The sequence below is a fragment of the Actinomadura physcomitrii genome (assembly GCF_008923205.2).
Classification (GTDB): domain Bacteria; phylum Actinomycetota; class Actinomycetes; order Streptosporangiales; family Streptosporangiaceae; genus Spirillospora; species Spirillospora physcomitrii.
The window spans coordinates 5430-197814 of sequence record NZ_WBMS02000018.1 but is presented as its reverse complement, the minus strand read 5'-3'; the positions used below and the strand labels follow the sequence as shown (position 1 = coordinate 197814).

170 protein-coding genes and 3 pseudogenes are annotated in these 192385 nt (G+C 71.2%); 112 read left to right on the top strand and 61 right to left on the bottom strand.

The window, feature by feature from the left end; genetic code table 11:
• A partial coding sequence (locus F8568_RS23630; protein ID WP_151595855.1) for an acyl-CoA dehydrogenase family protein occupies window positions 1-892 on the bottom strand: 892 nt, incomplete at its 3' end.
• 439 nt (window positions 893-1331) lie between these two features.
• Here F8568_RS23630 and F8568_RS23625 point away from each other — a divergent pair.
• From F8568_RS23625 to F8568_RS23560, 16 genes and pseudogenes are all read left to right on the top strand, one after another.
• On the top strand, window positions 1332-2327 hold the full coding sequence (locus tag F8568_RS23625) for a cytochrome P450 (protein WP_160573730.1): 996 nt from the start codon (window positions 1332-1334) through the stop codon (window positions 2325-2327).
• A 61-nt stretch (window positions 2328-2388) separates the two neighbouring features.
• Window positions 2389-2901 carry an alcohol dehydrogenase catalytic domain-containing protein gene (locus tag F8568_RS51120; protein WP_407924485.1) on the top strand — a complete coding sequence of 171 codons (513 nt, stop codon included), beginning with the start codon at window positions 2389-2391 and terminating at the stop codon, window positions 2899-2901.
• 4 nt (window positions 2902-2905) lie between these two features.
• Window positions 2906-3187: an MDR/zinc-dependent alcohol dehydrogenase-like family protein gene (locus F8568_RS51115; protein WP_407924484.1), complete on the top strand. Its 282-nt coding sequence runs from the start codon at window positions 2906-2908 to the stop codon at window positions 3185-3187.
• Window positions 3188-3197: 10 nt separating this feature from the next.
• Window positions 3198-3851: a cupin domain-containing protein gene (locus tag F8568_RS23615; RefSeq protein WP_151595852.1), complete on the top strand. Its 654-nt coding sequence runs from the start codon at window positions 3198-3200 to the stop codon at window positions 3849-3851.
• A 5-nt stretch (window positions 3852-3856) separates the two neighbouring features.
• Window positions 3857-5065 (top strand): flavin-dependent oxidoreductase, encoded by a 1209-nt coding sequence (locus F8568_RS23610; RefSeq protein ID WP_202125265.1) that lies wholly within the window; start codon window positions 3857-3859, stop codon window positions 5063-5065.
• Window positions 5066-5418: 353 nt separating this feature from the next.
• Complete coding sequence (kdpF, locus tag F8568_RS46965) at window positions 5419-5613, top strand: K(+)-transporting ATPase subunit F (protein WP_202125260.1); 195 nt, start codon at window positions 5419-5421, stop codon at window positions 5611-5613.
• Entirely contained in the window at window positions 5614-7284 is a 1671-nt protein-coding gene (kdpA, locus tag F8568_RS23600; protein ID WP_151595850.1) for a potassium-transporting ATPase subunit KdpA, read from the top strand. It begins immediately after the preceding gene.
• Entirely contained in the window at window positions 7281-9458 is a 2178-nt protein-coding gene (kdpB, locus tag F8568_RS23595; protein ID WP_151595849.1) for a potassium-transporting ATPase subunit KdpB, read from the top strand. The genes kdpA and kdpB overlap by 4 nt, the downstream gene beginning before the upstream one ends.
• 1 nt (window position 9459) lies before the next feature.
• The gene (locus F8568_RS23590) at window positions 9460-10377 is read left to right on the top strand and encodes a potassium-transporting ATPase subunit C (RefSeq protein WP_151595848.1); all 918 of its coding nucleotides are present in this window, start codon (window positions 9460-9462) and stop codon (window positions 10375-10377) included.
• An 85-nt stretch (window positions 10378-10462) separates the two neighbouring features.
• Entirely contained in the window at window positions 10463-13192 is a 2730-nt protein-coding gene (locus F8568_RS23585) for an ATP-binding protein (RefSeq protein ID WP_151595847.1), read from the top strand.
• An 86-nt stretch (window positions 13193-13278) separates the two neighbouring features.
• Window positions 13279-13446, top strand: a pseudogene (locus tag F8568_RS48490) (response regulator); the annotation flags it as partial.
• Window positions 13447-13790: 344 nt separating this feature from the next.
• Window positions 13791-14840 carry an SAV_2336 N-terminal domain-related protein gene (locus F8568_RS23580; RefSeq protein ID WP_160573729.1) on the top strand — a complete coding sequence of 350 codons (1050 nt, stop codon included), beginning with the start codon at window positions 13791-13793 and terminating at the stop codon, window positions 14838-14840.
• Window positions 14841-14933: 93 nt separating this feature from the next.
• The gene (locus tag F8568_RS50555; protein WP_151595844.1) at window positions 14934-18209 is read left to right on the top strand and encodes a CHAT domain-containing protein; all 3276 of its coding nucleotides are present in this window, start codon (window positions 14934-14936) and stop codon (window positions 18207-18209) included.
• Window positions 18206-20131 carry a CHAT domain-containing protein gene (locus tag F8568_RS50550; RefSeq protein WP_151595843.1) on the top strand — a complete coding sequence of 642 codons (1926 nt, stop codon included), beginning with the start codon at window positions 18206-18208 and terminating at the stop codon, window positions 20129-20131. Before F8568_RS50555 ends, F8568_RS50550 begins: the two co-directional genes overlap by 4 nt.
• Window positions 20128-21258: an MBL fold metallo-hydrolase gene (locus F8568_RS23565; RefSeq protein ID WP_151595842.1), complete on the top strand. Its 1131-nt coding sequence runs from the start codon at window positions 20128-20130 to the stop codon at window positions 21256-21258. Before F8568_RS50550 ends, F8568_RS23565 begins: the two co-directional genes overlap by 4 nt.
• A complete protein-coding gene (locus tag F8568_RS23560; RefSeq protein ID WP_151595841.1) occupies window positions 21255-23303 on the top strand; it encodes a hypothetical protein in 2049 nt (682 codons plus the stop codon). Before F8568_RS23565 ends, F8568_RS23560 begins: the two co-directional genes overlap by 4 nt.
• On the opposite strand, the gene F8568_RS23555 is transcribed toward F8568_RS23560, so the two are convergent.
• The 3 genes from F8568_RS23555 to F8568_RS23545 all read right to left on the bottom strand — a co-directional run bounded on the left by F8568_RS23555 (window position 23291) and on the right by F8568_RS23545 (window position 30085).
• The gene (locus tag F8568_RS23555; RefSeq protein ID WP_151595840.1) at window positions 23291-26224 is read right to left on the bottom strand and encodes a hypothetical protein; all 2934 of its coding nucleotides are present in this window, start codon (window positions 26222-26224) and stop codon (window positions 23291-23293) included. The genes F8568_RS23560 and F8568_RS23555 overlap by 13 nt on opposite strands.
• Before the next feature lie 114 nt (window positions 26225-26338).
• On the bottom strand, window positions 26339-29479 hold the full coding sequence (locus F8568_RS50545; RefSeq protein ID WP_151595839.1) for a CHAT domain-containing protein: 3141 nt from the start codon (window positions 29477-29479) through the stop codon (window positions 26339-26341).
• A gap of 99 nt (window positions 29480-29578) precedes the next feature.
• Window positions 29579-30085, bottom strand: a complete 507-nt coding sequence (locus tag F8568_RS23545; RefSeq protein ID WP_151595838.1) for a hypothetical protein — start codon at window positions 30083-30085, stop codon at window positions 29579-29581.
• Window positions 30086-30137: 52 nt separating this feature from the next.
• Between F8568_RS23545 and F8568_RS51110 the strand changes: the two genes are divergently transcribed.
• The 4 genes from F8568_RS51110 to F8568_RS23525 all read left to right on the top strand — a co-directional run bounded on the left by F8568_RS51110 (window position 30138) and on the right by F8568_RS23525 (window position 34923).
• Complete coding sequence (locus F8568_RS51110) at window positions 30138-30452, top strand: hypothetical protein (RefSeq protein WP_151595837.1); 315 nt, start codon at window positions 30138-30140, stop codon at window positions 30450-30452.
• Between the two features lie 392 nt (window positions 30453-30844).
• A complete protein-coding gene (locus F8568_RS23535; RefSeq protein ID WP_151595836.1) occupies window positions 30845-31063 on the top strand; it encodes a hypothetical protein in 219 nt (72 codons plus the stop codon).
• 117 nt (window positions 31064-31180) lie between these two features.
• Complete coding sequence (locus tag F8568_RS23530) at window positions 31181-33631, top strand: AAA family ATPase (RefSeq protein ID WP_328600989.1); 2451 nt, start codon at window positions 31181-31183, stop codon at window positions 33629-33631.
• On the top strand, window positions 33628-34923 hold the full coding sequence (locus F8568_RS23525; protein ID WP_151595834.1) for an McrC family protein: 1296 nt from the start codon (window positions 33628-33630) through the stop codon (window positions 34921-34923). Before F8568_RS23530 ends, F8568_RS23525 begins: the two co-directional genes overlap by 4 nt.
• A gap of 29 nt (window positions 34924-34952) precedes the next feature.
• On the opposite strand, the gene F8568_RS23520 is transcribed toward F8568_RS23525, so the two are convergent.
• Window positions 34953-37937 carry a DEAD/DEAH box helicase gene (locus F8568_RS23520; protein WP_151595833.1) on the bottom strand — a complete coding sequence of 995 codons (2985 nt, stop codon included), beginning with the start codon at window positions 37935-37937 and terminating at the stop codon, window positions 34953-34955.
• Window positions 37938-38057: 120 nt separating this feature from the next.
• Here F8568_RS23520 and F8568_RS23515 point away from each other — a divergent pair, with 120 nt between their 5' ends.
• The gene (locus F8568_RS23515; protein ID WP_151595832.1) at window positions 38058-40721 is read left to right on the top strand and encodes a DEAD/DEAH box helicase; all 2664 of its coding nucleotides are present in this window, start codon (window positions 38058-38060) and stop codon (window positions 40719-40721) included.
• Between the two features lie 352 nt (window positions 40722-41073).
• Here the strand turns inward: F8568_RS23515 and F8568_RS23510 are convergent, their stop codons facing one another.
• A complete protein-coding gene (locus F8568_RS23510; RefSeq protein ID WP_151595831.1) occupies window positions 41074-42027 on the bottom strand; it encodes a LysR family transcriptional regulator in 954 nt (317 codons plus the stop codon).
• A gap of 244 nt (window positions 42028-42271) precedes the next feature.
• Here F8568_RS23510 and F8568_RS23505 point away from each other — a divergent pair, with 244 nt between their 5' ends.
• The 8 genes from F8568_RS23505 to F8568_RS23470 all read left to right on the top strand — a co-directional run bounded on the left by F8568_RS23505 (window position 42272) and on the right by F8568_RS23470 (window position 51320).
• Window positions 42272-43069 carry an SDR family NAD(P)-dependent oxidoreductase gene (locus F8568_RS23505; protein ID WP_202125259.1) on the top strand — a complete coding sequence of 266 codons (798 nt, stop codon included), beginning with the start codon at window positions 42272-42274 and terminating at the stop codon, window positions 43067-43069.
• A gap of 3 nt (window positions 43070-43072) precedes the next feature.
• Window positions 43073-44200 (top strand): sulfotransferase family protein, encoded by a 1128-nt coding sequence (locus tag F8568_RS23500; RefSeq protein WP_151595829.1) that lies wholly within the window; start codon window positions 43073-43075, stop codon window positions 44198-44200.
• A 27-nt stretch (window positions 44201-44227) separates the two neighbouring features.
• Window positions 44228-45295, top strand: coding sequence for a hypothetical protein (locus tag F8568_RS23495; RefSeq protein WP_151595828.1), 1068 nt, complete (start codon window positions 44228-44230; stop codon window positions 45293-45295).
• A gap of 18 nt (window positions 45296-45313) precedes the next feature.
• Complete coding sequence (locus tag F8568_RS23490) at window positions 45314-46084, top strand: SDR family NAD(P)-dependent oxidoreductase (protein ID WP_151595827.1); 771 nt, start codon at window positions 45314-45316, stop codon at window positions 46082-46084.
• 11 nt (window positions 46085-46095) lie between these two features.
• Entirely contained in the window at window positions 46096-47022 is a 927-nt protein-coding gene (gene cysD / locus F8568_RS23485) for a sulfate adenylyltransferase subunit CysD (protein ID WP_328600988.1), read from the top strand.
• Entirely contained in the window at window positions 47022-48944 is a 1923-nt protein-coding gene (gene cysN / locus F8568_RS23480; protein ID WP_151595825.1) for a sulfate adenylyltransferase subunit CysN, read from the top strand. The genes cysD and cysN overlap by 1 nt, the downstream gene beginning before the upstream one ends.
• A 25-nt stretch (window positions 48945-48969) precedes the next feature.
• Entirely contained in the window at window positions 48970-49878 is a 909-nt protein-coding gene (locus F8568_RS23475; protein ID WP_151595824.1) for an LLM class F420-dependent oxidoreductase, read from the top strand.
• 71 nt (window positions 49879-49949) lie between these two features.
• A complete protein-coding gene (locus F8568_RS23470) occupies window positions 49950-51320 on the top strand; it encodes an ABC transporter substrate-binding protein (protein WP_151595869.1) in 1371 nt (456 codons plus the stop codon).
• 212 nt (window positions 51321-51532) lie between these two features.
• On the opposite strand, the gene drmC is transcribed toward F8568_RS23470, so the two are convergent.
• The 6 genes and pseudogenes from drmC to F8568_RS23440 all read right to left on the bottom strand — a co-directional run bounded on the left by drmC (window position 51533) and on the right by F8568_RS23440 (window position 54257).
• Window positions 51533-51949, bottom strand: a complete 417-nt coding sequence (drmC, locus tag F8568_RS23465) for a DISARM system phospholipase D-like protein DrmC (protein WP_207750426.1) — start codon at window positions 51947-51949, stop codon at window positions 51533-51535.
• Window positions 51909-52331, bottom strand: coding sequence for a hypothetical protein (locus tag F8568_RS23460; RefSeq protein ID WP_151595822.1), 423 nt, complete (start codon window positions 52329-52331; stop codon window positions 51909-51911). Before F8568_RS23460 ends, drmC begins: the two co-directional genes overlap by 41 nt.
• Entirely contained in the window at window positions 52328-52663 is a 336-nt protein-coding gene (locus F8568_RS23455) for a DUF1998 domain-containing protein (RefSeq protein WP_328600990.1), read from the bottom strand. Before F8568_RS23455 ends, F8568_RS23460 begins: the two co-directional genes overlap by 4 nt.
• The gene (locus F8568_RS23450; RefSeq protein WP_151595820.1) at window positions 52644-53165 is read right to left on the bottom strand and encodes a hypothetical protein; all 522 of its coding nucleotides are present in this window, start codon (window positions 53163-53165) and stop codon (window positions 52644-52646) included. Before F8568_RS23450 ends, F8568_RS23455 begins: the two co-directional genes overlap by 20 nt.
• Before the next feature lie 67 nt (window positions 53166-53232).
• Window positions 53233-53520 (bottom strand): annotated as a pseudogene (locus tag F8568_RS51105) (transposase); the annotation flags it as partial.
• A gap of 194 nt (window positions 53521-53714) precedes the next feature.
• Window positions 53715-54257, bottom strand: a complete 543-nt coding sequence (locus tag F8568_RS23440; protein ID WP_151595819.1) for a MarR family winged helix-turn-helix transcriptional regulator — start codon at window positions 54255-54257, stop codon at window positions 53715-53717.
• A 137-nt stretch (window positions 54258-54394) separates the two neighbouring features.
• Between F8568_RS23440 and F8568_RS23435 the strand changes: the two genes are divergently transcribed.
• Entirely contained in the window at window positions 54395-55324 is a 930-nt protein-coding gene (locus F8568_RS23435) for an NADP-dependent oxidoreductase (protein WP_151595818.1), read from the top strand.
• Here the strand turns inward: F8568_RS23435 and F8568_RS23430 are convergent.
• Entirely contained in the window at window positions 55311-56492 is a 1182-nt protein-coding gene (locus F8568_RS23430; protein ID WP_151595817.1) for a thiolase family protein, read from the bottom strand. The two genes, F8568_RS23435 and F8568_RS23430, sit on opposite strands and share 14 nt — an antisense overlap.
• A gap of 302 nt (window positions 56493-56794) precedes the next feature.
• On the opposite strand from F8568_RS23430, the gene F8568_RS23425 reads away from it, so the two are divergent.
• Window positions 56795-57967, top strand: a complete 1173-nt coding sequence (locus F8568_RS23425) for a CaiB/BaiF CoA transferase family protein (RefSeq protein WP_151595816.1) — start codon at window positions 56795-56797, stop codon at window positions 57965-57967.
• Window positions 57968-58040: 73 nt separating this feature from the next.
• Here F8568_RS23425 and F8568_RS23420 read toward each other — a convergent pair whose 3' ends face one another.
• On the bottom strand, window positions 58041-58652 hold the full coding sequence (locus F8568_RS23420; RefSeq protein WP_151595815.1) for a hypothetical protein: 612 nt from the start codon (window positions 58650-58652) through the stop codon (window positions 58041-58043).
• Window positions 58653-58857: 205 nt separating this feature from the next.
• Here F8568_RS23420 and F8568_RS23415 point away from each other — a divergent pair, with 205 nt between their 5' ends.
• A complete protein-coding gene (locus F8568_RS23415; protein WP_151595814.1) occupies window positions 58858-59679 on the top strand; it encodes an SDR family NAD(P)-dependent oxidoreductase in 822 nt (273 codons plus the stop codon).
• A gap of 22 nt (window positions 59680-59701) precedes the next feature.
• On the opposite strand, the gene F8568_RS23410 is transcribed toward F8568_RS23415, so the two are convergent.
• From F8568_RS23410 to F8568_RS23385, 6 genes are all read right to left on the bottom strand, one after another.
• Window positions 59702-60448 carry an IclR family transcriptional regulator gene (locus tag F8568_RS23410; RefSeq protein ID WP_151595813.1) on the bottom strand — a complete coding sequence of 249 codons (747 nt, stop codon included), beginning with the start codon at window positions 60446-60448 and terminating at the stop codon, window positions 59702-59704.
• A gap of 239 nt (window positions 60449-60687) precedes the next feature.
• Entirely contained in the window at window positions 60688-61923 is a 1236-nt protein-coding gene (locus tag F8568_RS50540; protein WP_202125257.1) for a thiolase family protein, read from the bottom strand.
• A gap of 58 nt (window positions 61924-61981) precedes the next feature.
• A complete protein-coding gene (locus F8568_RS23400; protein ID WP_202125256.1) occupies window positions 61982-63301 on the bottom strand; it encodes a phenylacetate--CoA ligase family protein in 1320 nt (439 codons plus the stop codon).
• 68 nt (window positions 63302-63369) lie between these two features.
• Entirely contained in the window at window positions 63370-64542 is a 1173-nt protein-coding gene (locus F8568_RS23395) for a thiolase family protein (RefSeq protein ID WP_151595811.1), read from the bottom strand.
• A complete protein-coding gene (locus F8568_RS23390; protein ID WP_151595810.1) occupies window positions 64539-64952 on the bottom strand; it encodes a Zn-ribbon domain-containing OB-fold protein in 414 nt (137 codons plus the stop codon). The genes F8568_RS23395 and F8568_RS23390 overlap by 4 nt, the downstream gene beginning before the upstream one ends.
• Before the next feature lie 67 nt (window positions 64953-65019).
• The gene (locus tag F8568_RS23385) at window positions 65020-65916 is read right to left on the bottom strand and encodes an enoyl-CoA hydratase/isomerase family protein (protein WP_151595809.1); all 897 of its coding nucleotides are present in this window, start codon (window positions 65914-65916) and stop codon (window positions 65020-65022) included.
• Window positions 65917-66422: 506 nt separating this feature from the next.
• Here F8568_RS23385 and F8568_RS23380 point away from each other — a divergent pair.
• Window positions 66423-67199, top strand: coding sequence for an SDR family NAD(P)-dependent oxidoreductase (locus tag F8568_RS23380; RefSeq protein WP_151595808.1), 777 nt, complete (start codon window positions 66423-66425; stop codon window positions 67197-67199).
• 46 nt (window positions 67200-67245) lie between these two features.
• Here F8568_RS23380 and F8568_RS23375 read toward each other — a convergent pair whose 3' ends face one another.
• From F8568_RS23375 to F8568_RS23365, 3 genes are all read right to left on the bottom strand, one after another.
• Window positions 67246-67962, bottom strand: coding sequence for an IclR family transcriptional regulator (locus F8568_RS23375; protein WP_151595807.1), 717 nt, complete (start codon window positions 67960-67962; stop codon window positions 67246-67248).
• Between the two features lie 101 nt (window positions 67963-68063).
• Window positions 68064-68834 carry a thiolase family protein gene (locus F8568_RS23370; protein ID WP_151595806.1) on the bottom strand — a complete coding sequence of 257 codons (771 nt, stop codon included), beginning with the start codon at window positions 68832-68834 and terminating at the stop codon, window positions 68064-68066.
• A gap of 27 nt (window positions 68835-68861) precedes the next feature.
• The gene (locus F8568_RS23365) at window positions 68862-69419 is read right to left on the bottom strand and encodes a helix-turn-helix domain-containing protein (protein WP_151595805.1); all 558 of its coding nucleotides are present in this window, start codon (window positions 69417-69419) and stop codon (window positions 68862-68864) included.
• Between the two features lie 217 nt (window positions 69420-69636).
• Here F8568_RS23365 and boxC point away from each other — a divergent pair, with 217 nt between their 5' ends.
• The 14 genes from boxC to paaZ all read left to right on the top strand — a co-directional run bounded on the left by boxC (window position 69637) and on the right by paaZ (window position 84805).
• Entirely contained in the window at window positions 69637-71364 is a 1728-nt protein-coding gene (gene boxC / locus F8568_RS23360) for a 2,3-epoxybenzoyl-CoA dihydrolase (RefSeq protein WP_151595804.1), read from the top strand.
• Window positions 71365-71366: 2 nt separating this feature from the next.
• Window positions 71367-72785 carry a benzoyl-CoA 2,3-epoxidase subunit BoxB gene (gene boxB, locus F8568_RS23355; protein ID WP_151595803.1) on the top strand — a complete coding sequence of 473 codons (1419 nt, stop codon included), beginning with the start codon at window positions 71367-71369 and terminating at the stop codon, window positions 72783-72785.
• A gap of 16 nt (window positions 72786-72801) precedes the next feature.
• Complete coding sequence (locus F8568_RS23350; RefSeq protein ID WP_151595802.1) at window positions 72802-74376, top strand: benzoate-CoA ligase family protein; 1575 nt, start codon at window positions 72802-72804, stop codon at window positions 74374-74376.
• Window positions 74373-75362 (top strand): NAD(P)/FAD-dependent oxidoreductase, encoded by a 990-nt coding sequence (locus tag F8568_RS23345; RefSeq protein WP_151595801.1) that lies wholly within the window; start codon window positions 74373-74375, stop codon window positions 75360-75362. Before F8568_RS23350 ends, F8568_RS23345 begins: the two co-directional genes overlap by 4 nt.
• A gap of 57 nt (window positions 75363-75419) precedes the next feature.
• Entirely contained in the window at window positions 75420-75758 is a 339-nt protein-coding gene (gene fdxA / locus F8568_RS23340; RefSeq protein WP_151595800.1) for a ferredoxin, read from the top strand.
• Window positions 75758-76618 (top strand): amidohydrolase family protein, encoded by an 861-nt coding sequence (locus tag F8568_RS23335; protein ID WP_151595799.1) that lies wholly within the window; start codon window positions 75758-75760, stop codon window positions 76616-76618. Before fdxA ends, F8568_RS23335 begins: the two co-directional genes overlap by 1 nt.
• Complete coding sequence (locus F8568_RS23330; RefSeq protein WP_151595798.1) at window positions 76618-77136, top strand: gamma carbonic anhydrase family protein; 519 nt, start codon at window positions 76618-76620, stop codon at window positions 77134-77136. Before F8568_RS23335 ends, F8568_RS23330 begins: the two co-directional genes overlap by 1 nt.
• A 9-nt stretch (window positions 77137-77145) precedes the next feature.
• Window positions 77146-78627 (top strand): 3-hydroxyacyl-CoA dehydrogenase, encoded by a 1482-nt coding sequence (locus tag F8568_RS23325; protein WP_151595797.1) that lies wholly within the window; start codon window positions 77146-77148, stop codon window positions 78625-78627.
• Window positions 78624-79364 carry an enoyl-CoA hydratase/isomerase family protein gene (locus F8568_RS23320; protein ID WP_151595796.1) on the top strand — a complete coding sequence of 247 codons (741 nt, stop codon included), beginning with the start codon at window positions 78624-78626 and terminating at the stop codon, window positions 79362-79364. The genes F8568_RS23325 and F8568_RS23320 overlap by 4 nt, the downstream gene beginning before the upstream one ends.
• Before the next feature lie 196 nt (window positions 79365-79560).
• Entirely contained in the window at window positions 79561-79704 is a 144-nt protein-coding gene (locus F8568_RS23315; protein ID WP_160573727.1) for a hypothetical protein, read from the top strand.
• Between the two features lie 100 nt (window positions 79705-79804).
• Entirely contained in the window at window positions 79805-80977 is a 1173-nt protein-coding gene (locus tag F8568_RS23310; protein ID WP_151595795.1) for a thiolase family protein, read from the top strand.
• A 19-nt stretch (window positions 80978-80996) separates the two neighbouring features.
• Complete coding sequence (locus tag F8568_RS23305; protein ID WP_151595794.1) at window positions 80997-82766, top strand: feruloyl-CoA synthase; 1770 nt, start codon at window positions 80997-80999, stop codon at window positions 82764-82766.
• A 270-nt stretch (window positions 82767-83036) separates the two neighbouring features.
• Complete coding sequence (locus F8568_RS23300) at window positions 83037-83261, top strand: hypothetical protein (RefSeq protein WP_151595793.1); 225 nt, start codon at window positions 83037-83039, stop codon at window positions 83259-83261.
• Entirely contained in the window at window positions 83258-84805 is a 1548-nt protein-coding gene (gene paaZ / locus F8568_RS23295) for a phenylacetic acid degradation bifunctional protein PaaZ (RefSeq protein WP_151595792.1), read from the top strand. Before F8568_RS23300 ends, paaZ begins: the two co-directional genes overlap by 4 nt.
• Before the next feature lie 50 nt (window positions 84806-84855).
• Here the strand turns inward: paaZ and F8568_RS23290 are convergent, their stop codons facing one another.
• The 4 genes from F8568_RS23290 to F8568_RS46960 form a co-directional block, all read right to left on the bottom strand.
• Complete coding sequence (locus tag F8568_RS23290; RefSeq protein WP_151595791.1) at window positions 84856-85713, bottom strand: PaaX family transcriptional regulator; 858 nt, start codon at window positions 85711-85713, stop codon at window positions 84856-84858.
• A gap of 78 nt (window positions 85714-85791) precedes the next feature.
• Window positions 85792-86508 carry an SDR family NAD(P)-dependent oxidoreductase gene (locus tag F8568_RS23285; protein WP_160573726.1) on the bottom strand — a complete coding sequence of 239 codons (717 nt, stop codon included), beginning with the start codon at window positions 86506-86508 and terminating at the stop codon, window positions 85792-85794.
• A gap of 45 nt (window positions 86509-86553) precedes the next feature.
• Entirely contained in the window at window positions 86554-87048 is a 495-nt protein-coding gene (locus tag F8568_RS23280) for an acyl-CoA dehydrogenase family protein (protein ID WP_151595789.1), read from the bottom strand.
• The gene (locus F8568_RS46960) at window positions 87024-87290 is read right to left on the bottom strand and encodes a hypothetical protein (protein WP_151595788.1); all 267 of its coding nucleotides are present in this window, start codon (window positions 87288-87290) and stop codon (window positions 87024-87026) included. The genes F8568_RS23280 and F8568_RS46960 overlap by 25 nt, the downstream gene beginning before the upstream one ends.
• Before the next feature lie 101 nt (window positions 87291-87391).
• Between F8568_RS46960 and F8568_RS23275 the strand changes: the two genes are divergently transcribed.
• Window positions 87392-87664, top strand: a complete 273-nt coding sequence (locus F8568_RS23275) for a hypothetical protein (RefSeq protein WP_151595787.1) — start codon at window positions 87392-87394, stop codon at window positions 87662-87664.
• A gap of 105 nt (window positions 87665-87769) precedes the next feature.
• On the opposite strand, the gene F8568_RS23270 is transcribed toward F8568_RS23275, so the two are convergent.
• The 11 genes from F8568_RS23270 to F8568_RS49760 all read right to left on the bottom strand — a co-directional run bounded on the left by F8568_RS23270 (window position 87770) and on the right by F8568_RS49760 (window position 98537).
• Complete coding sequence (locus tag F8568_RS23270) at window positions 87770-89515, bottom strand: PEP-utilizing enzyme (RefSeq protein WP_151595786.1); 1746 nt, start codon at window positions 89513-89515, stop codon at window positions 87770-87772.
• A gap of 76 nt (window positions 89516-89591) precedes the next feature.
• A complete protein-coding gene (locus tag F8568_RS23265; RefSeq protein ID WP_202125255.1) occupies window positions 89592-90509 on the bottom strand; it encodes a TIGR03619 family F420-dependent LLM class oxidoreductase in 918 nt (305 codons plus the stop codon).
• Window positions 90506-90961, bottom strand: a complete 456-nt coding sequence (locus F8568_RS23260; RefSeq protein ID WP_151595785.1) for a nuclear transport factor 2 family protein — start codon at window positions 90959-90961, stop codon at window positions 90506-90508. The genes F8568_RS23265 and F8568_RS23260 overlap by 4 nt, the downstream gene beginning before the upstream one ends.
• Window positions 90962-91379: 418 nt before the next feature.
• Complete coding sequence (locus F8568_RS23255) at window positions 91380-91832, bottom strand: hypothetical protein (RefSeq protein WP_151595784.1); 453 nt, start codon at window positions 91830-91832, stop codon at window positions 91380-91382.
• A gap of 1 nt (window position 91833) precedes the next feature.
• Window positions 91834-92865: a phosphotransferase family protein gene (locus F8568_RS23250; protein ID WP_151595783.1), complete on the bottom strand. Its 1032-nt coding sequence runs from the start codon at window positions 92863-92865 to the stop codon at window positions 91834-91836.
• Window positions 92862-93992: a hypothetical protein gene (locus F8568_RS23245; RefSeq protein WP_151595782.1), complete on the bottom strand. Its 1131-nt coding sequence runs from the start codon at window positions 93990-93992 to the stop codon at window positions 92862-92864. Before F8568_RS23245 ends, F8568_RS23250 begins: the two co-directional genes overlap by 4 nt.
• Before the next feature lie 5 nt (window positions 93993-93997).
• The gene (locus tag F8568_RS23240) at window positions 93998-95650 is read right to left on the bottom strand and encodes a class I adenylate-forming enzyme family protein (RefSeq protein WP_202125254.1); all 1653 of its coding nucleotides are present in this window, start codon (window positions 95648-95650) and stop codon (window positions 93998-94000) included.
• Window positions 95647-96438 (bottom strand): enoyl-CoA hydratase/isomerase family protein, encoded by a 792-nt coding sequence (locus tag F8568_RS23235; protein WP_151595781.1) that lies wholly within the window; start codon window positions 96436-96438, stop codon window positions 95647-95649. The genes F8568_RS23240 and F8568_RS23235 overlap by 4 nt, the downstream gene beginning before the upstream one ends.
• Before the next feature lie 227 nt (window positions 96439-96665).
• A complete protein-coding gene (locus tag F8568_RS23230) occupies window positions 96666-97244 on the bottom strand; it encodes a MarR family winged helix-turn-helix transcriptional regulator (protein WP_151595780.1) in 579 nt (192 codons plus the stop codon).
• A gap of 315 nt (window positions 97245-97559) precedes the next feature.
• Window positions 97560-98399 (bottom strand): mycofactocin-coupled SDR family oxidoreductase, encoded by an 840-nt coding sequence (locus F8568_RS23225; protein WP_151595779.1) that lies wholly within the window; start codon window positions 98397-98399, stop codon window positions 97560-97562.
• A 12-nt stretch (window positions 98400-98411) separates the two neighbouring features.
• A complete protein-coding gene (locus F8568_RS49760; protein ID WP_268896348.1) occupies window positions 98412-98537 on the bottom strand; it encodes a hypothetical protein in 126 nt (41 codons plus the stop codon).
• Window positions 98538-98646: 109 nt separating this feature from the next.
• Between F8568_RS49760 and F8568_RS23220 the strand changes: the two genes are divergently transcribed.
• On the top strand, window positions 98647-100200 hold the full coding sequence (locus F8568_RS23220; protein WP_151595778.1) for an AMP-binding protein: 1554 nt from the start codon (window positions 98647-98649) through the stop codon (window positions 100198-100200).
• A 57-nt stretch (window positions 100201-100257) separates the two neighbouring features.
• Complete coding sequence (locus F8568_RS23215) at window positions 100258-101520, top strand: acyl-CoA dehydrogenase family protein (protein WP_202125252.1); 1263 nt, start codon at window positions 100258-100260, stop codon at window positions 101518-101520.
• 82 nt (window positions 101521-101602) lie between these two features.
• On the opposite strand, the gene F8568_RS23210 is transcribed toward F8568_RS23215, so the two are convergent.
• Genes F8568_RS23210 through F8568_RS23195 form a run of 4 tightly spaced genes read right to left on the bottom strand, consistent with a single transcriptional unit; the run spans window position 101603 to window position 105363 of the window.
• Window positions 101603-102574 (bottom strand): acyl-CoA dehydrogenase family protein, encoded by a 972-nt coding sequence (locus tag F8568_RS23210; RefSeq protein ID WP_202125251.1) that lies wholly within the window; start codon window positions 102572-102574, stop codon window positions 101603-101605.
• A gap of 4 nt (window positions 102575-102578) precedes the next feature.
• Window positions 102579-103733 (bottom strand): acyl-CoA dehydrogenase family protein, encoded by a 1155-nt coding sequence (locus F8568_RS23205; RefSeq protein WP_151595777.1) that lies wholly within the window; start codon window positions 103731-103733, stop codon window positions 102579-102581.
• On the bottom strand, window positions 103730-104938 hold the full coding sequence (locus tag F8568_RS23200; protein WP_151595776.1) for a thiolase family protein: 1209 nt from the start codon (window positions 104936-104938) through the stop codon (window positions 103730-103732). The genes F8568_RS23205 and F8568_RS23200 overlap by 4 nt, the downstream gene beginning before the upstream one ends.
• Window positions 104935-105363, bottom strand: coding sequence for a Zn-ribbon domain-containing OB-fold protein (locus F8568_RS23195; protein ID WP_151595775.1), 429 nt, complete (start codon window positions 105361-105363; stop codon window positions 104935-104937). Before F8568_RS23195 ends, F8568_RS23200 begins: the two co-directional genes overlap by 4 nt.
• 133 nt (window positions 105364-105496) lie before the next feature.
• Here F8568_RS23195 and F8568_RS23190 point away from each other — a divergent pair, with 133 nt between their 5' ends.
• The 8 genes from F8568_RS23190 to F8568_RS23155 all read left to right on the top strand — a co-directional run bounded on the left by F8568_RS23190 (window position 105497) and on the right by F8568_RS23155 (window position 114171).
• The gene (locus tag F8568_RS23190; protein ID WP_151595774.1) at window positions 105497-106726 is read left to right on the top strand and encodes an acetyl-CoA C-acetyltransferase; all 1230 of its coding nucleotides are present in this window, start codon (window positions 105497-105499) and stop codon (window positions 106724-106726) included.
• A 44-nt stretch (window positions 106727-106770) separates the two neighbouring features.
• Entirely contained in the window at window positions 106771-107628 is an 858-nt protein-coding gene (locus F8568_RS23185) for a TIGR03620 family F420-dependent LLM class oxidoreductase (RefSeq protein WP_202125250.1), read from the top strand.
• A gap of 110 nt (window positions 107629-107738) precedes the next feature.
• Window positions 107739-108713 carry a hypothetical protein gene (locus tag F8568_RS23180; RefSeq protein ID WP_202125249.1) on the top strand — a complete coding sequence of 325 codons (975 nt, stop codon included), beginning with the start codon at window positions 107739-107741 and terminating at the stop codon, window positions 108711-108713.
• Window positions 108714-108835: 122 nt separating this feature from the next.
• Entirely contained in the window at window positions 108836-109585 is a 750-nt protein-coding gene (locus F8568_RS23175; protein WP_151595772.1) for an SDR family NAD(P)-dependent oxidoreductase, read from the top strand.
• Window positions 109586-109618: 33 nt separating this feature from the next.
• On the top strand, window positions 109619-110788 hold the full coding sequence (locus tag F8568_RS23170) for a hypothetical protein (RefSeq protein ID WP_151595771.1): 1170 nt from the start codon (window positions 109619-109621) through the stop codon (window positions 110786-110788).
• Entirely contained in the window at window positions 110785-111861 is a 1077-nt protein-coding gene (locus tag F8568_RS23165) for a phosphotransferase family protein (RefSeq protein WP_202125248.1), read from the top strand. Before F8568_RS23170 ends, F8568_RS23165 begins: the two co-directional genes overlap by 4 nt.
• Entirely contained in the window at window positions 111858-112325 is a 468-nt protein-coding gene (locus F8568_RS23160; RefSeq protein ID WP_151595769.1) for a hypothetical protein, read from the top strand. The genes F8568_RS23165 and F8568_RS23160 overlap by 4 nt, the downstream gene beginning before the upstream one ends.
• Window positions 112326-112434: 109 nt before the next feature.
• Window positions 112435-114171: a PEP-utilizing enzyme gene (locus tag F8568_RS23155; RefSeq protein WP_151595768.1), complete on the top strand. Its 1737-nt coding sequence runs from the start codon at window positions 112435-112437 to the stop codon at window positions 114169-114171.
• A 56-nt stretch (window positions 114172-114227) separates the two neighbouring features.
• On the opposite strand, the gene F8568_RS23150 is transcribed toward F8568_RS23155, so the two are convergent.
• The gene (locus F8568_RS23150) at window positions 114228-115106 is read right to left on the bottom strand and encodes an SDR family NAD(P)-dependent oxidoreductase (protein WP_151595767.1); all 879 of its coding nucleotides are present in this window, start codon (window positions 115104-115106) and stop codon (window positions 114228-114230) included.
• Between the two features lie 15 nt (window positions 115107-115121).
• Entirely contained in the window at window positions 115122-116438 is a 1317-nt protein-coding gene (locus tag F8568_RS23145; protein WP_151595766.1) for a cytochrome P450, read from the bottom strand.
• 199 nt (window positions 116439-116637) lie between these two features.
• Here F8568_RS23145 and F8568_RS23140 point away from each other — a divergent pair, with 199 nt between their 5' ends.
• From F8568_RS23140 to F8568_RS23110, 7 genes are all read left to right on the top strand, one after another.
• Window positions 116638-117240, top strand: a complete 603-nt coding sequence (locus tag F8568_RS23140) for a histidine phosphatase family protein (RefSeq protein ID WP_151595765.1) — start codon at window positions 116638-116640, stop codon at window positions 117238-117240.
• Between the two features lie 52 nt (window positions 117241-117292).
• Complete coding sequence (locus F8568_RS23135) at window positions 117293-118315, top strand: LLM class flavin-dependent oxidoreductase (protein WP_202125247.1); 1023 nt, start codon at window positions 117293-117295, stop codon at window positions 118313-118315.
• Between the two features lie 113 nt (window positions 118316-118428).
• The gene (locus F8568_RS23130; protein WP_151595764.1) at window positions 118429-119043 is read left to right on the top strand and encodes a histidine phosphatase family protein; all 615 of its coding nucleotides are present in this window, start codon (window positions 118429-118431) and stop codon (window positions 119041-119043) included.
• Window positions 119044-119047: 4 nt separating this feature from the next.
• Window positions 119048-120478 carry an FAD-dependent oxidoreductase gene (locus F8568_RS23125; protein ID WP_151595763.1) on the top strand — a complete coding sequence of 477 codons (1431 nt, stop codon included), beginning with the start codon at window positions 119048-119050 and terminating at the stop codon, window positions 120476-120478.
• Complete coding sequence (locus tag F8568_RS23120; RefSeq protein ID WP_151595762.1) at window positions 120475-121065, top strand: nuclear transport factor 2 family protein; 591 nt, start codon at window positions 120475-120477, stop codon at window positions 121063-121065. Before F8568_RS23125 ends, F8568_RS23120 begins: the two co-directional genes overlap by 4 nt.
• A gap of 72 nt (window positions 121066-121137) precedes the next feature.
• Entirely contained in the window at window positions 121138-122172 is a 1035-nt protein-coding gene (locus tag F8568_RS23115; RefSeq protein ID WP_151595761.1) for a thiamine pyrophosphate-dependent dehydrogenase E1 component subunit alpha, read from the top strand.
• Window positions 122165-123196 carry an alpha-ketoacid dehydrogenase subunit beta gene (locus tag F8568_RS23110; protein ID WP_202125246.1) on the top strand — a complete coding sequence of 344 codons (1032 nt, stop codon included), beginning with the start codon at window positions 122165-122167 and terminating at the stop codon, window positions 123194-123196. Before F8568_RS23115 ends, F8568_RS23110 begins: the two co-directional genes overlap by 8 nt.
• A gap of 55 nt (window positions 123197-123251) precedes the next feature.
• On the opposite strand, the gene F8568_RS23105 is transcribed toward F8568_RS23110, so the two are convergent.
• Window positions 123252-123659, bottom strand: a complete 408-nt coding sequence (locus F8568_RS23105; protein WP_151595760.1) for a VOC family protein — start codon at window positions 123657-123659, stop codon at window positions 123252-123254.
• 127 nt (window positions 123660-123786) lie between these two features.
• On the opposite strand from F8568_RS23105, the gene F8568_RS23100 reads away from it, so the two are divergent.
• Genes F8568_RS23100 through F8568_RS23085 form a run of 4 tightly spaced genes read left to right on the top strand, consistent with a single transcriptional unit; the run spans window position 123787 to window position 126950 of the window.
• Window positions 123787-124551 carry an SDR family NAD(P)-dependent oxidoreductase gene (locus F8568_RS23100; protein WP_151595759.1) on the top strand — a complete coding sequence of 255 codons (765 nt, stop codon included), beginning with the start codon at window positions 123787-123789 and terminating at the stop codon, window positions 124549-124551.
• A gap of 17 nt (window positions 124552-124568) precedes the next feature.
• Window positions 124569-125915 (top strand): aromatic ring-hydroxylating oxygenase subunit alpha, encoded by a 1347-nt coding sequence (locus F8568_RS23095; RefSeq protein WP_151595758.1) that lies wholly within the window; start codon window positions 124569-124571, stop codon window positions 125913-125915.
• A 2-nt stretch (window positions 125916-125917) separates the two neighbouring features.
• On the top strand, window positions 125918-126127 hold the full coding sequence (locus tag F8568_RS23090) for an SH3 domain-containing protein (RefSeq protein ID WP_151595757.1): 210 nt from the start codon (window positions 125918-125920) through the stop codon (window positions 126125-126127).
• A 16-nt stretch (window positions 126128-126143) separates the two neighbouring features.
• On the top strand, window positions 126144-126950 hold the full coding sequence (locus F8568_RS23085; RefSeq protein WP_151595756.1) for a ThuA domain-containing protein: 807 nt from the start codon (window positions 126144-126146) through the stop codon (window positions 126948-126950).
• 123 nt (window positions 126951-127073) lie between these two features.
• On the opposite strand, the gene F8568_RS23080 is transcribed toward F8568_RS23085, so the two are convergent.
• Window positions 127074-128819 carry a PEP-utilizing enzyme gene (locus F8568_RS23080; RefSeq protein WP_151595755.1) on the bottom strand — a complete coding sequence of 582 codons (1746 nt, stop codon included), beginning with the start codon at window positions 128817-128819 and terminating at the stop codon, window positions 127074-127076.
• A 72-nt stretch (window positions 128820-128891) separates the two neighbouring features.
• Window positions 128892-129080, bottom strand: coding sequence for a ferredoxin (locus F8568_RS23075; protein ID WP_151595754.1), 189 nt, complete (start codon window positions 129078-129080; stop codon window positions 128892-128894).
• 263 nt (window positions 129081-129343) lie between these two features.
• On the opposite strand from F8568_RS23075, the gene F8568_RS48470 reads away from it, so the two are divergent.
• The gene (locus tag F8568_RS48470; protein ID WP_151595753.1) at window positions 129344-130741 is read left to right on the top strand and encodes a phosphotransferase family protein; all 1398 of its coding nucleotides are present in this window, start codon (window positions 129344-129346) and stop codon (window positions 130739-130741) included.
• A gap of 29 nt (window positions 130742-130770) precedes the next feature.
• Window positions 130771-131874: a hypothetical protein gene (locus tag F8568_RS23065; protein ID WP_151595752.1), complete on the top strand. Its 1104-nt coding sequence runs from the start codon at window positions 130771-130773 to the stop codon at window positions 131872-131874.
• 38 nt (window positions 131875-131912) lie between these two features.
• Here F8568_RS23065 and F8568_RS23060 read toward each other — a convergent pair whose 3' ends face one another.
• The gene (locus F8568_RS23060) at window positions 131913-132494 is read right to left on the bottom strand and encodes a MarR family winged helix-turn-helix transcriptional regulator (RefSeq protein ID WP_151595751.1); all 582 of its coding nucleotides are present in this window, start codon (window positions 132492-132494) and stop codon (window positions 131913-131915) included.
• A 195-nt stretch (window positions 132495-132689) separates the two neighbouring features.
• On the opposite strand from F8568_RS23060, the gene F8568_RS23055 reads away from it, so the two are divergent.
• The 11 genes and pseudogenes from F8568_RS23055 (at window position 132690) to F8568_RS23010 (ending at window position 142350) form a co-directional block, all read left to right on the top strand.
• Window positions 132690-133607: an SDR family oxidoreductase gene (locus F8568_RS23055; protein ID WP_151595750.1), complete on the top strand. Its 918-nt coding sequence runs from the start codon at window positions 132690-132692 to the stop codon at window positions 133605-133607.
• Window positions 133604-134812 (top strand): FAS1-like dehydratase domain-containing protein, encoded by a 1209-nt coding sequence (locus F8568_RS23050; RefSeq protein WP_202125245.1) that lies wholly within the window; start codon window positions 133604-133606, stop codon window positions 134810-134812. The genes F8568_RS23055 and F8568_RS23050 overlap by 4 nt, the downstream gene beginning before the upstream one ends.
• Window positions 134809-135966, top strand: coding sequence for an acyl-CoA dehydrogenase family protein (locus tag F8568_RS23045; RefSeq protein ID WP_151595749.1), 1158 nt, complete (start codon window positions 134809-134811; stop codon window positions 135964-135966). The genes F8568_RS23050 and F8568_RS23045 overlap by 4 nt, the downstream gene beginning before the upstream one ends.
• Window positions 135963-136727 (top strand): enoyl-CoA hydratase/isomerase family protein, encoded by a 765-nt coding sequence (locus tag F8568_RS23040; protein WP_151595748.1) that lies wholly within the window; start codon window positions 135963-135965, stop codon window positions 136725-136727. Before F8568_RS23045 ends, F8568_RS23040 begins: the two co-directional genes overlap by 4 nt.
• 118 nt (window positions 136728-136845) lie before the next feature.
• The gene (locus F8568_RS23035; protein ID WP_151595747.1) at window positions 136846-137457 is read left to right on the top strand and encodes a hypothetical protein; all 612 of its coding nucleotides are present in this window, start codon (window positions 136846-136848) and stop codon (window positions 137455-137457) included.
• Between the two features lie 40 nt (window positions 137458-137497).
• Window positions 137498-139003 carry a pyruvate, phosphate dikinase gene (locus F8568_RS23030; RefSeq protein ID WP_151595746.1) on the top strand — a complete coding sequence of 502 codons (1506 nt, stop codon included), beginning with the start codon at window positions 137498-137500 and terminating at the stop codon, window positions 139001-139003.
• 68 nt (window positions 139004-139071) lie between these two features.
• Window positions 139072-139215: pseudogene (locus F8568_RS50535) on the top strand (CoA transferase); the annotation flags it as partial.
• A gap of 136 nt (window positions 139216-139351) precedes the next feature.
• Window positions 139352-139651 (top strand): CoA transferase, encoded by a 300-nt coding sequence (locus tag F8568_RS50530; protein ID WP_328600987.1) that lies wholly within the window; start codon window positions 139352-139354, stop codon window positions 139649-139651.
• Between the two features lie 49 nt (window positions 139652-139700).
• Window positions 139701-140576, top strand: coding sequence for a MaoC/PaaZ C-terminal domain-containing protein (locus F8568_RS23020; RefSeq protein ID WP_151595745.1), 876 nt, complete (start codon window positions 139701-139703; stop codon window positions 140574-140576).
• Window positions 140573-141139, top strand: a complete 567-nt coding sequence (locus tag F8568_RS23015) for a nuclear transport factor 2 family protein (protein ID WP_151595744.1) — start codon at window positions 140573-140575, stop codon at window positions 141137-141139. The genes F8568_RS23020 and F8568_RS23015 overlap by 4 nt, the downstream gene beginning before the upstream one ends.
• A 143-nt stretch (window positions 141140-141282) precedes the next feature.
• A complete protein-coding gene (locus tag F8568_RS23010) occupies window positions 141283-142350 on the top strand; it encodes a 5'/3'-nucleotidase SurE (RefSeq protein WP_151595743.1) in 1068 nt (355 codons plus the stop codon).
• Window positions 142351-142374: 24 nt separating this feature from the next.
• Here F8568_RS23010 and F8568_RS23005 read toward each other — a convergent pair whose 3' ends face one another.
• On the bottom strand, window positions 142375-143172 hold the full coding sequence (locus tag F8568_RS23005) for an SDR family NAD(P)-dependent oxidoreductase (RefSeq protein WP_151595742.1): 798 nt from the start codon (window positions 143170-143172) through the stop codon (window positions 142375-142377).
• Between the two features lie 144 nt (window positions 143173-143316).
• On the opposite strand from F8568_RS23005, the gene F8568_RS23000 reads away from it, so the two are divergent.
• The 3 genes from F8568_RS23000 (at window position 143317) to F8568_RS22990 (ending at window position 147461) form a co-directional block, all read left to right on the top strand.
• Window positions 143317-144150 (top strand): TIGR03619 family F420-dependent LLM class oxidoreductase, encoded by an 834-nt coding sequence (locus F8568_RS23000; protein WP_151595741.1) that lies wholly within the window; start codon window positions 143317-143319, stop codon window positions 144148-144150.
• Window positions 144151-144173: 23 nt separating this feature from the next.
• Window positions 144174-145706, top strand: a complete 1533-nt coding sequence (locus F8568_RS22995; protein ID WP_151595740.1) for an AMP-binding protein — start codon at window positions 144174-144176, stop codon at window positions 145704-145706.
• A gap of 93 nt (window positions 145707-145799) precedes the next feature.
• Entirely contained in the window at window positions 145800-147461 is a 1662-nt protein-coding gene (locus F8568_RS22990) for an AMP-dependent synthetase/ligase (RefSeq protein WP_160573725.1), read from the top strand.
• Between the two features lie 9 nt (window positions 147462-147470).
• On the opposite strand, the gene F8568_RS22985 is transcribed toward F8568_RS22990, so the two are convergent.
• The 3 genes from F8568_RS22985 to F8568_RS22975 form a co-directional block, all read right to left on the bottom strand.
• Window positions 147471-148448: an alpha/beta hydrolase gene (locus F8568_RS22985; RefSeq protein WP_151595738.1), complete on the bottom strand. Its 978-nt coding sequence runs from the start codon at window positions 148446-148448 to the stop codon at window positions 147471-147473.
• Window positions 148449-148548: 100 nt separating this feature from the next.
• Window positions 148549-150162, bottom strand: a complete 1614-nt coding sequence (locus F8568_RS22980) for a class I adenylate-forming enzyme family protein (protein WP_160573724.1) — start codon at window positions 150160-150162, stop codon at window positions 148549-148551.
• A 244-nt stretch (window positions 150163-150406) separates the two neighbouring features.
• Window positions 150407-151084 (bottom strand): TetR/AcrR family transcriptional regulator, encoded by a 678-nt coding sequence (locus F8568_RS22975; RefSeq protein ID WP_151595736.1) that lies wholly within the window; start codon window positions 151082-151084, stop codon window positions 150407-150409.
• Between the two features lie 92 nt (window positions 151085-151176).
• On the opposite strand from F8568_RS22975, the gene F8568_RS22970 reads away from it, so the two are divergent.
• From F8568_RS22970 to F8568_RS22905, 14 genes are all read left to right on the top strand, one after another.
• Window positions 151177-151947: an SDR family NAD(P)-dependent oxidoreductase gene (locus F8568_RS22970; protein WP_160573723.1), complete on the top strand. Its 771-nt coding sequence runs from the start codon at window positions 151177-151179 to the stop codon at window positions 151945-151947.
• Window positions 151948-152004: 57 nt separating this feature from the next.
• Complete coding sequence (locus F8568_RS22965) at window positions 152005-153117, top strand: LLM class flavin-dependent oxidoreductase (protein ID WP_151595734.1); 1113 nt, start codon at window positions 152005-152007, stop codon at window positions 153115-153117.
• 71 nt (window positions 153118-153188) lie between these two features.
• Entirely contained in the window at window positions 153189-153665 is a 477-nt protein-coding gene (locus tag F8568_RS22960; RefSeq protein WP_151595733.1) for a flavin reductase family protein, read from the top strand.
• A gap of 312 nt (window positions 153666-153977) precedes the next feature.
• A complete protein-coding gene (locus tag F8568_RS22955) occupies window positions 153978-155186 on the top strand; it encodes an ABC transporter substrate-binding protein (RefSeq protein ID WP_160573722.1) in 1209 nt (402 codons plus the stop codon).
• A gap of 91 nt (window positions 155187-155277) precedes the next feature.
• Window positions 155278-156138 carry a branched-chain amino acid ABC transporter permease gene (locus F8568_RS22950; protein ID WP_151595731.1) on the top strand — a complete coding sequence of 287 codons (861 nt, stop codon included), beginning with the start codon at window positions 155278-155280 and terminating at the stop codon, window positions 156136-156138.
• A 70-nt stretch (window positions 156139-156208) separates the two neighbouring features.
• Window positions 156209-157987, top strand: a complete 1779-nt coding sequence (locus F8568_RS22945; protein WP_160573721.1) for a branched-chain amino acid ABC transporter ATP-binding protein/permease — start codon at window positions 156209-156211, stop codon at window positions 157985-157987.
• Window positions 157984-158715, top strand: coding sequence for an ABC transporter ATP-binding protein (locus F8568_RS22940; RefSeq protein WP_151595729.1), 732 nt, complete (start codon window positions 157984-157986; stop codon window positions 158713-158715). The genes F8568_RS22945 and F8568_RS22940 overlap by 4 nt, the downstream gene beginning before the upstream one ends.
• A 216-nt stretch (window positions 158716-158931) precedes the next feature.
• Window positions 158932-160371, top strand: a complete 1440-nt coding sequence (locus tag F8568_RS22935) for a PEP-utilizing enzyme (protein ID WP_160573720.1) — start codon at window positions 158932-158934, stop codon at window positions 160369-160371.
• Window positions 160260-161120 carry a cytochrome P450 gene (locus F8568_RS22930; RefSeq protein WP_160573719.1) on the top strand — a complete coding sequence of 287 codons (861 nt, stop codon included), beginning with the start codon at window positions 160260-160262 and terminating at the stop codon, window positions 161118-161120. Before F8568_RS22935 ends, F8568_RS22930 begins: the two co-directional genes overlap by 112 nt.
• Window positions 161121-161175: 55 nt before the next feature.
• The gene (locus F8568_RS22925) at window positions 161176-161679 is read left to right on the top strand and encodes a VOC family protein (RefSeq protein ID WP_160573718.1); all 504 of its coding nucleotides are present in this window, start codon (window positions 161176-161178) and stop codon (window positions 161677-161679) included.
• A gap of 7 nt (window positions 161680-161686) precedes the next feature.
• Complete coding sequence (locus F8568_RS22920) at window positions 161687-162910, top strand: epoxide hydrolase family protein (protein WP_151595726.1); 1224 nt, start codon at window positions 161687-161689, stop codon at window positions 162908-162910.
• On the top strand, window positions 162907-163791 hold the full coding sequence (locus F8568_RS22915; RefSeq protein WP_151595725.1) for a sugar phosphate isomerase/epimerase family protein: 885 nt from the start codon (window positions 162907-162909) through the stop codon (window positions 163789-163791). Before F8568_RS22920 ends, F8568_RS22915 begins: the two co-directional genes overlap by 4 nt.
• A gap of 715 nt (window positions 163792-164506) precedes the next feature.
• Entirely contained in the window at window positions 164507-165595 is a 1089-nt protein-coding gene (locus tag F8568_RS22910) for an LLM class flavin-dependent oxidoreductase (protein ID WP_151595724.1), read from the top strand.
• Window positions 165596-165608: 13 nt separating this feature from the next.
• On the top strand, window positions 165609-166985 hold the full coding sequence (locus F8568_RS22905) for an NtaA/DmoA family FMN-dependent monooxygenase (RefSeq protein WP_151595723.1): 1377 nt from the start codon (window positions 165609-165611) through the stop codon (window positions 166983-166985).
• A gap of 20 nt (window positions 166986-167005) precedes the next feature.
• Here the strand turns inward: F8568_RS22905 and F8568_RS22900 are convergent, their stop codons facing one another.
• Window positions 167006-167875, bottom strand: coding sequence for an MBL fold metallo-hydrolase (locus tag F8568_RS22900; RefSeq protein WP_151595722.1), 870 nt, complete (start codon window positions 167873-167875; stop codon window positions 167006-167008).
• Between the two features lie 47 nt (window positions 167876-167922).
• Here F8568_RS22900 and F8568_RS48465 point away from each other — a divergent pair, with 47 nt between their 5' ends.
• Both F8568_RS48465 and rfbH read left to right on the top strand, forming a co-directional pair.
• On the top strand, window positions 167923-168846 hold the full coding sequence (locus F8568_RS48465) for a GNAT family N-acetyltransferase (protein WP_236009052.1): 924 nt from the start codon (window positions 167923-167925) through the stop codon (window positions 168844-168846).
• A 125-nt stretch (window positions 168847-168971) separates the two neighbouring features.
• Window positions 168972-170318, top strand: coding sequence for a lipopolysaccharide biosynthesis protein RfbH (gene rfbH / locus F8568_RS22885; protein WP_236009051.1), 1347 nt, complete (start codon window positions 168972-168974; stop codon window positions 170316-170318).
• 6 nt (window positions 170319-170324) lie between these two features.
• Here the strand turns inward: rfbH and F8568_RS22880 are convergent, their stop codons facing one another.
• Window positions 170325-170762: a winged helix-turn-helix transcriptional regulator gene (locus tag F8568_RS22880; RefSeq protein ID WP_151595721.1), complete on the bottom strand. Its 438-nt coding sequence runs from the start codon at window positions 170760-170762 to the stop codon at window positions 170325-170327.
• 83 nt (window positions 170763-170845) lie between these two features.
• Entirely contained in the window at window positions 170846-171865 is a 1020-nt protein-coding gene (locus tag F8568_RS22875; protein WP_202125244.1) for an LLM class flavin-dependent oxidoreductase, read from the bottom strand.
• 201 nt (window positions 171866-172066) lie between these two features.
• On the opposite strand from F8568_RS22875, the gene F8568_RS22870 reads away from it, so the two are divergent.
• From F8568_RS22870 to F8568_RS22835, 8 genes are all read left to right on the top strand, one after another.
• Entirely contained in the window at window positions 172067-174820 is a 2754-nt protein-coding gene (locus tag F8568_RS22870) for a family 78 glycoside hydrolase catalytic domain (protein WP_151595719.1), read from the top strand.
• A 95-nt stretch (window positions 174821-174915) separates the two neighbouring features.
• The gene (locus F8568_RS22865; RefSeq protein WP_151595718.1) at window positions 174916-175890 is read left to right on the top strand and encodes an ABC transporter permease; all 975 of its coding nucleotides are present in this window, start codon (window positions 174916-174918) and stop codon (window positions 175888-175890) included.
• Window positions 175891-175895: 5 nt separating this feature from the next.
• Window positions 175896-176801, top strand: coding sequence for an ABC transporter permease (locus F8568_RS22860; protein ID WP_151595717.1), 906 nt, complete (start codon window positions 175896-175898; stop codon window positions 176799-176801).
• Entirely contained in the window at window positions 176798-178468 is a 1671-nt protein-coding gene (locus F8568_RS22855; RefSeq protein ID WP_151595716.1) for a dipeptide ABC transporter ATP-binding protein, read from the top strand. Before F8568_RS22860 ends, F8568_RS22855 begins: the two co-directional genes overlap by 4 nt.
• Before the next feature lie 35 nt (window positions 178469-178503).
• On the top strand, window positions 178504-180141 hold the full coding sequence (locus tag F8568_RS22850) for an ABC transporter substrate-binding protein (protein WP_202125243.1): 1638 nt from the start codon (window positions 178504-178506) through the stop codon (window positions 180139-180141).
• A 123-nt stretch (window positions 180142-180264) separates the two neighbouring features.
• On the top strand, window positions 180265-181473 hold the full coding sequence (locus tag F8568_RS22845; RefSeq protein WP_151595714.1) for a macrolide family glycosyltransferase: 1209 nt from the start codon (window positions 180265-180267) through the stop codon (window positions 181471-181473).
• Between the two features lie 104 nt (window positions 181474-181577).
• Window positions 181578-181982 carry a TIGR03618 family F420-dependent PPOX class oxidoreductase gene (locus F8568_RS22840; RefSeq protein WP_151595713.1) on the top strand — a complete coding sequence of 135 codons (405 nt, stop codon included), beginning with the start codon at window positions 181578-181580 and terminating at the stop codon, window positions 181980-181982.
• Complete coding sequence (locus F8568_RS22835) at window positions 181979-182446, top strand: pyridoxamine 5'-phosphate oxidase family protein (RefSeq protein WP_328600986.1); 468 nt, start codon at window positions 181979-181981, stop codon at window positions 182444-182446. The genes F8568_RS22840 and F8568_RS22835 overlap by 4 nt, the downstream gene beginning before the upstream one ends.
• 78 nt (window positions 182447-182524) lie before the next feature.
• Here F8568_RS22835 and F8568_RS22830 read toward each other — a convergent pair whose 3' ends face one another.
• Window positions 182525-183082 (bottom strand): NADPH-dependent FMN reductase, encoded by a 558-nt coding sequence (locus F8568_RS22830; RefSeq protein WP_151595712.1) that lies wholly within the window; start codon window positions 183080-183082, stop codon window positions 182525-182527.
• 156 nt (window positions 183083-183238) lie between these two features.
• On the opposite strand from F8568_RS22830, the gene F8568_RS22825 reads away from it, so the two are divergent.
• Window positions 183239-184666, top strand: a complete 1428-nt coding sequence (locus F8568_RS22825) for an MFS transporter (protein ID WP_151595711.1) — start codon at window positions 183239-183241, stop codon at window positions 184664-184666.
• Here F8568_RS22825 and F8568_RS22820 read toward each other — a convergent pair.
• The 5 genes from F8568_RS22820 to F8568_RS22800 form a co-directional block, all read right to left on the bottom strand.
• Entirely contained in the window at window positions 184657-187446 is a 2790-nt protein-coding gene (locus F8568_RS22820) for a BTAD domain-containing putative transcriptional regulator (protein ID WP_151595710.1), read from the bottom strand. The genes F8568_RS22825 and F8568_RS22820 overlap by 10 nt on opposite strands.
• 75 nt (window positions 187447-187521) lie before the next feature.
• Window positions 187522-188319, bottom strand: a complete 798-nt coding sequence (locus F8568_RS22815; RefSeq protein ID WP_151595709.1) for a shikimate dehydrogenase family protein — start codon at window positions 188317-188319, stop codon at window positions 187522-187524.
• A gap of 1 nt (window position 188320) precedes the next feature.
• Window positions 188321-189316, bottom strand: a complete 996-nt coding sequence (locus F8568_RS22810) for a 3-dehydroquinate synthase (RefSeq protein WP_202125242.1) — start codon at window positions 189314-189316, stop codon at window positions 188321-188323.
• A 50-nt stretch (window positions 189317-189366) separates the two neighbouring features.
• Window positions 189367-190254, bottom strand: a complete 888-nt coding sequence (locus F8568_RS22805; RefSeq protein WP_151595707.1) for an ROK family protein — start codon at window positions 190252-190254, stop codon at window positions 189367-189369.
• Window positions 190251-190682 carry a type II 3-dehydroquinate dehydratase gene (locus tag F8568_RS22800; RefSeq protein WP_328600985.1) on the bottom strand — a complete coding sequence of 144 codons (432 nt, stop codon included), beginning with the start codon at window positions 190680-190682 and terminating at the stop codon, window positions 190251-190253. Before F8568_RS22800 ends, F8568_RS22805 begins: the two co-directional genes overlap by 4 nt.
• A 193-nt stretch (window positions 190683-190875) precedes the next feature.
• Between F8568_RS22800 and F8568_RS22795 the strand changes: the two genes are divergently transcribed.
• Window positions 190876-192027, top strand: a complete 1152-nt coding sequence (locus F8568_RS22795) for a DegT/DnrJ/EryC1/StrS family aminotransferase (RefSeq protein ID WP_328600984.1) — start codon at window positions 190876-190878, stop codon at window positions 192025-192027.
• On the top strand, window positions 192024-192385 hold a 362-nt coding region (locus tag F8568_RS22790), incomplete at its 3' end, for a Gfo/Idh/MocA family oxidoreductase (RefSeq protein ID WP_160573731.1). The genes F8568_RS22795 and F8568_RS22790, both read left to right, overlap by 4 nt.

Here is a 192385-nt window from a genome sequence, read left to right as displayed (position 1 = left end):
CCCCCTCCAGCCGCATCGCCATGTCCGCCAGCATGAACTGCACACCCTGGAAATCGGAGATCGGCTTACCGAACTGCCTGCGTTCCTTCACATAGCCGAGTGCGAAGTCCAGCGCGCCTTGGGCGATGCCCAGGGCCTGGGCGGCGATGGTGATGCGGGTGTGGTCCAGCGTGGCCAGCGCCGTCTTGAACCCGGTGCCCTCCGCGCCGATCATCCGGTCGGCGGGGATCCGCACGTCCTGAAGGATCACCTGCCGGGTCGGGGACCCCTTGATGCCCAGCTTGCGCTCCTTGGCCCCGAACGACACCCCCGGATCGGACTTCTCCACCACAAAAGCCGAGATCCCGCGGGCACCGGCCGACGGGTCGGTGACGGCCATCACGGTGTAGTACTCCGACACGCCCGCGTTGGTGATCCACATCTTGGCGCCGTTGAGCACAAAGGCGTCCCCGTCGCGCACCGCACGGGTCTTCATCCCGCCCGCGTCCGACCCCGCGTCGGCCTCGGACAGGGCGTAGGAGAACATCGCCTCACCGCGCGCCACCGGCGCCAGGTACTTGGCCTTGAGCTCCTGCGAGCCCGACAGCAGCACCGGCACCGTGCCCAGCTTGTTCACCGCCGGGATCAGCGACGACGACGCGCACGCCCGCGCGACCTCCTCGATCACGATCACCGTCGCCAGCGCATCCGCACCCGCACCCCCGTACGACTCGGGCACGTGCACCGCGTGCAGGTCGTTGGCGACCAGCGCATCGAGGGCCTCCTGGGGGAAGCGCGACTCCTCGTCCACCTCCGCCGCGAACGGCGCGATCTTGGCATCCGCCAGCTCACGCACCGTCGCCCGCAGCAACTCGTGCTCCTCCGACGGCGCGTACGCGGGAAAGTCGCTCATCGTTTCCTCCGGATCGGGCGGCGCTGTTACTTGGAACTTCAATATTTGGGCGCCAAAGTACTGGTCGAGGCGACGCCGCACCCACGGAAGCCGACAATCGCCCCTTGGGCGGGCGGCCTTGTCGCCGCGGAAGCCAGGGCTTCCGGATGTTACATCCTGGATTCGATACGTTCAAAGTGAGATCTTGGAGACCGCCGAGAAGGGAGTGCGACCATGCCCGTCACATCGCCGCCGCCGTGGACCGATGAGGGGCGGCAGGACCCACTGTCCTGGTACGACGAGATGCGCACGGATGCTCCGGCGGCCCTCCTGCCGGAGATCGGGGCCGTCATGGTGTTCGGTCACGACGAGGTGCGGGCGGCGCTGCTCGACGACGAGACGTTCTCGGTCGCGCGGCGGGTCGAGATCATGTCCCGAGCGGCAGCGCCGGGTGTCCGTCGTGTCCGACACCCTGATCGGCCTGGACCCGCCGCAGCACAACAGACTGCGCCGTCTGGTCACCCCGGCGTTCCGCCCGAATGTCGTGCGGGCACTGCGACCGCGGGTGGAGGCGATCAGCCGCGAGCTTCTCGACGCCGCAGTCCCGCTCCGCGACTTCGACTTCGACGCCTATGCGCGCCCGCTCACGGAAAGGGTGATCGCCGAACTGCTCGGGATCCAGCCCGGGGATCGTGAGCGGTACACCCGCCTGTCGATGGTCCTCGAGCGTTCGGTCGGCCACTTCCTTGGCCAGGACCTGCCCGAGGAACAGCTCGCCGCCGAAGCGGCTTTCGCCGCCTACGCCGGGTACATCGGGGGAGTCCTCGAATCCCGGCGGGAGAATCCGGGTGACGACTTCATCTCTGATCTTCTGCGCGCGACCGCGGAGCCGGACGGGCTGACCGAGCACGAACTGCTCAAGATGACGATCCTGCTCAACGTCGCCGGTGCGACGACCACGCAGACGCTGCTCGCCACCACGGTCCTCGAACTGTCCCGGCGGCCGGAGGTCGTCGAGCTGCTGCGCGGGCGGCGCGAGCTCGTGCCCAACGCGGTGGACGAGGCGCTTCGGTTCCATGGCACGACGCATTCGGTGAGCCGTATCGGGACCCGCGATACGGAGATCGGCGGGTGCCCGGTCCACGAGGGGGACACCGTCCTGCTCAATCTCCAGGCCGCCGACCGCGATCCGGCCGTGTTCCCCGATGCCGGCGCTTTCGACATCACCCGGCCTACAGGGCGGCACCTGGCATTCGCGATCGGTGCGCACTACTGCGCTGGCGCGGCGCTGGCCCGGACCGAGGCCGCGGTGTTCCTCGAGCAGTGGCTCGATCGCGTGCAGGCCTTCAGCTGCCCGCCAGGCCCCCTGGACTGGGCTCCGGGTCGCCTGTCGAACATCATCCTCGACAGCCCGCCCGTCCACGTCGAGCCGGTCGGAACGGGCGGCGAGGTCTGACAGGCCGGCCGAAGCCGGTCGAAGAGAGGTCTGCGGTGAGTTCGCCGATGCGCGCTGTCGGGTGCCACGAGTACGGTCCGCCGGACCGGCTGCGGCTGCTGCCGCTACCGAAGCCGGGCCCGGAGCCGCGGTGGAGAAAGCTCCGGTCAACCCGGCTGACTTGGCTCTGCGGGCCGGCGAACCGGACCACTACCTCGCTGGGGACCGGTCCTATGTCGGTGGGCTCGAGCTGGCGGGGACGATCGTGGCCACAGGCCCGCGCTCGACTTGGCGTACAGGCGAGCGGGTCGCCGCAATGGCGTCGTTCATCGCTACTGAAAGGGGGGCACAGCGACTTCGCCATCGTCGACGAGGCGAGCGCGGCGCGGATCCCCGCCGGACTGTCCGCGGCGGAGGCGGCGGCCGTGCCGATGTTGGGGCTGACCGCCCAGCTCACCGTCGACCGCTCCGGCGCGGTTCCCGGGCGAACGATCGCCATCAGCGGTGCGGGCGGCGAGGTTGGTGGCTTCGCGTTGTCGCTCGCCGTCGCCGCGGGTGCTCGGGTCGTCGCGATCGTGCGGGAGAACCATCGTAAACGAGTGTTGGCCCTGGGCGCCCACGAGGTCGTCGACAGTGGGGACACCGCCCCGCTTAGAGCTCGGGCCGCCGACGGGGTGATCGACGCGGCGCGGCTGCGAGAGCGGGTCCTGCCGGTCGTGCGAGACGGCGGTAAGTACATCGGCCTGCGCGCCGGCGACCAGGCCGCCGAGCGCGGCATCACCGGAGAGAATGGGTCAACATCGACGACTACGCTGAGGAGTCGGATCCTGGATTTTTGTACTCAAGTTCGTTACCGTCGGCGGGAGTCGAACGAGCGATGAGTGGTGTGATGTGATCAAGGGAGCTGTGCTGCCGTCGTCCGCACGAGGCGTGCACCTCATCGATCCAGTGCTTATCGAGTGGGCCTATCCCGCGCCGCGGGCGGGACGCGACCCGATGGAGACCCGGAACTCGGGCGTGCAGGAGAAGTGGTTCGTCAAGCCGTCTCGCGACGACGACCGGTTCCCCGTCTCCGCCATCCGGTTCCGGCCCGGCTACGTCTTCACGCGCCACTGGCACACCGAGGGCGAGTTCATACTCATCCAACGCGGTTCGGCGACCGTCGGTGACCAGGAGGTCGGCCGCGGGGGTATGGCCTACAACGACGCCCGCACGATCTATGGTGCCGAGGCCGCGGGGCCGGACGGATGCGACTTCCTGATGATCCGCCGCGCCTGGGCGCGCAACACCGTGGTCGCCACCGACGAAGACGTCGTCATGGCCGAGGCCGGGGGCGTCGTCAACTCGCTGGACAAGGTGGCGGGCGGCCTCTCCGAGCGAGGGCTGCACATCCTCGACCCCGGTGCCGTCGCGCCGGAGACCGATCCGAGCAGCGGACTCGCCATGCGCTGGCTGATGCCGCCCGATCCGGCCGCGGACCGCCCGGCCGGTGGATCGCCGAGCGGTGCCCGTGGCACTCTCGATAAGGACGAGGAGAAGCCGTGAAGGTGATGATCGTCGGAGCCGGGATCGGCGGGTTGTTCACCGCGCTGCGGCTGCACGCCGAGGGCATCGACTGCGTGGTCCATGAGCGCGGTGAGCGGATCCGCGAGCTCGGCGTGGGGATCAACGCGCTGCCGTTCGCGGTCCGGGAACTGGCCGCGGTGGGGCTGCTGGACGGGCTGGACGGCATCGGGGTGCGCACCGGTGAGCTGATCTACACCCACCGGCTGGGGCAGGAGATCATGCGCAGGCCGTGCGGCCGGGCCGCCGGATTCGCGCACCCGCAGATCAGCGTGCACCGCGGCCGCCTGCAGGGCCTGCTGCACCGCGCGGTGCTCGAACGGCTGGGCGCCGACGCGGTGCGCACCGGTCACCGCCTGGTCGGCTTCGAGCAGGACGCCGAGGCCGTGACCGCCCGGTTCGCCGACGGCTCGCACGCGTGCGCGGACGTCCTGGTGGGCGCCGACGGCATCCACTCGACCACCCGGTCGACGCTGTTCCCGGGCGAGGGCCCGCCGCGCTGGAGCGGCATGATGACCTGGCGCGGCGCCACCGACTGGCCCGAGTTCGGCACCGGCAGGACCATGGTGATCATCGGCGGCAACGCCGCCAAGCTGGTCGTGTACCCGATCGCGGCGGGCACGGCACCGGGCACCAGGCTGACCAACTGGGCGATGGTCGTCCCGACCGGCCGTCCCGGCGACCCGCCGCCCGACGAGCAGGACTGGACGCGTCCCGCCGACCCGGCGGCCCTCGCCGCGCACGTCGGGCGCTTCACCTGCGACCTGTTCGACCACGCCGCCATGATCGCGTCCACCCGGGACAGGATCGAGTTCCCCATGTGCGACCGCGACCCCCTGCCCCGCTGGACGCACGGCCGGGTCACCCTGCTGGGCGACGCCGCCCACCCCATGTACCCGATGGGCTCCAACGGCGCCGGCCAGGCCATCCTGGACGCGGTCAACCTGAGCGCCCACCTGGCGGCCCATGCCGACCCCGCCGAAGCCCTGCTCGCCTACGAGCACGACCGCCTCCCCGTCACCGCCCAGATCGTCCTGCGCAACCGGCTCGGCGGCCCGGAGCAGGTCATCGACGAGGTCGAACGCCGAGCCCCGCACGGCTTCGACCGCATCGAGGACGTGATCAGTCCCGCCGAGCTCGAGGCCATCGTGGCCGGCTACACCCAGGTCTCCGGCGGCCACCGCGACCGCACCTGACCGATCACGATGACGACGAGCCGACGGTCCGGTCGATGAGCGGTTCGCGCGGCTCCGTCCTTCGGACGGCGTGAGCCGCGGCGGCGCTCGTCAGCCGAGGCCCTCGACGATGCGGAAGTCGCGCTCGACGCCGTCGCCGAGCGCGGCCGGCGCCTCCTGGCAGGCCGCCGGTGACCTGCGCCACTGCGAGCGGGGCCCGGCGTTAGGAACGCGTTAATTTCGCCGCCATCGCCGCTAAGAGCCCGTCAAGTTCGGTCGAATCCCCCCGAAACGGCGCTTCACTCGAATGGGCCCCGGAGGGAACCGGGGCGTGATGTGCGCTGGGAGGCCGTGATGGAGCCGTCCTGTCCGCGATGACGTTCGACAAGGAAGGCGACTATGAGCGACGTGGTGTTCGTTCTGCTGACCGTGGGCGTGTTCGTTCTGCTCGGGCTCGTGGTGAGGGGCGTGGAGAAGCTGTGACCGCCGAGAACGCGGTCGGTCTCGTGCTCGCCGCGATCCTGACCATCTTTCTTATCGCCGCACTCTTGTACCCGGAGCGCTTCTAGATGAGTACGACCCTCGCGGGGATCATCTTCATCGGATCCCTCGTGCTCGCCCTGGCGGTGGCGTACCGGCCGCTCGGCGACTACATGTACCGCGTCTACAGCGGTACCAAGCACGCGTGCGCCGAGCGGGCGATCTACCGCCTGATCGGAGCCAGGCCGGACGCCGAGCAGACCTGGCCCGTCTACGCGCGCAGCGTGCTGGCCTTCTCGGTCATCGGCATCCTGTTCCTGTACGGGCTGCAGCGGCTGCAGAACCACCTGCTGCTGAGCCTCGGCTTCCCGCCGGTCAAGGCCGACCAGGCCTGGAACACCGCGGTCAGCTTCGTCACCAACACCAACTGGCAGTCGTACTCGGGCGAGTCGACGATGGGCCACATGGTGCAGATGGCGGGGCTGGCGGTGCAGAACTTCGTGTCCGCCGCCGTCGGCATGGCCGTCGCCATCGCGCTGGTGCGGGGCTTCGCCCGCAAGCGCACCGACCGGCTCGGCAACTTCTGGGTCGACCTGGTGCGCGGCAGCGTCCGGATCCTGCTGCCGATCGCGTTCGCCGGGGCGCTCGTCCTGATCGCGGGCGGGCTGGTGCAGAACTTCGGCGACGCCCACGACCACGTGGTGAACACGCTGGCCGGAGGGCACCAGGCGATCACCGGCGGCCCGGTGGCGAGCCAGGAGGCCATCAAGGAGCTGGGCACCAACGGCGGCGGCTTCTACAACGCCAACTCCGCCCACCCGTTCGAGAACGCCGCCCCCTGGACGAACTGGCTGGAGATCTTCCTGATCCTGCTCATCCCGTTCGCGCTGTGCCGGACGTTCGGCCGGATGGTCGGCGGCGACCGGCAGGGGTACGCGATCGTCTCGGTGGTGGCGACGCTCGCGGTCATCAGCGTGGTGCTCGTCCAGGTGTTCCAGCTCATGCACCACGGGACGGTGCCGACCGCGGTCGGCGGGGCCACGGAGGGCGTCGAGACCCGGTTCGGGGTGTCCGACTCAGGGACGTTCGCCGCCGCGACGACGCTGACCTCGACCGGCGCGGTGGACTCCTTCCACGACTCCTACACCAGCCTCGGCGGCATGATGACGATGTTCGACATGATGCTCGGCGAGGTCGCGCCCGGCGGGACCGGATCGGGCCTGTACGGGATGCTGATCCTCGCCGTCATCACCGTGTTCGTCGCGGGCCTCATGGTCGGCCGCACACCGGAGTACCTGGGCAAGAAGATCGGCTCGCGCGAGATCAAGCTCGCCTCGATGTACTTCCTGATCACGCCGATCCTGGTGCTGGCCGGCACGGGCGTGGCGATGGCGACCCGCAGCGGCCGCGCCGGGATGCTGAACCACGGCGCCCACGGGCTGTCGGAGGTGCTGTACGCGTTCACCTCGGCCTCCAACAACAACGGCTCGGCGTTCGCCGGGCTCACGGCCGGCACCGTGTTCTACGACACCGCGCTCGGCCTGTGCATGGCGCTCGGCCGGTTCCTGCCGATGATCTTCGTGCTGGCGCTGGCGGGATCGCTGGCCCGGCAGGGGCGGGCCCCTGAGTCCGACGGCACGCTGCCCACGCACCGGCCGCAGTTCGTCGGCCTCGTCGCCGGCGTCACCGTCGTCCTCGTCGCGCTCACCTTCCTCCCCGCGCTGGCGCTGGGGCCGCTCGCCGAAGGAATCCACTCATGACCACTCGGACCGTTCAGGCGCCGGGCTCGGCGCCGCGACCGCCGGGACCTCGCGGCGGGGGCAGGATCCAGGGCGGCCTGCTCGACCCGGAGCAGATGGTGAAGTCCCTCCCGGACGCGCTGCGCAAGCTCGACCCGCGCACCCTGTGGCGCAACCCGGTGATGTTCATCGTGGAGATCGGCGCGGTGTGGACCACGGTCCTCGCCGGCACGGATCCGAGCGTGTTCGCCTGGCTGATCGCGGCGTGGCTCTGGCTCACCGTCGTCTTCGCCAACCTGGCGGAGGCGGTGGCCGAGGGCCGGGGCAAGGCGCAGGCGGACGCGCTGCGCCGCGCCAAGACCGACGCGGTGGCGCGCCGCCTGACCGGCTGGGCGCCGAACCAGAGGGATCTGCGCGAGGAGCGGGTCGGCGCCCCCGACCTGCGGCAGGGCGACCACGTCGTCGTCGAGGCCGGCGAGATCATTCCCGGTGACGGCGACGTCGTCGAGGGCATCGCCAGCGTGGACGAGTCGGCGATCACCGGCGAGTCGGCGCCGGTCATCCGCGAGTCCGGCGGCGACCGGTCCGCGGTGACCGGCGGGACCAGGGTGCTGTCGGACCGCATCATCGTCAAGATCACCCAGAGGCCCGGCGAGTCGTTCATCGACCGCATGATCGCGCTGGTGGAGGGGTCGAGCCGGCAGAAGACGCCGAACGAGATCGCCCTCAACATCCTCCTCGCCGCGCTGACGATCATCTTCCTGCTGGCCGTCGCCACGCTGCAGCCGCTGGCGATCTTCTCCAAGTCCGTCGACCCGGGCGTCGGCGACGGCCTCGCGCTCGACGCCCACGGCGTCACCGGGATCGTGCTGGTGTCGCTGCTGGTGTGCCTGATCCCCACCACGATCGGCGCGCTGCTGTCGGCGATCGGCATCGCGGGCATGGACCGGCTCGTCCAGCGCAACGTCCTCGCCATGTCCGGACGCGCCGTCGAGGCGGCCGGCGACGTCGACACGCTGCTGCTGGACAAGACCGGAACGATCACCCTGGGGAACCGGCAGGCCGCCGAGTTCCTGCCGCTGCGGGCCGTCGACGCCGACGAGCTGGCCGACGCCGCCCAGCTGTCGAGCCTGGCCGACGAGACCCCGGAGGGGCGCTCGGTCGTGGTGCTGGCCAAGCAGCGCCACGGCCTGCGGGAACGAACGCCCGGCGAGCTGTCGCACGCCACCTGGGCGCCGTTCTCCGCGCAGACGCGGATGAGCGGCGTCGACCTCCACGAGTCCGGCGACGGCACGCCCGGCCGGATGCTGCGCAAGGGCGCCGCCGCCGCGGTCGGTGAGTGGGTCCGCGAGCAGGGCGGCGACGTCCCGGCGGACCTGCACCAGATCGTGGACGGCATCTCCGCCTCCGGCGGCACCCCGCTGGTCGTCGGGGAGGTCGTGGACCGCACCGCGAGGGTCCTGGGCGTCATCCACCTCAAGGACGTGGTGAAGGCCGGGATGCGCGAGCGGTTCGGCGAGATGCGCCGGATGGGCATCCGCACCGTGATGATCACCGGCGACAACCCGCTGACGGCCAAGGCCATCGCCGACGAGGCGGGCGTGGACGACGTCCTCGCCGAGGCCAGGCCGGAGGACAAGCTCGACCTCATCAGGCGGGAGCAGGTGGGCGGCCGGCTCGTCGCGATGACCGGCGACGGCACCAACGACGCGCCCGCGCTCGCGCAGGCCGACGTCGGCGTCGCGATGAACACCGGCACCTCCGCCGCCAAGGAGGCCGGGAACATGGTCGACCTGGACTCCGACCCGACCAAGCTCATCGAGATCGTGGAGATCGGCAAGCAGCTGCTCATCACCCGCGGCGCCCTCACCACCTTCTCGATCGCCAACGACATCGCCAAGTACTTCGCGATCATCCCGGCGCTGTTCGCCGGCCTCTATCCGGGGCTGGACGCCCTGAACGTCATGCGGCTGCACAGCCCGCAGTCGGCGATCCTGTCCGCCGTCGTGTTCAACGCGCTGGTGATCATCGCGCTGATCCCGCTGGCGCTGCGCGGCGTCCGGTACCGGCCCAGCAGCGCGTCCCAGCTGCTGTCGCGCAACCTGTACGTCTACGGGCTCGGCGGCATCGTCGCGCCGTTCATCGGTATCAAGATCATCGACCTCATCGTCCGTTTCCTTCCGGGGATGTCCTGACATGCGTTATCCCACCTGGATCCGGCAGCACCTGGCCGCCCTGCGCGCGCTGCTGGTGCTGACCGTCCTGCTCGGCGCCGCCTACCCGCTGGCCGTGTTCGCGGTCGCCCAGATCCCCGGCCTGAAGCACCATGCGGACGGCTCCTACGTCTCCCTGCACGGCCGGACGGTCGGCAGCTCGCTCATCGGCCAGTCGTTCACCGGCAAGGACGGCGACCCGCTCCGGCAGTACTTCCAGAGCCGCCCGTCCAACGCCGGCGACGGCTACGACCCGACCGCCACGTCCGCGAGCAACCTCGGGCCCGAGGACATCGTCGATACCCTGCCCGACCCCAAGCCGGTCGCGGCGGGCAAGGAGGACGAGAACGCCGGGCAGAGCCTGCTCACCCAGGTGTGCGCCCGCAGCAAGGCCGTCGGCGAGCTCGAAGGCGTCAGCGGGGCGCGGCCCTTCTGCACACCGGGCGGCGTCGGAGCCGTCCTGGCGGTGTTCGGGCACCGCACCGCCGACGGCACCGTCCCGCACCCCACCCGGGTGGTCAGCCTCAACGAGGAGCAGGGCGTGGTGAAGGCGCCGTTCATCGCCGCCTACAAGGGCGTGCCGGTAGAATTGGCCGAGTACGGTGAGGACTATGCCAAGGGCCTGGTCGTGCCGATCAAGGGCGACGCGCCCGCCGAGCCCGCAGTCCCGGCCGACGCGGTCACCGCGAGCGGCAGCGGCCTCGACCCGCACATCTCGCCCGCCTACGCCGCGCTGCAGGTGAACCGGGTCGCCAAGGCGCGCGGCACGACTCCCGCCCGGGTCGAGCGGCTGGTCGAAGCGAGCACCGACGGCCGCGACCTCGGCTTCATGGGCGAGCGGCGCGTCAACGTCCTCGAACTCAACATCGCGCTGGACCGCGCCTTCCCGGTCCGCGGCTGATCCGCCTCAGCCCGATCCTGTGGTGAGCCCTCTTAGCTCCGGTCCCGGGGGCTCACCACGACGGGCGTTGACGATGGAGGTGCGAATGGGGCGCGGCAGGTTGCGCGTCTACCTCGGCGCGGCGCCCGGCGTCGGCAAGACCTACGCCATGCTCGCCGAAGGCGCCCGCCGCCGGGAAAGGGGCACCGATGTGGTGGTCGGCCTCGTGGAGACCCACGGCCGGCCCCGCACCGCCGCGCTCCTGGAAGGCATGGAGGTCGTCCCGCGCGGGACGCTCGACTACCGCGGCACGAGCTTCACCGAGCTGGACGCCGGCGCGGTCATCGCACGCAAGCCGCAGGTCGCGCTGATCGACGAGCTGGCCCACACCAACGTGCCCGGCTCGCGCAACACCAAGCGGTGGCAGGACATCGAAGAGGTCCTGGACGCCGGCATCGACGTGGTCACCACCGTCAACGTCCAGCACCTGGAATCGGTCAACGACGTCGTCGAGCAGATCACCGGGGTCCCGCAGCGCGAGACCGTCCCGGACGAGGTGGTCCGCCGCGCCGACCAGGTCGAGCTGGTCGACATGGCGCCCGAGGCGCTGCGCCGCCGGATGGCGCACGGCAACATCTACGCCCCAGAGAAGATCGACGCCGCGCTCGGCAACTACTTCCGCGTCGGCAACCTCACCGCGCTGCGCGAGCTGGCGCTGCTGTGGCTGGCCGACAAGGTCGACGACCAGCTCGACCGGTACCGCGCCGACCACGGCATCGCCGGCACCTGGGAGGCCCGCGAACGCGTCGTCGTCGCCCTCACCGGCGGGCCCGAGGGCGACACCCTCATCCGCCGCGCCGCCCGCATCGCCGACCGCACCAAGGGCGCCGACCTGCTCGCCGTCCACGTCGCCCGCAACGACGGGCTCACCGATGCCGGCCCCGCGCACCTGACCCGGCAGCGCGCCCTGGTGGAGAGCCTGGGCGGCAGCTACCACCAGGTCGTCGGCTCGAACGTGCCGGACGCGCTGCTGGACTTCGCCCGCGGCGTCAACGCCACCCAGCTCGTCCTCGGCGCGTCCCGGCGCGGGCGGGTGGCCCAGCTGTTCTCGCGCGGCGTCGGCGTCACGACCACGGCGCAGTCCGGGACGATCGACGTGCACCTGGTCACCCACGAGGAGACCAACCAGGGGCGCCGGTGGAGGGCGCGGCGAACGGCGGGCCTTCCGGCCGCGCGCCGCGACGCGGGCTTCGCGGTGGCCGCGGCCGGGCTGCCGCTGCTGACCTTCCTGCTGGTGCGGCTGCGCGGGGAGCTGTCCCTGGCCAGCGACATCCTGCTGTTCCAGGCCGCGGTCGTCGGGGTGGCGCTGCTGGGCGGGCTGTATCCGGCGCTGTTCGCGGCGATCGGCGGCTCCCTGCTGCTCAACTACTACTTCACCCCGCCCACCGGCACGTTCACCGTCGCGCAACCGGAGGCGGTGCTCCAGCTCGTCGTCTACGTGGTGGTGGGCGTGACGGTCAGCACGATCGTCGACATCACGGTGCGCCGCAGCCGGGAGGCCGCGCGGGCCCGCGCCGACGCCGAGGTGCTGTCCACCCTCGCCGGGGACATCCTGCGGGGCGAGCACGCGCCGATCGCGGGGCCCGGCGGCTACCGCGCGCTCGGCAACATCCTCGAGCGGCTCCGCGAGACCTACGCGCTCACCGCCGTCACGCTGCTGGAACGCGACCCGGAGGCGCCGGTGACCCCCGACACCCTGCGCGACCCGGACCGCTGGGGGATCGTCGCCACCGCCGGCGGCGAACCCTGCACCAGCCCGGACGCCGGCGAGTCCGACATCCTGGTCGAGGACGGCACGCTCTCCCTCGTCCTGCGGGGCCGGACCCTGCCCGCCTCGGACCGCCGCATCCTGGAGGCGTTCGCCGCCCAGGCCGCCGTCGCGCTGCGCCACCGGCGCCTCGCCGAGACCGCCCGCCAGATCCGCCCGCTGGAAGCCGCCGACAAGATGCGCACCGCGCTGCTCAACGCCGTCGGCCACGACCTGCGCACCCCGCTCGCCTCCGCCAAGGCCGCCGTCGAGAGCCTGCACAGCCCCGATGTCGCGTGGAGCGCCGAGGATCGGGACGAGCTGGTCGCCACCGCCGCCGAGTCCCTGGCCAGGCTCGACCACCTGGTGACGAACCTGCTGGACATGAGCCGCCTGCAGGCCGGGTCGCTCGGTCTCGCGCCGCGCCGGGTCGCGGCGGAGGACGTCGTCGCCCGCGCGATCGGCGACACCGGCCGCGACGCGGTCGAGATCCACGTCCCCGACGGCCTGCCGGAGATGGTCGCCGACCCGGCGCTGCTGGAACGCGTGCTGGCGAACCTCGTCGCCAACGCCGTCCGCTTCAACCCGCCGGGCGAGCCCGTCGTGATCACCGCCAGCGCGCACGGCGACCGGCTCGAGCTGCGCGTCATCGACCGCGGGCCCGGCATCCCGCCCGCCGACCGCGACCGCGTCTTCCAGCCGTTCCAGCGCCTCGGCGACCGCGACAACGAGACCGGCGTCGGCCTCGGCCTGGCCCTCGCCCGCGGCCTCGCCGAAGCGATGGACGGCGACATCACCCCCGAGGAGACCCCCGGCGGCGGCCTCACCATGATCCTCACCATGCCGGTCCGCCGACCGCGCACCCCGGCCGAGGCGCCCTCCGGAGGCGAGGCCCCCGCCGCGCCGGCCCCCGGCCCGGACGAGGGGGACACGGAGGCCGACCTCGCCGACCCCAGGATCATCGACAGGGTCGCCGCCTGGCGCGACCGCATCGGCAACGGCAACGACCGCGCAGGCCCCTCGCAATGACCGTGACGGCTCCCGCCGCCGTCAGCGCAGCCGACCGGCCTCCCCCAAGACGCTCATCAGAGGTGACCAGTGCTCTTCCCCAACCCTTGATCCGCGGGCTGCGCGGCTGGTCGGCGGTGCCGATCATCGTGCTGTCCGGACGGGCCGGAAGCGGCGACAAGGTCGACGCCCTGGACGCCGGCGCCGACGACTACGTCACCAAGCCCTTCGGCGTCGACGAACTGCTGGCCCGGATCCGCGCGATCACCCGCCGGGCGCCCGCGGACGGGAACCGAGGACTTCCGCCGCCTCCTCACCGACCGGTTCGCCGGTCGATCCCTGGCCGACCTTCCCGACCTGATCAGGACGCTCCGGGCCGAGGCCCGGACACAGGACCAGGACACCGATCACTGCGGTCGGGACCTCACGATGCTTCTGGACGATCCCACCCGGGCCCGACCCCGACGGCGCGGCGCTGTCCGCCCCGTAAGGAGGGACACGATGAACGACTGGCGGATCTACCAGGGAACGGGCGCCCCGCACGACGGCATCGGCCGGCTGCCACCTCCGCTCGCCTGGCGCCACTTCGGGGGGCCTGCGGCTGACACCGGCGCGTCGGATGCGGTCGGCGCGCCCGAAGCCCCGCTGCCGGCCTGGCGGCCGGGCGACCGACAGCGAGGTCATCGAGACGCTGTGGCTGGCCGAGCAGATGGGCGCGGCCGCTTCCGTTCCCGCGCCGGCCGCCGCCGGGGAACGGCTCACGCCGCCGGAGCACCCAGGTCCCGCGCCGGGGGCGTCCCCGTCTTCTTTGCCGCTCGGCCCGCCTCGCGATCCGCACCACCAGGAACACCGTGTCTCTCTCCATCCTCCCGAACCCGCGGCGGCACCGGCCCAAGACGCTCCCCGCAGCGCGATCGCCGCGCCCGCGCCCGCCGTCTCGCCGCTGCCGCACGGCCTGGACATCATGCGGGCGCTGCGCCCGCTGAGACGCCGCTTCCCTTCCGAGCGCGTCCTCGTCATGGACGAGGACGCGACCGCCGACCGCGTCGCCGACGAGAACATCGTGATACCGGTTCTCGTCCCGGAAAGGCAGCGCTGGCTCAGCCTCGCCCTGGTCATCGATGCCGGGCCGTCCATGGCGGTGTGGCGGTCGACGGCCGGGGAACTGCGCAGGCTCCTGGAGCGGCTCGGCGCCTTCCGCGACATCCGGGTGTGGCACCTGGGGAGGTCAGCCGGCGGCGAGTTGGGACTGTACGCGGAGTCCGGTACGCGTGGGGCGCCACGCAGTCCCAAGCAGATCATTGACCCGTCCGGACGGCAGTTGACGCTGGTGGTGAGCGACTGCGTCGATGGCATCTGGCGCGACGGCGAGGCGCTCAAGGCGCTCGACCTGTGGGGACGCCGCGGCCCGCTGGCGCTGCTGCAGCCGTTCGTCTCCTACCTGCGTTCCTCGCCCCACGCGCGGTTCCACGGCGCCGCCCTCCGGGTGCTCGCCCGAGGCCAGCGAACCGTCTCGCCGAGCCCATCTCCTGCAGGAGCCGGCGGACGAACTGGAGGAGGTCGGTCACACCCTCGAGCTGGAAGGGTCTGGTGGACCACGGCCGGACGTCTCCCGGCGCCGCCCGTATGGCCGAGTCCACTTTCTGCGCGGGGAGTGACCCTGGCATAGCAACCGCCGCAACGTAGGGCCGCTTCCGGCGGCCGCAGTGCACACTCGGAGAGAGCGTCTTGGGGGTGCGGGGTGACGGGTGGCGGAGACCGGGTGTCGCCGGATCCGGAGGGGCTGTTCCCGCGCGTGATCGTCCGGCACCGCTCGCGGTGCCGGCGGTGCGGGCATGAGGCGGACTACGAGGTGCCGCGACTCGTCGACTGGCGGGATCGGGAAGCGCTCGATCTTCTGAAGGCGCGGGTGCCGGTGTTCGGTTGCGCCGGGTGCGACGCGCCTGTCTCGTTGGACGTGCCGGTGGTGGTGCTGCGCCCGGGGGATCCGATCGCCGTGGTCGTGGGCTTTCCTGACGAGACCACGGTCGAGGCCGATGCGGAGAGTCTCCGGGAACTCCTGAGCCACCCGTCGGTGCCGGTCCCCACCGACAGCGACAAGCCCAGATTCGTCCCTGTCAGGTCGGCACATGTGGGGACGGTGGCGGGCAGGTACTCCGGCTTCGTCCTGGCCGGGCTTGACGTCGAGCCTCCCGAGGACTGGACGGAGACCGAGCGGGCGTGGTTCGCCGCGATCCGCGAGATGGTGGACGTGCCCGACGTGCCGGCCGAGGTCGGCGAGTTCCTCATGGCACCGGACGACGTGAGCGCGATCCGTGTGGCGCGGCGGGCCGACGCCCTGCTGAACCCTGTCTGGGATCTGGTCGCCGACGAATTGATCGTCCGGACGCTCGCGGTGCAGGGTGACCAGGAGGCCGCGGCGGTCGTGCGGGGCCGTCGGACGTTGCTCCGGCGCCTCCGGAACGCCGGGCCGGACGAGCCGGGGCTGGACGGGAAGGCCGCCGACCTTATGGACGAGGCCACCAGGGGTGACGATCCCTTCGCTCCCGCCCGTGTGGCGGCGTTGTCCCGTCTGGTCGAGGAGCTGCGCGGCCGTCCGGATGCGGATGTCCTGCTGACGGCCGCGCTGATCAGCCATGCCGCCACGGTGAGCGGTGCTCCCGGGCGTACACCCGACGACCTGCGGGCGGCGCTGGAATCCGGTGCGGAGGCCGTGGCTCTCGCCCCGCGGGTCTTCGGTCCCGATCACGAGTACACCCGGCGGGCGAATCAGGACTATGCGGCCCTCCTGCTGGACCGCCAGCAAGGCGACCCGGCGGAGAACGCGAGCCGGGCCATGGAACTGCTCGCCGAGGTGGCACGGTCGTCGGTCCGGGCCGGCAGCAACGGGCTCGCGGACGTATTGCAGAACTGGGCGGCGGCGCTCTCCCATCACAACCCCGGCGGCCGCGTCGACAACCAGGTGAGAGCGCTGGCGCTCCATCGCGACGCGCTCCACGTTCATCGTGTTCTGCGTCCGCGTGACCGGAGGGGCGAACTGCTCATCCGGATCAACTTCGCGGCCGCATTGCGCGAGTCCAGGGTCCGTAACATCGTGGAGTCCACCCGTGAGGCGATCCGCATGTACACGGAGATCCTCGCCGACCCTGCGGCGGAAGAGTTGCTGCGCCCGTTCGAGTCGGCCCAGGCGGCAGGCAACCTGGTCACGGCCAAGTTCCAGCTGAGGCAGCTGAAGCCCGAGGAGATGGCCGTCTCCGAGGTGGTCGCCGCGGCGCTCGACGCGGTCGCGCTCTGTGAGGGGCAGGCCGAGGGGGACCCCTACAGGATCCGTTCGATGTCCAACATCGGTGGCGTCCTGAGCCATCTTCCGGACGACGAGCTCGCTCAAGAGTCTCCTGCGCAGCTCGCGGTACGGTTCACCGGGCAGGCGTATCGCGAAGCGCGCGCGTGGCTGCCGGCCGGCCATGACGAGCGCATCCGGCTCGGGGTGAACCACGCCGCGGCGCTCGTGAACCGCGACTCCGAGGAGGAGGCCGACCGCACCAAGGGCCTGGAGCTGTTCCACGAGCTGCTCGAAGAGGCCGACAAGGACCGCCAGCCGGGGCATCGGGTCGCGCTGGCCGCCAATCTGGGCAGGCTGCATTGCCGGGAGCGGCGCTGGCCGGAGGCGGCGGAGGCGTTCGAACTCGCGCTCGACGCGGTCACACGGCTCTACCGGGAGGCTCGCACACCCGCGTCCCGCCTCGCCGAACTGGGGGAGGCCGCCGACCTCGGCGGGTGGCTGGCGGCGATGTACCTCGTCCAGGACGACACGCTCAGAACCAGGGACGGCATCGAGCGCACCCGGTCCCGCCTGCTCTGGGACGACGCCGCAGACCCGCGTGCGCCTGTCGGACCGATCCCGGAGGACGGTCGGCCGGTGCTGTACATCGGCACCGGGCCGCTGCTTAGCTGGATACTCCTTGACCGGCCTGGCAGCAGCGCCCCCTTCGGCGTCCGGATCCAGCTCACCTCGGACGAGCTCCGGCCGCTGGTGCGGGAGTTCCGCGGCGCCCGGACGCCGGAGGAGGTCGTTGCTGCGGTGGACGCACTGACCGAGCTGCTCGATGAGAGGATCTTGACCCCGGTGCGTCTGCTCCTTGAGGCGGCCGAGGTCACCGACGTGGACGTGGTCGTGTCCGGCCTGCTGAGCGGGCTGCCGCTGCATGCGATGGCGACCGAGGGGCGGCCCTGCTGGCTCGACCAGGCCGTGGTCCGGTACATCCCGAGCCGTAGGGTGGCGGAGCGGTGGTCCTCGGCCGAACCCCTTGCCGGTGCCCCTGGGGCGGTGGTGTCCGTCGCAGGCCCGCAAAGGGAACTGGACTGTGCCCGGTACGAGCCGGAGTTGATCCCCGAACAACTGGGCCCGCGCCTTCCCATGCCGCCCGAAGGCGACCGGAGCGGATGGCTGCTGGAGTCATTGCAGACGGCGAGCGTCGCGCACCTCGCCTGCCACGCGCGCTGGGATCCCGACGATCCGCTCCGTTCGTACATCGACTTGGGAGAGCCGCACCGGGTCCTTCTGGAGGGCCTGCTCGGCCTTCGCTGCCCGTCGCTGCGTCTCGTCGTCCTGTCCTGCTGTTCGACAGGCGTTCCGGTCGAACGCTGGTCGGACGAGCTGATCGGCTTCGGGACGGGACTGCTGGTGACCGGGGCGAGAGCGGTCGTGGTCGGCAACTGGGACCTCGGCGACCTTGCGGGCAGCCTGCTGATGGCGCGCTTCTACGACCGTGTCGGCGCCGGTGCCGAGCCGGCCGCGGCACTCCGCGACGCGCAGCTGTGGCTGTCGCGGGCAACGGTCGCGGAGATCGGGGCACTCGTCGACGAGGCGCTCGACGCCGATGACGGCGGCGCGTTCCTGCCCGGCGGCCTGGCGACCGAGGCATTGCAGGTCCTCGGCGACGGCGGGGTGCCGCACCACCGGCCGTTCGGTCATGCCGTCCACTGGGCCGGCTACTCCTACCATGGCGGAGTCTTCGGGGGAGGCGACGCCGCGTGAGCGCACGGCACGCCGTCGCCGAACTCGCCGCGATCTGGCGCAGCCTGCCCGTCCTCGTCGGCTCGGAGTGGCCGGATCTCCGAGCTCGTCTCGTACCGGAGATCGAGGCGCTGGTCACCGCGGGGACCGACGACGAGCGGCATCGGCGCGCGGGCCGTGTTCTCCGGCCTCTCATGAGCCGGCCCCGCGTGTGGGACCTTCTCAAGGACGCCTTCAAGTCCGATGTCACCCGCGCCTCCGATCCGGGGGTGGCCGATGAGGCGGACTGGCCGGCGCTGGTCGGCCTCCTGAACGCCGCGGCGCGGGACCAATGGATCAACGCCGTGTTCGACGGCCACCCGCCCGGCTCCCCGTTCGCGGTCGGACGACCCTGCCTACTGGCCTTCACGATCGACGACTTCGCGCACGCCGAGGCGTTCAAGGCCGCCCAGCTCGACGTCCTCGTCGAGGACGATCGGAAGTCCGCGGAGCTCCGGGTGGACGTCCTCAGCGAAGACCCTGCCGGCGCCGAGGTCAGGGCGGTCCGGACATCCCTGGTCGTCCATCGCGGACGGCCGAGCGGGCCCGGCACCGCGGATCGCGCCCTGTTCGAGGTGACCTTCCGCCGAACCGGAACGGTCGCTCTGATGGCGCTGTTCTCCCTCGGTTCGCGCGTGGTGCGTGGAATGCACCTCGCCGTCGAGGTGTCCCCGACGGGCGGCGGGGAAGTGCGCACGGACTCTTTCGTCCGCCCGCTGACCACCGCCGCGAGGCTCCGGGAACCAGACCTCACACTGAACATCTTCAGGGCCGGTGGGACGAGCATGATCCGTCTGACGGACACCAGTTCGTACCAGGCCGAGATCCCCTACGGGCTTCGAGAACTCGACCATCTGGTCCGGACGGGCAGGACGGGCCTTCGTTCCCTACTCCGTCATGACCAAGGGATCGGTGAGTACGCGGCCGTCCACGCCTCCGGCATCGACATTCCGGAGGACGTGTACACCGAAGCCCTCAGCGAGCTGGCGAAGTCCGGGTTTCTCCTGTTCCAGGGGCTGTTCCGGGGGGCCAAGAGCAGAGACGATCTGCGCAACATCGGAAGCCTGATCCAGCGCGCGATGACGTCGCGGGGGCGGCGTCTCCAAGTAGTCTCCGACGGCCTTCATCTGCCGTGGGACCTGATGTACGTCGCCGACTCATGCGATGACGGCACCGTCTCCCCGGAGAAGATCTTGGGGTTCAGGTACCAGATCGACCACATCCCCATGCGTCCCAGTGCCGACCCCCGGTACATCGATGACATCGCCCGTCCCGACGACGAGCCGGGCGTCCTCCTCGCGGTGAACGAGGACATCGACAGGCCCGGGGACGACGTCCGCCGGACCCTGGTGGCCGATCAGATCGACTACTGGAAGAGGCACGGCCCGAGTGCCGTCCACGTGCTGCGGCGGAAAGCGGAGGTGATCGACGCGCTCAGCCGGCCGCGGCCGAGCCGGCTCTCCTACTTCTACTGCCACTGCCAGCCCCGGAGCGCCGATCCGGACGACTGCGAACTGGTCTTCACCGGCTACGGGTGCCTCTCCCTCCTGGACCTGCGGGCCATCGCGCCCGATCATCTGCCGCTCCCGGCCGCTCCCCTGGTGGTGCTCAACACCTGCGACTCGGCGACCCTCACCCCCTCGCTGTACCAGGGGCTGGTCCCGTACTTCCTCAACAAAGGCGCCCGGGGCGTCATCGGCACCGAGACGACCGTCCCGGCGGTGTTCGCCGCGGATTGGGCACGGCGCTTCTTCGATCGGACTCTGAAAGGGGAGAGCGTGGGCAACGCCCTCACCGCGGTGCGCCACGAGTTCTTGGAGCGGCACCGCAATCTCATGGGTCTGTTCTATACGGCCTACTGCGAAGGTGAGACCGTCGTCCGCGGATCGGGGAGCGGCCGATGATCGTGGTCGAAGTGCTGGCGGTCCGCGGCGGCGACTGTCTTTGGATCGAGTGGGAGGACCTTCCTGGAGGGCGGCGCCGGCGCATGCTCGTCGACGGCGGCCCCGGCGGGGCGAAATCATTTCCCCCGGCGCTGAAGGAGCGGTTCGATCGCCAGCCCGAATCCGAGCGCGACTTCGAGCTCGTCGTCTGCACCCACATCGACGACGATCACATCGGAGGGCTCCTCGCGCTGCTGACCTCGCCACCGCCCGGCTTCAGCGCCCGCGAGGTCTGGTTTAACTCCATGCGCCACCTCGACCTGGCCCGCGACGTGCTCGGGCCGCGCAGCGGCGCGCACTTCGAGCGGCTGCTGACCGACTCGTCCATTCCCTGGAACGTCTCCGCCGACGGGGGAGCGATCGTCGTGCCGGACGACGGTGCGCCGCCGGTGTTCGAACTGCCCGGCCTGTCCGTCACCCTCCTGTCGCCCACGCGGGACGGTTTGCGGAGGCTGGCGGATGTGGTGCGGGGAAAGTGGCCGAAGGAGACCGGCGGGCCCGGTGAGAAGGCCGCCGACACCCTCGGCGGCCGTCACCCGGCGGCCGTCCCGTGGAGGCGGCTTGCCGCCGCCCAGTACACGCCCGACAGCAGCAAGGCCAACGATTCGAGTGTCGCCTTCTGCCTAGAGCACGCGGACGGATCGCGGGTGCTCTGCGGTGCCGACGCGCACGCCGAGACCTTGGTCCGCTCCCTCCACAGGCTTCAGTCCAGCGGGCGCTACCGGGTCGACCTGTGCAAGCTTCCGCACCATGGGAGCGCCGGGAACGTGAGCCCCGCCTTCGTGGACGCCCTCGACTGCGGCCACTGGCTCGTGTCGACGGAGGGCGGTCATGTCATCCGCGCGAGCAGCAGTGAATCGGCCTACCGGCAGAACGAGGGCAGGAACCCGAGCATGCGGGCCATGGCCCGCATCTTCGTCGATGCCCCCCGTCCCCCGACGTTCTGGTTCAACCACCGGGGCGACAGTACCGAGCGGTACGAACAGATCGCCGAGGACTACGGCTTCCGCGTCAGGTACCCGGACTCGCCGGGCGGGATCGCGGTCGAGGTGCGGGCCGGCCGGGTGTCCAGGGCGAAGCGGCCATGACTCCGACGCTCACCGAAATCCGCCGGCTCGTCGCCGCCGCGAAGGGGGAAACGCCCGCCTCGGACTGGAACGAGACCGCGGTCGATCTCGTGGGGCTCCTTCACGCGGGCGTGCTCGACGTCACGGAGGAGGAGCACACGGAGCTGTGCCGGGAGGCGCTCGCCGTCGCCGGCATTCTGCTCCGCCGGGACCTTCAGCCCGACGATCGCGCCGTGGTGTCCGATTTCGCCTCCACTGTCCTTCTCGATAGGTTCAGGGAAGAGGAGGATGAGGACGCCCTCGACGCGGCCGTGGAGATCAGGCGAGCGGAGGCGGCACGGGCCGAGGCGGACCTGGGCTGCGCCGCGAACGTCAATCTCGCCTCGGCTCTCATGACCGCGTTCGACCACGATGGAGCGGAGTCCCGTCTGACGGAGGCGGTGGAAGCCCTCGGCACCGCGTACCGGCTCGCGACCACCGACGGCCAGCGAGCGATCGTCTCCGGTGCCCTCGGGAACATGCGTTCGTGCCGGTACGCCCTCCACCACGATCGCGCTGATCTGGAGGCGGCCGTCCGGGAGTACGAGAACGCCGCGGAGGCGCCCGACGCCTCCGTCCGGGCACGAGCACGGTCGTCGCTCGCGTCCCTGCTGTGGGAGCACTATCGCGAAGACGGCGGCGAATCCCAGCTGATCGGCGCGGAACGGCACGCAAGGGCGGCGCTGTCCGAAGCTCCCGAGGAGGCGTCCGTCCGGCGGTACGGGCTACTCGCCCGCATCCTGAGGGACCGCCACCGGCACGACCGTGCCGACGACCGGCTCGACGAGGCCGAGGAGATCATGGCCGCGCTGCTCGGCTCCGTGCCTCCAGGCTCCCCGGAACGGGCCGATCTCGTGGGCACCGCCTCCTCGATCGCGTACTCCCGCTACCTGGTCCGGCACGAGCGGGCGGTGCTCGACGATGCCGTCCGGCTGACCGATGAGGCTGTGGACGAGTACTACCGGCGCAAAGCCGAGGGCGGGACGGGCGATCGCCAGGACCGGGCTGTCCTGGCCAACCAGATCTGCCTCCTGCTCACCGAGCGGTTCACTCTCGACGGTGTGCGCGCTGACATCGACCGTGCCGTCCTGGCAGCGGAATCGTGCCTGGCCGATCCGCTGCCGCACCAGATGGATCACGGCCTGCGGACCAACCTGGCCAACGCACTGCACAGGCGCTTCGAGTCCTACGGCGAACGGCGCGACCTCCAGGCCGGCATCCGCGAGGCCAGACGGGTCGCCGAGCGGGCGCGCGGGGTGGAAGAGCGCGCGACGGCGCTCCATGTCCTGGCGCTCCTGCTGGGCGACAAGGCTCGCATGTCGGGGATGGACGCGGACTTCGACGAGGCGATCGCCCACGTGGACGAGGAGATCCGGCTGACCCCGCGGTCGTCCACCGAACTTCCCGCGGCGCTGGTGACCAAGGCCGACCTGATCAGCGGCCGGTTCCGGGCCGACGAGGCGGCGGGTGACGCCCCCGTCGTCGCGCGGCTGATCGAGATCCTGGAGGACGCCTGGTCGCTGGCGCCCGAGCCCTCGTCGCTGCGGGCCACGGCGGCGTATCAGCTCGGCTACCGGTACGCCCAGCGCTCCGGCTTCTTCGGGCTCGCCACCGGCGCGGACGAGCCGAACCCGACCCTGACCCTGACCCTGACGGAAGGGGCAGCGGCCGATCTCCGCCGGGCGATGACGCTGTGGAACGAGGCCGTCTCACTGGACGAGCCGTTCGTCGCGATCGAGGCCGGTCAGCGACTCGGCGACGTCGCGTTCACCGCCGAACGGTGGGAAGGCGCGGCCCTCGGCTACCGGGCCGCGCTCGACGCCGCCGACCGGCTGGCGGATCGCCGCACCCTGGACGTCGATCGGCACCTGGCGCGGTTCCGGGTGCAGGGCGTCGCCGCGGCGGCCGGGTTGGCCGCGCTGAAGACGGGCTCGCCGCGGGACGCGGTGCTGTGCCTGGAGCAGGGCACGGCCACCCTGCTGGCCCGGGCGACGGTGGTGTGGCCGGGTCTGGTTCACATGGGCTGATGCCCGGAGGTTCGCAGATGCCAGTCGGTGTCCCCGAAGCCCACGAGTGCGAGTACGGATATGTCGCCGTCCGCCAGTCGGCGGCGGCGGGCGTGCAGCAGAGCCTCTCCGAGGGGTGCCCCTCCGGGGCGTGCGGCCGCCTTCCGCAGTTCCTTCAGCAGGTGCACGCCGGCGGGAACGCCGTCGCGGCCCCGGATCGGCACCAGGGTGGCGACCACGCCGGGAGCGCCGTCGGCGAGGAGCATGGCAGAGGTGTCGGAGAAGAGGGTGGCTCCGCCCGCGGTCGCGCATCCGAGCACGAACACGACCGGCTCCGGTTCCCCGTCGTCGGCGAAGAGGAACTCCATGCCGTCCGTGAGTTCTCTGCGGTCGTCCTCGTCCAGGCTGAGCACCCCGACGCCGTCGCGGGTGACATCGGTGTGCGGGACGAGGAAGATCACGCCGAACCGGTCGTGCCCGGCTCTGGTCTCCTGAATCAGGTCGTACAGGTCCGCCCAGCCGGTTGCGAGACGCGCTGCGCCGGCCTCGCCGAGCGAGGACGTCTCGACGGCCGTGATCCACGCTCGCGCGTCGTTGTGGTCCGCGCGGTCGCTGGCCGCCGCGCAGATCGGATCCAGGGCGCAGGCGCTCCGGTCGAGGTCGGGACTGGCGCCGACGATGTATCCGGGGTCGCCGAATCCGCGGGGGGCGTGCCGTTCGATGACCTTGGACGCCCCCCAGAAGCCGAACGGGCAGACCACCGCGGGCTCCTCGTGCTCGGGGCATGCCGCGCAGTCGGGCAGGTCCGCGAAGGAGGGCGCATGGGGGCACAGGCGCAGTCGCCGGCCGGGTTCCGTCGCCAGCGGACGCCCGTAGACCAGTTCGAGTGGGAGGAACGCTCCCGGACGCGCGGAGAGCACCGATACGCTGCGGGCGTCCCAAAGTTCCTGGACGGCCTGCGATGTCCGCTGGGCCCGCCTCGGGAACAGGATCTTGCCCAGGGCCCGGCCGCGGCGGGCGAGTTCGATGATCAGCTCCGCGAACCTCAGATCCGCGTAGCCGCCGGGACGGTAGGACTCCTGGGTGAGCACGCACAAGCCGTCGAGCAGCACGTCGAGGGCCCCCGCCAGGTTGTCGGGTTCGTGCACCTTGACGTGCCGTCCGGCGTGTGCGGCCAGCAGCAGTGAGGTGGCCCTGTCGCCGTCCCCGTCGAGCAGTACGGCCACGTCGTGCGGCGGCGTCAGGTCGAGATCCTCGGTGCGGGCACGGAGCACGGCGTCGGTCTGGAAGACGGGCGGATCCGCCGTGCCCGCCCTGACGGTCAGCGTGCCGCTCTGCAGGAACCGGAACCGGTGGAGCACCGTGACCGCGATCCGCATCGGCTCCGAGGTGGGACGGGTTCGGAGCCGCAGGATCGCGCTGCCGCTGTCGCCGGCGCCGGGCAGGTCGATCTCGCCGGAGGCCGTACGGGGCTCCCGCCCCGCGGGCGGTTCGAGTTCCGCCGCGTGCACGGTCAGCCGATGGGTTCGTCCCGGTGGCAGGCGGTCGGCGGGGAAGGGTTCCTCGCCCGGCGGCGCGTCAGGGTCGGCCGCGATCCGGACCCGCAGGTGAAGATCGGCATCCGGTTCGATGCGCCCGGCGGGGGTCGTCCCGTCGCGCTCCACGACGTCGGCGCGCAGGAACCGGGACGGGCGGCGGCGCTCTCGGTGCGCCGCCGCCCGCAACTCCGCCGCCATCGCGGCGAGTGCGGAGCCGGGGGCCGCCTCTCCGGTTCCCCTGAGCGCGCGGCCGATCCGGGCCTCCTCCGTCTGCGAGAGCACCTCCAAGGGCAGGACGGGCCGGATCCGGGTGCCGTCGGCGTGATCCGGGTCGGCGGCGATGACCGGAGGCGGCGCGCCGCAGCTCGCGGCGGAATCCCCCAGCGCGACGTCGAGCGGTAGGTCTCGGGAGAGCCCGTCGAGGAGGGCCTCCAGCCATCGCTGGACCGAGGGTCCGGGGTGGACGACCGCGGCCAGTGCCGCGTGGTGCCGGATGCGCAGATCGCGTGCCTTGCGCGACGGCACGATGTCCGGCGGCCCCAGCAGCTTGATCACCGCGGTGGCCTCGATGGACGCATGGGCCGGGTCGTCATCGGTGACGATCAGGAGGGACACGCGCTTCCAAGGGCCTGACGTGTCGACCAGCGTGACGTGGTCGGCTCGGGAGCGCGCCGCGGCGAGCAACGCGTCCGGCCCGCCGGGGAAGGCGAGCCGGAGCGGCCAGCTCCAGCGCGGGATCCCGGCGGGCTCGGCTGAGGGCGAGTCGTGCATCACGGACGCGATCCCTGTGCCGAGGGACAGCAGCGCGGCGAGCTCGGCGTCCGTCTCGCCGCCCACCACGAGCCGCAACCGAGGCCAGGAGGGGGCGCCTATCTGCCACACATCGGCGACCCATGTCGCGTCGTCGAGGTGGTCGGCCAGCCATGGCAGCGGATCGGACCAGGAGACCAGCGGCGGGACGAGGCCGTTGAGGACGCTTCGCCGCTCGCTGAACGGCGCCTCCCCGCTGAAAATCTCCGCTCCCGTCTGCAGCGCGGCGGCGACGCCGGCGGCCAGGGCCGTGTCGATGATCTTCTGCCCGTTCGCGCCGTGGCCCAGAAGCCCGGTCACCGTGTCCAGTAGGCGGCTCGCTTCAGCGGTGTCGTCCACCAGCGCGAGGAGGCGTCCGGGTACGTCGCCGTGGAAGTCGGACGGCGCCGAGCCCAGCGCCTCCGCCACGGCGGGGTGCTCGAGCAACACCGCCAGGAGCCGTTCGTAATGATCGGCTCTCGCGGCTTCGTCGCCGGTGGTCGCGATCGCCGTGATGCCGTCGCGCAGCCGCGCGCGCAGGCTCGGCCATCCCGGGCCGACCAGGACGGGCAACCACGGCCATGTGCGGGCCAGCCGCGTAAGGGCAGGGTGCATTGACCAATCCGACCGCTTCGGTAAACCATGCGAGAAACCGACCGTCGAGAATAATACCGGTTTCGGTAAGCGCAGGGTGATGGCTCAGGTTGATTTTTCGGGCTGAGAACAGGATTACGTGCCGACGTGGACGAAAGCCGGCCAGAGGGCTGTCGGCGACGTCAGGGAGACAGCGCGCTGGGTCAACGCGAGGGCGGTGGCCGGGGCGTGTCCGGAGGCCAGGCGCCGATGGTATTCGGTCATGAAATCAGGGGCGGTCGCATCGTCCAAAGGCCACAGTGCGGCCAGGACAGAACGTGCGCCGGATGCGAGCAGCAGGGACGCCGGTCCTATCGCCTCGTCCGGCAGGCGGGTTCCGCTGAGTCCCGAGTCGCAGGCGCTGAGCACCAGGTGGACCGGATCCGGCAGGTGCCGGCCGAAGATTTCTGCCAGCCGGACGCCGGACTTGAAATGCAGGACCGAATCGAACGGATCGTCAAATTTAATGCTGAAATGGCAGGCTATGTGGCCCACATCGATGCCGTTCAGGTAGCCGATGAGTTCGTCGGCGACGTCCGCTGAGGCGGAAACGGGGTGGGCGGCCGGCTCTTTTGCAGAGACCTCGCTCCGGCGCAGCACTCGCCGAGGCGGAGCCGCGCCGGCCTCCGATGCGGCGACGAACTGGTCGGCCTGCGCATAGCAGGCGGCCACGCGCACTCCCTCGGACGTGATCGCAGGAAGATGATCGTCGCCCTTACCCGCGTCGCAGACGACGGCGGCCCGCGGCGTCGCCGGCCAGGCCGGCGCGCGCCGGACCGATCGCGCGTTCGGCAGAACACAGGGCACGGTCAGCTCGTACAGCCCGGTTTGGACGCGGGCCGTGCTGAGCGGCAACGCGGCGAGCCGTCCGATGGGAATCAGCCCCACGGTGTCGACCGCCCCCAGGACGCCGACGACGTGCGAGACAAAGTTCTCCCACGTCCACCGCAGAACGTCCTCAACGGCCGCATTCCATTCGTCGAGCTGGGCCTCCGTGTCGGTCGGGTTCGCTGCGAACGCCGCCCGGAGCTCTTCGATCACCTTGGCCGCTTCCCGGATCGTCACCTGAAGCGGAACCGGCGTGACCGAACCGTCTGGGGTGACGATCAGGCTCAACCCGGCGTAATCCGTGGCCGCCCAGTACACGAGAGGGCCGCCGAGGTGCCGGGCGGCCTCAACGATCTCGTCGAAGTGGACCGTGTCGGCGGGGAGCCCTGCGGCTTCCGCGAGGAGCGTCGCCGACGCCTGCTCCAGATGGACGACGGCCCGCTGCGGTGATCCGGCCCGCGTCGCGGCCACCGCGGCGAGGGACGCGGCTCCCTGCACGGCGAATCGCGCCCGTTCCCGATCCGCCAGACGCGGCCTGCGCGCCGTGAGAGCTCGCGCGGCGTCGAGAGAGAAGGTCAGTGCTTGCTCGCACTTGTCCCACTCGCCCATCCGGAAGGCGACCTCGCCCAGACGTTGTCCCGCGAACTGGCTGATGAAGGGCTGCCCTGCGGCCAGGGCGTCGTCCCAGAGGTCGCAGGCACGTTGGAGGTCGTTGCGGGACCGCTGCCCAGCGCGACCCCCTGCCCGGACGTCACGGTCGACTCTGGACGCATAGCAGCAGGCGAGGTTGAACGAGGTCAGCCCGGCGGTGACCGAGTCCTCCGGTGCCTGGTCGAGCGCCGTCTCATAGTGCGAGATCGCATCGTCCAGATCGGTCTCGGAGCCGGTCAGTTCGGCGCGTGAGGACAGCCACGATGCCAGGTGCGTCCGATAGGTCACGGCGTCGGGAGACTGGTCGGATGTGAACGACAACGCCTCGCGGATGTAGCCGATGGCCTGGTCCAGGTCTGCCTGCGCGATATGCGCGTCACCGTCGGCCTGCGCCATCTGCGCCTTGCTCTCGTAGAGCAGTCCGGCCGTGCTGAGCGCGATGGCGCGTTCCGGCGACGGGGTGCGGACCCGGAGCGCCGAGACGGCGTTGACGATGGCTTCCGTCAGGTCCCGCCGGGCGCCGGTCAGTTCGAAGCGCTGATGGAGCGCGTGGGCGAGGTTGACGCGCAGCGCCCCCTCGACATCAAGGCGGATGCTGGAATTGAGCGCCTCCCGGCCCAGCGATATCGCCTGGTCGAGATCATCGCGGTTTCCGTCCAGATGGAAGCGCTCGGTCATGGCCAGGCAAGTCTGATTGGCCAGGATCGCCAGGTCCTGCGGGCTGATGCCGTCAAGGGACCGAGCCTCTTGCGTCGCGGAAATGGCGGTTTCCAGGTGACGACGGTTGCCCCCATGGCTGTAGCGGGCGAAGGCCAGCACGGCCGCCGTGCTCACATAGGAGCTTCGATCGGGGGAGTCGTCGTCGAGCAGGGCCAGGGCTTCCGACAGTGCCGTGTCGGCCTGATCGAGGTGTTCGCCGTCCCCGCCGTGGTCGAACTGGGCGAGGCGGACGCGGGCTACGGCGTACCGCCAGTCGGAGGAGCGGGGTCCGCCGCCGGACGTGGCGCTCACCTTCTCGATCAGAGCAACGGCTTCGTCCAGCGGATCTCCGACGTCCACCCCGGTCTCGTGGGCGGTCAGCAGTGCGTTGACGAGGTTGATGATCGCGCCGATGAAAGTGGACGGAACGTGTTCTGTGAGGACGCTCCGGAGCGTTCTGATGGCACTTCGCAGGTCTTCTGCCCGCCTGGCCAGGTCAAACCGGTTGATGTACGCCGCGGCGAGCGTCACGGCGATGAAGGACCTGCCCTCGGCGTCGATGCCGTCGTCGGCGAGCGCGGTTTCGAGCAGCGGCACGGCCTCATCCAGGTGGTCGACCCGATCCCGGTCGTTCCATGACGTCAGAAGCGCGCCGGCGAGGTTCACCCGGTCGGTCACCCAGGTGGCGTCGTCTTCCGCCTCGACCCGCCGGCGGCCCAGGGATATCGCATGGTCCAGGTCATCGACCGCACCCGGGCCCAGGCGGCGGTAGCGTCGGATCAGATCAACGCTGAGAGAGACCTCGACCAGCCGCCGGGTCGCAGTGTCGAGGTCGTCGGCGAGAAGTGACCGCCCGACGGTTATGGACTCGTCCTCAAGCTCCGAGAGACCGGGGTCGTCATCGACGGTTTCAAGATATTGCTGCAGCAGTTCGTAGAGCCGCACCCTTGCCCGAAGAAAGTCCGCCGAGCCTGGCTCGGCGGACTTCAGCGCTGTTCTCGCTGCAGCCAACTCGGCCACGAGCGAATCATCGCCCGCAGCGGCCGAAGACCTCTTCACCGCTCCAGTCTAAAGGTCGCGGCCGCCGTCCGCCGACGTGGTGAGGGTAAGGCGCCGCACCGCAGGTCGAAGAAACTCCGGCGCATGACAGGCTTGGGACTAGCCGATCGTGTTGCCGACTTCGGACACGGCGGCAGTCTCGTAGAGTTGCCTGGCGTATTCCCAGGCTGCGGTCTCGACCCAGCCTGGGCGTACCACTGCGAACCAGAACGTCAGCATCCCGATGTCCGCGATGGTCATAACGGACCACATGACTATCGCCGAAACGCTCACCGGCTCATCGGACATCGTGGCCCACACCGCCACCGCGGCGAGCCCGGCCAGGCTGATCAGGCAGACCGCCAGTGCCAAGCGTCGTAGTCCCAGCGCGTTACGGCGAAAGCCGTACTCGCCATTGTGCTCGGCCACGAGCTGCGTTCCTCGCAAGGAGCGGGCACGGGCGCGCAGGACGGCTCCGACCGTCTCATAGACCTCGTCGGCTCGAACGGGGTCGGCGCGTTCCTCCGCCTCGGAGGGCATACGCAGGGACGTCCCGACGATCTCTTGCACACGGGTGCGCAGATAGCTCTGATGAGCGTCGCTCAGCGGTCCACTGTAACGCAGCATCTGAACGGTCGGCTTTCCGCCCCACTCGGCGAAGAGGGAGTTCTCCAGTTTCTTGCCCCTCGCCCGGCCCAGCGGTTCAATCAGCAGCAGGGCGCCTACCAGTAGAACTAGGATCCACGCTCTCCTACCATTCGCCCATACCGGTGCTGTGGCCGCCGTCGCCGCCGCGACCGGTAGCAGTGCGAGGACCACCGGACGAACGCGAGCCTTCCAGCTATACCGATCAATCGTGCCGAGCATCGATCCGACAGACATGCGGGCTCCTCTTGATCACTTCGCCCAGCAGGTGTGGCAAGCGTTTGCTCGTGGGATACCCTCATTGCCGGGAACGCATGCACAGGTGCATATTGCCTGGCCTGGACGTTAGTACTCCAGTCGCACTTGGAGATCTCGGTCTGATCGAAATTGGGACGTGAGACGGCCACCGCTGTGATCGTGTGGGTGTGTTGGAACCAGCCGATCGGCGGTGGCCGTGCCCCCCACTGTAGAAGATGTCGCCCCGGCCGGTGGGCTGATGAGTTCGATGAGCTGTTTGTGCAGGTGGTGATGCCGTTCTTCGGGCGTCGGGAGCCTCGGTTGCGGGCCTGGTCGTATTCGCCGGGCCTGCCGGGCGGGTCGGAACGCAAGAGCGGCCGGACGACGCCGGCGTGCCCGAGCACGCGCGGTTCGCGACCAAGCCGGAGCCGGCCTGGCGGGTGATCGAACGAGCTTGCGATGATCCGCTGCTGGTGTTCGCCTGGGTGACCGGCGATGAGGCCGATGCCGCGTCCGCCGGCCTGGACCGGGCGGCGTGGCAAGGAGTGCTTCCATGCGTCCAAGAACGAGGTCGGCCTGGACTACCACCCGGTCCGCAAGCACACCGCCTGGTACCGGCACGTCACCTTGGCCATGGTCGCCCACGCCCACCTGGCTTTCCTGGCCGCAGACCCACCTGCAAGGTTCGCTGGTCAGCCGCCCGGGCTCGTCAAGATCGCTTAGTTGCCCTTGCTTGGGTCGGCATCACAGACACGCTCTGTTGGCCTGATCCGGTAGCGCACAGCGCGGACACGAGGAGAGACTGTCCGCGAGCGTTGGGGGGATCGCGTGACCATGACAGTGACCGTGGAGGAAGTAGCCGACGGACGCCAAATCGTCCATTACGACGGCCAGGCGTTCGAGCTGACGACTTCACCGGGTATGGTGATCTGTCCCGGTGGCACTGGCACGGCGATACACCACCGCAAGGACTGTGGGCACCTGACCGAAGACGATGAGGCACAAAGGACTTATTCCGATCCGGAGGGTGACCTGTGGCGCCGCATCATCGAGTCCGCGCCCCGAGACGACTCTGAAGGGCGTCGTGCCTTCGCTGCCAAGGTAGAGCTGCGCAACGGCAAGGGTGACCTGGTCTCGCAGGTCTGTCGAACCTGTACGCTCATCCCTCTTTCCACGGCGCACGGAGTCCGCGTGCCACCCAAACCGCTGTCTGCAGCACTCGCCGAGTTCGATCGCGGGGCCTGTGCTGAACGGATCGCGGCGGTAAAAGAGCAGATCGCCCAGGTCGTCCATGACTTCCCGTTGGATTCGTGGCCGTCGATGCCGCTTGAGCGATACGCCCTCGGAACTTCCAGCTCGAAGGACTCCTTCTGCTACCGGATGGAGTTCGGCACCCCGAACTTGTGCAGCATGAAGGGCGGGAACGCCGGCAAACACCTCATCTATTGGCGCAGAGGTGATGAGACCTGGTATTTCGGCTCGGGGTACGACAACAAGCAGGACGCCTGGGATGCGGTCCGGGCAGGTTTCGCGGAGGCGTTCGGCCACGCCGCGGAGGGCCGGCTCACCGACATCGACACCATCACCGCGCTCCGCTCGGGCCCGGCGCTCACGGCCAAGGCCATCTCGGTCTACTTCCCGGACACGATCCTCCCGATCAGCAGCCGCGATCACGTCCGGGCCTTCATCTTTCACCTGTCCGGAACCGCCGCCACGTCTTTGGAGGCGTTCGCCGCGCACGAGCGACTGAAGGAACTCATCGACGCGGACGAGCGCTTCGCCGGATGGCACCCGTACGAGGTCGCGATGTTCCTGTACGGATGGGCCGACCCGCGTCCGGTCACGAGAACGATTCTCAAGATCGCTCCCGGGGAGCAAGCTCGGTTCTGGGACGACTGCCGGACGGGCGGATACATCTGCGTCGGCTGGGACGACGTCGGGGATCTGACCGACTTCGTCTCCCCGGACGACTACCGCACGGCGTTCGAAGACGCCTACAGCGACGAGTACAAGGGCAACAGAAGCAAGATCTCCGCCAAGGCCAACGAGTTGTGGCGACTGATGGACCTCCAGCCAGGGGATCTCGTGGTGGCCAACAAGGGTGTCAAGGAGGTCCTCGGTGTCGGCACGGTCACTCAGGAAGGCTACAAGTGGCGTCCTGACCGTCCGGAGTTCCGGCACACCGTCTCGGTCGAATGGGACACCGGCTACGCACAGACACTCGCCGAACCCAAGACCTCCTGGGGGACCGTCACCGTCGCCACTGTCCCCGCGGATCTCTGGCGGGCCTTGAAGGAAGGTCGGTCACAGGACGCGACGACCCCGACGCCGACCGTCGACTCGGTCGAGTCGTCGCTAGAGCAGATCGCCGACCTGCTCACCCGCAAAGGCCAGGTCGTCCTCTACGGTCCACCGGGAACCGGGAAGACCTACCACAGCCTGCGTTTCGCCCTGTGGTGGCTCGCCACTCGCCTGCCCGACCTGAAGCTCGACCCGGTGGCCCCTTACGGATCAGCCGCCTTCCGGCGCGCGCTGGACGCCCTTTCGGAGGCGGGGCATCTCACCCAGGTGACCTTCCATCCCGCGTACGGGTACGAGGACTTCATCGAGGGGTTCCGGCCTGCGGAAGCCCCAGACGGCGGGCTGAAGCTCGTGCTGCGGGACGGGGTGTTCACAAGGGTCTGTGAAACGGCCGCCGCCAACCCCGACCGCCCTTACCTCCTGCTGATCGACGAGATCAACCGCGGTGATGTGCCCAAGATCCTGGGCGAGCTGATCACACTGCTCGAGCCGGACAAGCGCGGGATCCACGTCACGCTCCCGTCGGGACGGCGCTTCGCGGTCCCGCGCAACGTCAGCATTCTAGGGACGATGAACACCGCGGACCGTAGCATCCGGCTCCTGGATTCCGCGCTGCGCCGCCGGTTCGCCTTCCATGAGCTCCTCCCCGACGCCAGCCTCCTGGACGGCTACAAGGTCGACGACCTGGACCTCGGCCTGCTGCTGCGCGAGCTCAACCGCCGCGTCGTCGCCGAACTCGGACGGGAACGGCAGATCGGGCACTCCTTCTTCATGCCCGGCGGCGACCGCATCGACAATACGGCCGACCTCGCGGCCGTGGTCCGCAACGAGGTGCTGCCGCTGCTGCAGGAGTACGCCTACGACGACTACTCCAAGCTCACCCGCTTTCTGGGCGCCACGATCGTCGACGTCCACGAGCACACCGCGGCTGGGCTCGGCGACGACGCGCTCGTGAAAGCACTCACCGCCGAACTGGACGCCACCGCGTGACATCCGTCGACGTCGACGAGTACGCCAAGCGGCGGATCCCTGGCCTGAATCCGAGCGCCGCGGACCTCGAGGCGGCCGACTCGGAGATCCTGGCCAAGCGGATCAAACTGCACTGGCTCCGTGACGGCACCCTCTCCATTGAGGCAGGGCCTCATATCGGCGTCGTCAACCTCGACTGCGCCTCCATCCGTGTCGTGCCCAAGCTCGTCGGTTCGGAACTCGGCGTCCTGCAGATGCTCGACTACGTCGCCGGGATCGATTCCCTGCACGACATCGGACGCCTCCAAGAACTCGGGACCGGCCTGAACCTGCGTGACCTGGTCTGCCTGCTCCTGAACAGGGAATGCGGCAGGCTCCTCCGCCATGGCCTGCGCCTCGACTACGTGCGACACGAGGAGGCTCTCCCGGTCGTCCGCGGGCGCCTAATGGTGGATCGGCAGGTCACACGCCGCTTCGGACTCCTGGACCGGCTGGAGTGCCGCTACGACGAACGCAGCGGCGACATCGATGACAACCGGCTGTGCGCCGCCGCACTCCAACTCGCCGCTCGCACCGCCCAAGCACACCACATCCGGGACGAAGCCCACCGCCTCGCCACTGACTTCGCAACCCAGTGCACCACCGCCGGCTTCGACGCCCGAGCGGCCACCGAGCGCCTCACTTACCACCGCGCCAACGAGCACTACCGCCACGCACACCGCTGGGCTCGGATGCTGGTGGGAGGGACCGCGTTCTCGGATCTCTACACCGGCTCCGGTACCGCCGCCCCGGCCTTCATGATCAACATGAATGTCCTGTTCGAGGATTTCGTCACCCGCCTGCTCTACGACGCCCTCGCGGGCACCGACGTCCGCGTGCGACCCCAAGAATCCTTGCTCAGAGCCATCCGCACGAGCAGCGGCCATCGCTACACCACGATCACCCCCGACATCCAGCTCATCCGCGGCCAGGGAGCCACTGCGTGGCGCTGCTCCATTGACGCCAAGTACAAGCTCTACGCCGACAAGCGAATCGGGACCGCGGATCTGTTCCAGAACTTCGTTTACGCCCATGTGCTCAGCAGGTCGGTCGATGCTGTCCCGCCGACTGCCTACATCCTGTATGCCAGTGACCGTGACCGCCCCCACGAAACCATCACGCTCCACCGCCAGGACGGGCCGACCGCACATATCACCGCCATCGCGGTCAACATACCGTCCTGCATCAACTCCATCGCTGCCGGTGAGTCTCCAGTACTGCTCGCCGAACTACGTCAAATGATTCTGAACGGAGCGGAGTTCGGAAACTGCTGATTCCCGCTGATGCCTTGGAGGCCTATTCATTACCCTCGTGCCGCGGGCAGGACGAGTGCCGCGGTCGAGATCAGCGGTGGCTTGGCGGACATCAGTGCCTGCTGGTCGATCAAGTCCAGGCGTGCACGGAGCCGGTGGTCGAGTTCGACAGCCTTGCGGCGAAGGCTTTCGGACGATTCCTTGGGCTTTTCGCCGAGGAGTTCCTTCTTACTCGCGACTCTGGCATCGAACATGAGCCGGTCCCGTTCGCCTGCAAGTCGGTCGGTGACGAGTTCGCGGGTCCTGGCGAGCTCCGTCGACCGTCGCGAGCGGACCTGGGCGAGGTAGTCGGGCAACCGGTGCGAGATGATCCAGCTCGTGGCTCTGTCCTCGGCGTCCGCCAGCCATGGCAGTGCCTTCGCCGCGGTCACTTCCGGGGTATCGGGGGCCGCGGCAAGGGCGAGGTGCGGTGCCGGCTCAGCGGGTGTGACGGTGCCGAGGCTGTCGACATAGGCATAGCCGAAGCGGCGGGCGATGGTCGCGCCGGTGGCGTCGGCCACCTCCTCGATGACGCCGACGAGAAGGTGCGGTTGTGTCAGTGTCGGGGAGACCAGGACGGTGCCGGCGTTGAGGGCGCCGCCGAACCGCCTGAGGGTTTCGTCCATGACGGCGTCGTGGAGCGGGTGCCCGGGGGCGAGTAGTTCCGCGTGCCTCGGATCGTCGGACGGTACGTGGGCGAGATCGAAGGTGACCCGGCCATAGCGGGGGGCGATCGGGCCGTGCGTTCCGGCCCGGATGTGCGCGGGCACGTTGGTGATCTCGTAGTGGCCCCGTTCGCGTTGGACGATACGTCCTCCGAGCCGGGTGAACGCCGTCTTGAAGACGGTTTCGATGTCGTGAGACCGGAGACCGCGGGCATGGGCGTCGTTCATGGCGGCGTGCAGCGCGGCGAGGTCGGCCTCGGAGAAGCGCTGGGATGCCAGGGCCCGCTCCTCGAGCAGCTCTTTCAGCCCGTCGCCGACCGATTGATCGATGACCTTGTGCATCCTGGCCTTTACATCGGGGCGCTCGCCGTACTGGATGGCGTCCATGAGGAGGGTCCGGAGCGGGGTGCCGGTGAAGGCTTCGCCGAGGACGTCGAAGACCTTGCCGCCGTATGCCTTGCGCTGCTCCTCGATCTTGAGTAGGAGACGGGTGAAGACCTCGCCTTCGCGGGTGTTGGTGGCGACGAGGTTCCACAGGCGGCAGACCTCTTGCTGGCCGATGCGGTGGATGCGCCCGAAACGCTGCTCGATGCGGTTGGGATTCCAGGGCAGGTCGTAATTGACCATCAGGTGGGCGGCCTGGAGGTTCAGCCCTTCGCCGGCGGCGTCGGTGGCGACGAGGACCTGGCAGTCGGGGTTGTTGGTGAAGTCTTCGGTGATCTGGCGGCGCTCGCTCCGGCGTACGCCGCCGTGGATGGTCTTGACGGCATCGGGGCGGCCGATCAGCGAACTGATTCGCACCCTCAAGTAGTCGAGGGTGTCGCGGTGCTCGGTGAAGACGATGAGTTTTCGGGGCCTGCCGTTCGCGTCCGTGGTCAGCGCGTTGTCCCGGAGGATCGCGGACAGTTCGCTCCATTTGCGATCGGTGCCGAGATCGCGGACCTGCCCGGCGACCCTGGTCAGCTCGGCGAGTTCGAGTAGCTCGGCGTTGAGTTCATCGACCGTCTGCGCGACGGTGGCGGCGTCGAGAAGTTCGTCTTCGACCTGCTCGATCTCCGTGGCACTGAAGTCGTCGGCATCCAAGCCTTCCAGATCGATCGTCGGCTCGGTTTCCCTGTAGGTGCCGTTGAGGATCTCTTGCTTCTTGCGCTCCAGCCGTCTCGTTCTGCGTACGAGGCTCTTGTAGATGGCCTCGGGACTGGAAGCGAGGCGTCGCTGGAGCACCGTGAGCGCGAACCCGACGGTGTTCCTCCGTTTGCCGCCGATCCGCTCGGCTCGGTTCATGCCGTCGCGGACGTAGTCGGTGACCTGCTCGTAAAGGTCGTATTCCAGCCTGGTCAGCTCGTAGGGGACGGTCTCGGCGATCCGCTCGGGGAAGAGCCTTCTTCCTTCTAGGGTGAGCAGGTCCTCCTTGATCATCCGACGCATGATCCCGCTGGTGTCCGCGGTGACCTTGCTCCTGCCTTCGAACCTGTCCCGGTCCAGCAAGGTGAGGAAGAGCTGGAAGTCCTCCTCCTTGCCCGAGTGCGGGGTCGCGGTCATCAGCAGCAGGTGGCGGGTGACCTCACCGAGCGACTCGCCGAGCTGGAACCGCTTGGTCTTCTCCAGCTTGCCCCCGAAATAGTGGGCGCCCATGCGGTGCGCCTCGTCCACGATCACCAGATCCCACTCGGTCTCCCGGAGTTGGGTCTGGAGGCGCTCGTTGCGGGAGAGCTGGTCCATCCGCGCGATCAGCAGCGGATGGGTCTCGAAGACGTTGAAGTTGGCGTTGGCGTCGATGAGCTGGTTGGTCAGCAGGTCGAACCGGAGGCCGAACTTGAAGAACAGCTCGTCCTGCCACTGCTCGACCAGCCCGCCCGGCGCGACGATCAGGCATCGTGCCACGTCGTCGCGCAAGATCAGTTCCTTGACGTAGAGCCCGGCCATGATCGTCTTTCCGGCGCCGGGGTCGTCGGCGAGAAGGAACCGCAGCGGTGTGCGCGGCAGCAGTTCGCCGTACACCGCCTGGATCTGGTGCGGCAGCGGCCGCACGTCGCTGGTGGCGACCGCGATCATCGGGTCGAAGAGCCCCGCCAATGTGATGCGCTGAGCCTCTGCCGCCAGTTTGAATTCCGAAGCCGGGGCGTCGAAAGCGCGGCTGCCGGACTGCGCGATGCGGAGCTTGCCCTCGTCCTTGCGGAAGACCACCTGCTGCCCGAGAGAGCCCGCCGTCGTCTTGTAGGTCAACTCGAGCGCGTCGGTGCCATGCCACTGCACGGCAATGACGGTGAGCACCTCTGCGGGGATGAGTCCCTCGATACGCAGGCCCGGCTTGAGTCCCTCGAGCAGCACTGACGACCTCCTGATCCGCAGCGACCCCTCCCTTGCCAGGAAACCGACATGTCGGTTCCCGACGCCAGTGTCGGTGCTCGAGGCTAATCTTTGCAGCAACATCGACCGACCGTCAGGCCCATGGAACGACACGAACGACAGCAGCTGCGCAGCATCACCGACGAGGTCACCGGCTGGGTGCATCAGGCCCAGTCTGCGCTGGCGCACCGTGACGAGGTCGCGAGGGCGGCCGACGAGGCCGTCGATTCACTGCGCCGTGCCGTCGTCGCTCTGCGGCGGGACGGCACGGTCGACTGGGGCGCGCTGCCGTTGAGTCCCGGAGACGGCCGACTCCTGGGGCAGGTCGCGAGGCATGCGCGCCTGCCCTCCCTCGCGCCCGCCGAGGACCGCACGCTGAGGCATCTGACCACGCAGGTCGCCGGGTCGCTGCACGACGCCAGGTCGGCGATCGGTGCTCGGCGATTCCTCGTCGGCCGCGCAAAGCGCGACGCCGGCCATGCCGCCGCGCGGTTCGTCGCCGATTTTCGCGAGTGGGGAGTGTCGTCCGGAGTACCGCTGCTTCTGCACCGCCTGAACAGCCACGACGACAGGAGGTTCGAGGTCGGTGTCGCCGATGTCCTCAGCGACTGGGTCGGCTTCAGGACGCGGGTCGCCGATCTGGGACGGGCGGCGGAGGTCATCCCCAGCGCGGTCGTCGCCGACCTCCCGGCCTCGATCAGGACGATCGAGAAGGCGCTCCAGGACGAGGTCCGTTACCGTGCCGCCGCGGTGTCCGCCGGTCAGGCCGTGCGGAACTGCGAGGTCCGGCGAATGCTCGTCGAAATGCCGGTGGAGCGGCTCAAGGACGCCACTCGCGACCGGATCCGTATCGGGCCCCTGGCCGATGCGGGCATCGCCACCGTCCAGGCCGTTCTCGACCATGGGGCCAGGCTCGAACACCTGCCGGGAATCGGCGCGACGACGGCCACTCGGATGCGTGGCGCCGCCCAGACCCTGTGGCAGATGACCTACGACGAGATGCCGGTCCGCATCGATATCAAAAAACGCACCGCGGAAACCACCGAACTGCTCCGATGCCTCGGGGCATGGGACGCGATGCGCAAGACGAAAGGCGCCACGACCGACTTGGCGCTCGCCCAAGCGCTGGCGCCGCTCGCGCACGCCCTGAAGCGGGACGTGAGCCACCTCGTTGTGTTCGCTGTGGGCGCGCGCGTCTCGGAGTTCAAGGAGGCGGTCGAAGCGGTCCGCCGCCGTGCCCGGACCATCGACGGCGCGAGCGGGCCGGCCGCCTCCGGCGACCCCTGGGACGACTTCCTCAGCCGGCCCGCCGACTACTTCGCCATGCTCTCCGAGCTGGGCTTCCTGACCGAAGACGAGCAGAAGGCCCACGGCGACCTCCCCGACGACATCGTCGAAGCGGTCCGGCGGCTCCAACTCGACACCGAGTACCTGTCGGCATCGCTGCGCGGCTACCAGAGCTTCGGCGCGCGCTTCGCACTCGTGCAGCGCAAAGTGATCATCGGCGACGAGATGGGGTTGGGGAAGACCGTCGAGGCCCTGGCCGTCCTCGCTCATCTGCGCGCCAATGGTGACCACCACTCGGTGGTGGTCTGCCCGGCGGCCGTGGTGACCAACTGGGTCCGCGAGATCTCCTCCAAGTCCTCCCTTCGTCCTCACCGCGTGCACGGTCCGGGACGCGAGGCCGCGGCACGCAACTGGGTCCGCAGCGGCGGAATCGCCGTCACCACTTTCGAGACACTGGGCTGGTTCGAGGATCAGATACGCGCGGTGCAGGATCTGGGCTGCGCCGTCGTGGACGAGGCCCACTACATCAAGAATCCGACCGCGCTCCGGACCCGCCGGACGAGGCGGGTCCTGGACGCCGCGGACCGGGCGATCCTGCTCACCGGCACCCCGCTGGAGAACCGCATCGATGAGTTCCGCAACCTCGTGGGCTATCTGCGGCCGGACCTGATCGTGGACGCCGACGAGTTCGCACCTGGGCGCTTCCGGAGACAGGTGGCGCCGGCGTATCTGCGGCGCAACCAGGAGGACGTGCTGACGGAGCTGCCGGAACTCGTCGAGGTCGAGGAGTGGCTTCCGCTGTCTCGCGAAGACTTCCTTGCTTACCGGCGCGCCGTGGCAGACGGAAAGTTCATGGCGATGAGACAGGCCGCGATGCTGCAGGGCGCGAATTCCGAGAAGGTGCGGCGACTCGTCGAGATCGTCGAGGAGGCCGAGGACAACGGGCGCCGAGTGATCGTTTTCTCGCACTTCCGTGAGGTGCTCGATCACGTGGTCCGGGCTCTGCCCCGCAACGTGTTCGGGCCCCTTACCGGTTCGGTGCCCGCCGCGGCGAGGCAGGCCATCGTCGACCAGTTCTCCGCGGCCGGGGACGGTGCCGTGCTGGTCGCCCAGATCGTGGCCGGCGGCGTCGGCCTGAACATCCAGGCGGCCTCGGTGGTCGTCATCTGCGAGCCCCAGCTCAAGCCGACCACCGAATGGCAGGCCATCGCACGCGCCCATCGCATGGGACAGCTCGAATCCGTACAGGTTCACCGGCTCCTCTCCGAGGAGGGTGTCGACCTGCGGGTCACGGAGATCCTGGCCCGCAAGCGAGAGTTGTTCGAGGACTTCGCCCGCGTCAGCGAGACCGCGGACAGCGCGCCCGAGGCGTTCGACGTCTCCGAGGCCGAACTCACCCGTGAGGTGATCGCCGCCGAGCGGGAGCGCCTGTTCTCCCGAGACTCCGCGAACCCGCCTGCGGGTGAGGAAGCCGTCTGATCGTATTCGGCGAGTGGAGCGTCCCGCTGTGGCGCGAACGGCCGATTGGGACCAAGGGGGCTATTCGGCGGTTCGTACCGTAGTGATAGTGCTTATGGCGAGTACTCCGGTCGGGGGACCGATGAGGCTTCGGACGGCCAGCGCTGGCGCTCGAGCGTGGCAGGGGCCGGTTCGCTCGTTCGGGCCGGCTCGGGAGCTTCCGGCTGCCGGGGGCTGCGGCCTTCGCGGGCAGCTATACCGAACGGGCATGGTACGTCCGGCCCGTGACGTCGGGTCCGTCAGGCGGACGCGATGGAAATAATGATCTCGTATCTGAGAATGCTACTCTCGACAACGGAGATCGGCAAGGAGGTCAGGCCCGGTTCGGGTTCCACGGGTGCGGTGCCAGAGATCGGGCCGGCCAGACGCCGGACCTGATCAGCTGTGCGGTCTCCTCGCGGAGTACGTCGCCGACCTTGAAGGCGAAGGCTCGGGGAAGGTCCAGGCGGGCCGAGGCGGCCACGGCGAGGTGCTGGAGCAGGGCGGGCTCGACAAGAGGGGCGTAGCGGACCCGTTCGAGAGCGATCTCTCGGCTGCAGGCGGAGACCGGCAGCACCGTGCAGGCGGCCCCTCGCTCAACGAGGTCCAAGGTGACCTGCAGCGAGTCGGTGGCGATCCGGGGCCGGATACAGAGCTTGAGCCGCAGTGCGGCATTCTCGACCGTGCCGGCGATGCCGGTGGAGGACGCGGGCAGTACCAGCGGCAGGCCGGCCAGTTCGGCGAAGCCGACTGGCCGGCCCGGCTCCAGGCCGGACTGCGGGCCGCCGACGAGCACGAGTTCCTCGACCAGCAGGTCGCGTACGAACAGGCGCTCGTCGGAGACCTGGTTGATGACCGCCGTGTCGATGGCGCCGCGGAGCATGGCGTCGACGAGGGCGTCGGTGCCCGCGACCGTCACTTGGAAGTCGACCTTCGGGAACGCGCTTCCCAGGCCGGCCAGCAGCGGCGCGGACAGGACGGCGGCGACGGTCGGCGGCATGCCCAGGTGCAGTCCCCGTTCAATGCGGGCCAGGGGCGAGCCCGCGTACTGGACGGCAAGGTCGAGCTGGCGCAGCGGCCCGGCGATCGAGGCGCGCAGCCGCTCGCCGTCCTCGGTGAGGTCCACGCCGCGCCGGGTCCGGCGGAAGAGCACGACCCCCAGTTCCTCCTCCAGCAGCCGGATCTGGCGGCTCAGCGCCGGCTGGGCCACCTTGAGCACGGCCGCGGCCCGGGTGATCGAGCCCTCCTCCGCGATGCGCAAGAAGTACTTCAGGCGGTGCAGCTCCATCGCCGCACCGTAACACCTGACATGCCGACTCGGCATGACTGGCCGACGAAATCGATATTGGCTTTCGAGAAGTCGGCGGCCTAGCCTTACCGCAGTGATCGGGTCCTTAATACGGTGCCTGGCCGACCCGGGGTGCGCGGCCCGGCGCCGGCGGCGAGAGGAATTCTGAATGGAAACAGCTGATCAGGATTGGGCGCAGAAACTGGGCTTCGATCGGCTGCCTTATGACACCGTGGACAAACGCGTGGCCGATTTGTTGGATCTACGCGGCAAGAAGGCCGTCGTCACCGGCGCCGGCGGGGACGGCCTGGGTCAGGCGATCGCGAACCGGCTCGGCGGCTGCGGTGCGGACGTCGCGCTGGTGGGGCGGACGTTCGAGAAGGTGGAGCGCCGCGCCAAGGAGGTCACGGAGCGCTGGGGCGTTCAGGCGGTCCCCGTCAAGGCGGACATGTCCGACTGGGACCAGGTTCATCGGGCGGTGCGAGACAGCCGGGACGCGCTGGGCGGCCTGGACATCATGGTCAACAACCCGGTGATGGTCGCCGCCGGAGCGTTCGAGCGGCACACCAAGGAAGAGATCGACAGGACGGTGCTCGGCAGCCTGACCATGATGATGTACGGCGCGCATGCCGCGCTGGAGCATCTGCTGCCGCAGGGCGCGGGGAAGATCATCAACATCGGGGCGGTGGCGGGCCGGGTACAGCAGCACGGCCTGACCGTCTACGCGGCCTGCAAGGCGGGCGTGATCGGCTTCACCCGCAATCTCGCGCACGAGTTCGCCTCGCGGGGCGTCAACACGCTGGCGGTCGCACCGGGCATCATGCTCAAGGACGACATGCGGCGCTACCTGCTCGAACCGCGCAACGAGGGCGAGCGCGCGGGACGCGACTCCATCGCCGAATCGATCACCCAGCGGGTCCAGCTCGGCCGCGCCGCGCTGCCGGAGGAGGTCGCGAACGTGGTGGCCTTCCTGGCTTCTCCCGCCGCCGACTACATGTGCGGCCAGACCATCGACGTCGCCGGCGGGCAGTGGATGGGATGACCGATGCCGACCGCTGACGACCTGATGAGCGCGGCCGCCGCCGAGACCGGTCTGCGCGACTTCGGAGACGACTCCTTCCGGGACGGCCTCGAGATCCTGCTGCACTCACTGCGCAACGAGGCGAGGCTGAACTCCGCGGGGGAGAAGTTCTTCTACGACCGGATCGGCCGGTATCTGGGCCAGCGCCTGCAGGTCGAGGACTGGTATCGACGGCACCCCGAGATAGACGAGGTGCCGATCGTCGCGCCGCTGATCGGCCTGGGGCTGCCGCGCACCGGGTCGACCGCGTTGTCCCAGCTGCTGGCGCGGGATCCGGGCGTGCGATACCTGCGGCTGTGGGAATCGTCCCAGCCCTGCCCGCCGCCGTCGACGGTGGCCGGCCCCGATCCGCGCATCCCGGCCGGCCAGGGGGAGATGGTCGGGACCCGGCGTCACGCGCCCGTCGACAAGCACGGCCTGATGGAGTGCCACGAGTTGATGGCGCTGGATTTCAAGTCGCACATCTTCAACTCGTTCGCACAGGTCCCGACGTACTCCGCCTGGCTGGTCGCCGACGCCGACCTGACGTCGACGTTCGCCTATCAGCGGAAGGTGATGAAGCTGCTGCAGTGGGGGGAGCCCGCCCGGCCGTGGCGGTTGAAATGCCCCTCGCACGTGCTGTTCCTCACGGCCTTGGACAAGGCGTTCCCCGACGCGCGGTTCGTGATGACGCATCGCGATCCGACCGACGTCATCTTGTCGGTGGCCGAACTCTACGCGGACATCATCGGACGGTTCACCGACCACATCGACCACTCCTACATCGGTCGGCTCAACGTCGAGCAATGGACGCTGGGAATGGATCGCGTGGTGAGATTCCGCGCGGCCGGCGCGGACGACCGGTTCTACGACATCGACTTCCGTGCCATGCAGTCCGATCCGCTCGGCCAGGTGAGAGGCCTGTACGCCTGGCTGGGGGAGCCGGTGTCGGATGAGTTCGCACGCCGCATGGACGACTGGTGGACCGCCGCGGCGCAGGAGCGCGAGCCCGGCCGGAAGGCCGACCCCGCCGAGTTCGCGATCGACCTCGACCAAGTGCGGTCCGCGTTCGCGCAGTACGTCGTGTGCGCGGACCGCTGGACCGAGCGCTGATCCAGCGCCGACTGGAAAGGAATTCCCATGCCTGTGGATCTGACCGGCGGCATCGATCCCGCCCGCGAGTATGTGTTCGCGGAGCGTCCCGCGGACCCGGAGATGCGCGATTCGGTGAGTTTCTGGGTGTCCGACGACCGCGGCGAGGTCGGGCTGCCGCGTATCGGTGTCGAAGCGGTCGGCGCCAACTGGGACTCCCACGACATCCAGGTCAATGTGGCCTTCCCCGATGGGCGCGCGTACCGGTTGCGCGACACCTGCCCGGCCCTGCCGGCGGCCGGGCCCGAAGGCAGGCCCACGGTGCTGGGCGCCGGCGGGCTCGCCTTCCGGTGCGTCGAGCCGTTCGGTACCTGGACGATGACCTACCAGGGGAAGGCCGTGCGCACCTCGTCCGCGGATCTGGTCGCCGGCAGGACCGACGGCCCCCTGGTCGATGTCGCCTTCGAGGTCGAGGCGACGATGGCGGTCCCGCCGTGGGTGCAGGGCAGCCTGCGCACCGACGCCTCCGACGTGCTGAGGAACTCCGTCGAGGGCGATCTCATGGGCGGGCCCCGTTACGAGCAGCTGTTCCGCGCGTCCGGTTCGGTGACCGTGGACGCGGGCGGGCCGCAGCGGTTCACCGGCAGCGGATTGCGGATCCGCCGCCAGGGCGTGCGGCGCCTGACCGAGTTCCGGGGGCACTGCTGGCAGACGGCGGTGTTCCCCAGCGGGAAGGCGTTCGGCTACATGGCCTACCCGCCGCGCGATGACGGCAAGCCCACCTTCAACGAGGGTTTCGTCTTCCACGGCGATGGCGCCCTCATTCCCGCCCGAGTCCTGCGGGCCCCCTGGCTGACCCGCCTGCGGGCACTGGGAGAGGACGTCTCACTGGTGCTCGAGACCGCCGGCGGCGCGGTCTCGATCGAGGGCACGACGGTCGTCTCCACGCATGACGTCCACCACAGCGACGACACGTACGCGATGAAGGCGCTCAGGCAGGAGCAGGCCGACTTCCCGGCCGTCCACCAGGCCGGTGTGCGCTACCGGTGGGACGGTGAGGAGACCTTCGGAATGCTCGAAAGGTCCCATCCCCTCAGCAAGATCACCCAGTCGTAGGACGAATGGCGGGACGTCATGCGCGGATTGCGGGAGAAGACTTTCATCGTGGCCGGGGGAGCGACCGGTATCGGTGCGGCCACCGCTGAACGGCTGGCTTCGGAAAAGGCTTACGTGGCCGTGGGCGACATCAATCTCGCCGGGGCGGAGGCGACCGTCCAGCGGATAGCGAAGGCCGGTGGCCGGGCCATCGCGGTCGAGTTCGACCTGTCCGACGACACGTCGGTGAGGGGGCTGGTGGATCGGACGATAGCGGAATTCGGCGCGGTGCACGGGCTGCACAACGTCGGCGCGGACCTGTCGGCCGGCAATCTGGGGCGGGACGGGACCCTGCTGGAGACCGGGATGGACGTCTGGCGGCGCACCCTGGACGTCAACCTGCTCGGCTACGTCCGCACCACCCGCGCGGTGCTCCCGCATCTGCTGGAGCAGGGGGGCGGCAGCATCGTCAACACCTCCTCGGGAACCTCCCTGGGCGGAGACCCGTCTCGGGTGGCCTACGGCGTGTCGAAGGCCGCGATCAACCAGCTGACCCGCCACATCGCCATCAACTGGGGCAAGGACGGCATCCGATCCAACGGGGTCATGCCGGGGCTGGTCATGGGCGAGACCGTCAAGAGCCAGAACGATCTGGCGATGCAGGAGGCGTTCCTCGCCGCGGCCCGCACCACACGCCTGGGCGAGCCCCGCGACCTGGGGGCCGTCGTCGCCTTCCTGCTGTCGGACGAGGCCGAATGGATCAACGGTCAGATGTGGTTCATCGGCGGCGGAGCCCACCTGCGGCAGTGAGAGGAGGCACCGTGACGATCACGGGGTCCGAGGGCGTCGTCGGCCTGACGCACCTGCGCCGGCTGGAGGCGGAGAGCATCCAGATCATGCGGGAGGCGGTGGCCGAGAGCGAGCGACCGGTCATGCTCTACTCGTTGGGCAAGGACAGTTCCGTGCTGTTGCATCTGGCCCGCAAGGCCTTCTACCCTTCCCGGCCGCCGTTCCCGCTCTTGCACGTGGACACCACCTGGAAGTTCCAGGCCATGTACAGGTTCCGGGACCGGATCGCCGCGTCGGACGACCTCGAATTGATCGTGCACCGGAACCCGGAATGTGTGGCACGGGGTATCAACCCCTTCGATCACGGTTCGGCACTGCACACCGAGATGTGGAAGACCGAGGGCCTCAAGCAGGCCATCGACGAGCACCGGTTCGACCTGGCCTTCGGCGGAGCCCGCCGCGACGAGGAGAAGTCGCGGGCGAAGGAGCGTGTGTTCTCGCTCCGGTCCGCACAGCACCGCTGGGATCCGAAACGGCAGCGGCCGGAACTGTGGCGGCTCTACAACACCCGCAAACGCCCGGGAGAGAGCCTACGGGTGTTCCCGCTGTCGAACTGGACGGAGTTGGACGTCTGGCAGTACATCCATCTCGAACAGATCCCCATAGTCGAACTGTACTTGGCCGCGCCGCGCCCGGTGGTCGAGCGCGACGGCACGTTGATAATGGTCGACGACGAGCGAATGCGGCTGCATCCGGGGGAGAGACCGGTAGAGCGGACGGTGCGGTTCCGCACGCTCGGCTGCTATCCGCTGTCCGGCGCGGTGGAGAGCACCGCGACCACTCTTCCGGGCATCGTGCGGGAAATGCTGCTCGCGACCAGTTCCGAGCGTCAGGGCAGGATCATCGACCACGACGCGAGCGGCTCGATGGAGAAGAAGAAGCAAGAGGGGTACTTCTGATGGCGCGCACCGGGGACGATCTGGTCACCCTCGACATCGAGGAGTATCTGCGCCGCCACGAGCGCAAGTCGATGCTGCGGTTCATCACCTGCGGCAGCGTCGACGACGGCAAGTCGACGCTCATCGGGCGCCTGCTCTACGACTCGAAACTGGTGTTCTCCGACCATCTGGCGGAATTGGAGAAGGAGTCGAAGACCGTCGGGACGCAGGGCGGAGATCTCGACTTCGCCCTGCTGGTCGACGGCCTGGCCGCGGAACGCGAACAGGGCATCACCATCGACGTGGCCTACCGGTTCTTCTCCACCGAGCGGCGCAAGTTCATCGTGGCGGACACCCCCGGCCACGAGCAGTACACCCGCAATATGGTGACCGGCGCTTCGACCGCCGACCTCGCCGTGATCCTCGTCGACGCCCGGAAGGGCATGCTGACCCAGACCCGCCGCCATAGTTATCTCGTGTCGCTGCTGGGCATTCGCCACATCGTCCTGGCGGTGAACAAGCTCGATCTGCTGGACTACTCGCAGCGGCGATTCGACGAGATCGCGGAAGAGTACCGGCGCTTCGCCGAGACCATCGGGCTCGACGACGTCGTGTGCATTCCGATTTCGGCGCTACAAGGCGACAACATCCTGCGGAAAAGCGCGAAGACTCCCTGGTATTCAGGGCCGACGCTGGTCGGGCACCTGGAAACGGTGGGGATCGCCGACGAGCGCGACTCCGGCCCGTTCCGGCTGCCGGTGCAGTGGGTCAACCGCCCGAACCTCGACTTCCGAGGATTCTCCGGGCAGATCGCCGGCGGCACCGTCCGCCCCGGCGACCGGGTGCGCGTGCTGCCGTCGGGCCGCGAAAGCACGGTCGCCCGGATCGTCACGTCCGACGGAGATCTCGACACGGCCGTCGCCGACCAATCGGTGACCCTGGTTCTCACCGACGACATCGACGTCAGCCGGGGCGATGTCATCGCCGCCGCGGACGCCGCCCCCGGTACGGCGGACCAGTTCGAGGCGCAGCTGGTGTGGATGAGCGAGGAGAGGATGCTCCCGGGCCGCGCCTACCTCCTCAAATCCGCCACCTCGACCGCCATCGCCCAGCTGGCGGCGCCGAAGTACGCCGTCAACGTCAACACTCTGGACCGCACCGCCGCCCGCACCCTGGGGCTGAACGAGATCGGCGTGGTCAACCTGCGCCTTGACCGCGAGCTTCCGTTCGACCCGTACACCGAGAACCGTGACATGGGCGGCTTCATCATCATCGACCGGTTCACTCAGGACACCGTCGCGGCCGGCATGCTCAAGTTCGCACTGCGACGCGCTCAGAACGTCCACAAGCAGTCCCTCGACATCGACCGGCGGGCCCGGGCGGGCAGCAAGGGGCAGCGGCCGGCCGTGGTGTGGTTCACCGGCCTGTCGGGCGCGGGCAAGTCGACCATCGCCAATCTGGTCGAAAAGCGCCTTCATGACCAGGGGTTCCACACCTACCTGCTCGACGGCGACAACGTCCGGCACGGACTGAACGCCGACCTCGGCTTCACCGACGCCGACCGGGTCGAGAACATCCGCCGCGTGGTGGAGGTCGCATGGCTGCTCGCCGACGCCGGGCTGATCGTACTGGCCTCCTTCATCGCTCCCTTCCGGGCCGAACGTGCCCGCGCTCGCGAACGTATCGGCGCCGAGGAGTTCTTCGAGGTCCACGTCGACGCACCGCTCGAGGTGGTGGAGGCGCGGGACCGAAAAGGGCTGTACGCCAAGGCCCGCCGCGGAGAACTGGCCAATTTCACCGGCATCGACTCGCCCTACGAGCCGCCCGACGCCCCGGATGTGCACCTGGACGCCGGCGGTACGCACGCACCGGAGGAACTGGCCGATCAGGTGATCGAACGACTGCGCGAGGCGGGTGTGCTCCAACCCGCGGCCGACGTGTAGCGCGGCGAGGAAGGAATCGGACGGCATGGCACTCAGGTTCATTTTCCACTACCCCGAGACCGCGGGCTTCGAGGGCGACCTCCTGGACGCCGGAGACTTCGGCGAGGTGGCGGTCGCCGCCGAGCGCGCCGGCTTCGACGGAATATCACTCAGCGAGCATCCGGTCCCGGGACATGAGTGGCTGAAGACAGGCGGACACCAGACCCTCGACCCTTTCGTCGCACTCGGCTATGCGGCGGGGATGACCGAACGGCTCCGGCTGCTCACCTACCTTGCGGTAGCTCCGTACCGCAACCCGTTCCTCCTGGCGAAAGCGGCGGCCACCCTGGACAGGCTGTCGGGCGGACGCCTCATTCTCGGTCTCGGCACCGGCTACATGAAGCGTGAGTACTTCGCCGTCGGAGTCGACATGCAGGAACGCAACGAACTGTTCGACGAGGCTCTCGATGTGCTGCCGATGCACTGGAGCGGGGAGCCTTTCAGCTATCAAGGCAAGCACTTCAGCGCCCGGAACGTCGTGGCGCGGCCGCGTCCGGCGCAGAATCCGATCCCGATCTGGATCGGCGGCAACTCGGCGTTGAGTCGTCGTCGGGTGGCCGAGCGGGCGCAGGGATGGATGCCGATGTCGGGAGGCGAGGAATTGAGCGCCGTCACACGCACGCCGGCGCTCGGATCGGTCGGTGAACTGGCTTCCACCATCGCCGAGCTGCGGGCCGCCGCGGAGAAGGCCGGGCGCGACGAGCCCATCGACGTGCTGTATTCCTACCACGGCTCCGGTATCGCCTCTCCGGCCGTGGACGTCGACCGGCACCGGGACGCATTGGCCCGCGTCGAGGAGGCCGGAGCCACCTGGGTCGTGGTTTCGAGCCACACCAGGGAACGGTCGGCGACACTCGAATTCCTCGACGCCTTCGGGGCGAACTACTGCCGCTAACACGAAAAAGGGTTGTGCGATCACCCGTTCCGCCGTCCGCTCGGGGATATTCGAGGAGGAAGCCCGTGAAGATGCTGAGGCCTGTCGCCGCTTTCGCGGCGATCGCCCTGCTGGCCGCCGGGTGCGGCCGCAGCGGCACCGACAATGAGGAGCCGTCTGAGGGGGGTGGCGCCAAGAGCCGGGCCGTCTCGGCCGACTTCGGCGATCTGAAGAACGTATGCGGACCCGGGAGCCCGACGAAGGCGCCCGAGCAGGGCGTCACCAAGGACGCGATCGATGTCGGCGTGTTCTCCGATGTCGGTTTCACCAAGAATCCGGAGTTGGAGGACGCCGCGAAGGTGTTCACGTCCTGGTGCAACGAGCTGGGCGGCATCAAGGGCCGCAAACTCGTCCCGCACATCCGGGACACCAAGATGTTGGAGGTCCGGCAGCGGATGCTCGAGTCCTGCAAGCAGGACTTCGCGCTGGTCGGCGGTAGCGCCGCGCTGGACGGGATGGGCACCAAGGACCGGCTGTCCTGCCTGCTCCCCGATTTCCCGGCGCAGGTGAGCATGGTCCAGAACAACGGCTCGGACCTGCAGCTGACCCAGACGGGCGGCCCCTCCTACAACCGGTACCAGGGGTACTGGTCGTGGCTGCTGAAGTCGGCCTACCCGCGGTCGAAGGGGTCGGTCGGCATCATCTCGGGCGACTCGCCGGTCACCAAGGCGCTGGTGGCGCAGGGAATGGAGTCGATGAAGGCGATGGGCGCGACCATCGCCTACAACGATCTGTACCCGGCCGCGGGGGTCTCGGACTGGACGCCCTACGCCCAATCGATCAAGAGCAAGGGCGTCAAGGGCCTCGTCTTCTACGGGGACTTCACGAGTCTGGCGAAGCTGGAGCAGATCCTGACCGGCATCAACTACAAGCTGGACTGGATCGATGCGAACAACAACGCCTACCTCCCGCAGTTCATCAAGCTGGCGGGTCCGTCGCTGAAGTTCCAGAACAATTTCGCCGACCTCAGCGGGATACATCCGCTGGAGACCGCCTCGGACAGCCCCGCGACCAAAAAGGTCCTGGACCTTTATGACAAGTACGCACCGGACGCCGATCTCACGCTCAACGCGCTGCGTGGTTTCACCGGGTGGCTGCTGTTCGCGAAGGCCGCCGGCAGCTGCGGGGACGACCTGACCCGCAGATGCGTCTACGACGCGGCTCGCAAGGAGACCGCGTGGACGGCGGGGGGCCTGCAGGCCCCGGTGGACCTCTCCAAGAACGACGTTCCGCTCGACTGCTTCAACATCGAGAAGGCAACTCCGGACGGCTGGAAGCCCGCCGACTTCAAGCCGAACAAGGGCCCGTACAGCTGCGGCGCGCCGACGTACAAGTTCACCGGCGGCTACGGGAAACCCCTCACCCTGACCGACGTCGGAAAGAGCATGAACGACGTCAAATAATGGAGAAGTTCCTCGCCAGCGCTCAGCGTCCTGCGTGACGGAGCCCGGCCGGCGCGGGGGACACCTGGGACTACTCGATGAAGGCCAGGCATTTCCATCAGCTGGCCGGGACCTTCGACATCCCCAGGTTCCTGTTCCTGGTCGTGGTGCCGGCGGACGGGCGGGCGCACCGAGTTCACGTCCGTCCGCGACTTCTCCATCACCTCTACCGGCTAGCGCGGAACGGGTTCCAAGGGGCCGTGACCGGGACGCATCAGGCCGCGGAAGTGCCCGGTCATGCGGCGCACCGCCGCCGGGTCCCGCACCACCACGCCCAGCTCGATGTTGTCGCCGAGCGCGCGGTCGGTGAGGTTGGCGCTGCCGAGGAAGGCGACCCGGCCGTCCGCCGCGACGAGCTTGGCGTGCAGTGCGGCGTGCGACGCGCCGGCGGCCGGGCGGTGGCGGGACGGCCAGGTCCAGAAGGTGGCCGAGTCGCGCAGCGCGGCGAAGGCCGTCGCCGCGCCGGTGCCCCTGAGCGTTCCGCCTTCCTGGCGGGGACTCTCCAGCACCAGGTCGATGCGCACGCCACGCGCTGCGGCGTCCCGGAGTTCACGGACGACCTCGCTCACGCCGAAGGCGGCGAAGCTCACGACGAGCAGGTCCGATCCGCTGCCCCTGATGATCGTCGGTGACGACGGCGCCGGTGTGCCTGACCGCCGGACGGTCGCCGAGGGGCCCGCTCACGACGACGTCGGTCTGCCTGCCCGCATGCCGGGCGTGCATGACGGCTCCCGTCTCCAGCGCCAGGGCGAGCGCGTCGCCCGCGGGCCGCGGCGAGGATTCGCGCCACGCCCGCGCGAGCCGTGCGGCGCGGGCACCGACTGCGACTCCCGGTCCGGCCTCGATGAGCCGTACTTCGAGGTCGTCGCCGGGCGCCCGGTAACCGTGCAGGACCCGCGCCCATGCCTCGATGTGCCGCGCCGGCAGTTCTTCGGCCAGCCGGGCGAGGACGCGGGCCAGCTCCGGGGTCACCGGGCGAGGAAGCCGATGTCGGCGTCGGTCACCGTGTCGACGAGCAGCGCGCGGTCGAGGTAGTGGTTGCCGTGCTCGCATGACGTCTCGGCCGCGAAGAGGCACGCATGGCAGGCCGCGCCGAACAGGCGGCCGTGGGGCAGCGGGTCGTGCTGCGCGCAGAGCGGGTCGGAGCTGCACAGGCGGGCCGCGTCGAGCGCCTGGCCGATGAGGTCGCCGAGCCGGTCGCGGCGGCCCAGCGAGACGAGGCCGCCGAACGTCCCTTCGCTGTCGGGCGCCGCGGTGTAGAGCAGGATGCCGGCCATGGGGCGGTCACCGGAGCGGGCGTAGATCCGTTCGGCGATGCCCGAGGCGTTGTAGCCGCACGAACTCGGGCGTGAACCGGTAGGCCATCATCAGGCGCTTCTGCTCGGCCTTGTCGGCCCTGTCGCCGCCGCTGATGACGGCGGGCCGGGGCAGGAACGCCGCCGCGCCGCCGGGGGCCTGCACGCTCATGCGGACCTGGAACATCCACGCGGACTCGGCGAGGTGGGACGGCTTCGGCTTGCCGTTGATAAGGAACACCGACACGAGCCACTTGCCGTCGAGCAGCCGCGCCCGGCCGCTCACCACGACCTCCGGGTGCACGGCGTTGAGCTGTTCCGGCGCGAGGATCCCTTCCCGGAGTTTCAGGTGCGCGGACCCGCGCTCGGGCACGCGGCGCCACACCGGCCCCGTGGCGTCCTCGTCCTCGGGGTAGACGCGTTCGTGGTACGCCCAGTCCGCGTCGACCGCGGACGTCGCCGGACACGTAGATGGTGCAGCCCCGAGCGACGACGGGGCCAGGCTGACCATGTTCGGGGCGTTGCGGTTTGGTCGTCCTCACCGTGGTCGCCGGCAGTTTCGGGTCGAGTTCCCGGGCGAAATACGCGGATGCGGCCTTCAGGATCTCATTCGCCCGCCGCAACTCACGGTTCTCGCGCTCCAGCTCGGCGATCCTTTCCGCGTCGCTGGTCGTGGTCCCTGGACGCTGCCCGCCATCGACCTCGGCCTGCCGGATCCAGGTCCGCAACGCCTCACGATGCACACCGAGCTGATCGGCGACCCGCGCGATCGTCCCGGTCTTCTCACCTGTCCGCTCACGCAGCTCAAAGACCATCCGGACCGCACGTTCGCGCAGCTCAGCGGAGTACTTCCTCGGGGGTGCCATAGCCCCTCACCCTTCCAGGTATCAAGGCCTCCACCCAACCCGGGGCGCTCCACCCCGCTCCCCGTTCCGTTCCGGTGGACATCGTGCCCTATCAATCACGAGATTTCACCGGTGCACCGAGCCCGTTCCTGCCGCGCCGTGCTGGCTGAGCGGGGCGGGGGCGCCGGTTCGCGTGAGGGGATCCGCCGAGTTCCCTATCCGGTTTCCGTAGCGGCCGGCGTTCCGGGAGCGCCCGACGGGGCGCGCCGGGATCTGCGGGGCGCGGCGGAGCGCGGCGGCCGACTGCGCATGTGGTCGCGGACACGGGTCATGATGTCGCGAAGGTGGTGCAGGTCGTCGGGGGTGAGGGGGGCGAACAGCATCTCCTGGCCGACACGGACATGGCCGGGCAGGACGCGGGCCAGGCGGGCGCGGCCGGCGTCGGTGATGGTGACGAGGGTGGCGCGTTCGTCATCGACGCTGGGGGTGCGGGTGATGAGACCGGCCTTCTCCAGCAGGGCCGCCTGGTAGGTGAGGCCGCTGCGGCTGTAGACGACGCCGTCCGCGAGGTCGGTCATGGTGAGCCGGCCTTCGGCGTCGGACAGGCGGGCGAGGAGCTGGAACTGGATGTAGGTGAGATCGCCTTCGGCGCGCAGCTGCTGGTCGACGGCGTGCTGGAGCAGGCTGACGGCCTCGGTGAGCGCGAAGTAGGCCTCCAGCTGCTCGGGCTGGAGCGTGTCATCCCGGTCCTCTCCCATCCTTGCAGGCTACATGCTTCGAATTCGAACATGCCCCCGGGCTGCCAGCCGCAGGTGCGTCATCGCGAGCTGTCGCTTTGAATTCGAAGCATGCGGTATGTTTCGAAGTCGAAGCAATGACGAGGAAGGTGACGACCATGAAGGCAGTGCGCTACCACCAGTACGGCGACAGCGGCGTCCTGGCGCACGAGGACGTTCCGACGCCGGAGGCGGGACCGGGGCAGGTGCTGGTGAAGGTGACCGCGACGTCGTTCAACCCGGCGGACGCCATGCTCCGCGCGGGATACCTCAAGGAGGTGCTCCCGCTGGAGCTGCCGCACGTCCCAGGCGTGGACGTGACCGGATCGGTCGCCGGCATCGGTGCGGGCGTGACCGGCTGGGCGGAGGGCGACGCGGTGGCGGCCTTCCTGCCGCTGACCGCCGACGGCGCCTCGGCGGAGTACGCGCTCGCCCCCGCCGAGGTATTGGCCGCCGTTCCCGAGGGTGTGGACCTCGTCGACGCCGCGGCTCTGCCCGGGGTGGGCCTGACCGCCTTGCAGGCACTGTTCGAGCACGGTGGCCTGCAGGCCGGGCAGCGCGTCCTGGTCAACGGGGCGGGCGGCGCCGTCGGCGGGTACGCGGTGCAACTGGCGCACCGGGCGGGCGCGGTCGTGACCGCGACCGCGAGCCCGCGCAGCGCCGACCGTGTCCGCGGCCACGGCGCCGACGAGATCATCGACTACACCGCCGCGCCCGTCGCCGAGGCGGCGCGCGGAGGCTTCGACGTGGTGGTCAACCTGGCACCGAACCCGCCGGAGGAGATCGCCGCGCTCGCCGGCCTGACCGCCGACGGCGGCGTGCTCATCAGCGCCACCACCGAGCCGCCCGCGGAGCCCGGCCGAGGGGTGCGGACGGTGCGGATGGCCGTCCGCAGCGACGCCGACCAGCTCGCCGGGCTGCTCGCCCGCGTGGCTACCGGCGACCTGAAGATCGACGTCGCCGACCGGCGGCCCCTGGCGGAGCTGGCCGCCGTCCACGCCCAGGCCGACCAGGGCGGCCTGGCCGGCAAGACCGTCATCGTCGCGTGAGGATCGTGGCGAAGGCCGTCGCGTAGTCGTCTCCCATCCATCCGCCCGAGTTGACCGACAGGGCGCGGCGGGCGCCGGGGACCTGCCGCTCGCCGGCTTCGCCGCGCAGCTGCCGGGCCAGCTCGCCGAGCTGGGCCAGGCCGGTCGCACCGAGGGCGTGGCCCCGCGACAGCAGGCCTCCGTCGGTGTTGACCGGCATGTCTCCGCCCGGCCCCGTCCGGCCGTCGAGCGCGGCGGCGATGCCCTCGCCCTTGGCGGCGATGCCGATCTGCTCGTACTGCAGGAGTTCGGCGAAGGCGCTGGCGTCGTGGAGCTGGAAGACGTCGATGTCGTGGACCGACAGTCCGGTGGCCTCATAGGCGGCCCGGGCGGCCCGCTCGACCACGGGGCCGGCCGGGCCGTTGCTCACCGACCGGCAGCTCGTCACCACGACACCGGGACGGTCCCCGGTGCGCGGTCGCTCGGCGCTGAACACGATGGCCGCGGCGCCGTCGGTCAGCGGGGAGCAGGTGAGCAGCCGCAGCGGGGCGGCGACCTCGCGGCCGGCCTGCACGTCGGCGACGGTGATCGGGGAGCGGAACTGCGCGTGCGGATTGCCGGCGGCGAACCGGCGGTTCTTGACCGCGATCGCGGCCATCGCCTTGTCGACGTCGCCGAACTCGGCGGCGTAGGCCCGGGCTTCGGCGGCGTAGGCGCCCATCATCACCGAGCCCTGGCCGGGGCGCAGGTCCTCGCTGTTCAGCGAGCGGTCCGTGCCCGATTCGATCGCCGCGAACGACCTGTTCTTGTCGGGGTGGAACAGCTTCTCGGCGCCGATGGCGATGGCGCGGTCGACCTGTCCGGCCGCGACGGCGAGCCAGGCCAGATGGGCCGCCGCGCTGCCGGAGGCGCAGGCGTTCTCGGTGTTGAACAGGGGCAGCCCCGCGAGCGGGGTGTCCTTGAGGGCCACCTGGCCCCTGATCATCTCCTGGCCGCTCAGCACGCCTTCGGCGGCGTTGGAGAAGACCACCATCTCGATGTCGCCGTACTCGCAGGCGGCGTCCCGTACGGCCGCGTCGGCGGCCTCGCCCGCCAGCGATCCGAGCGTCCGGTCGAGGTGCTTGCCGAACGGTGTGGTGCCGACGCCGGCGACGAACACATCACGTAGGTGTGCGGCGCGTTCCGTCATCCTCGTGCCTCCTTGTACGGCTGATTTCGGCGGATCATTTCGCTGGGCCTCGGACCGCGCTACCGGCTCGATGCGGGGCGTGGCTCCGGCACGCGCCGGATGATGAGAACGACATCTCTACTCCCATTCAGTGAGAGCTACTCCCGTTGAATGCTAGCAGCCTGCTCTTGATGGGATCCGGGGCGGTCCTTGTCCGCACGCGTCCCCGGCTCTTGACGAGACATCATGTCGATGCAACAGTAAGTTGCAGTCAGTAATAGTAACTCTCAACTAGTGAGAGTCGATCGTTCCGGGGAGCATCCGTGGACCAGCCGCTGCAAGGTGTCCGGGTCATCGAGTTGGGGCACGCGGTCGCGGGGCCGATGGCGGCGGGGCTGCTCGCCGACTTCGGTGCCGACGTGGTCAAGATCGAGCAGCCGGGCGTCGGCGACAGCCTGCGCCGGATGGGCCCCCAGGCCGACGGCGTCGGTGTCTGGTGGTCGGTGAGCGCGCGCAACAAGCGCTCCGTGGCGGTGGACTTCAAGAAGCCGGAAGGACTGGAGATCGTCCGGAGCCTGATCGCGACGGCCGACGCCGTCGTGGAGAACTTCCGGCCGGGTGTCCTGGCACGTGCCGGGCTCGGCTACGAGGACCTCCTCAAGGTCAAGCCGGATCTGGTGATGCTGAGCGTCTCCGGCTACGGCCAGCAGGGCCCCTACAGCCGGCGGGGCGGATTCGGAAAGATCGCCGAAGCCTTCAGCGGAGCGACCCACCTGACCGGCCACCGGAACGAGCCGCCGCTCCATCCGGGCTACTCCCTGGCCGACATGACGACCGGCCTCATGGGGGCCTACGGCGTGATGCTCGCCCTGTTCGAACGCGACCGCAGCGGCAGCGGCCAGGTCATCGACCTGGCGCTGTACGAGCCGTTGCTGCGGATGATCGAGTGGCAGCTTCCGCTGGCCGACGCCAGCGGCACCGACCCGCTCCGCAACGGCACGATGTTCCCCTTCGACGAAGCCTTTCTCACCGACATCTGCACCACCAGCGACGGCGGCAGCGTGGTCGTCTCGGCGGCGACCACGCCGTCCATCGCGGCGCTGCGCACGCTGCTGATCGATTCCGGGCACCTGGCCGAGGACGAGACCGGCAGCCAGGCGATCATCACCGCGCTGCGCGCCTGGTGCGCGGAGCGCGGCCAGGAGGCCGCGACCAAGGCGCTCCAGGAGAGCAACGTCGTGGCCGGGAACGTCAACACCGCCTCGCAGATCATCGACGATCCCCACGTCGAGCGGCGCGGCAGCGTCGTCCGCGTCCCGATGGGGGCCTCCGAGCGGCCGATGCCGGCGGCGCTGCCGTTCCTCTCCCGCACCCCGGGAAGCGTCCGGTGGTCCGGTCCCGCCCTGGGGCAGCACACCGACGAGGTGCTCACGACGGTCCTTGATCTCACCGAGGCAGACATCGCCCGGCTCCGCGCCGGCGAGATCATCCAGTGACACCATCCGAGCGCCCGCCCGCACGGCCGTTCCGTGCCGTGCGGACGGGCGACGCACTCCGTGCTCCAGAGGGCTATACGCCCTGGAACGCGGCGCTGCTTCCGACTTCGGGGCCTTGCGGGAGGTAGGGCTCGATGAGCCGCTTGATGTCGTCCTCGGTGACGACCTCTTCAGGCGAGAGCTTCTTCACCACGCCCGGCTCGATCTCGTAGACGTACTCGCCGATCAGGCGGGCGTCGTCGTCGTAGAGCCAGTACATCGCGCACGGGGTCTGGATCACGTAGTCGGCGGCGGGATCGTCGACCTCCATCCCCTGGTCCGCGAGCTGGGCCCCGGTCCGGAAGAGGTTGATCGTCAGGAAGGAGGAGAAGCCCCAGTCGGCGACGGACAGGAGTTCGTCCTGGTTGGTCAGGACCCCGCCGTTCTTCAACTCGGTGTAGAAGCCCTTGACCGCGTCCATGCCGTCGTACACGACCGTCTCCGGGGTGCCCCAGCGGACCTTGTAGACGGGGTGCTCGACGGTGCGCTGGGGCGTGAAGATCTCCGGCCAGCGGTCGCTGTACTCCAGCGCGGCGTGCTCCAGGTAGTTCTGGCAGATCTTCCGCCGCTTGGGGCTGGCGTTCTCCCTGGCCTCACGTGCGATGTTCTCGTACCAGGCCACCGTCGCCTCGTAATAGGGATTCATCCGTCCTCCTCCGTGAGGTGCGTCGCGTGCTCGCCAGTACATGACCCGGCGACTACCACTGTCAAGATGTAGCTATCAACAGGTGATAGTTACCTCTTGACAGCCTTCGATCGCACTGCCAGCCTGAAACCATAGACTAGGAGTTGCTCTCATTCAATGAGAGTGCCGTGCGCGTGCGCGAAGAGAAAGGCGGGCATAGCCCTCCATGGCAGGCAGCGAATCAAGGTTCGAGGGGAAGCGCGTCGTCGTCACCGGGGCCGGGGCGCTCGGTCCCGGGCTCGGCAACGGCAGGGCGGCGGCCGTCCAGTACGCCCGGGAAGGTGCGAGGCTCGTCCTCGTCGACCGCGATCCGGAGCGGATCAAGGACACGGTCGACGAGGTCCGCCGCGAAGGCGCCGAATGCACCACGGTGATCTGCGACGTCTCCACTCCGGAAGGGGTGGAGGCCTACGTGTCGCACGCGATGGACGCCCTGGGCGGGATCGACGTCCTGCACTGCAACGTCGGGATCGCCGCCGACGACACGACCACGGCGATGTCGATGAAGCGGTGGCGTCTGGTCTACCGGGTGAACGTCGAGAGCCTGATGCTCGCCTGCCAGGCCGTGATCCCGCAGATGAGGGCGGGCGGCGGCGGCGCGATCGTGAACATCTCGAGCATCGCCTCGATCCGCTCCACCGGCAGGCCCTTTCCGGCGTACGCCTCCAGCAAGGCCGCGGCCAACGCGCTGATCAGGGAAGTCGCGATCGAGGGCGCGCCGTACGGCATCCGTGCCAACACCGTCGTCGTCGGCTACGTCGACACGCCGACGGTGGCGGCCGCCTACGCCGACCGGATGGACGAATGGGACGACTTCGTCGCGCAGCGGCGCCGGGCCATCCCGCGCGCCCGCCAGGGAACGGGTCTGGACGTCGCCCGCGCCGCCCTGTTCCTCGCGTCCGACCAGGCCGATTTCGTCACGGGGACCGAAGTCATCGTGGACGGGGGCATGACGCGGGTGAGCGGCGGCCCGCTGTTCGAGGCCTGACCGGCCGCCCCGAGCGCCCCCGCTACGCCCGTCCCGGGCGCTCGGCCGGGGGTTCGAGTGCTCGCATGGACACCAGCGCCTCGGCTGTCTCCTGAAGGGGCGGCAGTGCCTTGGCGGCCGCCGCGTCGTCGAAGCGCGAGGCCGGGCCCGAGACGCTGAGGCAGCCCAGTCCCGGGTCCTTTCCGACCGGCATCGCGATGCCCCTGATCCCCGCCACGGCCTGGTTGACGGCCACCGTGAAGCCCTGTTCCCGGACCTCCTGCACGGCCGCCCGGACGATCTCGACCTGCGAACCCTCGCATACCTCGTTGAGCACGCGTTCCAGATCCCCGTCGTCGAGCTGGGACAGCAGCGCGTGGCCCGCCGCGGATCCGGCCACCGGGAAGGGCAGACCGATGGGCACGATGCGGCCGAAGGGCTGCGTCGTGTAAGCCGCCGCGACGCACATGCGGTCGTTGCCCTGCAGCATGTGCAGCGACGCGGTCTCCTGCGTGATGTCGCGGAGGTTGTCCAGCAGAGGCTGTGCCGCGATCCGGTAGTCGAACGACTGGGTGGCGCGGGCGACGATCCCCACGAGCCGGGGCCCGATCCGGTACTGCCCGGTGTCGGCCGATCGCACCAGGACGTGCGCGTCGGTGAGCGACTGCATGAGCCGCACCACCGTGGACAGCGACAGGCCCGTCTCCTCCGCGACCTTCGTCGGCGACGCGGCGGACGCGGTCCTCGCGGTGGACTCGAGGATCGCCAGGATCCGTTCGAGAGCTTGCATTCCAGGCCTTCTCCGTAGACCGCCCGTACAGTCGTGCGAACCGGGGACGGTCCGGGGCCACCGGCACAACCGGAGGGCCGTGAATCCCTATCGACCGTCATGACGACGATACCGCACGGTTGATCCCGAAGCCCCGGCCGCGAATCCCACCTCCACCAGGGAAACGCCCGGGAGGAGCAGGAGATCGCCGGAGCAAGAACGAGGCCGGCTGCGCTGCGCGAGGTAGGGGCCGGCGATCCTCACCTGGACAGGATGGTCACGACGGTGACCGCCGCGTCCAGCCCGATGCTTCCGCCTCCGTTCTCCTGGATCGCGAACCTGGCGTTCTCCACCTGGCGGCCCTCGCACTCGCCCCGCAGCTGGGACACGAGCTCGAAGACCTGCCCGAGTCCCGTGGCGGCGATCGGGTGTCCTTTCGACTCGAGGCCGCCGGACGGGTTGATCGGGATGCGCCCGCCGATGGCCGTCTCGCCGCGCTCGGACAGCTCGGCGCCCGCGCCGAACTCGCAGAGCCCGAGGTTCTCGATCTCGCGGATCTCGCCGATGGCCGCCGCGTCGTGGACCTCGGCGACGTCGATCTCCTCCGGACCGATGCCCGCCTGCTCGTAGGCGCGCCGTGCGGCGAGGCACGTGGGCTGCTTCTCGACCTCCCCGGGCTTGCGGTCGACCCCGCTCACCAGGACGCAGGCCTCGACCTTGACGGCTCGCGAGCGGTCGAAGCCGTGCCGCGACAGCGCCTCCTCCGTGCAGACGATCGCGGCGGCTCCGCCGTCGGTCACGGGTGCGCACATGGGCACGGTGAGCGGGTAGACCACCGGCTTGGCCGCGAGCACCTCCTCGGCCGTGAACGGCTTGCGGTAGAAGGCGCGCGGGTTGTGGACCGAGTGCCGATGGTTCTTCGCCGACACCGCCGCGATCTGGCGCTGGGTCATCCCGTACTCGCGCATGTGGTGGCGGGCGTACGCCGCGTAGACGTCCATGAAGCGGCTGCGCGGGTCCGGGCTCTCGGTGTCCGGGGGGATGTCGACCCCGGCGCCGTAGGCCATCAGGTTCGCGTAGTTCTCATCGGCAGTCGCGACCTCCCAGCCGCTGTCGAAGACCGCGAGCCGGCGCTGCTTGTCGCCGACGTTCATCTTCTCGGCGCCGACGGCCAGAGCGACATCGCCGGCCCCGCTGCGCACGTAGTTGACGGCGTCCCAGAGCGCGGTCGATCCGCTCGCGCAGGCGTTCTCGATGGTCAGGATGGGGATCTCTTCGAATCCCATGGCACGCAGAGCGATGGGGCCCGGGATGAAGACCTGATTCTCCAGGTAGTTCATCACGGTGTTGGCGAAGAACGCGGCCTGGACGGCCGGCTTGCCGCAGCCGGCGTCGCCGAGCGCATCGTTGACGGCCTGGCGGGTGAGGTCCTTCACGCCCATCTCCGGAAGCCTGCCGAAGGGCGTCATTCCGACACCGACGATGTAGACGTCCACGTGTCCTCCCGGGGATCTCGACCGCCCGCGCCGGGAAGGCGCGGGCGGCCTGCGGCGATCAGTACCTGCGGTCGAAGAAGTTGGTCTTGCCGCCCGTCCGCTCGAACGTGTAGGGGGCGACCCACTCGATGCGCGGGCTGACCTTCAGCGTGGAGCTCATCCGCTCTTCGATCTCGTTCGCCAGGGCCGGCAACTGCTCGTCCGGGACGTTCTCGCCCCGCTCGACCCGGAGCACCAGCGGCGGGACGACCCGCGGCGGAGGATCGTCGAGCACGATCCGGAACTCGCCGGTCACCCGCGGCGCGAACCCCGTGATGACGCCGTCGATGGCCGCCGGGTAGACCATCACGCCCTTGACCTTGAGCATGTCGTCGGCACGGCCGACCACCTTGAACCGGAAGCCGGAGGCACCGCACGGGCACGGCTCGGTGAAGACCTGGACGATGTCCCCGAAGGTCTCGCGCATCCAGAGCATCCCCTCGGCCTCGAGGGTGGTCTGGACGGCCAGCCCCCGGGCGCCGTGCTCGAACGGGACGGGCTCACGCGTGTCCGGATCGACGAGCTCGAAGATGAGCTTGTCGTCGGCGACATGGTGCATTCCCTGGTACTCGGAATGGTCGCACGAGATCCCGAACCCGCCGCCGTGGTCGTACAGGGTCGCGCCGTAGGCGTCCTGGATGCGCCGGCGGACCTCGGCGATGCCCGCGCCCGGCTCACCGGCGCACACGATGGTCTTGATGCCGAGCTCGCCCACGGGCATGCCGATCAGCTCCGGTGCCTTCTCGATGAGGTGCTCGACCAGCGACGGCGTGGCGAACAGGGCGTCGGCCTGGAACTGCTTGGCGAACCGCAGGATCCGCTGAGATCCTCCCTCGGCCCCCACCGGCAGGAGGCAGACGCCGCTGTGCTGCATGCGCTGGACGTACGGGACGCCGGCCAGCCACATGCTGAGCCCGAAGGCATGGACCACCCGGTCACCGCGCCGCAGGCCGGCCCGCCAGAGAAGGCGGGCGAAGAGCTCGGCGGCGACCTGGTTGTCCCGTTCGGTGTGCGGGTACGGCGTCGGCTCGCCGGTGGTGCCGGACGTGGCGGCCATCAGCACGACCTCGTCCACCGGGACGGCGATCGACCGGTCGACCGCGCGGATCACGTCGCCGTCGCAGTCGGCCAGCAGCTGCCGGCGCTGCGCCTTGTCCATGATCGGCATCCGGCGGCTGAAGTCGTCCAGGCCCTTCAGTTCTTCCGGCCGTGCGCCCGCGGCCTCCATCCGCTCTCGCCAGAAGGGCTTGCCCTCGTACAGGCGGTGCAGCAGCTGCTGGAGCCTGCTCCACTGGAGGTCCCTGATCTCCGGGGTGTTGAGCAGGGGCTCGATCTCCATGTCCCAATACTTGCGAGCTGTACCCATCGTTCTTCTACTCGTCCTTCACTCGGTCCGTGGGCCGGCCGTCACACGGTCAGGATGTTGATCGCGCACGAGCAGAACTCGGTGTGCACGTAGCCGCCGGAGTTGTGCTGCAGGCCGACCCTGGCGCCCTCCACCTGCCGGCCGCCCGCGGCGCCTCTCAGCTGCTTGACCAGCTCGCCGATCTGCGAGATGCCCGTCGCGCCGATGATGTGGCCCTTGGAGAGGAGGCCGCCGCTGGTGTTGACGACGATGTCGCCGCCCATGTCCGAGCGGCCCTCGTCGAGGAACGCGCCGCCCTCGCCGCGTTCGCAGAAGCCCAGGTCCTCGTAGTGCTTGATCTCGGCGGGGGCGAAGCTGTCATGGATCTCGGCGATGTCGAGGTCCTCCGGCCCGAGTCCCGCCATCTCGTAGGCCTGGTCGGCGGCCCTGACGTCGGCGTCGAAGGTCGTGAAGTCGCGGTCGTCGGGGTAGGAGCCGGAGGTCAGGACGTTGGCCGCGACGCGCACGTGTCCGGTCCCGTAACGCCGGGCGGTCGCCGCGTCCATGAGCACCGCCGCGGCGGCGCCGTCGCCCCTGCCGCAGCACATGTACAGCGTGAGCGGATCGGAGATCATTCGCGCGTTGAGGACCTCGTCTTCGGTGACCGGGTCCGGGAACTGCGCCAGGGGGTTGCGGGATCCGAACCGCCGGTTCTTCACCACGACCCGGGCCAGCTGCTCGCGGGTGACGCCGTTCTGGGCCATCATCCTGTGCGCCATGAGCCCGTAGATGCCGGCCGCCGTCAGGCCGAGGTCGCCGTCCCGCTCCGGGATGTGGTCGGAGATCTGGTGGAGGATGCTGCTGGAGTCGGCCACGTTCATCTGCTCGACGCCGAAGGCGAGCCCGACGTCGTACTCGCCGGTCGCTATCCGGTACCAGACGTCCCGGAAGGCCACCGAGCCCGTCGCGCATCCGGACTCCGTCCGCATGATCGGGATGTCGGTGATGCCGATCTCGCGCAGCACGATCTGCGGCAACGCGTAGTACTGCCCGAGAGGGGCGTTCCACTGGCAGGCGTAGCCGCCGGTGGCGACCTGCACCTGCCTGTGGCCCACCCCCGCGTCCTTGATCGCCTTGACGCAGGCCTCGGCGCCGATGTCGGTGATCGAGCGTCCGGTGTGCTTGCCGAACTTCGTCTCCCCGATCCCGACCACGACGACGTCCCTGAGGTTCATGGGTTCGTCCTCTTCTGCCCGGCGGGCCGGAACTTGTAGGTGTAGAGGTCCTCGCCGGAGGCGTCCCGCATGAGCGGCCTCATCACCATCTCCATGGGCATGCCGACCCGGAGGACCTCCTCCCACGGATCGCAGTCGGTCAGCAGCGACAGGAGCCGCACGCCCTCGGGGACGTCGACGAACCCGAGCAGGTAGGGGGAAGGCAGGTGCGGCGCTCCCACATGCGTGCAGGTGAAGGTGTGCAGGACTCCGGTCGTGCTCAGGACGTGGTCGTCGAGGCTTTCACCGAAGCAGCCGGGACACACCCGCTTGCGCGGGAAGGCGACCTTCCCGCAGGCGCGGCACTTCTGCCCGACCAGGGCCGGGTCCTCGGCGTTCCCGGTGAACATCGCGGGATCGTGCAGCTTCATCTCGCGGCCCCCGGCAAGGACGCCATGGCCCCTCGCGTCTTCCGGCACGGGGCCGGCCGGCGTGCGGTCACCATTCCGGGATCTCGACTCCGCACTGCTTCCACATCTCGTCGAGGGCCTCGTCGTCGTGACTCACGTCCGGCTCGGCCATGTAGCCGTACATCTCGGCCGCGAACGCTCCGAAGAAGTCCTCGGACATGCGGGTCTTCCAGGGCTTGCGCATGATCTCGGTCATCATCCGCCGGTAGGCGCGGCGCTTCTCGCCGCCCTCCATGACCTTGGCCCCGAGCTCCCAGGCGCGGTCGTAGATCCGCTGCCGCGGGACGACCTCGTTGACCATGCCCCACTCGAGCGCCTGCTGGGCCGTCACCGGCGTGCCGAGCAGCATGGCGTAGTTCGCTCGCTTGTTGCCCATCAGGCCCTGGTAGGCGATGTTGACGCCGTCCCCGGACACGAAGCCCATCCACTTGTGGACATCGACCATCACGGTGTCGTCGGTGCAGATCGTCAGGTCGCACATGAGGGCCATCTCCATGTGGTACCCGGGACCGTTGATCGCGGCGATGGTCGGGATGCGCACATCGAAGACCAGGGCTTCCTGGAGCGGCATGCCGTCACCGACGAAGAAGTCCATGCTCGACTTGGCCCGCTCCTCCGCCGTCGATTCCGGCAGGTTGTAGCCCTCCTCCCTGATGGAGTACCCGTAGGCGACCCAGAAGTCGCCGGTCGCGGTGAGGATCATCACCTGGTTCTCCGGGTCCGCCGCGGCCTCCTCCACAGCCTGGTGGATCGCCCGGTGAAGCTGCGGCCCCCACACGAGGGTCTTGTTCTTCGTGTGCATCCGGAGCATGATCACGCCGTCGCGGCGCTCCATGATGATGTGCTCTTTGTACTTCTCGCTGTACTCCTCGAACTTCGGCGGCTTGACGAAGGCCGGCATGTGCCGCGGTGACACACTCGCCATTTTCGTTCTCCTCCTCGTGTCCCCGGTCGCTCCGGGACGATGCGCTGCGATGTGAAGGTCATCAGCCTCCGGGCGGGGGCGCCGTCACCTGCCGGGATCCGTGCCCCGGGCGGGCCTCACCCTCGGCCGCCGATGCCATGCTCGCTCACTGTGTGAGCGAACTTCTCACGTGATGCCAGTGACGGTACTCACGTATCCGACGGATGTCCAGGGTCGGAAATGAAGGCCGGGCCTCTTGGTGATGCCGGGAAGCGGCCTTGACAGGAGCGGCGGAAAGTCCGTTGGATGCTTCCATCCAGCGACCGGGCTTCCCAGTGCATGAGATGGCTTCGCCGCAGGGGAAGGCGTCCGACGCGCCGGGCTCCGTGAGACCGGAGCTCCGACATCCCGCTCAGGCGCGCTCGTGAACCAGAGCCCTCGCCGGACGGCCACCACCGCTCAACTGGCACGTGTTCCGCTCGGCGGTCCTTCGGCCCGGACCGTTGCACACGAAGGAGAAGAACAAGATGAGGCTTGACGGGAAGACCGCCGTCGTCACCGGCGCGGCGAGCGGAATGGGCGCCACCGAGGCGGAGCTCTTCGCCCGGGAGGGCGCCCACGTCTTCGTCTGCGACATCCAGGAATCGCCCGGCCGGGAGCTGGCCGAGCGCATCGCGTCGAACGGCGGGCGAGCGACCTTCCAGCGCCTCGACGTCGCCCAGGACGACTCGTGGGCCGAGCTCGTCACGAGCATCGAGTCGGCGGGGGAGGGCCTGCACGTTCTGGTCAACAACGCGGGCATCATCGTCCGCGACGGACTCATGGCCATGACCATGGCGGACTGGGACGGGATCCTGTCGGTGAACCTCAACGGACCCATGCTCGGGATGCGGGCATGCGCTCCGCTGATGCGTGACAGCGGCGGAGGATCGATCGTCAACATCGGCTCGCTGTCGGGCATGATGGGCCATCCCGTCGCCGCCTACGCCGCGAGCAAGTGGGGACTGCGCGGCCTGTCGAAGTCGGCCGCCCTGGAGCTCGCGGATTGGCGCGTCCGCGTCAACATGATCCATCCGGGGCTGGTCCACACCCCGCTGATCGCGGGCACCGCGGCCTACGACGCGATGCGCTCGATGACCCCGCTGGACCGGGCCGCGCGTCCTGACGAGGTCGCCGCCGTGGCGCTCTTCCTCGCCAGTGACGACTCGTCCTTCCTGACCGGTGTCGACGTTCCGGTCGACGGCGGCTTCGAGGCCGTGTCCGCCTACCGCCGGGTGTGGCAGGACCTCCGCGAGAGGTCGTAGCGCCGATCCGGCGGGAGCGCCGGAGGGCCGAACGGCCGCCGGCGCCTCATTCGGCCCTCATCCACGGCTCCAGCCGCCTGGCCGCGGTCCGCAGGTCGGGAAGCCAGGACTCGGCGATCTCCACGGTGAACCTGACCGAGGGCCCGGACACGGCCAGCGCGGCGTGGACCTCGTCCCCGACGCGCACGGGCACCGCGATGCCGGTGAGCCCGTGGCTGTCGGCGCTGTAGGCGGAGTACCCGTGCTCGGCGGTGAACCGGATCTTCTCGAGCTGCTCCTTGCGCGCCCGGCCCGAGAGGACCGCCGACACCAGCGAGTCCCTCTCCGATTCGTCGGCCTGGGAGAGGAACACGTCGCCGGGCACGGAGCCCACCAGGTTGACCGAGTCGCCGATGGGGATGACGCGCCGCAGGCTGTGGCCGCTGGTCGCCGAGGCGACGCACACCCGCTGGTCGCCTCGGCGGACGTGCAGTGAGGCCGTCTCACCCGTGAGGTCGCGCAGGTGCTGCAGCACCCGGTTGATGCCGGCGGTCCTGTCGCCCCTGCTGGTGGCGGTGGAGACGAGGTTGAACACCCGGGTGCCGAGCACGTACGTCCCGTCGGACGAGCGGTCCAGCATCTCCTCGACGGCCAGCTCACGCATGATCCGGGACACGGTCGACAGCGACAGGGAGGTCTCCTCGCTGACTCGGCCGGGTGTCGCCGGTGTGGCCGAACGGGAGACGCTTTCAAGGATGGCGACGACGCGCTGCATCGACCTCATGCAGCCGACCCTGCGCTCGATCCTGTGTTGGGATGCCCGACCATTGCCCGGATGCTACCGCAGCCGCACCCGGAAGCCGCCCACCGCACCGGACGGAAGGGTCAGCGCCGATCGAGGATGGTGACGCAGCAGGCGGCCTCTTCGAGGCCCATGATCCCGCCGCCGTTCTCGACGAGGGCGACTCGCGCGTCCCGCACCTGGCGGGGGCCGGCTTCACCGCGGAGCTGCGAGACGACCTCGTGCGTCATCGACAGCCCCGAGGCCGCGATCGGGTGCCCCTTGGACAGCAGGCCACCGGAGGTGTTGAGCGGCGGGCGTCCGTCCAGAGCCGTCGCGCCGGCGGCGACGAACGGGCCGCCCGCGCCGACGTCGCAGAACCGCAGCATCTCCGCCTGGTAGATCTCACCGAACGCCGTGGCGTCGTGCACCTCGGCCACATCGATGTCCTCAGGTTTCATGCCCGCGAGTTCGTAAGCGCGGTCGGCCGCCACCCGGCTCAGGCTCACCTCGTCAGGTCGCCGGTAGACGCCACTGCGCAGAACGGCCGCGGCCACCCGCACAGCGCGTTCGCGCACCGCTTCGGGCAGGCTCGTGAGCGCTCTCTCCGAGCAGACGACGACGGCGGCCGCCGCTCCGTCGCCGACGGGCGCGCACATGGCGCGCGTCAACGGGTAGCTCACCTCGCGGTCGGCGAGCACCTCGTCCACGGTCATCGCGAACCGGTACTGGGCGAGGGGATTCGCGGCCCCGTTCGTGTGGTTCTTCGCGGCGACCGCGGCGATCTGCCGCTGCGTGGTGCCGAAGCGATGCATGTGGTAGTTCGCCTGCGCGGCGTAGGTGTCCATGAACATCGTCCGGTCGGGAATCCCCATCAGGTCGGCGCGGACGGCCTCGGGCGCCTACGATGCCGGGTCATCACATTGCTGCTCACCGGGGTACAAAAAGCGGCCGACTTCTCTGCGCAGTTTGTTCAGCGTGGTGGCGGGCTGTGCAACGGCCGGAGACGGCAAGCGCGAATCCTGACGCGCGCCGATGCGGGTCGCCGTCGCCGCCGAGGCCGTCCCCGGCCCGGGCCCGCCGGCGCGGGCTTCAGCATCACCCTTGGCGTTCGTCTCCGACGAGAAGCCTTTTGCGCAGGACGATCTCCATTTCGAACCTCCAGTCGGGATCTTCCATACTGTCACCGAAAAGATCTTGGAGCTGGCGCACTCTATAGCGGACGGTCTGGGGTGCAGATGTAAAAGGGCGGCCACTTCGAGTGTCTTGCCACCCGTCTGGAGCCATGCGAGGAGGGTCTCGCTCAGGCGATTCCGCTGGGGCGGCCTCAGTTCGGCGAGGGGCCGGTACCGGCGCCGGGCCATCGGCTGAACGGCATCGTCGTTGTCGAACAGGAGAAGCGCCGGGAGTTCGTCCGCGCATCGCGCGAACCGATCGCAGGTGATCAGGTTGCGCTGCACGAGCGAAAGGGTTCTGGCGGGAGCTGCCGTACATCTTGCCGCGTGCCGACCGGCCTGGCCGGCGGCGCTCCGCTCCCGTGGCCGGGCGGCGGCAGCGGCCGGCGCGGGATGTCCGACCACCCGCCTCCCGGCGGCGCCCCCACTTGATGTTCTACTAGAACTTGACGAGCTGCGATGAGAATGTAGAGGATAGGTGGAGGAGGGGAGACGAACTGAGATGACTGCCTTGACGAGTGAGCCCGCCGCGGCCCCGGCCGGTGAAAGCCCCGATCGGAAGGGTGCCGCTGAGCATGTCGAGTTCAGGGTCGAGCCGTCGGCCTACCGCCACTGGCAACTGAGCTTCGACGGTCCCATCGCGACGCTGACGATGGATGTCGATGAACAGGGTGGCCTGGTCCCGGGGTACGAGCTGAAGCTCAACTCCTACGACCTGGGCGTGGACATCGAGCTGTACGACGCCGTCCAGCGGCTGCGGTTCGAGCACCCCGAGGTGCGGACGGTGGTGGTGACCAGCGGCAAGGAGAAGATCTTCTGTGCCGGGGCGAACATCCGGATGCTGGCCGCGTCCGAGCACGCGTGGAAGGTGAACTTCTGCAAGTTCACCAACGAGACCCGCAACGGAATCGAGGACGCGACGGCGAACTCGGGGCAGACGTACATCGCGGCCTGCAACGGGACGGCGTCCGGAGGCGGCTACGAGCTGGCCCTGGCGTGCGACCACATCATGCTGGTGGACGACCGTTCGTCGGCGGTGTCGCTGCCGGAGCTGCCGCTGCTGGGGGTCCTGCCGGGCACGGGCGGCCTGACCCGCGTCTCGGACAAGCGGCACGTGCGGCGCGACGTGGCCGACTACTTCTCCACCAAGTCCGAGGGGATCGGCGGGAAGAAGGCGGTGGCCTGGCGGCTGGTCGACGAGGCCGTCCCGCGGACCGCGTGGGACCGGACGGTCGCCGAGCGCGCCAAGGAGTTCGCCGCCCGCTCGGACCGTCCGGCGGACGCGGCGGGCATCGAGTTGACGCCGCTGCGCAAGACCCGCGCCGGCGATGAGATCGCCTACCGGTACGTGTCGGCGAAGCTGGACCGCGAGCGCGGCCTGGTCGAGATCACTGTCCTCGGTCCGGACGCCGACGCGCCCGCCGACACGGTCGGCGTGCACGCGCAGGGCGCGGAGTTCTGGACGCTCGCGATGACGCGCGAGCTGGACGACCTGATCCTGGACCTGCGGACCAATGAGACCGAGCTGGGGACCTGGACGCTGCGCACCAGGGGTGACGCCGCCCGGGTGCTGGCCTACGACGCCCTGCTGCTGGACAACGCCGGTGACTGGCTGGCCAACGAGATCGTCCTGTACCTCAAGCGGACGCTGAAGCGCCTCGACGTGACCAGCCGCAGCCTCATCGCGCTCATCGAGCCGGGGAGCTGCTTCGCCGGGTCGCTGCTGGAGCTGGCGCTGGCCGCTGACCGCTCCTTCCAGCTGGCGGGCGTGTTCGAGGACGTCGACCCGGACGCCGAACCGGCCGCGGTCACGATCGCGCCGATGAACCTGGGGCCGCTGCCGATGGGCAACGGCCTCACCCGCCTGCAGTCCCGCTTCTACGGCGACGACGAGGGCCTGGCCGCCGCCGAGTCCGCCGAGGGTGAGGCGCTGCGGGCGGAGGACGCGGAGCGTCTCGGTCTGGTGACCTTCGCGCCCGATGACATCGATTGGGACGAGGAGGTCCGCATCGCCGTGGAGGAGCGGACCGGGTTCTCGCCCGACGCCCTCACTGGTCTGGAGGCCAACTACCGGTTCACCGGGCCGGAGACGCTGGAGACGAAGATCTTCGGTCGGCTCACCGCCTGGCAGAACTGGATCTTCAACCGTCCGAACGCCTCCGGTCCCGAGGGCGCGCTGCGCAAGTACGGCACCGGGCAGCGCGCCGAGTTCGACAGGAAGCGAGTCTGAGCATGACGATCACCGCGGACTACTCCGAGAAGATTCCGAACAACGTCGACCTGCACGAGGACCGGCGCCTGCAGCGGGCGCTGGAGTCGTGGCAGCCGAACTTCCTGTCCTGGTGGGACTCGATGGGGCCGTCCCTGCCCACCGAGGACGTCTACCTGCGGACCGCGGTCAACGTGGGCCGCGAGGGGTGGGCGCATTTCGGGCACGTGGCGATGCGCGACTACCGGTGGGGGATCTTCCTGGCCGAGCGCAACAAGGACCGGCGGATCGCCTTCGGTCAGCACAAGGGCGAGCCCGCCTGGCAGAAGGTCCCGGGCGAGTACCGCGCGGACCTGCAGCGCCTCATCGTCATCCAAGGGGACACCGAGCCGGCGTCGGTGGAGCAGCAGCGCAACCTGGGCGCGACCGCGCCGAGCCTGTACGACCTGCGGAACCTGTTCCAGGTGAACGTGGAGGAGGGCCGCCACCTGTGGGCGATGGTGTACCTGCTGCACGCCTACTTCGGGCGGGAGGGCCGCGAGGAGGCCGAGCAGTTGCTGCACCGCAACTCCGGCAGCGAGGAGTCGCCGCGCATCCTGGGGGCGTTCAACGAGGAGACGCCGGACTGGCTGTCGTTCTTCATGTTCACCTACTTCACCGACCGGGACGGCAAGTACCAGCTCGGCACGCTGAAGGAGTCGGCGTTCGACCCGCTGTCGCGCACCTGCGAGTTCATGCTGAAGGAGGAGTCGCACCACATGTTCGTCGGCACCACCGGCGTGGACCGGGTGGTGCAGCGGACGGTCGAGCTGATGCGCGAGCACGACACCGACGACGTCGTCGGGCGCGGCGGCATCCCCCTGGCGGTGATCCAGAAGTACATCAACTTCCACTACTCGGTGTCCCTCGACCTGTTCGGAGGGGAGACCTCGACCAACGTCGCGAACTACTTCACCGCCGGGTTGAAGGGGCGCTGGTCGGAGGAGCGGCGCAAGGACGACCACCGGCTCATCGACGATTCGATCCTGGTCGATGCGATCGTGGACGGCAGGGCCGGGCAGACGGAGGTGGCCGCGCTGGTCGGCCTGAACACCGACCTGCGCCGCGAGTACATCGCCGACTGCCAGAACGGCGTGAACCGGTGGAACCGCATCCTGGAAGAGGCGGGCCTGTCGCAGCGGTTCCGGTTGCCGCACGTGGCGTTCAACCGGAAGGTCGGCGCGTTCGCCGGCATCGAGGCCACTCCGGACGGCGAGATCATCCCGGCCGAGGAGTGGGCGGCGCGCAAGGGCGCCTGGCTGCCGACCGAGGTGGACAAGACGCACGTCCGGTCGCTGATGCAGCCGGTGTACGAGCCGGGCAAGATCGCCGCCTGGATCGCGCCGCCGCGCCAGGGGATCAACGGCAAGCCGTTCGACTACGACTACGTCCACCTCGCCTGAAGCCGGACGGCCGCACATGAACGAACCTTTCAACGCGAGCGCCTACCTGCTCGACCGCCACATCGACAAGGGCGACGGCGACCGCCTGGCCCTGACCGGTTCCGCCGGCGACCTCACCTACGCCCAGCTTCTCGACCGTGTCCGGCGGACGGCGACCGGGCTGCGCGGCGCGGGGCTGCTGCCCGAGCAGCGGCTGCTGATGTTCATGGCGGACTCGCCGGAGTTCGTCACGGTGTTCCTGGCGGCGCTGCGGATCGGTGCCGTCCCGGTGCCGGTGTCGACGATGCTGCACGCCGACGGGCTCGCCGAGCTGCTGCGCGACTCGCGTGCCCGGCTGCTGGCGGTGACGGCCGAGTTCGCCGATGTGGCGGTGCGGGCGGCCGCGTCCGCTCCGGAGCTGATCGGGGTGCTCACCGGTGAGGGCGTGCAGGTCTCGACGGCGTTGCCGATGCACGCGCTCTCCGAGCTGGCCCGCGCCGAACCGGACGGCGCGCCGCACGCCACGTTCGCCGATTCTCCGGCGTTCTGGCTCTACACCTCCGGGACGACCGGTACACCCAAGGCCGCGATGCACCGCCACGGCTCGATCCGCGTGGTCTACGAGACCTACGGCGAGCAGGTGCTGGGCATCCGCCCGGACGACCGGTGCCTGTCGGCGGCCAAGGCGTTCTTCGCCTACGGGCTCGGCAACACCGTGCTCTTCCCCCTCGCCGCGGGTGCGGCGACGATCCTGGAGCCGGCGCCGTCCCGGCCCGAAGTGCTGGCCGAGCGGGCGCGGACCCACGGGGCGACGCTGTTCTTCGCCGGTCCGACGTTCTTCGCCAACATGCTGCGGGCCGAGCTGCCTCGCCATGCGTTGGACGGCGTGCGGCTGTCGGCGTCGGCTGGGGAACCGCTCCCGGCGTCCTTGTACCGGCGCTGGACCGAGCACTTCGGGGTGGACATCCTCGACGGCATCGGGATGACCGAGATGCTGCACATCTTCCTGTCCAACCGGCAGGGAGATGTGCGGCCCGGCACGACCGGTGTGCCGGTTCCGGGCTATGAGCTGCGCATCCTCGACGAAGAAGGGCATCCGGTCCCTTCCGGGACGCCGGGCACCCTGTACGTGCGGGGCGAGTCGACGGCGACCGGCTACTGGTCGCGGTACGCCGCGTCCCGGCAGGTGTTCCAGGGCGAGTGGTTGTGCACGGGTGACACCTACGTGCAGGACGCCGACGGTTATTACACCTGTCTGGGGCGGACCGGTGACATGCTCAAGGCCAGCGGCATCTGGGTGTCGCCGGCCGAGGTCGAGACCCGGCTGCTGGCCCATCCGGCGGTCGAGGAGGCCGTCGTGGTGGGCGCCGCCGACGGCGACGGGCTGGAGAAGCCGGTCGCCTACGTGGTCACCGCCGTTGGAGCCGCCCCCACCGAGGCGGAGCTGATCGAGTTCTGCCGGGAGGGGCTGCCGTCGTTCAAACGGCCGCGCCGGGTGGTGTTCGTGGACGCCATGCCCACGACCGCCACCGGCAAGGTCCGCCGGGTGGAGTTGCGCGCGCACGCCGCGGGCGTCCTGTCCGGCCCGCACCAGGAGGTCGTCGCGTCATGACCGTCATCGAACGGGATCTGCTCATCGTCGGGGCGGGCCCGGTCGGGCTGTACGCCGCCTACTACGCCGGGTTCCGGGGGCTGTCGACCGCGGTCGTCGATTCGCTGCCGGAGCCCGGCGGCCAGGTGACGGCGATGTATCCGGAGAAGCCGATCTACGACATCGCCGGCTTTCCCGCCGTCAAGGGCCGCGACCTGGTGGCGGGGCTGCTGGAGCAGACGGCCCGCTTCGACCCCACCTTCGTGCTGGGCGAGGCCGCGCAGACCCTGGAACGGGACGACAACGGCGTCTTCACCGTCACCACGGCGTCCGGCACGGCGGTCCGCTGCCGCGCGGTGGTGATCAGCGGCGGCATCGGTACCTTCACCCCGCGGCCGCTCCCGGCGGGCGGCGAGTGGCTGGGCCGTGGCCTGTCCTACTTCGTCCCATCGCTGGAGGCGCACGCCGGGCAGGACGTCATCGTCGTCGGCGGCGGCGACAGTGCCTGCGACTGGGCGCTGAGCCTGGAGCCGATCGCCCGGTCGGTGACGCTGGTGCACCGCCGCACCGCGTTCCGCGCGCACGCGCACAGCGTGGCGCAGCTGATGGCCTCCACCGTCGAGGTCGTCACCGAGGCGCAGGTGACGGGCGTCCACGGTGGCGACCGGGTCGAGCGGGTGGAGATCACCGGGCCGGACGGTCCCGCCGTCCTGCCGGCGCAGGCGGTCATCGCGGCTCTCGGCTTCACCGCCAACCTCGGCCCGATCCGCCAGTGGGGGATCGAGGTGGCCGGGAACCGGTACCTGCCGGTGGACACCACGATGGCCACCGACCTGCCCGGCGTGTTCGCCGCCGGGGACATCACCGACTACCCGGGCAAGGTCCGGCTGATCTCGGTCGGCTTCGGTGAGGCGGCCACCGCCGTCAACAACGCCGCCGTCCTGATCAACCCTGAGGAGCAGCTGTTCCCCGGCCACTCCTCCGACGCCGTGCCCGCCCTGGCCTGACCACCCGTCCCACCAAGATCCCGGTCCGGCCGACCAGATCGTGAGGAGGAGAACGCCATGCCGTACGTCATCGCCGCGGCGTGCATCGATGTGATGGACCGCTCCTGCATCGAGGAGTGCCCCGTCGACTGCATCTACGAGGGCGAACGCAAGCTCTACATCAACCCCGCCGAGTGCATCGACTGCGGCGCCTGCGAGCCGGCGTGCCCGGTGTCGGCGATCAGCCAGGACCGGCGGGTGCCCGCCGACCAGAGCGACTTCGTCGCCGACAACGCCCGCTTCTTCGACGCGCCGCTGCCCGGCCGCGACGAGCCCCTCGGCATGGCCGGGGGCGCGGGCGCCGTCGGCCCGGTCGGTGTCGACACCGAGCTCGTCGCCGCGTACGAGGCCGGCTGATGCTGGACGGGATGCCGCTGATCGACGTGCACCTGCACGCCGCCCGCCTGCCCACCCTCAAGCCGGCGTGGAAGCAGTGGGCGCACGACTTCGGCGACAACACGGTGCTGGAGCGCGTCTACGACGGCTCCGGCACCGTCGTCCCCGAACGGTTCGACGCCTACCTGGCAGAGGAGGGCGTGGACGTCGCGCTGCTGCTGTCGGAGTACAGCCCCAAGGCCACCGGCATCCAGCCCATCGAGGACCTTCTCCCGCTGACCGCCCACAACCCGTCCCGGGTCAAAGCGATCGCCAACATCAACCCGCACCTGCACTACCCGATCGAGGAGGAACTGCAGCGGCAGATCGACCTCGGCGCGGTGGCCTGCAAGCTGCATCCGGTGCACGCCGGTGTGGCGGCCAACGACCGCGGCCTTTATCCCGCCTACGAGCTGTGCCAATCGGCCGGGATCCCGCTGGTCGTGCACTGCGGCACCAGCACCTTCCCCGGCTCGTCCAACCGGTTCGCCGACCCGGTACTGCTCGACGACGTCCTGCGCGACTTCCGCCGCCTGGACATCGCGCTCGCCCACGGCGGACGCGGCTGGTGGTACGACGCGGCGGCGTTCATGGCGCTGTCCAACGAACACGTGTGGATCGAGCTGTCCGGCCTGCCGCCGTCCCGGTTGCGCGAGTACTACGCCAAGCACAACTGGAACCGCCTCACCCGCCGCATGATCTTCGGCACCGACTGGCCGGGCGTCCCCGGCATCGCCCGCAACGCCCGCGCCGTCGCCGCCCTGTGCCCCGACGAGGAGACCGCCGCGCTGGTGCTGGCCGGGAACGCCGCCCGCGTCTACAACCTGAAACCGGAGATCTGATGGCGATCTACGCCCTCGGCGACCTGGCGCCGCAGATCCATCCCGACGCGTTCGTCCACCCGGACGCGACGGTGATCGGCGCGGTGAGAATCGAGGCCGGATCGTCGGTATGGCCCGCGGCGGTGCTGCGCGGCGACTACGGACGCATCGAGATCGGCGAGGCGACCTCCGTCCAGGACGGCACCGTGCTGCACACCACCGAGGACTGGCCGACGCTCATCGGCGACCGCTGCGTCATCGGCCACAACGCCCACCTCGAAGGATGCGTGATCGGCGACGACTGCCTCATCGGCTCCGGCTCGATCGTGCTGAACCGCGCGGTCGTCGCGTCCGGGGGAGCGGTCGGCGCCGCCGCCCTGGTCCCCGAGGACGCCCGCGTCCCCGCCGGGCACATCGCGCTCGGCGTTCCGGCCAAGCCGCGACCAGCACCGGACCTGGCCGAATGGGTCGCCGAAGCGGTCGGACTGTATGAGGACATGGCCGCCCGTTACCGCACCGACCTGCGCCGCATCGGCTGAAAGGACACCATGCACGAGACCGTCGCCGTCGTCGGCGCGGGAACGATGGGCGCCGGCATCGCCCAAGTCGCCGCCCTCGCCGGACACCCCGTCGTCGTTCTGGACGCGGCCCCCGGCGCCGCCGACCGCGCCATCGCCGGCATCCGCGACCAGGTCACGAAGCTGGTGGCGCGCGGGAAGATCGACGCCGACCCCGACGCCCTCGACCTGACCGCCGCCGGCTCCCTGGAGGCGCTGGCGCCCGCCCGGATCGTCATCGAGGCGATCGTCGAAGACCTGGCCGCCAAGCGTTCCCTGTTCACCGATCTCGAGCGGGTCGTCGCGCCCGGCTGCGTCCTGGCCAGCAACACCTCGTCGCTGTCGCCCACCGCGATCGCGGCCGGGGCCGCCCGTCCCGAACGCATCCTCGGACTGCACTTCTTCAACCCGGTGCCGCGCATGCGGCTGGTCGAGGTGATCGCCGGTTCCGACACCGCCCCAGAGGTCGCGGACCAGGCGGCCGACCTGGTCACCGGATGGGGCAAGACCGTCGTCCGCGCCGCGCCCACCCCCGGGTTCATCGTCAACCGCGTCGCCCGGCCCTTCTACGCCGAAGCCTGGCGGCTGCTGGCCGAGCAGGCCGCCCCGCCGGAGACCATCGACGCCGTCCTCACCGGCGCGGGCGGGTTTCCCATGGGGCCCTTCGCGCTCATGGACCTGATCGGCCACGACGTCAACGAGGCCGTCACCCGCTCGGTGTGGACCGCCTTCGGCCACGACCCGCGCTTCGAACCCTCACGCGCGCAACGCGACCTGGTAGAGGCAGGACGCCTCGGACGCAAGACCGGCCGCGGTACCTACCACCATGGACCTGACAGCCGGCCGGCCGTTGCCGCGGCCGTGCCGCCGCGACCCGCACCGCCCAAAGCGATCGACCACAGCGCCACCGACCTGCGCGCCCTCATCGCCCGCACCGGCGCCCCGATCGTCGACGGTTACCACGACACCGGCACGATCGAACTGCCGAGCGGTTCCGTGCTGGTGCGCAGCACCGGTGTCAGCGCGACCGAGCTGGCCGGCCGGCACGGTGTCCCGGTGATCGTCGTGGACCGGGCGCTCGACGACGCCACCGCCACCGCGATCGCCATCGCGTCCAGCGACGGCTGCCCCGCCGACGCGCTCCACGAGGCGACCGGCCTGCTCCAAGCCGCCGGCCTCGCCGTCCACGTCATCGACGACGCGCCCGGCCTCATCGTCACCCGCACCGTCGCCATGCTGGTCAACCTCGCCGCCGACGCCCTGTACCAAGGCGTCGCCGACGCCGCCGACATCGACACCGCGATGCGCCTGGGAGCGAACCACCCGCTCGGCCCGCTCACCTGGGGCGACCGCTGGGGCGCCGACACCGTGCACACCATCCTGACCAACCTTCAGCACGGCTACGGCGACCCGCGCTACCGTCCGAGCCCGCTACTGCGCCGCCGCGCCCTTTCCGGAGGACGATTCGCATGACCCTGACCCAGGTCCGCCGCGAGGACCACGTCTGGTGGATCGGCCTGGACCGGCCGTCCAAGCACAACGCCCTCGACCAGGCGATGGTCGACGAGCTGGACACCGTGCTGGCCGAAGCCCGCCGCCACCCGAGTGTCCTGATCGTCCACTCGACCACCCCCGGCGTCTTCGCCGCCGGCGCCGACATCGCCGAACTGCGCGACCGCGACGCCGACGCCGCGCTGCTGGCCATCAACGCCGGGCTCTTCGAACGCCTCGAAGCCCACCGCTGGCCCACCATCGCGCTCATCGACGGCCCCGCCCTCGGCGGCGGCTGCGAACTCGCCCTCGCCTGCGACTTCCGCATCGCCTCGCCCAACGCGGTGTTCGCCCAACCGGAACTGTCCCTCGGCATCATCGCCGGCGCCGGCGCGAACTGGCGGCTGCCGCAGCTGGTCGGCCTGGCCACCGCGCGCCGCATGCTCTACGCCGGAGCCCGCCTCGACGCCCGCGAAGCGCTCACCGCCGGCCTCGTCGACGAGGTCGTCGACGACGCCGCGTCCCTACCCGAACGCGGCAGAGCGCTGGCCGGCACCATCGCCAAGCGCTCCTGGCGCGCCCTGGAACTGACCAAGCTCGCACTGCGCAGCAGACGCCCCGCCACCACCACCTTCGACATCGCCGCACAAGCCCTGCTGTTCGACGGCGAGGACAAGCACACCCGCATGACGGCCTTCCTGGAGCGGAGAAACCGATAACGCCCGTACTGCGCAGCCACACCCACGACACCTGGCGCTGAACGACGTTCTCGACCTGCCTTGGTCGAGCCGTCCGGCCAGATCAAGAACGAAGCCGCCCCGGCCAGGCCGCGGTCGGGGCGGGCGCTCGCGAGGCCGCTACGGGGGCGTCGCGTCGAGACCCGTCGACAGGTCGGGTACGGAGCACCTTGAGCCAGTGCTCGATCACGTCGGCGGGATGATCCACGCTGAGCATGGTGTGCCGTACATGACCGTGCACATCCACGGGATCGGCGGCCCGATGCCGAGCCACACCGTCAGCAGCGCCGCGGTGCCCAGGACGGGGGCGCCAGGCCGCTGACGCCGACGATCCCGGCGGATGAGGGACGCCGCGGCCGATCCGCCGAAGCAAAGTCCACAAACTGTTGACGATACTCAAGAAGAGTGTATAACTTCACGGCATGAGGCTCTCCAAGGCAGCCATCCCCCTCGGTCATGCCTGGTCATCGCCGTTCGCCCGGTGGCAGGGCCCGCTGGCGAACGTGAACGCGATCGACCTGGCCGTCGAGGTGGCCGGTCGGGCGCTGAAAGACCGGAACATCGATCCGGAAACCATCACCTACCTGGCGGCGGGAGCGACGATCCCGCAGGCCGGCTCGTTCTATCTGGTCCCCGGGATCGCCGCGCGGCTCGGCTTCGCCGGCGTGACCGGACCGGCCATCTCGCAGGCCTGCGCGACGTCCGCCGCGACGATCCAGGCGGCGGCGGTCCAGGTCGAGACCGGCGCCCATGACCTGGCGCTCGCCGTCACCACCGACCGCACCAGCAACGGCCCCACCATGGTCTATCCCGTGCCGTCCAGGCCGGGCGGGGCCCCGGTGACCGAGCACGGGGTGCTGGACCCCATCGCCCGCGATCCCGCGACCGGGCAGTCGATGCTGGACACGGCGGAGAACGTCGCCGCCGAGGCCGGCTACGCCAAAGAGGAACTCGACGAGGTCGCCCTGCTCCGCTACGAGCAGTACCGCGCCGGGCACGGCGTCCGGGCCCGCGTGCTGGTCGAGGTCGACATCCCCGGCCGCAAGTCCTCGGTGGTGCTGCGGGAGGACCACGGCATCCACGACACCACGGCCGAGGGCCTGGCCAAGCTGGGGCCGGCGAGGCCGGGGGGAGTGGTGAGCTTCGGCACGCAGACGCATCCCGCCGACGGCACGGCCGGGACCGTGGTCGCCTCGCTGGAACGCGCGCGCGAACTCGGCGCGGGAGTGGCGCAGATCCTGTCGGTGAACTACGCCCGGGTCGAAGCGGCGCACATGCCCAAGGCGCCCGTCCCCGCGGCGCTGGCCGCGCTCCGCGACGCCGAGATGACGATCGAGGACGTGGACGTGGTCGCCACCCACAACCCGTTCGCCGTGAACGACCTCTACTTCTCCCGGGAGACGGGTTTCCCGCTGGACCGTATGAATCCCGCCGGTTGCAGCCTCGTTTACGGGCATCCGCAGGGGCCCACCGGCGCGCGGGCCGTCGCCGAGCTGATCGAGGTCCTTCGCGAGAGGGGCGGCGGCGTGGGGCTGTTCACCGGCTGCGCCGCCGGTGACACCGCCGGGGCGCTCGTGCTCCGTGTGACGGACTGACGACGGGCGGAGATTCGTGATGCAACTGTTCGCGACCCCCGACACGCGGGCGGAGCGCCACCCCGGCGGTTCGATCGTCCTGGAATCCGGGCTGCCGCTCGGCCCGGTCGCCGGGAACATGGCCGTGCCTTTCCGCGAGGGCGTCCTCGCTCACCCCGACCGGTTGCTCGTGGCCGAGCGGGACGGGGCCGCATGGCGGCGGGTGACCTGGGGCGAGGCGGGCCGTCTCGTGGACGGGCTGGCGCAGGCGCTGATCGACCGGGACGCCGCCGGACGCCCGGTGATGATCCTTTCGGGCAATTCGGTGGAGCATCTGCTGCTGACCCTGGCCTGCTTCACCGTGGGGTCGCCCGCGGTGCCCGTCAGCACCGCCTACTCGCTGCTCGACCCGGCCTTCACCAAGCTGCGCGCCATGACGGCCCTGGTGAAGCCGGCCGTGATGTTCGCCGACGACCCCCCGGCGTACGCGGGCGCGCTCGAAGTGGTCGGCGCGCAGGCGATCAGCGGCCGGGACGAACTGCACAGGTGGGCGCGTACCACGCCCACCTCCGCGGTGGCGGAACGCGCCGCCTCGGTGGGTCCGGACACCATCGCCAAGATCCTTTTCACGTCGGGGTCGACCGGCCTGCCCAAGGGCGTCGTCAACACGCACCTGATGCTGTGCTCGAACCAGGCCATGCTGCGGCGGATCTGGCCGTTCCTCGCCGACGAGCCACCGGTGATGCTGGACTGGCTGCCCTGGAGCCACACCTTCGGCGGCAACCACAACCTCGGGCTCGCCATCGCCAACGGCGGGAGCCTCTACATCGACGACGGCCGACCGGGCCCCGACGCGGTGAAGCGCACCGTCGCCAACCTCGCCGAGGTCCGCCCGACCGTGTACTTCAACGTGCCGGCCGGTTATGCCTCGCTGCTGCCCCACCTGGATGGCGACCGGGAGTTCGCCGAGGCGTTCTTCTCCCGGATGCGCTTCGTGTTCTTCGCCGCCGCCGCGCTGCCTCAGCAGGTGTGGGACGGCATCGGGAAGGTGGCCGCCTCCGTCGGCGCGCAGGCCGTCATGACGACCTCCTGGGGAGCTACGGAAACGGCGCCCGCCGCCACGTCGGCTTACTACGCCTCGGGGCGCAGCGACTGCATCGGCGTGCCGCTTCCCGGCGTGTCGATCAAGCTCGCTCCGGTGGGGCCCAAGCTCGAGATCCGGGTGAAGGGCCCGTCCGTCACGCCCGGCTACTACGAGAACCCGGAGAAGACCAGGGAGGCGTTCGACGAGGAGGGCTACTACCGCACCGGTGACGCCGTCCGGCCGGTCGACGAGGACGACCCCGGCAGGGGGCTGGTGTTCGACGGCCGCATCAACGAGGACTTCAAGCTGTCCAGCGGCACCTGGGTGAGCGTCGGAACCCTTCGCCCGGCGCTGCTGAGCGCTTGCGACGGGCTGGTCGCCGACGCGGTCCTCACCGGGCAGGACCGGGACTGCGTCGGCGCTCTCGTCTGGCTGAACCAGGCCAAGGCGCGGACTCTCGCCGGCGGCGGGACGCCGGCGGAGGCGGCGGCGGTCCGCGACGCGCTCGCCGGCGCCCTCCGGCGGCTGAACGGCGACGGCGCGGGCAGCTCGCGCCGCATCGCCCGGATCCTGATCCTGGAGGAGGCCGCCTCCCTGGCCCATGGCGAGATCACCGACAAGGGCTACATCAACCAGCGCGCGGTCCTCGACCGGCGAGCGGAGCTCGTGGAACTGCTGCACGCCGACCCGGCGGACCCGGCGGTGATCCTCCCGGCTCCCGGCTGAGGCATCGGCCCGGGCGGACGATCTCCGCCCGGACCGCAGCGCCCTTCGCGGGGCGCTGTTCTCTCCGCATCGGCTCCGCTCCGAGGCGGCCGAGGATCCGCTTCCGCCGTCCCTGGTGCCAGATGACAGCGGGGACTTCGCGCGGCCCCGAGCCGGTGGACGGGGCGCTCCGGGCTGAACGACCGACTGGCGCCCTCCGGGGCGGAGCCCGGTCATGTCCTCGATTGACCGCCGCCGCCTCAAGCGCATCGATCTGAACAGGAAGTTCGCATGAAACGAAGTGACAACCGCGCCGGCATCGGCCCGGCAGTGAACCGTCGAGGCTTCCTCGGTGCGGCGGCCGCGATACCGCTCATCACCGCGGCCGCGCCCACCGCGTCGGCGGCGTCCCGGCGGTCCACCGCAGCCGACCCCGACCTGAGGGGTCTGGCCGCCCCCGGACACGAGGAACAGCCCACCCGCATGACGGACTTCCTGGAGCGAAAAGACCGATGACACCCGTACTGCGCAGCTACACCCACGACACCTGGCAGGACGGCAACGGACCGACCAAACCCCTGCTGGACGCCGCCACCGGCGAGACCGTCGCGCTGCTGCCCGCCACCGGACCCGACCCCGCCGCCATGCTGGCCCACGCCCGCCAGGTCGGCGGCCCCGCCCTGCGCGCCCTCACCTTCACCCAGCGCGCCGCCATCCTCAAGGACCTGTCCAAGTACCTGCGCGGCCATCTGGAGGAGTTCGCGGCGCTCAGCACCCGCACCGGCGCCACCCGCCGCGACACCGCCGTGGACGTCGACGGGGGCATCGGCACCCTCGCCGTCTACGCGAGCATGGGCGCCCGCGAGCTCCCGGACGCGACCGTCCTGCCCGACGGGGACACCGAGCCGCTCGGCCGCGGCGGCACCTTCGCCGGACGGCACGTGCTCACCCCGCGGCTCGGCGCGGCGGTGCAGATCAACGCGTTCAACTTCCCCGTCTGGGGCATGCTGGAGAAGTTCGCCCCGGCCTTCCTCGCCGGGATGCCGTCGGTGGTCAAGCCCGCCGGGCAGAGCGCCTACCTCACCGAACTCGTCGTCCGCCGCATCATCGAATCCGGTCTTCTCCCCGAAGGCGCCCTCTCGCTCCTGTGCGCCGGCCCCGCCGGGCTCGTCGACGCCCTCACCCCGCAGGACACCCTCGGCTTCACCGGCTCGGCCGCCACCGCCCTCGCCCTGCGCACCCACCCCGTGGTCGCCGGCCGGTCCGTCCCGTTCAACGCCGAGGCCGACTCGCTCAACTGCTCCATCCTCGGACCCGACGTTTCCCCCGACGACCCGGAATTCGCCCTGTTCGCCGACCAGCTCGTCACCGAGATGACCGTCAAGGCCGGCCAGAAGTGCACCGCGATCCGCCGCGCGCTCGTCCCCGCCGCCCTCGCCGACACCGTCGCCGACGCGGTCACCGCGCGGCTGCGCGCGGTGGTCGTCGGTCATCCCGGCCACGAGGGCGTGGACATGGGCCCGGTCGTCAGCCTCGCCCAGCGCGACGAAGTGCGCGAAGCCGTCGCCCGCCTGGAGGCCGACGCCAAGCTGATCTTCGGCGACCCGGAGGAGATCGGCGTCGTGGGGGCGGACCCCGGCAAGGGGGCCTTCATCTCCCCGATCCTGCTGCGCTGCGACGACCCCGCGGCCGTCGCGCCGCACGAGGTCGAAGCGTTCGGCCCCGTCAGCACACTGCTGCCCTACACCGGGCTCGACCAGGCGGCCGAGATCGCCGCCCGGGGGGAGGGCAGCCTCGCGGGATCGATCGTCACCGCCGACGACCACGTCGCACGGACGCTGATCACGGCGCTCGCGCCCTGGCACGGCCGGCTGCTCGTGCTGAACCGGCACGACGCCGCCGAGTCGACCGGCCATGGCGTCGCCATGCCCCAGCTGGTCCACGGCGGACCCGGCCGAGCGGGCGGGGGAGAGGAACTCGGCGGCCTGCGCGCCGTCGAGCACCACCTGCGCCGCACCGCGATCCAGGCGCACCCCGGCCTGCTCGCGGACCTCGCCTGACCGGCCCCGGGGTTCCGCCGCCGAAACGGTGTCGGAACCCCGGGCGTCCGTCAATCCTCTTCGACCAGACTCGCCCAGTGCTTCTGGGCCGGCCCATGCCAGGCTTGATGAAGGTCCCTGAAAACGTTGGCGGCGCGCAGCCCGATCCAGTGCGCCGGCAGCAGCTCCAGCGGCAGTTGCGGATCGAGCTGCGGGAACCGCCGCCAATGGTCCACCAGCCGGATCTGCGCCAGCAGCACCTGCTCGCCGGGCTCGGGCCGCATCCCGGCGAACTCGCCGAGGAAACCGTCGTAGGCCGCCGCCAGATCACCCAGATGCCATGCCTGCTCGACCATCGCGCGCTCGGACCCGATACCGGCGAACGGGCCGCAGAACGAGAACACCACCGGCTCCAGCCCGAGCCGTTCCACCACCTGCTTGGCCTCGGCCTCGCGGGACGCGTGCGGACTGATCCACAGGCCCGGCGCGGGGCTGCCGAGCCCCGCCCACGTCAGCCGCGTCCGCAGCTGGTGCCGCAGATCACGCTTGCTCTCCGGGACGCTGGCCAGCAGCACCAGCCACCGGCCGTCCCACGAATCGCGGTCGCGCCCGAACCCGTAGATGCGCTCGGCGCCCTCGGCCAGCAGCGTCCGGCCGTGCCCGGTCAGCCTCCAGCGGACCCGCCGCCCGGAGCGTTCCGACTCGATCCACCCGCCGCCCGCCATCCGGTTCAGCGCCTGCCGCGCGGACTTCTCCTCGACCCCCAGCCCGCCCAGGACCCGCAGAAGCGTCGATGTCCACACCGGCCGATCCTGCGGCAGCAGGTACTCGCCGAACACGGTGACCAGAAGTGATCGCGCGCTCGTCGCACCGGCCTGCCGGCGGTGCGAGTACGACGGTACGGTCTCGGTCTCATCGCTGCTGGACATGGGCGGCAGGGGGCTCCTCGGGCCGGGAACTCTCCAGGATAATCGAGGCCGGAATCGGCGGCCGACGAGCGCTGCCGATCAGCGCAGCCCGCCGGTGGCGTCGACCACGGCACCGGTCACCCACCCGGAGTCGTCCGAGCACAGCATCATGACCGCGCCGGCGACGTCGTCCGGCGTTCCGAGCCGCTTCATGGCGTTGGACCCGGCCATCGCCTCGATCGCACGCGGCGAGGTCGTCGCGTGCAGCAACTCGGTGTCGGTCGCGCCCGGACGCACGACATTGACGGTCACACCGCGTTTCGCGACCTCCTTCGCCGCGACCCGAGCCGCCGCCTCCAGGCCCGCCTTCGCGGCGGCGTACGTGCTCTGCCTGGCCGGCGCGACCTCCGCTGCCGCGCTCGAGAGCAGGACGACACGGCCGCCATCGGCGACCCGGCGCGCGGCCTCCCGCAACGTCAGCAGGGCGGAACGCAGGTTCAACCGCAACGCGGCGTCGATCGACTCTTCGGAGAGCTCGGTGATACGCGGAAAGTCCCAGCCTCCGACGCAATGCACGACGACCCGGAGGGGGCCGAGTTCCTCCGCGACGTCGAAGGACCGCACGACACCCGCGTCGGTCGAGGCATCGGCCTCCACGACGACCGCCGTGCCGCCCGCCTCTTGGATCTCCCGAGCCAGCGTCCGGGCGCGCTCCGGTCGCCGCAGACAGCCGATGGCGACCGCGTGTTCGCGCGCCAGCCGGCGGCTCACCGCGGATCCGATGCCTCCCGCTCCGCCGAAGACCAACGCGCCCACGATCCCTCACCCCTAAAATATGCTACGAAATTCTTGCGAAGCGTATCATCTGAGTAGAGTTAAAGGGCGCTCGCGGCGAGACGGATCTGATGGTCGGGTCTCGGTGGAGGATGGCGATCGCGTACCTGGAGAGTCCAACGGAGGAAGCTCTCCGGCGGTCTCGTACATGCCGACGTAGACGTTCTTGGCGTCGGTCGGGTCATGCGACGCGAAGGTCCGGGCGTTGCGCCAGAACCGGTCGAGCCGGTACTTGTTCGATGTGCTGCGGGCGCCGGTCAGTTCATGCACGGTGGACGCGACCGCGAGTGACGCCTCAACGCATGCCACCTTGGTGCGGAAGCCGTCGACCGTGGCGGCGACGGCGGCGGAGTCCGCGCCGTCGAGGTGCTCGACGGTGTCGGCCGTCGCGTACAGCAGCGCGCGCGAGGCCGTGAGCCGGCTGGAGGCCGCACCGATGCGGCGGAGGACGAGCGGGTCCTCGACCGCGGTGCCGAACTGGGGCAGCGTCCCGCGCTTCAACGTGCGGACGTGGTCCACCATCGCGTCGAGGGCACCGTCGCCGATGCGCCCGCGTGCAGCAGCATCACCGCGCCGAAGAGCACCGGCGACGGCGGGTCGGGATCGGGGCCACCGCTCCACTCGGTGAGCTCCGAGAACCACAGCGAGGTCATGATCTCGACCATCGAGGCGCTGGAGGCCTGGTGGCCTCCGACCTTGATCCCGCTGGTGTTGGGCCGTCCGTGGTTGGCGGCGTCGACGATCGCGGTCGACAGCCAGCGCACCTTCTGAGCGACTTCCCCAGCACGGCGGTCCGGGAGGCCGTCCGGGGCTCGGCGAACTGCGTCATCGTCGGGCTCCGTCTGCTGCTGCCATCGAGAGGGTCATGATCGACATCCTGGTGCGGCTCCTGGTGGACTCGTTCTCCAAGCGCAGCGCGGCGTTCTGGCGAAAGTGGGCTGCCCAGTTCGAGGCCCACCGCCAAGAGCTGATCGCCGCCTCCCGCAGTCGCGACGAGGAGCGCGCGGTCAAGGCCATGCGCGCGTATCTGGGCGGTCACCAGGAGCGGATCGCGGCCGAGAGCACCCTGTCCGAGGCCAAGCTCTCCGACCGAGAGGTGCTGCGCATCATCCATGCGGACGCGGAGATGGCGAGCTGACGAACGTCCGCTCCACGGTTCCACGTGACAGGGGCCGGCGGTCGCGCGCGACGCGGGTCGCCGACCACGGCACGCGAATCCTGACGGGTCGAGCGGGTTCAGTCCTTACATCACCGTGACGGTCCCGGCGGTGCCGTCGACCTTGATGGCGGTTCCGGTGCGGATGCGGTCGGTCGCGCCGGTGCACGAGACGACACAAGGGATACCGAGCTCGCGGCTGACGATGGCGGAATGGCTCAGCGGGGCGCCGACGTCGACCACGACGGCGGCGGCCGAGACGAACAGCGGCGTCCAGGAGGGATCGGTCGCGGGCGCCACCAGGATCTCACCCGGCAGCAGCTCGTCGGCCTCGGCGGGGTCGAGGATGACGCGTGCGGGCCCGACCGCGGTACCGGTGCAGCCGGACGCGCCCGAGAGGGTCTCGCCGGGCGCGGCGACCGCCGGCTCCGCAGCCGAGTCGTCGCGGCGCGCCCAGGTGCTCGGCGGCGGCGGATCGCCCACCAGGACGAACGGCGGCACGAGCCGCTCGAACTCGCGTACCCGCTTCCAGCGCTCCGCGATGACGTCCCGGAAGGCCGCGGGGTCGGCGACGAAACGGGGGAATTCCTCGCGCGTCACCATGCCCAGGTCGGCCGTGCCGTCGATGTGCCCGTCGCGGGCGAACCGGCTCGCCAGCTCGTGCAGGGCGACCTTCGGTTCGCCGATCATGCGGACGATCGCCGTCTTGCTCCGCTCGCGGGCGGGCAGGAAGACGTGCGCGGCATGCAGGGCGGCCTCGAACCCGCCGAGCGCCTCCTGATCGCCGGCCAGCGCCGCGCGGACCGCCTCGACGGCATCGTTGCGCTCCCCGATGAGCCGCCGGGACTTCAGCTTCGGCGAGTCGCCGTCCCCGCGCAGCCGCATCCCGCCGATCGACGCCAGCGCCAGTGCGGGTTCGGTCTCCCAGGTCGGTGTGGTCAGGTCCCACTCGTTGACCGCCCGGGACCCGTACTCGTACAGGAACGCGTCGAAGTCGGCCACGAACCTCTTGGCGTCCGGATGGTCCGAGGCCCGCAGCCTGGCGTCGAGGCCGGCGACGCCCTGGTCGAACTGCCGGGTGAGCTCCGCCGAGGCCGCCACGGTGCGGCCCAGATCCCACATCGCCTGCGAGGGGGCGGCGGAGTCGATGCCACCGATTCCGCTGATCAGCGGCGTCAGCAGGTCCGGCCGTCCGATTCCCGTCACCGTCTGCTGCAGCGCGCCGAGCGGGACCGAGGCGCAGTAGATGAGGAAGAAGTGGGTGCCGAGCCAGTCGACCGTGTAGGTCTCGTGGACGCCGAAGGCGTGCTCGGCGAGCTCGGCGTTGGACATCGCGGACAGGTTCGGACGTTCGGCCCGCAGCCTCGCCGCGGTCGCGCGGTAGTCGTCGACGTCGGGAACGTCGTCGGTCGACATCACCCAGGCGATCGTCTCCGCCATGCGCCGGGTGTGCACCGGGCTCTCGTCCCCGGGCTGCGGCCGGTACGGCGGGATCCCGGGCTGCTCCCCGAAGTAGGAGTAGTCGACCAGGTCGGGATTGCTGCCGGGCATCCGGACGCCCATGACCCGCGAGACCGACACGTTGAGGTATCCGTACCCGCCGAAGATGGCCGTCATCTCGTCGCGGTCGGCGGCGAACTCCTCGCGGTCGAACGCGCCGAACCGGACCAGACCCTCGCGCCAGCCCATCTCGGCGCTCCGCCAGGTGTCGTTGGTCGAGGACAGCGGCGGGACGATACCGGGGAACACCTCGGCGATATTGGCCCTGGTGTAGATCGGGTACCGCTTGCTCGCGGGGCGATCGCAGATCCAGGGCTCGTCGACTCTGCTCATGGCGCCTCTCGGCTCGGTTCGGTTCATTGCGGTTCGGTGAGACGTATGCGGTGCGTGATCCGGGTGAATTACGCGGTCATGGCGCCGCCGTTCCTTCCGTTCCCGCCTTCAGGACGGGATCGAGGCGGCCGAGCAGTGTCATCCAGTCGGCGGACGAGTTGATCTCGGAGCAGAAGTTGGTCTCGACGATGACGCCCTCGATGCCGGCGGCAGCCGCCTCGCGCACCCGCTCGGCCACCTCCTCGACCGTCAGGCGCTTGCCCGCGGTCGACTGCAGGGCCACCCGGTAGATGACGCCGACGGGCGGTCTCCCTTCGGCGCGCATCGCGTTGATCTCGCCGACCGTGTCCACCACCTGCGGGATCGGCATCGACCCCGGGTTCCAGAGGTCGAAGAGCCGGGCGGTGCGGGCCAGGCCCTGCCGGGACCACATGCCGGACATCAGGCGCGGGGCCGACACCGGCTTGGGACGCACGATCGAACGGGGGATGTCGAAGAACTCCCCCTTGTGCTCTACCGGGTCCTCTCCCCAGCAGGCCAGGAGCGCGGGGACGAAGTCGTCCATCCGGCGCCCGCGGGTCCGCGGGTCCACGCCGGCGGCTTCGTGCTCTTCCACCGACCAGCCGACCCCGAGACCGACCGTGGTCAGCCGGCCGTCGCTGAGCCGGTCGATGGTCGCCAGCCGCTGGGCCAGCTGGGCCGGCCAGTGGTTGCCGCCGACGAGGACGCTCGTGCCCAGCTCGATCCGCGACGTCCAGGTCGCGACGGCCGCGAGCGTCTCCGTCGGCCCGAAGACGGACTGGTACACCTCCGGCTGGGCCGCCGCGCTTCCGCCGTACTCGCCCCGCTGCTCCAGCGCGTAGAGGAAGTGGTCCTGCACCCAGAGGTGCGCGAAGCCCATCCGCTCGGCCTCCCGTGCGAAGTCGCGGATGAGCGGGCCGCTGACGTGCGGTCCCAGCTGGGGGAGTACGAGCCCGACCCTGGTGCCCGTCACGACGTGCCCCTGGAGTCCAGGACCACGCGCTTGATGCGGGTCAGGCGGGTCCGCGAGATCTTCCAGGCACCGTCTTCCTTGCGGTATTCCTCGGTGTAGTGGCCGTAGCCGGTATGGGAGTCGTAATCGCTGTCCGGCGGGGTTTCCACCAGGTCGAACATCGGCCAGATGGCGCGCGCCGACGTGTCGTCGATGATCTCGATCTCCGGGGTGTGCCCGTGGTGCACCGAGGTCGCGCCCTCGAAGTGCCTGGCGGCGGACGCGACGAACTCCTCGCGGGTCATCGGTCTGCTCGTCGACTCGGCGAAGTCGATCCGCAGGTCCGCGGTGAACAGGCCGGCGAACTCGTCCCACAGCTTGAGATCCACGGCCCGGAAGTAGCGGGCCTTGAGCCGCCTGATCTCCTCGATGGCGGCCAGCCGCCGGACCGTCTGCTCGAGTGACTCCTCCATGGGACTGCCCTTCATCGACGGGGTGGTGCGGGCCCTCATGAAGGAGCGTAGAAATGAAAAACACTAGTTGTCAACTATTTGTCGTCCAAGTATAGTGAGCGGCCGAGATGGACCGGTAGCCCGACCAGGTTCTGTACGGATCGGGTGTGATGACGCTGCAGCGGCAGACGAGCGCGCCCGGCAGCCCGGTACCTGTGACCGCCGATATTCTTTGTTGCTAGAGCAAATGGAGATGAGGGCATGGTCGACATCGGCTTCGACAGGCTCTTCGAGAGGGCTTCACGGTCCGGCGGGTGGCGGGTCTGGAGCCGGAGGTGCGCGCCATCGCGGACGCGCTGATCGACGGCTTCACCATCGGGACCGGCGCCCTCGACCTGCCGCCCGGCCGGGCCGCCCGGCCGGGCGGGCGGCAGAGGACTCAGCGGGCCGGCGGCCCGGCGGCCAGGTGCCCGATCAGGCGCAGGCGCAGTTCACGCGCCGACTCGTCCCGAGGACGGCTCCGCGTCCAGCCGGCGAGCCGGTCCGCGGCCTCGACGAGCGCCGCCGCGTGGGCCGCTCGCAGGTCGTTGAGCGCGGAGAAGGTCTCCTGATCGGGACCGGCGGGTCCGGTGACCTCACCGGCGAGGTCCGCGAACGCCGACGACCGCTCGGGGTCGTCCTCGGCCCAGTCCCGGATCTCGGCGAGCAGAGCCCGGAGGCCCTCCACCTCGCGGCGCAACCGCAGCGCCGCGTTGTCCCAGTCGGTCTGGGCCAGGACGGCTCTGATCTCGCGGAGCCGGGCGCGCGCGTACTCCGAGTCCACCGCGGGTTCGACGACATCGCGCAGGATCGTCCGCACGCCGGCGATCGTCTCGGCGGGGGTGGGACGCATGTCAGGCTCCTTCCGCGGCCGGCACGGCGGCCAGTACCTGCCGTATCAACGCGTCCGCCGGCGCCGCGGGACGGTCACTTCCGCCGCAGAAGGCGCGGATGCCGGTCAGGGCTATCACGGCGAGGCGGAACATGGACAGCACCTGCCAGAACGCCAGCGCACGCGGGTCGACCTCGATGCCGGTCAGCTCGGTGTAGCGGCGCAGGAAATCGTCCGGTTCCCAGCCCGGCTGGAAGTGCTCACGCCGGTACACCGGTGCGGTGTACCAGCCGAGGTCGTCGACCGGGTCGCCGAGGTGCGCCAGTTCCCAGTCCAGCAGCACGCTGAGCGCCCCGTCGTGGACCAGGACGTTGGCCGGGCGGAAGTCGCCGTGCACCAGCACGGTGCGGGCCGGCGGCTCGGGCAGGTTGTCGCGCAGCCACGCGGCGGCCAGCCGCAGGCCCGGCTGGGGTTCGAGTTCGTGCGCGTCGAGTTCGCGTTCCCACCGGGTCAGTTCGTGCCGGGCCGGGTTCTCGCCCGGATCCTCCAGCTCCTCGCCGATCCCGGTCGCGTCCACGTCCACCCGGTGCAGCTCGGCCAGGACCTCGCACAGCCGTTCGGCCAGCGCGAGCCGGCCCTTATCGCCGAGCCCCAGCGGGTCCGCGTCGCGCAGCACCGCGCGGTGCGCCTCGCCCGGATGCCGTTCCACGATCATGGTCGGGCGCATCAGGCGCTCGCCGGTGTCGTCCAGCCACAGCACGCGCGGGGCCGGGACCGCGGTGGCCGCCAGCCTGCGCAGCAGACGGAACTCCATGTCCCGGCCGGTGTCGACGACCGCGGCGGGCGGGTCCCTGCGCATCAGGAGCCGGTGCCGGGCCCGCTCGCCGCGGTCGTTCCATTCGGCGTCGAACGGCCAGTTCTCCCGGGAACTGCCCGAGCCCGACCGGTGCAGCCCGGTGACGACGGGGGCCGCCGCGTCGCCGAGCGCGTCCCGCAGGAAGCTCTCGAGCGCGGCGGTGATCTCCTCGACGGCGGGTTCGGCGGTGCCGCTCATCGGTCACCGGTCGAGGGCCGCGGCGGGATGGCCTCCTGGTACCGCGGGTAGCCGGGCAGCACCATGTACTCCATCACGCCGTAGCCGGTCCGTCCTTCGTGACGCACCTTGACGAGATGGTCGCTTCCCGCCTTGGCATAGCGGTAGAACTGGCTCCGGTCCGTCAGGTCCCACACTTCGTGCTCGATGCTCTCCTCGCCTTTCCAGTGCCCTTGGAACCAGCCGTTCCAGCCTTCGTAGCCGCCGCCGCGCAGGTGCGCGCGGCCGGGCTGGGCGGTGAGTTCGAACTCGAGCCGCTTGCCGCTGTCGAGGACGAGGGTGAGAAGCCCACCGGCGAGCGTGGCGGCCGGGGCCCCCGCGACCCAGCGCAGGTCATGCTCCACCCCGACGATCATCTCGTCCCCGCCGGAGCCGCCCCGGCGGTGGCAGATCCCCGCGGAAAGGTGCAGAGGGCGCCCCGGCTCGGCCTCGTACAGGTACAGGTGCACGCCGAAATCCGGCAGCTGGAGCGGGCAGAACATCAGCATGCGCCATTCGGGACGCTCGCCGGGGGGCGCTCCCTGAGCGCGGGGGAGCGGGCGCGTGCCCCAGGAGTGGTCGCGCTCGCTCCACCAGGTGGCGGGGTCGAGGTCGAGTTCCCGGCCCGGTGCGGCCAGGGTTCCGCCGGCCCGGCCCACCTGCACGTACCGGATGGCGTCGTAGGTCACCCGCGTGCGGCTCGTCTGGAAGTGCCGTCCCTCCAGGACGGGCTCGAACTCGCTGGTCCAGGTGATGTCGAACGCCACTCCCGACGGGTTCTCGTCCAGGATGAAGCGGAGCTCCTCGAAGGGTTTGACGACCTCCACCCGCAGAGGGCCCACCTGCATCAGGTCGTTGCGCGGGGACAGGGCCCGGGCCAGCCTGAGGTTGTGCTGGCGGCCGTCGGCCGACAGGACCGCGAACGCCTCCTGGACGTCCTGGTTGGGGTACTGGCCCAGTCCGAGGGTGAGCACGGTGTCCGTGGCGGAGGTGTCCTGGATGCTGACCCAGTAGCGCTCGCGCCAGCTCGGGTCGCTGGAGCCGACCATGGCGTGCGGGTAGGCCACCTGGTGGGTGAAGTACTCGTCGGGCGGGCTCAGTCGCACCATGGCCGTCAACCTCGCTTCGCTGGGGCGGGGGCGCTCAGACTCGCCCGGAGCGCCTTCTTGTCGATCTTCTCGCCGGGGAGCGTCGGCAGTGCTTCGGACCGGATGCGCCAGAGCGTGGGTATCTCGAAGTAGGCGAGCGTCCCGGTGAGGAACTCGCGCAGCTCGTCCTCGGTCGGCGCCGTCCCCGGGCGGACGACCAGCACCGCCGCCAGCTCCTCGCCCAGGTCGGGGTGCGGCACCCCGAACACGGCCACCTCGATCACGTCGGGATGCTGCGCCAGCGCGGTCTCGACGTGGGCGCAGGCGATGTTCTCACCGCCGCGGATGACGATGTCCTTGCTGCGGCCGTCGAGGTAGAGGTATCCGTCGTCGTCCAGGTGCCCGATGTCTCCGGTGTGCAGCCAGCCGTCGGCGTCCACCGTGCCGTCGCCTTCGCCGTCCGGGGTGAGGTACCCGAGCATCACCGTCGGGCTGCGGACCAGGATCTCTCCGCCGCCGGTCTCCCCGGGATCGCCGATGCGCACTTCCACCACCGGATAGGGCCGCCCGACGGTGCCGGGACGCTGGGCCAGGTCGCGGTTGCCCGCCACGGTGAGGAAGCCACCCGACTCGCTCATCCCCCAGGTGTTGCCGAGCCCGCGGCGCTGGAGCTGGGGCAGCTTGCGACGCATGCTCTCCAGCAGGCTCGCCGGGACGGGTGCCCCGCCGAGCGGCCAGGAACGCAGGCTCGACAGGTCGCGGGTCTCGAAGTCGGGATGCTCCAGGACGCGGATCGCCATGGTCGGGACTCCGCCGAAGCTCTGCACCCGCTCGGTCTCGATCAGTTCCAGGATCTGGGCGGGGTCGAACCTGCCCTCGTTCAGGACGAGCGTGCCACCGGTGATCAGATTGGTGATCAGGTTGGAGATGCCGCCGATGTGGAACAGCGGGGTGCAGACCAGGGTCACCGGAGGCGGAGCGCTCTCCGGCAGGTCCTTCGGCAGCCGGCCGGAGCGCGACAGCAGGTTGTGCTGGTTGGCGATCACCGAGCGGTGCGAGAGCACCACGCCCTTGGGAGCGCCCGTGCTCCCGGAGGTGAAGATGACCAGCGCCGGCGTGTCCTCCTCGGGGGCGGGCATCGCGGCCAGCAGGCGCTCTAGGTCGGCGGTGGAGGCGTCGTCGGAGGCCGACTCGAAGGCGCCGGCGAGGTCGACCGGCGTGATGGTCGCGGCCGGGAACCGCTCGCCGGGCCCGGGGATGTCGGTGATGACGAGGGCGGGCCGGGTGAGGCCGCAGGCGTGCTCGATCTCGTCCGGGCTCCACCACCGGTTTCCCAGTACCGGCACCGCGCCCGCATACCATGCCGCCCACAGCGCGAGGATCCAGTCGGGGCTGTTGTAGGCGAGGAGCATGACGTGGTCGTCCGGACGGACCCCGCGCCGGGCGAGTTCGGCCGCGGCGAGCTCGACGGCTCCCAGGAACCTGCGGAAGGAGATGCGCCGCCGCCCCTGGACGATGAAGGTCCGGTCCGCCCACCGCGGTGTTCCGGTGAGCATCTCGCCGAGGGACGTCGGCCGAGGGTGCAGCGCCAGTCCCGGATGGCCGGCGTACGTCGTCCGGACGACCTCCGTGCCCCACAGGCCGGCGAGCGCGCGGCCGGCTTGTGCGGGACCGCTCACCGTCCGCTCCAGACGCCGGGCCGCTTCTGCGTGAACGCCTCCACGGCCTCACGCAGGTCCGCGGTGGAGGCGCTGATCGCCTCCAGGTAGAACGCGGTGTCGAAGACCTCGTCGGCCCGGGCCGCCAGCACCTTGTTGAGCGCCCGCTTGGTGAGCTGGACGGCCACGGGCGGGAGCGCGGCCACGCGCTCGGCGAGTTCCAGCGCCAGCGGCCGCACCGCTTCGGCGGACTCGGCCAGCTCGGTGACCAGCCCGAGCCGGTGCGCGTCCTCGGCGAGCAGGGGCTCCCCCCACAGCAGGTGGCGTTTGGCCCGTACCAGCGGCAGGTTGGCCGGCCAGGTCACGCAGCCGCCGTCGCCCGCGACGAGCCCGAGATGGACGTGCGGGTCGGAGATGCGCACGCCCGGCGCCGACACGACGGCGTCGGCGGTGAGGGCCAGGCTGGTCGCCACGCCGAAGACGTGCCCGTGCAGGGCGGCGATCAGGGGCTTGGGAAAATCGGCGAAGGCGCGGAACAGCCGCCGTCCGTCGTCCACCTGGGCCAGCAGCACCTGGAGATCGGCGTTGGCGGCCAGCATCGTCTCGGTGTCACCGCCGGCGGAGAAGTGCTTGCCGGCGGCGGAGAGCACGACCGCACGGATCTCGGTGTCGGCGGCGAGCTCGCCGAGCGCGTCGCCGAGCTCGCCGAACAGCACGTCGTCGAATCTGTTCTGCACATCCGGCCGACACAGCCGCAGTTCGCCCACCGGCCCGTTCCGGATCGGTTCCACCGCCTGGTAGCGCGCCATCGTTGAGAGGCACCCCTCGGTTCGCAGGTTCGTTAGGTGACCATAGCCAGGGCATCTACTCGTGTGTAAGAGCTCGTGCACAAGGCCCTATGGCCAGCATCCACCTTAAACGCTTGTGGCATGGATAGTCTATCCCTAGAGTTTCTCCGCTCCCTCTCGGACGCCCCCCGAAAATGCGATGTCCCCGGCCCGCAGGCGTGGCGGCGGGCCGGGGACAGGGGTCGGTGTCACCTCGTTCGCGCGGGTTTGAGCGGTGCGTCCTCATCGCCGGCGGCCAGCCGGAGGCGGGCGAGCGTGTCGGTGAGCGTGTGCTGTTCGTCGGGGTGGCTACCGGTGAGACCGAACTCGACCTCCCGCAGGGAGGCCGTTGCCTGGGCGAGGAGGGTGCGGCCCTGGGCGGTGATGGTGACCTGGATGGCGCGGCGGTCGGTCGGGTGGGGCGTGCGCTGGATGACGCCCTGCGCCTGGAGGCGGTCGATGGCGAGGGTCGCCGTCGAGGCGTGCACCATGAGGCTGCGGGCGAGCTGGCTGATGAGGCGGGTTCCGGTCTCGGAGAGCTGGAGGGTCATCAGCAGCATGTAGTCGGTGATGTTGAGCTTGTGGGGGCGCAGGGCGGTTTCCGCGGCGTCGACCATGAGGCGGTGGAAGCGCAGCACGGAGCTCATCGCGATGAAGGCCTCTTCGGATTCGCCGAGTCCATGGCGTCGCCAGAAGTGGCGGGCCCAGTCGATGGGGTCGGCCGTCAGGTCGGCGACGGCCGAGGGGCTGGTGGGCGTTGCGGCCCCGTCGTGAGACCGTGCTGCCATCTATTCTCCCGCTCATTGTGTTGTCCCGGCATCTGGTCGGCCTGTCAACAGTCTAGTCCGAGACTGTGCGGCGTTCGGCTGTTTTCGCGGCCGTAGCAGTGTGGTCCTCGTCGCACCAGTCGATAAAACTCACGGTGACCAGGGGGTATGTCGAACCGTTGTTGCGCTCGGAGTGCAGGGCCGACCAGCTCTGGCCCGGTGCTCGGAGGTTGGAGTCCAATGCAGGACGCTAAGAAAGTCTAGTTCATGACTACTTTGGACAGGTTGCCCCGGCGTTAACTCCGCGGGTGTCCTCGGGGTCGGCCCCTCGTCGGATCAGGGGATGCCCGTTCCGCCGTCCACGGGAATCCACATGCCGGTGACGTACCGTGACGCGGGCTGCAAGAGCCACAGAACGGCTTCGGCGATGTCCTCGGGTTCGACGTAGGGGAGGCCGAAGGGGCTTCCGGCCTTGGCCCGTGCGAGGAACCGCTCCTGCGGGGGGTCGCCTTCGCCGTCCGGTACGAACAGGCTCCGCATGGCGGCGTTGTTGAACATGGGCGTATTGGTGTTCCCGGGCAGGACGGCGTTGGCCCGGATGCGGTGGGGGCCGAGCTCGCGCGCCAGGGTGCGTGTCAGGCCTATGAGCCCGTGCTTGCTCGCCACGTAACCGGCCAGGTTGGGCAGTCCCTTGAGGGACGCCCCGGATCCGGTCACCACGATCGCGCCGCCGTCGCCTTGATCGATCATTCGCGGGACGGCGGCCTTGGCCGTGCGCCAGGCGCCGACGAGATTGACGTTGACGACATTGAGGAACGCCTCGTCCTCCATCTCCCAGGCGGGGACGAACGGCTGCCCTATGCCGGCGTTCGCCACCACGAAATCCACCCGCCCGAACGCGTCCAGCCCCGCGTTCAGCGCCGCGACGATCTCGTCCTGATCGCGGGCATCGGCCTTCGAGGCGACGATCTCGCCGCCGGCGCCGCGCACGAGCCGCTCCGTCTCCGCCAGGTCCTCCGCGGTGCCCATGGAGAACGGCACCGTATCGATGTGCGCGCAGATGTCGAAGCCGATGATCCGCGCCCCCTCCCGGGCCAGGCGCAGCGCGTGGGCCCTTCCCTGGCCGCGGGCGATCCCGGATATGAAGGCGACCTTGCCCTCGAGCAGTCCAGACATGGCGGATCCCGTTCAGGGTCGTGCGCCCGGCTCCCGCCGGGCGCTGTGGGCGGGGGCGGCCGCTGTGCGCTCGGCGTGCGCGCGCGGCCGGAGCGCGGTCGGGCGCTCGTCCTCGGCGAGGGCGGTGGACGGCGTCATCGTCGGCTCCTTCCGGGGCGGGACCTGGCCCAGGCGCGTGAGGTATCGATAGTCTAGCATTAGAGTTTCTTGCCGCGTTAAGCGCCGGCCTGAGGACAGAGGGGACCGGATGACCTTCGCAGCCGAATTCGCGGCCGCACGGCCCACCGAGATCGCGGTGCGCGACGCTCGCACCGAGCTGACCTGGGCACAGGTCGACCAGGTGCTGCGGCCCGCGGTCAACGCGCTGCGCGCGCTCGACCTCGGGCCGGCGCGGCGCCTGGCGGTCTTCGCCGAGAACTCGGCCGAGGCGCTGCTCGCCTACGCGGCGGCGACCCTGGCGGGAATCTCCGCGGTCCCGGTGAACTTCCACCTGACGGCGGCGGAGGCGGCCTACATCATGGCCGATTCCGGTGCCCGGGCCGTGCTCGTCGACGGCCGCACGGCGCGGACCGGCCTGCGTGCGGCCCGGGAGGCCGGAATCGCCGCGGTCCTGGGCTGGGGCGGTGCGGGCGAGATGCCGGGAGTGCGGGAGTGGGAGGCCGCCCTGGCGGATGCCGCCGACACCGAGCCCCCGGCCGGCGCGGCGCCGCTCCCCACGCTCGTCTACACCTCGGGCACGACGGGACGGCCCAAGGGCGTCGAACTCCCGCCGACCTCCTTCGCCGGCGGCGCCGACATCACCGAGCACCTGCGGCGCCTGCGCGACGGAAGGCTGACGCGGCACGGGCGGCACCTGATCGTCGGCCCGCTCTACCACAGCGGCCCGCTCTCGGGCATCCGCGCCTTCCTGGGCGGAGCACCGGTCACCGTGCTCGGACGGTTCGACGCCGAGGCGCTCCTGGCGGCCGTCGAGCGCGACCGCATCGGCTCGGCGATCATGGTGCCGACCCACTTCCAGCGCCTGCTCGCCCTCCCCGAGCACGCTCGGGCGCGCTACGACGTCTCGTCGCTGCGGTACGTCCTGCAGGTCGGCGCCAAGTGCCCGGCGGGGGTGAAACGGGCCATGATCGACTGGTGGGGGCCGGTGCTGTGGGAGTCCTATGGGGCCAGCGAGGTCGGGTCCACCTGCGTGATCAGCGCGCAGGAGTGGCTGGAGCGCCCCGGCTCGGTGGGACGGGCCGTCCCGCCCTTCGAGGCCATGGTGCTGGATGAGGAGGGCCGTCCGGTGCCCGCCGGGACGGAGGGACGGCTGTACTTCCGGGACACCACCGGCCACGGCATCGTCTACCACCACGAACGCGGCACCGAGGCGGGCGAGGGGGACGGCGTCTTCACCTTGGGCGAGATCGGTTACCTGGACGAGGAGGGCTATGTCTACATCACCGACAGGTTCTCCGACATGGTCGTCTCCGGCGGGGTCAACATCTATCCGGCCGAGTCCGAGCAGGTTCTGCTCACCCATCCGGCGGTGGCCGAGGTCGCCTGCATCGGAGTGCCCCACGAGGAGATGGGGGAGCAGGTCAAGGCCCTGGTCGTGCCGTCCGCTCCGGCCAGCCCGCCCGCGCCTGGCGAGCTGATCGAGTACTGCCGGGCCCGGCTCGCCCACTACAAGTGCCCGCGCAGCGTGGAGATCGTCGACGGGCTGGGGCGCACCGCGATGGGCAAGGTCAACAAGCGGGCGCTGCGCCGGCCCTACTGGGAGGCCGCGGAGCGCGGGCGTGCGGACGCCGAGATCAGGTAGGCTAAAAACTCTAGTGCTCAATTAAATTCGCGTGTTCATGTGATCGGAGGTTCCGGCGTGCCCGACGTGACACCGGCTCGAGTGCCGGAGATGGACGGCTTCCGCGCCGAGGCCACGGCCTTTCTGGACCGCGCCGCCAGGCCGCGGTCGCGCGCCGCCGCCACGACCTGGGGCGAGGGCGACGATCGAGTGAGCCTGTTCCGCGGCGCCACCCCAGAGGAGGTCAGGGAGGCGGTCGAGTGGCGGCGGCAGGTGTTCGATGCCGGTTTCGGGTGGATCACCGGACCCGTCGAGCTCGGCGGGCGCGGCCTGCCGGCCCGGTACGAGCGGGCTTACCTGGAACTGGAACGCGGTTACGAGACGCCTTCGCGTTCGCCGCTCGGGGTCAGCCTCGGCATGGTCGCCCCGACACTGCAGGAGTTCGGCTCGCGGGAGGCGATCGGGCGGTGGCTGCGAGCGCTGTACCGGGGGGACTCGGTCGGCTGCCAGCTGTTCAGCGAGCCGGGCGCCGGCTCGGATCTGGCCGCCGTCGCCACCCGGGCGGCCCCCAGCGGCTCCGACTGGATCGTCAGCGGGCAGAAGGTGTGGACGTCGGGTGCCCACTACTCCGATGTCGGACTGCTGCTGTGCCGGACCTCACCGGGGCCCCGCCACCGCGACCTCACCGCCTTCATGATCGATATGACCGCGCCCGGGGTGGAGGTGCGGCCGCTGCGGCAGATGACCGGGGGCGCCGACTTCAACGAGGTGTTCCTCGACGGCGCCGTGGTCCCCGACGCGTACCGGCTCGGCGAGGTCGACGGAGGCTGGAAGGTCGCCATGACCACCCTGCTCTACGAGCGGGGCGCGATCGGCGGCTCGGCCGGAGGCGGGGCGGGGCTGTTCCGGATGGAGCGCCTCGTGGCCATGCTGCATCACCTGGGGCGCTCGGAGGATCCGGCGGTGCGGCAGGCCTACGCCCGGGTCCATTCCGGCGTCGCCGCGGCCAAGGCGATGCGTGCCCGCGCGGAGGCCGGGGCCAGGTCCGGCCGGGTGGGCCCCGAGATGTCGCTGTCCAAGCTGGCCCTCACCGAGAACCTGGCCGCCCTGTCACACCTGGTGAGTGTCGCGCTGGGCCCCAAGCTGCTCGCCGACACCGGGGAATGGGGGACCTTCGCGTGGGCGGAGTTCGTCCTCGGTGTTCCCGGGTTCCGGCTGGGCGGCGGCACGGACGAGATCCAGCGCAACATCATCGCCGAGCGTGTTCTCGGCCTCCCCAAGGAACCGGTTTCGCCGGGACCGTCCGCCAACGGATCGGGCGGCTCCAACGGGTCCGCCTGACCGGCCCGCCCCGCGTGCCCGTGGCTTCCACGGGCACGCGGGGCGGCTACCGCGGTCTCGAGCCGGACCCGGAACTCCGTCACTACAGCGCGGACAGCTTCGGCACCCCATCGGTGCGGAGCCGGCTTCCAAGGTCGGCGCGCAGCCGCGCCGCCGAGCCGAGCAACGGCTCCAGCAGGAGGCCCCGGCGCAGGTAGCGATGGAACTCGTGCTCCCAGGTGAAGCCCATTCCGCCCAGTACCTGCTGGCAGTTCGCCGCCGCGGTGCGGACGAATCTCCCGGCGAGGATCTTGGCGAGCCTCGCCGGCTCCACCGGGTCGTCCTCCCAGGAGGCCTCCGCCGCGAGCTCGGCGCACTCCTGCCAGAGCCGCACGTCGGCGAGGGCGTGCTTGACGGCCTGGAAGGCGCCGAGCCTGCGGCCGAACTGCTCGCGCGTGCCGACGTGCTCGACCGCGCCGGCGAGCATGCGCCGTCCGATCGCGATGAGCTCGTAGGCCAGGGCGCGCTGCCCGGCCGCGCGCATCGCGCGCCACCGGGCCAGGGCCTCCGGGCCGTCCAGCACCTGGTCGGGACGCACCCGCGACTCGGTGCGCACGAGCGCCCATCCCGCGCCGGGATCGAGTCCCGCCGCGGGGTCCGCGGTGGCCGCGCCGGTCAGGTCGGTCGTGACGATCACCGGTTCCCCGTCGCGCACCGCCGGCACGACCGCCCTCTCGTCGCCCGTCGCGGCGGCGACGCCGCGGACCAGCAGCGTGCCGCCTTCGAGCCGGCTGGTGGGCTCGGCGGCGGGCAGGTCCGGATAGACCACCCGCGCCGTCTCCTTGATCCCGGCCGCGGCCAGCACCACGTCATCGAGCAGGCTGGTCGCGGTGAGGTGCTCGCCCTGCAGCGTGGCCAGCGTCGAGACGGCCGCGTCGGGATGCTCCGCGAGCAGTTCGTGCCAGCCGAACCCGGCGACCGCCGCCCGCAGCCCGCCCGATCCCGCGTCCGTGACGGCATGGGCCAGGCTCTCGCGCAGCAGCCGCAGGTCCTCGGCGTCCATGGAGCTGTTCATCGGCTCACTCCCTCGGCAGGCCGAGGACGCGCTCGGCGATGATGTTCCGCTGGATCTCGGCGGCGCCGCCGTAGATCGACGACGCGCGCGAGTACAGGTAGTCGTTGCGCCAGTCCCGCGCCGGTCCGGGGCCGCCGAACAGCAGCGTCTCGGGCATGGCCTCCAGCGCGGCATCGAAGATGTACTTCTCGGCGGTCGACATCAGCAGCTTGTCGAACGAGGGGCGCACCCCGAGATCCTCGCCGTCCGACAGCGACCTGAGCGTGCGCCGCGACAGCAGCCGCAGGGCGTGGACGAGTTCGAACGCCTCACCGGCGCGAGCGCCGTCCAGCGCGTCGGCCTCGTTGACCAGGCCGGCCAGGCGCCAGCGCATCCAGGCCTGGCGCTGCCAGGCGGCGACGCCGCGCTCGCAGCCGAGGATGAACATCGCCACGGCCCAGCCGCCGTCGACCTTCCCGATCAGGCGGTCCTTGGGGACGCGCACGCCGTCGAAGAACAGGCTGCAGAAGTCGGCCTCGCCGGTCATCGTGACGAGCGGGCTGACGGTGATGCCGGGGGAGTCCATGTCGACGAAGAGCGCGGTGATCCCGCGGTGCGCCGCCTCCTGCGGCGCGGTGCGGGTGAGCAGGACGCAGCGGTCGGAGTACTGTGCCCAGCTCGTCCAGATCTTCTCGCCGTCGACCCGCCAGTGGTCGCCCTCGTCGACGGCGCGCATGCGCAGGGACCCCAGGTCGCTGCCCGCGCCGGGCTCGGAGAAGCCCTGGCACCATGTCTCGTCCCCGCTCAGCAGCCGGGGCAGGGCGGATGCGGCCAGCTCGGGAGAGGCGAAGCGCGCTATGGCGGGCCCGAGGACCTCCTGGGTGCCGAACGAGAACGGCGGCGGGTAGCCCGCCGCGGCCAGTTCCTCGCTGACCACCCCGCGCAGGATCATCGGGCCGCCGAGCCCGCCGAGCTCGGCCGGCCAGCCGAGCCTGATCCAGCCGGCCTCGTACAGCAGCCGCTGCAGCCGCGACAGCGACGCGAAGACGCCGTCCACGTCGGTGGGCAGCTCGGTGAACGGCGCCAGTTCGGCGGAGTGCTCCGCCAGCCAGCGCCCGAGCCGCTCCCGGACGGCCGGGACCGTCGGTTCCCCGGCCGCCGCGACCGGCGCCGCGCTCATCGGCGGGCCCCCGCCTCGAGGATGTGCACCGCGCAGGCCGAGGCCAGGCCGATGACGTGCGTCAGGCCGACGCGCGCGCCCTCGATCTGCCGGGCGCCCGCCTCGCCGCGCAGCTGCGTGGCGACCTCGAAGATGTTGGCGACACCCGTCGCGCCGAGAGGATGCCCCTTGGACAGCAGGCCGCCGGAGACGTTGACGGGCGTCTTCCCGTCCCGCCACGGGGCGCCGGAGTCGATGAAGTCACCGGCGCCGCCGGGCTCGCACAGCCGCAGGTTGTCGTAGTGGAGGAGCTCCGCGGTGGCGAAGCAGTCGTGCAGTTCGACCAGGTCGAGGTCGTCGGGCCCGATCCCGGCCTTGTCGTAGGCGGCGTCGGCCGCCTGCCGGGTCAGCGTGTTGACATCGGGCTGGACCTGCCCGGACTCGCTCCAGGGGTCGGCGGTCAGCACCGATGCCGAGATCTTGACCGCGCGCCGCCGCACGTCGGGGTCCATGGTGCGCAGCCTGGTGCCCGAGACCAGCACCACCGCGGCCGCGCCGTCGCCGGTCGGGCAGCACATGGGCAGCGTGTTCGGATAGGAGATCATCTCAGCCGAGAGGATCTCCGCCAGGCTGAACTCCTTGCGGTACTGGGCGAGAGGGTTGTGCACGGAGTGCGCATGGTTCTTCTGGGCGACCTTGGCGAACTGGGTGGCGGTGACCCCGTGGGCCAGTGCGTATTCGGTGCCGGCCTGGGCGAACACTCCCGGCATCAGCCCGGTGCCCAGGACGCCTTCGGTCTTGAGCACCGACCCGTAGCGGCCCTTGGGGGAGAAGACCTTCTTCTCGGCGGCGGGCTTGGCGGCACCGCCGATCATCCCCATCTTGCCCATCTTCTCCACCCCGACGGCGAGACCGATGTCGCTCTCGCCCGCGGCTATGGACATCAGCACGACCCGTACGGCGGTCGCGCCGGTGGCGCAGGCGTTGACCACGTTGTAGACGGGGATACCGGTCTGCCCGACCTGCTTCTGCAGGCGCTGGCCGTTGTGGGAGTTGGCCTCGTAGACGTTGCCGAGGGCCAGCACATTGATGTCGGCCATGGTGGTGCCCGCGTCGGCCAGCGCCTCCAGGGTGGCGTCGGCGGCCAGGTCGATCAGGTCCTTGTCGGGGAACCTGCCGAAAGGCGTCATCGCCGCGCCGATCAGCCAGACGTCATCGCCGCTCATCGCGTCCCTCCGTGGTCGTTCTCGGCGCCCCCGCCGGGTGCGCCGTCCAGCGGCCGGTAGCCGAAGGCGATCGCCTCGGTGCCCTCGTCGTCGACCCCTGCGACGAAGGTGTCGAGCACCACCCGCATCCCGGGGGTGACCTGCTCGGGCCGGTCCACCCCGAGGAGGTTGGCCTTCACCACGCCGCCGCCGTCCAGGGCGACGACCGAGGAGACGTACGGGCGCTTGGCGCGGCCCACGAAGGTGAACGCGCGCAGGGTTCCCTCGTTCGCCAGCGACCGGGTGGTGAAGTCCGTGGCGAAGCAGCGGGCGCAGGCGTTGCGCCGGTCGAAGTAGAGCGCTCCGCAACGCGTGCACGCGGCGGAGGTGAGGTGGGGCGGGTCACCGAGCCGGAGGTAGGCGACGACGGGGATCTGATGCGGCATCCTTGCCCGTCCGATCTGTTGGAGTGCGTGGTCAGGAGGGCCCCAGGCCCTCCGCAAAGCGGATAATACTCGACATCTAGATGTTACAGGACTAGAGTTTTTCGTGTTCAGTGACGGCGCGGTGAGGAGTGTTGTGGCGGAAGCATGGATCATCGACGGGGTCCGGACTCCACGCGGTAAGGGCAGGCCCTCCGGTGCCCTGCACGGGGTGCACCCCCAGGAACTGCTCGCCCAGGTGCTCAGGGCGCTGGCGGACCGTGTCGGCTTCGACCCGGCCGATGTGGACGACGTGGTGATCGGCAATGGCGACCAGCGCGACGACCACGGCGACGACATCGGACGCCTCGCGGTGCTGGCCGCCGGCTGGCCGGTGAGCGTCCCCGGTGTCAGCCTCAACCGGTTCTGCGGCTCCGGGCAGCAGGCCGTGACCTTCGCCGCGGCCGGGATCGCCGCGGGCTGGCAGCGCCTGGTGATCGGCGGCGGCGTCGAGTCGATGTCCCGCTACCGGCAACGCATCGGCGGTGGTTCCCTCGATGGCGGCAACCAGGCGTTGCGCGAGCTGTACCCGCTGGTGCCGCAGGGCATCTCCGCCGACCTGATCGCCACCCTCGAGGGCTTCACCCGCGCCGAGGTGGACGCGTTCGCGGTCGGCAGCCAGGAGAAGGCGGCCAAGGCCGTCGCCGAGGGCCGGTTCGACGGCAGCCTCATCCCGGTTCGCGACACGGACGGCGAGGTGCTCCTGGACCGGGACGAGCACCCCCGGCCGCAGACCACCCTGGAGTCGCTGGCCGCGCTGGAACCGTCGTTCGCCCGGATGGGGGCGAAGCCGCGCGATCCGTCGGGACTGTCCTACGACCAGATGTGCGCGCGGGTGTACCCCGAGATCACGGAGATCTCGCACGTCCACCACGCCGGCAATTCCTCCGGGGTCGTCGACGGCGCGGGCGCCCTCGTGCTCGCCTCTCCCGACTACGCGCGCGCGCACGGCCTGCGACCGCGAGCGAAAATCCGTGCCGCGACCGTCGCCGGCGCGGAACCGGTCATCATGCTCACCGCGCCGGTCCCCGCCGCGCGGGCGGTGCTGGACCGGGCCGGCATGGCGGTCGGCGACATCGACCTGTGGGAGATCAACGAGGCGTTCGCGGCCGTCCCGTTGAAGGTCGTGCGCGACCTTGCCATCGATCCGGAGCGGGTGAACGTCAACGGCGGCGCGATCGCGCTGGGCCATCCGATCGGCGGCACCGGACCGATGCTGATGCAGACGGCGCTGGACGAACTGGAGCGCCGCGATCTGAGCACGGCGCTGATCGCGATGTGCACCGGTGGCGGCATGGCCACGGCCACCGTGATCGAACGCATCTGATACGGCCGCGTTCGCCGGGCGGGAGAGACCTCATGGAGACGGAAATGGCACGGCCGATGGCGCCATGGGGCGTCTACACCTCCCACGCCCGGCTGGCGGCGCCCGGAGGCGATCGAGCGGCGCGTGAACTCGAGGAGCTGGGGTTCGGTGCGCTGTGGATCGCCAACTGCCGGGGCAGGCTCGACGCGGTCGAGCCGGCCCTCGCCGCCTCGCGGTCGCTGCAGGTGGGAACCGCGGTCCTCAGCGTGTGGGACCTGGACGCGGATGCCGCGGCGGCGGAGTTCCATCGCTTGGACACCGCCTACCCCGGACGATTCACACTCGGTGCGGGAGTGAGCCACGCACCGCTGGTGGAAGGGGCCGGAGGACGCTACGAGCGGCCCTTCACCAGGATGCGCGCCTTTCTCGACGGCCTCGACGCGCCGCCGGCCCCGGTGCCCGCGGACCGCCGCATGATCGGCGCCAACGGCCCGAAGATGATCACGCTGGCCGGGGAGCGCACCGCAGGGGCCCTGACCTACCTGGTGACGCCGGACCACACGCTCGCGCATCGCGAGCGGCTCGGGCCGGCGCCGATCCTGGTGGCCGAGCAGAAGGTCGTGCTCGACGAGAAGCCGGACTCCGCGCGTGCGACGGCGCGGGCGCACCTGGCCGTCTACCTGACGCTGCCCAACTACGTGAACAACCTGCTGCGCATGGGCTTCGGCGCCGGAGACCTGGCCGGCGGCGGGAGCGACGGGCTGGTCGACGCCCTGGTGGCGTGGGGGTCGCCGGAAGAGGTCGTACGCCGGGCCGGCCTGCACCGTGACGCCGGAGCCGACCAGGTGGCCCTGCACGTCCTCACAGGTCAGGAGGGTCCGCAGCTGGCGGAGTGGCGGCGGCTGGGGCCGGCGCTCGGATAGACCGCCCATGGGCGGCGCCCCAAAAACTCTAGTTGACGATTATTTATCTAGAGACTAATTTCGGGTCACGGGGGCCGAACGTCTCGGCGCGGGCACGGAGAGGAGCCCTCATGTCGAAGGCCAAGGCATGCGCCTGGATCGGCGTGCCGCTGTTCATCGCCGTCGCACTGTTGATCACCGGGCTCAGACCGCGTCCCGAGGTCGCCTTCGACGGCCGCTTCGGGCTCCCGCGCATGCCCGACGAGCCCTACCGGACCGCCGACCACGTCGGGGTCACCATCGCGATGACCCTCGTGGGACTGAGCGGCGTCGTCCTGGGCCTTCGCCGGCTCGCGAAAGAGCGCACGTGGCTGCCCCTGCTCGTCGCGCTGAGCGGCGCCGCCATCTGCATCCCCGAAGTCTTCTTCGACATCATGGGCGGGGTCTACTTCCCCTGGAGCGACACCGAGCCGCTCGGGCACGCCTACACGATCATGGGGCGGGCGATGCCCTGGTGGATCGTCGCCGGCTGGTTCGGCTACGGCGCGTTCGCCTACTTCGAGTACGCGATGCTGTCCAAAGGCCCCACGACGCGTTCACTGTGGCTGCTGTTCGCGGGTGCGGTGGCAGGGGACGTGGTGTTCGAGGAGATCCTGCTCAAGTTCGACACCTATCACTACTACGGCAACCAACCCCTGGTGCTGCTCTGGGAACTGCCGTGGTGGTGGATCGCCTGCAACCCGGCCGGCGTCCTGCTCGGAGCCGCGCTGGCGTACCGGTTCCGGGACCGCCTCCAGGGGTGGGCGGCCCCGGCCATGCTGGTGATCATGCCGATGTCGGTGGCCACCGTGTACGGCGCGACGGCGCTTCCCTCCTGGATCGCGGTGAACGGCGACCTCCCCTGGCCGGTGACGCAGGCGCTCGGGCTGCTGACCTTGGTGCTCGGATTCGCGACCTTCCTGTTGATCGTTCGCCTGGTACTCGACCGGGATCCGTTCGACCTGGACTACGCACCGTCAGAAGGGCGCGACGAGTCCGGAGACGCCCGGACGACGGCGCCGGCGACGGCCGAGGGAAACCCGGAACGTGACCGGCTCGCCGGCTGACGGCCGGTACCTCCGACCCGGTCGGAGCCCGCCGGACCGCGAGCGAACGCCCTGGCCGGCGGCCGATGAGGGGCGTGGCCAGATCGGATGCATCCATCTCCCGAGCGGACAACGGAGCGGTTATGGGCACGGCATTGGTGACAGGAGCGGGACGCGGGATCGGGCGGGCGATCGCGCGGCGGCTGGCGGCCGACGGATTCTCCGTCGTGATCGCCGAGCTCGACCCCGACACGGCGCGGGACGCGGCGAAGGAGGTCGGGGGACGGGCCGTCCGGTGCGACGTCACGGACGAGGCGGCGATCGACGCCATGGCCGGCTCGCTCGACGACCTGCAGGTGCTGGTCAACAACGCCGGGATCTACCCGTTCGGGAAGCTGGCGGACATCTCCACCGACGAGTTCCGCCGCGTGCTCGAGGTGAACGTCGTCGCGCCACTGCTGCTGTCCCGGCGGCTGCTGCCGCTGCTCGCGGCGTCGCCGTCCGGTGGAGCGGTGGTGAACATCGCCTCCCTCGCGGCGAAGGCGGCGACCCCCGGGACCGGTGCCTACTCACCGTCCAAGGCGGCGCTGGTGTCGCTCACGAAGCTGTGCGCGCTGGAGTTCGCCGATTCGGGCGTCCGTTTCAACGCCGTCGCCCCCGGGGGCGTCCGCACCGAGGGCACGGCCGGCGTCTCCGCCGACGCCGAGCGGGAGGCGCGGTTCAATGCTCTCGTGCCGCTGGGGCGCCGAGCCCTTCCCGACGACATCGCCGACGTGGTGTCGTTCTTCGCCTCGCCGGACTCGCGTTACATCACCGGACAGGTGCTCTATGTGGACGGCGGGCTCTCTGAGGCCACCATTCCCTTCCTCCAGGCGGCCCAGCGAGGGGCGTGAGCTTCGTATTCACCGTTCGAGCGAGGAGCGCACATGCTGAGCCCCTATGACGAGCTGCCCGTCCACCAGACGCCGTATCCGCTGTCGATCGTGAGCAACACTGATCCCGGCTTCGACGACGGATACTTCTTCGGCGCCTTCTCCGCCGAGGCGGGGTGCTTCTGCTTCCAGGGCCTGCGGATCAACCCCAACACCGACATCATCGGAGGATATGTCGGCGTCATGAGGGACGGCGTCCAGCGGACGGTCCGGTTCAGCCGGACGTGGCGGGAACTGTGCGACACCACCGTCGGGCCGTACCGGATGGAGGTCGTCGAGCCGTTCCGGGACATCCGGCTGACGCTCGACGACAACCCGTCCGGCCTGCGGATGGACCTGCACTGGCTCGGGTCGGCGCCGCCCTATCAGGAGGCGCACCACCTGGCCGTCAACCGCGGACGGCCGGTGACCGACCAGACGCGGTACTCCCAGCCCGGGACGGTGCGGGGCTGGATCGAGATCGACGGCGACCGCGTCGAGGCGGACCCCTCGCACTGGTACGGCAGCCGCGACCACTCGTGGGGGCTCTACCACGAGCGCCCGCCGCTCGCCCCGGATCCACGGTGGCTGCCGCCGCGCGATCCCGGCGGCGTGCCCAGGGCCCTGCGCTTCTGGACGCTGTTCGGCGCAGGGGAGCTGTCGGGTTTCTACGCGATCCACGAGTCCCCGGACGGCGCGCAGGTCCCGATGAACGACACCTTCGGCACGCCTTTCGAGGGCCGCCTGCACCTTGGCCGGGATTCGGTCGCGGTCGACCTCGTCGCGGGCTCGCACGACCTCGAGCTCGTCCCGGGTACCAGGAGGCTGAAGGCCGGCACGGTCACGCTGACCGCCGCGGACGGCGGGAAATGGACGCAGCGCGTCGAACCGGTGGGGCCGCCATGGGTCACCGCGACGATCGGCTACCAGGGCGGCAGCTGGCGCGACGGCGGCTCGATGCGCACCTACCACGGCCCGGGGGTCAGCCTGGAGTGGGATGAGTTCGACTTCTCCCGGCAGCCCTTCGACCACACGCGCTACGACGGCTCGGTGGTGGCGGACCTGCACGGCAAGGAGTACCTGTCGCGCGTGACCACCACGGCACCGGACGGACGGCAATGGGTCGGGGCGGGTCACACCGAACTGTTCCTGGACGGCCCCTTCGCCCCGCTGGGGCTGCGGTGACGGCCCGCCTCGAGGACGCGGACTTCGTCGGCCGCTGGTTCCGCCACCGGATGACCCGGCTCGGACCGGAGGTCGCGGACGTGCGGATGCACGATGTCCGGCGGCTGTCCCGCGGTGTCTCGCGGCAGACCTGGTCGGTGATCGGCTCGGTCCTGGGCGGTGACGGCCGGTGGAGTGAGCGCGAGTACATCGTCCGGCGCGACCACGAGGGCGGCAGCATCATCCCCACCTCGTTGCGCACCGAGTACGAGGTCTACCGCCGGCTGAACGGATCGGCGGTGCCCACCGCGGACGTGCTCTGGTACGAGGACGAACCCGGGTGGGCGCCGGACGGCCGGGAGGCCTATGTGCGGGCCAAGGTGCCGGGGGACTGGCTGCTCCCCTTCATCGCCGATGACGACCCGGAGCTGGACGAGGCGCGCGTGGCCGCGTCCAAAGAGCACCTCGACAAGCTGGCACTGGTGCACACCCTCGACTGGGAGGCGCTCGGCTTCGGTGAGGTCTTCGCCGTTCCGCCGTCACCGGCCGAGTGCGCGGAGACCCTCATCGGTTCGGTGCTCTCGCGGCTCGCGGAGTTCCAGTTCGAACCCAGCCCGCTGCTCGCCGAGTGCGTCGCGTGGCTGCGGGACGCGGCACCGCGTGACTGCCCGCGCGTCACCTTGTGCAAGGGCACCAACGGGCACGGTGAAGAGGTCTGGTCGGACGGTCGCATCGTGGCGATGAGCGACTGGGAGCTGGCGGTGCTCGGCGACCCCGCCTACGACTTCGCCCAGGTGCAGGAGATGATCCCGGAGATCCACCGGAACGGACGGCGCGTCTGGGGACTGCCGGAGGCGCTGGCCTACCACCGGGAGCGCACCGGCATCGAGATCACCGTCCGGCGCGTCGAGTTCTACCGGCGGTTCTACGGAGTGCTGCAGTTCCTCTACTGCCATCACGCCGCGGCCCTCGTCCACCGCAAGGAAGCGGCGCCTCTGCGTTTCGTGTGGACCGCCGCGGAGGTCGGGTACCACAGCCGGCTGAGGCTCGCCGGGGTGCTCGGCATCGACCCGCTCCAGGAGGCGCCGGCATGATCCATCCCGGGGTGGACGAGATCCTCGCGTCCGTCATCGACGCGGTCGAGAACGACATCGCCCCCGCCGCGGGCGGAGACGAGTACGCGGCCAGCCTGTGCCGGACGGTCGCCCAGATGCTCCGCTCGGTCCGGGTCAGGGTCCGCGACGAGACGGCGTCGCTGGCCGAGGACAACGCCGAGTTGCGCGCGCTTCTGGCGGGTCTGCCCCGGCGACCGGGGGTGCCGGACGAGGTGCTGCGCGAGGTCGCCGCGGCCGTCGGGCGGCGGCCGGAGCCGCGGTATCCCGCACTGGCCGAGCTCCAGGAGGACGCGGTGCGGCTGCGTTCCGCGCTGGTCTCGGTGATCGACGCCCTGCCGGACGCGGCGGACCCGGTCCGCGTCGCCGCCCGCGACTACCTGGGCAGGCAACTCGTGCGGGAACGGGCATGGCAGCGGGACGCCTTCACCGGGCCCCGGCGCTGAGGCGTTCTCCCAGCGGGACGGCGGAAACCGGCTGCCCGGCCGCAGAAGATCTATTGCTCAATAATAGATAACTAGAGTAAGCTGCGTCACACTCGCAAGGAGGACGAGCATGGTGGACATCTCGCGTCCGTGGGTCGTGGACAGCCCGATCAGCACCCGCTTCCCCGTGTACACCCGTGGCAACGTCGGCGAGGTGTCCTCGCGCGTGGCCACCCCCCTGTTCTGGAGCATGATCGGCGGGATGCCCGCCGAGCGGGAGTGGCGGCGGGCGCTGGCCGAGTTCGGCGCCTTCGACGAGGACGAGTTCCGCCCCGACGCCATCGACATCCAGGGCATGGTCCACGGTTACGTCTATCTCAACCTCTCGACGCTTCGGGTGTTCGGTGCGCGGATGCCGGGCGCCAGCCCGGAGCTGATGGACCGCACCTACCTCGGGGACGCCGGCGGGCCCGCCTACGTCCCGCATCCCGATGACCTCGCGCCCCAGTTCACCGAGCGCATCCTGCGGACCGTGGAGAAGGTCTTCGCCGTCGAGTCGCGTCCCGACGTCGAGGAGGACGCCAGGACCGCGGCCCGGCTGCGCGCCGGCCGTCCGGACTTCGCGTCGCTGACCGACCGGGACCTGGTGGCCCGGCAGCGCGCCATCATGGCGGATCCCTACGCCGCGATCCTCCGCAGGCACCTCACGATGGTGTACGAGTCGTCCCTGGTCACCGGGGCGCTCGACGAGGCACTGGCCCCGTTGGACGACCCCACGCTCGCCGTGCGGCTGCTCAGCGGGCTCGGTGACATCGCCTCGGCCGCCCCTGCCCAGGCGTTGTGGCGGCTCGGCCGGATGGTCGCGGCATCGCCGGACCTGATCGCGGAGTTCGACACCGGCACGGGCGGCCTGCTCGAACGGCTTCGCGCCCGCCCGGAGCGGCCGGTGACCGCGTTCCTGACCGCGTTCGAGGCGTTCCTCCGCGAGTTCGGGTCGCGCTCGACCGATGAATGGGAGGCGGCGCCCGCGACCTGGGAGACGCATCCGTCGATACCGCTGGGCCTGATCGACCGGATGCGGCTGCAGCCCGCCGACCGGGAGCCGGAACTGCGCTCCAAGGCCCTGCGCGCCGAACGCGAGCGACTGACCGCGCAGGTGCGGGACCGGCTTTCCGCCGACCCTGAGGCGGTGGGCCGCTTCGACGCCGCGATGCGTTCGGTGGCCGTCTTCATGGCGGCTCGGGAGCTCAGCAAGACCAACGTCATCCGCGTGCTGCACGAGGCCCGCCTGCCCATGTGGGAGCTGGGCAGGCGTTTCGTCGCCGCAGGTCACTTCGGCGATCGGCACGACATCACGATGGTCCGGGAGGACGAACTGGACGCCCTCCTGGACGATCCCTCCTCCTTCAAGCCGGTCATAGCCGAGCGCTGGGAATGGCATCGCGCGCTCTCGGAACTGGAACCGCCGCACATCATCGACGGCGAGGTCCCGCCGGTGACGACCTGGCCCAAGCGCAGGGACCCGGCGGTCACGCTCGCCCGGCCCGGGGACGTGCTCACCGGCCTGGCCGCGTGCCCGGGTGCGGCGACCGGGCCGGCCCGGATCATCTCGGACCCGTCGGAGGCCACCGAGCTGGAGCCGGGCGAGATCCTGGTGGCGCCGATGACCGACCCCGGCTGGACGCCCCTGTTCACCTCGGCCGCGGCCGTGGTCGTCAACGTGGGGGCGCCGCTCAGCCATGCCGCCATCGTGAGCCGCGAACTCGGCATCCCCTGCGTCCTGGCGGTGCGGGACGCCACGAAGAGGATCAAGAACGGCACCATGCTGACGGTCGACGGCACCGCCGGCACGGTGACCGTTCACTGACCTTTCCGGCTTCTCGCCCGCCGCGGGTCTCCCCGCGGCGGGCGAAGGGGCGGCCTTCAGGTGGTGAGCTCGCCGGGGGGCTGCGGGGGCGGGGTCTGCCAGGGCATGAGGGAGCGGCAGGTCAGGCCCCCGTCCACCGGCAGGACGGCGCCGGTCACGTAGCCGGCGGCGGGAGAGGCCAGGTACAGCGCCGCATGGGCGACGTCGTCCGGGCGGCCGGGGGCGGGCGGGACCGCGCGCCGGTCCTGCGCGTCGCGCCGCAGCAGGTCCGATCGCAGGCCGCCGACCGGCGCGTCCTCGCCGGAACCGTGATCGGTCTGGATGCTCCCGACCCGGATGGCGTTGCAGCGCACGCCCAGGTGGGCGTATCCGGCGGCGATGGATCGGGTGAACGATTCGAGGGCGCCCTTGCCGGCGGCGTAGGCGTCGAAGCCCGGCACGGCCAGCACGGCCGCGACCGAGGAGACGTTGACGATGCTCCCGGTCCCGGCGTCGACCATCGGCTCCAGCGCGGCCTTGGTGGGCAGGAACGCGCTGGTGAGCGTGCTGCGCAGCACCCGCTCCCAGTTGCCGAGCGTGACCGACCCGGCCGGCCCGTCGACATCGCGGCTGTGCAGGAGGTCGGTCGGCCCGGCATTGTTGACCAGGACCGACAGGCCGCCATACCGGGTCACCGCATGCCGGACGAGCGCGCGGACCTCGTCCTCGACCGTGACATCGGCACGGACGAACTCCGCCCGGCCGTGGGCGGCGAGCCGCTGCTCGGCGAGCTTGCCGCGTTCGGCGTCGCGTCCGCAGAACACGACGGTGGCGCCCGCCCCGCACAACCGGCCGGCGATCGCCAGCCCGATGCCCTTGGAGCCGCCGGTGACCAGCGCGACCCGCCCGTCCAGGCGGAACGGGTCGGTGCCGGCCGGGGTGGATGGAGAGGACATGGCCGACTCCCGGCGTCAAACGGCCGGCTGGAAGACGATCGGAAGCGCGCGCAGGCTGCGCAGCATGAAGCTGGGGCTGTAGGCCGTGGCGTCCGCCGTATCGTCCAGCCGGATGCCGTCGAGCCGGTCGAGCAGCGTCCTGACCGCGATGAGGGCCTCGCGGCGGGCCACGTTGGCGCCGAGGCAGACGTGCTCGCCGCGCCCGAAGGCGAGGTGGTGGCCGCGGGAGGCGTCCAGCACCAGCGCGTCCGGGTCGGGGAAGGCGTTCTCGTCGCGGTTCCCGGAGGCGTAGACCAGGTAGAGCATGGCGCCGGCCGGGATCGCCTGCCCCCCGACCTCGCAGTCGGCCGTCGCGGTCCGGAACATGCCCTGCGTCGGTGCCTCGAGCCGCAGGCACTCCTCGACGAAGAGCGCGATCCTGTCCGGGTCGGACCGCAGCTCGTGCAGCAGGTCCGCGTCGGTCAGCAGCCGGCGCATGGCGCTGGAGATCAGGTTGGTTGTCGTCTCGTTGCCCGCGACGAGGAACTGGACGAGCATCTGCAGCAGTTCGTCCTCGGTGAGCGGCTGCTCGCCCTCCAGCCTGGCCGACAGCAGGTCGGTCAGCAGGTCGTCGGCGGGCTCGGCGCGCCGCTCCGCCAGGCGTTCGGTGAAGTAGTCGTAGAACTCGTCGACGGACTGGAACAGATCGGTGATCTCCTCCGCCGTCAGGTCCAGCGCACCGACCCCGCGGGTGAACGCGTCCGACCAGCGCTTGAAGGTGCTCATCAGGCTCGTCGGCACACCGAGGATGCGGGCGATGACGGTCATCGGCAGCGGCAGGGCGAAGTCGGCGATCAGCTCCGCCCGGCCCTTGGCGGCGAAGCCGTCGATGAGCTCGTCGGCCGTCCGCTGGATCTGCGGCTCCATCTGCGTCACCCGGCGCGGTGTGAAGGCCGGGCTGACCAGGCCGCGCTGCCGCCGGTGCACGGGCGGGTCGCAATTGAGCAGGACGGGGGACGCGCTCAGCCGCAACCGCCGCCGGGCCTGCCGCCGCGTCGCCTCGGAGTACTCCTCGCTCTCCGCCACGCGCGCGGCGAGCGAGGTGACCGAGCTGGGGCCGCTGGCGGACCCGCTGGAGAAGGCGATCGGGTCGCGGAGCACCTCGCGGATGTCCTCGTACCTGCTCACGACCCAGGCGTTCAACCGCTCGCTCCAGGCCACGGGATGCTGCTCGCGCAGGTCGCGGTAGGCCGGGAAGGGGCAGCCGATGCTGCCGGGTTCGAGATCGAGGAGCTTTCCGAACCCGGAGTCCGCGGGGATCACGGGTGGCGTCGTCTGGGGTGCGTCGCTCATCAAGAGGCCGATCTCCTAGCGATGGATGGTCTAGTGCCAAAGTAAATGTTCTCGGGCTCGAAGGCCAGGTTTCCGAGGGAACTGATCGTGAAACGGTGTCGAGGTGAGCTGCCGTCACCTCTTGTCATCTAGTATCTAGTACTAGAGTAATTCTCGGAGCTCATCTCGACCCCAGGGGCGGTCCGTGATCCTCACCTTGATGCGCCATGGCGAACCGCTTCGTCCCGGCACGGGCGCGGACCCGCGCGACCCGGGGCTGAGCCCGCGCGGCCGTGCCCAGGCGGCCGCGGCGGCCGCCCGGGCGGCCGCCTGGACGGGCGCCGACGCGGTCGAGGTCCTGTACGCCTCGCCGCTGTCGCGCGCCCGCGAGACCGCGGGCGTCGTCGCGGACCGGCTCGGCATGGACGTCCGTATCGAGGAGGGGCTCGCCGAGTTCGACCGCGGGGCGCGGTACCTCCACTACGAAGACGGCGCCGACATCTGGAAGCGCTACCTCGCCGGTGATCTCACCCCATGGGGCACCACGCTGGGGGAGTTCCGGGACCGGGTCGTGGCGTCGGCCGACCGGTTCCTGGAGGCCCATCGAGGGCGGCATGTTCTGGCCGTCTGCCATGGCGGTGTCATCAACGTGTTCGCCAACCACGTCCTGGGGATCACCCACCGGACGCAGCTGTTCCCGCCGGAGTACGCCTCAACGAGCCGCTTCCGGTGGGAGGGCGAGCGCGGCTGGCAGGTCCTGAACCTCAACGAGAAGGCGGTCATGGCCACCGACCAGGCGGCGGAGCCCGCCGGGGCCCAGTAGGCCCTCCGACCGCGCCACCCCGGTCCGTACCGGCAGCATAGGAGAAGGCGCCATGCGCATCGCATTCCGTTACGACATGCGGGCCCCCGTGCTCGGCCCCGAGTCGCCGGCGCCGCGGGACCTCTACCGCGCCGCCCTGGAGCAGTGCGCCTGGGCGGAGGAACGCGGGTTCGACGCCGTCTACCTGGCCGAGCACCACGGTGCCGACGACGGCTACTGCCCGTCACCGGTCACGCTGGCGGCGGCCGTCGCGGGCCGGACGGCCCGTCTCGAGTTGCACTTCTCGGCTCTGATCCTGCCCATGCACGACCCGGTTCGGCTGGCCGAGGACCTGGCCGTGCTCGACCTCATCGCGGGTCCGGGCCGGGTCCACGTCTACGCGGGCATGGGCTACCGGCCGCACGAGTACGCCATGTTCGGCGTCGACTTCGCGGACCGGGTCCGCGTCTACGAGACCGCCCTCGACGTCCTGCGCAGGGCGTGGAGCGGCCGGCCGGTCATGCGGGACGGGCAGCAGATCACGGTGACGCCGATGCCGGCCACGCCCGGCGGCCCCCGCCTGTACGTCGCCGGCAGCGCCCGGCCCTCGGCGCGCCGCGCGGTGCGGATGGGCTTGGGCTACCGGCCCGTCAGTGAGGAGCTGTACCGCTACTACGTGGAGGAGGCGGCGCGGGCCGGGCTGCCGGATCCCGGCCCGTTCCCCGCGCATGGCCCCGGTTTCCTGCACGTCACCGAGGACCCGGAACGCGACTGGCCGCGCCTGGCCCCGCATCTCATGCACGCGACCAACCTCTACGCCCAGTGGGCCACCGAGCGCGGCCGGGACGGCGAGAACGGCTACTGGCGGACCAACGACGGGCTCGAGGAACTGAAGAAGGACCCCTCGCTGTGGGTCGTCACTCCGGAGGAGTGCCTGCGGCGCTGCCTCGCGCTGGGGACGGACTGGGAACTGCGTTTCCATCCCCTGCTCGGGGGCCTGCCGATCGAGCTGTCCTGGGCCGGACTGGAGCTGTTCGAGGCCAAGGTCCTGCCCGCCCTCGCGGAGGCGGGGCGGCGACCGCCCGCCGGAAAATAGTCGAGCTTGCGATATTCTAGTCCTAGAGTTAATCTGGTGCGGGGCTGCGGTATGCCGTGGCGGCTCGCCTTCGACGGAGGCCAGGCCGACGGAAAAGGGACGTCTGGAGGCTCATGGAACTCGCTCTGATCCGGCACGCCGAGCCTCGCCGGGCAGCCGGCGCGGACGAGCGCCGCGACCCCGGGCTCAGCGACGCCGGCCGTGCGCAGGCCGAGCGGATCGCGGCCCGTCTCGCGGGCGAGCGGTGGGACGCGCTCTACTCCTCGCCGCAGCGCCGCGCCCTGGAGACCGCCGAGATCGTGTCCGCCCGGCTCGCCCTGCCCGTCCAGGTCGAGGAGGGCCTGGCGGAGTTCGATCGCGGCGCCGAGTACCTGCACGTCGAGGACGCCGCGGCCGACGACGAGCGGCTGCTGGCCTTCCGCCGCGAGGACTTCTCCGCCTACGGGACCGACGCGGCGACCATCCGGCGGAACGCCCGCACCGCGCTCGAGGCGATCGTCGCGGCCAACCCGGGCCGCCGCGTCGCCGTCATCAGCCACGGTGCCGTGATCAACGCCTACGTCGGCTCGGTCATCGGAGTGGAACGCCTCGTCTTCCACCGTCCGGCCTACACCGGTATGACACGGCTGCTGATCAGCCGGCAGGGCGTCGGCAGCCTGCAGTCCCTCAACGAGTCCGCGCATCTGTGCATGCCGCAGCCGCGCACCGCCCAGCCCCGGGAGGCGTGAACACATGTCCGCAACCGACTTCGACGTCATCGTCATCGGCTCTGGCGCGGCCGGCCTGAGTACCGGCCTCGCGGCCGCCGAGCAGGGCCGCGAGCGGGTCCTGGTGGTCGAGTCCGAGACCGTGGTCGGCGGCTCGTCCCGGCTCTCGGGCGGGGTCGTCATGGGCAGCGGGAGCAGTTTCCAGCGCGCCGCCGGCATCGACGACGAGCCGGGCGACCTGTTCAAGGAGTACATGGCGCTGAACACCTGGGACGTCGCGGCCGGCCCCGTCGAGCGGTGGGCGGGCCGGTCGGGGGAGACCATCGACTGGCTGGCCGGACACGGGGTGAAGTTCTTCGACCGCCTCATCTTCGGCGGCGACGAGCGCAAGCCGCGCTCGCACTGCATCGACGGAGGAGGCCAGGCGCTCATCAACGCCCTGGCCTCCGCGTGCCGCCGGCACGGGGTCGAGGTGGCGCTCGGCCGGAGGGTCGAGGAGCTGGTGGTGGAGGACGGAGCCGTGCGCGGGGTCGTCTCCGGCGGAGAGGCGCTCACGGCGGCGGCGGTGGTGGTGGCCACCGGCGGGTTCGGCGCCAACCCGGAGCTGCTGGCCGAGTACTACCCGTCCGCGTGGATCCCGGACTGGACCTGGTACATCGGTGCCGACGGAGCACGCGGCGACGCCCTTCGCTTCGCCGCGGCGGTCGGCGCGCAGACCACCGGCGTGGATCGCGGCCTGCGCACGCTCGACCCGGGACTGGCCAGGCTGAACGAGGCGTTCCTGCCGGGCTGGACCGTCCTGCTGGACGGCGAGGGCCGCAGGTTCTGCGACGAGACCGCCCCCTACGGCATCCTCGACACGCTGGTGCGGGCCCGCGGCGATCGGGCCTTCGTCGTGTTCGACGACGCGGCCCTGCGTCCGCCGGAGGACGAGCGCGAGAAGTACCGCGACGCCTACAAGCAGGTCTGGCCCAACCACGCGCCCTTCAAGCCCAAGAACTACACCGCGGACATGATCGACGAGAACGTCAAGCGCGGCAAGGTGCACGCCGCCGACGACATCGGCGTGCTGGCCGAGAAGATCGGCTTGCCCGCCGACCGCCTGACCGGTGAGATCACCCGGTACAACGGGCTGGTGGCGGAGGGCGTCGACCGCGACTTCGGCAAGTCGGGCAAGTTCCTGGTCCCGCTCGCCACGCCGCCCTACTACGCGGTCGAGGTCCGCCCCGTCACGGTCAACCACACCGGATACGGGCTGCGCATCGACGAGTACGCCCGCGTGATCGGCCAGGACGGCCGGGTGATCCCGGGGCTGTACGCGGCCGGCGAGTGCACGGGCGGGATCGCCGGCGTGACCTACATGGGCAGCGGCAACTCGCTCGCCAGCGCCTGCGGCTTCGGCCGCATCGCGGGCGAGGAGGCCGGGCGGCGCGCCGAGGAGGCGGCACGAGCATGACATCGGAACTGGAGCGGCGCGTCCAGCTGATCTGGGACCGGCAGGAGATCGAACGGGTGCTGCGCCGCTACTGCCGCGCCATCGACCGGCTCGACCTCGACCTGCTCCGCTCCGTCTACCATCCCGACGCGACGGACGCGCACGGCACCTTCGAAGGCGACGCCCACGAGTTCGCCGAGTTCATCGTCGACCGGATCAGGCGGCAGACCAGCTACGGCTTCCACACCGTCACCAACGCGATCATCGAGGTGGACGGCGACCGGGCGACGTCGGAGTCCAGCTACTTCGGCTACCACCGGATCCCCGGCGGGTGGGACTCGGTGTCCGCCTTCTTCGGCGAGGGCTACGCCGCCTCCGCGAAGGCGGACGGCGCCCTCGACCAGGAGCACGAGTACGTCTGCGGCGGCCGCTACCTGGACCGGTTCGCGCGCCGGGACGGAACCTGGCGGATCCTGCGCCGCCGCATCACCAACGAATGGAACCAGTGCCGCCCTTCCGCGCACCTGCTGGAGGGCGGCCGGGCCGCCTACGACCTGCCCGGCGCCCGCGACCGCACCGATCCCGTGTACGACCTGACGCTCGACTGAGCCGCGCGTCGAGCGGTCTGCAGCGGCCCTCGCGACCGCCGGCCACCACGGTCTCTGAGGAAGGAGACGCAAATGGGGGAGACCCTGAGCGCACCGCCCGGTCCACGGATGTCCGATCCGCCGCCGCCCGACGCCCTCGCGGACATGTACCACCTCATGCTGGTCACCATGCTGGCCGACAAGAAGTCGGTCGCGGAGGCCAAGGCCGGCCGCCTTCAGGCGGCCTTCTACCCCGTACGCGGGATGGAGGCCGTCTGCGCCGCCTTGGGGGACGTGCTGCGTCCCGAGGACCGTCTTGTGTCGACCTACCGCAACCTCGGCGACGCCCTGGCCAAGGGGGTGCCGCTCAGGTCGATCATGGCCGAGCTCTACGGGCGTGTAGAGGGAACTTCGCGCGGCAAGGGCGGTCCGATGCATCTGCAGGACCAGTCCGTCGGGTTCACCGCGACGACGGGTGTCGTGGGGTCCGGGCTGCCGATCGGTGTGGGCCTGGCGATGGCCGCCCAACTGGACGGCAAGGGGTCGGCGACCGTCGTCACGTTCGGCGACGGCGCGACCTCGATCGGCGCCTACCACGAGGCCATGAACTTCGCGGCCCTGTGGCGGCTGCCGGTGGTGCTCCTGTGCCAGAACAACCAGTGGGGCGAGCACACCAAGATCGCGGACTATGCGCCTTCGACCGACCTGGCGGGGCGCGCGGCGGCGTACACGATCCCGACCGAGCGGGTCGACGGCTTCGACCCGATGGCCTGCCGCGAGGCGATCGGGAGGGCGGTGGAACGGGCCCGGCGGGACGAGGGGCCGACGTTCCTGGAGTGCGTGAGCTACAGGCTGACCGGGCACACCGGCACCGCCGACTTCAGCTACGTGCCGAAGGACGAGCTGGAGGCCGCGCTCAAGCGCGATCCCGCCCCGTCCTTCCGCACATGGCTCACGGCCAACGCGCTGCTGCCGGAGGAGCGGATCGTCGACATCGAGAACGCGGCGGAGCGGTACGTCGAGGACGCGTTCGAGTACGCGCAGTCCTGCGCCTTCCCGCCTCCCGAGGAGCTCTACACGGATGTCTTCGCCGACGACTCCTGGGTGAGGAGCATCAGTGATGAGTGAGGTGACGCCGGTGCCCGCAGCGGCCCGCGGCGGCGAGCCGTCCGAGCCGTCCGGGACGGCGGAGATGACCATGGCCGCCGCGATCAACTCGGCCTTCCACCTGGCGATGGAGGCCGATGACAAGATCGTCGTCCTGGGCGAGGACGTGGCGGAGCCGATCGGCGGCGTCTTCAAGACCAGCAAGGGGCTGTCGACGAAGTTCGGCACGTCCCGGGTGCGCGCCACGCCGATCGCCGAGGGGACCATCGCGGGTGCCGCCGTGGGACTCGCGCTGGGCGGCTACCGTCCGGTCGCCGAGATCATGTTCTTCGACTTCGTGACCCTCACGCTCGACCAGGTGCTCAACCACGCGGCCAAGTTCCGGTACATGACGGGTGGCGCGACCCCCGCCCCGCTCACCGTCACCACGGTCATCGGGAGCAGCCACTTCGGGGCGCAGCACGCGCAGTCCCTCGAAGCGTGGTTCATGCACACACCCGGGATCAACGTGGTCATGCCGTCCACGCCGTCCGACGCCAAGGGCCTGCTGACGTCGTGCCTGCGCTCGCCGGACCCGTGCCTGTTCGTCCAGCACTCGGGGCTGCTGTACGGCAGGAAGGAGCCGGTTCCCGTCGGGCCGCACACCGTCCCGTTCGGTCGTGCGCGGACCGTGCGGCCGGGCCGGGACGTGACCATCGTGACCTACGGGCCCGCGGTGGCGGTGGCCGAGGACGCCGCGGCCCGGCTCGCCGCCGAAGGCGTCGAGGCGGAGGTCATCGACCTGCGCACGCTGGTCCCGCTCGACTTCCCGGCGGTGCTGGAGTCGGTGGAGCGCACCCGCCGGGCGGTCATCGTGCACGAGGCGACGCAGTTCTGCGGCCCCGGCGCGGAGATCGGCTCGCGGATCCAGGAGGAGCTGTTCGGCGAGCTTCTGGCGCCCGTGCTGCGGGTGGGCGGCGCCTACGCGCCCGTTCCGTTCTCCAAGAGCCTGTCGAGCCATCCGACCGCGGAGAAGGTCGTGGAGAAGATCAGGGGGATGTTGTAGAGGGAGGGGCCCTGGCGCAGCTCGTCAGGGCCCCTCTCAGGCGGCCACCCGCGCCTCAGCCGGCGGGACGTTCGACGAACTCGACGAGGTTGCCGTCCGGGTCCTCCACCAGCGCGATGGTCACGCCCGGCCGGACCTGCGCGGGGCCGTCGGCGATCGGCCGCCCGGCGGCGCGGCAGGCGTCCAGGATCTGGTCCAGGTTGGACACCGAGACGGTCCAGTAGCGGATCCCCGTGGCGTCCCCGAGCGCTCCTCCCGGCCCGGTGACGCCGGGGGCCCGGTCGAACTCGAGGATCTTGAGCACGCAGCCGCCGACCTGGAACCGGCTGATGGTGAAACCGTCCATCCGCAGTTCCTCCAGGGCCGGCAGGCCGAGAACGCCACCGTAGAACGCCAGGCTCGCCTTGCGGTCGCGGGTGACGATGCCGATGTCGATCGTGTCCTTCGCCAGTTCCAGTGCCACCGGGCCTCCCGGGCTCTTGTTCGCGGTTTACCGAGAATATAGTCTAGTACTCAAACATTGATTTGACGACTAATGAATCCACTCGCCCGGCGTGATCGAGGCGGGATGGCGGTGAGGTGGTGGGATCGTGGATCTGGGCCTGCACGGGCGCCGGGCTCTGGTGACGGGCGCGAGCCGCGGGATAGGACGGGCGATCGCGCTGACGCTGGCCGCGGAGGGATGCGCGCTGGCGGTCTGCGCCCGGGGCAAGGAGGCGCTGGCCGAGACCGCCGAGGAACTGCGGCAGCGCGGTGCCCCGGTGCACGCGCAGTCCGTCGACGTGTCCGACCCGGCGGCCGTTCGCGAGTTCGTGCGCGCGAGCGCCGAGGCGCTGGGCGGCCTGGACATCGTCGTCTCCAACGCCTCCCCGGGAAGCGTCAAGGGGGAGGGCGCGTGGGTGGCGAGTGCGCAGGGAGATCTGCAGGCGTTCGCCGTGCTGGCGGACGCGAGCCGGCCCCATCTGGCGCGCTCCGAGGGCGCGGCCGTCGTGGCCATCGCCTCCACCAGCGCGGTCGACACGGCGTTCCCGTCCGGCCCCACCGCGTTCGCCGCCATCAAGGCGGCGGTGCTGCAGCACGCGTCGGCCCTCGCGCGCTCCCTCGCTTCCGAAGGCATCCGGGTCAACACCGTGTCGCCGGGTCCGGTCGAGTTCGAGGGCGGCGCCTGGAGCCAGGTGCGGGACGCGCGGCCCGAGGTCTACCGGCAGGTGCTCGGGACGGTCCCACTGGGACGGCTCGGATCTCCGGAGGACGTGGCGAGCGCGGTGGCGTTCCTGGTCAGCGCGCGGGCGTCGTTCTGCACCGGGGTCAACTTCGTGGTGGACGGCGGATTGCTGTCCCGCGTTCAGCACTGATCGAGGAGGAGCATCGGATGGGCGAGAGACTGGACCTTGGGGGTCGCCGGCTGACCTATCAGGATGTGCTGGATCTCGATACCCGGGAAGTGCCGCGCCACCTGCGGGAGGAGTCGCCCGGCAAGTTCGAGGAGACCGAGGCGTCCATCGCCCGCTACATCGACCGCGAGTGGCACGAGCGGGAGAAGGAGCGGGTGTGGAAGCGGGTCTGGCAGTTCGCCTGCCGTACCGAGCACATTCCCGAGGTCGGCGATCACATCGTCTATGACATCGCGGGCATGTCGTATCTGGTGATCCGCAGCGCCCCGGACGAGATCCGCGCCTTTCCCAACGCCTGCCTGCACCGCGGGCGCCAGCTGAAGCAGTACGCCGGCCGCTGCTCGGAGATCCGCTGCAGCTTCCACGGGATGGCGTGGCGGTTGGACGGGGAGCTGAAGGACATCCCGGCGCCCTGGGAGTTCCCGCACATCGACCGGGAGAACTTCCGCCTCCCCGAGGTGAGCGTGGGCACCTGGGCCGGGTTCGTGTTCATCAACCCCGACCCGGACGCCGAGCCGCTCGAGGACTACCTCGGCGATCTCATCGGGCATTTCGCGAAATGGGACCTGGAGAACAGGTACGTCGAGGCGCACGTCTCCAAGATCCTGCGGTGCAACTGGAAGGTCGCCCAGGAGGCCTTCATGGAGTGCTGGCACGCGGCGGCGACGCATCCGCAGACCGTTCCCTACGCTGCTTTCGGCGCGTGCCAGGTGGACGTCTACGACAACTTCGCGAGGTTCATCACGCCCTCGGAGGTCGTCGGCCCGATGATCCCCTGGGATCCCAGCACCGAGGACATGCTGCGGGCGACGATGGACGTGCGCCTGGACGAGCCGCTACCGGTGCGGCTCGGGCCGGGAGAGACCGCACGGTCCTTCATCAGCGAGAACACCCGCGAGAAGTGGCGCGGCTTCCTCGGCGACCGGATCGAGGAATGGGCCGACTGCGAGCTGGTCGACAACTTCACCTACACCGTCTTCCCCAACATGATGCCGTGGGGCGGGGTGCACAAGCTCTGCTACCGCTTCCGGCCCAACGGTGATGATCACCGGTCCTGCATCATGGACGTGTTCACCGTGGCGCCGTTCAGCGGGGAGCGGCCGCCGCCGGCGGACGAGATCGAACTCGGCGCGGACGACCCCTGGAGCGACGTTCCGCAACTCGGGATCGTCGGCAACATCCTCGACCAGGACGTCTTCAACATGGAGCGGGTCCAGCTCGGTCTGGAGACCACGCACAAGCCGACGGTGACATTCGCCGCCTACCAGGAAGACAATCTCAGATGGATGCACCGGTTGATGGACCGGTACATGGAGGCCGAGTAGCGATGCACGGACTACGGCACCCGTACAGCTTCGCCCTTTACGAGCCGGACGGCCCCGGGCGCGCGCGCGTCACGACGCGCGACGGCGAGAAGGTCGGGATCTACGCGGCGGACGGTCGCTGGCTGGAAGGCGCGAAATTCGACGTGGACCCGCACATGTGCGGATGGGTCTGCGGGCCGAGAGGCACCCACAGGATGATGGACAAGCGCTGAAGGGCGGCCGTACCGGATGACCGTGAACCGGAGCGACCGGCAGGTCCTCGTGGTCACCAAGGGCCACACATACGATCGGAACGCTTTCGGCGCGATGCTCGACTCGCTCGACGGGATCACGTGCACCCAGGTGGAGCAGCCCGCCGCCCAGAGGCATTTCGCGGGAGAGGAGCCCGCCCGCTGGGACGCCTATGTCATGTACGACATGCCGGGCTACGAATTCTCCGCCGACCACACGTCCCCGCCGGTGCTCACCGACCCTCCGGAGGACTACAGGCGCGACCTGCTGGATCTCGTCGCGTCCGGCCACGGCTTCGTGTTCCTGCACCATGCCCTGGCGGGCTGGCCGACCTGGGACGACTACGCCGATGTCATGGGCGGCCGGTTCCGTTTCATCCGCGACCCGGGGCATCCGGACTCCGGATACCGGCACGGCGTCACGCAGCACGTCGAGCCCGCGGCGCCGGGGCATCCCGTTCTCGAAGGGCTCGACGGCGGCTTCGAGATCCAGGACGAGGTCTACCTCTGCGAGATCCATGATGCCGAGATCACCCCGCTCCTGGTCACCGATGCCGAACTGACCGATCGCACCGTCTGGTCGGCATGGAACGCCGTCCAGGGGCGGCGGGACGACAACGACGGCTGGGAGCACCCGAGGGGGTCGGGAGTCGCCGCCTGGGTGCGGGACCACCCCCGCAGCCGGATCGTCTACATCCAGTTCGGGGACGGGCCGGCCGCGTTCGGGAACCCCGGCTTCCGCCGCCTCCTGGCCAATGCCGTGGACTGGGTCTCGCGGCGGGACACCGCGGGGCAGGGAGCCTGAGCGGGGGGCCGTCGCGAACCGCCCCACCCTGAGCATGGCCACGGCGGCCTCGCATCGTCCGCCGGCGCGTGACCACGAGAGGGGCGGGTGCCGGTCCGGCCCCGCCCCTCTCGACGGCTGCCGCTAGTGGATCGTGACGGTACCGGCGGTGCCGTCGACCGTGATCAGCGTGCCGTCCGCGATCCGCTTGGTGGCCTGCTCGACGGCCAGGACGGCGGGAATGCCCAGCTCGCGGCTGACGATGGCGGCATGGCTGAGCGGTGATCCGACGTTCACCACGACGCCGAGCGCCGAGGCGAACAGGGGAGTCCAGCCGGGGTCGGTCACCGGCGCCACCAGGATCTCCCCGGGCTCCAGGCCGATGGCGTCGGCCGGATCGTGGATCACGCGCGCCCGCCCGGTGGCCGCACCGGGGCAGGCGCCCAGGCCGGTGAGGACGTCGCCGGAGCGGCCCGGGCTCGCGGCCGGTGCCGACCGCTTCGCCCATTGCGTGACCGGCGGGACCGCTCCGTCGACCACGAAGGGGGGTTCCAGGGCCTCCAGTTCCGCCTTCCACTTCTTGCGCTCGGGGATCAGCGGGAGGACCGCCTCGGGGTCGTCGATGAGCGTGCCCAGCTCGTCGATGTCGAGCAGCCCGATGTCGTCGATCGATTCCAGCAGGCCGCGCTCGACGTGGCGGCGGCCCAGCTCGCGGAAGGGCAGCCGCGCCTCCTGGAGGACCCGGATCGTCGTGGTCTTGCTCAGCTCCCGCGCCGGCATCCACACGGCCATGGCCTGCAGAGCCGTATCGAGCTTGCCCAGCAGTTCCGGCCGATCGGCGAGCCGTTCCCGCAGCCGCCGGGTGAGTTCCTCGCGCTCCTCGCGCACACGCGGCGCCAGGGACTCCGGCGAGCGCTCGTCGGACTGCAGCCGCATCCGGTCGACGAGCCCGAGGGCGATGTGCGGGTGGGTCTCCCAGGTCGCCGGCAGGGCCTCCCATTCGTCGGTCGACCGCGAGCCGTACTCGAACAGGAACGCGTCGAAGTCGGCGACGAAGGCCCGCGCGTCCGGGTCGGAGAGCGCTCGCAGGCGCCCGTCGAGCCCCGCCATGTCGCCGGCCTCGAACTCGGCGGTGAGCGTCCCCGACCCGCGAACCGTCCTGCTCAGCCGCCAGAGGCCGATCGTGGGCGCCGCGGACGCGACTCCGCCCCAGCCGCCCATCAGCCTGACCTCCAGCGTGGGGTCCGACAGCTCGGCGATGACCTCCTGCAGCATGCCGGTGACCAGCGTCGACTCGTACACCATGAGCAGATGCTTGCGCAGCACGCCGCCGTAGTGGCCGGTCATGATCTTGTGGTGGTGGGCGAGCAGCTCCCGGTCGGACATCGCGGCGAAGTCCGGCCGGGCGGCCCGCAGCTCGGCCGCCCTGCGGGCGTCCTCCTCGAGGTCCGGGCGCGATCGTGCGCCGAGCACCCGCTGCACGGTGGCCATGATCCGTTCGGTGTACTGCGGGGCGTCGTCGCCGGGTTCCGCGACGTACGGCTTCACTCCCGCGCTCTCGCCGAGGTAGGCGCGGTCCATCAGCTCCGCGCTCGCGCCGGGCATGCGGACGCCGAAGACCCGGGCGATCGACAGGTTCATGTAGATGTAGCCGTGGATCAGAGCGGTGATGTCCATCTCGTCGGGGCGGAACTCGTCCTCGTCGAAGGCGCCGAACTCCACCAGTGCCTTGCGCCACTGGATCTCGGCCGGCCACCCGCCGATCGAGCTCCAGGACAGCGGCGTGGACACCCGGCCGGCCACCTCGCCGGTGTTGCCGCGGGTGTAGATGGGGAACCGGCCGCTCAGCTCAGGGGTGTCGACCACCCAGGGACGGTTGATGTCGACCATGCCGAACCTCTTCTCTCGAGTGCCCAGTCGGGGTGGGTGTTGCGTGGGCTCACTGCGGGAGCGGGGGGACGGTCATCCGGTGAGTTCGATCGCCTCGGTCGGGCACTGGTCCGCGGCGTCGCGCACGTCCTGTTCGAGCGGCTCGGGGATCGTGTCCACCAGAGCGACGGCGAACCCGTCGTCGTGGATCCGGAAGACATCGGGAACGGCGGCTTCGCACTGGCCACAGCCCTGGCAGGTGTCCGTGACGGTGACGCGCATGGCGACCCCCTCGTGTTCGCGAGCGTCTGAGGCTAGCGTGCCTCTCCAGATAAATCTATCGCTATATATTCTAGATATCGACCTTCAGTGTGCTGATCGCCGTCGCTCGGCCGTGATAGCCGTGCGAGGTGCTCGCCGCTGCCTGCGCCCTCCGCTCCCGGCTACCGCCATCCAGTGATCGACGATTTGGGTCATGGACACTTCTGCATGGCAGGCAATACTCTACTAATCAAGTTTTTTGCCCGGGCAGTCCGGAGGTGGGTGTGGTCGAGCAGGTCAGGGGCGTCCGCGGCACGGATCCGGCGGCCGGCCACCGTTCCGGTGACCGCGACGGGACGCCGGAGCGCGGACTGCGGCGAGCGCTGCGCAGGCGCATGGATCTCGACGCCGCCATCGCGGACAGGCGCCGTGCCGCCGCCAGGGAACTGCGCACCATCGTCGGGGACCTGACGCGGGGGACCTCGGGCCGTCCGCCCGCTGACTCCGGCGAGCTACTGCGCCTGGTCGTCGAGATGGCGGGAGAGCTGGCGATGCGGGCGCACGAGGGCGACCGCGAATGCGCGGAGTCAATGCGCGCGATCGCCCGCTGGCTGGTGTCGACCGATCTGCCCGAGGTCGAGGCGATCGCATCGCGGAGCACCGAGACGGGAGCCGGGAACGCGGCGGAGGGCCCCGCCGGCCCTCCTGCGAGCGTCACCGCGAGCGGGCTTCTCGCCTGCGTACGAGGGCACAGCGCCGATCCGGACGAGATCATCGCGGTCGGCGATCTGCGACGGTTGGCAGGCGGCTTCTCCAAGGAGATGCTCGCGGCCACCGTGGAGCACGCGCGCGGGTCCCAGGAGATCGTGATCCGCAAAGTGGCCCCCGGACGCACCGCCGGAACGCTCGGCGGTGAGTACGCGACCTTGCGCTTCGCCTGGGAGCACGGCGTCCCCGTGCCGCAACCGCTCTGGCTGGACGAGACGGCGCTCGGCACGCCCGCCTTCGCGACGACCATGGTGGCCGGTCGCCCCCTCGGCGACGTCTGGGGCCCGACCGAGCGGATCGGGCGCCCGGCCGTCCGCGCGGCCGCCACCTCGCTGGCGCGGCTGCACTCGCTCGACGTGGCCGTTCCGCCGCGGACGCCGCTGCCGCCCATGCTGACGCCCGGGCAGATCCTCGCCGCGATCGACGAGCGGCGGTCCGTGATCGACGCCGCCGCGGGCGAGGTCACCGCGCCCTTCGTTCCCCTGTTCGCCCTGGTGTGCGCCTGGCTGCGCGCCGGAGTCCCGCGCGGCGTGGGGCGTCCGGTGCTGGTGCACGGCGACTACGGACTTCACAACCTGCTCTTCGACGGGGACCGGCTGAGCGCCGTCCTGGATTGGGAACGCGCTCACCTGGGCCATGCCGCGGAGGATCTGACCTACATGCAGCCCAGCATCGAGGCCGTCGGGCTGTGGGAGGACTTCCTCGACGCCTATCGCGGTGCCGGCGGCCCGGCCCTCGACGCCGAGCGGCTGTCGTACTACCCGGTCTGGCACGACCTGTGGCGCGGGGTGTCGTCCTACCGGATCCGGGCCAGGTACCTCGCCGCCCCCGAAAGGATCACCGACGCGATGGCGGGGCTTCTCATGGCCCCCAGGTTCCTGCTCAACGCCGCCCGCATCGCGTTCGCGCTCTGAGACCCGACGAGGAAAAGAAGGAGAGCCCCGTGCTCACCGATCTGGACGAGACACTGTTCCATCAGCAGCCGCAGCCGTTCGCCGTGGTCGCCACGAGCGACCACCGGTTCTTCGACCGGTACTGGTTCTGCGGCGCCGCTCCGGACGGCGGCACCGCCTTCTTCGCGGGCTTCGGCCGGTACCCGAACATGGGGACCCGGGACGCGTTCCTGTCGGTGCTGCGCGGCCGCGTCCAGCACAACCTGCGTGTGGCCGCGCAGCCGTCCCCGCGCGACACGGGCATGTCCCTGCTCGGCGGCTCGGTCGGATCCGCCGCCAAGGTGGAGGTCCACGAGCCCTACCGCAGGCTCGCCCTGTCCTACGACGCGCCTGAGGCCGGGATCGGCGCGCGACTGGAATTCCGCACCGACTACCCGCCCCATCTGGAGAGGCACCATGTCGAGATCCGGGATTCCCGCGTTCTCCAGGACCAGCAGCGGTATGTCCAGGTGGGCCGCTGGGACGGGTGGATCACGGTGGACGGCCGCCGCCAGGAGGTCGAGGGCTGGTGGGGCGACCGCGACCACGCGTGGGGCGTCCGGGTCGACGTCGGCGGGCTGGAACCACCGGACATGAGCGAGCGCGTCGGCAGCCTCACCGTGTGGTGCAGCTTCTCGACCGCCTCGCTGCAGGGCCTCTTCCAATTGCGCGAGTACGCCGACGGGCGCCCCGCCTACATCGACGGTGCCGTGTGCCGCGCGGCGGATCCCTCCGCGCCGATCCGGGTCACCGGGATCGAGCACGAGATCGAGTACGCGCCGGGGACGAAGAACTACCGCCATGCGCGGCTCCGGGTGCGTCTGGAAGACGGCCATACGGTGAAGGTGGAGGCCGAGCCGCTCACCGAGCGGGCATGGGCGGGGCGCGGTGGCGGCTACAGCCGCGGGTTCGCCGACGGCAGGGGCTTCGGCGCACGACGGGGTGAGGTGGTCGAGCACGATGTGTACGACCTGACCGATCCGGTGCGGGTCGTGCTGGAGGGAGCCGCCGTTCCGGCCGGCCATCGCGAGCAGCTGGCGCGGGTGTCGGTGGACGGGGAGCCGGGCATCGCCCACCTGCCGATCATGGACCGCAGCGGCCGGCTCCCCGGATAGCCGCGGCCCGGCGGCGGCCGGCCGTCGTGGTCCGGTTCCTACCTGGAGCCGGCGCGCGGGGCCTTCAGCGGGGCGTCGCTGTCCCCGGCGGCCAGCCGGAGCCGGGTCAGTACCTCGATGAGCTGCACCTGGTCGTCCACGTCGCTCCCCACCAGGCCGAAGTCGATCTCCCGCAGCTCGCCGGTCACCTGGGCGAGCAGGGTGCGGCCCTTGGCCGTGATGGACACCTGGATCGCCCGGCGGTCGGTGGGGTGCGGGCCGCGTGCGATGACACCGAGCGCCTCGAGCCGGTCGGTGGCCAGCGTGGCCGTCGACGGGTGCACCATCAGGCTGCGCGCGAGCTGGCTGATGAGGCGCGTCCCGGTCTCGCTGAGCTGGAGGGTCATCAGCAGCATGTAGTCGGTGATGTTGAGCTTGTGCGGTCTGAGCCTGGACTCGGTGGCCTCGACGATCAGGCGGTGGAAGCGCAGCACCGAGCTCATCGCGATGAAGGCCTCCTCCGACTCGCCGAGGCCGTGCCGCCGCCAGAAGTGGCGGGCCCAGTCGATCGGGTCGGCGTTGGCCGTGGCGGCGGAAGGGTTGCCCGCCGCGGCGGCTCCGTCCTTGGACCGTGCTGCCATCTCGCTCCTGCCTCTCCCCGGGCGTCTGCGGGGAGGGAACTTCCCCGTGCCCAACAGTCTAGTGCCAGACATCAGGAACCTCGGGCGGAAGGCGGGGGAGTGGCGAGAGGGGAAACTAAAGCTCTAGTGGACAACTATTCAGTCCAAGAATAATCTGGAGGGGTTAGGTCGGATGACTCATCGTTGGGAGCTTGCATGGGCAGCCTGGATGGACTGGTCGCCGTGGTGACGGGAGCGGGCCGCGGTATCGGCCGGGAGCACGCGTTGCTCCTGGCGGCGGAGGGCGCGGCCGTCGTGGTCAACGACCTGGGCGGCGCCGCCGACGGGACCGGGGCGGAGCGGTCGCCCGCCGAGCAGGTGGCCGATGAGATCCGGGCGGCCGGCGGGCGCGCCGTGGCCAATGCCGACGACGTCGCCGACTCGGCCGGAGCCGCCCGCGTCGCGGAGACGGCGCTGCGGGAGTTCGAGCGCCTGGACGTGCTCGTCAACAACGCCGGCATCCTGCGGGACCGCGTCCTGGTCAACCTCAGTGACGAGGATTGGGACCGGGTGGTCCGGGTCAACCTCCGCGGCACGTTCCTGACGACGCGGGCCGCGGCCGCGCACTGGCGGGAGCGGAGCAAGGCCGGTGAGCAGGTCCGCGCCTCGGTGGTCAACACGTCCAGCGAGTCGGGCGTGTTCGGCAACCCGGGGCAGGCCAACTACGCGGCGGCCAAGGCCGCCGTCGCCTCGCTCACCCAGGTGGCGTCCAAGGAGCTGGCCCGCTACGGCGTGCGGGTCAACGCGATCCTCCCGCAGGCGCGGACCCGTCTCACCGAGGGTGCGTTCGGCGACGCGCTGGCCGGTCGCGAGGGCGAGTTCGACCGCTGGGACCCGGCCAACGTGTCCCCGTTCGTGGCCTACCTCGCCGGACCGTCCACGGAGATCACCGGCGAGGTGTTCATCGTCGGCGGCAGCCGGGTGCAGCGGGTCCGGCCGTGGGAGCGCGATCCGGGCTGGAAGCTGCAGACCGAAGGCCGCTGGACCGTGGCGGACCTGGAGAAGGCGGTCGCCGGCGCGGGCGTTCCGCGGGGTGAGAAGTGGACCGCCAACCCCTCCAAGGCGGCCCGATGACCGCGGTGACGGGGGACGCCGCCGCGGGCGAGGCGCGGATGCCCGAGGCGGTGATCGACGAGGCGATGATCGAGTCGATGCGCGCCAAGATCGGGGTCGAGCTGCGCATCGCGCACTCGGTCAACAACGAGGAGGCGACCCGGATCGCGGTCGCCAAGTTCGCCGGCGGGATCGGCGACGTCAACCCGCTGTGGACCGACGCCGAGCGAGGTGAGCGCTCCGACTACGCGGGCCCGGTCGCGCCGCCCTCGTTCGTCATCGGCTGCTTCTCGGGCATCCAGTTCGGCTGGCCGGGGCTCGGCTCGTTCCACTCGTCGACCGACATGGATCTGCTGGCGCCGGTGTACTGGTACGACACGATCACGGCGCGGTGCCGCTACGACGGGTTCACCGGGCCGCGTCCGTCCTCGTTCGCCGGCCGGATGGTGACCGACCACTTCACCAACACCTACGTCAACCAGCATGGCGAGGCGGTCGCGGAGATCCGCTGGCAGGTGGTGAACTACGAGCGGGCCGCCGCCCGCGCCACGAGGAGCGGCCGCAAGGCGGCGCCGACCGTGCCGCACCCGTGGACCCCGGAAGAACTCGCCGAGGTGGAGCGGCGGGTCCTGGCGGAGCGGCCGCGCGGCGACGAGCCGCTGTGGTGGGAGGAGGTGAAGGTCGGCGATCCCGTCGCCACCCTGACCAAGGGGCCGATCGGGCTCACCGACGAGGTCGCCTTCATCGCGGGCGGCGGCACGCCGATCCCGAGGCTGAAGGCGCACGCCGCGGCGCTGGCCGACTACGCCGACCATCACGCCTGGGCCTTCCGCGACCCGGTGACCGGGGCGCAGGAACCGATCTACGCCGTGCACTACAACCAGGCGGCGGCCAACGCGATGGGCGTGGCCTACCAGTACGACGTCGGCTTCCAGCGGCAGTGCTGGCAGATCCAGCTGATGACGCACTGGATCGGCGACTCCGGCTGGGTCAAGCACCTGAGCGCGCAGTACCGCGGTTTCGTCTACCTGTCCGACGTCCTGGAACTCGGCGGAGAGGTGACCGGCAAGGAGATCGACGCGGCCGGCGAGCACGTCGTCCACGTGCGGACGTTCGCGCGCAACCAGCGAGGCGACGACGTGATGCCGGGGACGGCCACCGTGGCGCTGCCCAGCCGCGAGGCGGACCGGAGCCCCGTCGCCCGGCGGGCACGGAGCACGCGATGACCGCGATGCTGCTCACCGAGGAACGCGCCGGCCTGCGCGACGTGGTGCGACGCTGCCTGGAGCGCAGCGCGGGGCCGCGCCCGTACCTGTCCGGCGAGGCCGGCGGGCGGGGACCGCACGATGCGGAGCTCTGGCGGCTGCTGGCGGACGAGGTGGGCGTGCCGGGCCTGATCGTGGCGGAGGAGTCCGGAGGCGCCGGCGCGACGTTCGCGGATCTGGCGGTGGTGGCGGGGGAACTGGGCCGGACCTTGGCGCCCGTGCCCTTCTTCTCCACCGTCGCGCTCGCCACGACCGCGTTGCTGGTGCAGGACGGCGAGGGACCGGCCGCCGAATTGCTGGCGCGGATCGCCCGAGGCGCCACAGCGACCCTCGCGTGGTGCGAGGACGACGGCTCCTGGGACCTCTCGTCGCCCGCCACCGCGGCTCACCAGGACGGCGATCGGTGGACCCTGACCGGCCGCAAGCTCCTGGTCGTCGACGCGGTCACCGCGGACCTGCTGCTGGTGGCCGCCCGCACCGAGGAGGGGCCGGGCCTGTTCGCGGTCGAGCGCGAGGCGGCGGGGCTGGTGCGGGAGGCGGCGTCGACCCTGGACCTGACCCGCGCCCTCGGGACGGTGGCCTTCGATGCCGCCCAGGCCCGGCCGGTCGGCCTGGGGCCGGGCGTGGCGCGGCGGCTCGGGACGGCGCTGGACCTGGCGATCGTCCTGCTGGCCGCCGAGCAGGTGGAGGCCGCCCAGGCCCGGCTGGACGATGCCGTCGCCTACGCCAAGCAGCGCGTCCAGTTCGGCCGGCCGATCGGCGGCTTCCAGGCGATCAAGCACACGCTGGTGGACGTGCTGCTCAAGGTGGAGATGGCTCGTTCGGCCGGGCATGCCGCGGCCGATGCCGCCGACGACTACCTCGCGGACCCGGGCGAGCGGACCGCGCACCGGCTGGCCGCCGCCGCGTCCGTGGCCAAGGCGATGTGCTCGGAGGCGTTCATGCACGCCGCCGAGGAGACGCTGCACGTGTGCGGGGGGATCGGGTTCACCTGGGAGCACGACGCGCACCTGTACTACCGCCGGGCGAAGTCGACCGAGCTGTTCCTCGGTACCCCGGACCAGCACCGCGACCGGCTCGCCGGGCACGCGGGACTCCGTGCGGGCCGCCGATGAGCGACGTGCTGATCGATCGCGCGGACGGGGTCGTCACCCTGACCCTGAACCGGCCCGCCCGCAAGAACGCCATCACCGTCCCGCTGGTCGAAGAGATGATCGCCGCTCTCGAGGACGTGGCGCGCACTCCCGACGACAGGGCGGTCGTGCTCACCGGCAGCGGCGGAGCGTTCTGCTCGGGCATGGACCTGGCCGCGCCGATCCGCCCGGACGTCCTGACGTTCATGAACCGGGTCGGCCGGCTCTGCGTCCTGCTGCACGATCTGCCGCGCCCGACGATCGCGAAGGTCGCCGGCCCGGCCATGGGGTTCGGGTGCAGCCTCGCCTTCTGCTGCGATCTGGTGGTGGCGGGCGAGGGCGCGGTGTTCGGCGAGGTCTTCGCCCAGCGCGGGATCGCGCTCGACGGCGGCGCCTCGTGGACGCTGCCGCGGCTCGTCGGCCTGTCCCGCGCCAAGGAGATCGCCTTCTTCGGCGAGGTCCTTCCCGCCGCCGAGGCGCAACGGCTGGGACTGGTCAACCGGGTGGTGCCCGACGCCGGCCTGGACGCCTTCGTCGCCGACTGGGCGGGGCGGCTCGCCGACGGCCCGACCCTCGCGCTGTCGATGATGAAAAGCGCGCTGAACACCTCGTTCGAGACCGGATTCCAGCGGGCCGTCGACGGTGAGGCGCTGAACCAGACCGTGGCGTTCGGGACGGCGGAGGCCAAGGAGGCCGCTCGCGCGTTCAAGGAGCGCCGTCAGCCCCGTTTTCGGGGTGCATGAGGAACAGACCTCATTGTTCACCTCACCGACATGGTGCCTTCGCGAGATGGACATCACACGCCACGAAGTAATAATCTAGGGATAGAAAGTTCATCCCTAGAGTAAACGGGAGGGCGTCATGTCGGAGCTGGTCCTGCTGCAGGCCGCACGACTCAAGGGCCGCCTCGACGCCGAGGCGGCGGCGGCCTGCGCCGGCATGGACCCGGCGGCCGCGCAGGCGGGTCTCGACGCGCTGGTGGACGCCGGTGACGCCAAGGCGGTCGGCGGCGGTGTGCGGATCACTCCGCAGGGGCGCGAACGGCTCGACGCCCTGCTCGCCGAGGAGAGGGCCACCGTCGACCAGCCGGCGCTCACCGGCCTCTACGAGGAGTTCGACGCCTTCAACGGCGAACTGAAGGCCATCGTCACCGACTGGCAGATGGTGGACGAGCAGACGCCCAACGCCCACACCGACAGGGCCTACGACCAGGCCGTCATCTCCCGGCTGGCCGACCTGCACGGCCGCTTCGCCCCCCTCATGGCCCGCATCGCGGCCGCGGCCCCCCGGCTCGCGCCCTACCCCGAGCGGTTCGCCGCGGCGATCGGGAAGGTCAGGGAGGGCGACCACGCGTTCGTGGCCCGTCCCATCGCCGACAGCTACCACACCGTGTGGTTCGAGCTGCACGAGGAGCTGATCGGGCTGCTCGGCCTGAGCCGGGCCGCCGAGGCCGCCGCCGGGCGCGCGGTCTGACCACCGACGATCTCGACAGGGACGACAAGGAGCGCCGAGGATGACCCTGCTGTGGATGGGTGAGCACGACCGTCTCGACCGCGAACTGGTGGGCGGCAAGGCCCACAGCCTCAACCTGATGCGCTTGCTCGGACTGCCGGTGCCGCCCGCCTTCGTGCTGACGACCGAGGTCTGCGCCCGGTTCTACGCCGCGGGAGGCGAGCTCGACGCCGAGGTCGTCGCCGAGGTCCGCGACGCCGTCCGCACCCTCGAGACCAAGGCGGGCAGGAGATTCGGGGACACCGAGGCGCCGCTGCTGGTCTCCGTGCGCTCCGGAGCCGCGCGCAGCATGCCGGGGATGATGGACACCGTCCTCAACCTCGGCGTGAACGCGCGGGTGGAGCGGGCCCTCGCCGACCTCACGGGCGACGGCGCCTATGCCGCCGACACCCACCGCCGGTTCCGGGAGCAGTTCGAACGCGTGGTCGGCACTCCGGCTCCCGACGACCCCTGGGAACAGCTCACCGCCGCGATCGCCGCCGTGTTCCGGTCATGGACCTCGTCCCGCGCCGTCGCCTACCGCCGCCACCACGGAATTCCGGACGACGGGGGCACCTCGGTCACCGTGCAGGCGATGGTGTTCGGCAACCTCGACGACGACTCGGGCACCGGCGTCCTGTTCTCCCGCAACCCGCTGACCGGTGATCCCGCGCCCTACGGGGAGTGGCTTCCCCGCGGCCAGGGCGAGGACGTGGTCTCGGGGCGGCACGACCCGCTCGGACTCGACGCACTGGCCGGCCGGCTTCCGGACGTCCACGCCGAGCTGCTCTCCGCCGCACGCCGGCTGGAGGAGGTCGGCAAGGACGTCCAGGACATCGAGTTCACGGTCGAGTCCGGCCGGCTGTGGCTCCTGCAGAGCCGGTCCGCCAAGCGCTCGCCGGACGCCGCCGTGCGGCTGGCCGTGGCGCTGCACGAGGCGGGAGCCCTGACCGTGGACGAGGCGCTGCGCACGGTCGCCCCCGAGCAGGTAGAGGCGGTCTGCCGGCCCCGCGTCGACCCCGAGGCGAAGGCGCGGGCGACCCTGCTCGCACGAGGCGAACCCGCCTGCCCCGGCGTCGGCGCCGGCCGCGTCGTGCTCGATGTCGAGGAGGCCGAAGAGCTCGCGGAGAGCGGCGTGGACGTGGTGCTCGCCCGTCCCACCACCGACCCCGACGATGTCGCCGGCATGGTCGTCTCCACCGCGATCCTGACCGAGATCGGCGGTTCCACCTCCCACGCCGCCGTCGTGAGCCGCGAACTCGGCACGCCCTGCGTCGTCGGATGCGGGACCGGGACGCTGGGCGCCCTGGCCGGGCGCCAGGTCACCGTGGACGGGATGACCGGGGAGGTGTTCGAGGGGATCCTGCGCCTCGCGCCCTCCAGCGAGGCCGACGACCCGGCGCTGGCGACCCTGGGCCGGTGGGCGCGCGAACGCGCGGGGGACGCCGGCGGGCCGCTGCCCGAGGTGTTCGCCGCCGCCCGCCGCGCCATCGGCCAGACCCCGATCGCGGCACTGTCCACACCGTGACCGGCTCGCACCCGCCCCGCCCGGAACCGGAGGCCGCGGGCCCCCTGGTCGGCCTGCGCGTGGTGGAGATGGGCGGAATCGGCCCCGGCCCGTTCGCCGCGATGCTCCTCGCCGACATGGGCGCCGACGTCGTCCGGATCGACCGGCCGGGCCCGGCCGACGACGAGCGCACCACCATGGCGGACGTGATGCGGCGCGGTCGGCGCTCCGTCGTGCTCGATCTCGCCCGGCCCGCGGCCGCCGGCGCGCTGCTCGACCTCGCCGGCGAGGCTGCTCGGCCTGCCCGGGCATCTGGCCAAGCGCCCGCCGCCCGACAAGTGGACCGAACTGCGGTCGGAGATCGCCGCCGTGTTCGCCACCCGCACCCGCGCGGAGTGGGAGGAGGTCTTCGCGGGCGGCGATGCCTGTGCGGCGCCGGTGCAGAGCCTCAAAGAGGCGGCGGAGCATCCGCATCTCGCGGGGCGCGGCACCTTCGTCGACGTGGCCGGGATACGCCAGCCCGCACCCGCACCGCGGTTCGGCCGGACGCCCGGTGCCGTCCAGCGGCCGCCCGCCCGCCCCGGCGAGCACACGCGCGAAGTGCTGACCGGCTGGGGCGTGCGGAACGCCGACGCGTTGATCGCGGACGGAGCCGCCGTCCAGCGATGACCGCGCCCGCGTCCTTCGACCGGGCGATGAGTGAACGGAGAGGACTTGCATGGCCATCAATCCCGACAGCCTCGGGGCGACATCCGGCCCCCGGCAGGTGAGCTGGACGGACCGGGACACGTTGCTGTACGCGCTCGGCGTCGGAGCCGGCGCCGACGAGCTGTCGCTGGTGACGGAGAACTCCCACGGGGTGACGCAGCAGGTGCTGCCGACCTTCGCCGTGATCGTGGCGGCGGGCTTCGACGTGCTGCCCAAGGTGGGCAAGGTGAACTGGGGAGCGCTGCTGCACGGGGCCCAGGAGGTCCGTGTGCACCGGCCGCTGCCTCCGCAGGGCACGCTGTCGGTCGTCGCCGAGATCAGCGACCTGCAGGACAAGGGGGAGGGCCGGAACGCGATCGTGACCCTCACCGGGCGAGGAAGCGATCCCGAGACCGGCGCCCTGGTGGCCGAGACCGTGACCACGCTCGTCCTGCGGGGACAGGGCGGATTCGGCGGAAGCCCGGGGACCCGGGCGAAGCCGGCGGGGATCCCCGACCGCGCGCCGGACGAGGAGGTCAGCGCGGCGACCGACGAACGCCAGCCGCTCATCTACCGGCTCTCCGGAGACCGCAATCCGCTGCACAGCGACCCGTGGTTCGCCCGGAACAAGGCGGGCTTCCCCGGGCCGATCCTGCACGGCCTGTGCACCTACGGTGTGGCCGGGCGGTTGCTCGTCCGCGCGCTGTGCGACGGCGACACCTCCAAGATCGCCGGCATCGCCGCCCGCTTCACCGCCCCGGTCTTCCCCGGGGACCGGCTCAGCACGTCGATCTGGCGGACGGGCGACGGCTCCGCGGTGTTCCGGACCTCCGCCGTCGGCCCCGATGGCACCGACCGCGGTGTCGTGCTCGACGAGGGACGAGTGGAACTCGGAGGACGGCCATGACGATCTCAGACCCGCTGCCGGAGGCCAGAGCGAGCTGGGGGCTGCTGGCCGAGCGCGCCGCGTCCGAGCCGGATCCGCGCCGCCGCGCGAATCTGGAGGTGGTGGCCCGGCACGTCGAGGAGGAGGTCCGCGGTGACGTGCCGGCGTTGATGGCCACGCTCGTTGCCCAGCCCCGGTACGAGATCTGGGGCGCGTCCGCATCGACGGGCCCGAAGGGATACGACGCGGTCGTCAAGTGGTACGAGGACTCCATCGCCATAGGCAAGAACCGCCTGGAGTTCGAGATCGCCCGTGTCGCCGTGGACGGCGCCACCGTCGTCACCGAAGGCGTGTTCCGGCACGCCTACACGGGTGCGGTCCTCGCCGGGAAGGCGACCCGGGGCACGGCGGAGCTGGAGGAACACGCCTGGTACGCGGTCGAGTACCGGGCGCTGGTGGTGTGGCCGATCAGCCGGGAGGGCCTGATCGAGGGCGAGCACGTCTACGTCGGCGAGCCGCCGCGCGTCCTGCGGAGGCTGTCCGCCGGAGAATGCCCGCACCTCGGGCCCGTAGACCGGGCTTGAGCCGGGACCGCACCAGCGTTTTCTCTATGTTCAAATAGCTGACAATTAGAGTTATTTGCTCGACGAGCACCCGTTTCCCGACGTGGACCATAGTCGGTGCATCGACGAGCGGAAGAGGTTCCGAGTTGAAGCAGGCGCGTTTGGTGGATGAGCGGGCGAACGGCCTTCGGCGCCGGCGACCGGGACGCGGCGGAAGGCTCGCGGTCGCGGGACTCGCGGCCGCCGTTCTGGCGGCGGCCCCGGCGAGCGCGAGCGCGGGCGGCGACCGCGGCCATCATGCGGGCCCCGACCTCCGCGCCCTGGCGGGCAAGCGCATCCTCCTCGCCAACGACGACTCCGTGCAGGCGGCGCGACCCGACGGTGCCGACGGCCGCGGCCTGTACGCCCTCCGCAAGGCGCTGTGCGAGGCGAAGGCCGACGTCGTCGTGGTCGGACCGTGGGCCCAGCAGAGCGGCCGCAGCCGTGCCAGCGCCTCGTCGCCCCAGGTCACCGTCGCGCCCCCGGCGGCGGTGCCCGCGCAGTACGCGCAGGACTGCTCGACCGCGCCCTCCGGGGGCCCGGTCGTCGGCGTCTGCCAGGGCGCCGGCCAGTGCGCGCCGTCGTCCGCGTCGGTCACCCCCGCCGACGCCGTCGACCTGGCGCTGGGCGCCTACCTCCCGCAGCGGATCGGCTGGACGCACGGCCCCGACCTGGTCCTCACCGGGATCAACTCGGGGGCGAACACCGACCTGTCGGTGAACCTCTCCGGCACCGTCGGGGCGGCGGTGGCCGCCGTCGAGCACGGGGTGCCCGCGGTGGCCGTCAGCGCGGGCACCCGCGCGACGAGCGTGCCCTCTGACACGAGCTATCAGGTCGCCGCGCGCTACGCGACGCGGGTCGCCGCGCGGTTGTTCGCGCGCAAGGCGACCGGAAGGCTCGCCCGGGAGCGCCTGATCATCAACATCAACTGCCCGGACGTCACGGCCGGCGTCGATCCCACCCCCCGCTGGACGCATGTCGGCCGAGTCGCGGTCGACCGCTTCTCCTACACGGCCACCGGTGAGAACGGTTACCGGCTCGGCTACGGAGCGGTCCAGCCGGCTCCCGGCCTCGATCCGCACAGTGACACGGCGACGCTGGCCGGCGGCCACATCAGCATCGGCGCGGTGACCGTGGACCGCGACGGCTCCGGCGCCGCCGGGTGGGCACGGGCCGTCACCATGACCGGCTGACCGCACCCCTAGTCCGCGGTCCCGTCAGGCGGTCTCCGGGCCGTCCGGACCGCCGAAGCCTTCGCGGTACGGACCGGCCAGGTGGCCGCCGTCGACCACGAAGGAGGCGCCCGTGCAGAAGGAGGCCTCGGCCGAGGCCAGGAACACGACGACGTTGGCGACCTCCTCAGGTCGCCCGAGCCGCGGGATCGCCTGGCGCCGCATGTAGCGTTCGTATCGCGCGAGCGTGGCGGCGGGCGCGTGCCGCAGGCCGGGCGTGTCGATGAAGCCGGGGTGGACGGCGTTGACGCGGACTCCCGCCCGGCCCGCCTCCAGCGCCGCGGAACGCGTCAGGCCGGCCACCGCGAACTTCGTGGCCACGTAGGAGGACATCCCGGCCACACCCGCCAGGCCGTTGATCGAGGAGATGTTGACGATGCTCCCGCCTCCTCGGCGTTTCAGGACGGGCAGGGCGGCCTGCATCCCCAGCCAGACGCCGTCGAGGTTGGTGGCCTGGACGTGCTTGTAGTCGTCCCAGGCCGTGTCCTCCAGTGTGCTGATCGGCGCGCTCAGTCCGGCGTTGTTCACGAGGACGCTGAGGCCGCCCCAGGCCTGCTCGCAGCGGTCGATCGCCTGCGCCCAGTCGTCCGCCCGGGTGACGTCCATGTGGACGTACTGGGCGGTCGTGCCCAGTTCCTCCGCCAGCCGCGCTCCGGCCTCGTCGTTGATGTCGGCCAGAAGCACATTGGCGCCTTCCCGCGCGAAGGCGCGTGCCTGCGCCTCGCCTAGGCCGGACGCGGCCCCGGTGAGCAGCGCCACCTCGCCGTCAAGGCGTCCAGCCATCCCTCTGCACCTCAATCCGTATCCGGTCCGCCGGGACCGGCCTGTTCAGATGGTGCACTTGATACTAGTGCAATATATTATTGAGAGCTAGAGTATGGTCTCTCGGACCACCGCTCGGGGTGGCCGCTCTGGAGGCTGAAGCCGATGACCGTTTTCGGGATCTCCCTGCTGCGGGTCCATCCGCGGCACTGGAGGAGCGTGACCGAGGAGGCGGAGCGGCTGGGATACGAATCGGTGTGGCTGTCGGAGCACCTGGTCCTGCCCGCGGAGTTCGACGGGTCCCGGTATCCGGATGGGCGCCCGCCGATCCGCACGGAGACGCCGCTGTTCGACGTGATGGTCTTCCTTGCCGCACTCGCGGCGAGGACGACCACGCTCCGGCTGGGCACCTACATCTACCAGCTCGCCCTTCGGTCGCCTTTCGTCGCGGCCAGGGCCGCGACGACTCTGGACGTCGTCTCCGACGGGCGCCTGGAGCTGGGTGTCGGAGCCGGCTGGATGGAGGAGGAGTGGACGGCGGCGGGCGTGCCGTTCACCGGCCGCGGGCGTCGTCTCGAGGAGGCGATCGAGGTGTGCCGGAGGCTGTGGAGCGAGCCGGTGATCGAGCACCATGGCGAGTTCTTCGATTTCCCGCCGGTGGCCTTCGAACCCAAGCCCGTCCAGCGTCCGCTGCCCGTGCACGTCGGTGGTGAGTCCGCAGCGGCGCTGCGCCGGGCCGCGGGCATGGCCGACGGCTGGATCGGGATGCACCACTCGCCGGAAAGCGTCGCCCCTGTGCTCGGGGCCCTCAGGCAGGCGGAGGCGGCCGCGGGACGCCGGACGCGCTTGACGACCACGGTCGCCGCGCACCCGGGGCCGGGCATCGATGCGGCCGGGTGGCGGGCGACCGGAGTGGATCGGGTTCTGGTGTCGCCCTGGAGCCGGTCTTCAGAGGCGATCGAGGGAATGCGGCGGTTCGCCGGAGAGTGCATGGCCTGAAGCCCAGATGCTGGAGGTTGACGATGTATCCGGGACGGTACGCCCGAAGCAAGCCGGACCACCCCGCGATGATCATGGGAGAGAGCGGCGCGCGGATGACCTACGCCGAACTCGACCGCCGCTCCGTCCAATTGGCGCGGTGGTTCGACGCGCAGGGGCTCGCGGCGGACGCCACCGTCGCCGTGATATGCGAGAACCGCGTGGAATGGGCCGAGATGATCTGGGCCGTCACACGTTCGGGACGCTGCTGCGCACCGGTCAACCGGAACCTCGGCCCGGCGGAGACGGCCGAGGTGCTCCGCGCGGCCGGGGCGAGCGCCGCGCTGATCAGCCGGAGCCGGGCGGACGCCCTGGGCGAGACGCTGGGCGGGGTGCCCGGTCTGCGCCGGACGCTGGTCATCGACGGGGACGGCGGGGGTGCTCGCGACGCCGCGGGCGGCTACCAGGCGGAGGTCGCCGCCATGCCCGCCGATCCCCTGCCGCGCGAGCGCCTGGGCGGACGGATGATGTTCAGTTCCGGTACGACCGGGACCCCCAAGGGGATAAGGCATGCCGGCGCCGACGTCCACCCCGACGAAGCACCGCCCCACCTGGGCGGCTACACCGATCTGTTCGCGCTGGACGGGGACACGGTGTACCTCTCGCCCGCGCCGATCTACCACACCGCGCCGTTCCGGTTCGTGCTCGCCGTGACCCAGCTCGGCGGCACGGTGGTGTGCCTGGAACGGTTCGACGCGGTGCGCGCGCTCGAGGCGATCGAGAAGTACCGGGTCACCCACGCCCAGTTCGTGCCGACGATGCTCCGGCGCCTGGTCCGGCTGCCGGACGAGGTCAAGCGGCGGTACGACCTGTCGAGCCTCCGGGTGGCGATCACCGGCGCCGCGACCTGCCCGCCGGAGCTGAAACTGCAGATCATGGACTGGTGGGGCCCGGTGCTGCACGAGCTGTACGGCGCCTCCGAGAGCTACGGCAACTGCCATATCGGGCCGGCCGAGATGGCGCGCCGTCCGGCATCGGTCGGCCGGGCGCTGCGCGGCACGATCCACATCACCGGCGAGGACGGTGCCGAACTCGCGGCGGGGCGGGTCGGAACGGTGTGGTTCGAGGGAACCCAGCGGTTCGAGTACCGGGGCGACGCCGCCAAGACGCGGGACTCGGTGCACCCGCGCGGCTGGCGCACCGTCGGCGACATGGGGTACCTGGACGAGGACGGCTACCTCTACATCACCGGCCGCCGCGACCACATGATCATCTCTGGCGGGGTCAACATCCAGCCGCAGGAGGCGGAGGACGTTCTGGCCGGGCACCCCGGGGTCGAGGACGCCGCCGTGATCGGCGTCCCGGACGACGAGTACGGGGCGGTCGTCAAGGCCGTGGTCGTCGCGGCAGGCGATGCCGCGCCGCGCGAGGAACTGGCCGCGGAGCTGATCGGCTACTGCAGGGACCGGTTGGCGCACTACAAATGCCCGCGCTCGGTCGATTTCGTCGACTCGTTGCCGCGGGGCGAGAACGGCAAGCTGTACAAGAACAGGCTCCTCGAGCGCTATGTCTCCTAGGAGCGGGCGGGGCGGGAGGGCGGCGGCCCGCACCGCGGTCTCATTTCCATGGCAACGGCCCTCGACAGGCGGCCACGTTTGGGGGAGAAGGTCATGACGCAGGCTGACCACCCGATTTCGAAGACCCTGCTCGCAGCCGTCGTCCGTACCGTGTCCGAGCGTCGTCTCGAGCCGGCCTTGCGGTGGCGGGCCGGTGCCGGGTATTCGACGATGAACTGGCAGGAGTACCTCGACCGGTCGCTCGCCGCCGCTGCCGGGCTGCGGCGGCTCGGTGTGGACCGGGGTGATCGCGTCCTGCTGCTGTCGGGCAACCGGCCCGAGTTCCACGTGATGGACCTCGCCTGCATGCTGCTCGGCGCCATCCCGATCTCGGTGTACAACTCGCCCTCGATCCCCGCGCTGGCCCACGTCGTGGACCACAGTGCGGCCACGACGTTCCTCGTGGAGAACAGAACGTTCCACGAACGTGTGCTGGCGGCGGCCGAGACCCTCGGCCTTCAGCCGACGGTCATAGGGCTCGACACCGGGGACGATTCGGGTGCGATCCCGTTCGAGGCGCTCACCGGGTCCGCGCGCCTCGATCTCGACGAGGCCGTCCGCGCGGTGGGGCCGGACGACGTCGCGACGGTCATCTACACCTCGGGAACGTCGGGCCGCCCCAAGGGAGTCCCGTTGAGGCATCGGAACCTGGTCTTCTCGGCCACCGCGCTGGCCCGGCGGATCGCGGAGCCCCTGTCCGGGATGCGGCAGGTGTCCTATCTGCCGATGGCCCACATCGGTGAGCGGCTGGCGACCCACTACCTGCATCTGGCCGCCGGCACGCTGGTGACCTGCTGCCCGACCCTCGCCGAACTGGACGACGTCATCGCCGACATCCGTCCCCAGTTCCTCTTCGGCGCCCCGCGCCTGTGGGAGCGGCTGCGCGACGCGGTGATCGCCGAAGCGGGCGGCGCGGGCGGGGACGCGGTCTCGCAGGTGCTGGCCCGGCGCGGGCTGGCCGACCTGTCGGTCGCGATCACGGGCTCCGCGCCGATGCCCCCGCACGTGCATCGGTTCTGGCTGGACCAGGGCGTACCGCTCGCCGACTGCTACGGGCAGACGGAGAGCGGCGGCGTGGGCACCTGGGATCCGCACGACATCGCCATCGGCACCTGCGGCAAAGCGTTCGACGGTGTCGAGGTCAAGGTCCTCGAGGACGGGGAGATCGCGGTCCGCGGCCCGGCCGTCTTCAGCGGCTATCTCCACGATCCGGACAAGACCGCCGAAGTGCTCGATGCCGACGGCTGGTACCGGACCGGGGACCTCGGACGCCTGGACACCGCCGGAAACCTGTCCGTCGTCGGCCGCAAGAACGAGATGCTCGTACCGACTTCGGGCCACAACGTCAGCCCCATCGGCATCGAGTCGAGTCTGCGGCAGCTGCCGTGCGTGGCCCACGCTGTGGTGGTCGGGCATGGCCGTCCCTACCTCACCGCATTGCTGACCGTGGACGCGGCGGCGTGCGAACAGTGGGCGGCGGAGCGCGGCCTGGCCGCCGATCCCCTTCCGCCGGAGCTTCGGGCCGAGATCGAGGCCGGGGTGAAGACCATCAACGATCGGCTGCCGGGCGCCGAGCGGATCCGCGCGTACCGCCTCATCACCGAAATGTGGGACATGGGGAGCGACGTGCTGACCGCCTCGGGCAAGTTGCGGCGCCGCGGGGTCACCGAGCGGTACGCCGAAGTGATCGACGAGATGTACGGCCCGGGACGGTAGCGGCCGGCGTCACGCTCCGCGGGGAGGGGTCCTCACCGGCGCGGCTCGAAGCGCGCGGGTGAGGGCCTCGATGCGGTCGCGCCACATCCGCTTGCTCACCGCGGCCCGCCACAGCAGCGTCGAGCCGTGGAAGGTCCCGGCATAGTGGTGGATCTCGGTGCTCACACCGGCGGCGAGCAGCCGCTGACCGTAGATCAGCCCTTCGTCCCGCAAGGGATCGAACTCGCAGATCGCGATCGCCGCCGGCGGTAGCCCGGCGAGGTCCTCGGCCCGAGCCGGCGCGGCGTAGCGCAGACCGTCGGCGTCGCCCAGCTTCGTACCGCCGGCCAGGTAGTACCGCCAGCTGAGCTCGGCGGCGCCGCGGTGCCACAGGGGTGTGTCGACGAACCGGGTCATGGACGCGGTCCGCAGCCGGTCGTCCAGTACGGGAATGCCCAGGAACTGGAAACTGATCGGCGGCCCCTGGTGGTCGCGCGCGTACAGGCACAGGCCCGCGGCGAGGGCCCCGCCCGCGCTGTCACCGACGACCGCGACCCTCCCCGGATCGATGCCCAGGCCGTCGGCGTGATCGTGCATCCAGCTCAGCGCCGCCAGGCAGTCCAGAAACGCCGCCGGGAACGGATGCTCGGGCGCGAGCCGGTAGTGGACCGCGACGACGACCGCGCCCAGTTCGGTGACCAGCCGGCAGCATTCGCGAGCGTATCCGCGATGCGCGCCGACGACGAAGCCGCCGCCGTGGATCGCCAGCACCGCCGACCGCCGTGGTCCGGGGGCGGACGGCCGGTAGACGGACAGGACGGCCGGCGGCCCGCCGCGGACGGCCGGGGCCGTCTGCGTCGAGGCCGTGACGGCGCCCCGGTACTGATCCGGAAGGTCGATGGCGGTGGTGGGCGCGTCGTGCGCCCGGGCCGCGGCGAGGTCGGCGAGATCGGTGACCGGGAGGCCGGCCACCGACGCGGCCAGCTCGGGATCGAACGCGTATGCCACGTGCTCCTCACGCTTTCATCCGGTAGGTGATCGCAACGGTGCGGTCGAGGTGGCGCCCTCGCCCCTGACCTCTGGTTCCGCCGGCCGGGTGCCGACGGGATCAGAGGTGGAGATGGAGCTCGTCCGGCCCGTACTTCTCCATGGATCTGCGAATGACGTTCTTGGCGTACTTGCCTGTCGCGGTGCGCGGGATCTCCGGTACGACGACGGCTTGCGTAGGGCACTTGTAGCCGGCCAGATGCTCGCGGCACCACGCGATGACGGCGGCCGGCGCGACGTCCGCGGATTCGTCGCACACGACGACGGCGACGGGTGTCTCGCCCCAGCGCTCGTGCGGCCGGGCCACGACGCATGCCTCGCGCACCCCGGGATGCCGCAGGATGACGTTCTCCAGTTCCGCCGCGTGGATGTTCTCGCCGCCGGAGATGATGACGTCCTTGAGCCGCCCCCGCAGGAACAGATATCCCTCCGCGTCCATGTAGCCGATATCGCCGGTGCGCAGCCAGCATCCGGAGTCGATCGTCCGCGCCGTCAGATCGGGGTCGTCCCAGTAGCCCGCCATGAGGCCCGGCGTCCGTACGACGATCTCGCCTTCGACGCCGGCGGGCACGGGCGCCGCCGTGCCCAAGTCCCGGATCTGGACTGTGATGCCCTCGATCGCGCGGCCGGAGGACAAGAGCCGCTCCGCGTTCCGGCCGTCCAGGTACTCGGGCAGCAGTTCCTGGTGGCTCACACCGCCGCCCGCCTCCGTCAACCCGTAGAAGGCGATGACACGGCAGCCGAACTCCGAGAACGCCGCCCGCAGGAAGGCCTCGGGCACCGGGGCGCCTCCGCAGGTGACCGTCCGCAGCGTCGAGCAGTCGCGCGGCCGTGCGCGGTGCGACTGCAGCATTCCTTGCAGGACGGCCGGGACGACGTTGATGTGGGTGCCGCCGAACCGCTCGACGGCATCCATGATCTCGTCCGCGTCGGGCCGCCTCAGCAGGACCGCGCTACCGCCGTTGATGGTGCTGCTCAGCATCCAGGAGATGGCGCCGACGTGGAAGAGGGGGAGCGGGACGAGGCCCACCGACCGCTCGTCGAAGCCCCAGACGCCCGAGGCGGCCGGGAGGAACGTGGTGACGGCCTCGTGGCGGATCATGACGCCCTTCGGCTTCCCCGTGGAGCCGGATGTGTAGGTGATGCAGAAGATGTGGTGGTCGCGCGGTGCGACGGACTCCTCGGCCCGTTCCCGCCACCCTTCATAGGTGTCCTGCCCGGCGTCCCGGGCACCGTCGTCCCCGCCCGTGGTCATCACCGCCACGCCGCTCAGCCCGGCGGCGGCCACGGCTTCGCGGGCCGTCCGGGCGAGGTCGCGGTGGGCGATGACCAGTCTCGGCCGGGCCGACCGCAGGACCTGGGCGTGCTCGGCCACGGTGAGGCGCGCGTTCATCGGCACGAGGACCGTCCCGCTGTGGGCGCAGGCGAGCAGCAGCTCCACGACCTCGATGCTGTTCCAGTCCAGCACCGCGATGCGATCACCGACGTCCAGTCCGGAGCCCGCGATCGCCGCCGCGCTCCGCAGCCAGCCGCGGCGGAGTTCCGCGAAAGTGCGCCGTCGCGCGCCGTCGATCAGCGCCACGGCGTCCGGTCTCACCGCGACGTGATGCTCGACGGGACCGAGGATCGACCCGGGCCGGTGCCCGTCGCGACTCGTCACCAAAGGGTCCGGCATTGCCGTCTCCATCCGCTCGGGGCTGCGGCGTACATCGGGAGCAGGCGTCGACTGTACCTCCGGAAAACTCCAGCACACAACTATTCAACGATGAAGAACATCCGGAGCCTGGGCATGCGAACACGGCGGCCGTACTGGCTGGACGGGCGAGAGTATGCTTGGGATTAAGACTATTGAGTGATAGACAAGGTCTAGCCTCGGAACACCTTCGAGCGAGCTGGTGGAGGCGACACGCCCGGAGCCGTCAGGGTCGGGAACCGCCGGCCGGTTGCGAGGGAGGCCGATGTGCGAGTCCGTGCGCGAGCTGCATGAGAGTCTCACGCTCGAGCGCCGCGAGCCGCTCGTCGTCCAATGGCTCGTCGAACAGCCACTCGTCGAAGGCGACCAGCCCCAGCAGCGTCGCCACGGAGATCGCGGTGGTCAGCCTGACGTCGACGTTCGCGAAGCCGTAGTGCTCGACATCGCCCTCGGTCACGCCGATCAGCGAGCTGAAGACCGGCGCGATCGGGGACGCGCTCGCCTCGTCCATTCGCAGGTCGGGGTCCTCCGCGAAGCTGCTGACGGTGAGCAGCGCCATGATCTTGCGTCGCTCGGTGCGCAGCGTGGCGAGGAGCCTGCTGAAGAACTCCCGCGACGGCCTGCTCGGATCGAAGGACCGAGCCAGGGCGTCGAGTTCGGCGGCGAACGGCTCCATCACCGCCTGCCGGAACAGGCCCGACTTGTTGCCGAAATGACGGAAGATCAGCGTCTCGGACGCCCCGGCCCGGTGCGCGATCTCCCGGGTGGTCGTGCTCTTGTAGCCCTTCTCCTCGAACACCTCGGCCGCGGCCTTGACGATGATGTCGCGGATCGTTCCGGGGGAGCGTCGGCGAGACGAACCCTCGGCAGGTGTGGCCTTGTCCCGCCCTGCGCTTGTCGGCATGGGTCCGAGACTAGCCCTTTCACGCCGGAGGACCGGCGGCCCGTTGAGGCCCCGAATCCATGCACACCCCACATCACGAGAGGAATCACGCCATGTCACACAGCGGCGACGTCCAGGGAAAGAAGGTCCTGATCACCGGGGCCGCGGGGCCGGGGATCGGCGCGGCCTGCGCACGGCTGTTCGCCGAGGCCGGCGCGACCGTCGTGCTCACGGACCGCAGCGAGACGCGGACCCCCGCCGCGGCGAGGGACCTCGCGGCGGCGACGGGCGCGACGGTGGTGCCGGCGGTGATCGATGTCGGCCGGGAGGAGAGCGTCCGAGTGGGGGTGGCGGCGGCCGTCGAAGCGGTGGGCCCCCTCGACGTCCTGGTCAACAACGCCGCCTTCACCGACCTCTCGCCGCTGGTCGAGACCAGCACCCGCTCGTGGGAGAAGGTCCTGAACGTGTGCTTGACCGGCACCTTCTTCATGATGCGCGCCTGCCTTCCGGCGATGATCGAGCGTCGCGCCGGTTCGGTGATCAACATCGCCTCGGTCAACGCCTGGACGGGACCGGCAGACGGCACCGCGTCCTACTCGGCGGCCAAGGCGGGCGTGCTCGGGCTGACGAGGGCGGCGGCATCGGAGTGCGGACCGCACAACGTGCGGATCAACGCCGTCGCACCGGGCTTCGTCCCCAACCCCGGCATCGAGTCCCTCTTCGGCTCCGACTACGTCCGCGAGACCTCGCAGAAGGCGGCACTGCGACGTGCGGCGACCCCCGAGGAGATCGCCGAGGCGGTGCTGTTCCTCGGCAGCGACCGGAGCAGCTATGTCACGGGCGAAGCGATCTGCGTGGCGGGCGGGCTCTACTACCACGCGTGACAAACTCCGCCGGCCCGCCTATGGTGTAAGCACTTACTACACAGGTGGAGGTACCTGATGGACTTCGGTCTCTTCTACGAGGTGCAGGTCGCCAGCCCGTTCAAGCACCGCGACCGGGAGCGGCAGGCGTTCCACGACGTCATGGACCAGGCGGTGCACGCGGAGCAGGCCGGATTCGAATCGTTCTGGACCGTCGAGCACCACTTCCAGCCGGGGTTCTCCCACTCGTCGGCCCCGGAGGTCCTCTACGGTGCGATCTCGCAGCGCACGTCCGCCCTCCGCATAGGGCACGGGGTCGCCCTGCTGCCCTACCCGTACAACCACCCCGTCCGCGTGGCGGAGCGGGCGGCGACCCTCGACATCCTCAGCAACGGGCGGGTCGAGCTCGGGACCGGCAAGTCGATCACGCTGACGGAGCTCGGCGGCTTCGGCATCCCCTACGACGAGACGTCGGCGATGTGGCAGGAGGCGCTCGAGGTCATCACCGCGATCTGGAAGAGCGAGACGGGCACGTTCTCCCACAGCGGCAAGTACTTCGACATTCCCGAGCGGACGGTCGTGCCCATGCCGGTCCAGGACCCCCATCCGCCGATCTGGTCGGCGTGCACGAGCCTGAAGTCGCACGTCGAGGCGGGGGAGAAGGGGCTCGGGCTGCTCACCTTCACCGTGCTCGTCCGGCCTGAGGAGGTCGGCCGCCGGGTCAGGGCCTACCGGGAGGCCGTCGCCAGAGCCGAGCCGATGGGGGCGGCCGTGAACGACAAGGCGGCCACGTTCACCCTCGTGCACTGCGCCGACACCGACGAGCAGGCGCGCGAGGAGGCGGAGGCGGGCTTCATGTCCTACGTGCAGGCCCAGATCTCCTCGAGCGCGCCCGTGCTCGAGGCGCGCAAGAGCGGACGGCGCCCCGAGGAGATCGACGCCGACGAGGGCTTCCAGGTCACCGACTTCGAAGGCATCGACCCTCGCGACGTCGATCTGCAGTACCTCATCGACAACGGCATGTGCGTCGTCGGGAGCCCGGACACCTGCGTCAAGCAGATCGAACGCCTCCAGCGGGAGGCGGACCTGGACAAGCTGCTCTGCATGATGCAGTTCTGGTCGCTGCCGCACGACCGCACGATGCATGCCATCGAGCTGCTCGGAAAGCACGTCATCCCGTGTTTCGCGTAGGCGCCGGATCGGGTCGTGGCGTCGGCCGCCACGACCCGTGGGCGATTCCCGATGGCGAGCCGTCCCAGCGGGTGGACGCCGCCACGTTCCGCGCGGCGCTCAGCAGGTTCGCCAGCGGCGTGGTGATCGTCTCGACCCGCGCCGGCGACGGCCGGGCGCACGGCTTCACGGCCACGGCCTTCACCTCGGTCTCGGCGGATCCCCCGCTCGTGCTGACATGCCTGGACACCACGGCGCGCTGTCATGCCGTGTTCGAGCGCGCCGACCTGTTCGCCATCGATGTGCTCCGGCCGCACCACTGGCCTCTGGCGAAGCGGTTCGCCTCGAAGGTCGACGACAAGTTCGGCGCCGACTTCGGCGCCGACGCCTGGGGCCTGCCTCGCCTGCCGGACGCCCTCACGCACCTGTCATGCAGGACGGCCGAACGCATCACGGCGGGAGATCACACGGTGCTGTTCGGTCTGGTGATGGACGCCGATGTCGACGAGGGCGAGCCGACGGTCTTCTTCGACCGGGCGGCTCGGCGGATAGCCGGCTCCCTGACGTGAGCGCGCCGCCGCTGGACCTCCTTCGACTCTGACTCTGCTTCGACTCCGACCCGGGCCGGCCTGAGCCGGCCCGGGCTGTGTCGTCACCGCCGGATGAAAAGTACATATATGGAGAAAGTTGGGCATATGTCGCCCTGAGGTGACCGCTCCCGGCCGGTCGCCACACCCCTCGATATCCCGGTTCGCCTGCTCTGATGGCCGCTCCCGCGGGCAGGACGGACACGATTCGATAAACTCTAGTGATCAACTATTGAGAACTAGACAAGCTGTCCTTAGATTTCACGCCACGTCAGGACTGTCCACCGAGGAGGCGTGAGTCCTGTGAGAATCACCCCAGGTAGAACGATCCGAACGGGCGCCGCCGCGCTCGCGCTCATCACCCTCTCGGCCTGTGGCGGCGGGGGGACGGGCAAAGCCGACAGCCACGGTCCCTTCAGGGTGCTGGCCGTGCTTCCGCTGTCGGGGGCACTGGCCGAACAGGCCAAGCTCCAGATGAGCGGCCTGCAGGCGGCCGCGGACGACCTCAACGGCCGTGGCGGCATCGGCGGCCGCAAGATCGAGATCGCCTCGGTCGATGACAAGCTCAACCCGACCGAGGCGGTGTCCCGGCTCCAGTCGCGGCTCAACGGGAGCGAGCGGCCCGACTACGTCCTGGCCGGGGCGACCAGCAACGAGACGCTCGCCATGCTGCCCGCCCTGACGAACGCGCGAGTGCTCTCCGGCACCACCGCGTCGGACAGGTCCATGGACGACCCGAAGAAGTACCCCTACCACTTCGGTTACCAGTCGGCGAACGACCAGAACTACGCCTCGGCCGTGCGCTTCATGAAGACCCGCGGCGTCCGCACCCTCGCGTTCATCGCCTCCAACGACGCGCTGGGCACCTACAACCGGTCGGCGATCGAGAACGCGGTGAAGGGCACCGGTATCAAGCTCGTGGCCCAGAGCTACGACAGCAAGGCGACCGACCTCACGGCTCCGCTGGACGCCCTGCGGAGCGCGAGGCCGGACCTGCTCCTCGCCTCCGGATACGGCCCCGCGGTCGGCTACATCCTCGACGCGCGCCAGAAGCTGAACTGGTCGGTGCCGGTCATCGGCGACTCCGGTTTCGCCGGCTCGAACCCCGCCTCGCTGGTGGATTCCTCGGCGCTGAAGGACGTCCTGATCCAGACGTTCAAGGTCGCCGCGCTATCGGAACGCGGGTCGTGGCAGCCCGCCACCGAACGCATGGTCAAGGCCGTCGCCGCCAAGGGCCCCGTCAAGCAGATCATCACCCTGGCGGCCGAGCCCTACGACGCGCTCCAGGTGCTGGGCGTCGCGGCCGAGCAGGCGGGCGGCACCGATCCCGCGGACCTCAAGAAGGCCATGGAGTCGCTGAAGCGGCCGAGTCCCGTCCCGTGGACCACCTACGCCGCCTACGCCTACAGCACCAAGGCGCATTTCCCGGTGGTCAACGACTCCGACTTCTCCTACCTGCCGGCCTCGGTGCTCGTCCAGGGGCAGTTCGAGGCGAGCAGTTGAGCCAGGCGCGGGAGACGGGCCCGGCCGGCCCGGTGAGATCGACCCGCCGCCGGAGAGCGGTGCGGCGGGGCCGCGAAGAGGAGGTGAGCCGATGACCGTCCTGTGGGCGGGACTGACCATGGGGTCCGTCTACACGCTCGTTGCGCTCACCTACAACATGACCCTCGTCCTTACCGGAGTGCTCAACTTCGCGACCGCCCAGTTCTTCACGGTGGGGGCCTTCACGGCGTATGCCGGTCTCACCCAGCATTCGCTGCCGCTGCCGGTGGTGCTGCTCATCGGAGCGGTGCTGGGCGGGCTCGTCGCCGTCGCCGAGGAACGCGTCGCCATCAGGCCGCTGCGGGGTCATGGCGGCCATACCGAGCTGGTCACCACGCTCGGGGTCTCGACCGTCATCGCGGGAGCGGCGATCGTCATCTGGGGTCCGGATCCCCTGCGGGTCACCGTCGTCCCCGAGAGGACGTGGACGGTCCTCGGCGGCCAGGTCCGGCCGAACGAGCTCCTGCTCATCGTCATCGCCGTCGTCGCGACCCTCGGGTTCCACGTCTGGACGCATCGATCGCGCCTCGGTCTGGCCGGCCTCGCCCGCACCGAGGACGAGGACGCCGCCGCGCTCCGCGGCATCGATGTGCGGCGGCTGTCGATGCTCGGGTTCGCGATCGCCGGGATCTTCGGAGGACTGGTCGGACCGGTGATGGCGCAGACGACCTACGCGGTCGCCACGATCGGACTCGTGCTGGCGCTCAAGGGGTTCGTCGCCATGGCCCTCGGCGGCGTCGGCAGCCACCTGGGCGCCCTCCTGGGCGGGACGGTGGTGGGGCTGGTCGAGGCCTTCTCGAACCGCCACCTCGGGAACGACTACGGCGACATCGCCGTCATCGTCATCCTCGCCCTCATCCTCCTCCTGCGGCCCACCGGGCTGCTGAGCAAGGGAGAGCCGCGTCTTGTCTAGCTCACTTCCCCACCTGGTGCCGAAGCGGGCTCTCCTGGCGCTCAGTGCGCGTTGGGCCGCCGTCGGACCGGTGCTCGCGCTCCTCGGCGCCGCCGTCCTGGCGGCGGGCCCGTGGCTGGGGCTGGGCCTGGACGCCCAGCGCCAGATCATCCTGGTGGCGGTCCTCGCGCTGGCGGTCGGCGGGCTCAACCTCAGCTTCGGCTACGCGGGCGAACTCGCTCTCGGCCAGGTTCTGATGTACGCCACCGGGGCGTACGTGGTCGGTTACCTGTCGACGATCGGAGTGACCAACGTCCTCGTCACGCTGCCGGCCGCCGGCCTCGCCGGGCTGCTGGTCGGCGTCGTGTCGGGGGCGGCCGGGCTGCGGCTGGGCGGCTGGGTGCTCGCGCTGTTCTCGCTGCTGCTCCTCGACCTCATCCCGCGGATCGTCAACCTGCTGCACGGTCGGCTCGGAGGTGTGGCGGGGCTGAGCGGCATCAGCCGCCCGACCCTCGGAGGCCTGCCCTTCGACAATCCCACGTTCTATACGACCGCGATCATCGTGGCCGCGCTGTGGTTCGCGGCGATGCGCAACCTCGTCCACTCCCGTCAGGGCACGGCCTTCCTCGTGCTCAAGGAGAGCTCCGTCCTCGCCAAGGCGCTGGGGATCTCCACCTATCGGACAAAGTTGCGAGCGTACGCACTCGGAGCGGTCCCCGCGGGGCTGGGCGGTGCGCTGTACGCGTACCTGGACGGTTACATCGCACCGAGTGTCTTCACGTTCGAACTCGGCCTGGTGATCCTGGCGGCGGCCATCCTGGGCGGCGCCCGCTCCGTCTACGGCGCCGTGATCGGGGCGGCGCTGCTCCAGCTGGGCCCGCGCCAGCTGTCCCTCTTCGACCAGTACGCCGAGGTGGCCTACGGCATCGTCCTCGTCCTCGGCGGGGTCTTCCTGAGCACCGGCGCCGCCGGTCTGGGCCATCGGGTCTTCGACCGCCTGCTCGGCCGGGCCCGCGGCGAAGAGGGCATCGCCCCGAGCAGACAGGAGTCGGTCGATGTCCCTCCGCTCCCGGGCGAGCCGCTCGTCGTCGACTCCGTGACCGTGCGCTTCGGGGGCTTCACAGCGCTCGAGGACGTCTCGCTGCGCGCCGAACCGGGAACCGTCACCGCGATCATCGGACCCAACGGCTCGGGCAAGACCACCCTGCTCAACGTGGTGTCCGGCCTGTTGAAGCCCCGGGCGGGCGAGGTCCGGGTCGGTGGTTCGCCGGTCTCGGGATCGACGGGCAGGGCCGTCCGGCACGGTGTCGCCCGGACGTTCCAGACACCGCTCGTGCCGGCGTCGCTGAACGTCAGGGAGGTCGTGGCCTCCGGGAGACTGGGCTCGGGGAACGTGACCCTCGTGGAGACGGTGCTGCGCCTGCCGCGCTACCGGCGGGTCCGCCGCGCGGACCTGGCGGCCGCTCGCAGGGCGCTCGCCGCCGTCGGACTGAGCCGCGCCGCCGGTCTGCGCGCCGACGCGCTGCCGCTGGGCACGCGCCGGCTCATGGAGTTCGCCCGCGCCCTCGCGGCAGATCCCGCGGTGCTGCTGCTCGACGAGGTCGCCTCCGGCCTCGACGACACCGAGCTGGCGGAGCTGACCGTCCTGATCCGGGCGGTCCGGGAGGCCGGCGCGACCGTGGTGCTGGTCGAGCACAACTTCGAGCTCGTCCGCGAGATCGCGGACCATGTCATCGTCCTGGCGGAGGGGCACGTCATCTCCACCGGCGTCCCCGAGCGGGTGGCCCGGGACGAGGACGTCGTCCGCCGCTACCTCGGCAGGCGTTCGGCCGAGGGCGGGGACGCCCTGACCGGGAAGGGCACGCCATGAGCCCCGTGCTGGAAGTCCGTTCCATCGCCGGCGGATACGGTGACCTGCGGGTCGTCCGGGACGTCACGCTGAGCGTCCAGCGGGGGAAGATCACCGCCTTGCTCGGCCGCAATGGCGCGGGGAAGACCACGACGCTTCGCCTCATCTCCGGCCTCAACCGGCTCGAGTCCGGCGAGGTCCTCCTGGACGGCCGCGACGTCTCGCGGCTCTCCGCGCCCAAGCGCGCCCGGTCCGGGCTCGCCTACGTGCAGGAGGGGAAGCGGGTCTTCCGCGAACGCACGGTCAGGGAGAACATCGTCCTCGGCACCTACGCCGAAAGACCGTCCGGTGCGCAGCTCGCCGCCCGTGTCGACGAGGCCTTCGAGCGCTTTCCGGCGCTGGCGGCGAAGCGCGATTCTCCGGCGGGCCTGCTCAGCGGCGGCCAGCAGCAGATGCTCGCCATCGCCCAGGCGCTGGCGGCACGCCCCCGGGTCCTCATGCTCGACGAGCCCACGACCGGGCTGGCGCCGACCATCGTCGATGAGCTCTTCGACCTGGTCCAGGCGCTGCGGAGCGAAGGACTGGGCGTGCTGCTCGTCGAGCAGGCCGTCGACTTCTCCCTGGGCGTCGCCGACGACGCGGTGGTGATCAATCTCGGCGGTGTCGTCTTCCGCGGGGCGGCCGACGCCCCTGACGTGGGGGCGGCGGTCGAGGCGGCCTATATGGGCGCGCATCTCGGGCGAGGTTAGTCGTCCACTAGACGATCCACTGTCGGCGGCGGTGCAGGGGTGCAGACCTCTTCCATCGTGCCTCATGCTCGGACCTGCTCGACGGGCTGAAATCGGTGTGAGGCATTTCCAACTCATTGACTATAAGACTATTTATTCCTAGAGTTATTTGGAGTGCTGCGAGGGGATGGCACTTCATCGCAGGGTGGCCGCCGGCCGCCGGAAGTGAGGTCCACCATGATCGACATCGACCGGCCGTGGGTCGTCGACGACCCCCTCAGCACCAGGTATCCGGTCTACACGCGCGGCAACGTCGACGAGGTCACGCCGGACGTCATCAGCCCCCTGCAGTGGACGGCCTTCGCGGGCCCCATCTCCGATCGCGCGTGGAAGCGGGCCCTGGTCGAGTTCGGGGCCTTCGAGGAGAACGAGTTCCGGCCCGGTCTGCAGGACATCCAGGCGGTGGTGCACGGATACTGCTACATCAACCTGTCCGTGCAATGGGTCTTCGGGGTGCGCATGCCGGGCACCGACCCGGAGGCCATGAGCAGGGAATACCTCGGCACGAGGGCGGACGCACCCGTGTACCGTCCGCGTCCGGGCGATGAGGCCCCGCACCTTACCGCGCGCATGCAGCGCAGCATCGAACGGACCTTCCAGGCGATACCCCGAACGGATCTCGAGGAGGACGCGAGACGGGCCCGCAAGGTGCGGCTGGAGCGCCCCGACCTCGGCAGGCTGAGCGACCGGGAGCTGATGGCCCGGTACCGGACGGTGATCGACGAGCACTACGGGCCGGTCGTGACCAAGCATTTCCTGCTGGTCTACGAGTCCTCACTGGCGACCGGCCTGCTGGGCGCCGCGCTGGAACCGCTGGCCGACGACACGCTGCGGGTGCGGCTGATGAGCGGCTGGGGCAACGTCGCCTCCGCCGCGCCGGCCGCCGCGCTCTGGGCGCTGGGGCGGGAGGTGGCGGATTCACCCGAGCTGACGGCCGAGTTCGACGCGGGCGCCGAGGGGCTCTGGAACCGGCTCCGGTCCCGGAGCGAGCCGCACGTGCGCGCGTTCGCTCGCGGGTTCGAGGACTTCCTCGTCGAGTTCGGTTCCCGGGCGACGCAGGAATACGAGGCGATGCCGCAGACCTGGGAGACCCATCCTTCGATACCGCTCGGGATCATCGACCGGCTGCGGCTGCAGCCCGCGGACCACGACCCCGGCCCCCAGGCCGCGCGCCTGGCACGGGAACGGATGGAACTGGCCGACGACGTCCGCTCCCGGTTGGCCGACGCGCAGGCGCGGGAGACCTTCGACACCGCCCTTCGCGCCGTCGAGCTGCACCTTCCCGCGCGCGAGCAGAGCAAGACCACCATGGTCCGGCTGCTGCACGAGGCCCGCCTGCCCTTGCGCGAGATCGCCGCGCGCCAGGTGGCTCTCGGAAACCTCAACCGTGTCGAGGACATCATCATGCTCACCCTGGACGAGGTCGGCGAGCTCATCGAGAAGCCGTCCTCGCGCTCTACCGCCGGATGCTCGCGCCCGAGTTCACCCCGAAGCGGATCGCCGGGATGGCGCCCCGCATCCGCGAACTGGTCGACGATGCCGTGGACCGGCTCCTGGACGCGCCGCGGCCCGCGAACCTCCACCGGCTGGTCAGCCGGCCGATCCCGAGCCAGGTGATCTGCCTGCTGCTGGGCATCGACTACGCCGCGCACGAGCTGTTCGAAAGCCTCACCGAGCGGCTGCTCGACATGACCACCTCGGCGGAGGCGTTCCAGGAGGCCCTGCGCGACGTCGAGGACTTCATCCGCGCGCAGGTGGCCGAGCAGGAACGCGATCCCGGCGACGGCGTTCTCGGAAGGCTGCTGGTCGAGCGGGTGCGCACGGGGCAGCTCACCCACGAGCAGCTGGTGGGCTTCGCGATGCTGCTGCTCATCGGCGGGCACGAGACGACCGCGAAGATGATCACCTTGGGCATGCTGACCTTCCTCACCGAACCGGAGCAGGCCGAGCGGGTCCGCCTGCGGCCGGACCTCATGCCCGGTGCCATCGAGGAGATCCTGCGCATCCATGCCATCACCGACCTCACCGTTCCCAAGCTCGCGGCCCGGGACATGAGCGTCGCCGGGTGCCCGATCAACGCCGGGGAGGGGATCCTGCCGCTCACCGCCGCGGCCAACCACGATCCCGACGTCTTCCCCGACCCGGACCGGTTCGATCCGGCCCGCGGCGACCGCCGCCATCTCACCTTCGGGCTCGGGGTGCACGCCTGTCTCGGACAGAACCTCGCCCGCGCGGAGATGGAAGCGGTGTTCTCGGCCCTTCTGCGCCGCGTTCCATCGCTGCGGCTCGCCGTGCCGGTCTCCGAACTGGAACCGGACCGCAACGCCATCGTGTGGGGCCTGAAAGACCTTCCGGTGACCTGGTGACGGCGCCCCGGCCGGAGCGCCCCGGAACGAATGGATGTGACCAAAGGCGATGACCGTGCTCATCCCGTATCACGCGGGCATCCTCGTCCCCGACATCGCCGCGGCGATGGGGGATCTGAGCGCCCGGTTCGGCTATATGTTCAACGAACCCGTCACCATGAAGCCGTACGAGGTCGACGACCGCATCAACGGCACGACCGGTCCCATCGAAGCGACCGTCACCTATACCAGGCAGGGCCCGTTCCGGCTCGAACTCATCGAGTTCTCCGGGGACGGGATCTATTCCTCCGCGCACGGGGCCGGCCCGCACCACCTGGGGGTATGGGAGCCCGACATCGACGCCAGACTCGCCGAGGTCGAGGCATCGGGGGCGAAGATCGACGCCGTTTTCCGCGGCTCCGACGGTGCGATCTCCGTCTTCTACGTCAGCCCGGACACGGCGCCGGGCGGGACGCGGATCGAGTACGTCAGCGAACGCCAGCGGGCCCGCCTGGAGAGATGGTTCGACACGGGCGTCATCGACCAGCCCGCCCGTCCCCACGACGTCTCGGCCGGCTAGGAGCACCATGCGACCGGAGCCCTTCACCGCGGCGGTCGAGGACGAGGCGGTGGCCGACCTCAAGAGCCGGCTGCGCCGTACCCGATACCCGCTCGACATCGGCAACGCGACCTGGCGGTACGGCACCAACGCGGACTACCTGCGGTCGTTCGTCGCGTTCTGGCTCGACCACGACTGGCGGGAGACCGAAGCGGAGATCAATTCCTTCGCCAACTTCCGCGTCGTGCTGGACGGCGTCCCCGTCCACTTCCTGCACGAGCGGGGCAAGGGGCCCAGCCCGCTGCCCTTGATCCTCACACACGGGTGGCCGTGGACGTTCTGGGACTTCAAGGAGGCGATCGGCCCGCTCACCGATCCGGGCGCGCATGGCGGCGATCCCGCCGACGCGTTCGATGTGGTGATCCCCTCGCTGCCGGGATTCGGTTTCTCCGGACCGCTGGAGATCGAGGGCGTGCAGACGGCGAACACGGCCGACCGCTGGGCCGAGCTGATGACCCTGCTGGGATACGACCGGTTCGCGGTCGCGGGAAGTGATCTCGGTGTCCGGGTCTCGGCCCACCTCGCCCACGCGCACAGCGAACGCGTCATAGGACTCCATGCGACGAGCCCGCCGTCCCTGGGCTCGGCCCGTGAATCGCGCACGTCCGGCTCCTCCACGCTGGACATGCTGCTGGCCAGGCTCAACGGCCCCGTCCGCGCGATGAGAAGGGAGGATTTCGCACCCGAGGAGCGGCACCGCTTCGATCTCATGGAGCAGCGGTGGGCGGGCACCTTGTCCCATGTCGCCGCGCAGAGCACCGACCCTCAGACGCTCGCCTACGGCATGCACGACTCACCCGTGGCGCTCGCGGCGTGGCTCCTGGAGCGGCGCTACAACTGGAGCGACCACGACGGTCTGCTCGATGACTCCTTCGCGCGGCGCGCCCTGATCGACCTGGTCGGCATCTACTGGTTCACCGAGACGTTCGTGTCCAGCGCCCGGATGTACTGGCACGAGTTCCGCGCGCCCTGGAGTCCGGTGCATGACCGGAAACCCGCGATCGACGTCCCGGTGGGGGTCAGCGTGTTCCCGGTCGACGTCGTCTACCGACCGCGACGGGTCGCCGAGGAGAACGCGAACCTCGTGTACTGGCAGGAGCATGACAGGGGCGGCCATTTCGCCTGGGCCGAGGTCCCGGAACTGCTGGTCGCCGATGTCAGGGAGTTCTTCCGGCCCCTTCGCCGCGGATGAGTGCCGCAGTGGGCGGCGTGCCCAGCCTCACCCTGGCCTGCGGCAGTCTGGGCCCGGTCCCGTTCGCCGAACGGGCGGCCGCCGCGCACGGGGCCGGCTTCTCCGCGATCGGCCTGAGCCTCGCCGAGTACGACCGGCTGCGGGATACCGGTTCGTCGGACGCGGACCTCCTGTCGATCCTCGCCGACCACGCACTGGTGGTGTCGGAGGTGGAGGCCGTCGTCGGCTTCGCGGCCGAGCACCCCGCCGGCGCGGCCGGCGGCCTTCCGGCCCCCACACCGGAACCGGCGCTGGACCGCATCCTGCGCATGGGGGAACGGCTGGGCGCCCGCCGGCTGCAGGTGCTCGGCACGTTCGGATCCCCCGTCCTGGAAGCGGATGCGGTGGCACGCTTCGCCGCGCTCTGCGATCGTGCGGCCGGCCACGGCCTGACGCTCGCGATCGAGTTCATTCCCGGAACGAACATTCCGGACGCGGCGACCGCCGCGGCCATCGTCGGTGCGGCCGGACGCGCCAACGGCGGAGTGTGCGTCGACAGCTGGCACCACTTCCGCGGGCATCCCGACGAGAAGGCCCTGCGCCGGATACCGGCCGAGCACATCGCGATGCTGCAGATCAACGACGGTCCACTGATCCCGCAGGAGGACGACTACCTCAGCGACACCAAACGCCACCGGTCGCCACCGGGCACGGGGGAGTTCGACCTCGTCCGGTTGCTGCAGGCCGTCAGCCGCGCCGCGCTGATCGCCCCTGTCTCCGTGGAGGTCCTTTCACAGGACCTCGCCGCGCTTCCGCCGGCCGAGGCGGCGTCCCTCATGGCGGCCCGCACTCGCGCGGTGCTCGCCGCCGCGGGCGTGACCACGGGACCGGTCGGCGAGTGAGGAAGGATGCGATGGAAAGCGCTACCGCGCGGTTCACGCCGATTCGGCTGGGCGACCTCACCGTCCCCAACCGGATCGGGCGAGCCCGTTGTCACGGTGCGCCACGCCGAGCGTCAAGCTGGCGGTGGCCTGGCGGCTCGTCCAAGCTGAAGCCAGCAAGTTCAGTCGTCGGCGGGCGACCTCACGTAACGCCTCGGCACGAACTGCCGTATCGGAGCGGCCCGTTCAGTGTCGGCCTGTGCCGATCCGTCCGCAACGAGCCCGAATTCCGTGCCGCATGGTGCCGCCGCGTGTCCTTCTGATTCGGAACCGCCGAGCCGACAACGAGCCGACATGGACTGTTGACGATCTTGTAGCGCGAATACCCGATAGCCCGGCATGTACGCCGACGCGCCAGCGCAAGGGCTCTACGTCGGCGAGATCCTGATCGCCTGCGTCGTGCCGCGCCCGCGAACCCGGGGGCGGACGGGCTGGTCGCCGACCTTCAGCGGCTCGTGAAGACGCGGTACGCCGCGCACGCCTGACCGCGCAGGGGCCACTTCGTTCCGCGGCTCCCGAGGACGCCGAGCGGGAAGGGAGCGGGCGGGGAGCTCCTGCAAATTCATACTTTTACGGTAGGTATTGACGGCAACATGAGCGGTGCTTACTGTTCCCGGCAGAGGGTCGGCGCCGTCCGGCGGAGGACGGCTGCCGATCGCGAACCGGAGGGTGCCGCATGAGTGAGTCCCGCCTGCCGACGGCCGTCGAACTGGACGGGGACGGCGCCCATCCGGCCGCGTGGCGGTACTCCGGGCGAGCACCCGGCGCGGTCCTCACCGCGGGAGCGCTGCGCGAGGGCGTGGCCGCCGCGGAGGCCGCCGGCTTCACCCTGGCCACGTTCGACGACGCGCCCGTCCCGCCGAGCACGGGCGTCAACGCCGCCGGACGGCTGGAGGCCGGCGCCCGGGCGGCGTTCGCCGCGACGATCACCGAGCGGATCGGCCTCGCGCCGACCCTGCACGTGACGACCACCGAGCCGTTCCATCTCGCCACCCAGCTCGCGAGCCTGGACCACGCCGGCCGCGGCCGGGCGGCGTGGCTGGTCGGAGCCGCGAACGACCCGGAGTCGCTCGCGACGATCGGGGCGTCCCCGCTCGCGCCGGAGGAACTGCGGCGGGAGGTGCGCGACGTCGTCGACGCCGCCCGGCTCCTTTGGGACTCCTGGGAGGACGGCGCCGTCATCAAGGACGCCGCCACCGGCCGGTTCCTGGACGCCGACCGGGTCCACCACGTCGACTTCGCAGGCGCCCGGTTCACGGTCAAGGGCCCGCTGATCACGCCCCGGCCGCCGCAGGGCCAGGTCGTCGTCCTCGCCCCGGCCGCCCTGGAGCTCGGAGCCCGCGCGGACATCGCCCTCGTCGGCGGGCACGACACGGCCGCTCTGGGGGAACGCGCGGCGGAGGCACGGGAGACCGGCACCCCGCTGGCGTTCGCCGAGATCGAGGTCCTCCTGGGCGGGACCGACGCGTCGGCCGCCGGACGCGCCGCCCGGCTGGAGGAGTCCGCCGCCTGGCCGGACACCGGCCGGTTCCGGTACGTGGGGTCCGCCGGCGGATTCGCCCGCCTGCTGCGGTCGCTCGCCGGGATCGTCGACGGGGTGCGGCTTCATCCGGCCGTCCTCGCCGCCGACCTGCCCCTGCTCGCCGAGCACGTGCTGCCCGCCCTCGATGCGGCCGGCCTGCACCGCCCGCCCGCGACGGGCGCGACGCTGCGGGACGCCCTCGGACTGCCCCGCCCCGCGAACAGGTTCACCGCCGCCTCCTGAGGGGAACTCGACCATGACCGAAGCCTCCACCGGCGCCCTCTACGATCCGCACGCCCGGGTCCACCTCGGCGTCTTCTACACCGGTGTCGGCCCGCAACTGCTGTGGAACGATCCGTCCGCCGCCGACCATGTCGCGATCGGGACGTTCGTCGAGGTCGCCCGGCTGCTGGAGCGCGGGCTGTTCGACGCGTTCTTCCTCGGGGAGGGGCTGCGGGTCCGGGAGAACCGGGGCCGCGTCCACGACCAGGACGTGGCCGGCCGTCCGGACGCGATCACACAGCTGTCCGCCCTCGCCGCGGTCACCGAGCGGATCGGGCTGGTCGCCACCCAGAACGCCACCTACAACTTCCCGGCCGATCTGGCCCGCCGGCTGGCGAGCCTGGACCTGCTGTCGGACGGCCGCGCCGGCTGGAACATCGTCACGACCGACAACGCCTGGACCGGTGCGAACTTCCGCCACGGCGGATGGCTGGCGCACGAGCGCCGCTACGACAGGGCGGGCCAGTTCGTCGACGCCGTCACCGCGCTGTGGGACGCCTGGGAGCCGGACGCGGTCGTCGCCACCGGGGAGGCCAAGAGCTGGGCCCGGCCGGGCTCCATCGGCGAGGTCGCCCGCAGCACCGACCTGGTGGATCTTCGCGCCGTCCCCACGGTCCCCGCGAGCCGGCAGGGCCGGCCGGTCCTCTTCCAGGCCGGCGACTCCGACGGCGGCCGGGAGCTCGCCGCGTCCCGCGCCGACGTGGTGTTCTCGGCGAACACCCCCTACGACAAGGCCGTCGCCTACGCGGCCGACCTGCGCGCGCGGCTGGCCAGGTACGGACGCTCGGCCGACTCTCTGCGGATCCTGCCCGGCGCCTCGGTCGTCCTCGGCGACACCCCGGACGAGGCCGTCGAACGCGCCCGCTGGGTGCGCGAGGAGCAGATGTCGGCACCGCGCGCGATCACGTTCTTCGAGCAGTACTGGGGGACGGACCTGTCCGGGTACGACCCGCAAGGGCCGCTTCCCGACATCGACCCCGTCGAGGGCGAACTCGACCCGTCGCGCGGCACCATCCCCATCGAGCGGCGCACCGGCAAGCTCGCGCTGATCGCCCGGTGGCGCGAGCAGAGCGAGCAGCGCGGCCTGTCGATGCTGGAACTGGCGAGACAGGTCGCGCCCGGGCACCCCGCCTTCGTCGGCACGCCGTCCCAGGTCGCCGACGAGTGGGTCCGCTACGTCCGCACCCGTGCCGTCGACGGGTTCAACATCACGCCGTACCTGATCCCGTCCGCGCTGGAGGACATCGTCGACAAGCTCGTCCCCGAACTGCAGGAGCGCGGCGCGTACCGCACCGCCTACGAGGGCGAGACGCTGCGCGAGCACCTGGACCTTCCTCCGCTGAATCCGTAGGGAGGCCCCGGATGCGGTGGTCAGGGAAACCAGCGGCGGGCCGTGAACCGCGTCCCGTCGCGGCCGATCTCGACGGCGCCCGGCCCGCAGAAATGGGCGGGCACGACCAGGGCGGCGGTGTCCGCGGCCCGTTCGAGGATGCGGCGGCGGGTTCGGGCGGCGGCCGACGGGTCGTGGCAGAAGCAACTGGAGGCGTCCGGCGCCAGCAGCTGGACGGGCGTGTGGAGCAGGTCGCCGACGAACAACGCGCGCTCGCCTTCGGACTCCACGGTGAGCATCCCGTGCCCTGGCGTGTGCCCGGGTGCGAGGTCGAGCCGCAGGTTCTCATCGATGACGAAGCGGTCCTCCCAGACGACCGCCTGCCCCGAACGCAGCACCGGCTCCACCGACCTGGCATGGACGGCGGCGCTGCGTCCCGGCTCCTCCACCAGCGTGTCCGGGGCGAAGAAGGCGAGGTCGGCGGCGGAGAAGAGGTACCGGGCCCGGGGGAAGGACGGCACGTGCTCGCCGTCGCCCTCGCGGGTGTTCCAGCCGACGTGGTCGGCGTGCAGATGGGTGCACACCACGAGGTCGACGTCGCCGGGCGCCACGCCCGCGGCGGCGAGCGCCGCGGGCAGGTCTCCGCCGGCGGGCACGCCCTCCTGGCGGGGGTCCGGGACCAGCCCGGTGTCGATGAGGACCGTGCGCCCGGCACTGCGCAGCAGCCAGCTGTGGACGGAGACGCGGACGCGGCCGGAGCCGGGGTCCCAGTGGTCGGGGGCGAGCCAGGCGCGGTTCGCCTCCCAGACGTCGGGGCCGGTGCCGGGGAGCAGCGCGGCGGGGGTCAGGGGCAGATTCTCGAAATGCGGTATCCGGGTCACCGAGACCGCGCCGATGTCGAACGTGCGCATACGCTGATCTTCGTGACGCCCCGGCGGGACCGGAAGAAGGAACCTTCATGTCCACTGACGTGCCGTCCGCTCGCCCGGTGACATCCGGAGCGGTGGAGCGCGGGGTCGTCGTCACCGCCGCCGAGTACGGCGCGTGCCCGGTGACGGGCGTCCTGCGGTGCGTCGGCGACAAGTGGAGCCCGGCGGTCATCCGGCTGCTCGCCGACCGGCCGCACGGCTTCAACGAACTGGACCGCGCCATCGAGGGGATCAGTCGCCGCGTGCTCACCCGCACCCTGCGGGCGCTGGAGGCCGAGGGGCTCGTGAGCCGGACTCCGGCTCCCGGAAGGGCGGCCCGTGTGGAGTACGCGCTGACCGCGGTGGGAGCGTCGCTGCGCGAGCAACTCGCCGCACTGGGCCGGTGGGCCGCCGAGCACGCCGCCGAGCTGCCCGGCATGACCTATGTTCCTCGGGAGGAACATCCGATGCAGAAGGCGGATGACCTGGGCTACGAGGTCCGCGCCACCGGGTGGGACGATCCCGACGCCGCGGGACTGCGGGACGCGATGCAGGCGGAGATGGAGAGCCGGTACGCCGACCGGGTCGCGGAGGTCCTCGCCGCGGCGGCGGACCCGGACCGGAAGCTGGACGGCGCGCTCGGCGTCGAGGCCGAGCAAGTGGTGTACGTCGGCGTCGCCTATGCCGGCGGGACCGCGGTCGGCCACGTTGCGTTGCGGCGTTACGGTGACGGCGTCGAACTGAAGCGGATGTACGTCGCGCCCGCGCATCGCGGTTCGGGGGCCGCCACCGCGCTGCTGGCGGCGGCGGAGCGGGCCGCCCGGTCCCTCGGAGCGTCCCGCGTCGTCCTGCAGACGGGGGACCGGCAACCGGACGCCGTCCGGCTCTACGAGCGCGAGGGCTACACCCGCATTCCGGTCTTTCCGCCGTACGAGTGGCTCACTTTCTCGATCTGCATGGAGAAGCCCCTCTGACGGCACCGTCGCGCAATCGGCGACGGACGGTCAGATCGCCGTACCCCAGTGAATTCACCGTTTGCGGTTCATGCGGATGATAAGGGGGGCCTACAGGGGACACGCTCGCGCGAGGCATTGCTTTGATGGGCGAGGAGCGTGCTTCGTGGCGCCGCCTGGAGGCGATGATGGGTGACTCCCAGGACCTGATCCTGGAACTGGTCCGCGAATACCACCGCGAAAGGGAGCGGAGCCGGCGTTTCGTCCCGGGCGAGACGCTCGTGATGCCCTCGGGCGCCGACCTGAACGAGGACGACCGGGTGGCGCTGGTCGAGGCCGCGCTCACCCTGCGCATCGCCGCGGGCCCGAGCGCGCTCGCCCTGGAGCGGGAGCTCGGACGGACCCTGCGGCGCCGCAAGGTCCATCTGACCAACTCGGGGTCCTCGGCCAACCTGCTGGCGCTGACCGCGCTGACGCAGCCGGAGATCGGCGCCGGCCGGCTGAAGCCGGGCGACGAGATCGTCACGGTCGCGGCGGGATTCCCGACGACCGTCAACCCGATCCTGCAGAACCAGATGGTGCCGGTCTTCGTCGACGTCGAGCTCGGCACCTACAACACCACGGCCGAGCGGGTCGCCGAGGCGATCGGCCCCCGGACCCGCGGCATCATGATCGCGCACGCGCTCGGCAACCCCTTCCCGGCGGCCGAGGTGGCCGAGCTGGCCGCCGAGCACGGCCTGTTCTTCGTCGAGGACAACTGCGACGGCGTCGACGCGAAGTACCGGGGGCGGCCGACCGGGACGTTCGGCGACTTCAGCACCGTCAGCTTCTATCCCGCCCATCACCTGACCATGGGAGAGGGCGGCTGCGTCACCACCGACCGGCCGAGGCTGGCGCGGATCGTGGAGTCGCTGCGCGACTGGGGCCGGGACTGCTGGTGCGAGCCGGGGGACTGCGACACCTGCGGCAAGCGCTACACCCAGCAGTTCGGGGACCTGCCGTACGGCTACGACCACAAGTACACGTTCTCGCACGTGGGCTACAACATGAAGACCACGGACCTGCAGGCGGCGCTGGGGCTCTCGCAGCTCAAGCGGCTGCCGGAGTTCGGCGCCGCCCGGCGCCGCAACTGGCGGCGGCTCCGCGAGGGCCTGGACGGCCTTCCGGGTCTGCTCCTGCCCGAGCCCACGCCCGGCGGCGATCCGAGCTGGTTCGGCTTCGTCATCACTGTCACCGCCGACGCGCCGTTCGACCGGGACGAGATTGTCGCCCACCTGGAGGACCGGCGGATCGGCACCCGGATGCTGTTCGCCGGCAACCTCACCCGGCAGCCCGCCTACCGGGGCCGGGAGTACCGGGTGTCGGGGAGCCTCGCCAACAGCGACGCCATCACCGCGCGCACCTTCTGGATCGGAGTCTTCCCCGGTCTCACCGACGAGATGATCGACTACGTGATCGCCACGGTCAGGGACTTCGTCACGAGCCGGCGGTAGCCCGCGTCACGGCCGCGGATCGGCCCGGACCCGCGCCTCGGGCGCGGTGTGCTCCTCCTGCCGGGCGGCCTCGTTGCCGTCGTAGGCGGCGCGCGCGGCGGCGATCTTCGCGTGGTTGTTCTCGGCCCACGCCGACAGGGCGCGGGTGGAGGCGTAGAGCTCCTCGGCGAGGGCCGTGGCGGTGTACTCGACCTGCGGGGGCACGGTGGGGTGGACGGTGCGGGTGATGAGCCCGTCGCGCTCCAGCGTGCGCAGCGTGAGGGTCAGCATGCGGCGGCTGATGCCGGGGATCGACCGGTGCAGTTCGGCGAACCGGATGGGCCCGTCGCTCGCCGCCGCGATGATCGCGATTCCCCACTTGCTGCCGACCCGGTCGAGGGCGTCGCGGAATGCGGCGCACGTGTCGGGCTCGACGTCGTCGGGCAGCCGAGATCCTGCTGTCATCGCCTTCCCTTCCCGGTGCGGACGCCTCAGCGTCGCACGCGCCCGTCCGGGCGGGCAACCGATGCCCGCCCGGCAGGGGCGGGTCAGGGGGGCGGATCGGGGAGCGCGGTGCGCAGGGCCGGCGCCACCTCGGTCGCGAGCAGTTCGAGGGACGTCCGGTGGTCGTGCTCCGACAGGCCGTCGGGGTCGACGCTGACCACGACGAGCGAGTGGCCGAACACCTCGTGCTGGCGGTGCACCTTGTCGATGATCTGCTCGGGGCTGCCGACGAGCGCCGGCGAGCGCGCCGCGAACTCCTCCACGGTGGCGAAGGCCGGGCGGGCGCCGATGCCGCGCTGCATCGCGACCAGGCGCTCGTAGGCGGGACGGTACGCGGCGATCGCCGCCTGCGAGGTCTTCGCCACGAGGAACCCCGGCGTGCCCGCGCCGGTGAAGAGCCGGTCGGCGGGACGGCCCCGCCGCGCCCATTCGGCGCGGTAGTGCTCGACCAGGGGCCGGACGCTCTCGCTGGACGCTCCCGCGTTGGAGAACACGACCGGGTCGCCGTACTCGGCGGCGAGGGCCACCGACTCCGCCGACGAGGAGCTCCCGTGCCAGATCCGGGGACGCCCGCGCAGCGGCCGGGGGAGGACGCGCGCACCGTCCAGGCGCGGCCGCCGTCCCGCCGGCCAGGAGACCTCGTCCCTGGTCCACAGCTCGTGCAGGAGCCGGAAGTTGTCCGCGAGGGCGGGGCGCTGCTCGCCCGGCGCCAGGCCGAACAGCGCGCCGCCCGGCCCGGCGCCCTTGCCGACGATCAGCTCCAGCCGCCCGCCGGACAGCTGGTCCAGGGTCGCGTAGTCCTCGGCGACGCGCACGGGGTCGAGCATCGACAGCAGGGTCACGCCGGTGAACAGCCGGATCCTGCTGGTCAGCGCTGCCACGTGGGCGAGGACGACCGGCGGCGCGCTGGACAGGAACGGCCAGTGGTGGCGTTCGCCCACGCCGAAGCCGTCGAAGCCGAGCTCCTCCATGTACCGGGCGGTGGCGACCGTGCGGCCGAAGCTCGCGCGCGTTGCGGCCGGCTCGTCCGCGCCCGCGGAATCCAGGAAACGGATGGGAGCCACCCCGAAGAACTTCACGATCGGTACCGCCGTATTCGCATTCGTCCGCGCCCGCGATTCCGCTGAACGCGGATCGCTTTTCTCCAGTCGCCAAACGTAGGCGGTGGGCGGCGGCCCCGGAAGAAGGAACATTGCTGTTACCACCCGGTCCCGTGCTTTCCTGTGCGCACACGCGGTCAGGAATGGTCCGAAAGGGGGTGGGGTGTGTCCGCGCCGACCGATCTGCGGCTGGAGCACCGGCCCGCGGCGCTGGGGCTGACGGAGCGGTCGCCCCGGCTGAGCTGGCGGCTGCCGCCCGGGACCCGGACGCAGCGGGCCTACCGGATCCGCGGCCGGGCGGGCGACCGGTCGTGGGACACCGGGTGGGTCGCGTCGGACCGCAGCCTGTTCGTCCCCTTCGGCGGCCCGCTGCTCGCGTCGCGGGAGCCCGTGCGGTGCGCGGTGCGGGTCCGCACCGACGCCGGCACCAGCGCCTGGTCGGAGCCCGCCGCCTGGGAGATGGGCCTGCTCGATCCGGACGACTGGGCCGCCGCGTGGATCGGGCCTGCGGAGGCCGAGGTGCCGCCGGCGGGCTTGCGGCCCGGCTACCTGCTGCGCGGCGAGTTCACGGTCGACCGGCCCATCGTCCGGGCTCGGGTGTACGCCACGGCGTGCGGCCTGTACGAGCTGTTCCTGAACGGCGAGCGGGTCGGGGACGCCGAACTCGCCCCCGGCTTCACCGCCTACCGCGACCACCTGCACGTCCAGGCGTACGACGTGACCGCCGCGGTCCGCGCCGGCGCCAACGTGCTCGGCGCCGTCCTCAGCGACGGCTGGTTCCGCGGCCGGACCTCCTTCCACCGCCTTCCCGACGGATTCGGCGACCGCACCGCGCTGCTGGTCCAACTGCACGCCGACCACGAGGACGGGACGTCCACGGTGGCGGGGACGGGCCCGCGCTGGCGAGCGGCGGTCGGGGCCGTCAAGGCGGCCGACTTCTTCGACGGCGTCGCCGCCGACCTGCGCGACGAGCCGGCCGGGTGGAGCGCCCCCGGGCCCGTCGAGGGCGGCTGGGCGCCCGTCGCCGTGCGCGAGCGTCCGGCGGCCCGGCTGGTCTCCTCGCCCGCTCCGCCCGTGCGGCGGCTCCAGGAACTGCGCCCGGTCGCGATCACCCGCCCGGAACCGGGCCGGCACATCGTCGACTTCGGCCAGAACCTCGGCGGATGGGTTCGGCTGGCCGGCCTCGGACCGCGCGGCACGGTGCTTTCGCTGACCCACGCCGAGGCGCTCACCCCGGACGGCACCGACGTCAACACCGCCAGCGGGCAGGCCACCCTGCACTGGTACACGCCGGCGCGCGGGATCCAGACCGACCAGGTGGTCTCGGCCGGCCCGGACGGCCCGGCCTTCGAGCCGCGGCACACCCGGCACGGCTTCCGCTACCTGCGCGTCGACGGGCATCCCGGCCCGCTCACCGCCGACGCGGTGACGGCGGTCGCGGTCAGCTCCGACCTCCCGCGCACGGGCTGGTTCCGGTGCAGCGACGAGCGGCTCGACCGGCTCCACGAGATCGCGTACTGGACCTACCGCAACCAGGCCTGCGACGTACCGACGGCCGAGATCACCCGTGAGCTCGCCGGATGGACCGACTTCGGGTGGAACATCCGGGGCGCCCGGCTGCTGAACGACGTGTCCGGGCTGAGCGCCAAGTGGCTGGCGGACCTCGCCGCCGACCAGTGGCCGGACGGGACGGTGCGCAACTACGCGCCCGACCCCCTCGGCCCGCGCAGCCTGACCGCGCGGTTCGCCATCCCGCACGGCCAGGCGGGCTTCGGCGACGCGGCCGTGGTGGTCCCGTGGGAGACGTGGCGGGCCTACGGCGACGACGGCCTGCTGGAGCGGCAGTACCCGTCGATGACCGCATGGGTCGACCGGGTAGCCCGGATAGCGCGGGAGCGCCGGCACCCGGACCGGCGCGCCGCGCGGCCCGTCCCGGCGCCGCACGAGGAGTTCCTCTGGGACACCGGCTACCACTTCGGGGAGCACCTCGAACCCGCGCCGCCGCAGCGCCCGGTGTCGCCCCGGCGGCCGGCGTCGCTCGGCGGGCGGCGCACCACCTGGGCCACCGACCTGGACTCCTTCACCGCCGCCGTGGTCGAGGAGATGGAGTCCCGCGACCACGCGGCGTTCGCCACCGCCTACTTCCACCGGTCGGCCCGGCTGCTGTCCAGGATCGCGGGCGTCCTCGGCAAGACCGGGGACGCCGAACGGTACGGGCGCCTCGCCGACGACGTCCGCGCCGCGTGGCAGGCCGAGTTCATCACCGCCGACGGGGGGCTGGCCTGCGACACCCAGGCGACGCACCTGCGCGCGCTCGCCTACGGCCTGGTCCCAGAGGCGCTGCGGGCGCGGACCGCGGACCGGCTGGCGGAGCTGATCCGCGCCGCCGGCACGCGGCCCGGCACGGGGCTGCCGACGACGCACCTGCTGCTGCCCGTCCTCGCCGACAACGGCCACCTCGACCTCGCCTACGAACTGCTGCTGCGCAGGGGGCCGCGGTCCTGGATGTCGGTGATCGACAACGGCGGGACCACGTTCTGGGAGACCTGGGACGGCATCGCCCCGAACGGCGCCACGATGCTGGCGCTGAACATGCCGACGCGGGCGAGCGTCGTCGAGTTCCTGCACGGCCACGTCGCCGGCGTGCGGCTCGACCCCGAGCTGCCCGCCTACCGGCGGTTCCGGGTCGAGCCGCGGCCGGGCGGCGGCCTGACCTGGGCCGAGGTGACCTACGACTGCCCCTACGGGCGGATCGAGGCCGGGTGGCGGTCCGAGCGCGGCCGGTTCTCGCTGGAGGTCACGGTCCCGCCCGGCACGACGGCCGAGGTGGTGCTCCCCGACGGGTCGCGGGCGGAGGCCGGCCCCGGCGCCCACGCGTTCTCCGCGCGGCCGGCGCCCGCCGGTTCAGGGGTGGCGTAGGGGGTCGCGGAAGGGGTTTCGGATCTGCCGTTCACGGCAGCCTGGGCATGGATCGCAATCGCCGGAACCGCCGGCGGAGAAAGGGCTTCGAATCGATGGCGCGGTTTCTGGGCGGACGAGTGCTCCAAGGGCTGTTCGTGCTCTGGGCGGCGTACACGCTCTCGTTCGCCGTCCTGTACGCGCTGCCGAGCGACCCGGCCGCGATCGCGGCCGGCGCGAACAACAGCGTCACGCCGGAGCAGCTCGCTCTGCTCCGGCATGAGATGGGCCTCGACCGGCCGCTGATGGAGCAGTACCTGACCAAACTGGGCGGGGCGCTGCACGGGGACCTCGGGCGCTCGCTGCAGTCCGGCGAGCCGGTGACGTCCCTGATCGGGCGGGCGCTCCCGCCGACCCTCGCGGTGGCGGGGGCCGGGCTCGTCCTCGGGGTGCTCCTCGGGACGGGGCTGGCGGTGCTGGCCACCGTGACCGGCTCCCGCCGGCTCCGGCGTGCGCTGCTGAGCCTGCCGCCCCTCGGCGTCGCGATCCCGGCCTTCGTCATCGGGCTGCTCCTGCTGCAGTGGCTCTCCTTCACCTGGAACGTCTTCCCCGCGATCGGGGAGGGCGGCCTGCGCGGGCTGGTGCTGCCCGCCGTCACCATCGCCGTCCAGCCGGCGGCGCTCATCGGCCAGGTTCTGGCGAAGAGCATGGGCGACGAGCTCGGCAAGGACTACGTGGCCGTCGCGCGCGCCAAGGGTGCGGGGCCGTTGCGGGTGAACGTCCGGCACGTCCTGCGCAACGCCGCGCTCCCCGCCCTCACGCTGGCGGGGCTGCTCGTCGGCGGGCTGCTCACCGGCGCGATCGTGGTCGAGGCGGTGTTCTCCCGCAACGGCCTCGGCCAGGTCACCCAGGGCGCGGTGGCGGCCGAGGACCTGCCCGTCGTGCAGGGCGTGGTGGTGCTGGGCGCGCTGGTGTTCGTGACCGTCAACCTCGCCGTCGACCTGCTCTACCAGGTGCTCGATCCGCGGCTCGCGGTCGCGCGGCGCCCCGCCGGGCGCTTCGCGCTGTCCGGGCTCGCGGGCCGGGGGTGAGCGGGATGTCGGTCACCGACGTCGCGCTCCCGGCCGGCGAGCGCTTCCCGGAGCCGGGTTCCGCGCCTCGGACCGCGGGCGGCCTGCTGCGCTCGCTGGCGCACCTGCTGCGCGACCCCGGGCTCGCTCTGGCGCTCCTGTGGGTCGGCCTCGTCGTGGTCGCGGCCGTCGCGCCGGCGCTGCTCGCCCCCGGCGACCCGCTGGCCGTCGACACCGCCGCGCACCTGCACGCCCCGTCGCCCGGCCATCCGTTCGGCACCGACCGGCTCGGCCGCGACCTGTTCGCCGAGACCGTCCACGGAACCGGGCGGACGCTGCCGGCGGCGGCGCTCGCCACGGCGATCGGCCTCGGCGCGGGCACGGTGCTCGGCCTGCTGGCGGGTTTCCTGCGCGGCGCGGCCGACCTGGTGATCATGCGCCTGGTCGACGTGCTGCTGGCGATTCCCGGCCTGCTGCTGGCCCTGATGCTGGTCGCGGTGCTCGGCAAGGGCGACACGGTCGACGTCGGGATCGCCATCGGCGTCGCCGCCGTCGCCAGCACCGCGCGGGTGATGCGCGCCGAGGTGCTGCGCGTGTCCGAGAGCGGGTTCGTGGAGGCCGCCCGGACCGGCGGGGCGCGGTGGACGCGCGTCGTGCTCCGCCACGTGCTGCCGAACTCGATGGGGCCGGTGTGGGTGCTCACCCTGCTGCTGTTCGGCGAGGCGATCCTCGGCGTGACCACGCTCGGCTTCCTGGGGTTCGGCGCCCAGCCGCCGACGCCGGAATGGGGGTCGCTGGTCTCCTCGGGGCGCGACTTCCTCGGCAGCGCCTGGTGGCTGTCCATCCTGCCGGGCACGGTGGTCGCGCTGACCGTGCTGGCCGCCAACCGGGTGTCGCGCGCCTTCGACGGTGAAGGGACGGGACCGCGATGAGCCCGCGCCTCCTGGAGGTCGAGGACCTGACCGTGCACTACCGCGCGCGCCGCGGAGCCGTCCGCGCGGTGGAGGCGGCGAGCTTCGCGGTGGGGGAGGGCGAGACGGTCGCGATCGTCGGCGAGTCCGGGTCGGGCAAGTCCACGACGGCGTACGCGCTGCTCGGCCTGCTCCCGCGGTCGGCCCGCGTCGAGCGCGGGCGCATCGGCTTCGACGGCCGGGACCTCGCGGGGCTGCCCGAACGGCGATGGCGCGAGGTGCGCGGCCGGGAGATCGCGCTCATCCCGCAGGACCCCGGCACGTCGCTGAACCCGGTGCAGCGGATCGGCGCGCAGGTCGCCGAGGCGCTGCGACTGTCGGGAGGCGCGGACCGGCGCACCGCCCGCGCCCGCACGCTGGAGCTGCTCGCCGACGCCGGGCTTCCCGACCCCGCGGTCCAGGCGCGGCAGTACCCGTCGCAGCTGTCGGGCGGCATGCGGCAGCGCGCCCTCATCACGATCGCCATCGCGGCGCGCCCCCGGCTCATCGTCGCCGACGAGCCGACGAGCGCGTTGGACGTCACGGTCCAGCGCCGTATCCTCGACCTCCTCGGCGCGCTGGTCCGCGAGTCGGGCACCGGCCTGCTGCTGATCACCCACGACCTCGGCGTCGCCGCCGAGCGCGCCGACCGCGTCCTGGTGATGCGGTCCGGCGCGATCGTGGAGCAGGGCACGCCCGGCGAGGTGCTGTCCGACCCCCGCGACCCCTACACCAGGTCCCTGATCGACGCCGCGCCCGGCCTCGCGCGGACGCCGCGCCGACACCGCGTCCGGCTGACCGCGATCCCCGGCGACCCGTTCGCCGAGCCGCGCCCAGCCCGCGCCCCGGAGGCGGGTGCCGGGCCGGACGTGCCCGTCCTGCGCGTCGAGGAGCTGGTCAAGGAGTTCCGGCCGCCCCGCGCCGCCGGCCGCGCCACCGCGATCCGGGCCGTCGACGGAGTGAGCTTCACGATCCCCCGGGGGCGTACCTACGGGCTGGTCGGCGAGTCGGGATCGGGGAAGTCCACCACGGCGCGGCTGATCCTCCGGCTGGCCGACCCGACCGGCGGGCGCGTGCTCCTCGGCGAGGAGGACATCACCGGGACACGGGGCGCCGCGCAGCGCCTGCTGCGGCGGCGGATGCAGATCGTCCAGCAGAACCCGTACGCGTCGCTGGACCCGCGGCGGACGGTCGAGCAGATCGTCACCGACCCGCTGGCGTCGTTCGGGCTGGGGTCGCGGGCGCAGCGCCGCGGCCGGGCGAGGGAGCTGGTGGACCTCGTCGCGCTGCCCGCCTCGGTGCTGGCCCGTCGGCCGGCCGAGCTGTCCGGCGGGCAGCGCCAGCGCGTCGCGATCGCGCGGGCGCTCGTGCTCAACCCCGAGCTCGTCGTGTGCGACGAACCGGTGTCCGCGCTCGACGTCGCCGTGCAGGCCCAGATCCTCGACCTGCTCGCCGCGCTGCAGGCCGAGCTCGGCGTGAGCTACCTGTTCATCTCCCACGATCTGGCGGTGGTCCGGCACATCGCGGACGAGGTGGGCGTGCTGCACCGGGGCCGGCTCGTCGAGTCCGGCCCCACCGAGGAGATCTTCGCGGGCGCACGGCACGGCCACACGCGGGAGCTGCTCGACGCCATCCCCGGCCGCCGATGAGGCGGCCGGCCATCATGACAAGGAGAACCCGGACCGTGTTCCAGATAAAAACGGTCGGAATATTCAAGGTGGCGCCGGCCGCCGCGGCCGCGGCGCTGCTGCTGGCCGCGTGCGGCGGTGGCTCGTCGGACGGGGGCTCCAAGGCGGGCGGGCCTCCCAAGGCGGGCGGCACCCTCACCGTCGCGCTCGCCGGCGACCCGGTCACCATCGACCCGCGCGCCGTCACGCCGCTCGTCCGGGAGGTCTCGCGCCCCATCGTCGACTCGCTGCTCGCGCTCGACCCGGCCACCAAGAAGCCCGTGCCCTGGCTCGCCGAGTCGTTCAAGGCCAACGCCGACGCCACCGAGTTCACCTTCAAGCTCCGCAGCGGTGTCACCTTCTCCGACGGGACGCCGCTGACCGCGAAGATCGTCAAGGCCAACTTCGACGACATCATCGCCAACAAGGCCAAGGTCGCGGGCTCCACGTCCGTCTCCCTGCTGGAGCAGGGCGGCTACAAGGGGACCGACGCGCCCGACGACCACACGGTCGTCCAGCACTTCGCCAAGCCGTACCCGACGTGGCCGCTCTGGGCGGCGGGCGTCGGCTTCGGCATCCTAGCCCCGAAGACGCTCGCGCTGCCGGTCGCCGACCGTTTCGACAAGATCGTCGGGACCGGGCCGTTCGTGCTCCGGTCGTACACGCGCAACAGCCAGGTGGTGCTCACCAAGCGCAAGGGCTACGCGTGGGGGCCGCGGACCGCCGAGCACACCGGGGACGCCCATCTCGACAAGGTCGTCTACAAGGTGATCACCGAACCGAGCGTCCGCACCGGCGCGCTGAAGACCGGCCAGGTGCAGCTCGCCGGCGCGCTCAACCCGTCCGACATCGCACCGGTCCGCAGGGCGGGGTTCTCCATCGTCGCGCAGCGCAACCCGCGGCTCGCCGAGGGCCTGGTGGTGACCGGAGCCGACCGCGCGCCGCTGGACGACGCGGCCGTCCGGCAGGCGCTCGTCAAGGCCGTCGACACCCGGCAGATCCGCGACACCCTGCTCACCCCGGAGTGGGGCGTGCCCGACAGCGTCGTCACCGGCGCGGTCGTCGGGCACGCCGACGAGAGCGCGCTGCTCAAGCCGGACCAAAAGGCCGCGTCGGCGCTCCTGGACAAGGCCGGCTGGGTTCCCGGCGGCGACGGCGTCCGGGCCAAGGGCGGCAAGCGCCTCACCCTGTCCCTCGGCTGGCTCGACCGCGGCAACCCGTGGGACCAGCCGCTCGTCGAGCTCGTCACCGCCCAGTACAAGAAGATCGGCGTGGAGCTGAAACCGCAGCTCGCGACCGCGGCCCAGTCGGTGGAGGCGCTGAAGGCGCACAAGTGGGACCTGTTCCTGTCCGGCGTCGCCGGCGGCCTGGACGCCGGGGTGAGCCTGCTCGGCACCTTCAGTACCGCGCCACCGAACTTCTACAACGTCCAGGACGCCGCGCTGCAGCCGCTGCTGGCGAAGCAGGCGACCACCACCGACGAGGCCGCCCGCGCCAAGATCCTGGCCGACGCCCAGCAGCGCATCATCTCCCAGGGGCTTTACACACCGCTGGTGGAGGACACCGCCGTGGTCGCGGTCGGCAAGAAGGTGCACGGCTTCGCCCTCGACGCCGACTCCCGGCTGCCCAGCCTGCAGGACGTCTGGCTGTCGTGACCCACCGCGCGGACGTCCGCGACGGCCCGGTGCCGGAGGCCGCCGCACGGGACGTGCACGGACTCTCCCTCTGACGTGCCTCTTCGCCTGACGTGCCGCGCGGCGGCGGATCGGAGCATCGCCATGACCCTGCACCTCCTCGTCCTCGACATCCCGTCCAACGGGCACGTCCTGCCGAAACTCGACCTCGTCGACCGGCTGGTCCGCCGCGGGCACCGGATCACCTACGTGGTGGCCGGCGGCCCCGCCGACCGGGTGCGGCGCTTCGGGGCCGAGGTCGTCACCTATCCCTCCCTGGACCCGCTGGCCAGCCTGGCCGAGGACGACCCGGCGGCGGCCACCCGGGCGTTCTTCCGCGAGAACCTGGAGATCCTGCGTGCCGCGCGCGAGCACTTCGGCGACGAGCGCCCCGACGCCGTCGCCTACGACGAGGCGGCCTTCCAGGCGGGACGCCTCCTGTCCGCCCTGTGGGGGCTGCCGCCCGTCCTGCTGACCCCGGGCGTCGTGTCGAACGAGCACTACTCCTACTTCGACCACATGGACCGCCTCGCGCCCGGCCACCGGCCGGCCGACCCGGTCGAGGAGATCGCCGGGGCGCTCGCCGGGTTCGGGCTCGGCGACCGGCTCGAGGACTTCCTGTGGAGCACACGGCGGGTCCGGGAGCTGACGATCTCGTTCGTCCCGCCCCGCATGCAGCCCGAGCACGAGACCTTCGACCCCGAGCAGGTCGTGTTCGTCGGGCCGAGCGTCGACAAGCGCGACTTCCTGGGCGCCTGGACTCCGCCGGCGGGCGCCGCCCGCGTGGCGCTGGTGTCCCTGGGCAGCGTCCGCAACGGCGACGCCGGATTCTTCGAGACGGTGGCCCGCGCGTTCGCCGGAACGGAGTGGCATGTCGTCGTGACCGTGGGGGACGGCCTCGCCGACGCCGACGTCGGGCGGCTCGCCGGGCTCGCGCCGAACGTGGAGGTCCACCGCTGGGCGTCCAACGTCAGCGTCCTCGAACACGCGGACGTGTTCGTGACGCACGGCGGCAGCGGCTCGCTGGTCGAGGCCTGGTACACCGCTACGCCCGTCGTCATCGTCCCGCCGGCCGCCGACTTCCTCCCCTATGCCGACCGGACCGTCGAGCTGGGCGCGGGCCGCGTGATCGACCCCTCCGAGCTGGACGCGGACCGGCTCGTCGCCGAGGCGGCCGCGGTCGCGTCGGACGCCGCGGTGGTCCGGCGGATGCTGGAGCTCCAGGCGCACGCCCGGGCCGCCGGGGGCGCGCGGCGCGCGGCGGACGTCATCGAGGCCCGCCTCGGCGTCCCGGCGCGGAAGGCGGCGCCGTGACCGCGCGGCGGTCATCGGCCGGTGGCCGGACGCCGCTCCGGACCGGAGGAATAGGGGGGTGATCAGGGGAGTCCGGGGACCGTTCCCGAATATACCTTTGCCGCATGGCTGAGAAACTCGATGAGAAGACCCGGGCATTCGTCGACAACAAGAATTTCCCCGTGGTCGCCACCGTGAACGAGGACGGGAGCCCGCATTCCTCGATCGTGCTGATCAAGCGCGACGAGGACGATTCCCTGCTGTTCGTGACGCACGCCGGCCGCCGCACCGAGCGCAACATCTCCCGCGACCCGCGGGTCAACCTCTCGGTGTTCGACATCGAGAACCCGGTCACCTCGATCGAGATCCGCGGCACCGCGAAGGTCCTGGAGGGCGGCGGCAAGGAGCTGGCCGACGAGCTCACGCTGAAGTACCTCGACGAGGTCCACGACGTGGACGACGTCTCGCGGGTGGTCGTCCGCATCGTCCCGCACAAGGTCATCGCGTTCCCGCCGGAGCCCGCGAAGTGACCTACGGGCCGGGACAGGGGCCGGGGCCGCTGCCGCTGTCCGACGGCGAACTCGCGGCGCTGCTGGCCGGACACCGGATGGGCGCGCTGGCCGCCAACAAGCGCGACGGCCATCCCCACCTGTCCACGGTGGCCTACCACTGGGATCCGGCCGAGCGGGTGGCGAGGATCAGCACCACGGACGATCGGGCCAAGGTGCGGCGGCTGCGCCGGGACCCGCGCGCGGCGCTGTACGTGTCCAGCGCGGACCACCTGGCATTCGCCGTCGCCGAAGGAAGGGCCGAGCTGTCGGCCGTGAGCGAGGTCCCCGGGGACGCCGCCGGCCGCGAGCTGCTCGGGCTGGAGCCGCCCTTCGAGGACGCCGGCGCCGAAAAGGCCTTCCTGGAGCAGATGGTCCTCGACCGCCGGCTGTTGATCAGACTCCGGGTCTCGCGGCTGTACGGGACCAGGCTGGACGTGCCCTGATCCTCGTCTGGCACGGCAAGGTCGGGCACCTGGCGGGTGCCCGACCTTGCCGTGCGGGGGTCCGGGTTCGTGCGGGGTTCAGGCCCGGACGGTGGCCAGCGCCTTCGACCAGGACTCCAGCTGGTTCAGCACGCGCTCCAGCTCGGCCTCGCGGAACTCCTGCGGGGCGAACTCGGGGTAGTTCGGGAAGTCGCCCGGGATGAGCAGGGTGACCTGCGCGGCCACCGACGCCACGCTCAGCTCGGCCGCGACCAGCCGCAGCTGCTCCACGGCCCGCGCGGCGCCGACGGCGCCGTAGCCGACGAAGCCGACCGCCTTGTTCGCCCACTCGGCGTGCACGAAGTCGAACGCGTTCTTCAGCGCGGCGGGCGGCGCGTGGTTGTACTCCGGCGTGATGACGAGGAATCCGTCGTATCCGGCGACGACCCCGGCCCAGCGCTTGGTGTGCTCGCCGGCGTACTGCCCGACGGCCGCGGGGATCTGCTCGTCGTAGAGCGGCAGGCCCTGCTCGGCGAGGTCGACGATCTCGTACTCGGCCTCGGTGCGCTTGGCCGCGACCTTGTGCACCCACTCGGCCACCGGGCGCCCGATCCGGCCCGGCCGCGTGCTGCCCACGACAATGGCGATCTTCGTCATTTCTTCCACTCCCTGTGCTTCGGGTCGCGTCCATCCTTCACCAGTTCCCGAGAAGGGCGGAAGAAGGCACTTTCCCTTCCCGTGGTTACATCGATGTTCCTTCTTTTCCATTAGGGATCCGAGTGGCACGATCGCGGCAAAAGAATGGGAGGCGGGATGGACGTCGCGGAGACCGCGGTACGGACCGGGCGCTCCCCCCGGCCCGCCCTGGCGGTGCTCGCCACCGGGCAGCTGATGCTGATCGTCGACGGGACGGGGGTGGCGGTGGCGCTGCCGCGGATGCGCGCCGACCTCGGCCTCGCCGGCGCGCAGCTGTCCTGGGTCGTCAACGGGTACCTGGTCGCCTTCGGCGGGCTCCTGCTGCTGTGCGGCCGGCTCGGCGACCTGCTCGGGCGGCGGCGGGTGTTCCTCGGCGGCATCGCGGTGTTCACGGCGGCCTCGGCGGTGTGCGGCGCGTCCGGCAGCGCGGCGGTCCTGGTGGTCGCGCGCTTCGTGCAGGGTGTGGGATGCGCGATGGCGGGCTCGGTGATCACCGGCATGGCGGTGGTGCTGTTCCCCGAGGGCCGGGAGCGGGTCCGGGCCATCACGGTGATCGCGTTCGTCGCCGCGGGCGGCGGGTCGGTCGGCGCGCTCGGCGGCGGGGTGCTCACCGAGCTGCTGGGCTGGCAGTGGATATTCCTGGTCAACGTGCCCATCGGCGCGCTGCTGCTGCTCTTCGGCCGCCGCACGCTGCGGCCGGACCGCGGCATCGGCTGGCACGCGGGCGCCGACCTGCTCGGCGCGGCGCTGGTCACCGCCGGGCTGATGCTCCTGGTCTTCGCGACCGGCTCGCTCGGGCCCGGCGGGTCCGGCGCGGCGGTCACCGCGGTCCCGGCCGCGGCGGCGCTCGCCCTGCTCACGGGCTTCGTGCTGCGCCAGCGGCGGGCCGCGGCCCCGCTGCTGGACCTGTCGGTCTTCCGCTCGCGGACCTGGACGGGAGGCAACGCGCTGCAGGCGCTGTTCGTCGGCGCGATGTTCGGCTTCCAGTACCTGGTCACGCTGTACCTGCAGGAGGTGCTCGGCCTCGACCCGCTGGAGACCGGGCTCGCCTACCTGCTGGCGTCGGCTGTGATCGGGGCGACGTCGCTGGCGCTCGCCGAGCGGCTGATCGTCCGCTTCGGGGTCGGCCGCGTCCTGCCGGCGGGACTCGCCGCCGGAATCCTGGCGTTCGGCTGGCTGGCGCGGGCACCGGCGTCGGGCACCTACGCGGCGGACGTGCTGCCCGCGATGCTGGCGCTCGGCGTCTCGGCGGGCCTGGTCCTGCCGGCGGCCACCGCGCTCGCCATGACCGGCGCGTCCGACGCCGACTCCGGGGTCCGCTCCGGGGTGATCGGCACCGCGCAGCAGGTCGGCGGGGCGCTGGGGCTCGCGGGCATGGCGGCGCTGGCCGCGGCCGGGACCCGGCACGCAGGAGCGTCGGACGGACCGGCCGCGCTGACGCAGGAGTACCGGATCGGCTTCGCCGCGGGCGCGGTGCTGCTCGCGCTCGCGCTGGTGATCGCTCTGCTCCTGTCGCGGGACGGCCCGGCGGCGGCTCAGCGGTAGGTGGCGACCGGTGAGCCGTCCACGCGCCGGGACGGCGGCAGGTGGAACGCGGCGGCCCAGGACGGTGCGCCGCGAGCGCGCCCCCGGCGCAGGTCGTGGGCGGCGCGCCGGCACCGGGCGGCGGCCTCGTGGGCGCCCGCCGCGGCCGCCCGGCGCTCGGCGGCGAGCAGCGCGTGATGGGCCTGCCGCGCCGCGTCGTGGGCCAGGTCGGGCGAGTTGAGGACCACCAGGAGCCGGTAGTGGTGGACGAGCAGGTCGGCCTGGTCCGCGGGCAGCGTGCCGACCCAGTCGATCGCGCGCCGGTGCCGGGCGATCCGCTGGCTGCGCGGCAGCTGGGCGTGGGCGACCTCGCGGAGGAGCGGCTGCCGGATGGCGTACTCCGGCGCGCCGGAGCGGTCCGGAGGCCGCCGGACGAGGAAGTCCTTGCGCTCCAGGGCGTGCAGGGCCTCGGCGGTCTCCTCGGTCGTGCGGGCGGAGACGGCGGCCACGCCCTCGGCCCGGAAGCCGCTCTCAGGGAAGGTGGTGGCGTCCCGCAGGACGGCCCGTTCCGGGAGCGGCAGCGTGTCGATCCGGGCGGCGATGAGGGCGCGCAGCGGCCCGGGGACGGGCGCGCCGTCGTAGGCGCCGTCGGAGGCGTCACCGGCGTCCCCGCGCACGGCCCGCGCGTACTCCTCGGCGTGCCGCGGGTTGCCGCCGACCAGCGTGAGCAGCACGGGGTCGGCGGGCCGGGGCAGGAGCGCGCGGACCTCATCGTCGGGCAGCGGGTCCAGCGTGAGCGTGGTGACGTCGCGCTTGCCGCAGCCCCAGCGCGTCCTGCGCTGCCGCAGTTCGGGCCGGGCCGTCGCCACGATGAGGACCGGCACCCGGGCGAGCTGCTCGGTCAGGTCCTCGACCTGGTCGAGGAGGGCCGTGCCGGCGCGGTGCAGGTCCTCCAGGACGATCGTGAGGGGGCCGTCCAGCGCGAGGTCGGCGACGTGCCGGCGCCAGGCGGCGGCTCCGGCCTCCGCGGGGAGGCGCTCGATCAGCCGGGCCGTCTCGGCGCCGTCCGGCCGCGACCGCACCGCGTCGGCGAGCGGGTCGAAGACCCCGCCCGCGTAGGGCGGCGTGCGGCCGACGAGGACGGATCCGGGGACGTCCGCGGCGAACTCGGCCATCAGGCGGCTCTTGCCGATGCCGGGCTCGCCGAGGACGGTGACCAGGTGCGGGCGCTGCCTGCGGCGCACGTCGCCGAGCAGGCCGCGGAGGATCTCCAGGTCCCGGTCCCGGCCGACCGGCGGACCGGAGTGCGCCGGGACGGGTGTCCACGGCAGCGGTCCGTGCCCTGGGGCGACGGGCACGCCGCCGGCCGGGTCGTCCTCCGGCGCGGCGGCGTGCAGGCCGGCGGCGCGGGCGGTCACGGGGCAGACCCGGATACCGCCGGGCGGCGCGTGGGCCAGCAGCCGCTCGGCGGAGTGCGGCACCGTCCCCGCCAGCTGCGCGGGAGAGGGGTCGTGCTCGTCCCGGTAGGTCGCGAGGACGTCGCCGGTGGCGACGGCTATCCGGACGCCGAGGAAAGCCGCGACGCGGTCGGCGACCCGCGCGCGGATGGCGCGGGCCGCGCGGACGGCGCGCTCCGGGTCGTCCTCGTGCGAGCGCGGAAAGCCGAACAGCACGGGGCGGACCGAGCCGAGCGTCTCGCGGACGGCCCCGCCGAAGCGGCGGGCCTCCTCGGCGATGATCCGGGCAAGATCGTCGAGCGTCTCGTCGACGCACTCGGACGAGCCGTGCGCCGCGTCCACGCGGGTGCGCACCAGCAGGACGCTCGCCCGCTTGCGCTCGGAGACGGGACGCCCGGCGTCGCCGGCGCGGCCGCCGCCGGGGAGCCGGTCGCGCGCGTCGGCGGTTCGGCCGCAGGGCGTCCTGGACGGCGGCGCGGTCGCGGGGCGGTCCGCCGCGCTCTCCGCACCCGCTGTGCTCTCCGCACCCGCCGCGCCGGGAGCGGCGGGTTCCGGAAGGGGGCCGGTCGCCCTACCGGGCGCCGTCCCCCGCGCGAGGGCGAGCCGCGGGTCCTGGTTCAGAATGTCGCGTTCCATCCGCCTGAGCTCGGGACCGGGGTCCAGCCCGAAGCCGTCCCGCAGGACGTGGCGGAGCTCCTGGTAGACCGCGAGGGCCTCGCGCTGGCGCCCGCCTCGGTAGAGCGCCAGCATCAGCAGGCCGCACAGCCGCTCGCGGGCGGGCTCCTCGTCGGCCAGGGACGTCATCTCGCCGATCAGCTCGTGGTGGCGGCCGAGGGCGAGTTCGGCCTCGAAGCAGTCCTCCAGCGCGGCGAGCCGCGCCTCTTCCAGCACCGTCAGCTCGGGCCACGCGGTGACGGACTCGATGACGTCGGCCAGCGCGGGGCCGCGCCACAGCGCGATGGCCTCGCGGAGACGCCGGGCCGCCGGCTCCCATGCCTGCGCGCGGAAGTCGGCGCGGCCGCGCTCCAGCAGCGTGCGGAAACGGGTGGCGTCGATGAGGCCGGGGTCGAGGCGGAGCAGGTATCCGGGCGAGGCGGTCTCCAGCGTGCAGGAACCGTCGGCGGGCAGCGCGCGGCGCACTCCGGCGACGGCGTTCTGCACCATCTTGCGCGCGGTGGGCGGCACGGGATCGTGCCACAGGGCGCGGATGAGGTCGCCGGTGGACACCACGGTCCCGGCGTGCAGGAGCAGGTAGCCCAGCACCGCGCGCTGGTTGACCCCTCCGAGCGGGACGGGCCGGCCTTCCCGCACCACCTCCAGCGGACCGAGCAGGCTGAATCGCAAGGGGGTCCCCCTGTCGACCGTCTCGTCATGGCGGGTATTTCATACTAATTCTATCTGTATTACTTGCAATGGTGGTCAACCCGCGAGGCCGAAGTAGGCCGCGTAGCACTCCAGCTGGTGATCGAGCGTGTGGGATCCGTGATGGACCGCGCGCCCGAGCGCGGCCGCCGCCCGCAGCAGCGGCGTCTCGGCGGGGCTCATGACGATGTCGGCGACCACGCCGTCCGGCGGCACCAGCGCGGGGTCGAAGGGCAGCGGGTCGCCCGCGCGCATTCCGAGAGGCGTGGCGTTGACGGCGATGTCCGCGTCCCCGACCCGGGGGACGGCCGAGCCGGCCGCCCGGCCCGGCCAGCGATCAGCGAGGCGGGCGAGCAGCGCGCCGAGGCGTTCGGCGTCGGTGTCGCAGACCGACAGGCGGGCCGCCCCGTTCTCCAGCAGCGCCGCCGCGAGCGCGGCGCCCGCTCCGCCCGCGCCCACCAGCGCGACGCGCCGGCCTTCCGGGTCGTGGCCGCACGCGCGCAGCCCGCGGACGAAGCCGACGCCGTCGAAGTTGTCGGCGTGCCAGCGGCCGTCCGGTTCGCGGCGCAGGGCGTTGGCGCTGCCGGTGAACGCGGCCGCCGGGGCCAGCACGTCGGCGTGCCGGCAGATCTCGATCTTGTGCGGCACGGTGACCAGCAGGCCGTCCAGGTTGCCGACGCGCCGCAGCCCGTCCACCACCGGGGCGAGGTCCGCCGGCCGGACGCGCATCGGGACCAGGACCGCGTCCCGGCCGAGCCGGTCCAGCAGCGGGTTGACCAGCGCCGGGGCCCGCACCTGCTCGACCGGATCGCCGAGGACGGCCAGCAGCCGGGTGGTGCCGGTGATGCGCCCCATGTCAGCCCTCCCCGACCGGCATCTCCGCGAGCGCGGCGGCGGCCTCGGATCCCGGCACGCCCGTCACCAGCTCGGCGCCGCGCGGGCCGTCCAGCACGAACGCGAGCCCGTCCGCGGCCTTCTTGTCCAGCCGCATCAGGCGCATGAGCGCGTCCCGGCCGGCGTCCTCGGGCAGGCCGGTCGGGAGCCCGAAGGCGGCGACGACGGCATGGTGCTCGGCGACGCGGGCGGGACCGATTCGGCCGAGCCGGCCGGCGAGCCGCCCCGCGTAGACCGTGCCGATCGCGACGGCCTCCCCGTGCCGCAGCCGGTAGCCGGTGGCGCGTTCGAGCGCGTGGCCCAGCGTGTGCCCGTAGTTGAGCAGGTGGCGCCGGCCCGCGTCGCGCTCGTCGGCGGCCACGACCGACGCCTTGAGCGCCACGCTCGCCGCGATCTGCTCGTCCACCGGACGCCCGTGCAGGCCGGGCGCGCCGATGAAGTGGCAGCGCGCGATCTCCCCGTACCCGTTGGTCCACTCGCGGCGGGGGAGGGTCGCGAGGTAGTCGGTGTCGCAGAGGACCGCGCGCGGCTGCCAGTACGTTCCGACGAGGTTCTTGCCGTGCGGCAGGTTCACCGCCGTCTTGCCGCCGACGCTCGCGTCCACCTGCGCCAGCAGCGAGGTCGGCAGATGCACGACCGGGACGCCCCGGTGGTAGAGCGCCGCCGCGAGGCCCACCAGGTCGGTGACGGTGCCTCCGCCGCACGACACGACCGCGTCCGACCGGGTCAGCCCGAGATCGGCGAAGCGCCGGCACAGCTCCTCCACCTGCGACAGCGTCTTGCCGGTCTCGCCGTCGCGCACGGGGAGCACCGTGGCCGGCACCCCGGGATCCGGTGTCCACTCCTCCGGCCTGGCCGAGACGACCACGGCCCGCCTCGCTCCGATGCCGGCGATGACGCCGGGAAGCGCGGCGCGCACCCCTGCGCCGATGCGCACCTGGTAGGAACGCTCGCCCAAGGCGACTTCCACGCATCGCGAAGTCGTGGCCGTCCCCTCATCCCGTCCGGTCACGCCGGGCCTCCTCCCCGCTCGGCCAGCAGCAGTGCTCCGTGCAGCGACGACAGCGCGCCCAGCGCCGCGGGCCGCACCGGCGGGGCCGCGTACCCGGGACGGGCGTATCCCGCTACGCGCTCGGCGACCGCCTCGGTGAAGCCCGGCAGCCCCGCGGCGACGCCGCCGCCGATCACGGCGATCTCGGGATGCAGGAGTTCGCCGAGGCCCGTGACGGCGGCCGCGAGCGCGTCCCAGGCCGGCTCCAGCGCGGCCGCCGCCCACCGGGCCCCGTCCGCCAGCCCGTCGCGGAGCCCGGTGAACGGGACGGGCGAGCCCCGCAGCCGGGTCGCCCGCCGGAGGATCGCGGGACCGGAGGCGGCGGCCTGGACGCAGCCGAACCGGCCGCAGTCGCACCGCTCCTCCCGCGCCGACCGGTCGACGACCAGGTGGCCGGCCTCGCATCCGGGCACCGGCCGGCCGTCCAGCACGGCGCCGCCGCCGACGCCCGTGCCGACGCCGAGGTACACCGCGCTCCGCGCTCCCGCCCGTTCGGCCTCCGCGAGCGCCGCCACGTCGCCGTCGTCGGCCCAGCGCACGGCGGCGCCCGGGAACAGGGCGCGCAGCCGCGCCCCCACGTCGAGCCCGACCCAGGCGGGGCGGCCGGGCCAGGCGGTGACGCGCCCGGCCGAGTCGACGGCGGCGGGCAGCGCGACCCCGACCGCCGCGATCGGCGGGTCCGCTCGGGCGCGCAGCCGCGCCACCTCCCCGGCCAGGGCCGCCCAGTCCGCGGCGGGGTCCGCCGGCGCCGGCCAGCGGAACGCGGCGTCGCGCGGCGGCCGGTGCGCGCCGGCCAGCCGCAGCGCGACCTTGGTCCCGCCGACGTCGATCCCGAGGCGGGTCATTCCGGCACCAGCGCGAGCAGGGCCCGGGCGGCGAGCCGGTAGCCGAGCGAACCGAGCCCGACGATCACCCCGTCGGCCACCGGGGCCAGCACCGACTCGTGGCGGAACGACTCGCGCGCCCACACGTTCGACAGGTGCACCTCGATCCACGGGCGCGGGTAGGCGGCCAGCGCGTCCCGCAGCCCCCAGCCGGCGATCATCAGCGCGCCCGGGTTCACGATCGCGCCCACGGTGTCCCACCGGCCGTGCAACGTCTCGATCAGCGCGCCCTCCGACTCGCGCTGCACCGCCACCACCTCCCAGCCGCGCGCCGCCACCTCCGCGCGGACGGCCGTCTCGACGTCGGCCAGGGTGTCGGTCCCGTAGATCTCCGGCTCCCGGCGCCCGAGAATCCCGAGATTCGGTCCGTTCAGCAAAAGCAACTGCACGACCGCCGTTATATAACATGCGCTTCGCATTTGGTGCGCGGAATCTCTGCGCGACATTCGAGTAAGGGAAATATAGGGGGTGCGATAGGGGATGGGAAATGCCCTCCTCGCTTGGGTACCGTGCCGATGAAATCCCCGCTGGGGACGCTTTGTGGAACGGCCGGAGCGCATGACGCGGAGGGATGTGGAGCACGTGAGTGATATCGGATTGCCGGAGTGGCCGCAGTACGACGAGCGGGAACGCGAGGGGCTGGCCCGCGCGCTGGAGCAGGGCCAGTGGTGGCGCATGGGCGGCGGCGAGGTCGACGCCTTCGAGCGCGAGTTCGCCGAGCACGAGGGCGCCGCGCACGCGCTCGCGGTGACGAACGGCACGCACGCGCTGGAGCTGGCCCTGCAGGTCCTCGGGGTCGGCCCGGGCGACGAGGTCCTGGTGCCGGCGTTCACCTTCATCTCCTCGTCGCAGGCGGTGCAGCGGCTCGGCGCGGTCGCGGTGCCGGTGGACGTCGACCCCGGCACGTACAACCTGGACGCGGCGGCCGCGGCGGCGGCGATCGGGCCGCGCACCCGCGCGATCATGCCGGTGCACATCGCCGGGCAGTTCGCCGACATGGACGCGCTGGCCAAGCTGTCGGCCGACAGCGGCGTCCCGCTCGTCCAGGACGCCGCGCACGCGCACGGGGCCCGCTGGAACGGCCGCCGGGTGGGGGAGTTCGGCACGATCGCCGCCTACAGCTTCCAGAACGGCAAGCTCATGACGGCGGGGGAGGGCGGCGCGGTCACCTTCCCCGACCGCGACTCCCACGAGGAGGGCTTCCTGCGGCATAGCTGCGGCCGTCCGCGCGACGACCGCGGCTACCACCACCGGACCTCGGGCTCGAACTTCCGCCTGAACGAGTTCTCCGCCGCCGTGCTGCGCGCCCAGCTGAGCCGCCTGGACAACCAGATCGACACGCGGGAGCGGCGCGCGCCCGTGCTGGCCCGCCTCCTGGCCGAGATCCCGGGCGTCGTGCCCCAGGAGCGGGACGCGCGCGCCGACCGGGTGCCGCACTACATGGCGATGTTCCGGGTACCGGAGCTGGCGGGGGAGCGCCGCGACGCGCTCGTCGACGCGCTCGTGGCGCGCGGCGTGCCCGCCTTCGTGGTGTTCCGCGCCGTCTACCGCACGGCCGCCTTCTGGGAGACCGGCGCGCCGGACGCGACGGCCGGGGAGCTGGCGGCGCGCTGCCCGAACGCCGAGGCGCTCACCGGCGACGGGATCTGGCTGCACCACCGCACGCTGCTCGGCACCGAGGACCAGATCCACCGGGTCGCCGAGATCGTGGCCGACGCGGTGAGGGCGGCATGAGCGGCCCCGCGCGCGTTCGCGTCGCCCTGGTCGGGCTCGGCTGGGCGGGACGCCAGATCTGGCTGCCCCGGCTGCACGAGCACGAGCGCTACACCGTCACCGCCGTCGTCGACCCCGACCCGGCCGCGCGCGCCGCGGCGGGTGCGCCGGCCGCGCACGCGACGGTCGACGAGCTCGACCCGGCGACCGTGGACCTGGCGGTGGTCGCCGTCCCCAACCACCTGCACGCGCCCGTCGCGGCCCGGCTGCTCTCCAACGGCCTGCCGGTGTTCCTGGAGAAGCCGGGCTGCCGCGGCGGCGCCGAGGCGGACCGGCGCGCGGGGGCCGGACGGGCGGGCGGCGCGGTGGTCCAGGCGGG

Bases quoted from the DNA above. Each gene is read 5' to 3' on its own strand.
- F8568_RS23610 (WP_202125265.1), top strand. From the start codon at position 3,857: ATGATCGTCGGAGCCGGGATCGGCGGGTTGTTCACCGCGCTGCGGCTG.
- kdpF (WP_202125260.1), top strand. From the start codon at position 5,419: ATGACGTTCGACAAGGAAGGCGACTATGAGCGACGTGGTGTTCGTTCT.
- kdpA (WP_151595850.1), top strand. From the start codon at position 5,614: ATGAGTACGACCCTCGCGGGGATCATCTTCATCGGATCCCTCGTGCTC.
- kdpB (WP_151595849.1), top strand. From the start codon at position 7,281: ATGACCACTCGGACCGTTCAGGCGCCGGGCTCGGCGCCGCGACCGCCG.
- F8568_RS23590 (WP_151595848.1), top strand. From the start codon at position 9,460: ATGCGTTATCCCACCTGGATCCGGCAGCACCTGGCCGCCCTGCGCGCG.
- F8568_RS23585 (WP_151595847.1), top strand. From the start codon at position 10,463: ATGGGGCGCGGCAGGTTGCGCGTCTACCTCGGCGCGGCGCCCGGCGTC.
- F8568_RS23580 (WP_160573729.1), top strand. From the start codon at position 13,791: ATGCGGTCGGCGCGCCCGAAGCCCCGCTGCCGGCCTGGCGGCCGGGCG.
- F8568_RS23565 (WP_151595842.1), top strand. From the start codon at position 20,128: ATGATCGTGGTCGAAGTGCTGGCGGTCCGCGGCGGCGACTGTCTTTGG.
- F8568_RS23560 (WP_151595841.1), top strand. From the start codon at position 21,255: ATGACTCCGACGCTCACCGAAATCCGCCGGCTCGTCGCCGCCGCGAAG.
- F8568_RS23555 (WP_151595840.1), bottom strand. From the start codon at position 26,224: ATGCACCCTGCCCTTACGCGGCTGGCCCGCACATGGCCGTGGTTGCCC.
- F8568_RS23545 (WP_151595838.1), bottom strand. From the start codon at position 30,085: ATGCTGCGTTACAGTGGACCGCTGAGCGACGCTCATCAGAGCTATCTG.
- F8568_RS23535 (WP_151595836.1), top strand. From the start codon at position 30,845: ATGCCGCGTCCGCCGGCCTGGACCGGGCGGCGTGGCAAGGAGTGCTTC.
- F8568_RS23515 (WP_151595832.1), top strand. From the start codon at position 38,058: ATGGAACGACACGAACGACAGCAGCTGCGCAGCATCACCGACGAGGTC.
- F8568_RS23510 (WP_151595831.1), bottom strand. From the start codon at position 42,027: ATGGAGCTGCACCGCCTGAAGTACTTCTTGCGCATCGCGGAGGAGGGC.
- F8568_RS23500 (WP_151595829.1), top strand. From the start codon at position 43,073: ATGCCGACCGCTGACGACCTGATGAGCGCGGCCGCCGCCGAGACCGGT.
- F8568_RS23495 (WP_151595828.1), top strand. From the start codon at position 44,228: ATGCCTGTGGATCTGACCGGCGGCATCGATCCCGCCCGCGAGTATGTG.
- F8568_RS23490 (WP_151595827.1), top strand. From the start codon at position 45,314: ATGCGCGGATTGCGGGAGAAGACTTTCATCGTGGCCGGGGGAGCGACC.
- cysN (WP_151595825.1), top strand. From the start codon at position 47,022: ATGGCGCGCACCGGGGACGATCTGGTCACCCTCGACATCGAGGAGTAT.
- F8568_RS23475 (WP_151595824.1), top strand. From the start codon at position 48,970: ATGGCACTCAGGTTCATTTTCCACTACCCCGAGACCGCGGGCTTCGAG.
- F8568_RS23470 (WP_151595869.1), top strand. From the start codon at position 49,950: ATGCTGAGGCCTGTCGCCGCTTTCGCGGCGATCGCCCTGCTGGCCGCC.
- F8568_RS23450 (WP_151595820.1), bottom strand. From the start codon at position 53,165: ATGGTCAGCCTGGCCCCGTCGTCGCTCGGGGCTGCACCATCTACGTGT.
- F8568_RS23440 (WP_151595819.1), bottom strand. From the start codon at position 54,257: ATGGGAGAGGACCGGGATGACACGCTCCAGCCCGAGCAGCTGGAGGCC.
- F8568_RS23435 (WP_151595818.1), top strand. From the start codon at position 54,395: ATGAAGGCAGTGCGCTACCACCAGTACGGCGACAGCGGCGTCCTGGCG.
- F8568_RS23430 (WP_151595817.1), bottom strand. From the start codon at position 56,492: ATGACGGAACGCGCCGCACACCTACGTGATGTGTTCGTCGCCGGCGTC.
- F8568_RS23420 (WP_151595815.1), bottom strand. From the start codon at position 58,652: ATGAATCCCTATTACGAGGCGACGGTGGCCTGGTACGAGAACATCGCA.
- F8568_RS23415 (WP_151595814.1), top strand. From the start codon at position 58,858: ATGGCAGGCAGCGAATCAAGGTTCGAGGGGAAGCGCGTCGTCGTCACC.
- F8568_RS23410 (WP_151595813.1), bottom strand. From the start codon at position 60,448: ATGCAAGCTCTCGAACGGATCCTGGCGATCCTCGAGTCCACCGCGAGG.
- F8568_RS23400 (WP_202125256.1), bottom strand. From the start codon at position 63,301: ATGGAGATCGAGCCCCTGCTCAACACCCCGGAGATCAGGGACCTCCAG.
- F8568_RS23395 (WP_151595811.1), bottom strand. From the start codon at position 64,542: ATGAACCTCAGGGACGTCGTCGTGGTCGGGATCGGGGAGACGAAGTTC.
- F8568_RS23390 (WP_151595810.1), bottom strand. From the start codon at position 64,952: ATGAAGCTGCACGATCCCGCGATGTTCACCGGGAACGCCGAGGACCCG.
- F8568_RS23385 (WP_151595809.1), bottom strand. From the start codon at position 65,916: ATGGCGAGTGTGTCACCGCGGCACATGCCGGCCTTCGTCAAGCCGCCG.
- F8568_RS23380 (WP_151595808.1), top strand. From the start codon at position 66,423: ATGAGGCTTGACGGGAAGACCGCCGTCGTCACCGGCGCGGCGAGCGGA.
- F8568_RS23375 (WP_151595807.1), bottom strand. From the start codon at position 67,962: ATGAGGTCGATGCAGCGCGTCGTCGCCATCCTTGAAAGCGTCTCCCGT.
- F8568_RS23370 (WP_151595806.1), bottom strand. From the start codon at position 68,834: ATGGGGATTCCCGACCGGACGATGTTCATGGACACCTACGCCGCGCAG.
- boxC (WP_151595804.1), top strand. From the start codon at position 69,637: ATGACTGCCTTGACGAGTGAGCCCGCCGCGGCCCCGGCCGGTGAAAGC.
- boxB (WP_151595803.1), top strand. From the start codon at position 71,367: ATGACGATCACCGCGGACTACTCCGAGAAGATTCCGAACAACGTCGAC.
- F8568_RS23350 (WP_151595802.1), top strand. From the start codon at position 72,802: ATGAACGAACCTTTCAACGCGAGCGCCTACCTGCTCGACCGCCACATC.
- F8568_RS23345 (WP_151595801.1), top strand. From the start codon at position 74,373: ATGACCGTCATCGAACGGGATCTGCTCATCGTCGGGGCGGGCCCGGTC.
- fdxA (WP_151595800.1), top strand. From the start codon at position 75,420: ATGCCGTACGTCATCGCCGCGGCGTGCATCGATGTGATGGACCGCTCC.
- F8568_RS23335 (WP_151595799.1), top strand. From the start codon at position 75,758: ATGCTGGACGGGATGCCGCTGATCGACGTGCACCTGCACGCCGCCCGC.
- F8568_RS23330 (WP_151595798.1), top strand. From the start codon at position 76,618: ATGGCGATCTACGCCCTCGGCGACCTGGCGCCGCAGATCCATCCCGAC.
- F8568_RS23325 (WP_151595797.1), top strand. From the start codon at position 77,146: ATGCACGAGACCGTCGCCGTCGTCGGCGCGGGAACGATGGGCGCCGGC.
- F8568_RS23320 (WP_151595796.1), top strand. From the start codon at position 78,624: ATGACCCTGACCCAGGTCCGCCGCGAGGACCACGTCTGGTGGATCGGC.
- F8568_RS23310 (WP_151595795.1), top strand. From the start codon at position 79,805: ATGAGGCTCTCCAAGGCAGCCATCCCCCTCGGTCATGCCTGGTCATCG.
- F8568_RS23305 (WP_151595794.1), top strand. From the start codon at position 80,997: ATGCAACTGTTCGCGACCCCCGACACGCGGGCGGAGCGCCACCCCGGC.
- F8568_RS23300 (WP_151595793.1), top strand. From the start codon at position 83,037: ATGAAACGAAGTGACAACCGCGCCGGCATCGGCCCGGCAGTGAACCGT.
- paaZ (WP_151595792.1), top strand. From the start codon at position 83,258: ATGACACCCGTACTGCGCAGCTACACCCACGACACCTGGCAGGACGGC.
- F8568_RS23290 (WP_151595791.1), bottom strand. From the start codon at position 85,713: ATGTCCAGCAGCGATGAGACCGAGACCGTACCGTCGTACTCGCACCGC.
- F8568_RS23280 (WP_151595789.1), bottom strand. From the start codon at position 87,048: ATGGTGGACCACGTCCGCACGTTGAAGCGCGGGACGCTGCCCCAGTTC.
- F8568_RS23275 (WP_151595787.1), top strand. From the start codon at position 87,392: ATGATCGACATCCTGGTGCGGCTCCTGGTGGACTCGTTCTCCAAGCGC.
- F8568_RS23270 (WP_151595786.1), bottom strand. From the start codon at position 89,515: ATGAGCAGAGTCGACGAGCCCTGGATCTGCGATCGCCCCGCGAGCAAG.
- F8568_RS23260 (WP_151595785.1), bottom strand. From the start codon at position 90,961: ATGGAGGAGTCACTCGAGCAGACGGTCCGGCGGCTGGCCGCCATCGAG.
- F8568_RS23255 (WP_151595784.1), bottom strand. From the start codon at position 91,832: ATGCGTCCCACCCCCGCCGAGACGATCGCCGGCGTGCGGACGATCCTG.
- F8568_RS23250 (WP_151595783.1), bottom strand. From the start codon at position 92,865: ATGAGCGGCACCGCCGAACCCGCCGTCGAGGAGATCACCGCCGCGCTC.
- F8568_RS23245 (WP_151595782.1), bottom strand. From the start codon at position 93,992: ATGGTGCGACTGAGCCCGCCCGACGAGTACTTCACCCACCAGGTGGCC.
- F8568_RS23235 (WP_151595781.1), bottom strand. From the start codon at position 96,438: ATGGCGCGCTACCAGGCGGTGGAACCGATCCGGAACGGGCCGGTGGGC.
- F8568_RS23230 (WP_151595780.1), bottom strand. From the start codon at position 97,244: ATGGCAGCACGGTCTCACGACGGGGCCGCAACGCCCACCAGCCCCTCG.
- F8568_RS23225 (WP_151595779.1), bottom strand. From the start codon at position 98,399: ATGTCTGGACTGCTCGAGGGCAAGGTCGCCTTCATATCCGGGATCGCC.
- F8568_RS49760 (WP_268896348.1), bottom strand. From the start codon at position 98,537: ATGACGCCGTCCACCGCCCTCGCCGAGGACGAGCGCCCGACCGCGCTC.
- F8568_RS23220 (WP_151595778.1), top strand. From the start codon at position 98,647: ATGACCTTCGCAGCCGAATTCGCGGCCGCACGGCCCACCGAGATCGCG.
- F8568_RS23210 (WP_202125251.1), bottom strand. From the start codon at position 102,574: ATGAACAGCTCCATGGACGCCGAGGACCTGCGGCTGCTGCGCGAGAGC.
- F8568_RS23205 (WP_151595777.1), bottom strand. From the start codon at position 103,733: ATGAGCGCGGCGCCGGTCGCGGCGGCCGGGGAACCGACGGTCCCGGCC.
- F8568_RS23200 (WP_151595776.1), bottom strand. From the start codon at position 104,938: ATGAGCGGCGATGACGTCTGGCTGATCGGCGCGGCGATGACGCCTTTC.
- F8568_RS23195 (WP_151595775.1), bottom strand. From the start codon at position 105,363: ATGCCGCATCAGATCCCCGTCGTCGCCTACCTCCGGCTCGGTGACCCG.
- F8568_RS23185 (WP_202125250.1), top strand. From the start codon at position 106,771: ATGGCACGGCCGATGGCGCCATGGGGCGTCTACACCTCCCACGCCCGG.
- F8568_RS23180 (WP_202125249.1), top strand. From the start codon at position 107,739: ATGTCGAAGGCCAAGGCATGCGCCTGGATCGGCGTGCCGCTGTTCATC.
- F8568_RS23175 (WP_151595772.1), top strand. From the start codon at position 108,836: ATGGGCACGGCATTGGTGACAGGAGCGGGACGCGGGATCGGGCGGGCG.
- F8568_RS23170 (WP_151595771.1), top strand. From the start codon at position 109,619: ATGCTGAGCCCCTATGACGAGCTGCCCGTCCACCAGACGCCGTATCCG.
- F8568_RS23160 (WP_151595769.1), top strand. From the start codon at position 111,858: ATGATCCATCCCGGGGTGGACGAGATCCTCGCGTCCGTCATCGACGCG.
- F8568_RS23155 (WP_151595768.1), top strand. From the start codon at position 112,435: ATGGTGGACATCTCGCGTCCGTGGGTCGTGGACAGCCCGATCAGCACC.
- F8568_RS23150 (WP_151595767.1), bottom strand. From the start codon at position 115,106: ATGTCCTCTCCATCCACCCCGGCCGGCACCGACCCGTTCCGCCTGGAC.
- F8568_RS23145 (WP_151595766.1), bottom strand. From the start codon at position 116,438: ATGAGCGACGCACCCCAGACGACGCCACCCGTGATCCCCGCGGACTCC.
- F8568_RS23140 (WP_151595765.1), top strand. From the start codon at position 116,638: ATGCGCCATGGCGAACCGCTTCGTCCCGGCACGGGCGCGGACCCGCGC.
- F8568_RS23135 (WP_202125247.1), top strand. From the start codon at position 117,293: ATGCGCATCGCATTCCGTTACGACATGCGGGCCCCCGTGCTCGGCCCC.
- F8568_RS23130 (WP_151595764.1), top strand. From the start codon at position 118,429: ATGGAACTCGCTCTGATCCGGCACGCCGAGCCTCGCCGGGCAGCCGGC.
- F8568_RS23125 (WP_151595763.1), top strand. From the start codon at position 119,048: ATGTCCGCAACCGACTTCGACGTCATCGTCATCGGCTCTGGCGCGGCC.
- F8568_RS23120 (WP_151595762.1), top strand. From the start codon at position 120,475: ATGACATCGGAACTGGAGCGGCGCGTCCAGCTGATCTGGGACCGGCAG.
- F8568_RS23115 (WP_151595761.1), top strand. From the start codon at position 121,138: ATGGGGGAGACCCTGAGCGCACCGCCCGGTCCACGGATGTCCGATCCG.
- F8568_RS23110 (WP_202125246.1), top strand. From the start codon at position 122,165: ATGAGTGAGGTGACGCCGGTGCCCGCAGCGGCCCGCGGCGGCGAGCCG.
- F8568_RS23095 (WP_151595758.1), top strand. From the start codon at position 124,569: ATGGGCGAGAGACTGGACCTTGGGGGTCGCCGGCTGACCTATCAGGAT.
- F8568_RS23090 (WP_151595757.1), top strand. From the start codon at position 125,918: ATGCACGGACTACGGCACCCGTACAGCTTCGCCCTTTACGAGCCGGAC.
- F8568_RS23085 (WP_151595756.1), top strand. From the start codon at position 126,144: ATGACCGTGAACCGGAGCGACCGGCAGGTCCTCGTGGTCACCAAGGGC.
- F8568_RS23080 (WP_151595755.1), bottom strand. From the start codon at position 128,819: ATGGTCGACATCAACCGTCCCTGGGTGGTCGACACCCCTGAGCTGAGC.
- F8568_RS23075 (WP_151595754.1), bottom strand. From the start codon at position 129,080: ATGCGCGTCACCGTCACGGACACCTGCCAGGGCTGTGGCCAGTGCGAA.
- F8568_RS23060 (WP_151595751.1), bottom strand. From the start codon at position 132,494: ATGGCAGCACGGTCCAAGGACGGAGCCGCCGCGGCGGGCAACCCTTCC.
- F8568_RS23055 (WP_151595750.1), top strand. From the start codon at position 132,690: ATGGGCAGCCTGGATGGACTGGTCGCCGTGGTGACGGGAGCGGGCCGC.
- F8568_RS23050 (WP_202125245.1), top strand. From the start codon at position 133,604: ATGACCGCGGTGACGGGGGACGCCGCCGCGGGCGAGGCGCGGATGCCC.
- F8568_RS23045 (WP_151595749.1), top strand. From the start codon at position 134,809: ATGACCGCGATGCTGCTCACCGAGGAACGCGCCGGCCTGCGCGACGTG.
- F8568_RS23040 (WP_151595748.1), top strand. From the start codon at position 135,963: ATGAGCGACGTGCTGATCGATCGCGCGGACGGGGTCGTCACCCTGACC.
- F8568_RS23035 (WP_151595747.1), top strand. From the start codon at position 136,846: ATGTCGGAGCTGGTCCTGCTGCAGGCCGCACGACTCAAGGGCCGCCTC.
- F8568_RS23030 (WP_151595746.1), top strand. From the start codon at position 137,498: ATGACCCTGCTGTGGATGGGTGAGCACGACCGTCTCGACCGCGAACTG.
- F8568_RS23020 (WP_151595745.1), top strand. From the start codon at position 139,701: ATGGCCATCAATCCCGACAGCCTCGGGGCGACATCCGGCCCCCGGCAG.
- F8568_RS23015 (WP_151595744.1), top strand. From the start codon at position 140,573: ATGACGATCTCAGACCCGCTGCCGGAGGCCAGAGCGAGCTGGGGGCTG.
- F8568_RS23005 (WP_151595742.1), bottom strand. From the start codon at position 143,172: ATGGCTGGACGCCTTGACGGCGAGGTGGCGCTGCTCACCGGGGCCGCG.
- F8568_RS23000 (WP_151595741.1), top strand. From the start codon at position 143,317: ATGACCGTTTTCGGGATCTCCCTGCTGCGGGTCCATCCGCGGCACTGG.
- F8568_RS22995 (WP_151595740.1), top strand. From the start codon at position 144,174: ATGTATCCGGGACGGTACGCCCGAAGCAAGCCGGACCACCCCGCGATG.
- F8568_RS22990 (WP_160573725.1), top strand. From the start codon at position 145,800: ATGACGCAGGCTGACCACCCGATTTCGAAGACCCTGCTCGCAGCCGTC.
- F8568_RS22980 (WP_160573724.1), bottom strand. From the start codon at position 150,162: ATGCCGGACCCTTTGGTGACGAGTCGCGACGGGCACCGGCCCGGGTCG.
- F8568_RS22975 (WP_151595736.1), bottom strand. From the start codon at position 151,084: ATGCCGACAAGCGCAGGGCGGGACAAGGCCACACCTGCCGAGGGTTCG.
- F8568_RS22970 (WP_160573723.1), top strand. From the start codon at position 151,177: ATGTCACACAGCGGCGACGTCCAGGGAAAGAAGGTCCTGATCACCGGG.
- F8568_RS22965 (WP_151595734.1), top strand. From the start codon at position 152,005: ATGGACTTCGGTCTCTTCTACGAGGTGCAGGTCGCCAGCCCGTTCAAG.
- F8568_RS22950 (WP_151595731.1), top strand. From the start codon at position 155,278: ATGACCGTCCTGTGGGCGGGACTGACCATGGGGTCCGTCTACACGCTC.
- F8568_RS22940 (WP_151595729.1), top strand. From the start codon at position 157,984: ATGAGCCCCGTGCTGGAAGTCCGTTCCATCGCCGGCGGATACGGTGAC.
- F8568_RS22935 (WP_160573720.1), top strand. From the start codon at position 158,932: ATGATCGACATCGACCGGCCGTGGGTCGTCGACGACCCCCTCAGCACC.
- F8568_RS22930 (WP_160573719.1), top strand. From the start codon at position 160,260: ATGGCGCCCCGCATCCGCGAACTGGTCGACGATGCCGTGGACCGGCTC.
- F8568_RS22920 (WP_151595726.1), top strand. From the start codon at position 161,687: ATGCGACCGGAGCCCTTCACCGCGGCGGTCGAGGACGAGGCGGTGGCC.
- F8568_RS22915 (WP_151595725.1), top strand. From the start codon at position 162,907: ATGAGTGCCGCAGTGGGCGGCGTGCCCAGCCTCACCCTGGCCTGCGGC.
- F8568_RS22910 (WP_151595724.1), top strand. From the start codon at position 164,507: ATGAGTGAGTCCCGCCTGCCGACGGCCGTCGAACTGGACGGGGACGGC.
- F8568_RS22905 (WP_151595723.1), top strand. From the start codon at position 165,609: ATGACCGAAGCCTCCACCGGCGCCCTCTACGATCCGCACGCCCGGGTC.
- F8568_RS22900 (WP_151595722.1), bottom strand. From the start codon at position 167,875: ATGCGCACGTTCGACATCGGCGCGGTCTCGGTGACCCGGATACCGCAT.
- F8568_RS48465 (WP_236009052.1), top strand. From the start codon at position 167,923: ATGTCCACTGACGTGCCGTCCGCTCGCCCGGTGACATCCGGAGCGGTG.
- rfbH (WP_236009051.1), top strand. From the start codon at position 168,972: ATGGGCGAGGAGCGTGCTTCGTGGCGCCGCCTGGAGGCGATGATGGGT.
- F8568_RS22880 (WP_151595721.1), bottom strand. From the start codon at position 170,762: ATGACAGCAGGATCTCGGCTGCCCGACGACGTCGAGCCCGACACGTGC.
- F8568_RS22865 (WP_151595718.1), top strand. From the start codon at position 174,916: ATGGCGCGGTTTCTGGGCGGACGAGTGCTCCAAGGGCTGTTCGTGCTC.
- F8568_RS22860 (WP_151595717.1), top strand. From the start codon at position 175,896: ATGTCGGTCACCGACGTCGCGCTCCCGGCCGGCGAGCGCTTCCCGGAG.
- F8568_RS22855 (WP_151595716.1), top strand. From the start codon at position 176,798: ATGAGCCCGCGCCTCCTGGAGGTCGAGGACCTGACCGTGCACTACCGC.
- F8568_RS22845 (WP_151595714.1), top strand. From the start codon at position 180,265: ATGACCCTGCACCTCCTCGTCCTCGACATCCCGTCCAACGGGCACGTC.
- F8568_RS22840 (WP_151595713.1), top strand. From the start codon at position 181,578: ATGGCTGAGAAACTCGATGAGAAGACCCGGGCATTCGTCGACAACAAG.
- F8568_RS22830 (WP_151595712.1), bottom strand. From the start codon at position 183,082: ATGACGAAGATCGCCATTGTCGTGGGCAGCACGCGGCCGGGCCGGATC.
- F8568_RS22825 (WP_151595711.1), top strand. From the start codon at position 183,239: ATGGACGTCGCGGAGACCGCGGTACGGACCGGGCGCTCCCCCCGGCCC.
- F8568_RS22815 (WP_151595709.1), bottom strand. From the start codon at position 188,319: ATGGGGCGCATCACCGGCACCACCCGGCTGCTGGCCGTCCTCGGCGAT.
- F8568_RS22805 (WP_151595707.1), bottom strand. From the start codon at position 190,254: ATGACCCGCCTCGGGATCGACGTCGGCGGGACCAAGGTCGCGCTGCGG.